Origin of the sequence: Novipirellula caenicola (assembly GCF_039545035.1) — a bacterium.
In the GTDB taxonomy this organism is placed as follows: Bacteria; Planctomycetota; Planctomycetia; order Pirellulales; family Pirellulaceae; genus Novipirellula; species Novipirellula caenicola.
Window position 1 is genome coordinate 1 of record NZ_BAABRO010000009.1, and the last position, 230,686, is coordinate 230,686.

The 230,686-nt window shown below is 55.8% G+C and carries 138 protein-coding genes (1 of these 138 cut by a window edge); 69 read left to right on the forward strand and 69 right to left on the reverse strand.

The window, feature by feature from the left end:
- Nucleotides 1-618 precede the first annotated feature (618 nt).
- From ABEA92_RS17370 to ABEA92_RS17395, 6 genes are all read right to left on the reverse strand, one after another.
- A complete protein-coding gene (locus ABEA92_RS17370) occupies nucleotides 619-930 on the reverse strand; it encodes a thioredoxin family protein (protein WP_345685113.1) in 312 nt (103 codons plus the stop codon).
- Nucleotides 931-942: 12 nt separating this feature from the next.
- Nucleotides 943-1,650, reverse strand: coding sequence for a 3-keto-disaccharide hydrolase (locus ABEA92_RS17375; protein WP_345685114.1), 708 nt, complete (start codon nucleotides 1,648-1,650; stop codon nucleotides 943-945).
- A 14-nt stretch (nucleotides 1,651-1,664) separates the two neighbouring features.
- On the reverse strand, nucleotides 1,665-3,014 hold the full coding sequence (locus ABEA92_RS17380) for a dihydroorotase (protein ID WP_345685115.1): 1,350 nt from the start codon (nucleotides 3,012-3,014) through the stop codon (nucleotides 1,665-1,667).
- 108 nt (nucleotides 3,015-3,122) lie between these two features.
- Nucleotides 3,123-3,866 carry a uracil-DNA glycosylase family protein gene (locus tag ABEA92_RS17385; RefSeq protein ID WP_345685116.1) on the reverse strand — a complete coding sequence of 248 codons (744 nt, stop codon included), beginning with the start codon at nucleotides 3,864-3,866 and terminating at the stop codon, nucleotides 3,123-3,125.
- The gene (locus ABEA92_RS17390) at nucleotides 3,866-4,729 is read right to left on the reverse strand and encodes a hypothetical protein (protein WP_345685117.1); all 864 of its coding nucleotides are present in this window, start codon (nucleotides 4,727-4,729) and stop codon (nucleotides 3,866-3,868) included. The genes ABEA92_RS17385 and ABEA92_RS17390 overlap by 1 nt, the downstream gene beginning before the upstream one ends.
- A 115-nt stretch (nucleotides 4,730-4,844) precedes the next feature.
- Nucleotides 4,845-5,645, reverse strand: a complete 801-nt coding sequence (locus ABEA92_RS17395; RefSeq protein WP_345685118.1) for a hypothetical protein — start codon at nucleotides 5,643-5,645, stop codon at nucleotides 4,845-4,847.
- 42 nt (nucleotides 5,646-5,687) lie between these two features.
- Between ABEA92_RS17395 and ABEA92_RS17400 the strand changes: the two genes are divergently transcribed.
- The gene (locus tag ABEA92_RS17400; protein ID WP_345685119.1) at nucleotides 5,688-6,533 is read left to right on the forward strand and encodes a hypothetical protein; all 846 of its coding nucleotides are present in this window, start codon (nucleotides 5,688-5,690) and stop codon (nucleotides 6,531-6,533) included.
- Between the two features lie 233 nt (nucleotides 6,534-6,766).
- Here the strand turns inward: ABEA92_RS17400 and ABEA92_RS17405 are convergent, their stop codons facing one another.
- Complete coding sequence (locus tag ABEA92_RS17405; protein WP_345685120.1) at nucleotides 6,767-9,562, reverse strand: hypothetical protein; 2,796 nt, start codon at nucleotides 9,560-9,562, stop codon at nucleotides 6,767-6,769.
- Between the two features lie 103 nt (nucleotides 9,563-9,665).
- Here ABEA92_RS17405 and argH point away from each other — a divergent pair, with 103 nt between their 5' ends.
- Nucleotides 9,666-11,051 carry an argininosuccinate lyase gene (gene argH, locus ABEA92_RS17410; protein ID WP_345685121.1) on the forward strand — a complete coding sequence of 462 codons (1,386 nt, stop codon included), beginning with the start codon at nucleotides 9,666-9,668 and terminating at the stop codon, nucleotides 11,049-11,051.
- A 257-nt stretch (nucleotides 11,052-11,308) separates the two neighbouring features.
- Here the strand turns inward: argH and ABEA92_RS17415 are convergent, their stop codons facing one another.
- The 5 genes from ABEA92_RS17415 to ABEA92_RS17435 all read right to left on the reverse strand — a co-directional run bounded on the left by ABEA92_RS17415 (nucleotide 11,309) and on the right by ABEA92_RS17435 (nucleotide 18,108).
- The gene (locus tag ABEA92_RS17415; protein WP_345685122.1) at nucleotides 11,309-11,893 is read right to left on the reverse strand and encodes an LURP-one-related family protein; all 585 of its coding nucleotides are present in this window, start codon (nucleotides 11,891-11,893) and stop codon (nucleotides 11,309-11,311) included.
- 121 nt (nucleotides 11,894-12,014) lie between these two features.
- Nucleotides 12,015-12,419, reverse strand: coding sequence for a DUF3467 domain-containing protein (locus ABEA92_RS17420; protein ID WP_345685123.1), 405 nt, complete (start codon nucleotides 12,417-12,419; stop codon nucleotides 12,015-12,017).
- Between the two features lie 295 nt (nucleotides 12,420-12,714).
- The gene (locus ABEA92_RS17425; protein ID WP_345685124.1) at nucleotides 12,715-14,901 is read right to left on the reverse strand and encodes a hemolysin D; all 2,187 of its coding nucleotides are present in this window, start codon (nucleotides 14,899-14,901) and stop codon (nucleotides 12,715-12,717) included.
- Between the two features lie 192 nt (nucleotides 14,902-15,093).
- Entirely contained in the window at nucleotides 15,094-15,987 is an 894-nt protein-coding gene (locus tag ABEA92_RS17430) for an efflux RND transporter periplasmic adaptor subunit (RefSeq protein ID WP_345685125.1), read from the reverse strand.
- Between the two features lie 69 nt (nucleotides 15,988-16,056).
- Entirely contained in the window at nucleotides 16,057-18,108 is a 2,052-nt protein-coding gene (locus ABEA92_RS17435; RefSeq protein ID WP_345685126.1) for a GAF domain-containing protein, read from the reverse strand.
- Nucleotides 18,109-18,458: 350 nt separating this feature from the next.
- Here ABEA92_RS17435 and ABEA92_RS17440 point away from each other — a divergent pair, with 350 nt between their 5' ends.
- The 7 genes from ABEA92_RS17440 to ABEA92_RS17470 all read left to right on the forward strand — a co-directional run bounded on the left by ABEA92_RS17440 (nucleotide 18,459) and on the right by ABEA92_RS17470 (nucleotide 26,373).
- Nucleotides 18,459-18,893 (forward strand): hypothetical protein, encoded by a 435-nt coding sequence (locus ABEA92_RS17440; protein ID WP_345685127.1) that lies wholly within the window; start codon nucleotides 18,459-18,461, stop codon nucleotides 18,891-18,893.
- A gap of 457 nt (nucleotides 18,894-19,350) precedes the next feature.
- A complete protein-coding gene (locus ABEA92_RS17445) occupies nucleotides 19,351-19,899 on the forward strand; it encodes a DinB family protein (RefSeq protein WP_425572455.1) in 549 nt (182 codons plus the stop codon).
- Nucleotides 19,900-20,025: 126 nt separating this feature from the next.
- Entirely contained in the window at nucleotides 20,026-20,547 is a 522-nt protein-coding gene (locus ABEA92_RS17450) for a SixA phosphatase family protein (RefSeq protein WP_345685128.1), read from the forward strand.
- Between the two features lie 3 nt (nucleotides 20,548-20,550).
- Nucleotides 20,551-21,729 (forward strand): metallophosphoesterase, encoded by a 1,179-nt coding sequence (locus tag ABEA92_RS17455; RefSeq protein WP_345685129.1) that lies wholly within the window; start codon nucleotides 20,551-20,553, stop codon nucleotides 21,727-21,729.
- 239 nt (nucleotides 21,730-21,968) lie between these two features.
- Nucleotides 21,969-23,027, forward strand: coding sequence for a hypothetical protein (locus ABEA92_RS17460; RefSeq protein WP_345685130.1), 1,059 nt, complete (start codon nucleotides 21,969-21,971; stop codon nucleotides 23,025-23,027).
- Nucleotides 23,028-23,572: 545 nt separating this feature from the next.
- Complete coding sequence (locus ABEA92_RS17465; RefSeq protein WP_345685131.1) at nucleotides 23,573-24,568, forward strand: glycosyltransferase family 2 protein; 996 nt, start codon at nucleotides 23,573-23,575, stop codon at nucleotides 24,566-24,568.
- An 11-nt stretch (nucleotides 24,569-24,579) separates the two neighbouring features.
- Nucleotides 24,580-26,373 (forward strand): ArnT family glycosyltransferase, encoded by a 1,794-nt coding sequence (locus ABEA92_RS17470; protein WP_345685132.1) that lies wholly within the window; start codon nucleotides 24,580-24,582, stop codon nucleotides 26,371-26,373.
- Between the two features lie 164 nt (nucleotides 26,374-26,537).
- On the opposite strand, the gene ABEA92_RS17475 is transcribed toward ABEA92_RS17470, so the two are convergent.
- From ABEA92_RS17475 to metK, 7 genes are all read right to left on the reverse strand, one after another.
- Nucleotides 26,538-26,756, reverse strand: coding sequence for a hypothetical protein (locus ABEA92_RS17475; RefSeq protein ID WP_345685133.1), 219 nt, complete (start codon nucleotides 26,754-26,756; stop codon nucleotides 26,538-26,540).
- Between the two features lie 304 nt (nucleotides 26,757-27,060).
- A complete protein-coding gene (locus ABEA92_RS17480; RefSeq protein ID WP_345685134.1) occupies nucleotides 27,061-28,293 on the reverse strand; it encodes a DUF1559 family PulG-like putative transporter in 1,233 nt (410 codons plus the stop codon).
- Nucleotides 28,294-29,069: 776 nt separating this feature from the next.
- A complete protein-coding gene (locus tag ABEA92_RS17485; protein ID WP_345685135.1) occupies nucleotides 29,070-30,836 on the reverse strand; it encodes a hypothetical protein in 1,767 nt (588 codons plus the stop codon).
- Between the two features lie 157 nt (nucleotides 30,837-30,993).
- Complete coding sequence (locus ABEA92_RS17490) at nucleotides 30,994-32,649, reverse strand: serine/threonine-protein kinase (protein WP_345685296.1); 1,656 nt, start codon at nucleotides 32,647-32,649, stop codon at nucleotides 30,994-30,996.
- Between the two features lie 71 nt (nucleotides 32,650-32,720).
- The gene (locus ABEA92_RS17495; protein ID WP_345685136.1) at nucleotides 32,721-33,371 is read right to left on the reverse strand and encodes a sigma-70 family RNA polymerase sigma factor; all 651 of its coding nucleotides are present in this window, start codon (nucleotides 33,369-33,371) and stop codon (nucleotides 32,721-32,723) included.
- 157 nt (nucleotides 33,372-33,528) lie between these two features.
- On the reverse strand, nucleotides 33,529-34,359 hold the full coding sequence (locus ABEA92_RS17500) for a metallophosphoesterase family protein (RefSeq protein WP_345685137.1): 831 nt from the start codon (nucleotides 34,357-34,359) through the stop codon (nucleotides 33,529-33,531).
- Nucleotides 34,360-34,457: 98 nt separating this feature from the next.
- Nucleotides 34,458-35,639 carry a methionine adenosyltransferase gene (gene metK, locus ABEA92_RS17505; protein ID WP_345685138.1) on the reverse strand — a complete coding sequence of 394 codons (1,182 nt, stop codon included), beginning with the start codon at nucleotides 35,637-35,639 and terminating at the stop codon, nucleotides 34,458-34,460.
- A gap of 192 nt (nucleotides 35,640-35,831) precedes the next feature.
- On the opposite strand from metK, the gene ABEA92_RS17510 reads away from it, so the two are divergent.
- Nucleotides 35,832-36,896: a vWA domain-containing protein gene (locus ABEA92_RS17510; protein WP_345685139.1), complete on the forward strand. Its 1,065-nt coding sequence runs from the start codon at nucleotides 35,832-35,834 to the stop codon at nucleotides 36,894-36,896.
- Nucleotides 36,893-37,789 (forward strand): hypothetical protein, encoded by an 897-nt coding sequence (locus ABEA92_RS17515; RefSeq protein WP_345685140.1) that lies wholly within the window; start codon nucleotides 36,893-36,895, stop codon nucleotides 37,787-37,789. Before ABEA92_RS17510 ends, ABEA92_RS17515 begins: the two co-directional genes overlap by 4 nt.
- An 86-nt stretch (nucleotides 37,790-37,875) precedes the next feature.
- Here ABEA92_RS17515 and ABEA92_RS17520 read toward each other — a convergent pair whose 3' ends face one another.
- Nucleotides 37,876-38,214, reverse strand: a complete 339-nt coding sequence (locus tag ABEA92_RS17520; protein WP_345685141.1) for a histidine triad nucleotide-binding protein — start codon at nucleotides 38,212-38,214, stop codon at nucleotides 37,876-37,878.
- A gap of 4 nt (nucleotides 38,215-38,218) precedes the next feature.
- Nucleotides 38,219-39,329 (reverse strand): peptide chain release factor 2 gene (gene prfB / locus ABEA92_RS17525; protein ID WP_345685297.1). Its coding sequence is split into 2 segments (ribosomal slippage): nucleotides 38,219-39,259 and nucleotides 39,261-39,329, totalling 1,110 coding nucleotides; the frame shifts between segments, so codons are not numbered across the junction.
- 117 nt (nucleotides 39,330-39,446) lie between these two features.
- Between prfB and mnmA the strand changes: the two genes are divergently transcribed.
- The 6 genes from mnmA (at nucleotide 39,447) to ABEA92_RS17555 (ending at nucleotide 48,129) form a co-directional block, all read left to right on the forward strand.
- A complete protein-coding gene (gene mnmA, locus ABEA92_RS17530; protein ID WP_345685142.1) occupies nucleotides 39,447-40,604 on the forward strand; it encodes a tRNA 2-thiouridine(34) synthase MnmA in 1,158 nt (385 codons plus the stop codon).
- Nucleotides 40,605-40,691: 87 nt separating this feature from the next.
- Nucleotides 40,692-41,573, forward strand: a complete 882-nt coding sequence (locus ABEA92_RS17535; protein WP_345685143.1) for a rhomboid family intramembrane serine protease — start codon at nucleotides 40,692-40,694, stop codon at nucleotides 41,571-41,573.
- Between the two features lie 166 nt (nucleotides 41,574-41,739).
- Nucleotides 41,740-42,321, forward strand: a complete 582-nt coding sequence (locus ABEA92_RS17540) for a redoxin family protein (RefSeq protein ID WP_345685144.1) — start codon at nucleotides 41,740-41,742, stop codon at nucleotides 42,319-42,321.
- A gap of 141 nt (nucleotides 42,322-42,462) precedes the next feature.
- Nucleotides 42,463-43,704, forward strand: coding sequence for a precorrin-6y C5,15-methyltransferase (decarboxylating) subunit CbiE (gene cbiE / locus ABEA92_RS17545; RefSeq protein ID WP_345685145.1), 1,242 nt, complete (start codon nucleotides 42,463-42,465; stop codon nucleotides 43,702-43,704).
- Nucleotides 43,705-43,942: 238 nt separating this feature from the next.
- Nucleotides 43,943-44,800 (forward strand): sugar phosphate nucleotidyltransferase, encoded by an 858-nt coding sequence (locus ABEA92_RS17550; RefSeq protein ID WP_345685146.1) that lies wholly within the window; start codon nucleotides 43,943-43,945, stop codon nucleotides 44,798-44,800.
- On the forward strand, nucleotides 44,797-48,129 hold the full coding sequence (locus ABEA92_RS17555) for a UTP--glucose-1-phosphate uridylyltransferase (RefSeq protein ID WP_345685147.1): 3,333 nt from the start codon (nucleotides 44,797-44,799) through the stop codon (nucleotides 48,127-48,129). Before ABEA92_RS17550 ends, ABEA92_RS17555 begins: the two co-directional genes overlap by 4 nt.
- Nucleotides 48,130-48,245: 116 nt before the next feature.
- On the opposite strand, the gene ABEA92_RS17560 is transcribed toward ABEA92_RS17555, so the two are convergent.
- Nucleotides 48,246-48,935: a DUF480 domain-containing protein gene (locus ABEA92_RS17560; RefSeq protein ID WP_345685148.1), complete on the reverse strand. Its 690-nt coding sequence runs from the start codon at nucleotides 48,933-48,935 to the stop codon at nucleotides 48,246-48,248.
- A 234-nt stretch (nucleotides 48,936-49,169) separates the two neighbouring features.
- Between ABEA92_RS17560 and ABEA92_RS17565 the strand changes: the two genes are divergently transcribed.
- From ABEA92_RS17565 to ABEA92_RS17580, 4 genes are all read left to right on the forward strand, one after another.
- Nucleotides 49,170-50,801 carry a sulfatase family protein gene (locus ABEA92_RS17565; protein WP_345685149.1) on the forward strand — a complete coding sequence of 544 codons (1,632 nt, stop codon included), beginning with the start codon at nucleotides 49,170-49,172 and terminating at the stop codon, nucleotides 50,799-50,801.
- 405 nt (nucleotides 50,802-51,206) lie between these two features.
- Nucleotides 51,207-52,256 carry an ROK family protein gene (locus ABEA92_RS17570; RefSeq protein ID WP_345685150.1) on the forward strand — a complete coding sequence of 350 codons (1,050 nt, stop codon included), beginning with the start codon at nucleotides 51,207-51,209 and terminating at the stop codon, nucleotides 52,254-52,256.
- An 81-nt stretch (nucleotides 52,257-52,337) separates the two neighbouring features.
- Nucleotides 52,338-54,137 carry a translation elongation factor 4 gene (lepA, locus tag ABEA92_RS17575; RefSeq protein WP_345685151.1) on the forward strand — a complete coding sequence of 600 codons (1,800 nt, stop codon included), beginning with the start codon at nucleotides 52,338-52,340 and terminating at the stop codon, nucleotides 54,135-54,137.
- A gap of 344 nt (nucleotides 54,138-54,481) precedes the next feature.
- Nucleotides 54,482-55,876, forward strand: coding sequence for an ammonium transporter (locus ABEA92_RS17580; protein WP_425572458.1), 1,395 nt, complete (start codon nucleotides 54,482-54,484; stop codon nucleotides 55,874-55,876).
- Here ABEA92_RS17580 and ABEA92_RS17585 read toward each other — a convergent pair.
- Nucleotides 55,873-57,141, reverse strand: a complete 1,269-nt coding sequence (locus tag ABEA92_RS17585) for an MFS transporter (RefSeq protein WP_345685153.1) — start codon at nucleotides 57,139-57,141, stop codon at nucleotides 55,873-55,875. The genes ABEA92_RS17580 and ABEA92_RS17585 overlap by 4 nt on opposite strands.
- A 114-nt stretch (nucleotides 57,142-57,255) precedes the next feature.
- On the opposite strand from ABEA92_RS17585, the gene nth reads away from it, so the two are divergent.
- Nucleotides 57,256-57,909, forward strand: a complete 654-nt coding sequence (gene nth / locus ABEA92_RS17590) for an endonuclease III (protein ID WP_345685154.1) — start codon at nucleotides 57,256-57,258, stop codon at nucleotides 57,907-57,909.
- 666 nt (nucleotides 57,910-58,575) lie between these two features.
- On the opposite strand, the gene ABEA92_RS17595 is transcribed toward nth, so the two are convergent.
- Nucleotides 58,576-59,817: a BaiN/RdsA family NAD(P)/FAD-dependent oxidoreductase gene (locus ABEA92_RS17595; protein WP_345685155.1), complete on the reverse strand. Its 1,242-nt coding sequence runs from the start codon at nucleotides 59,815-59,817 to the stop codon at nucleotides 58,576-58,578.
- 139 nt (nucleotides 59,818-59,956) lie between these two features.
- On the opposite strand from ABEA92_RS17595, the gene ABEA92_RS17600 reads away from it, so the two are divergent.
- Nucleotides 59,957-61,117, forward strand: coding sequence for an aminotransferase class I/II-fold pyridoxal phosphate-dependent enzyme (locus ABEA92_RS17600; RefSeq protein WP_345685156.1), 1,161 nt, complete (start codon nucleotides 59,957-59,959; stop codon nucleotides 61,115-61,117).
- 229 nt (nucleotides 61,118-61,346) lie between these two features.
- A complete protein-coding gene (locus tag ABEA92_RS17605; protein ID WP_345685157.1) occupies nucleotides 61,347-61,643 on the forward strand; it encodes a hypothetical protein in 297 nt (98 codons plus the stop codon).
- Nucleotides 61,644-61,702: 59 nt separating this feature from the next.
- Here ABEA92_RS17605 and ABEA92_RS17610 read toward each other — a convergent pair whose 3' ends face one another.
- Nucleotides 61,703-64,144, reverse strand: coding sequence for an ATP-binding protein (locus ABEA92_RS17610; protein ID WP_345685158.1), 2,442 nt, complete (start codon nucleotides 64,142-64,144; stop codon nucleotides 61,703-61,705).
- A gap of 29 nt (nucleotides 64,145-64,173) precedes the next feature.
- Here ABEA92_RS17610 and ABEA92_RS17615 point away from each other — a divergent pair, with 29 nt between their 5' ends.
- From ABEA92_RS17615 to ABEA92_RS17635, 5 genes are all read left to right on the forward strand, one after another.
- The gene (locus ABEA92_RS17615) at nucleotides 64,174-64,341 is read left to right on the forward strand and encodes a hypothetical protein (RefSeq protein WP_345685159.1); all 168 of its coding nucleotides are present in this window, start codon (nucleotides 64,174-64,176) and stop codon (nucleotides 64,339-64,341) included.
- 58 nt (nucleotides 64,342-64,399) lie between these two features.
- Nucleotides 64,400-65,239, forward strand: a complete 840-nt coding sequence (locus tag ABEA92_RS17620) for a purine-nucleoside phosphorylase (RefSeq protein WP_345685160.1) — start codon at nucleotides 64,400-64,402, stop codon at nucleotides 65,237-65,239.
- A gap of 87 nt (nucleotides 65,240-65,326) precedes the next feature.
- Nucleotides 65,327-66,256, forward strand: a complete 930-nt coding sequence (locus tag ABEA92_RS17625) for a purine-nucleoside phosphorylase (RefSeq protein ID WP_345685161.1) — start codon at nucleotides 65,327-65,329, stop codon at nucleotides 66,254-66,256.
- 182 nt (nucleotides 66,257-66,438) lie between these two features.
- Nucleotides 66,439-67,194: a tributyrin esterase gene (locus ABEA92_RS17630; protein WP_345685162.1), complete on the forward strand. Its 756-nt coding sequence runs from the start codon at nucleotides 66,439-66,441 to the stop codon at nucleotides 67,192-67,194.
- 179 nt (nucleotides 67,195-67,373) lie between these two features.
- Complete coding sequence (locus ABEA92_RS17635; protein WP_345685163.1) at nucleotides 67,374-68,492, forward strand: beta/alpha barrel domain-containing protein; 1,119 nt, start codon at nucleotides 67,374-67,376, stop codon at nucleotides 68,490-68,492.
- Here ABEA92_RS17635 and ABEA92_RS17640 read toward each other — a convergent pair.
- Nucleotides 68,489-70,483 (reverse strand): NAD(+) synthase, encoded by a 1,995-nt coding sequence (locus ABEA92_RS17640; RefSeq protein WP_345685164.1) that lies wholly within the window; start codon nucleotides 70,481-70,483, stop codon nucleotides 68,489-68,491. The two genes, ABEA92_RS17635 and ABEA92_RS17640, sit on opposite strands and share 4 nt — an antisense overlap.
- 165 nt (nucleotides 70,484-70,648) lie before the next feature.
- Here ABEA92_RS17640 and ABEA92_RS17645 point away from each other — a divergent pair, with 165 nt between their 5' ends.
- The 5 genes from ABEA92_RS17645 to ABEA92_RS17660 all read left to right on the forward strand — a co-directional run bounded on the left by ABEA92_RS17645 (nucleotide 70,649) and on the right by ABEA92_RS17660 (nucleotide 75,688).
- Complete coding sequence (locus ABEA92_RS17645) at nucleotides 70,649-71,335, forward strand: DUF2461 domain-containing protein (protein ID WP_345685165.1); 687 nt, start codon at nucleotides 70,649-70,651, stop codon at nucleotides 71,333-71,335.
- A gap of 21 nt (nucleotides 71,336-71,356) precedes the next feature.
- A complete protein-coding gene (locus ABEA92_RS17650; protein ID WP_345685166.1) occupies nucleotides 71,357-73,297 on the forward strand; it encodes a sulfatase-like hydrolase/transferase in 1,941 nt (646 codons plus the stop codon).
- 213 nt (nucleotides 73,298-73,510) lie between these two features.
- The gene (locus ABEA92_RS17655; protein WP_345685167.1) at nucleotides 73,511-74,866 is read left to right on the forward strand and encodes a hypothetical protein; all 1,356 of its coding nucleotides are present in this window, start codon (nucleotides 73,511-73,513) and stop codon (nucleotides 74,864-74,866) included.
- 161 nt (nucleotides 74,867-75,027) lie between these two features.
- The gene (locus tag ABEA92_RS31395; protein WP_372717856.1) at nucleotides 75,028-75,126 is read left to right on the forward strand and encodes a 50S ribosomal protein bL37; all 99 of its coding nucleotides are present in this window, start codon (nucleotides 75,028-75,030) and stop codon (nucleotides 75,124-75,126) included.
- A 34-nt stretch (nucleotides 75,127-75,160) separates the two neighbouring features.
- Nucleotides 75,161-75,688 (forward strand): 3-hydroxyacyl-ACP dehydratase FabZ family protein, encoded by a 528-nt coding sequence (locus ABEA92_RS17660; RefSeq protein ID WP_008706669.1) that lies wholly within the window; start codon nucleotides 75,161-75,163, stop codon nucleotides 75,686-75,688.
- A 113-nt stretch (nucleotides 75,689-75,801) separates the two neighbouring features.
- Here ABEA92_RS17660 and ABEA92_RS17665 read toward each other — a convergent pair whose 3' ends face one another.
- The 9 genes from ABEA92_RS17665 to ABEA92_RS17705 form a co-directional block, all read right to left on the reverse strand.
- Nucleotides 75,802-76,917 carry a carboxylate-amine ligase gene (locus ABEA92_RS17665; RefSeq protein WP_345685168.1) on the reverse strand — a complete coding sequence of 372 codons (1,116 nt, stop codon included), beginning with the start codon at nucleotides 76,915-76,917 and terminating at the stop codon, nucleotides 75,802-75,804.
- 90 nt (nucleotides 76,918-77,007) lie between these two features.
- Complete coding sequence (locus tag ABEA92_RS17670) at nucleotides 77,008-78,246, reverse strand: M20 metallopeptidase family protein (RefSeq protein WP_345685169.1); 1,239 nt, start codon at nucleotides 78,244-78,246, stop codon at nucleotides 77,008-77,010.
- 80 nt (nucleotides 78,247-78,326) lie between these two features.
- Nucleotides 78,327-79,211 (reverse strand): D-hexose-6-phosphate mutarotase, encoded by an 885-nt coding sequence (locus ABEA92_RS17675; RefSeq protein WP_345685170.1) that lies wholly within the window; start codon nucleotides 79,209-79,211, stop codon nucleotides 78,327-78,329.
- Between the two features lie 387 nt (nucleotides 79,212-79,598).
- Nucleotides 79,599-82,160 (reverse strand): FAD-dependent oxidoreductase, encoded by a 2,562-nt coding sequence (locus tag ABEA92_RS17680; RefSeq protein ID WP_345685171.1) that lies wholly within the window; start codon nucleotides 82,158-82,160, stop codon nucleotides 79,599-79,601.
- 187 nt (nucleotides 82,161-82,347) lie between these two features.
- Complete coding sequence (trpC, locus tag ABEA92_RS17685; protein WP_345685172.1) at nucleotides 82,348-83,127, reverse strand: indole-3-glycerol phosphate synthase TrpC; 780 nt, start codon at nucleotides 83,125-83,127, stop codon at nucleotides 82,348-82,350.
- A complete protein-coding gene (gene purH, locus ABEA92_RS17690) occupies nucleotides 83,127-84,644 on the reverse strand; it encodes a bifunctional phosphoribosylaminoimidazolecarboxamide formyltransferase/IMP cyclohydrolase (RefSeq protein WP_345685298.1) in 1,518 nt (505 codons plus the stop codon). The genes trpC and purH overlap by 1 nt, the downstream gene beginning before the upstream one ends.
- Before the next feature lie 166 nt (nucleotides 84,645-84,810).
- Nucleotides 84,811-85,617: a thioesterase II family protein gene (locus ABEA92_RS17695; protein WP_345685173.1), complete on the reverse strand. Its 807-nt coding sequence runs from the start codon at nucleotides 85,615-85,617 to the stop codon at nucleotides 84,811-84,813.
- Nucleotides 85,618-85,824: 207 nt separating this feature from the next.
- Complete coding sequence (hisF, locus tag ABEA92_RS17700) at nucleotides 85,825-86,604, reverse strand: imidazole glycerol phosphate synthase subunit HisF (RefSeq protein WP_345685174.1); 780 nt, start codon at nucleotides 86,602-86,604, stop codon at nucleotides 85,825-85,827.
- Nucleotides 86,605-86,662: 58 nt separating this feature from the next.
- On the reverse strand, nucleotides 86,663-87,586 hold the full coding sequence (locus tag ABEA92_RS17705; protein ID WP_345685175.1) for a fructosamine kinase family protein: 924 nt from the start codon (nucleotides 87,584-87,586) through the stop codon (nucleotides 86,663-86,665).
- 365 nt (nucleotides 87,587-87,951) lie between these two features.
- Between ABEA92_RS17705 and ABEA92_RS17710 the strand changes: the two genes are divergently transcribed.
- Nucleotides 87,952-89,934: a redoxin domain-containing protein gene (locus ABEA92_RS17710; protein WP_345685176.1), complete on the forward strand. Its 1,983-nt coding sequence runs from the start codon at nucleotides 87,952-87,954 to the stop codon at nucleotides 89,932-89,934.
- Between the two features lie 337 nt (nucleotides 89,935-90,271).
- Here ABEA92_RS17710 and ABEA92_RS17715 read toward each other — a convergent pair whose 3' ends face one another.
- Nucleotides 90,272-90,622 (reverse strand): heavy-metal-associated domain-containing protein, encoded by a 351-nt coding sequence (locus tag ABEA92_RS17715; protein WP_345685177.1) that lies wholly within the window; start codon nucleotides 90,620-90,622, stop codon nucleotides 90,272-90,274.
- A gap of 574 nt (nucleotides 90,623-91,196) precedes the next feature.
- Here ABEA92_RS17715 and ABEA92_RS17720 point away from each other — a divergent pair.
- The 5 genes from ABEA92_RS17720 to ABEA92_RS17740 all read left to right on the forward strand — a co-directional run bounded on the left by ABEA92_RS17720 (nucleotide 91,197) and on the right by ABEA92_RS17740 (nucleotide 95,972).
- On the forward strand, nucleotides 91,197-92,138 hold the full coding sequence (locus ABEA92_RS17720) for a DUF1559 family PulG-like putative transporter (RefSeq protein WP_345685178.1): 942 nt from the start codon (nucleotides 91,197-91,199) through the stop codon (nucleotides 92,136-92,138).
- A gap of 9 nt (nucleotides 92,139-92,147) precedes the next feature.
- Entirely contained in the window at nucleotides 92,148-92,642 is a 495-nt protein-coding gene (locus tag ABEA92_RS17725) for a hypothetical protein (RefSeq protein ID WP_345685179.1), read from the forward strand.
- On the forward strand, nucleotides 92,639-93,907 hold the full coding sequence (locus tag ABEA92_RS17730) for a PepSY-associated TM helix domain-containing protein (protein ID WP_345685180.1): 1,269 nt from the start codon (nucleotides 92,639-92,641) through the stop codon (nucleotides 93,905-93,907). Before ABEA92_RS17725 ends, ABEA92_RS17730 begins: the two co-directional genes overlap by 4 nt.
- Before the next feature lie 575 nt (nucleotides 93,908-94,482).
- A complete protein-coding gene (locus ABEA92_RS17735) occupies nucleotides 94,483-95,718 on the forward strand; it encodes a DUF1559 family PulG-like putative transporter (RefSeq protein WP_345685299.1) in 1,236 nt (411 codons plus the stop codon).
- Nucleotides 95,719-95,783: 65 nt separating this feature from the next.
- On the forward strand, nucleotides 95,784-95,972 hold the full coding sequence (locus ABEA92_RS17740) for a hypothetical protein (RefSeq protein ID WP_345685181.1): 189 nt from the start codon (nucleotides 95,784-95,786) through the stop codon (nucleotides 95,970-95,972).
- 123 nt (nucleotides 95,973-96,095) lie between these two features.
- Here the strand turns inward: ABEA92_RS17740 and thrS are convergent, their stop codons facing one another.
- Nucleotides 96,096-98,309: a threonine--tRNA ligase gene (gene thrS, locus ABEA92_RS17745; RefSeq protein WP_345685182.1), complete on the reverse strand. Its 2,214-nt coding sequence runs from the start codon at nucleotides 98,307-98,309 to the stop codon at nucleotides 96,096-96,098.
- A 190-nt stretch (nucleotides 98,310-98,499) separates the two neighbouring features.
- Here thrS and ABEA92_RS17750 point away from each other — a divergent pair, with 190 nt between their 5' ends.
- Nucleotides 98,500-98,925, forward strand: coding sequence for a hypothetical protein (locus tag ABEA92_RS17750; protein ID WP_345685183.1), 426 nt, complete (start codon nucleotides 98,500-98,502; stop codon nucleotides 98,923-98,925).
- Here the strand turns inward: ABEA92_RS17750 and ABEA92_RS17755 are convergent.
- Both ABEA92_RS17755 and ABEA92_RS17760 read right to left on the reverse strand, forming a co-directional pair.
- Complete coding sequence (locus ABEA92_RS17755) at nucleotides 98,891-102,802, reverse strand: hypothetical protein (RefSeq protein ID WP_345685184.1); 3,912 nt, start codon at nucleotides 102,800-102,802, stop codon at nucleotides 98,891-98,893. The two genes, ABEA92_RS17750 and ABEA92_RS17755, sit on opposite strands and share 35 nt — an antisense overlap.
- Nucleotides 102,803-103,215: 413 nt before the next feature.
- Nucleotides 103,216-104,100, reverse strand: coding sequence for a 3'-5' exonuclease (locus tag ABEA92_RS17760; protein WP_345685185.1), 885 nt, complete (start codon nucleotides 104,098-104,100; stop codon nucleotides 103,216-103,218).
- A gap of 229 nt (nucleotides 104,101-104,329) precedes the next feature.
- On the opposite strand from ABEA92_RS17760, the gene pepT reads away from it, so the two are divergent.
- Complete coding sequence (gene pepT / locus ABEA92_RS17765; RefSeq protein WP_345685186.1) at nucleotides 104,330-105,589, forward strand: peptidase T; 1,260 nt, start codon at nucleotides 104,330-104,332, stop codon at nucleotides 105,587-105,589.
- 230 nt (nucleotides 105,590-105,819) lie between these two features.
- On the opposite strand, the gene ABEA92_RS17770 is transcribed toward pepT, so the two are convergent.
- Nucleotides 105,820-107,154, reverse strand: a complete 1,335-nt coding sequence (locus ABEA92_RS17770) for an Lpg1974 family pore-forming outer membrane protein (protein WP_345685187.1) — start codon at nucleotides 107,152-107,154, stop codon at nucleotides 105,820-105,822.
- Between the two features lie 323 nt (nucleotides 107,155-107,477).
- Here ABEA92_RS17770 and ABEA92_RS17775 point away from each other — a divergent pair, with 323 nt between their 5' ends.
- From ABEA92_RS17775 to ABEA92_RS17800, 6 genes are all read left to right on the forward strand, one after another.
- Nucleotides 107,478-128,636 carry a hypothetical protein gene (locus ABEA92_RS17775; protein WP_345685188.1) on the forward strand — a complete coding sequence of 7,053 codons (21,159 nt, stop codon included), beginning with the start codon at nucleotides 107,478-107,480 and terminating at the stop codon, nucleotides 128,634-128,636.
- A 557-nt stretch (nucleotides 128,637-129,193) separates the two neighbouring features.
- On the forward strand, nucleotides 129,194-131,977 hold the full coding sequence (locus ABEA92_RS17780; RefSeq protein ID WP_345685189.1) for a DUF1553 domain-containing protein: 2,784 nt from the start codon (nucleotides 129,194-129,196) through the stop codon (nucleotides 131,975-131,977).
- A gap of 18 nt (nucleotides 131,978-131,995) precedes the next feature.
- Nucleotides 131,996-133,462, forward strand: a complete 1,467-nt coding sequence (locus tag ABEA92_RS17785; RefSeq protein ID WP_345685190.1) for a DUF1501 domain-containing protein — start codon at nucleotides 131,996-131,998, stop codon at nucleotides 133,460-133,462.
- A gap of 1,264 nt (nucleotides 133,463-134,726) precedes the next feature.
- The gene (locus ABEA92_RS17790) at nucleotides 134,727-135,092 is read left to right on the forward strand and encodes a helix-turn-helix domain-containing protein (protein WP_345685191.1); all 366 of its coding nucleotides are present in this window, start codon (nucleotides 134,727-134,729) and stop codon (nucleotides 135,090-135,092) included.
- A 622-nt stretch (nucleotides 135,093-135,714) separates the two neighbouring features.
- On the forward strand, nucleotides 135,715-136,884 hold the full coding sequence (locus tag ABEA92_RS17795; RefSeq protein WP_425572456.1) for a DUF2891 domain-containing protein: 1,170 nt from the start codon (nucleotides 135,715-135,717) through the stop codon (nucleotides 136,882-136,884).
- Nucleotides 136,877-138,115, forward strand: coding sequence for an Nramp family divalent metal transporter (locus ABEA92_RS17800; RefSeq protein ID WP_345685193.1), 1,239 nt, complete (start codon nucleotides 136,877-136,879; stop codon nucleotides 138,113-138,115). Before ABEA92_RS17795 ends, ABEA92_RS17800 begins: the two co-directional genes overlap by 8 nt.
- A gap of 426 nt (nucleotides 138,116-138,541) precedes the next feature.
- On the opposite strand, the gene ABEA92_RS17805 is transcribed toward ABEA92_RS17800, so the two are convergent.
- Nucleotides 138,542-139,861 (reverse strand): hypothetical protein, encoded by a 1,320-nt coding sequence (locus ABEA92_RS17805; protein ID WP_345685194.1) that lies wholly within the window; start codon nucleotides 139,859-139,861, stop codon nucleotides 138,542-138,544.
- A 431-nt stretch (nucleotides 139,862-140,292) separates the two neighbouring features.
- On the opposite strand from ABEA92_RS17805, the gene ABEA92_RS17810 reads away from it, so the two are divergent.
- Nucleotides 140,293-140,592: a hypothetical protein gene (locus tag ABEA92_RS17810; protein WP_345685195.1), complete on the forward strand. Its 300-nt coding sequence runs from the start codon at nucleotides 140,293-140,295 to the stop codon at nucleotides 140,590-140,592.
- Between the two features lie 644 nt (nucleotides 140,593-141,236).
- A complete protein-coding gene (locus ABEA92_RS17815) occupies nucleotides 141,237-146,450 on the forward strand; it encodes a neutral/alkaline non-lysosomal ceramidase N-terminal domain-containing protein (protein ID WP_345685196.1) in 5,214 nt (1,737 codons plus the stop codon).
- Between the two features lie 479 nt (nucleotides 146,451-146,929).
- Here the strand turns inward: ABEA92_RS17815 and ABEA92_RS17820 are convergent, their stop codons facing one another.
- The 7 genes from ABEA92_RS17820 to ABEA92_RS17850 form a co-directional block, all read right to left on the reverse strand.
- Nucleotides 146,930-148,861: a tetratricopeptide repeat protein gene (locus ABEA92_RS17820; protein ID WP_345685197.1), complete on the reverse strand. Its 1,932-nt coding sequence runs from the start codon at nucleotides 148,859-148,861 to the stop codon at nucleotides 146,930-146,932.
- Between the two features lie 366 nt (nucleotides 148,862-149,227).
- A complete protein-coding gene (locus ABEA92_RS17825) occupies nucleotides 149,228-149,779 on the reverse strand; it encodes a DUF1579 domain-containing protein (RefSeq protein WP_345685198.1) in 552 nt (183 codons plus the stop codon).
- Between the two features lie 1,176 nt (nucleotides 149,780-150,955).
- Entirely contained in the window at nucleotides 150,956-157,285 is a 6,330-nt protein-coding gene (locus ABEA92_RS17830; protein ID WP_345685199.1) for a TIR domain-containing protein, read from the reverse strand.
- Between the two features lie 24 nt (nucleotides 157,286-157,309).
- The gene (locus ABEA92_RS17835) at nucleotides 157,310-158,194 is read right to left on the reverse strand and encodes a DUF4231 domain-containing protein (RefSeq protein WP_345685200.1); all 885 of its coding nucleotides are present in this window, start codon (nucleotides 158,192-158,194) and stop codon (nucleotides 157,310-157,312) included.
- A 1-nt stretch (nucleotide 158,195) separates the two neighbouring features.
- Nucleotides 158,196-158,696, reverse strand: a complete 501-nt coding sequence (locus tag ABEA92_RS17840; protein WP_345685201.1) for a TIR domain-containing protein — start codon at nucleotides 158,694-158,696, stop codon at nucleotides 158,196-158,198.
- Nucleotides 158,697-159,485: 789 nt separating this feature from the next.
- Entirely contained in the window at nucleotides 159,486-159,836 is a 351-nt protein-coding gene (locus ABEA92_RS17845) for a hypothetical protein (RefSeq protein ID WP_345685202.1), read from the reverse strand.
- Nucleotides 159,836-160,132: a hypothetical protein gene (locus ABEA92_RS17850; protein WP_345685203.1), complete on the reverse strand. Its 297-nt coding sequence runs from the start codon at nucleotides 160,130-160,132 to the stop codon at nucleotides 159,836-159,838. Before ABEA92_RS17850 ends, ABEA92_RS17845 begins: the two co-directional genes overlap by 1 nt.
- Nucleotides 160,133-160,534: 402 nt before the next feature.
- Here ABEA92_RS17850 and ABEA92_RS17855 point away from each other — a divergent pair, with 402 nt between their 5' ends.
- Complete coding sequence (locus ABEA92_RS17855) at nucleotides 160,535-161,125, forward strand: hypothetical protein (protein WP_345685204.1); 591 nt, start codon at nucleotides 160,535-160,537, stop codon at nucleotides 161,123-161,125.
- A gap of 202 nt (nucleotides 161,126-161,327) precedes the next feature.
- On the opposite strand, the gene ABEA92_RS17860 is transcribed toward ABEA92_RS17855, so the two are convergent.
- Nucleotides 161,328-162,179 carry a helix-turn-helix domain-containing protein gene (locus ABEA92_RS17860; protein ID WP_345685205.1) on the reverse strand — a complete coding sequence of 284 codons (852 nt, stop codon included), beginning with the start codon at nucleotides 162,177-162,179 and terminating at the stop codon, nucleotides 161,328-161,330.
- A gap of 150 nt (nucleotides 162,180-162,329) precedes the next feature.
- Here ABEA92_RS17860 and ABEA92_RS17865 point away from each other — a divergent pair, with 150 nt between their 5' ends.
- Nucleotides 162,330-163,736, forward strand: a complete 1,407-nt coding sequence (locus ABEA92_RS17865; RefSeq protein ID WP_345685206.1) for a pectate lyase family protein — start codon at nucleotides 162,330-162,332, stop codon at nucleotides 163,734-163,736.
- Nucleotides 163,726-165,171, forward strand: a complete 1,446-nt coding sequence (locus tag ABEA92_RS17870) for a DUF1593 domain-containing protein (RefSeq protein WP_345685207.1) — start codon at nucleotides 163,726-163,728, stop codon at nucleotides 165,169-165,171. Before ABEA92_RS17865 ends, ABEA92_RS17870 begins: the two co-directional genes overlap by 11 nt.
- A gap of 1,631 nt (nucleotides 165,172-166,802) precedes the next feature.
- Here ABEA92_RS17870 and ABEA92_RS17875 read toward each other — a convergent pair.
- Entirely contained in the window at nucleotides 166,803-167,102 is a 300-nt protein-coding gene (locus ABEA92_RS17875; RefSeq protein WP_345685208.1) for a hypothetical protein, read from the reverse strand.
- A gap of 282 nt (nucleotides 167,103-167,384) precedes the next feature.
- Here ABEA92_RS17875 and ABEA92_RS17880 point away from each other — a divergent pair, with 282 nt between their 5' ends.
- On the forward strand, nucleotides 167,385-168,353 hold the full coding sequence (locus ABEA92_RS17880; RefSeq protein ID WP_345685209.1) for an NAD(P)H-dependent flavin oxidoreductase: 969 nt from the start codon (nucleotides 167,385-167,387) through the stop codon (nucleotides 168,351-168,353).
- Between the two features lie 768 nt (nucleotides 168,354-169,121).
- On the opposite strand, the gene ABEA92_RS17885 is transcribed toward ABEA92_RS17880, so the two are convergent.
- From ABEA92_RS17885 to ABEA92_RS17920, 8 genes are all read right to left on the reverse strand, one after another.
- Nucleotides 169,122-169,511, reverse strand: a complete 390-nt coding sequence (locus ABEA92_RS17885) for a hypothetical protein (RefSeq protein ID WP_345685210.1) — start codon at nucleotides 169,509-169,511, stop codon at nucleotides 169,122-169,124.
- A gap of 880 nt (nucleotides 169,512-170,391) precedes the next feature.
- Nucleotides 170,392-171,375 (reverse strand): hypothetical protein, encoded by a 984-nt coding sequence (locus ABEA92_RS17890; RefSeq protein ID WP_345685211.1) that lies wholly within the window; start codon nucleotides 171,373-171,375, stop codon nucleotides 170,392-170,394.
- A 376-nt stretch (nucleotides 171,376-171,751) separates the two neighbouring features.
- Complete coding sequence (locus ABEA92_RS17895) at nucleotides 171,752-172,924, reverse strand: vWA domain-containing protein (RefSeq protein ID WP_345325871.1); 1,173 nt, start codon at nucleotides 172,922-172,924, stop codon at nucleotides 171,752-171,754.
- Nucleotides 172,925-174,360: 1,436 nt separating this feature from the next.
- The gene (locus ABEA92_RS17900) at nucleotides 174,361-175,632 is read right to left on the reverse strand and encodes a polysaccharide pyruvyl transferase family protein (RefSeq protein ID WP_345685212.1); all 1,272 of its coding nucleotides are present in this window, start codon (nucleotides 175,630-175,632) and stop codon (nucleotides 174,361-174,363) included.
- A 1,964-nt stretch (nucleotides 175,633-177,596) separates the two neighbouring features.
- A complete protein-coding gene (locus tag ABEA92_RS17905) occupies nucleotides 177,597-178,607 on the reverse strand; it encodes a hypothetical protein (protein WP_345685213.1) in 1,011 nt (336 codons plus the stop codon).
- Nucleotides 178,608-178,833: 226 nt separating this feature from the next.
- Nucleotides 178,834-179,730: a sugar phosphate isomerase/epimerase family protein gene (locus ABEA92_RS17910; protein ID WP_345685214.1), complete on the reverse strand. Its 897-nt coding sequence runs from the start codon at nucleotides 179,728-179,730 to the stop codon at nucleotides 178,834-178,836.
- Nucleotides 179,731-179,888: 158 nt separating this feature from the next.
- Nucleotides 179,889-180,914 carry a zinc-binding dehydrogenase gene (locus ABEA92_RS17915; protein WP_345685215.1) on the reverse strand — a complete coding sequence of 342 codons (1,026 nt, stop codon included), beginning with the start codon at nucleotides 180,912-180,914 and terminating at the stop codon, nucleotides 179,889-179,891.
- A gap of 116 nt (nucleotides 180,915-181,030) precedes the next feature.
- Nucleotides 181,031-181,738, reverse strand: coding sequence for an orotidine 5'-phosphate decarboxylase / HUMPS family protein (locus ABEA92_RS17920; RefSeq protein ID WP_345685216.1), 708 nt, complete (start codon nucleotides 181,736-181,738; stop codon nucleotides 181,031-181,033).
- 460 nt (nucleotides 181,739-182,198) lie between these two features.
- On the opposite strand from ABEA92_RS17920, the gene ABEA92_RS17925 reads away from it, so the two are divergent.
- Entirely contained in the window at nucleotides 182,199-182,963 is a 765-nt protein-coding gene (locus tag ABEA92_RS17925; RefSeq protein WP_345685217.1) for a cupredoxin domain-containing protein, read from the forward strand.
- A gap of 44 nt (nucleotides 182,964-183,007) precedes the next feature.
- Here ABEA92_RS17925 and ABEA92_RS17930 read toward each other — a convergent pair whose 3' ends face one another.
- A complete protein-coding gene (locus ABEA92_RS17930) occupies nucleotides 183,008-188,413 on the reverse strand; it encodes a serine/threonine-protein kinase (protein ID WP_345685218.1) in 5,406 nt (1,801 codons plus the stop codon).
- Nucleotides 188,414-188,606: 193 nt separating this feature from the next.
- Between ABEA92_RS17930 and ABEA92_RS17935 the strand changes: the two genes are divergently transcribed.
- Both ABEA92_RS17935 and ABEA92_RS17940 read left to right on the forward strand, forming a co-directional pair.
- Nucleotides 188,607-189,086 carry a cupin domain-containing protein gene (locus tag ABEA92_RS17935; RefSeq protein ID WP_345685219.1) on the forward strand — a complete coding sequence of 160 codons (480 nt, stop codon included), beginning with the start codon at nucleotides 188,607-188,609 and terminating at the stop codon, nucleotides 189,084-189,086.
- Nucleotides 189,087-189,138: 52 nt separating this feature from the next.
- Nucleotides 189,139-190,545 carry a pyridoxal phosphate-dependent decarboxylase family protein gene (locus tag ABEA92_RS17940; RefSeq protein WP_345685220.1) on the forward strand — a complete coding sequence of 469 codons (1,407 nt, stop codon included), beginning with the start codon at nucleotides 189,139-189,141 and terminating at the stop codon, nucleotides 190,543-190,545.
- Here ABEA92_RS17940 and ABEA92_RS17945 read toward each other — a convergent pair.
- Together ABEA92_RS17945 and ABEA92_RS17950 are read right to left on the reverse strand one after the other, a co-directional pair.
- On the reverse strand, nucleotides 190,542-190,709 hold the full coding sequence (locus ABEA92_RS17945) for a hypothetical protein (protein WP_345685221.1): 168 nt from the start codon (nucleotides 190,707-190,709) through the stop codon (nucleotides 190,542-190,544). The genes ABEA92_RS17940 and ABEA92_RS17945 overlap by 4 nt on opposite strands.
- A gap of 513 nt (nucleotides 190,710-191,222) precedes the next feature.
- Nucleotides 191,223-192,980 carry a SulP family inorganic anion transporter gene (locus tag ABEA92_RS17950; protein WP_345685222.1) on the reverse strand — a complete coding sequence of 586 codons (1,758 nt, stop codon included), beginning with the start codon at nucleotides 192,978-192,980 and terminating at the stop codon, nucleotides 191,223-191,225.
- Nucleotides 192,981-194,320: 1,340 nt separating this feature from the next.
- Here ABEA92_RS17950 and ABEA92_RS17955 point away from each other — a divergent pair.
- From ABEA92_RS17955 to ABEA92_RS17965, 3 genes are read left to right on the forward strand one after another with little or no spacing between them, the layout of a single operon-like run.
- Nucleotides 194,321-197,776 carry a hypothetical protein gene (locus tag ABEA92_RS17955; protein ID WP_345685223.1) on the forward strand — a complete coding sequence of 1,152 codons (3,456 nt, stop codon included), beginning with the start codon at nucleotides 194,321-194,323 and terminating at the stop codon, nucleotides 197,774-197,776.
- Nucleotides 197,773-198,240, forward strand: coding sequence for a response regulator (locus ABEA92_RS17960; protein WP_345685224.1), 468 nt, complete (start codon nucleotides 197,773-197,775; stop codon nucleotides 198,238-198,240). The genes ABEA92_RS17955 and ABEA92_RS17960 overlap by 4 nt, the downstream gene beginning before the upstream one ends.
- Complete coding sequence (locus ABEA92_RS17965) at nucleotides 198,233-199,480, forward strand: phosphorylase family protein (RefSeq protein WP_345685225.1); 1,248 nt, start codon at nucleotides 198,233-198,235, stop codon at nucleotides 199,478-199,480. The genes ABEA92_RS17960 and ABEA92_RS17965 overlap by 8 nt, the downstream gene beginning before the upstream one ends.
- A gap of 1,330 nt (nucleotides 199,481-200,810) precedes the next feature.
- Here ABEA92_RS17965 and ABEA92_RS17970 read toward each other — a convergent pair.
- From ABEA92_RS17970 to ABEA92_RS17980, 3 genes are all read right to left on the reverse strand, one after another.
- Complete coding sequence (locus tag ABEA92_RS17970) at nucleotides 200,811-206,072, reverse strand: PKD domain-containing protein (protein WP_345685226.1); 5,262 nt, start codon at nucleotides 206,070-206,072, stop codon at nucleotides 200,811-200,813.
- Between the two features lie 233 nt (nucleotides 206,073-206,305).
- Nucleotides 206,306-206,785 carry a hypothetical protein gene (locus ABEA92_RS17975; RefSeq protein ID WP_345685227.1) on the reverse strand — a complete coding sequence of 160 codons (480 nt, stop codon included), beginning with the start codon at nucleotides 206,783-206,785 and terminating at the stop codon, nucleotides 206,306-206,308.
- A gap of 24 nt (nucleotides 206,786-206,809) precedes the next feature.
- Nucleotides 206,810-207,097, reverse strand: coding sequence for a hypothetical protein (locus ABEA92_RS17980; protein ID WP_345685228.1), 288 nt, complete (start codon nucleotides 207,095-207,097; stop codon nucleotides 206,810-206,812).
- Nucleotides 207,098-207,837: 740 nt separating this feature from the next.
- Here ABEA92_RS17980 and ABEA92_RS17985 point away from each other — a divergent pair.
- Together ABEA92_RS17985 and ABEA92_RS17990 are read left to right on the forward strand one after the other, a co-directional pair.
- Complete coding sequence (locus ABEA92_RS17985; protein WP_345685229.1) at nucleotides 207,838-209,880, forward strand: DUF1592 domain-containing protein; 2,043 nt, start codon at nucleotides 207,838-207,840, stop codon at nucleotides 209,878-209,880.
- A complete protein-coding gene (locus tag ABEA92_RS17990; RefSeq protein ID WP_345685230.1) occupies nucleotides 209,877-211,271 on the forward strand; it encodes a DUF1552 domain-containing protein in 1,395 nt (464 codons plus the stop codon). The genes ABEA92_RS17985 and ABEA92_RS17990 overlap by 4 nt, the downstream gene beginning before the upstream one ends.
- A gap of 180 nt (nucleotides 211,272-211,451) precedes the next feature.
- Here the strand turns inward: ABEA92_RS17990 and ABEA92_RS17995 are convergent, their stop codons facing one another.
- The 4 genes from ABEA92_RS17995 to ABEA92_RS18010 all read right to left on the reverse strand — a co-directional run bounded on the left by ABEA92_RS17995 (nucleotide 211,452) and on the right by ABEA92_RS18010 (nucleotide 216,531).
- On the reverse strand, nucleotides 211,452-211,841 hold the full coding sequence (locus tag ABEA92_RS17995) for a DoxX family protein (protein ID WP_345685231.1): 390 nt from the start codon (nucleotides 211,839-211,841) through the stop codon (nucleotides 211,452-211,454).
- A gap of 254 nt (nucleotides 211,842-212,095) precedes the next feature.
- On the reverse strand, nucleotides 212,096-213,202 hold the full coding sequence (locus ABEA92_RS18000) for a potassium channel family protein (protein ID WP_345685232.1): 1,107 nt from the start codon (nucleotides 213,200-213,202) through the stop codon (nucleotides 212,096-212,098).
- 57 nt (nucleotides 213,203-213,259) lie between these two features.
- Nucleotides 213,260-214,765, reverse strand: coding sequence for a pyruvate kinase (gene pyk / locus ABEA92_RS18005; RefSeq protein ID WP_345685233.1), 1,506 nt, complete (start codon nucleotides 214,763-214,765; stop codon nucleotides 213,260-213,262).
- Nucleotides 214,766-215,142: 377 nt separating this feature from the next.
- The gene (locus tag ABEA92_RS18010) at nucleotides 215,143-216,531 is read right to left on the reverse strand and encodes a TonB-dependent receptor (protein ID WP_345685234.1); all 1,389 of its coding nucleotides are present in this window, start codon (nucleotides 216,529-216,531) and stop codon (nucleotides 215,143-215,145) included.
- A 715-nt stretch (nucleotides 216,532-217,246) separates the two neighbouring features.
- On the opposite strand from ABEA92_RS18010, the gene ABEA92_RS18015 reads away from it, so the two are divergent.
- The gene (locus tag ABEA92_RS18015) at nucleotides 217,247-219,361 is read left to right on the forward strand and encodes a glutamine synthetase III family protein (RefSeq protein WP_345685300.1); all 2,115 of its coding nucleotides are present in this window, start codon (nucleotides 217,247-217,249) and stop codon (nucleotides 219,359-219,361) included.
- Nucleotides 219,362-219,582: 221 nt separating this feature from the next.
- Here the strand turns inward: ABEA92_RS18015 and ABEA92_RS18020 are convergent, their stop codons facing one another.
- Nucleotides 219,583-220,074 carry a cell division protein FtsH gene (locus ABEA92_RS18020; RefSeq protein WP_345685235.1) on the reverse strand — a complete coding sequence of 164 codons (492 nt, stop codon included), beginning with the start codon at nucleotides 220,072-220,074 and terminating at the stop codon, nucleotides 219,583-219,585.
- Nucleotides 220,075-220,191: 117 nt separating this feature from the next.
- On the opposite strand from ABEA92_RS18020, the gene ABEA92_RS18025 reads away from it, so the two are divergent.
- The 6 genes from ABEA92_RS18025 to ABEA92_RS18050 form a co-directional block, all read left to right on the forward strand.
- A complete protein-coding gene (locus ABEA92_RS18025) occupies nucleotides 220,192-221,250 on the forward strand; it encodes a galactitol-1-phosphate 5-dehydrogenase (RefSeq protein ID WP_345685236.1) in 1,059 nt (352 codons plus the stop codon).
- A 71-nt stretch (nucleotides 221,251-221,321) separates the two neighbouring features.
- Nucleotides 221,322-222,290: a serine/threonine-protein kinase gene (locus ABEA92_RS18030; protein ID WP_345685237.1), complete on the forward strand. Its 969-nt coding sequence runs from the start codon at nucleotides 221,322-221,324 to the stop codon at nucleotides 222,288-222,290.
- Between the two features lie 346 nt (nucleotides 222,291-222,636).
- Nucleotides 222,637-224,544 carry an asparagine synthase (glutamine-hydrolyzing) gene (asnB, locus tag ABEA92_RS18035; RefSeq protein ID WP_345685238.1) on the forward strand — a complete coding sequence of 636 codons (1,908 nt, stop codon included), beginning with the start codon at nucleotides 222,637-222,639 and terminating at the stop codon, nucleotides 224,542-224,544.
- A gap of 230 nt (nucleotides 224,545-224,774) precedes the next feature.
- Nucleotides 224,775-226,289 carry a circularly permuted type 2 ATP-grasp protein gene (locus ABEA92_RS18040; protein WP_345685239.1) on the forward strand — a complete coding sequence of 505 codons (1,515 nt, stop codon included), beginning with the start codon at nucleotides 224,775-224,777 and terminating at the stop codon, nucleotides 226,287-226,289.
- 130 nt (nucleotides 226,290-226,419) lie between these two features.
- The gene (locus tag ABEA92_RS18045; RefSeq protein ID WP_345685240.1) at nucleotides 226,420-227,370 is read left to right on the forward strand and encodes an alpha-E domain-containing protein; all 951 of its coding nucleotides are present in this window, start codon (nucleotides 226,420-226,422) and stop codon (nucleotides 227,368-227,370) included.
- Nucleotides 227,367-230,686, forward strand: partial view of a transglutaminase family protein gene (locus ABEA92_RS18050; protein ID WP_345685241.1) — the 5' portion only. It continues 16 nt past the right edge of the window; the window shows 3,320 of its 3,336 coding nt (coding positions 1-3,320); its start codon is at nucleotides 227,367-227,369; its stop codon lies beyond the right edge, outside the window. The genes ABEA92_RS18045 and ABEA92_RS18050 overlap by 4 nt, the downstream gene beginning before the upstream one ends.

Genomic DNA, 230,686 nt, shown 5'->3' on the forward strand with positions numbered 1-230,686 from the left:
TTAGCAAGATAGTCGCACGGCTTTCCAAGCCGTCAGCGTATCTCGGTTTGATCGTCGCGACGGGAATAGTCACGTGCGATTTTTGATCCCGTGAACTCGCTCGTAGCGAAAGTCGCGAAGACTTTCGAGGTGTGGGATAGGCTTCCAACCTGTCATCGGCCGGGGGATGTTGCTCGAAGGGGCATTAGCAAGATAGTCGCACGGCTTTCCAAGCCGTCAGCGTGCCTCGGTTTGATTGTCGCGGTCGTCGATCTGAATCAGACTTTGCCAAGCGATCCGCCCTCTGATCGCAACAAATGAAGAGTAGACTTGAGGTCGTCTCTCGTGGGGAACGTGCGATTTTTAAATCGCGCGATTCGCAGTATTAGGCCGGAGGCCGACACACCTGATGCCATCTACTTTAGTAGCGGTGCGGCGCGTGCCGCCCGGTTGCAGCGAGTAAAACGTTCAATATTTACCGGGCGATTCGCGCCACTCCGCTATGAAAACCACTCGGTCCGGGCCAAGTCGACGGCATTGGGTTAACGCCCTTCGGGCTACGTTGTTGTGAATCTAGAAAGACGGTCGCCCACTTTTAATCACGACGCCGATCGCATAATCGATCAAACCAATGATCGATCAAACCAAGCCGAGTGCCATCATCAGCGTCAGATTGTCTTGCAGGCCGACCAACCGCTTGGTCGCTCGGCCGCGTGTGAACACGATCAGCGTGGGTAGTGAGGTGACTTGGTAATCGTTCGCTAAATCACTCTCAGCGTCGGTGTCGACTTTGACCACTTTGTAGCGGCCCTTGGCCTGCGAATCCAGCTTGTTCAGCTGCCCCGCCATTTTTCGGCACGGAGCACAGTGATCGGAATAGAAATCGACGAGCACCGGGACGTTGGCATCAAGCACCTCGCGGTCGAACGTCGATCCAGACACTTTCTTCACCACCGTGAAACCTTACTTCTGCAGTGAGATGTTTTTGAAGCGGACGGTCATCGGCGGTCCGACATGCAACTGCAACGCGATCACACCATCGGTCGACGCTTTTTCAGATTGCTCGTCAGTCACTTCGGCGGTCAGCGTGTCGTTGATGAAGTGTTGCAGACGGTTGCCCCTGGCGACGACACGGAATTCATTCCATTGGCCCGGGTGAATCGCGTTACCAAGCTCTTTGGCATCCGCAAAGGATTCGTTTTTCTTCTTGCCGTCGGCCGTGATGGTGACTTGTTGACCACGTTGAGCCAAGATGCCGCGGCCTCGTTCTTCGTACAAGATGCCCGCGAATCGGTTGGTGAAATCGATGTCGGCTTGGTAGCCGCCAACGATAAATTTGTCTTCATTGACGATTCGGCTGCGGTACTGGATTCCCGAGTTACCCGCTTCGATCTTGAACCACACCGTCAGTTCAAAGTCTTCCGGGACATCTCCCTCGTAAATCAAGAACGTATTGGCGTCGATCGGGTTGGCTTCGGTGGTGCGGCCGACGATTTGGCCATCTTCGATACTCCAAAGGTCCTCGCGGCCTTTCCAATTGTCGAGGCTTTTGCCATCGAACAAGACGATCTTGGTGTCGGCGGTCGCGGTCGCTTCGCTGTCGTCCTCGGCAAACGAGAACGCGGGGGCGAGCAGAAGGGTGGTCAGTAAACAGGTTGCAAATCGTTTCATGTTGTTATCTCTTGTTAGGTACCGATGCCATCGACGGTGTTCCAAAAGCCACCTCGGCTGTGGTCGAACCGCAATTTGGTACCGCGGAATGATTCGTCGAACCCGCGTATTGTATTCCAAACACAGTGCCCGTGAACATAAGTCGCAACAGGCCATCCTTGCAGTGTATCCCCGTCCCAGGGGCTCCAGCGGGATTTTGTATGCTGCTGGGCGTCGCGAATCGTGCGTTTTTCATTCATGTCGACCAGCACCAAATCGGCGTCATACCCCGCTTCGATTCGGCCTTTGCCCACCATGCCCCACACTCGAGCGGGGGCGTCGCTCATCCACGACGCAATTTGATTCAACGTGCAGCGGTCTACGTTGGCTTGATCGAGCATCAGTGCCAAGCTGTTTTCGACTGCCGGCAAACCCGATGGACTTTGCGGATACGGCTGCGATTTTTCTTCGAGGGTGTGGGGGGCGTGATCCGTCGCGATCACTTGGATGGTGCCATCAAGCAGTCCCTGCCAAAGACCTTTGTTATCCGCTCTGGTTTTGATCGAGGGGTTCATTTGGATGCGGCTGCCGAGTCTCGCGTAGTCGTCGACGTTAAAGAAGACGTGGTGCAGACAGATCTCGGCCGTGATGTAGGGTGCGGCATCGGCAAGCAGCGGCAACTCCGCAGCGGTTGAAACATGCAGCACATGAAAGCGATGCTTGTATCGACGAGCCAACTCCGTCGCCCGTTTGGTTGCAATCACGGCGGCGTTTTCGTCGCGAATGCGTGAGTGGTCGGTGATGTCCGTCGTGCCGGCCAATCGTTCGGCGTTCGCACGCACCGTGGCTTCGTCTTCACAATGGGCGCAGATTGGCAAATCGGTTTCCGCAAAGATTCGTTCCAGCGCCGCTTGCTCGTCCACCAACAAATTGCCAGTACTGCTGCCAATAAAGATCTTGATTCCCGGAACGTCGGTTGCTTGTTGCAGCTCGGCCACGTTGTCGGGGGTGGCTCCGATGTAGAACCCGTAGTTGACTCGCGATTTTTTAGCCGCGATCGCTTCTTTGTCACGAACCCCGGCCAACGTGATCGCAGGTGGTTTGGTATTGGGCATTTCGAGGAACGAAGTCACCCCACCTGCGGCACAGGCACGCGATGCGGTTTCAAGGTCCTCTTTGTGCGTCAGGCCCGGATCACGAAAATGAACTTGGTCGTCGATCACGCCGGGCAGCAGATAGCGTCCGCTGCAATCGACCACCTCGTCCGCTTGAACATGCGAGCCGGCGTCGACGTCCAAGATCTTGCCGTCTTCGACCAACACCGATCCAGTGCGGACCGAGTCGGGGAGTACTACGTTGGCATTTTGAAAAAGAGTGCGGGACATGGGCTTTGCAGACCGAATCGAGGAACGACGAGTGAGCTACTGTAGGATAGCAGCCGGAGTGAGGAGTGAGGAGTGAGGAGTGAGGAGTGAGGGACGCGGCGGATGGCACTACTTCCAGATGCCGGCTTCTTTGAGTTGCTTGGTGGCGGTGCCGGCCCAATCGCGGTTGGCCGCTGGCGATGCGGGGCTGGGGTGAAGGATCCGCGAAAGTTTTGCGTCGCTGTTGATGGCTTCAAGCGATCGTTTCAAACACCCTTCGGCATAAGCACCGACGCCGACGACGTGGGTGGGGTCGAGCAGTTGCAGTAGTCTTTGCAGATGCGTGTCACAGACCTCATTGAGCGGCTCTCGCTCTGCAGCGGGCAGCTTGTCGGGCGTGCGATTGCGTGCTGAGGCTTCCATGAACACCAGCGGACAATAATTCAGTACGAAGTGGTCTTTAAAAAACGCATCTGCCGTCTTAAACCGCTCGCGAAACAATCCCCACAGTCGACGCCCACTGACCTCGCTCTTGCTGCAATCAAACCCTTCGACGGGCCGTTTGGGATGCTCGTTGTCGGGGTGATCGACGGGGACATTGATCCCCATCCAATTTTTGACCGAGTCGATTTCGCCAAACGGGACTCCGGTTTGCGCCATCCCCCATGGCCCGGGATTCATCCCCAAGAAGACGACATTCACGCCCTTGTTGTTGACATGCTGAAGATAGGCTTGGTGGCCGTTCCATGCGTAGCGTAGCGGATTGTAGACATGCGTGACGGGTTCTGAAAACGACAACGAATCAACGTCGTCGCGGAGTTGTTTCGCCGCCGCGATCACGGAATCACGGATACTCGTTTTCTTTTTAGCCATCAGAGCGTTGCAGGTCCTTCGGAGGTGGATTCAAGTTCGGTGTCAGCTGACGTCGAATGAGTGGTCGCCGAATCATTGGTTGTCGGGTTGGGCACTGCGGATGGATCCGGATCGGCCGGTTCAAACAGCTCGCGTGACTGAGACAGGATCATGATCTTTTGCCAGATCTTGCGACTCATACTGGTGCTGAGTTGTTCGATCTCGGTGACGGCGGCGACGGAATGGGCGTCGTCGAATCGCTCGACGTACAACGCCGCGATCTTGCCGACCAGCGATAGCATTTCACTGCAATAGTCCAAGTATCGACTCAACAAAAACGGCGTCATGTTGTATTTTGGCGAGTGGTCGGTCGCTTGCCAGTTTCGCAAAATGCGTTCGGGATCTTTGGTCAATTGGTGCATGTCGATGATATGGGCAATCGACCGCAATTCGTGAACCGCCGCCAACGCTCGTTTGCGTTTGATCCGCGTTTCCAAACTGATCAAAAAGTACAAGGCGATGCCGACAAACACGGCGCCGTTGATCCCGGCGTCAAAGGTTTGAATGAAGTCCATCGGGCTGACTTCGTCCGGTTCCAAGCGAACCACCAAGGCACCATAGAAGATCAAAACGGCCAACAAGCTGAACGCCAACAAGTAGCCGACCGCGCGAATCCACAAGATCGGACGACCAATCCAGGCCGATCGCGATGCGGCTTGCAGCGAGACTTGGTGAAGTTGCCCGCACAGTTTGCCGAGTCCGCAGTTGGGAAATCGCTCGTCGATCCGCACTTTCAGCATTGCGACGGTTTCCACGATGCGGTCATCACGCAGTCGCAGCAGATCGTGAGGTTTTTTTTCCACGTAGTCGGTTTGGTCGTTCATTCGCATGCGTCTCGCGGAAAAGCCAAAATCCTAGCAAAGCCAGGAAGGATGTTTTACTTCGAATGACACGGTGGGAAGTGATCGGGTAAACCCAGGCAGGCAGCTTGGACTACATTTACACTGCCATATACTCTTCGATGGCATCAATAACGATCTCTTCGGGCGCAGCTTTACCCACCCATTTTTCGATACACTGGCAAATCATACCGACTCGGCGTTGGTCGATGTGGATGATCGTGTTTTCCAAGTCCGCGACAACTTCGGCGATCACGTCGCTATTGCTGAGGTCGACGACGAGAGACGATGAGGGCATGGTCGAGAGATCTTCGATTTCCATCGCGACCGCATCGGCATCAATCTGGCCGATCAAGATCACATCGGCTGTGGGAATCGACGCGGCGTCGGAATCGACCAATGATTGGTTCAGGGTGTCGCGAAACGGTTCGGGAAACAGCGAGTCGAGATCGCGGCCGACTTCGCCGATGACGTAGGCTGCGGCGGCGGAATCGTCTGGTTTGGCCGCAAGATGGGCGTGGATCTGCGCCGAAATCCAGTGTCCTTCGGCATCAAATCCAAGCAAACCGGATCGTTCCGAAGCGGAACCTTGTGGACCCGAGCGAAAAATCGGGTCACGATAGAAGCAGTCCAGGACGACGGGGCTCGGTTGATCGGGCAGATGGCCGGCGGCCCACTGTGCCGCTTCGCGGACCAAATTTTTGCCCAACAGAATGCCGCGGACGCCGAGCACTTCGAGTCCGTGTAGGGCGACGGGCAGGTTTTCGGGGGTGACGTCAAAGGACATCACTCGCCAATCGAGTTTCATCGCTTCAAAAGCGCGTTCAATTGCGAGTTGCGACGGATTTCCGGCAATCGGGTGCCCAAGCACCGCGATGATCGGTTCAGTGGTACCATCCATGTTTCAAGTTCGCTCTCTCAAACCAAACCCTGGGAATGCCAAGTGGAAGCCGGAAAACAGCAAACCTACTTGATTCCGCTGTTCAATCGAAGGGCGCTGCTGATTCTGGGTGGCTGGGCACTGGCAATGATTGTCGCATCATGGCGGACCGCAGACCCAGCCGATGGTTTTACCGAAAACCATGAAATGAACTTTGCCCTTCGCTGTTTCGTCATCGGCGGCTGGCTCGGTAGCATCGCCGCAAGCTGCTGGATCACCTCGGCGGTAAAACAACCGGCGGTGCGGTATGGATTGCAAGTTGCGCTGGTGCTGATCGGCGTGACCCTGTTCTGGTTTACGTTCAGCGATGACCCTTGGCTATCAACCTTGGTGGATATGGTGGGAATCGTGTTAAGTCAAAATGTCGTGTTCGCGTGGATTGCTGTCCCACGGTGGAACGATCCACGTGAGTCAAGTCAGCGGAGACCACATCAATTTTCGATCGGCGACCTGATCGCGATGACGACTGCATTTGCGCTGCTGTTGACGTCAGCACGCGATCTATTGCCCCCGATCCGGGCCGAACTTTATTGGCCGGTGCTGATCGGGATCTGGTTGACCATCCCCGTCGCCACCGCGCTGCTGAGCCAAGCGATCCTGCTTGCCACGCCCCGGGGCGGGTTGGCACGAGTCATCCTGGTAGGGATCGTGGTTGCATTAGGCAGTTTCGCGATGGCTGTTTTTGCAACGGAGCTCGAGTTTCCGATCGAGTGGAATGATCTGTTTTTTCTGTACGTGCTGTATTACATGATGGTGTTTATTGGTTTTCTGGCCACGTTTGCGATGACCAGTTTCGCCGGTCGTATTTCTGCAAAGCAAGTCGCGGTCACGGAATCAGCTGGGCTTTAGGCATCCCTCGGTGCATTTCGAGAGCGTCCGGCTTAGAAAGCTTGTGATTCACGACGCCCGCATCGTAATGACCCTCCTGATCCGACGCGTGAGTTCAGGAGTGGCACTATTGTCGTGTCTCCCGGCAAATCCTAATCCGACGCGTCAGCGAGGGACCGTGCCATGATCGAGATTCCCTCGCTGACGCGTCGAGTTGTGATGTTGCTAAGCCGGGCTCTCTTACGGCCTGCCGCCTACTTTCTCGCCGCGTCGACGATCGCATCGACTACCAAACGGTCGTCATACTGCGTCAACGTGAATTGTCCGCCGCGGAACCACTGCATGATCGGGTGCGAATAGTCCAAGGGCGAGTTCGCAGGCGGCCGCGTTCCATGCCAAACCGTGCTCTGCCATTGATCCAAGTGGGGCAAAAATTGGTACTCGCCGCCGAGCGTGCACTGTAGATCGGTCGCAAAGATTTGCTGTGTCGCTGCGAGTGCTTCGGCCGGCGGTACCCGCAATTGCCGTGACAGCATGCCGAGAAAGTCGGCGCCCGCCAAACTGCTGGTCGCCGACCGTTGGTACAGTTGGTTTGTGACCCACGACTCGAGTTGGCTGCCTCGCAAGTTTCCGATTCGCCCTCGAAGTTGGGCTGCGTCTTCGACTTCGATCGAAGCCAAGAAGGGCAGACTCGCGGTCAGCAAATCGGGATAAAACGACAAGACGCTGAAGCCGCCTCCGGTGTAGCGATAGATACCGCCAATCAGTCTTGTCATTCCAGGGCCGACCGGGGTGCCACGGCCGAGCCCAAGTGGCAAGCGATCAATCACTCCCGGTAATGGCCACGCGCCGATGTAACCAGGTAACTGTTTCAGTGCTCGATAGGTTTGAATCAAACCGTCAAAATCGTCCGGGCTAGGCGGCACCGAGTCTTTGATCGCAGCAAATAGATGCGTGGGTGGTCCCAGTTGTTCCGATGCCACGTGGGCTTGCACTGCGACAATGTCATCCGGCGCAAACTGCATCGCGACCCGTGTCGGCGGCCCCAATTGCTGAGCGTATTTACCGTATTGTGCGGGCGACCATGGCGCGATCTCGGCATGGATGGCGAGCCGTTCGACGGTGGCATTTTGGTCGCTTCCGGCGAACACCGTTTCCCGCTGCACCCCGACCATGATCGGGTCCATGTGCGGAAACCGTGACGTGTAACTCGCGGCGATTTGCGAGTACCACAATGCTTCTTCGGCGGTGACGTTTTGTAGTTCGATGTCGGCAATCGGCAAAAAGGTTCCTCGGGCGCCGCGGCGAGTGTCGATCACGCTATCCCCGATTTCCACAATCCCGCTGGCGTCCGAACGCTCGCTAAAGTTGTTGGGCAGATAGCCGCGGCTGATCAATTGGTCAATCGACGTGGTCGCAGCCCCTTCGGCTGCCGCCGCGAGTTTCGCTAACTGGACCAATGTCACATCCGCTTTCGCGTCAATGCGGCGTCGCAGTTCGATCAAGTATTCAGGCGATACCAAGCCTTGCAACATCTGAGGCGAGAAGTAAGCAAACAGCGAATCTTCACGCTCGATTGGCATCAGTTGCCTTGCGAGTCGAAATTCCGAGGTGGTTGCAAGCGATTGCCCGCTCGCGCCAACTTCGAGAAAACGTCTCGCCATCGTTTCGCTGTTGGTGACCAAGATGAAATCGCCATCTTCGACCATAAACGATCGCACTCGGTTGTCGGCACTCTGCAGCAGCGAGACGGTTTTGCCTGCGATGGTGGTGTCGCCAAGTTCAATGGCGTCGTCCGAACTCGCCCGCGTCGCACGATCGTTTTGCAGCGACGTGCGGAATAGAAATGCGTTTTTGACTTTGAACAGCACTCCTAGAGTGGCGCCGTCATTCAAATACAGGTCGCGACCGATGATCGCTTGATCCTCGATCACGGTCGGTCCCAGCATTCGCGACAATTGGTTCATCTGCAGATTCAATTGGCTTTCGATGGCCTTGGTTCCCGGGCTGCGGAAACCTCGTAGCGTCACCATCCGCGAAACATCGCCGCCGTACTCTTCGGAAAGATCACGAAACCACAAATAGTTTTCGAACGACCCATAGCGAATATAGAAACACTCGGGCGGCACTCGTGTCGCCAGCGGTTCGATCGCCACATTGTCGTTTGCCGTATTGGGGATCGGAATCGGCTCGGTCCACCGCGGTGCGGCGGGAACTGGAACCATTCGGCTCATGTCTGGTGCTAGCGGTTGTCCCAAAGCGGCTTGGCGAAACATTACCTCGGTCGCTTGTTCGGCACCCGCCATCAATTTCAATGTCGACACCAACGTGTCTCCGGCTTCGGATTCGGTGGTGAACCAAGCTGGCATGGGAAGATGCAAACGGCCGGACAACATCGACACTAAATAGGTCTCGACCCATGGTGGATAATCGCCAGCGTCGACTCGCGATTTGGCTGCCGCGGTGTAGTCGCTCCACCACTGGTTCAACAGTTGAGCATGCGATGCCGGATTGGATTCCGGATTCAATTGGTATTCTCCGATCACGCCGGATGGATCGCTCAGGGCGACCACCATCGGTTCGCTGCCTTGGAACAGGAACGAGATCCGTCTTGCAATCGTCTCTTCGGTGGGTTGGTCCTTGCTGGTGATCTCGCGGATCAAGTTTCCAACGCGGCGAAGCAGTCGGCCTTGGCCCGCTTCGGGAACCGGCCGCTCCGATGGCGGGACCAACTCTTGCCGAATCTCTTGTCCTACGGGATAGAACACCCGTCGCTGTGCATCGGTCACGCGAAGCGGCGGTAGCGACCCGATCGGGACCCCGGCAGCTAACGGAATTTCGATCGTGGCTACGCCAAACGGCTCACCTGCCTGCGCCGAAGCGAGGACTTGTTGGGCCGTCGCGGCAGAGGGAATCGCCAGAACCAGCAGGGCGGCGAGGCATGCCAAAGGGGGGGCGTTCAGGGGGAAAGCACGTCGACTTGGGCACCGAGGCCGGCGGCGTGTGACCATCGTCGAATCGGCCAGAATCGAGAGAGAGCAATATTTCATGGGTAATTTTTCTTTATCTGCTTGGGGTCGTCACCCAGGTTTCTTGGGTGATAATGGCAGCGAAGTTCCATTATTAAGACCGACTCAGCAACAGGATAGGGCGATGGCAGATAGTCCATCACGAAGTGGCGTTTTTCAGGCGAGTACCGACAAGCGATTGGAGGCGTTTGCCGAGAGCATTAGCTTTGATCGACGCATGTATCAACAGGATATTCGCGGCTCGATCGCGCATGCCGACATGCTCGCCGACGTCGGGTTATTGACCCGAGAAGAGTTTTCGACGATTCGTGACACTTTGAAGGAAATCGAGGCGGAACTGGATGCCGACCAGTTTCCGATTCGCTTCGAGCTCGAAGATATCCACATGCATATCGAGCAGGCGTTGATCGACCGAATCGGCGATGTGGGGCGAAAACTGCATACCGCTCGTAGCCGCAACGATCAAGTGAGTACCGATGTACGGATGTGGGTCCGCGAGGCGCTGGACACCGTGGACGCCCGGCTGCTGGAGCTGCAACGAGCGTTCCTGAGCCGCTGCGAACGCGATTTTGATGTCGTTCTGCCAGCGTACACCCATCTGCAGCGAGCTCAGCCAGTCATCGCCCCCCACTACTGGATGGCGTATATCGAAAAACTGCAGCGTGATCGCGGCCGTGTCGCCGATTGTCGTCGGCGAGTCAACGAGTGCTCGCTTGGCGTCGCGGCGGTCGCAGGAACCACGCTGCCGATCGATCGAAATCACACCGCCAAAGCACTCGAATTTGATCGGCCAACGGCCAACAGTTTGGACACCAGCAGCGATCGAGACTTCATGCTCGAAAGTGCATTTGTGCTGTCCGTAATCGCTTCGCACTTAAGCGGTTGGGCCGAAGAGTGGATTTTGTGGAGCACGGTCGAATTTGATTTCATCAAGATGCCTCATGCGTTCTGTACCGGCAGCAGCATCATGCCGCAAAAGGTCAATCCCGATACGCTGGAGCTGACTCGCGGCAAATCGGCTCGCGTGATGGGTAATCTGCAAACGCTAATGTTGTTGGTCAAAAATTTGCCGTTGGCGTACAACCGTGACTTGCAAGAAGACAAACCGCCGCTATTTGATTCCTTCGACACCGTGATTGCCTCGCTCGAGCTAGCGATCCCCATTGTCGAAGGTTCCGAGTTGCAGCGAGATTCGATCGCCAGCCGATTGGAACGCGGTTACCTGGACGCAACCACGTTGATGGAGTGGATGATCCGCAAGGGGATGCCACAGCGACGAGCGCATCATTTGGTCGGCGCGATTGTAGGCGAAGCGATGAATCGCGACGTGCCGCTCAGCGAGTTGCCGCTGGACGTGATGCAGTCGCACGCATCCGAGATCGACGAATCGGTGTACGAGATCTTGGGTAGCCGCAACGCGGTCGAAGCGTTTGTGAGTTACGGTTCGTCGGCACCCGAGCAAGTGCGAAGTCAAATCGAACGTTGGACCAAGCAATTGGCCGCCTCGTAGGCGTCGCGAAGTTTCGCCGGTTGCAGTAACGAGTCACCTCGCCCGAGCGCAGCTTGGGAGAGGTCGGACGGGCCCCTTTAGGCCTCGTCCGGGTGAGGGCCGACCACGCAACGAAAGCGACGCAAGCAGTTGCCCATGCGATGACCTGTGCGAGTAAGCTGCAGGCAGACCCTCACCCGAGCATCGCTGAAGGCTCTGCTCGACCTCTCCCAAACTGCGTTTGGGAGAGGTGGCAGTACGGATTTTCAACAAACCGCTTACCCGCGGCCGCGTTCCAGTAGCACCAGCATGATCATGCCCAGTAGCGATCGCAGTTCATCGTCTTCGGGCATTTCGCCAAGCTTCTCGAGCACAAATTTGCCCTCGAACACCGCCGGTCGTTTGGTCAACCGCAGTAGCGGAGTGCCATCGGGCCGTGTGACGATATAGCTCGGGTTCAACAGATAGGCCGCGACCAGTCCGATGATTGGAATCTCGCCCAGCAGACTTTCGAGCACTTTTTTCATCGGGCTCTCTTCGTTGATCGTCATGTCGACCACCCCGTTTTGCATGATCTCATAATGCGCCGACCATAACGATTTCATGCCTTTGCGGCGGACCGCGCCCCAATCGTTGCCCTGCGCATCGGTGAAGTGATAGTTGGCGGAAAAGTCGATCATGCGATCTGACGCGATGGTGAAAATCAGATTCGATTGGCTGGAATCGCTATAGATGTTCACCTTCTCTTTTAGTTTGAACATCTTCTGTTTGATGAACATCAACACGTTCCCGCTTGCGTCGGTAGCCGTGATGCGCTGGCCAAAGGTCATTAGCTTGAACGTCAATTCGATGGGGTACTGCATGATGGTCTCGGTTGAAATCGATTCGCAAACAGCCAAATGGGCACAAAAAAAGCCACGTCATATTGGAACATGACGTGGCTTAGTCTAGCTGATTTCACTGCACGTGTTGCAGCGTGATCAATTAGCTCTTTTGTGCAGGTTGGTTCTGCTGGCTCAAACCGGGACGAACTCGCTTGTTGATGTCGGTTTCCAAAACGCCGAATACCGACTCGTGACGAGCGACCGACATCTGCAGTGCTGCCAACAAACGCTTCGCGGTGAAGAAGTTCACGATGATGCGTTGCTTGACTTGGATGGGGTCCTTCGGAACGCCGATCGGTTGTGGGTTCAAACCGAAGTCGATGATCAATTCTTCAGGCGATCCGGTCACGCGGCAAAAGTTTGCGTAGCATGCCAACGCGTTGTCATCGGTCACTTGGACCTGGACAGGTTGTTGTTGCTGAGTTTGTGCTTTCTCCGCTGGGGCTGCAGCACTGGTGGCTGCTTCTGGTGCGTCGGCTGCGGGGCTCTTGGTCTCGTCTGCCATCAGTAAATTCACTCCGAAAGGTAAAGAAGAAATATCATGCTGTTCTCGCATCACAAACAAGCGAAAACGGGGTGGGCGTAAAGATCGTCTCGGGTTTGCCGCCCGAATCGCACTAGGTCCCAGTCAGCTCTCTTTCTGTTATGCCTGCGTCACCATGATTAAAAACATCCTGACAATTCGCATGCTAACAATATGGGGGGCTGCTGCAACGTGAGACGACCTTGTTCGATTAAATATTTGTCATTGTCTGTTTTGTCGTGTTAAACCACGCGAAATACACAGCTTGGCGAGTTGTTTACAACTCGAAGTTAAAGGTCTTCGCAATCACTCGCCACAACCGGGAACCCAGCGACATCGGGTCGACGTGCACCTTGGCGCTGCCGCGGTAACCCGGCCGCAACGTCAAGTCTTTGGGATCCAGTGGTACGCGTGCTTGGTAGGAAACACTTCGCGGTTTGATCATTCCCGTGGTGGGGTCAATTTCAGTTTGCAAGTCGCCTCCGGTCTGGCTAGCCATCGAGGACGAGGTTGCTTTGAGTGGGTCGTTTGATTTTTCCGAGATTGTGCCGCTAAACGTTTTCATGCGGTTTGCGTCAAGCTTCATGTCGACCGATTGGCCAACGCGGACCAATTGGTCGTCGCCCTGGTCGATCACCAAGACGGCTTCGAACGCTTCTTGACTGCCTATCTCGCAAATCAGGTCATCTGCCGTCAACATCGCGCCTCGATTTCGTTCATCCAGCGGCGATCCGGTCCAACCGGGCAGCCGTCCGTCCTCGGAATCTTTCGAGTCGCGTTCGGGTGGCGGCAAGACAAAACCGTCTCGATTTGCACGAATCACCAACCGCTCTAATTCTTCTTCGGTTTTTGCACGCACCGAGGCCAGCGAATGGAGCAATTCGACTTGAGTTTCAATCGATGCTTTGAGCGATTGGTCATAACTGCTGCGAAGCGACAGATTGCGAAGTTTGATGGTTTCGACTTCCTCTTCGCCTCGGTAATCCGCTAAACGAATTTGCAGATCCGGGTTTTCCAAGATCGCGATCTTGTCGCCTACACGCACTTGGGTTCCTGGCTCGACCGTCCATACGATGCGTCCCGGAGTTCCGGCATACACCGCTCCGGCTTGGCTAGGTCGAATCTCTAGAGCGCAATCCACATGATGGGGAAGCTCAATTTTAACAACGGCAGCGATGACCAGCCCGGCGATCGCCAACGTCGCCAACAAACGGCCACGTTTCACTTTTGATAATCTCCCAGGCGTACGACAAAATTTCCAGGTTTGGATCACCGGTTGCGCGACCAGGCCAAAGAACCCGACCACCGCGACCATCCGGCCAATCACTTGCAGCCCATAAGGTTCGAGCACTTTGATCACGAACCAACAAATCGAAAACACGACGACCCAGCGATAAATCACACTGGCGACGGTAAACATTCCGAACATGAATTTGCCCCGAGTGGGCATGAACGGATCGTCTTGTAATTCCAAACCGAGACACGTTTCTTGGAACCAACGCTTCAGCACTTCGGTGCTCTTTTGGCGAAGGTTCGGTATCTCTAAAAAGTCCATCAGGATGTAGTAACCGTCGAAACGCAGCAGCGGGTTACCATTAACCAGCACCGTGCTGACGACGTTCAAAAACATCATGTTCAAACACAGATCATTGATCGTGGTCCCTTGTTCACTGAACCACCACACGAACGCCGCGATCGACGCCAAGATCATTTCGACATAGATCCCGCCGGCACCAATCCACACGCGTTTCCACTTGTTCGGAAGCATCCACGAGTCAGAGACGTTGCAGTACAAACAGGGCGTGAACACCAACAGCATGAAGCCGATCTCGTGGCATTCCCCCCCGAATTTTTTACAGCTCAAGCCGTGGCCAAATTCGTGCAGCACCTTCACAATCGCCATCGTGATGGCGAGGATCAACCAGCGATCCGCAGCAAAAAACTGCTGGAACGTCGGTAATTTTGCATACACCGTCTCGTATTGACTGGCCAGCAGCAGTCCTGCGGCCCCACACAAACCGATGAAAAAGATCAACGCTGGGACGGTAAAGATCCAACCGAACCATGGCAGGATTGCATTGAGGATTTTTTCAGGGTCAAAGCCTCGGAATCGCAGCGCAAAGACATTGGACATCTTGCCCATGACTTCTTTGTTCTTCTTTTTCCGCCCCCGCTCACGTAACGCTTTTCCTTGCCCCGGAGAATTGCTGATCACCAATCCGCTGCGGTGCAACATTCCGATGAACTGCTGCAAATCGCCAAAGGTGATCTTTTGCGGAGCGAAACGCTGCTCGAATCCATCCTTGATCTGCTGCAGGCTGACGTGTCCGTCAAGCATATTCAGGATGTAATACTCTTCGTCGTGAAAACGAAAGTACTGCAGACCGACGGGTTCCTTGACGACCCAATAGCCCGTGCCTTGATAGCGATGTCGACTCGCCGTCAAGTCAGGTCGTTTGCGCACCGTCAGCGGCCTGGAGGAGCTGCTTACGAGTGATTCAGCAAGTGTGGCCATGGAGTGGAAACGTAAAGAGTGTAAAGTGGGATAGGCTTCCAGCCTGTCATGTCTGAAACGTGGATGTCTGCACCGACGATTCCCCAAGCGTAGGCTGGATGCCCATTCCGCGCCTGCGAATCCGATTCAATTTCGATTGGATTACTTCAGTACGGTCATCTCGGCTCGCATTCCTGGCTTGACCAACCACTGCTGGCCCGATTGTTTGTTTTCGATGTTGACCGAGATTCGATAGAGTTTGTCCAAGCCGATCTCGCTGCCGACAAAGTCGACCTTCGCATCGAATGTGACGACGTTTTCATCGCTTGCATCGCGATACACTTTCACTTGAACAGGCATCCCTTTGACCACTTGCTCGGAATAACGACGTGTGTCGATGTAGCCTTCGACTTTCAATTTGTCCAATTGAACCAACGTCGCAACCGGACTGCCTGGTTGCACCCATTCGCCCAGCTGGGCAATGCGAGCTTCGACGTAACCATCAAAGGGAGCGGTGATGCGGCGTTTTTCGATCTCGTATTCGGCCATCTGACGTTCGCTCTCTTTGGCTTTGAATTGGACCTTGGCGATCTGCATCTGCATTTCTGCCAAGTCAATTTTCAGTTCCGCCCGAGTGGCTTCGAAACGTTTCTTTTCCAGTTCCCAAAACGGGATCGCGCCTTCGCGTCGGAGTTCTTTGAAGGCCTCTAATTCAGCAAACGCAAGGTCCTTGGCGTTTTTCGAGTCCTTCAAATTGACGTCGTTGGTCGCGTTGAGCAGGGCTTCCTTTTCTTCGGCCTTCTTCAGCTCCAATGCGTGTTTCGCTTGGGTGTCGTCGATCACGACCATCAATTCGCCGGCGGCAACGGTCCAGCCTTCATCGAACTTCAACTCCATCACCTTGCCGTCGACTTCGGCAGGCACGTTCACGTTGTTGATGAATTTAACCGTGCAATTTTCGGCCTGAATTTCGTTCGCCGGAGTGTTGGGGAAGGTTTGAGCCAACGCAGGAGTCGCAAACGCCATCGCGAGTGCGGCAATCATTGTTTTGTTCACAGATTCAAACTCGATTTCTTTGGGGCATCATGATGGGACAGCGTCGGTACGTCGTCACACGGCTCGAGACTAGAAGAAGAATTTACAGCACCACTCGTAGATCTCGTGAAAGAACACAAATCCACTCGACCGGCGGCCGCAGTAGACTTTGGCAATCACTTTCGCACCGGGGCGTGGATGCAGTTCCTGCAGCGAAGCCTGCTCGGGGTAGGCTGACATTTTGATCACCGCGCCGTGCTCTTCGTTCGGTTCGGCGCGAGCCGAGATGTCGGCGACCCGAAGGGATGCGTCCAGCTTCTTGTCAGGGTCGGTCGCCAAAATGTAGGTCACATCTAACTCATTGGACTGAGTTTGTTTGATGTATTCATCCAAGTGACCTTCGCGTTTTTCAGGAAGCTCTAACTTCAAGAACAACGGTTGGCGAAGGTCCGCCACCTCTAACAACACTTGTCCAGTCGAAATCGGTCGGCTTCGCAGCATCTTTTCGACGTCCCACGAAGTCACGATGCCGTCGATCGGCGAACGGATGATCAGTTGCTCGGCACGATCAAGCAGCAGCTGCTTCTTCTCGATCAACACGCGTCGTTTCGTGTCCAGTTCGCTGACCTCGCCTTCGAGAGCACGTCGTTCGGCAGGTTCCAGCGATTTTCGCTGAGAGAGCTGCCCTTGGTTGCGAGCTTTTTCCGCCAGCGCGGTTTGGATCTGGCCTTCGATGTCGGTCAGTTGGATTTCAAGATCGCGGTTGCGAAGCCGTACGAGTTCTTGACCCACCGTGACCGGAGTATTGTGGTCGACGAGAACTTCGATCACCTCGCCATCGATCGGCGCAAAAATCTCGCGTCGTGCTTCCGGTGTTAACGTGCCTTCGGCTTCAAGCGTGAAGTCTTTAGGAATGAAAACGAGGGCCAAGATAGCGGCGGCGATCAACGCGACAACGCCAAGCGTTTTAGGGAGCGTTCTCGCTCGCAGCACCCAAGTCGCACGCCCCAAGGCTCGCCAAACCGGCATCAAGAACAAATTGCTATGCGACATCGAATTGGCGATCGCACGTGTTCCGTGCTCGTACACCAAGTCGCAACGCGCGTGAAAGATTTCTGTCGGAATGTTGCTCTCGATCTGCTCGATGATCAACGCCCCGATGACTTCGCCACGGTGCGCGTTGTCACGATCGATCTCGCCCGCAGCTCCGGTGTCAGCTTCGGCACCAAGTTTTCGTTGTGGTTCGCGAAGCGGCAGCACCGCGATGCTGCGGCCATAGGATTGATCGACATAATCTTCGAGTGCCTCTTCGATTTGAGGCGGCAAATCTTCGGTCGATCCGTCATGCCATAGCGGTTCGCCGGCCGCGACCACACGCGTCGCCAATTGGTTTAGCGAAGCGACAATGTTGGATCGGTTCTCGATCGTGTCTTGGCCGCTGATCGCTTTGACTGTGCACTTGCGACCTTTCTTGATTGCCACGCTGACTCGGTCGCACCCGATCAAACGCCGTCCTTCGTTGGCGACGATGTGAGCGGTTTCCATCAAGTCGAGCGATTCGTGCGACGCTCGGGCGAACGCGTCAGCTTGTTGCCACAGCGTTTGGCGATCACCCAGTTTCTGTAGCTTCTGCCCTCGCAACCAATCGGCCGCAAGTTCACACATCTGTTGGACAAACCGCAGGTAACCACGCTGAGTATCAGGGGCGGTGTCGGGACGTTGAAAAATTTCGATCAAACCGTCCTGCTGTTCATCGTGCTTGAGCGCACCGAGAACGAGCAGGTAGCGAGTCGGATTGCCTTCGGCTTCGCCATCGGTGGTTCCCGAATACGGCGGCACGATCAACGATTGGCCGGTATTGGCAACACGCTGGATCAAACGGGTGTGACGGGTCGCGTCTTCAGAGTCGCCTGATAGCACGCTGGGTTCAGCGTTAATTTGATACTGCAACTTCAGTTGGCGATCTTCGTCCAACAGCCAAATGGCACCGCCGGCAGCAGCCAACGCGGTGATGATGCGGGAAAGCAGTTCAGGATAAAACTCGCCGGCCGTCGCTCCGGATTTCGAGAGCGCAGCAATCTCGTTGACCAGCGAACGGATCTGAGCTTTGGTTTCCTCAACGGTTTGTTGATTGACCGACATGGCGTATTTCGGTGCTCACGAGGGAGTGAATTGGGTTAAGCGTCTGTCGACAGTAATGAATCCAGCGGTTCACCGCCATGTTGACCTGAGCGGTTACGCAAGAAACACAGCTCGCGGCACCGACCTTGCCGATTGATGCGGATAAGCTGCATTTGCCCATTCTGCGCCGTTGCTTTATTCCCACACGGTGTGGCGAAAATAGGACGTCTCGGTAGACCAGTGAAGGAATTTCGTCGACGCGTCTAGACAGCTTATACAATTTGTATAAACTCGTCTAGACTGTGCGGGGGGATTACTTTAAGTTTCTCGGCAGTGATGGTTTGTTCACGCTTCTTTGGCGTTTCGATTTCATGCTCAATCCCGATCCCACCGAATTATCGCCGCCGCGACAGCAGTCTGACGATCCACGGACGCTATCAAGCGAGGTGGCGGGGGCTGCGATCGAGGATTTGCAGCGTGAGATAAATCGGCTACAGCGATCGATTCGGCAGACGATTCAGTCTCAATTGAGCCGGTTTGCCGATCAAAACTTTGGATCGCTGCAGCAGAACCAGCAGATGGTCCAGGCGATTCATTCACTGCTGGACAGTCATGGATTGCGGGTCCAGTGCAGTGAATGCGGGCATCCGGCGATCTTGCGAGTTTCGGCTCGGCCTGGGATCGAGCACGGAGCGTTTGTGTTTGACCATACGATCGATCGTCGCCGCACTTTTCACGGCGGCCGAGCGGTGATGCCGCAAATTCGTCTCGTTTCAAAACCTGCACGCAAAAAAGCGGCTAGCTAAACTGCGTTCGTACTTCACTCGCTAACACCACGAGCCCCACCCAGAGCCGGCTCCCGCCGCCTCTGACCTCCCCAGAGGGGAGGTGAATAAGATTTTACCCTCCCTCCGGGAGGGTCGGCCGCACGAAGCGGCCGGGGAGGGTGGTGAACTCTTGCTTGCATCCTCCACCGCCAACACTGCGAGCCCCACCCAGAGCCGGCTACCGCCGCCTCTGACCTCCCCAGAGGGGAGGGGATTAAGATTTTACCCTCCCTCCGGGAGGGTCGGCCGCACGAAGCGGCCGGGGAGGGTTGGTGAACTCTTGCTTGCATCCTCCACCGCCAACACCGTGAGCCCCTCCCGGAGCCGGCTCCCGCCGACGCTGCCCCCTCCCCAGTGGAGAGGTGAATAAGGGGGGCTGACGTCGGCGTCGTGGCGGGCTCGTCTTCATTTCCGAAATTTTGGTATGATCCCCGACATGAGTACGGAAGACAAAAACACTGCGGAACTTTCTCTGGCCCAAGCTACCGAGATGTTGCGGGGCGCGATCGGGCAAATCCAATTCGCGCGTCAATACACGTTGGAGTTGCTGGCAAAGACGCCACAAGAGCTGTGGTTCAAGATTCCCGAGGGGATGCCGACCAACGTCGCTTGGCAGGTCGGGCACTTGGCGGTCAGCCAATATGGATTGTTGATGTTCCGCATTCGCGGGCGAGGCCCTGATGATTTGGAATTGATCCCCGGGAAATTTCGCAAGGCGTACGGCCGCAGCAGCGTGCCAAGTGACGACCCATCGTCGCAACCGACCGCGGATGAATTGTTGGCTCGTTTGGCGCAGGTGCACGAGCAATCGATGCAAGTGCTCGATGGGGTGACGCCTGAAGTCTTACTTGAACCTGTCGATATGCCCTACGCCGCATATCCCAACAAGCTTGGTGGTGTTCTGTTCTGTCCCATCCACGAAGGAATCCACGCAGGTCAGCTTGGCGTTTTGCGGCGAATGCATGGACTTGAACCGGTGCGGTAATGATTGACGCGTTGTTTAAGCGATCGTCGTTGATCGCGTCGCTGATCAAACGGTCTTTCGTAAGCCTTTATCGCAGGCGTTTGATTTGCATCTAAATCCATTTAATGAAGAAGTATAAAGATCAACATGGATGATCCATCCGCCGCAGCTTTAGGGAAACGCCGCCGACTGATTTTGATGCGGCATGCAAAGAGTGACTGGGCGGACGAAGGGCTTTCGGATCACGACCGTCCGCTCAATAAACGCGGCAGGCGTGATGCGCCGCAGATGGCTGAATGGCTTCGTGAGATCGATTGTTTGCCTGACGTCGTGCTCTGTTCATCGGCGGCGCGAACGCGAGAAACGCTCGAGCGGATGCAGGATTCGTTTCGCTCGGACGTGATTGTTAGCTACTCGGAGTCGCTGTATTTGGCATCGCCCGAGACAATCGCCAACGTGGTTGCCTCGGATAGCTGTGACGCGTCCACGGTGATGGTGTTAGCGCACAACCCAGGGATGGCGTATCTGGTGTCGCAATTGGCTGGGCAGATGGTCGACATGCCGACTGCCGCGATTGCCATCTTTGAAGTCTTGGTAACTGATTGGAGCCAGTTCCGGCTGAGCAGTTCGGTCAAGCTTGAACATTTCATGCGACCGAAGGCTTTGTAGGATATGCTTACGCCCAATCGATGGTGGTTCATTCTGCTGGCTGTCCTGGTTGGCCATTTCGGCATCCATCTGGCAATTTATAACCGCATCAACGGCTTTGGGATTCCACGTCGCACGATCAAGCGAATAGTCAAAGTCTTTTTTGTTTCGGCAATCACGCTGCCTTTCGTCGTAGGTTACCTCTACTTCGACACGTTTCAGAAACTGCTCGTCGAACCGGAGGCGAGTGTTTACTTTCCGCCTGTCGTGATGGCGTACGGCGTGGTTTGTTTGGCGAGTTGGTTGGTGTTAGGCGTGCCCTGGTTGCTTTGGCGTCCTATCTTTGGAGTCGAGTGCGTTGGTGCTGAACGCACGATCGAAGTGGTGGATGTGCAGCGTGCTGTGAACCGACCATTGGCGTTGACGACAAAATGCAAGTTCGAGTCCAAGCTGCCTCTAAATCAGATTTTTGATTTGGCGATTGAGCGGATCATGTTGCCGGTGGCGGGGTTGCCCGCCAAGCTGGATGGCTACCGGATCGCACATTTGAGCGACATTCACTTGACGGGCGATGTTCATCCAGACTATGCCAAATACGTGGTCACGCGGGCGACCGATTGGCGACCGGACATGATGGTGATCACAGGCGACATCATCGACCGCCAGTCGTGTGTTGATTGGCTTCCCGAGATTTTTGCCGCGGCCGATGCAGCGGACGGTTGTTATTACGTCTTAGGAAATCACGACACGCGTATCGAGGACTCGCGGCAAACGCGTCGAGCCATGGATTTGGCTGGCTGGACTGATCTCGGCTCTGATTCCGTGCTTTGCCATTTGCGAGGCCAATCGGCGCGGATCATTGGCAACGAGTATCCGTGGTTCGATCGGCCGGAGTTGCAGCCCAATGATGGCAGCGAGTTTCGGATTTTGGTGAGTCATAGTCCCGATCAAATCGGGTGGGCACGTCGGCACGGCATTCAGTTGATGATGGCTGGACACACGCATGGCGGTCAGGGGCGGTTGCCGCTGATTGGTCCCATCCTCAGCCCCAGTTTTCACGGCAGCCGATTTGCGTCAGGTGACTTTTACAAGCCGCCGACAACGATGCATGTCTCACGTGGACTCGGCGGAGTCCATTTGATGCGAATCCACTGTCGTCCCGAGTTGTCGCTCATCACCCTGCGTCCCCAGCAGCCAAAGTAATCACCCGCCCCGCGATCCAAAAGCCATTTACCTCCGAACAAGCAGGCACCATCCAACAGGGACAGAGCCAATTTTGCAGGGGGCATCAAACCTCGCTCAACAGGGACAGAGCATGTTGGGCCCTGACTCTTTTTAAGGGACAGAGCCCGATCGTTGGGGGTTGACTTTTGATCAGGTCAGGCGAACGATTCATCATTGGCCCTTGGCTCGGTTCCTCCTGACTGACACGGAGGTGTGTGATGGTTCGCCTTGCACGCTCGGAAGTCTTCGATCCCGACGAAATTGCCATCGCTCATACCTGTAGTCGGACCGTCCGGCGATGCTTCCTGATGGGCGATGATCCCTTTACCGGGAAAAATTTCGATCATCGCAAAACGTGGATCGAACAGCACTTGATGCACTTCGCCCAAAATTTCAGTGTAGATCTCCTTGGGTATAGTTTGCTATCAAATCATATGCATTTGATTCTGCGTACGCGGCCAGACGTCGTTGCCACCTGGAGCGACAACGAGGTGGCACGCCGGTGGATGATGATTTGTCCGCATCGACGAGATGACGATGGGCTTCCGCTTCCGCCTACCGAGCCCGAGATCCGCTCGATCGCAGGATGTCCCGTTAAGTGTGCCGAAATTCGCAGACGGCTCAGCAGTGTCAGCTGGTGGATGCGACTACTCTGCCAACGTGTCGCGCTGCGAGCGAACCGCGAAGACGAAGAATCGGGCCATTTCTTTCAAGGCCGATTCCATGCCACGCGGATTGTTGACGAGGCCTCGCTGTTGGCGTGTGCGGCCTATGTTGACTTGAATCCGATTCGTGCTGCGATGGCCGAAACGCTTGAGCAGAGCGATCACACCTCGGTACAGCGTCGAATTCAGTCCATCACCGCTAATCGCAGCAATTGCATTCCGGCGGCAAAACGACGAGACAGTTTCTTGACTCCGGTCACGATCGACGAGCGGTCTGGTGAAATTGGCCCATGCGTGAGCAAGTCGGGAAAACGCTGCAGCGACAAAGGCTTTCTGCCGATGTCGCTCGAAGATTACTTGGAAATGCTCGACTGGACGGCACGCCAGATCGCCCCCGGTAAAAGCGGCCGGACGCCCGCGGACACACCGTCGGTGCTCAAGCGATTGGGTTTGGACGGCACGACATGGTGTGAACTGGTCAGCGACTTTGGCCGGTTGTTTTGCACGGTCGCGGGACGCCCCGAGTGTGTCGATCCGCTGCGAAGCCTCCGCACCCACCGCCGCTATCATTTGCGGCGACGAGCGAGAGAGCTGCTCGCTCGCGTGGATTAGCTTGAGAGCGTCCCTTCTTTTGACTGCGGAGCTTGGCGACGAGTCGCCGATAAGAGAGCTGCGCAGCCGCCGCCGAAACACATGCGAATTTCGGCTGAAACCCTTGCGTATTTTCGCAGTTTCCGCCTTGTCGAGGTCGAAACCGAGCCACGTTTCCACTGTTAGCCCGCTTACGTGAATTGGTTCCGCCCCCAAAACAAGCTCTGTCCCTGTGTGAGAGGGGGACGCCTCGTCCGACAATATGCTCCGTCCCTCGATTCGATGTGCTCCGTCCCTCGATTGAGGTGCGTGTCGAAGTCTCCTTGCTGGGCGGTTGTGGATCTTATCCCCTAGCTCCGCCAATTGATTTGAGGGGGCCGGTAATCTTGATCTTCGGTACGCCCTCCTTCTTCAGAGTGCGGCCACGGCATCGCGTTGCAATTGACATCGGCTGACCCTCTCGCCTAAAAGCGATGTCAGGCTGGAGATACCGGCGTTTTTCGTCGTCGAGGCCGCCACCGATCTAATCGCTCGCTCGGTGTTCTTGCTTTTCCTTGAGGAAAAATATGGCTGGACGACAACTGGATGTGGTCATCCCGGTTTTCAACGAAATCGAAATTATTGAGACGCTGCATACGCGAGTCGATGCGGCTTGCAAGAAATCCGGGCTGCGTTACCGGATCAATTATGTCGACGACGGCAGTAGCGATGGTACTGCGGAATGGATCGTCGAAAACGCGATCAATATGTCCGCCTCGCCCGACGAAGCGGTTCAGCTGATCTCGCTTTCGCGAAACTTTGGTCAACCCGCTGCAATCGTCGCAGGACTCGATTCAACCGACGCCGATTGCGTCGTGTTGATGGATGGCGATCTGCAAGATCCGCCTGAATTGATCATGCAAATGGTCGATCGATGGCGTGAAGGGGCCGAAGTCGTCATCCCACAGCGAACTGCCCGTAAAGAAACTTTCGTTCGTGGCCTCGGGTTTGCCGCCTTCCATCGACTATTTCGTTTTCTGTCCGAATCCAAGGTGCCATCCAATACAGGCACGTTTTGCTTGATGAGCCGCAATGCGGTCGAAGCGGTCTGCCGTCTTCCCGAGACGCATCGCTTCTTTCCCGCTCTTCGTGCGTGGGTCGGTTTTAAGGTGTCGATCATCTTGTTTGAACGCCAAGAACGAGCGGGCGGTGAACCCAAACAAAATTTCGTCCGTCTGTTTCGCTACGCCATGGACGCAATCTTTGGTAACTCGCTCAAGCCGCTGCGATTCTTAACGGTCTCTGGGGCCATTTTGTGCTTTCTCTCGATCGCCGCCGCCACGTGGTTTGCGGCGAAGCGAATCAGCGGCCTCGAAACGGCGTCACTTGGCTTCACCACAATCGCCTGTGCCATTTTGGGCTTAGGCGGATTTCAACTGATTGCGGCGGGGATTCTCGGCGAATACATCGGCCGGATCTATGACGAGGTGCGGCGGCGACCTTCCTATATCGTGTCCAGTGCAACCACGTCGGAGAATGCCCGAGAGCGAGCGTTCCGAGTGATCTCACGAAAAGCGGGCTAGAGGATGATGCAGTGAGTACGGATATCAAGACAAACCAGGCGAAGGACGCGACGTCGTTCGCCGAGTCGCTTGGAGATGCGCTGAGGCGACCGCTCACGGGGTTCGTGGTTTTGATGCTCAGCTGTGCAGTGCTGGCGTTGTATTGCAGTCGGCTGAATGAGGAACTGTATCAGCACAAGAACCCGTTCTATGATTCGTTGAGTTACAATCAGCTCTTGTTCGAATCAATGCAAACGTCCCGCCAGCAAGGGCTAGTGGCGGGTTGGAATCACGTTCATTCCACCAATACCACTGTGTTCCTGCCGTTTGCAATCGCCGCTACGATTGGACCCTGGGTTGAACCGAGCCGGATAGTGCCGATCTGGATCCAAGCTGCGTATTTATTCGGTTTCTTGACATCGGTGTTGTATTATCTAGTCAATATTCGTGACTTGAAATCAACGACGGCGCTACTGGGATGCTTCGCCTTTTTCACCACCAGTTGCATCTTTATGGAGGTCGGCGGGCTATCGGATTTCCGGGCCGATTTGATGTTGTGCCTCAGTTTTGGTGCTTCGGCGCTGTGGTTCCTCTCCGCGATGCAACGACCGACGGTCGGCAGATTTGTCGCTTGCGGCATCGCCGTGGCAATCGGTTGTTTGTCACGTTCAACATCACCGATATACCTGGTCATCAGCCTCGCTCCTTTGGCCGTGTTGTTCTTGCTGCCCAACGCAGACCGCAGCAAGCGGATACGGGGTTTGATTTTGACCAGCCTGATCGCCAGTGGGTTGTCGGGATGGTTTTACATTCTGAATTTTGATTATCTGCACTACTATTACTTCGTTTGGAATACCGATGCCAATGCAAAGCTTCCGCTAAGTGAGGCCGTCAAACATGGCGAATTCGCCGGACGCGCAATTGGCGCTCAAGCCCTGGTGTTGATGATTGCTTGGACAATCTGTCTTGTTCTTTTTACTCGTCATCGCGGAATTTTTAGAGCGATGCTCGATGTGGCGCGAGATCGATCGTTGCCCGACTGGACTCTGCTTTGGATTGGACTCAGCCCGATCGTGTTCTTGGTAGCCCGACGCGCAGGATTGAATCCGTACGTTTCGATGCCTGCCGTCATCGGATTGGTATTGTTCGCAATTCTCCCTCTACTGAAAGCGTTTGAAAGAAGCGGAAGTATTCGATTGTTGGCCGCTTCGTGGGGACTGCTTGCCGTCGCGATCGGTTTTGCAGCTCAACGAGGATGGGAGCGACATCAACCCGCAGGATTCAATTCAATGGTTGGCCAGCAGCAAGTGATGGACGAAATTCTGGACGATAGCATCGCGAACAAAATGGCTGACGTCCGTTTCGGAGTCAGTCATTTGACCGAACTGAATTCGCGAAGCTTGTTTGCTACGGTGATGTTCGATCGCGAAGGGGTGACCAGCCAAAATAGAAAATTGGTCTATCAAAATATGGGTTTGCAGATTGACGAATCGTTGTCCATTGCCGCGGCGGCGAATTGGGACGAGGTGTCAGGAGAAACCGAATCAGAAAAGTTACAAACGCTTCTAGAACATTGCGAAAACACATGTGACTATGTCGTGGTTCCCGATGAAAAGACGGCCGCCCACATCCAGCAGCACTGTGCATTCAATATTATCAATCGCTACGCAGCCAAATTACGTAACGGAATCGTCAACGGAAACTGGGAACGAGTTTCCGGACCGATCCAGACCAGCGAAAACGAGTCGGTGGAAATCTATCGCTCGCGGCGAATCGCTTCGCAACCACGCGTTGCTCGCCATTCAACGGTGCAAGCACTGAACTAATTCAAGACGTTTTGCCTATTCAACACGCCTTACCTAGCGAGCCCACCGTGTGCCGCCCGCTTTGCCGTTTGCGTCGCAGGACGAACAAAGCAGACGGCCGATACCGAATGGGGTGTCGCTGGGCCGAGCGTGCCGTGACGCTCCGCTGGAGTGACGCTTCGAAACTAAAGCTCGTCGCCGATGTCTACGCCTTCTTCAGCGATCGCGTCTTCTTTTTCTGCCTCTAACCTCGCTTGCTCGACGATGTCGGGATTATCCGCAAGGAATTGATCGAGTTCATTCAAACTGGTCGCTTCTGGCTCGGGCTCGCTGCAACCTAGCAATACAAAAGCACTGCTCAGCAAAATACCGAAGCATAGAAGGTGAGACGAAATCTTAGTCATGAAATTGTTTCCTAGAAAATAAGTCAGTGTGTTTAGCGGAAAATCGCCGATTCGGAGTGTGCGTTCAAAATTCGCCAATCCTGCTGTTGATAACAGCCAAAATCGGAAACCGATAGCGTGTGCTAACGATTTCACGCTCCGGATAAATCAAACAATCGAGCGGCAATCAAATCGTTGCACCATCGAGTGCCGCTGTCACGCATGTGTGCTCGCATCGCGATGAGACGGCATGGCTGGCTTGAAATGATCGCGCTCAAGCCAGCCGTCGTTCGCACTACGTACGGCGACGTAGATCCATCCGTCATTAAAATTCTTTGTCGATCGTTTCCTTGGCCGCCTTCGTGCCAAGTTTGCCCCACAGGCCAAATGGGCTGGGGCTACCGGGAGGAAGACAATTGCCATTGATGCACACGGTCTTGCCATTGAGGTTGCCGGTTTCAATCGAGTCCGTAATGAACTTCACAGCACCGTCGCCCATCAACACATGGACTCCGCCTTGATGGCGACTCGAGGGAGGATAGACTCCTGCGGCGATGTGGTCCCAACCGGAGCAGATTTCGGCATTGGGGGGCAGAATCGTATTCATGCCGGACATGCCTGGGACGCCCAACGCCCATTTGTAACCACGACGATTTTCGGAATTGGTGAGCAGCGGTGCTCCGGCGTCCCAAAAAAGCGGACGCTCTGCATCAAGGTATTGGCGACATTTGAGGAACTCGCCTGCTTTATAAACGTTGGCACCATTGCGCCGGCTTGCGGGGCCAATTGAGGTTCCGGGCCTTCCGAATTGCGTGCGGCGATCTCGATCCCCGATATCCGTTAGGATCTCACCGGCACAAATTGTGTTCGAAAGACCATCGAGTACATCACGAAATCGCACGTTCTTGATCCCGGGAAAGATCATCCCGCGGTTAGACGCGCGTAGCCGCTGAGCGTTCGTCGAACTTGAAGGCTTGCCGGTCGCCGCATCGAGCACGCCGTAGGCCGAGGTATGAAGCACGGCGTCCCCTAGGCAATAGCCGTAGTTCGTTCGCCCTTGCGCCGGGAGCCCGACGCCTGGATCACTAGGGCACCGCAAGGTTGGGATGTTCGTCAACCAAGGATCATAGGTTCCGACATCGCTGTGATTGGTAAGCCCCATCAACGGTGATGGCCCCATTGCCTGGAACGTTCCTACCGAGTTGGTTAGTGGATTGGAAATCCGTTCCCAGAGTGCTTGTTGTTCGATGAATGGTGTCAGTCCAACCAGCCAATTCAAATTGGAAATGTTGTGTGCGGTTGGTGGTGTGTATTGTTGCACCCGAGACGTCCCAGACATCGTCGTTCCGGTCATCGTTGCCGGCAATCGTTTGTAGGCTGAGTGATAATTGTGCACTCCCAACCCAATCTGTTTGACGTTGTTACTGCAACTCATTCGCCGAGCTGCTTCACGTGCGGCTTGCACGGCAGGCAACAACAGGCCTACGAGTACGCCGATGATGGCGATGACAACGAGTAGCTCTACCAAAGTAAAGGCAGATCGCTTTGTGAGTTTCATCGAAGAATCCATGAATTCGCGTAAGAAAAGATGAATAGCGAAATGAGGTGTGTGGCAAGCGCGTGCGGACCGATTGGATCTCGGTGGTTCGACGCATTGGTCGAGAGGATGATGCGGCCGAGAGTTCTCGCCCCCCCCCGCATTGCCACAACCGATTCCGTAAAGTCGCTCACGTGCAACTCACGCCCCCTGGAAAGTCACCCCTGCAGTAAGCGGTCACTACAGGCGGACATCCAGAACGCTCGCAGGACAATGGGGCAACCACACATTTCCTTAACGAACAAAATGGGGGCTTTTGTTGTTTTTTAGAATTGTTCCTTTGACGCAGCGGCATTCTCTGCACCGCTGGATCGACTGCAATGTGACTTCGGCCGCTCTTGTCTAATCCATGTGCAATCCGCGTGTAGCACGAAGCTTCTCTTTCCGGAAGTGCGTGGTTGTCTTGAAAGTGCTCCAAAATTTACGGCACTACGGCGGATTTCAGCGATCAAAATCGATGGTTTAGCACGCGGGCAGTTTCGCTTATCCGAGAAATGTTTTACGGAAACGAAGACATCACTATCTGAATCGCATCTCACTCAGACTGGTTGCGAATCATGGTGGCAATTTTTTTCAGAATCTTGACGGATCGTGGTAGGCCGCCTGAAAGAAAGCGACTGTGGGTTGTGCGTAGGCACCGGCGATCACGCGTGACGGGCACGAAAGCGACAAGAACCGGCCGCTCACGCGTCACGGCTCACGAAAGCGATAGCACCCGGCCGCTTACGCGTCACGGCTCACGATGGCAACGGCCGGCGAGTGAATGTTTGAAATTTACTGGGTGACCACCTTCCCCGCGGTTGTCGATCCGTCCGCGATTCGATGTCAGGTGCATCGATGTCGTTGATGGTTCCGGTCATCGAGGGCCAGCGGTCAAAGTCGCGGTCCGTCGGGCGATCGTCGACCTGTTGGATCACCCAACGGTTTTTGTCCGCGAGGGTGTCGTAGCGAATGTGTGAGCCGTCTGGAATTTGGAACGAAGAACGCAACAAGGTTTCGTTCGAATTTGCACGCTGGATCGATTGAAGCATCCGTTCAGGTTCGCTTGACCGAGCGATGTAGACAACACCGAAGTCGTTGCGGGAGTGCACGGCCACACACAGATTTGGTTCGAATTGGAAGATCTTCCAGACCGCCGATTCGACTGTAGGTTTCCAATTCGATGGGATCTGAACCGGACCGGCTGCCACGGCAACATTTCGCCAAACCCCGGTGTTGTTCCACTCGCGAAAGTCTTGGCCGGGGCCGGCGAGATGGAGTACTTCGGACAACTCGTTCGCTCGGTCGTCGAGCAACAGGGTTATCGGCCGCGCCACAATGAGAGAATGTTCACCTCGGTTGACGCCGCCTCCGCTGAGCAAGTATCCCGGACCGCCCGAATAGACTTCAGGAGAGCTTTCGGGACCGTGCCCGATTCGGATGAAATAGTCGGCGGGCTTCTCCACGATCCAGCGGGCAGTTTGATCGGGCAATCGGTACGGTGACCAGCACGCCCAAATGGCGATGTGACGGTTTCCTCGGAGTCCCAACTTGTCGGGTGCGTCCGGCAGCAGGCTGATCCAAGGTTTGATCAAGCCAACGTGTCGATCACCCATCAGCGAAGTATCAGCGGCGTGCGCGTACTGGCGGCGAAAGGGAGGGAAGCGTCGGAATCGCAGACTTCCAACAGCGTAGTTCCAATTGAGCTGATCGAGCAGGCCTCGCGCAGCCGCCTGAACAGCCGAGGAACCGAAGGCCTCTAAGTTCAGCAATGCTGTCAGCGTGTAACCTTCATAGGGAATCGAGTTAAACTCGTACGGACCTGCCGACCGAATCTCTTCAATCAACTCAAGCAGCCATGGCTCCAAACCGTTGCCGAGATTGTCGTGTTTGGCAAGTTGGCTGCCGTGCAACATCATCCAGCGGTTCTTCAGATAGCGAGACCCCTCGGTCATCAGCAAATGGTTCTCTGTTTCCGGAACCAAGCCTGCCGTCCTTGGTACGGTCAGCAATGGCTGGCCGCCATCGAGAGGCAACAGAGTGTGTAGCAGGTGCTCTCTCGTTTGCGGGTAGAGCACATTCGGTTCGTCGCCAAACAGGAACAAGATGGGGATCAGTCCCGCCATGGTGAAGTCATAGTCGCCGTTGGGATTTCCCGGCCAAGTCGAGCCTACGGTTCCCCAGGCAGTTTGGGCGATCAAGTAGTCGTTGGCCGCGTCCACATCGTCTCGTCGTATCAATCGAGCGAGCAAGGCTCGTGGTGCCTCTATTTTGCCTTCGGTTTTCCAGTCGCCGAGGGGACGTTTGGCCCACTCGTCAATGATCTGGTTCGTCAGATCGGATTCCTCTCGCCACGGAATGCTTCGCTGCGTGGGGATTTCAATGTTGCCCGGCGGCAAAGAAACATGAACGTGGCGTGACGCGCTGATGTAGGGGATCACGCGAGGCAGAGCCCATACACTCGCTGCGGTGATCGCGGCCATCACGATCGCCAGCGTTGCCCATCGTTTGGATTTGAATTTCATCGTTCACCGCGCCGCTGGCGTCGTCATCTGCCGTCAATCTGCTCAATGTCGGATCGATTCTAATGAGGCTTCACTGGCCTGCCCACGTGGCGTCGCTTCACGCGGCACCATCGGATGAACCCCGCCCAACTTCAAAACGCTTACGCCCGGATTGAATTTAAACCCGTGTGAAGTTTGGGGCTTGCCGACGTCGGCGGCGGGCGTATTGGTAGCCGGGAACAAAAAAACAGCCGCCGGCAACGATCCCAAAAATTACATGGGCCCATGGAGGATGCATCGCCATCAAGACCGACGAAAATAACAATGCCGCAGTCTGGAAATAAAACGCGCCAGTTAACATGCTCGCTTTGATTAGAAAAACCATCGCGGTAACAATGCCTAGCATCGGCGAAAGGGTGAGCACCGGCAATTCAAGCCACCATTCCAGCGGAAACATCAGCGAGATTGCCATCATGCTAGCGCCCCACACGTGAGCGACCTGCCGCTCGACGAAGGTGACCGGTCCCATCCGCTGTCGCATTCGCCAAAACACCGCTGCCCACGCTCCCAGCCCGACGGTCCAGACGGCGACATAAGCCATTCGATTGCGGATGCCGTGATAATCCAATTGCCAAGTCAACAGACAGGCAACCAGCAGCACCAACGAATGCCACATCCACAACAGTCCCCAATTCTCCAGGACAGCGGCGTGATGAGTCTCGCGGAATACCCTCGCGACCACTTGGCTAAATCGGCCACTCCGGGCAGCGACTGGTTCGTCAGCAAGGTAGGCTTCCAGATCCTTGGCCAACGCGGCGGCCGACTCGTATCGCAAATCGATCGGCTTTTGCAGACAGCGAACGACAATCATTTCCAAGTCGCGATCCAGACTCGGACGCAGCGCTCGCGGCGGACTGGGGTCTTGTTCGATCACCAACATCACCAATTGCATCGGTGACTCGGCCACAAACGGCGACCGTCCCGTCAACGCAAAATAGAGGACGCAGCCAAGGCTATATACATCGCTCGATGGTCCGACCATGTCGCGGCGATTCCCCGCTTGTTCAGGCGACATGTAGGCGGGTGTGCCGACCAACATCCCGCTGCGAGTCAAATCGACTTGCGATTCCGCTTGTTTGGCCAATCCAAAATCGGTGATCATCGGCACCCCATCGCGAGGCAACAGGATATTGCTTGGCTTGATGTCTCGATGTAGTACACCGGCGTCATGAGCAAACTGGATCGCGCGAGCGACGGTGGCCACCAACTGAGCGGCTTCTCGTTGGGGCATCGGGCCATCAGCAACCCGCTCGGCCAGCGTGATGCCGTCGATGTACTTCATGCTAAAGAACGGGCGACCATCGACGTCACCGACTTCGTACACTGGCACGATACTGGGGTGGTCCAATTTCGCTGTCGCGGACGCTTCGGCCAAAAAACGCTGCATGTCGGTGTCGCTGGCCAAGCGTCCTCGCAAGATCATCTTGACCGCGACTTCGCGATCGAGACTGATTTGTCGAGCGCGGAACACCACGCCCATCCCGCCTCGGCCGATCTCTTCGATCAATTCATAGTCACCGATCTCGGTTGGCAACTGCAGGCTTCGCCAACGTCCCGACGACCCGTCTGCGTTTAAGTTGGGGCCGTTTGCGGTCCCGTGATTCGCGGCCGGACGCTGCTCATGGGCCACGCCTGCGGTGTCGGTGACAAGGACCGCGCCCCACAGTCGCCGCAGTTCATCGGCGTATTGAGGATGCTGGTGACAAACTGCGGCAAAGTCGACAACTTCTCCGCGGCAAACGCCGTCCGCAAGATCAGCCAAGATCGCTGCGATCTTTTCATCGTCGGCACTGAACTGCTCCGAATCAGATTTCGGTTCGTCAAAAGGTCCAGCCGGTTGGTCGCTCACGGTGCGTACTCGTCACCCGGTTCGCTCTCGAGCAGTTCGCGCAGTCGCCGTACGGCACGCAGGTACCGCATGCTCGCCGCAGGCGGATTGACCCCCAGTACTTCGGCAATCTCTAGATTGGAAAGGTGCTCGTAATGCCGCATCAAGATCATCTCGCGGTCTTGTTCGCTAAGCTGTTCGATCGCCGCTTCGACCTTGGCTGCGATCTCGGCTTGCGTGGCTGCGGCCGCCGGTGTCGGACCAGGGTCCCAAAGCTGAGCAGCCAGTTCGACGGACGATTGATCTTGGCCGCCGGGCATCACCATCGCTTGCTCGCGATCCATGTTGCGTTTGGCGCTAACGCGGTGCCGCCGGTACGTGTCGATGATGCGGTCCCAGGCGATTTGACGAATCCACAAGTGGAATGCCATCGCCGGGTCGTCGAGGTATTTGTCCAGCCGTCCGCTGGCTTCGACCAAGACATCTTGGACCACGTCGCTAACGTCCACTCGCCGCTGGACTTTGCGGTCCAGTCGCATTTCCACAAGCCGCCGTACCGAGACGCGGTGCCGCTCAAGCAAACGGTTCACCGCATCGGCGTCACCCTGTTTCGCCGCGATCAGCAGCGTTTCGGTTTTGTCGTCGCTAGGCCAGATCGATTTTGCCATGGAAGTTCAGTTCGCTCACGTTCGAGATCGTTCTCTACCATCATAGTAGGAAGTAAACACCAAGAGGCGTGCGAATCTCGTTGAATGCTTTGAGGTCATTGTCGTTGATCGCTCCGCGATCATTCGTGCTGATCACGGAGCGATCAACGACCATGGATCAGCGACGATGGTTTTGAATGCAAAGTTGGTTTGCGGCGACCTCGATGACCGCTTCGACGGCGGGCGAACCGTAGATTGCCGCCCCGGTGTGCACGATCAGGTTTTCATGCAGTGTGGCGATGCCGTCGTGATGGGTATGTCCACAAATCACAGTGGTTTTGCAATCCGATCGCTGCTGGCAAAACTCTCTCAATGTCTGGCCGATTTCCCCGCACACGAAAAAGGGAGCCCAGTTGTCGTCGGTCGTTTTGCCTTCGTACCAACATGATTCTCGGAACGGTGGAATGTGGGTCGCGACCAACACATCCGTCGCATCGTGGGGAACCGCAGCGAGTTTGACTTGCAGCCGTGCGGCCGATTCGGCACCAAGTTGTTGCAGCTTTGCTTTCCAGAGGCCTGGCGATGTGTTGCGAAAATCATCGATCTGTTGGAAGTCGTTTAGTTGGATAAACGAATCTTCGTAGTTGCCAATCGTCGCGTCACCCCAGCCATCCTCACCCACTAACACAACCCCGTCGGCCAATGGAATCGGGCCAAGGTCCGTCAGGTAGTTCAGTGCATCGGATTCGCGTGACGCCGCGATCACGTGTTGCCGGGTTTGCGCAATCGAACTTTGATAAAAGTCGTGATTGCCCAGCACAAAGTAGACGGGGACCGCGAATGTGTCGGCGATGTGGCGAAGCTGCAAGACGACGTCATCCCCTTCGGAGATATCGCCGGTAATAAGAAGTGCATCGGGTTGCGTCGATGCGATGCGAGCGGACCATTGGTCCCAATCGCGGGGCGAAACGTGATTGAGATGCGGATCGGTTATCCACGCGATTCGCATCTCATCTCACTTTCGTGTTCTTCATGACATGACGACGGGCTGAAGCAGCCCGTCACGTTGTCCAGACTCAGTTCGTCAAAGCACGCGAGGCCTGAGGATTAGGCGGTTGCTGCGATACCGGCAGCTTCAGCCAACGCTTCGGCCTTGTCAGTTTTTTCCCAAGTGAACGCATCGCCTTCGCGTCCAAAGTGGCCGCCGGCACTGGTTTGACGGAAGACCGGTCGACGCAGTTGCAAGTGGTTGATGATTCCCGAGGGAGTCAATGGGAAGTGTTCTCGCACCAAGGCACACAACTTCGCGTCTTCGATCTTGCCGGTGCCTTCGGTGTCAACGTGAACGCTAACCGGCTCGGTCACACCGATGGCGTAGGCGAGTTGAACTTCGCAGCGATCCGCAAGGCCTGATGCGACGATGTTCTTAGCAACGTAGCGGGCCATGTACGCGGCACTGCGGTCGACTTTGGTCGAGTCCTTGCCACTGAACGCACCGCCACCGTGACGCCCCCAACCACCGTAGGTGTCGACGATGATCTTGCGTCCGGTCAAACCACAGTCACCGTGAGGTCCGCCGACCACGAATTTGCCGGTGGGGTTGATGTGGTACTTGATGTCGCCTTTGTCCAGCTCGGCTGGGATCGATGGCTTGATCACGTTTTCGACGATGAACTTTTTGATTTCATCGTTCGTGACGTCGGGGTTGTGCTGAGCACTAACGACAACGGTGTCGACGCGGACCGGGGTTTGTCCTTCGTATTCGACCGTGACTTGAGCCTTGTTGTCGGGACGCAACCAGTCGACTTCTTTGTTGAATCGAGCTTCGGTGATGCGATTGATGATGCGGTGCGACAATGCGATCGGCATTGGCATCAATTCGGGAGTGTCTTTGCAGGCGTAGCCGAACATCAACCCTTGGTCGCCGGCGCCAACGTCCTTGCCGCTCTTGTCGTCCGAGTTGACACCTTGGGCAATGTCGGGGCTTTGCGTATCGAGCGATACCATGACGGCACAGGTGTTGCCACAAATGCCCATTTCGTCATCGGTGTAACCAACTTCGTTGATGACTTCGCGGACAACGTCCGAATATTGCACTTTGGCTTGAGTGGAGATTTCACCTGCGACGATCGCAATCCCGGTGGTGACCATGGTTTCACAGGCCACGCGGCTGTTTGGGTCTTGCGCCAACAACGCGTCGAGAATTCCATCGGAAATACGATCAGCCAGCTTGTCGGGGTGACCCATGCTGACCGATTCACTTGTAAATAGGTATCGAGCGTCGCTCACGTGTTCTCTCTCCACTAGGTTGATCTTTCCCACCAATCTGGCGAGTCACCAAAGTGTTGGTTTAGGGTTAGAATGAATTGCCACTAAAGTAATTGTCCAAAGCCAGTCTGAAAAGCGCTATTCAGCAACCGCGGGGGGGATCGCTGAGAAAAACAGCTACCTTTTGCGTGTGAAATCCTCTAACAAACCTCTATGAACCGACCCAGCACGCCCGGAACGAACGCATCCCGCACCCCGGTTTCGCATCCGTCGAGCGATCCATTGGAGATGGATTTGCCCGAGCGGCCGCTTCCGGCGCTGTTGTTGTCGCTGTCGTTTCACGTCGTTCTGTTGACTGGTTTGGGGATTTTTTGGGCGCGGACGCCATCGGGAACCGGTTCCGAGGTGGACCGGCCTGTGGGGATCGCAATGGTCCACCGGATGCCCGACCGTGACCGTTACGTCGATGCCACCGACCTTAGCCAGGCGACTGCCAGCGAAAGTGTTGCTGCAAAATCGGGAGATGTCGCGGCGGCAGCGGCGCCACCGGCCGACCTGAGTCCTCCCATCGACCTGCCCGGCATCCTCAGCGAAATCAGCGAGACCCCGTCTCCGGTAGCCGGCAGCGGGGTCGCCGGAGAGACGACGCTCGATGGTGACGCGTTTGATTCCAAGCGTCCGCCGGGCAGCGAAGGGGACTCGAGTGACACGACAACGATGGTTTTTGGTGTTTCGGGCAGCGGATCCAGATTTGTCTATGTTTTTGACCGATCCGACAGCATGAATGGCAACGGTGGGATGCCGCTGCGGGCAGCCAAACGCGAATTGATCAAAAGTTTGAACAGTTTGACGGACCGCCAGCGATTTCAGATCATTTTCTATAACGACCAACCCGAGCCCTTCAAAACGGTTGGCATGCCGGTGCAATTGATGATTGGTGAGGAGGCGACGTTGGCTCGCGCGGCACGCTATGTCGACTCGATCACCGCGTTTGGCAGCACCGAACACGACAGCGCCTTGAAACTGGCGCTGCGAATGGATCCTGATGTGATCTTTTTCTTGACCGATGCCCGCATCCCGCGATTGTCGTCGTCCGAGCTTGCCGAAATCCGTCGTCGCGCCCAGCGAAGTGGGACGACGATTCACGCGATCGAATTTGGCGCCGAACCGGTGTCGCCCCCCGACAGCTTTCTGCGGGAGCTGGCGGCCCAAAATTTGGGACAGTATCAATACGTCGACGTTCGTTCGTTGGGCAGCAGGATGGAACCGTCAAATTGAATCGAATTTTCTTTCTAACAATCACAGCGTTTTGGTTCAGCTTGCAAACCGAGGCACGGGCTGACAAGGTTTGGCTTGAACCGACGCGGCCGACGGCAGCCCAGAGTGATTGGTATCCGCAAGCGATCCAGACGCGTGTGGGCGAAATCACGTCGCTCGATGCCAAGCAGTTGGCGATGCGTATCGAAGGCGACGAGCAAGATTCGCTGTTCGCGGCTTACCGTGTGATCTGGATCGAGCCGAGCGAGGTCGGAGAAAAACAGGCGGCTGCGATCAAATTGTTCAATGAAAAGCAGTACGACACGTCGCTTCGTGCACTGCTTGATTCGCTTAGTGAACGGCCGCCGGTGTGGCGTCAGCAATGGTTGTCGATGGTCGCGGCGCAGGCGGCTTGGCGAAGTTCACGCGGAGCAATCGCATTGGAGTTGGTGGCCCAGTTGGATCGTCGTCCGTTGCCGCCGATTGCACTAGCGTGGCTGCCGATTGCATGGCGAACCCCGCGAGAAATTACCAGCAGCGGGACGACCGACGCGGCTCTGAAACGACTCGACGATCCTTCGGCGGCAGTTCGATTGGTGGCCGCCAGTTGGTTGTTGTCGACCGACCATCGCGAGACGGCCACGGGAGCGTTAAACGCACTTCGCGCCGACAATGCACGACCGGTGATCGCTCGATTGGCCGAAACAGTGTTGTGGCGAACGACGTCACCGCCCCAGGTGGCCGAGGCGGCGGAGCGATGGCAAGAAAGGCTTGAAGCGTTACCGATCGTGCTGCAAGTCGGCCCGACGGTGGCGATGGTCGAGTTAATGGGAAACGCGAATCAAGACGAAGCCGCTGAGCGATGGAAGCTGTCGCTCGAATTGACTCCGCCGCACCCACACCCTGATCTGTAGCGGAAGTCGTCAAGACTTTCGATCCACGGCGAGTGCTCTTCCGAAACTCTTGACGAGTTCCGCTACGAAATGCTTCATAACGTTACCTAACCGGGCGGCCATGTCATCTTGCGGCCGCCGAGCAGGTGAAAGTGCAAGTGTGGAACTTCTTGGCCACCATCGTTGCCGCAATTGACCACCAAGCGATAGCCATTGGTTAACCCTTCGGACGCGGCAATTTTCGCTGCCACCATCACACAACGGCCAACGGTTTGCTCATCCTCGTCGTTCAGATCATCCAGCGACATGATCTCGCGTTTGGGGATGATCAGAATGTGCGTTGGCGCTTTCGGGGAAATATCGCGGAACGCCAAACAGGTGTCGTCTTCGAAAACGATGTCGGCGGGAATTTCGCGATCAATGATCTTGGTAAAAATCGATGGCATGGGATTAAACCTTCTCTTGCTTGCCGGCTTTCAAACGAAGGAACGCGTCGAGAAACCCTTGCAGTTCGCTGCCGTTCATCACGGAGTTAAAGCTGCCTACGTAATGTCCCGTTCGCGCATCTTTGACGCGTTGATCGGGGTGCAGAAAGTAGTTGCGAATCTGGCTGCCAAAACCGGTGCGTGCCTGTGTCGCATACTTGCTGGCATCTTCGGCATCGCGACGATCCTCTTCGATCCGAGCCATCTTCGCTCGCAGCATCTTCCAAGCGGTTGCCTTGTTCTGATGTTGGCTGCGTTCGTTCTGGCACTGCACGACGGTGTTGGTCGGAATATGCGTCAACCGAATCGCACTGTCGGTCTTATTGACGTGTTGGCCTCCCGCACCACCGGCGCGATAGGTGTCGACTCGCACGTCTTTTTCCTCGATGTCAATGTCGATCGAATCATCGATTTCCGGCGTCACGCTGACGGCAGCGAAACTGGTTTGACGTTTGCCTTCGCTGTTGAACGGGCTGATTCGCACCAAGCGGTGGACCCCTTCTTCGCCTTTGAGGTAACCGTACGCCATCGGGCCACGCACTGCGATCGAGGCGTGGTTGATCCCGGCTTCTTCGTTTTCTTGGCGGTCGAGCAGTTGGATCGAGTAATCTTGGCTGACGGCCCAAGCGGAATACATCCGCAGCAGCATGTCGGCCCAGTCGTTGGCGTCGGTGCCGCCGTCGCGGGCATTGATCGTGATGATCGCCCCGGCCGAATCGTTGGGGCCGTTCAGCAGTGCTTTGAGCTCCAAATCGTCCAAAATCTTCTCAAGCCGCTCAATTTCCGCCGCCACCTCTTCGGCGATCGATTCGTCCTCTTCGGCCATCTCGAATAGTGCATCAAGATCCTCGACCGCGGTAGACAATTTCCCCATAGGACCGACAATAGCTTTCAGTCCCTTCAACTGTGCAACCACCGCTTGGGCCGCCTCGTTGTCGTCCCAGAAGTCGGGTTGGCCCATACGAGCTTCGATTGACTCTACTTCTTCACGCTTGGCAGCGTAGTCAAAGAGAGTCTCCGAGTTGGACCAGACGCTCGCGGATCTTCTTGCTGCGTTGAACGAATTCGGCATCCACGGGTGGGGTGAGCTCCAAGAAAGCGGGTGTAGAAAGGATCCGATCAGGTAGTGGTTGGATCGGGTTTTGAAGGTGATACAAACAAATCAATCATATCGAGTTAAGGGAAAAAGATACATGGCACGGGTGGTTCTAGCGATGAGTGGCGGCGTCGATTCCAGCGTTGCTGCGCACTTGTTGCTCGAGGCGGGCCACGAGTGTATTGGCGTTTTTATGCGACACGGCGAAGAATCGAGTCGTGTGTGCAGTACCCCATCGGCGACCGAATCGGGGGGCGGTGACCAACCGGGCGGGACGCTACCAGTGCTCGGCGGACTTCACCAAGGTCGTGCCGATCACAAACAAGGCTGCTGTACCGCATCGGATGCCGCCGACGCTCGCCGGGTCGCCTCGAAAATGGGGATTCCTTTCTACGCACTGGATCTGCAAGAAGATTTTCGCCGCATCGTGGACTACTTCGTCGACGATTACCTCAACGGCCGCACCCCAAATCCGTGTGTGAAGTGCAACAATTGGATCAAATTTGGCCGTTTATTCGACTACGCCGACGGGGTTGATGCCGATTTTGTGGCGACGGGACATTACGCCCGGATGATCAAAAACGGCGACCAATCCGAACTGCATCGGGGACTCGATTCCAACAAAGATCAATCGTACGCGCTGTTTGGGATCGGGGCCGAGCGGCTCAACCGGATGTTGTTGCCCGTCGGTGGCTTTGAAAAGCCACGAATTCGTGAAATGGCAATGGAATTAGGGTTGGGCGTCGCCGGCAAACGCGACAGCCAAGAGATTTGCTTTGTCACGCAAGGTCATCACAGCGATTTTGTCAAAGCGAGACGCCCTGAAATGGTGGGGGCGACCGCAGGTGAAATTGTGACCACGGATGGCAAAGTCGTGGGGACGCACCCCGGTTATGAAGCGTTCACGATCGGCCAACGAAAAGGACTTGGCGTTGCCATGGGGACGCCTCATTTCGTCGTGCGAATCGAAACCGAGACCAATCGAGTGGTGATTGGGCGGCAAGAAGCTCTCGCTCGCGATGGTTTGACAGCAAATGAGGCGAATTGGCTGGTCGATTCTGCGACGCTGCCTGATCGGGTGGGCGTGCAGATTCGCTACAACGGATCACCGCTGCCGGCTCGGGTGGTCGTCGATCCTCAAACCTCCGAGCGGTTTACGGTCGAATTTGAAGAGCCTCAGCTAGCAATTGCGCCCGGTCAAGCCGCAGTCGTCTTTGACGGCACTCGAGTGCTTGGCGGGGGCTGGATTCAGTAATCGGAACGATATCGACGAGTCGGCACCCAGATTGCTAGGATGCGGCTTGCTTGTTTTGCCCAATCGTTAAAGTTTTAGGAATGGTTCATGGGTCTATATGACCGCGACTACGGACGCTCGGATGAACGCACCCCGTGGGACCGAGTCCAGAATCCGCGAAGCGTGACGATCATTTTGATCGTCATCAATGTCGCTGTGTTCTTTGTCGACATGATTTTCCAACAGGGTGGCGTCAGTCAGCTGGTTCCATGGCTGGCGGCTCAAGCCAGCACGGTGAAGCAGCCGTGGATGTGGTGGCAATTTCTGACTTACGGCTTTGCGCACGATCCGAACAATATCAATCATATTTTGTTCAATATGATCGGGTTGTTTTTCTTTGGCCGCATCGTCGAACGGCGGATTGGTCAACAAGAGTTCCTTAAGTTTTACCTAGCGGCGATCTTGTTGGGCGGCATCATTGCCTCGCTCTCGTTTTGGTTCCGAGGCGGTGGGCTGGTGATCGGGGCCAGTGGCGCGGTGGTGGCAACGACGATTCTGTTTGCCTTCTACTATCCGCATCAAGAAGTGTTGTTGATGTTCGTGATCCCGGTAAAAGCTTGGATCTTGGCCGTCGCGTTTGTGGCGATGGATTTTGCCGGCGCCTTGGGGTTGATGGGGAATTCCCATACCGCATTTGAAGTCCATCTGACCGGGGCCGCGTTTGCCGCGGCCTATTTCTACCAACGCTGGAATTTCCGCTGGCTCGATTTAGAGGTGCTTTCCGATTTACCGCACTATTTCCGCCAGCGATCACGTCGCATGAAGCTGAAGATTCACGATCCTGATCGCAAACTAAACCAAGAAGCGGCCGAAGCGGACCGAATTTTGGCAAAAATTCACGCCAGTGGCGAAGCGAGCTTAACGCGATCCGAACGCAAAACGTTAGAACGATACAGTCGACGACAACGTGAAAAACGTGATCAGAGCTAGGCAGCGAGCGGACGCTTTTGGGGTCTATCGCTCGGCGAATGAAGCAAAAAAACAAGCTCCAATTGCAATACAATCAACAGTCACCGGCGTCGTGGATCTTGTCAAAGATCCCGGCCCGAGGATCTTTAGCAAGATCCACTACTTCTTTGTCCGAACCAGGATACAAATGATGATTCCACGAGTTTGCGATGTTGCAGCGTGCTTGATGTTTTTCGCGGCGATTGCTGCAAACGTCCATGCTGATGACGACGGGCGTTCGCAACCGCTTGCCGAGGGAGCCAAGGCGATCAATTTTGAATTGCCGGTCGTGGGCAGCAAAGACTTCATCGAATTGCAGCAAGAATACAAAAAGGGACCGGTCGTCGTCATCGTGCTGCGAGGCTATCCCGGATACCAATGTCCGCTGTGCAGCAAGCAGGTCAACAGTTTGGCAAACCGAGCCAAGGCACTCGCTCAAGAGGCATCGCGAGTGATTCTGGTCTATCCAGGCGAAGCGACCTTGCTGCAGCGTCATGCCGAAGAATTCATGGGATCACGTACTTTGCCCGCACCGCTGGTGATGGTCCGCGACGATGCGATGGAGATGGTCACCCAGTGGGGCCTCCGCTGGGATTCGCCTCGCGAAACCGCGTACCCTGCGACCTACGTGATCGATGCAAATGGTCGTGTCGCTTGGGCCAAAGTCAGTAACTCGCACGCCGGGCGAACCACGGTCGAAGAAATCATGAAAGAGCTGCGAAAACTATAGGTGTGAGATAGGCTTCCAGCCTGTCATCGGCCCCCTATTCAAAGTCGTTGATCGCTCCGCGATCATAACGTTCAAAGTCCTAGATCGCTCCGCGATCATAACGCAAGTTCACACTACCACTACAAAATTACGGACACTAGATTGACTGCTCGCATTCATATTGTTGGGATTGGCGACGATGGGCTTGATGGGTTGACCGGTCAAGCAAGAAACTTGATCGACCAAGCGACCGTGTTAGTGGGCCCGACCCAGCTACTCGAAAAAGTTCCGGCATCCGATGCCAAACGCATTGTTGTCGGCAGCAACCTCGAACAGTTGCAGCAATCGATTCGTGATCTCGGCGATCAGCCTGCAGTGGTGTTGGCGGGTGGCGATCCATTGTTTTACGGCATCGCCCGTTACCTGACCGAAACGTTCGGCAAAGATCGTTTTGATGTCGTGCCACACGTCAGCAGCATGCAGTTGGCATTTGCGCGGGTGAAAGAAAGTTGGGACGACGCCTACCTGACCAACCTCGCGACTCAATCACTTGATCGAGTGGTGGACAACATTCGTACCGCCGAACGCGTGGGGATATTTACGACCGAGGATATCTCGCCTTCCGTGGTTGCCGAAGCACTGCTGGATCGCCGCATCGATTACTTTACCGCCTACGTTTGCGAGGACCTTGGCACGCCCGATGAAACCGTGACACAAGGGGATTTGACTTCGATTCGCGGTCAATCCTTTGGCGTCATGAACGTCATGGTTCTGGTGCGAAAATCGGGAGCCGCCGATCGACCCAGCGGCAGTGCGAACCGACGCTTGTTCGGTAACCCCGACGATTTGTTTCTGCAGTCACGGCCCAAGCGAGGTTTGTTGACGCCTGCCGAGGTCCGCTGTATCGCGTTGTCGGAACTGGATCTGACGCCGCAGAGCACGGTGTGGGATGTCGGCGCGGGGTGTGGGTCGTTGGCGATCGAAGCTGCCTCGATTGCGACGCAAGGCAAAGTGTATGCGATCGAGATGGACGCCGAGGATTACGGGTTGATGATCGAGAACGCAAAGATGTTCGATGTTCCCTCGTTGATCCCGGTCCATGGCCAAGCCCCTGAGGCTTGGAAAGACCTGCCCGATCCCGACGCCATTTTCGTGGGCGGCACGGGACGTGTGGTGCCCGATTTGGTTTCGGCCGCGGTGCCACGATTGGCTCAAGGCGGCCGCATCGTCGTCAACGTCTCCAGCCCCGATAACCTGGTTTCGGTCCAGAATGTATTGTCCACCGCCGGTTTGGTTCACGACGTGCGGATGATCAATATTTCGCGAGGCCAGTACCAGATGGAGCGAGTTCGTTTCGAGTCGCTCAATCCAACCTTCTTGGTTTTGGGCCGGAAATCTAAATAATTCTGGCTTGGCTTTGCCGGCTCGTTCTGCGAACTATGCTAGGGACCGATCGAGGGACGTCGCAGGCGTTCCCTCGTAGTGGATTTTGCTAAAAATCCCGCACGCAGGATCTTTTGCAAGATTCGCGACGCCGATTAGCAGGATCTTTAGCAAGATCCACTACGTCCCTGGTTTGTTTTGCATTCAACGATCGGTCCCGTGGATGCCCTTTTCCTCTCTCGTACCCTCGCCATTTGCCATGCAGGTTCACAAGGCTGTTATCACCGCAGCGGCTCCGAAACAGAACACATTGCCGCTGCAACAATTAGTCGACCGCAATGGCGAGACCAAGACGGCGCTGCAATTGATCGTCGAAGAAACGCTCACCGCCGGCATCGAAGACATCTGTGTCGTCATCCAACCTGGGGACCAAGAGGCGTACGAACAAGCCGCTGGGACTCATTTGGCCAGCATCCAGTTTGTCGAACAGCCGGAACCATGTGGCTATGCCGACGCGATCTTTCAAGCCAAATCCTTTGTCGGCGACGAGCCGTTTTTGCATCTCGTGGGTGACCACTTGTACCTCAGCGCATCGGACATCCCGTGTGCAAAGCAGTTGATCAAGATTGCCAAAGAGTTTGAGTGCTCGGTGTCCGCCGTCCAGTCGACTCGCGAAAACAAGCTACCCTACTTTGGCATCGTCAGCGGGCCGCATGTGCCTCGCCGCGATGATTTGTACGAGATCGAAACGGTGGTCGAAAAGCCGACACCAACTTATGCCGAACAAGAACTGGTCACGCCGGGGCTGAGGGCGGGCCATTACCTCGGCTTCTTCGGCATGCACGTGTTGACCGCTGAGGTGATGACGTCGATTGAGCAATTGCTTGCCGATCATGCTTCCGAAAAGCCTTCGCTTTCGGATGCCTTGGCGATGTTGACGTCACGGCAACGCTACCTCGCGTATCGACTGCAAGGTTCACGTTACAACTTGGGTGTTACCTATGGATTGTTGATTGCTCAATTGGCGATCGGATTGTCAGGGCGTGACCGTGATCGGATCTTGACCGAGATGGTCGAATTGCTCGCCACGCGTGCGGAAGGGATGGCGGCTCAATGATTCGTACCGCCACCAACCCGTTGATCGAGATCATCGTTTCGGACGACGATCGGGTGCGTGATCAATCACTCGAATCGGTTTGTCGCGATCAATCGCTAGGTCAATTACTAGAGCACGTCGAAACGCTGGATGCATTTCGTCGCGACGAAGAAAATCTGTATCGCCGCGTGCGGGCGTTATTCTTTTTGTCGGCGATCTACCGGTATCACCTGCCGTCGCGTTTGTCGGTCGAGCAATCGGGGCGGATTCCGTACGAGGGATACGAGCACCTTCTGGCTCGCCGGTTTATGGAAGCAATTGATTGTTTCTTGGCGTTTCAGCAGCAATTCGGCCCGAGTGACGCGCTGGCCAGTGCGTTGTCGCAAGCCTATCACCAGCTCGGGTTTCAAACGCTTGCCGATCAAGTACGCCGTAGCGTTCGCACGGTGCGAGGTAACCAGTGGATGTTTCGCGTCGGCCATCCCGCCGATCACCCATTGCGAATCCGCAGCGAGCTCGTCGAGCTGGATCCCGCGACGGGGACCTCGCCGCTGATGAAAGAAACCACGGCGGTGCGAATGGATTTTTCGCATAGTGCATGGAGCGACATCTTCTTTCTTGGGATGGACTTTCCCGAGGGAGCTCGCGTGCTGAACGTCTCGGTCGACCTCGGAGTGCGTGGGCGAGATTCGCAAACCAAGCCGCCGATCGAGACGTATCTGCGAATCATCGACGAACCGGTGATTCGGTTGACCAGTGTCGATCTCGGCGCGACGACCACGCTGACTTCGATTGCTGAGACCTTCGATTTTGCACGCGACTATTTGGGGCTGCTCAAAGCGGCGTTGATCGCTGCCGGCATCGTCCCGCCAGGGTTAGAGGGTTGCCGTGAATCGATGGAAGACCTGCTGAAGGTCATGCTCGGTCCAGGACGTGGCTTGGAATTGGTCAGCAAGATCAACGATATCCCCAAAGGATCTCGCTTGGCGGTTTCCACCAACCTGCTCGGTTCGTTGATCTCGCTATTGATGCGAGCGACCGGGCAAGTGCACTCGTTGACCGGTCCGCTTAGCGAAGCCGATCGCCGGCTGGTCGCCGCCCGCGCGATTCTGGGCGAATGGCTTGGCGGCAGCGGGGGTGGATGGCAAGATTCCGGCGGCGTTTGGCCCGGCATCAAGCTGATTTGCGGAACCGCTGCGCAAGAGAATGACCCCGAGTTTGGCATCAGCCGCGGACGGTTAATGCCGGTTCACCACGTGTTGGGCAGCGACGAAATATCCGAGGCAACCCGCGACAAGATCCAAAATTCCTTGGTGCTGGTGCACGGCGGGATGGCTCAAAATGTGGGCCCGATTTTGGAAATGGTGACCGAACACTACCTGCTGCGTAGTGAAAAGGAATGGCAGGGCCGAAACGAAGCGATCAAGATTCTTGATGAAGTGGTCGAGTCACTAAAAACAGGTAATATCAAGCAAGTCGGCGATGTCACCACCCGCAATTTCGAAGGGCCCCTGCAGACGATCATTCCGTGGGCAACTAACCGCTTTACCGATTCATTGATCGAGCAGTGCCGCGAGCGATACGGTGACCAGTTCTGGGGATTTTGGATGCTCGGCGGGATGGCGGGCGGCGGCATGGGATTCATTTTTGATCCTAAGATCAAACCCGAAGCCCAGGCATGGCTCGGCGATGCAATGGTCAAAACGAAACGCGACTTGGAAACGTCGCTTCCGTTTGCGATGGATCCGGTGGTCTACGATTTCAAGATCAATGACAACGGCACCAGTTCCGAGTTGCTGTGCGGCAACGACGCGATGCTGCCCGACCGGTATTATGCACTCGTGTTGCCAGCGCTGTTGCGAACACCGCTACGCGATTTGTCGCTGCGAACGCGATCGGAACTCGAGCGGATCAGCAAACGCTGTCACGATGTCGAAACCGGCAGCGCGACTGCGGGAATGTTGTTAGAGAGTATCCTGCCCTCGGCTGCGGTCGAACACTCTAGCGAATCGTCGCTGGGGTCGCTGTTGAATCAAATTGGTTTTGACCGGTTCCAACACGAGCAAATTCGCGCCGATCTGATCAGCGGACGAATCGGGTTGTCACAAAACCGGTTGCCTGCCAACACGATGATCCAAGATGTCAAACCCGAGCATGTCATTGACCTGCGTGAAGGGATTGCTCAGAAGTATGTCGATCTTGGATCGGCAGCAATCAAGTCCGGGAAGGTGGCGGTGGTGACGCTGGCCGCGGGCGTCGGAAGCCGCTGGACCGAGGGGGCTGGGGTCTGCAAGGCGCTTCATCCGTTTTGTCGTTTTGCCGGCCGCCATCGCAGTTTCATGGAGGTGCATCTGGCAAAAAATCGTGCCATCGCCGAACAACTGGATGCCTCGATTCCGCATGTCTTCACTACCAGCCATTTGACCGACCAACCGATTCGCGAATACCTCGATCGCAATGATGCCTTTGGTTTCGGCGACAATTTGATGGTGTCTACCGGGCGAAGTGTTGGGCTGCGGATGATCCCGATGGTGCGTGATTTGCGTTTTTTGTGGGAGGAAACGGCCCAGCAAATCTTGGACGAGCAACAGCAAAAGGTTCGCGAAAGTTTGCGAACGGCGCTGATCGGATGGGCAAAATCGGCAGGCGAGGCCAGTGATTACACCGACAATGTTCCCAGCCAGTGTATTCATCCGGTGGGCCATTGGTTCGAAATCCCCAACATGCTCCGCAGCGGTGTACTGCAGCAGATGTTGCAGCGACAGCCCGAACTGGATTACCTGCTGCTACACAACATCGACACCCTTGGGGCGAACGTCGATCCAGCGTTCTTGGGGCGGCACATCGCTGCGGAAACCACGCTTAGCTTTGAAGTCATCAGCCGCCGATTGGAAGATCGCGGCGGCGGATTGGCGCTTGTCAACGGGCGGCCGCGATTGGTCGAAGGCCTCGCGATGCCCAACGAACAAATCGAGTTCGATTTGACCTTCTACAATTCGATGACGACTTGGATTTCGATCGATGGATTGCTGAAGTCGTTTGGATTGACGCGAGCGGATTTAAGCAACCCTCAGCGTGTGGACCAAGCGATCCGCAGCATGGCGCAGCGGATGCCAACGTACGTCACGCTCAAGGATGTCAAGAAACGCTGGGGCAATGCCCAAGAGGACGTGTTCCCCGTCGCACAGTTTGAAAAACTGTGGGGCGACATGACTGCGATCGCCGATATCAGCAGCTGTTTCTTTATCGCCCCGCTACGTCGCGGCCAACAGCTCAAGGCTCAAGCTCAGCTCGATCCGTGGAAACGCGACGGCAGCGCCGATTACATCGACTCGCTATGCAGGTGGTAAGTCCCGTAGCATAGGCATCCAGCACATGTGGGATGGGCACATGTGGGATAGGCTTCCAGCGTGTCATCCGGTCCCATTGAAACAGTTCAGGCTTTCCCCATGTGCCGCCAATCTCTCTACGACTCGAGTTCTTCGATGCGTTTTTCGAGTTGATCGATTCGCTCGTTGACCGATTCGAGTCTCGCGATCAATGCATCGATCGCCGTGTTGCTGGCCTTGGCCGGTGACGGGGAAGACGACGTGTCCGATGCGGCGGCTTGTTTCTCCAGCCGGGCTTCGAGGTATTGACGTTCCTCGGGCGGATACAGTTTGTGTGCAAACGTTTGCCCACGGCCGGGCGGCGAGAGCGGTTCGACAAGGTCCTTGGCGATCAGCGAGTCGACGACCTCTTGCGTTGCCTTCAAGTCTTCGAGTGCATACATCCGCGAAGCTCGCGTGCGGATTTCGCCCAAGGTTTGGGGCCCGCGAAGCAGCAGTTCGGTCATCACGGCCGCACCGGGGCTATCGACATCGAACCACTCATACGCTGCGTGACGGTACTTGGTCGCTCGTCCGCTGCCTTGGACTTCCCTCGCCGCACCGACGCGTTTTAGCTCTTCAATCGCGGTAAGAACATCGTCCTCGTCCAACTGCAATTGAGGCGAACGGTTGGATTTTTGGTTGCTGCCGCTGATCAGTCCCGACATCGTTAGCGGGTAGCTATCGGGGGTCGTTTTGGCCTTTTCCACCAACACCCCCAACACACGGCGGGCGTTGCGCGAAAGGGCTACTGGTTTGGGCTTCTCTTCACTCGTTTCGTCGGACATGGGTAAAACCGCCTGCTCATGTGAGATGATACGTAAGGGGGATGCCCTGCTATCTTGGCGTTCACGAGGGCGGTTAAGCAACTCCCCCTCTTTCGACAAGTTTGGCAAAGTTTAGCTATCATGTAGGACACTCCTCCGCGGACGTCGGCCTCGAGTTTCAATTTGCTCTACTGAGCTTAGCGCTCGTTTTTCGCGATGTTGCTCCCTACCTCACTTCCACAGGCTTCGTTGACCATGAAACGACTGCTTTCTTGTTTATCACTCGCTCTGTTCTGCGTGATCTCGTCACTTGGCGTTCCGTTGCTCAGCGGTGCTGCCGATCGTCCCAATATCGTGATGGCGTTTGCCGACGATTGGGGGTGTCACGCCAGTGCGTATGGTCGCTTGAAACCAGGGGGACTAGATGATCTTGTCTCGACACCTCATTTTGATTCGGTTGCCGAGCAAGGTGTGTTGTTCACTCGCGCGTTTGTCAGCGCCCCGTCGTGTACGCCGTGCCGCAGTTCGTTGTTATCGGGGCAACATTTTTGGCGATGTGGATCGGCGTCGATCCTGCAGGGAGCCGAGTGGGATTTCGATATTCCCACGTACCCGCTGCTGTTGGAAGCGGCCGGTTACCGGATCGGTCACACGTACAAAGTCTGGAGCCCTGGAACGCCGATCGATGCACCGCATGGCGGGACGGCACGCGGGTTCAATCGCTCGGGACGCAAGTTCAATGGGTTTTCGCAGAATGCGATGAAGGGGGACGATCCAGAGGCTCGAAAAGCCGAGTTGTTGGACGAAGTTCGTGGCAATTTGCTCTCGTTTCTCGATCCAAACGGGGACCAAAAAGTCGATGGTGAAGCACCGTTTTGTTACTTCTTTGGACCCACGAATTGTCATCGTAAATGGGTTGCCGGCAGTGGCAAAACGTTATGGGGAATCAACCCCGATGATTTCGCAGGCAAGATTCCGCCGTACTTGCCCGATGTCCCCGTCGTTCGTGAAGACTTTGCCGATTACTTTGGTGAGATACAAGCGTTTGACGCGGGGTTGGGAGTGATCATCGATGAACTAAAGCGGCTGGGCGTTTACGACAACACGATCCTGGTGGTCAGCGGCGATCATGGTTTTCCCGGCGTCACGCGAGGCAAATGCAACTTGTATGATTTCGGCACTCACGTCCCGTTGGCGATTCGTTGGCCTGCGGGCATGAAAAAGCAAGGCCGCGTGGTGGATGATTTTGTTTCGCTGCCGGATCTTGCTCCCACCTTCTTAGAAGCGGCCGGGGTTGCGATTCCTGACACGATGACTGCGAAATCGTTGATTCCGGTGTTGGCAAGTGAAAAATCGGGTTCGGTCGATGCAAGCCGCGACGCCGTGTTCACCGGTCGTGAACGGCACGTTGCTTCCGCTCAGCCTGATTACACGCCGTATCCCCAACGGGCGATTCGCACCGATCGACATTTGTTGATCATCAACTTTGCACCGGAGCGATGGCCGATGGGCAGCGGGCCGGGGTTTGGCGAACCGGCCACAAAGATGCCAAAGCTTGCCAATTGGCGTGAGGACACGGGCGTCGGTTTTCGAGACATGGATGGCAGCCCCACCAAGGCTTGGATTGTGATGCATCGCGATTCGAATCCCGAGTTGTTCGATTTTGCCTTCGCCCGACGTCCACGCGTCGAGTTGTACGATGTCCAAAAGGATCCGCACTGGATGAACAACTTGGCGGAGGATCCCGAATCGCAACCGATACGCCAGCAGCTCGAGTCGCGGTTGATGTCCGAGCTCAAACGGACCGCCGATCCACGGGTGTCGGACAACGTGATTTTCGAGTCCGCGGAATTCACCAAGCCGTACGTGAGGACGAAAAAGAAATAGCCGATGAACCGCCGCGTTGCTATCAAATGCCGCCATTTTTTCCCGGCAAACCCTAACCCGACGCGTCAGCGAGGGACCGAGAAAATATCGAGAATCCCTCGCTTACGCTTCGGGTTGTGATAAAGCCGCAGCTTCAAAAAGCGTCAGCGAGGGACCGCCTCAAGATAAAGATTCCCCGGCTCACGTTTCGGGTTATCAATGAATTGGTTCTTTTATTGGGCCAGACGTCTTTGCCTGTGCCGGTCGATCACGCTATCAACCGGCCCTTATGCGGCGGGTTAGGACGTGGTGATGGTCCGCACGGGGGATCACGGTTTGCGGGAGAGAGTTGTCCGTTGTGGCAATTTGTCCCCCTTCTTATACTGCCCTGCGAACTGCGAATTCCAACTAACACACGATCGTGCCATGTCTGATACCCCGAACATTACCGATATATCCGACGCCACGGCGCCCTTTTTCTGGGGCATCGATATTGGGGGCACCTCGATCAAGATCGGGTTGGTCGACGACGAAGGACGCACCTTGGCTTTCGAGCGGTTGCCGACCCGGGAATCCGAAGGCCCCACGGCGGCAATGCAGCGGATTGCGGCGGTGATTCAAGACATCGAAGGGCAACTTGGTATCTCGGATAAAGTGCGGCGAGTTGGATTGGGGGCACCGGGGCCGATGGACCTGGCGGCCGGCTACCTTGTCGCGCCGCCTCAGCTACCGAGTTGGTGGGACTTTCCGATTCGCGACACGATCGCAAAGATGCTCGAGCGGCCGGTTTCGTTTCTAAACGACGCCAATGCGGCGGCCTACGGCGAATTCTGGCTCGGTAGCGGGCGGAATGACCAATCGATGCTGCTGTTGACGCTCGGCACCGGCGTCGGTGGCGGGATCATCATCGAAGGTGAATTGGTCAACGGCACGAACAGTTTCGGTAGCGAATGTGGCCATATTGTCGTCGATCCCTCGCCCACGGCCCAGTTATGTGTGTGGGGCGGTGGACGAGGCCAACTCGAGGCCTATGCGTCGGCCAGCGCGGTGGTCCAGCGGACTCGGCAACGATTGACCGAGGGAGCCAAGAGTTCGCTAAGCGGTCTGCTTGGTGGCGGCGACAGCGAATTGACTGCGAAACGCGTTTATGAAGCCGCCAAAGAAGGGGACCCGTTGGCGTTGGAAATTATCGATGACACCGCCCGTTGGCTTGGGATTGGATTAACGACGTTGATTCACACCCTTGATCCCGGCTCTGTGGTGCTCGGTGGCGCCATGAACTTTGGCGGAGCGAATTGCTGTATCGGCAAGCGGTTTTTGTCCAAAATCTCAGAGGAATTTCGTGTTCGCACCTTCGAGAATGTGTTCGAGGGAACGACAATTACGTTCGCAACGCTGGGGGGCGACGCCGGATACTTGGGAGTCGCCGGTTACGCCCGACGTCAATACAACAAAGATCACGGCGTCAAAAAGTAAGGCTTCCTTCACGTCGATTTCGCGAGTCTGTCTCGTTTCACCCGCTTCTTACCTCGGCCTTCAAACGGCCAAAGAACCAATATGTCAGCCCACATTCGTAACTTTTGCATTATCGCCCACATCGACCACGGCAAGAGCACCTTGGCGGATCGCTTGTTGGAGCATACCGGCACCGTCACGCTGCGTGAAATGAAATCGCAGTTGCTTGATGATCTGGCGCTCGAGCGTCAACGCGGGATCACGATCAAGGCACGAGCGGTGACCATGCGATTCAAGCGTGGCGGCAAGGATTACGAACTGAACCTGATCGACACGCCCGGTCACGTCGACTTTCACTACGAAGTCTCGCGGTCGTTGGCGTGTTGCGAAGGCGCGCTGTTGTTGGTCGATGCGTTTCAAGGGGTCGAGGCGCAAACGGTGGCCAATGCCTACGCAGCGATGGAGCACGAATTGAAGATCATCCCGGTGATCAACAAGATCGACTTGACGCATGCGCGGCCCGACGAAGTGGCCGAAGAAATGATGAATTCCTTGGGAACCGATCCCGATGAGTGTGTCCGAGTCAGTGCAAAAACTGGGGTCGGCGTCGATGAATTGTTGGACGCGATCATCGAGCGAATTCCCGCGCCGACCGGCGATCCTGAAGCTCCGCTTCAAGCGATGGTCTTCGATTCCAACTATGACGATTTCCGTGGTGCGATCACGTATATCCGCGTGATGAACGGCACGGTTCGCAAAGGCCAAAAGATTCGCTTCTTGCGAGCGGGTTCGGTGCATGATGTGATCGAGTTGGGGCGTTTTGCACCCGCACGCGAATCGTGCGACGAACTAAAGGCCGGCCAAGTAGGCTACTTGATCTGCAACATCAAAAGTCTTGGTGACGTGCATATCGGCGACACGGTGGGACCGGCGGGCAAAGACCTCGTGCAGCCTCTGCCCGGCTATTCACGCCCCAAACGAATGGTTTATTGCGGGTTGTTCCCGAGCGATGGCCAAGATTTCACCGAGCTGCGTGATGCACTCGAGCGGTTGTCGATCAATGATCCCAGCTTTGAATTTGAACCCGAAACCAGCGAAGCCCTTGGGTTCGGGTTCCGCTGTGGCTTCCTCGGTTTGTTGCACATGGAAATTGTGCAGCAGCGATTGGAAAACGAATCGGACGTGGACTTGGTGCAAACCGCACCGAACGTCACGTACGAAGTCGTCAACAAACGGGGCGAGACATTGACGATCCACAAACCGCAAGACGTTCCGGATCCAGGGGACATCGAAGAATTCCGCCAACCGATCGTTCGCTGTAGCGTGATCGTGCCCAACGATTTCATCGGCGCAGTGATGAAGCTTTGCCAAGAGCGTCGGGGAATCCAGAAGTCGCAAGAGTACCTCGGTGCCCAACGCGCGATGTTGACGTACGACATCCCGCTGGCCGAAGTCGTTTACGATTTGCACGACAAGATCAAAAGCTGCACCAAAGGCTACGGCACGCTCGATTACGAGATGGTTGGATACGAACCCGCTGATCTTTGCCGGATGGACATCATGGTCAACGGCAACCGTGTCGACGCGCTCAGCGTGGTGTGTCACCGTGCGGATGCCGATCGTCGCGGTCGAGCGGTGGCGAAAAAATTAAAAGCCGAGATCGAACGCCACATGTTCGAAGTCGCGGTGCAAGCGGCAATTGGAAGCCGCGTGATCGCTCGCGAGACCGTTCCTGCAATGCGAAAAAACGTGACTGCGAAATGTTACGGCGGTGACATTACGAGAAAGCGTAAATTGCTGCAGAAGCAAAAAGAGGGCAAGAAGCGAATGAAGGCGATTGGCAACGTTGAAATCAGCCAAAAAGCCTTTATGGCCGTATTGAGCGACTCCGAAGGAGGTTAAATCTCCGGGGGGCATTTCCCTACGCTTCTAGCGGACGCTCACTCGCATTATCCTTATTGTTCAATTTTAGGTGCCGGCGGAGGCACCGCGTTCCAATTAACAACGGTTCATCACGTTAGGGCAGGTGTCCCATTCTCGCGGATGGGAACAAAGGCGGCCTGGACTCAACGCGATCAAGATTCCCCGAGCGCGGGCGTTGTTACGGTGGTAAGCACTTCTAGAGGATCAATACGGTGAAGCAGACATTACTTATCGGGGGTTTTTTGGCGTTGCTGTCTTTCGCCGCCCAGCCTAGTTCGATCGCTGTGGCGCAAGACGACGTAGCGGTGGTGGTTGCGGAAGATGTGGCGGCGGATAGTCCCGGAACCCTTTCCATCGACGAACCACTTGCCTCGGATTCCGAGGTCGCTGAGGCTACCCCGGCTGAACTGGAGGAAAAAATTGCTGCAGCCGCGTTGGCCGGCCACAACGCGTGGATGTTGACCAGTTGTGCGTTGGTGCTGTTCATGACCGCGCCTGGTTTGGCGATGTTCTACGGAGGTTTGGTTCGCCGCAAAAATGTGCTCAGCGTTTTGATGCAGTGCATCTTTCTGATGGGCATGATGACGGTGCTGTGGGCTGTGGTCGGATACTCGTTGTCCTTTGGCGGTTCCGGTGCTTGGGTTGGCAACTTTGACTATCTGTTTATGAACGGGGTGCAGCGCTACTGGAGCGATGCTGCCGGTGGTCCGGTCACACCGATGTACACCGAGGATATTCAGATCCCAATGCTCACCCACATGCTGTTTCAAGGCATGTTCTTTATCATCACTCCGGCACTGATCTGTGGAGCGTTCGCCGAGCGAATGAAGTTCAGCGCGATGGCCGTTTTCTCGTTGCTATGGGGTTTGCTGATTTATTGCCCGTTGTGCCACTGGGTCTGGGACGGCGGCATCTTGGCGTACGGTTCGGAGCACGCATTGGCAGGCGGCGCACTCGATTTCGCCGGCGGCACGGTGGTGCACATCAGTAGCGGAATTTCGGCATTGGTTGCCGCCATTTTGATCGGGCCTCGTATGGGGTATCTGCGAGAACCGATCCAACCTCACAATCTTGCCTTCACCGCGTTGGGCGCTGCGATGCTGTGGGTAGGCTGGTTCGGTTTCAACGCAGGCAGCGAATTGTTGTCTGATGATTTGACCAGCAGTGCATTTGCCGTCACTCACTTTTCCGCCGCCGCCGGTGCATTGGCGTGGGTGCTGACCGAATGGTGCATCCTGAAGAAACCGACCGTGCTGGGCGCAAGCAGCGGCGCGGTCGCTGGTTTGGTTTGCATCACTCCGGCTGCTGGGTTTGTGCAACCCATGCCGGCGTTGTTGATGGGCGCCCTGGCAGGTGTCGTTTGCTACTTTGCTTGTAGTAAGCTGAAACACGCGTTGCGATACGATGATGCACTTGACGCGTTTGGCGTCCACGGTGTCGGCGGTACGCTCGGGGCTGTGTTGACAGGCATTTTTGCCACACGAGCGTGTTGGAATATCGCGGGTGAAAGCAAGCTAGGATTGATCGAAAGCGGTGATCCGAGTTTGTTGATCGGCCAAGTGGTCGCCATCGTCGTCACGTATGCATTCGCGGGAGTCGGCAGTTTGATTCTGCTGAAATTGATCGACGCCGTCATTGGGTTACGTGTCCACGCCGAGAGCGAGCAACGTGGTTTGGACATTACCGACCATGGCGAAGAAGGTTACACGTTCGCTTAGGTATCACCGACGCGGAATAACAAACTCACTGCAGCCGTGATCGTCAAGATCGCGGCTGCGGTCGTTTGTGCGGTCGTGATCGACGTTGCTTCGGCGAGTTGACCCCACACGATCGATCCGGTGGTCATCGAAAACGCCATCGCCGTCAAATAGCATCCCATGCCGCGGGCTCGCATGCGAGCAGGAAGTGTCATCTGAGCGGTGGAGTTTAACGTCGTCAATGTCATCATCCACGTCGCACCCATCAGCAAGGTGGCGACGCATACGATCGCCGTTCCGGTGGTGTTGGCGAGCGTGGCTAATCCGATTGCAAAACCGACCATCGCGATGGCAATCGTTTGGTCAGCGCCACGATGCCGTTGGAAATGAGGCAGTGTCCATGCGGCAAACACCGCTCCGACACCGACGCAGCCCACCAGGAAACCAAACCCGCTGGCACCCCAGCCGAGATGTTGTTTTGCCACCAATGGCAACAGCGACCACAGCGCACTGCCGGGCAACACGAACAACACCACCCCGAGGATTGTGTGCCGCATTGCCACGGTTTTGGCAACGTAGCGAAGCCCTTGATACAGCGACAAGCGAAACGACAATCCACGCGACGATTCACGGCGTGTTCGTTTCCATGACAATAAAACGGTCAACACTCCGGCGAACGACAAGGCGTTGATCGCGAACGCGGTCCACACGCCGGCCATTGCAATCAAGATGCCGCCCAAGGCCGGACCGACTGCACGCGCGAGATTGAAGCTGATGCTGCCCAGCGCCACCGCGCGAGCGAGCTGGGTTTTGGGAACCAGCTCGGGGATCGATGCCTGCCAGATCGGGACGTGCACGACCATGCCCAAGCCAATGACAAATGTGAACACCAACAGCAGTTTGGCGGTGATCATGTCGCTAAAGGTCAGCGACGCCAGCGTCGCAGTGCAGGCACAAAGGACAAATTGTGTGCCGATCAGCATTCGTCTGCGATCGATGCGGTCGCCCAACACACCGACGGGAATGGCTAAAAAAATAATCGGAGCCGCCATCACGGTTCGTACGGCGGCCACCATTTCCGGCGAGGGGTCCAAGCTGGCCATCAGCCACCCCGCTCCCACTTCGTGAATCCAAGTGCCAAGATTCGAAGCGAGCGATGCAAACCAAAACGCGCGGTACAGTGGGATTTGCAGCGGGGCCCAAGCCGACGACGATGTCAGGGTACGGGCGGCGAATGCACCGGCCAACGTCTTAACCTTGTTCCGACCGCGGTCATCTCGATCCATCAAGCAATTCCTCGACGCGGGGGGCCAGAGATGGTAGAAGTTCCCTCGAAAGACAACAAAACGTAAATGACAAGCGAGTCCCAACGGGGTTCGCCATCGCAGGATAACGAATTAGTGAAGAAACAGGAACGAGCCGACCGTGTGCGGCAAAAACTCAGTCAGCTGTACCCGAATCCCCCCATCCCGCTGGACCACACCGATGAGTTCACGCTGTTAATTGCGGTCTTGTTGAGTGCGCAGTGCACCGACAAGAAGGTCAACGAAGTGACGCCCGAATTGTTCGCTGCCGCGGGCACGCCTCAGGCCATGGTAGAGTTGGGGCAAGAAGAAATCTTGCGTTTGATTCGTCCGATTGGTTTGTCGACCAACAAATCCAAAGCCATCTACAAGTTGTCGCAACTGTTGCTCGAACGCCATCAAGGCAAGGTGCCGCGAACCTTTGCCGAGCTCGAAGCACTACCCGGCGTTGGACACAAAACGGCATCGGTCGTGATGGCTCAAGCATTCGGGGTTCCGGCGTTCCCCGTGGACACTCACATCCATCGACTCGCACAGCGATGGGGGCTGTCCAGCGGCAAGAGTGTGGTTGATACCGAGCGGGACTTGAAAAAGTTGTTTCCAGAATCGTCGTGGAACGATCTGCATCTGCAAATCATCTACTACGGTCGCGAGCACTGCACCGCGCGAGGCTGCGACGGCACCAAATGCGGGCTGTGTGTCGAGCTATATCCCAATCGCAAAAAAGCCGTCATCTGGAACAAACCCTAGTAGCGGAAGTCGTCAAGACTTTCGACCGGTCAGCCCTCCCGTCGTGCCGAAAACTTCTCCGGAGCCTGTGGATCTGAACGAAATGCAAATTGCATTGGTGAGCCGCGGGCCGTAAGGCACCGGGTAGCGCGCGGGACCCGGCCGCTGACGCGTCGCGGCTCAGTAAATCAACAACCCGTCAAGACTTTCGGCAAACCGGCCCCCCTTCGTCGTAGCGGAAGTCGTCAAGACTTTCGACCGGTCAGCCCTCCCGTCGTGCCGAAAACTTCTCCGGAGCCTGTGGATCTGAACGAAATGCAAATTGCATTGGTGAGCCGCGGGCGGTAAGGCACCGGGTATCGCGCGGGACCCGGCCGCTGACGCGTCGCGGCTCAGTAAATCAACAACCCGTCAAGACTTTCGGCAAACCGGCCCTCCCTTCGTCGTAGCGGAAGTCGTCAAGACTTTCGTCCGGTCAGCCCTCCCGTCGTAGCGAAAACTTCTCCAGAGCCTGTGGATCTGAACGAAATGCAAATTGCATCGGTGAGCCGTGGTCCGTAAGGCACCGGGTAGCGCGCGGGACCCGGCCGCTGACGCGTCGCGGCTCAGTAAATCAACAACCCGTTAAGACTTTCGACAAACCGGCCCCCCTTTGTCGTAGCGGAAGTCGTCAAGACTTTCGACCATTTACTCCACCGTCGCTGCCGCGATTCCCGCGGCTCGGCCCGTGCTGAATGCGGCTTGGAAATTGTATCCTCCGATCCAGCCATCGACGTCCAGCACTTCGCCTGCGATGTAGAGTCCCTTGACGACTCGGCTTTCCATCGTTCGCGGATTGACCTCTTTCAAGTTGACTCCGCCTGCGGTTACTTCGGCTTTACTGAACCCGCGAGTCCCGGTGATCGGCAACGCCAATTGTTTGATACCGGTCACCGTCGCTCGGCGACCCGCCTTGGTCAATTCAGCAATCGTCGGGTCACCACACATCTCATGGGCCAATGAAGTTGCCAGTCGGCTCGGCACCCATTGGCTCAATACATTGGAAAGCCGACGTCGTCCTGCACCGCCTGCGGTATTACACAAAGTCGCTTCGATCGCTTCTGCCGGTACGTCGGGCGCCATATCCAGTTGCACGCGAACGCGATCGAGTTTTTCAGTCAGCGTGACAATCCGGCTGACGTCCATCGCCGCGGGGCCTGAAAAGCCGAAGTGCGTGAACAACCATGACGATCGCCGACTCATCGACTGTTTCGATTTCTTCGCTTCGGAGGTTTGGTTTTCCGCTGTCACGACGCAGTCCTCCAGCGTGATTCCCGACAGCGCCTTGGTCCACTCGAAACCGCCAGTCAGCGGCACCAACGCAGGGCGGGTGTCGACGATCGAATGCCCGAGTTGTTCGAGCCAGCCATAACCATCGCCGGTGGTTCCACAGCCAGGCCAACTTCGGCCTCCGGCGGTCACGATCACGCGATCCGCGGTGTAGGTCTCGTCGTCCGTTTCGACCTGCCAATGCTCGTCGCTTCGAATCAGTCGTTGGACCGATTGTTGGCGAATGATTTGCACACCGGACTCGACCGCTTGCCGCTGCAACGCATCACGTACTTCGATCGCACGGTCGCTTTGCGGAAAGACTTTGCCGGTGCTTTCGACCTTGGTTGCGACCCCCAAATCGGCAAACATACGCACAACTTCCGACGGCGGAAACGCGCCGATGGTCGGCTGCAAGAAACGCGAGGCGTGTCCAAAGCCAGGCAAAATTCCGCGTGCGTCGGTGTCGTGAGTGACATTGCAGCGAGTCCCTCCGGACATCAGGATTTTAACGCCTGTCTTGGTGTTCTTTTCCAGCAAGATGACGTTGGCACCGCGTTTTGCCGCTTCTGCGGCCGCGACCATTCCAGCGGCACCGGCACCAATGACGACGATTTGCATGAGGGATTCGTGTGAGCGAAAAAAGGGAGCAAGAAGGAGGCAGGACGCCGTGCGCGACGTATGGCTTGTCCGCCAATCGGGCTTATCATAACCTGGGCGAAACATTCCTACGACGCCCACTTCCCGCATCGCGATCGTTATGCCCTCGTTTGATTATCTCGCTAACCGACTTGCCCAGTGGAGCTCGCAGCATCGCTTGCGAACGCTGGTGCCTCGGCAACCTCAAGGCGTCGAGTTTGTCGATGCGGCTGGTCGGCGGCTGGTCAATTTCGGCAGCAATGATTATCTCGGTTTGGCGACATCCGGGTTGCCGATTGCGTCGCTTCCCCGCGAGAGTGGCAGCACCGCCAGTGCGTTGGTGTGTGGGTGGACCCCACTGCATCACCAGCTTGCCGAGACGATCGCGGAGCTCGAGTCAACCGAATCGGCGGTGTTGTTCCCCAGCGGTTATGCCGCCTGCAGTGGTACGGTGGCCACGCTCGCCGAAGCAGGCGATTTGATCCTCAGCGACGCGCTGAATCATGCCTCGCTAATTGATGGTTGCCGGTTGTCGCGAGCCGAATGCGTTGTGTATCCGCATCGTGATCACGAATTTGTCGCCAGCGTGTTGAAACAGCGGCGGCACGAATTCACGCGAGTTTGGATCGTGACCGATGGCGTGTTTAGCATGGATGGTGATGTCGCTCCGTTGGTTGAATTGTGTGACGTTGCCGATCCCTTCGACGCATCGCTCATTGTCGATGAAGCGCATGGCACGGGGGTATTGGGGGAAATGGGCAGTGGTCTGTGTGAAGCCTTGGGCGTCAAGGATCGCGTGGCGATCCGGATTGGCACGCTCAGCAAAGCGATCGGATGCCAAGGCGGTTTTGTGGTGGCGCCCAAGGTGGTGACAGACTATTTGGTCAACCGATGTCGTTCGCTAATCTTCAGCACGGCGCTAGCTCCGTCGACCGTCGCCGCCTCGATCACCGCATTTGAATCACTAAACAGCGAACCCGAGCGTCGCCATCGAGTGCAGTCACTTGCACAACATGTGCGCGAGCAATTATCGATATCGACATCGTGTGCGATCGAGAACTCGGTTCCGATCGTGCCCCTGATTATCGGCGAGGATGCCGACGCGATGGCGGCAGCTGAGACGCTGGCCGAAGCAGGCTTTTTCGTCCCTGCGATTCGTCCGCCGACGGTCCCACCCGGCACCGCACGCCTAAGGTTATCCCTGTCGGCATCGCACAGCGACGCCATGGTCGAATCCCTGCTCCGTGCCATCAAAAAGAGCGGCATCCTCACCGTGGGATAGGCTTCCAGCCTGTCATAAGTCCTATCTCCCACCGTCTTAGCTGTTTTCACCATTTTAGCCCGGAGGGCGTTACAGTGAATGCCGGTGGTATCAGCCACCGGATGGTAGCGGCATCGATCCGTAGAGCAGCCCGGAGGGCGACACAGGGCCGCGAAGCTATGCCGTGGCCTGACAACCACGGCAATGTATATGTCGCCCGCTGGGCTACATTCCCATTACAATGCTGCTCATGAAAACACAACGACAAATCGTAATGGGTATCTCGCTTGACGCTGCGGGGCAGGCGACGATTGATCCTTCGCTGAATGATGTCTTGTTCGACCTTGCTCTGAGCCTCGAGTCGCCCACCGATTTACCGGTCGATATCGAACATGTCGTGGCCGCGATCGTGATCGCGGCGCAACACAGCCAACTCAGTGCAGACCACGTCCTCACCGCAGACGATGCTGAACTGATCGAGATTTTGACGCCGCATGTGAAGTCGGTATTTGAGCTCTACGGCGGGCGGCTTGGTCGCGATGAGTGAGAACCCGGCAGTGGTAAATGTGTTTACGCCATGATCGCGGAGCGATCAGCGACAATGGATCATTCGAACAGCTTGGTGGCGATGCCGGCCGAGTCGACGGACCAGGGGGTCCAGAGGACGATTGGGTCGGTGACTTTCAGGTCGCTTTTTCGCGGCGCGACGACGGTGGTGTCAAGCTGCAAGTTCTTGACGTCAAACTTTTCGCTCAGCACCGCGATCTCTTCTTGTAGCTCTTCGTCCAACTCGGTCATCTCCAGTGCCAATTCGCGAGCGGTTTCTTGGGCGCGAGTAACGTCGGCCCGCTGTTGAGCCGCTCGACCCACGCCTCGCGCGGCCGTCGACATTTTCGAAACGTTCGTCCGACTTGCGACCTTGTTACCAAGGAACGCGCCCAAGATAGAGGCGCCGAAGGACAGCACCGTCGACAATTTTGCTTGCGAGTACTGTTCTTCTTCCACCGCGATTCGGTCGTTGGCTGCTTTCAAACGTTTATCCAACGCTTTCATCTTTGTCGCAAACTTGTCACGCAGTTTTTCAGTTTCTAAGTCCCGCTCTTCGCGCGCTGCTTGTTGAAAAAACGCTCTCGCTTGTCCTTCATCGAGTCCTCCGGGAGCGTAGTTGCCGATCAACGGACTCTTGTAAAGCGTCATCGCATAATGCCGGTACAGGAAATCCTTGAACTGTTTTTCGTAGCTTTTGAATTTCTTGGCGTTTCGCAATTCATTCGGCAGGTCGCTGAATACGTACTCCTCGTCCGCTTGGTCCGAAAGCTCGGCGTCCTCGGGAATCGGCTCGCTCGCCTGCCACAATTCGTCGGGAACTCCGCTACCACATCGCACGATCAGTTTTACATCTTGCCACGAGTCGAGATCGGCCGATGCACGGACGTGATGCAGCGTGCCTTCGGCGTAAACGGCGGGTCGGTAAACAAGCCGGCTGCCGTCGAGTGCGGACTCGGTGGCGACAAGGAATTTCTCCTTCACGCCACTCGGGACAACCGGTCGAGTCGGCGTCGAGGAAGTGTCGTCAAGTGTTTCGGTGTTGGCTTCTTTGCGTTGGTCTTGCAGTTTCTTTTTGCGGTCGGCCATCAGGCGACCGATTTGGTCGCGGGCCAGTGGTCCGGCCAAAAACGACAGCGCCCAGCGAGTTTGGAAGGTGCTCGGGGCGTCATCGTGAACATTGTTCATCAGGAAGACGCGATTGCCGAGCGCCGCGAGTTTCTGTTCCATCGCGGCACGATCAAACGGTTGGCCTGATTGGGCTGCGGATCCCTCAAGTCCTTCGAGCACACGTGCTTTATCGCGTTCGGTTTGCAATCGCCCTAGAAACCATGTGCCGATGTTCGAGAGTCCTTTGTAGTCCAGGTCGACTGGGTTTTGCGTCGCCAGCGTGATGCCTAGACCGAAGGCGCGTGCTTGTTTCAGCAGTGTTAACATCGGAGGTTTCGATGGCGGATTGGAAACCGGCGGAAAGTAGCCTGCGACTTCGTCCATGTAAAACATCGCTCGCAGCGAACTGGTGCCGCTCTGGGTTCGCATCCACGCCAGCAGTTCGTTCAGCAGGATGGTGACGAAAAACATTCGCTCGCTGTCGGTCAGATGGGCGATCGAAAGGATCGTGAGTCGCGGTTTGCCCTCGTCGGTGTAAAGCAATTTGGATATCGATAGTGGTTCTCCTTCGAGCCATGTCGAAAACGCGGGCGATGCAAGCAAGTTGTTCAATTGCATCGCCAACTTGGCCCGATCCGATGAGGACATGAACGAGTCCAAATCGAGCACGCCGACTCGCTGGATCGGGGGTGATTGGATCAATCCGATCAGGTCGCCGATGTTGACGTTTTTGCCATCGCGCCAACAGACATCCAAGATCGACGAGATCAAGATGTGTTCACGCGATAGCAGCGGATCGGCGTTGATTCCCATCAGTGTCAATAGTCCCGATGCCGCACCGGTGATTCGTTCACGCATTGCATCCGAGTCGTTAAGCAGTTCCGGCGGCGGTGCATCAAAGCTTTTCAGCACCGTCATTGGGATTCCCGCATTGCTGCCCGGGGTATAGATCGCAATGTCAACGCTGTCGCGGAATTTTGCGATCCGCTCGCCGTCTTGTCCCCAGCTGGCCAACCCCTTTCGCCACGTCGTTGCTTTGTCGGCTGCCAATTCGTCGAGCGTCATGGCTTTGCGGGTCGCTTCGCCGGAATCCAACCACGGTTTGAAATCTTCCGGCTGCAGTTTGGGAAAGGTCAGCAACAGGTTGCCCAAGTCGCCTTTGGGGTCCACGCAGATTGCGGGGATGCCATCGATCGCGGCCTCTTCCAACAGCGAAAGACACAGGCCGGTTTTGCCGCTGCCGGTCATCCCCACACACATCGCATGCGTGCACAGATCCTTGGCGTCGTACATCAGCAAATCATCGCTGAGTTTGTCATGGGCAAGATCGTAATGGCGACCGAGATAAAACGAGGCCAGTTTCTCGAAAACATCGGGAGAGGGAGATGACATGGCTAACGTGATGTCCAACGAGTGAGAAAATGAGCGAACGAGAAACCAGCAAACAACAAGCGAACTCGATGGATCACGATCACTATCGATTTGGCAAGGGATTGTTGGTGCACGTGGCGGATCCGTTGTCCGCCCACGCATTGGTAAATCTTAACCGAAAAAGGGATGGTCGCGGACGACGCTCGGGCGCGCTATGATACCGACCTTCGACTGGCACGCCCTTTCCTCTTCTGCCTCCTTTTTGACGACACTGCCATGCTTGATTTGTTCGACAAGATTGAAGACGCTTGTAAAAAAATTCGAAGTGAGTTTTCTAAAACGCCGAAGGTCGGTATCATCTTGGGCACCGGGCTGGGCGGACTTGCCGAACAGATCGAAGTCGAAGCCTCATTCGAATACGGGGACATTCCCCATTTCCCGACTTCGACGGCAACAAGCCATCGAGGACGCTTGGTATGCGGGCAATTAGCCGGCGTACCAGTCGTGGCCATGGAGGGCCGTTTTCATCAATACGAAGGCTACCCTCTAAAGCAAATCACGCTTCCGGTCCGCGTCTTCAAAGCACTCGGTGCCGAGATGCTTGTCGTCAGTAACGCGTGTGGCGGTTTGAATCCTTATTTTTCAAACGGCGACATCATGGTCATCGAAGACCAAATCAATTTGATGGGCGACAACCCTCTTATTGGTGTCAACGATGATCGATTGGGGCCTCGCTTTCCCGATATGTGCGAACCGTACGATCAACAATGGATCGATCGCACAATGGAATTGGCTCGCCGCGAATCGATTCCCATTCATAAAGGCGTCTTTGTTGCGGTCACCGGACCTAATCTCGAAACGCGTGCCGAGTATCGTTTTCTGAGAATGATTGGTGCCGATGTCGTCGGGATGAGCACGGTTCCCGAAACCATCGTCGCGGTACACTGCGGGCTGAAAGTGGTTGGGCTGAGTGTGATTACCGACATGTGTTTGCCCGACGCGCTCAAACCTGCCGACGTAAGCGAAATCATTGCGACGGCAAATGCCGCGGCACCGAAATTGGAAACGTTGGTTCGCGGGATCGTCAGCGAAGCTGGCCAAGTCCGCATCGCGTAGTGCAGTTATTTACTTTGCGTCACCCGCGGTCAAAACGGACAAGTCACGGAATGGTTGACGTCCAGCATGACTTTTAAGAGCAACAGGATGCGGCAAAATCGTTTCATGGATGATCTCTCCAACGAGAACCGCTATCTCGATCACGTCGATCAGGCAGCTCAGTTTCTGCGTCGCCAATCCGATCGCGTCCCTGCCGTCGCAATCATTCTAGGCAGCGGGCTCGGCGGATTGGCCGAAAAAATCCAATATCCGGTGGCAGTCCCTTTTCCGGACATTCCTGGGTTTGCCGCGTCGACGGCGTCAGGGCACCGTGGTCAACTCATTTTGGGGGAATTGGAACAGACGCTCGTGGTGGCCATGGCCGGCCGCTTTCATCGTTACGAAGGTTGGAGCCGAGCAGAGGTCTCGTTTCCCGTGCATGTGATGGCCCGACTCGGCGCGACACAGTTGGTGGTCAGCAACGCCGCAGGCGGAGTGAACCCAAAGCTGAAAGTCGGCGATATCGTGGTGATTCGCGATCATTTGGACTTTATGCGAGGCGGGTTTGGGGTTGCGAATTTGCCTTCATTTCATTTGGATGTTCCTGCGGACGTTTCCGAAGTTTCGCCGCTGCGTCATGGTGATGTTTATGATCGCGAGTTGTCCGCGATCGCGATGCAGGCGTCACGCGAGAGTAACTTCGCCGCATACGAGGGGACTTATTTGGCGACGCTTGGACCCAATTACGAAACACGAGCCGAATACCGAATGATGCGGCGAATCGGGGCCGATGTGGCTGGGATGAGCACGGTTCCTGAGGTTTTAGCCGCTGCGAACTTGGGAATGCGAACGTTAGGATTGTCGATGGTCAGCAACGTGGCGAACCCCGATTCGGCGGTTGCTGCGAGTCATGATGAAGTTCTCGCTGCAGGCCGCGCCGCAGAAGGTAAAATGGAAGCGATCGTCCGCGCGGTGTTGCGAAATACCTGCTCGCACTCGACAGGATTGCCCGCCTCCAATGCAGGCCAGTCCAAGTAAATGCATTGCTCATGCGGAACTTTGCTTGTATTCCGTTCGTAGTTGTAGCGGAAGTCGTCAAGACTTTCGTTGTATAAGCCAAACGATCCGAAACTCTTGACGAGTTCCGCTACCCGAAAATCGAGATGTAAGCAGCCCACTAGCCGCGTTTCCCCACCACCAAAAAACAGAGTCATTGTTTTATGTCTGCCGATGAAGCTGGATCATCGCTGAGCGGTGCACTGCCACCGCCGACGCATCAATTTTCGATGCAATCGATGAGCGACGCCGAATTGATCGCGGCGATTCACGCGGTGCCGACGTTCGCGGACCCCAATGTGCTTGCTCAGATCAAAATCGATGGAGCCAACGGTCAGCATGCGGCATTGATGCGATTGAATCATCCGGTGCGTCTTCAGATCGAAGGTTCGCTTGGAGATTATGCGTACGCATACAATGCCGAAGCGGATATCCGCCAAACCGGAAACGTCGGTCACGGAGTGGGCGAGGGCATGCGAAGCGGTGCGGTACGGATCCGTGGCAACGCGGGTGTCGGTGCGGGCGCAGCAATGTCGGGCGGCACGTTGGCGATCTATGGCCAATCAGGTGATCGCTGTGGCGCGGGGATGCGGTCGGGCGGCATCTTTGTTCGCGGCGATGTCGGTCACGAGGTTGGCGTGGGGGCGATTGGTGGCATGATCGTGATTGGTGGTGACGCCGGTCGAAATTTGGGGGACGCGATGAACAACGTCTCGGTGTTTATTCGTGGCAAGGCGGAAAGTTTGGCAGATGGCGTGACCGAGGCGCCGCTGCGTAAACGTGAACTGTTGCGACTCGGATTGTTACTGATCAATGCATCGATTCGCGGTGATGCAAAGGAGTTTCGTCGAGTGGTTCCCGAAGCGATGCTTCGCGCCGAAGAAGCCCGACGAGGCGAGGTTGCACCCAATTGGCGTTAGAGCCTTTATTTGGAAACCGGTAGCGGAAGTCGTCAAGACTTTCGATCAAGCTTTATCACGGTCGAAATTCACGCACAAATTCCGCTACGATTTAGTCGTTATGGATCGCTTGATTTACAAATCGGTTTTTCGTAGGCCTGCACAACCCATTTAGATTTGCCAGAACGGAACGCATCCTGATGCAATTGAATCATCGACTCGCACCGCTGCATTTGTTGCCGCCACCGGTTTTTACTCCTTGGACCGGGGCGTTGGTCAATTCGCATCGCGGTTCGATTTCGCGAAAACAGGGCCAGGACATTCCGTTGCCGTTGCCGCTGTTTTGGTACGATCCGCCGTGGTACCAAATCACGATGGAACAAGCTGACAACTTGGCGGTGGCGGTCGGTGAACTTGATATCCTGGTGACCGCGATGCACCGTGATCTATCGGCCCCGCAAACCGAATCGATCTTCCATGCCGGCCGTCAAATCGAACCCGACGATTCCGGCAAATCACCAACCCATCGTCGTTACCGCAGGATCGTCCCCTATCGGTCGGAGCGTTACGGGTTAACGGTCACCGATTTTGATGATGCCGATGTGGTGGATTTGCGTTTGATGATGGCGCGTGATGTGTCGGGACGCTTTGCCTATTCGCCGGCTCAAATCCAACGCTGGGAAGCCGCTCCGGCGACTTCTCCGGTTGCAGGTGGCGGGTGGGTGCCGGCTGCAACGTTTCCGCCCGATGTGGCATCAATGGAGCACTTGAAATCCAAGATCGACCAAATTCGCCGGTTGTCCGAATCGGCTGCGGTCTTTGTTTCGATGGGGCCGTTCCGGATGGGAGACGAATTGCCAAAGCTTCTCGCGGCCGAGCCGGATGGATTGATCCTACGGCTAGACGAAATCCAGCTCGAAGGACTTGAATTGGCGGCCATCACCCGACGAGCACGCCAGATGATGAACGCCGAGAAATGTTCGGACATGCCGCTGTGGGTTGTCCCCGGCACCATCACGCCGGATGACGCCGTCAAGCTTGTTGCCCTGGGCGCATCGGCGGTTGCGATTGATGATTGGTGCAACAATCTGATCATGCAGACACGCGATTCACAACCGGCAACCACAGCGGCGGCGACGTCCGGGGCCGCCCACCAATACGATCCACGCTGGGGTGATTTCGTCAAGGATCATTTGGGCGAGTTGACGGATCGCTTCTTGGGGTTGTTTGAATCGCTGCAAAGCGTCAGCGAAAATGAGCGACTCGGCAGCTTTAGCGGCACGTGGGCCAACGTGCTTGGCGTTCAGGGGTTGCGCTAGAACGCGTCGCTGTCGGCGTCACTGGGCATCCGCCAATCGCCGCGAGGCGACAAGCTAACCGATCCCACTTTGGGACCATCGGGAACGCAATTGCGTTTGAATTGGTTCTTGAAGAACCGGTCGAAAAACGTCTCGAGCGTGGCGTCAATGTCGGTGTGGGAGTGCGGTTGATCAAATTTCGCATGTTGGGCCAAGAAGCGAATGCGTTCGCGATCGCAGCCATAGCGAACGAAATGGTACAGAAAGAAGTCGTGCAGTTCGTAGGCACCAATCGATGCTTCGGTTTCCTGGCGAATCGTGCCATCGGCCGCTGGCGGCATCAGCTCAGGCGAAATCGGAGTGTCGGCGATTCGGTGCAACAGCTCAGATACCTCGCCCTCGAAGTAATGGTCGGCGGCATAGCGAACCAGGAATCGGACCAGCGTTTTGGGGATCGATGTATTGACGTTGTACATCGACATATGATCGGCGTTGTAGGTGGACCATCCGAGCGCCTGTTCGCTCATGTCGCCGGTGCCAAGCACAAACCCACGGTTCATCAACAACATCGTGCGAACGCGAGCTTGCACGTTTTCAAACTTCAAATCGGCGGTGCTGGGTGGCACATCAAGAAATGACTTTTGCAGCGATTCGGGGGTTGTATCGTGATCGATCTTGATTCCCAGCGGATTGTGATCGAGGGCGCGGAACGTATCGAGACACAATTGGCGGATGTCGATCGTTTCCCCTGTGATTTCGGTCAGCTCGATCAAGCGGTCGGCACTGGTTTTCGTATGCTGGGTCGTCCCATAGCCCGGCATCGTGATCCCACAGATATTGCGGCGAGGCAGCTCCATCGCGTCACACGCTCGCAGTGCCACCAGCAGTGCCAGCGTGCTGTCGAGACCGCCCGAGATGCCGATCGCGAGCGTGGTTGTTTTGGAAAGTCGAGACAATCGCTTGCATAATGCCGCCGATTGGATCGCAAAGATCTCTTCGCAGCGTGCTTCGAGTTCGCTAAACGCTTTGGGCACAAACGGATGGGCGTCGACGTTGCGAATCAGCGCAGGGGTGCGAGGCAGGGCAGCGTTTTCATCTTGTTCGATTTCGATCCAGCGATAGGCGGTGGTCAACGATTGTTTGCCATCATCGAACGAACCGGTCACGCGTCGATCGTGGGTCAGTTTGGCTAGGTCGACATCGACGGTGACGACGGTTTCGCTTTCATGCGTGGCAGCCGCTTGATCGGTAATCGTACGCGATTCGTCCAGGATCGATCCGTTTTCCGCGATCAAACAGTGGCCACCAAACACCAGATCCGAACTGGATTCACCAGGGCCGGCCGAAGTGTAGGCATAGGCAGCGATGCAGCGGCCCGATTGGCTGCGGATCAAATCACGTCGCCACTGGACCTTGCCGATCGTCTCGTTGCTGGCCGAAAGATTCACCAGCACGTTGGCGCCGGCCAATGCAGCATGGCTGGACGGAGGGATCGGAGTCCAAAGGTCTTCGCAGATGTCGATTCCAATCTTGGCATCGCCTTGTTGGAACAGCAAATCGGTTCCATAAGGAATCAAGCCGCCAAGCAGTTCGATCCATTGAGGGTCATTCGAGGAAGCAGCGCGAAAGTGTCGTCCTTCATAAAACTCACGATAGGTCGGCAAAAACGTTTTCGGAACAATGCCTTCGATTTGTCCGTTGCAAATCACTGCAGCCGCGTTCATCAGCGAATCGTCGATGGCAACCGGCAGCCCCACGATGACAGTTTGATTGGGACGTTGGCGTGTCGACGCGACCAAGGTTTCCAAAGCGTCGAGCGTCGCCGTTTGCAGGGAATCGGTCGCGAATAGGTCGCCGCAGGTGTATCCGGTCAGCCCCAATTCGGGAAACACAATCAAATCCGAATCACACGGATTCATCAACCGCATCATCGCGGCAGCGTTCGCGGCAGGATTAGCGACGGAGACGACTGGCGACGCGACCGTGATCCGAAAGAAACCGTGAGCAGACAAATCAAAAGGCCTTTAAGTATGGAAGATCGGCTCGATGGAGAGTCACATGATTTTACTCGCCAATCGCCACCGAAATAATGGGGAGTGTGCGGGTGAGGTTGAATTCCATTAAAGTCAGTCACTGAATCTGATCAACGACCTTTCCCCCCCACTGATAATCGCTGTATGCCCGAGTCCGTGATTCCCGAGGAATTGTTTGATTTCCTGCGTGAACTTCAATCCAACAACCATCGCGATTGGTTCAACGATAACAAGCGACGTTATCAAACCGAGGTGCGGGACCCCGCGGTGGAATTGGTGCGTCAGCTCGAAAAACCGCTGGCTCGGGCGGCACCGATGCTATCGGCGATTCCGAAACCACATGGCGGATCGGTGATGCGGATCTATCGTGATACTCGGTTCAGCAAAGACAAAACGCCCTACAAAACCAACGTCGGCATCTCGCTGCGGCATCAAGCCAACACGAATATCCATGCACCTGGCGCCTACATTCATTTTGCTCCGGAAGAGTGTTTCATCGGCATGGGCAGCTGGCGGCCGGAGCGAGACGTGTTGTCGGCCATTCGCCAAGCGATCGATGCGAACCCCAAAGCGTGGGTGAAGGTGCGTGATCAAAAAGCGTTTCGCCAGCACTTTGAATTCACCGGCGAGAAGCTGAAGACAACGCCTCGCGAGTACGACAAAACGCATCCGATGATCGACGATTTGCGAAGGATCGATTTCATCGCGGTCGCACCGCTGAGCGAAGCAGAAGTGACCAGTCCTGAGATCATCAAGATCTTGATCGATCGCGTGCGTGCGGCGCGGCCATTGATGCGATTTCTGTGCGATGCAATTGATGTGCCCTACTAATCCTTGCCGTCGGGGACAAGCATGAGTGAACTCGGCGATCGCGAACGGCTATTGAGGTACCGATTGGCGGTGCTTGCGATCTTGATCCCTTTGGGGACGCTAGCGATCGGCGTTCTGTATCCGTCGCTTAGTTCGTCGCCGCCACGATCAATGCTTGCTTGGATTTCGATTCACAGCTGGATATTGCTGCAATCATTGATCTTGATTTCTCCTGGTTTGTTGGTCGCGTGGCTGCTGCGTCGTCGATTGCCGCGAGTCGGGTTTGGGGTTGGGTTTGGATGGATGATCCTCGTTCCGGCGGGCGTGCTGTGTGACGCGATTGCGTTCGGCTGGATTTCGGACCGCTTTTTGTCAGCGAAAATTCTGCGAGTCGCAACCGACTTGCGAGACAGTTTGCTTGCTCACGCCCAGTGGAAATCGATCGCTTCGCCGATGCTGTGGTTCCTAGGATTTGCCGTGACCGTGATCGCAGTGTTTTGGATCTCCAGTGCGATCTCGCGATTATGTGTGCGACATCAGACGGTCGCGAAGTGGAGTGGCGGGATCGTCGGGGTTTGTGTTTGTCTGTTCTCGTTGCCAGCCATCTTGGATTGGCAAACTACGGCGTCTCGTATGCGAGCCACCTCGACGCGGCACCCCTGGGTTGTTTTCCGGATCATCGATTCCAGCGATGCGGCCGCCTCTAGCAGCAAATCGCGGTTCGCGCCGGTCGCGTTCATGATTCCTCAGGATGGCATTCAGCGTCGCAGCGTCCAGCAGCGCGTGGCGGGGCTAAATTGGGATGCACTCGCCACCCACGACGAACCGTTTCCTGATGTCGTGGTGGTGGTGCTCGAGTCCTTTCGTCACGAGATGGTCGATGCCGAAACGATGCCCAATTTGACTCGGCTAGCGAGCGACGGGATTCATTGCCGCAATCACTTTTCAGCAGCGAACGCATCGAACATGGGGATGTTCAGCTTGGTCAATGGATTGGAGGCGATTTGGTTTGACGAACCGATCCGCTACAGCCCGCTGATGAATCGTTTGTTTCATCAGGCAAGCTACGAATTGGGGCTGTTTGCCAGCCATGATGATTGGCGACTATTTGCGATGGACGGTTTTTTAAACGAACAGCAATTTGATGTTTTTCAGTGTGAGCCGAAGGGCTGGAGCGAAGTGGATCGGCGGACCGTTTCGCGAGCGACCGCATTTTTAAATCGCTCGGACTTGGCGGACGCTTCATCGCCGCCGCCGCGATTAGCCGTTGTCTATCTCTACACCACCCATGCTGATTATCGTTGTGATCCGGCGGACGAATGGTTTCATCCGGCCGCGGATGATTCGTTTCCGATTCCCTATCGTCCCGAGTTGCGCAATGCGGTTTGGAACCGCTACAAAAATTGTGCACGCACCGTCGACCGATTGATCCGTCCGCTGTTGGACCGCAACCGAGTGGTGATCGTGACCGGCGATCATGGTGAAGCTTTTTTGGAAGATGGCACGTGTGGTCATGGAACAAAACTGAGTCGCTATCAAACGATGACACCGGCGATCATTTTCGCTCCCGGCATCACGCCCAAGCAAATCGATCAGCCGACGATACACGCCGATTTGCTACCAACACTGATTGAGCTGGCGGGGCTGCCGATCAGCGATCCAAGCGTGTTTGATGGCAGTCCAATTGCGAGCAAAAGCAAGTTGAACAATTCGCGTTGGAAGGAGCGAGTTTTTATGGTCCGCGATTACTTAAGCGACGAAGCTTTGTTAGTGGGACCTCCGACCGCGTCGATGCAGTCCGAGTCGATTCTAGGAATCGGATGCCGCGTATCGCTTGACGAAAATTGGGTTCGCATCACCAACGCGATCAGCGAATCGGGTGACAGGGTGACCGATATCTCGGATTTCGAGGACGCATCGAATAAAAAAATAAATTCGCAAATCCTGCAGGAATGGCTAAAGAAACGGTTTGATCGAGGCTGAAAATCGGTGACGGCGTCACCATTCTGACTTATTCGTCTTTCTCTGAAACCTTTGCTTCGCCTAGACTGCCCGCGTCGACTCGTTGGTTTGCAAACGCTCGGTGGCAAAGATTGTCATCAATGATTGCAAACGAAAGTATGCTCGCAAGCGAAAACGACGAGACGATCGATCACAGAGTCGAAATTAGTACGGATGCTAGGGGAGTGCTGCGGCATGGAAGCCGGATTTTTATTGCGACGTTTCGTCATCGTGGCGGTTGGTTTTGCAGCAACCTTTGGGATTGCTAGCTCATCCAACGCAGCGAACTTTCGGACTCAAAACTTTTTGATCCATGCTCCCGACGCTCATTTGGCTCAGGCCGTGGGCGAAGCCGCCGAGCGTTATCGCAACGACTTGGCAACCTATTGGCTTGGGGCTCCGTTGCCCCCATGGCCGGTGCCATGTCCGGTTCGCGTCGTGTCGGGGCCAAGATTAGCAGCCCAAGGCGTGACGACGTACAACCGTTCGCCGGTTCGTGATTTCCAAATGGAAGTCGTCGGAACTCCAGAGCGAATTCTCGACAGCGTCTTGCCTCACGAAGTCACCCACACGATTTTGGCCACTCACTTTGGTCGTCCACTGCCGCGTTGGGCAGACGAAGGAATTTGCACCACGGTCGAACACGACTCGGAGCGTCAAAAGCACGAAGCCAAACTGCGAGAGTTCTTGGGAACCCGTCGCGGGATCGCGATGAACAAGTTGTTTCTGTTGACCGAATATCCAAGCGATGTGTTGCCGATGTACGCCCAAGGCTACTCGGTTTGCCGCTTTTTGATCGAACAGGACAGCCCGCAGACGTTTATCAAATTCTTGCAAGATTACATGCAGCATCCGTCGTGGACGGCTAACGTACGCAAGCACTACGGCTACGAATCGCTGGCCGAGCTGCAGGATTATTGGCTCGCCTGGGTGGCTGCTGGCAGCGGTCCGGTCGAAAAGTTTGCCAAACGCAACTTGAACGACCGCGGATACAACAATTCGGGCTCCAACATCGATGTCGCAGCTAACGGCAACGGGAATGGCAACCATGTCGCCATCAATTCACCATCCAATTCGCGAGCCCCGTCCAACTCATCGGCACCGGCAAACTCGCTCGCAGGCGGTTCACCCGCAGGCCGATTTGCCAACGCGAGCGGCGTCCAGCTCGCTCAGCTTGAAACTCCTTCGGCATCCTCATCGGCATCGCCTGCAACCGCGTTGGCCAGCACCCAGCCGAGTGGTTGGTACCAACGTCGCAAACTAGAGGGCGAGGACCAAGTCCGTCCGCTGCAAGGCAGCCAACCTGCGGCGACCAAAGTGGCCGGTACGATGGCCTCGGATCGTCTATTGCCTCCGTCGGTTCGCGGTAGCGGCCCCTATTCGGCGGCTCAACCGCAACCAGAACAATCGTTCTCGCGGGGCGGAATCGCGCTGCGTCCGACGAATCCCGCCGCGGGTTCGAGCTATTCCGGCGGCTCCAGCTATTCGGGCAGCTCCAGCTATCCTGGGGGCTCGGACATTCGCCAGCCGCCGCAATCGCTTCTCCGCTGACCAAATCGCGGGGTAAAGGATTCCCTTCAAAAACCGTTCGATACGAAGGTTTTTGGGGATGACTACCAAAACAACGCCAAACATGCTATTTTCTCACGCTCAATAGAACTCTGTGAGAGAATTCTCCGTCAATATTACGCTTTCCTCGACTGTATCGATTCATGGCTAAACCACATCACAAGCTGAAAAAAGCTAACCACGGCCAACGTCCGGCCAACGCAAAAGCTCGCAAAGCAAAGCGTCGTAAAGTTAAAACCTAATCTACCGCTGCCCGCACAACTAACGGAGCAGTTCGTGGCTAAAAGCGATCTAATCGTCGATTTGGCGCTGCTGGACCTCGATAATCCCATTGCGGATATCGAGGACATTCGCAAGCTAAATCCGCAACGTTTCGAGATGGAACATCTAACCGGGATCCTCTACGAGGACACCGAACGCTTGGTGTGCGCCGGTTATAAAGACATTACCGAAGACGAGTTCTGGGTGCGCGGCCATATGCCTGGCATGCCGATCATGCCCGGAGTGATCCAGCTGGAAGCGGTCGCACAGCTGTCGAGCTACTTTACCCAGCGACACGATTTGCTCGGAGCCGCGATGGTCGGCTTTGGCGGGCTCGACGAAGCGCGTTTTCGTGGCGTTGTCACCCCCGGTGACAAGCTGATTCTGTTGATCGAGCTGCAAAAGGCACGTCGGGGACGGATGATCGTCGCCAAATTCCAAGGCGTTGTCGACGGCAACCTGGTGGTCGACGGTATCCTGCGAGGCATCCCGATCCCGATCGATTCGGTCAAAAAGCACCTCGCGTCACGCCAATCGCAGTAGTCGGTTTGCGGGCCTATCGTGCCTGCAGCAGGCTTTGGCGTCATCAAAAGAGCGGCGCTTGCAACCTCAGGCGGATGCCAGTTCAGACACGTGCCGCTTACACACGTGCCAGTTCACACTCGCGACTGCTCGGTCAATTGGCGGACCATTTCTGCCGCATCATTGGTCTGCTGGAAAATAGAGCGTTGGCATTCCGACCAACCGTTTCTCGCGGCGATCTCTTTGACAAACCCCAGTTCGCTTTCGCAGCCCAGATCGATCGCCACGTCACGTAGTTGATCGACCAGGCGGCAAGCGATCGTGACGACTGGTTCGACGCGATAGTCGCGTGTGTTGACCAGGCTGGCGGAGCTTCCGAACCGCGCAGCTCGCCATTTGTTTTGACGCACCATCATCGGGTGGCAATCAAATTGGTAGGTTCCCTCGTCAATTTCGTCACTCAGGTGTTTGACCAGACATTGGATCAACGCCGCCAATCCGCACACCGAGTCGATGTCGCCTGGCATGTCGCAGACGCGGACTTCGACCGTGCCGAAATTGTGATGTGGTCGTACGTCCCACCAAATCTCGCGGATCGTGTTGATGAATCCGGTTTCGACCATGTGGTTCACCAACCAAACATACTCGCTCCAGTTCCGCATCAGCGTCGGCAATCCGGCGGTCGGTAAACCTTCCATCAATTTGGATCGGTGCGAGTGCAGTCCGGTGTCACGCGTTTGCCAGTAGGGGCTGCTGGTCGAAAGCGCCAACAACATCGGCAGGTATTGCATGATCCGGTCGCAGATCATCACCGCCTTGTCGCCGCTGTCGACGCCGACATGAACATGCAAACCAAAGGTGATCATACGTCTTGCAAGCTCTTGCAACAATTCCAACAAGTTCATGTACCGCTCGGTCGGCGTGACCTCTTGGTTTTCCCAGCGGCTAAACGGATGCGTGGATCCCCACCACAATCGCATGTCCAACGAATCGGCGGCGGTTTGCACGTGCCGGATTTTGCCGACCAAGTCCTCGCGGATCTCGCCCACATTGTTGCAAACCCCGCTGATGACTTCGACGCAGCACTGCATCAATTCGGGTTTGACGGTCTTATGAAGTTCTTCGGGAATCTGCTTGAGCAGCGTTTCGCAGCCGTTCACCAGTTCCATCGTTTTGCCGTCACAGAGTCCCATTTCGATTTCGACGCCGATTGTCGGGGTCGGATTCGAGTTAAAGATCAACTTGGCCATGGGCGTCGTCTCCGCAAAAAATCGTTACAAGTAACGTGGGGTGTGCGATTGCGGTGCCATCGTCTGTGCGACATCACGCAACCAATGTCGCTATACGTTTGCATTGGGAACCGGACTGCGATTCGGATCGAAGTAAGCAATCACGGAGGCGGCGAAAAGTTTGGCACCGACCATGATCGCTCGCTCGTCGATGTCAAATGCAGGGGTATGTAGCGGAGCGTGGCCAACTTGATCGCCTGCGACACCAAGCCGAAACATCGCTCCGGGAATTTGTTTTAGGTAATACGAAAAATCCTCGCTGCCCATACTCGGTTCATCGATCCATTCGATGGCACCGGCACTGAACGCCGCGGTCGCGGTGTCGGCTAAGAGGTCCACGAGCGAGTCGTCGTTGACCACAGCGGGTGCGGAAAATCCAAGCTCCATTTTGACTTTGCAATTGTTTTCGATCTCGGTTGCTTGGCAGACGTCTTCGAGTGTTTCCAGTGCAATGCGTCGCGAGTGGGCGTCCAGCGATCGCAGCGAGCCGGACAGCGAAGCCGAATCGGGAATCACATTGGTGCTATGCCCGGCGTGCAGTTGCCCCACCGAAAACACGACGGTTTGGTGAGCGTTGACGGTGCGTCCGAGTCGTCGAAATGCCGATTGCACCCAGTGCGTGATCGCATCGATCGGATCGTTCGTCAGATGCGGGCGGGCTCCGTGACCGCCGTTGCCATGGATGGTGACATGCACTGCATCACAGGCCGCCGTCAACGTGCCGTGACGAAGCCCGATGCAGCCCACCGAACGTGTCGGATCGACATGCAAGGCTAAGATCGCATCAATGTCTCGTAGTGCATGATGGTGGATCATGTAACGTGCCCCCGTCGCCAGTTCTTCGGATGGCTGCAAAACGGCGCGCACCGCGATCGGCCAAGGCAGACGGTTCGCTTGATGCATCGCACTTAGGATGTGCATCGCGGCAACGACCACGGTCGCGTGGACATCATGGCCGCACGCATGCATCACCCCGTCACACGTGCTGCGGTAATCGACCGCTTTGGCATCATTGATCGGTAAGGCGTCAATGTCACCGCGAATCGCCATCCAACGATCCGGTTCGTGTTTAAAAGTCACCAAGTCGGCCGTCAAACCACGCTGGTCGACCGGAATGTGAGTCGGCAATCCAAGTTTCGTCAATGCGCACGTCAAGTATTCGGTCGTTTGATACTCGGCATCCGATAGCTCGGGGTGTTGATGCAAATAGCGACGCATCGAAATCCACTCGGGGTGCAGCGGTTCTGCGACCTTGGTTAGTTGCGGTAGCCAGGTTTGTGAGTCAGTCATAGCAGTGGGGTGAGCAATTGTGATGCCAGTTCGCGTCGTTTCGTGACCGAGGCAGTCAAGAAACCGTTCCGACGCGTTTTCTAAGGAAACAGCGAAACCACGGCGGTCATGACATGCGAATCGCCTGGATTCAATGTTGGCTGCAATGGAGCCGTATTGGCGGTTTCGATACAGGCCATCGATTGCCATTCGTGGTCGCCAAAATCAGGCATCGCAGCACTTTTGTTGATCCACGGATTCCACACGACGGTGCACAGCGAATTGGTTTTTGAGATTTGGATCGACCGTGCCAACGCCAAATCACGCAGGGTGCAGGTTTCGGTGGTGTTGAGGTAGACGCGGTCACATTCGCCATTGAACCGTATTGATTCGTCGGTGGCCGGTTTCTGTTTCATGCCATCGACCTTGTCGATGTAAGCGGCCGACTCGAGACCCTCGATGACCACTTGATGGATATCTTCGATGGCAAGGTACGTGTGCAGTGCTTCCTCGAATGACACCGCTTCGCTTGATTGATCCGACAGGGTCACGCTTAGCGACATGCCAAGCGACCGCCCGAACGTGGCTGTGTACGTCAGTTCGAAGTTGCCAATCGTGATGCCGAGCGTCAGTGCGACATCGCCGTCGTCATTGATTTCGGTGGCAAGCAGATTCCAGGTCCGGATTCGCGCATAACCGTGCCCCGGAGCGGTGGGGTCCGCTGCGTTTGCACCAAACCAAGGAAAACAAATTGGGACGCCGCCCCGGATCGCCTTGCCTTCAGCGAATTCCGATTTTTGGCTCATCCACAGCACGGGTAATTGATTGTGGGGTTGAAAGTGAGTGATGTGGGACCCATGTAAATAGATCTCGCCGTCGCAACGATCGGTGTGGACGATCGCTTTGACGAGCCCGCCATTTCCCTCGGCAAACCGAAGTCCGGGGACCAAGAATTGAGGCGCTAATTGATCAACGCTGGGCTGCATGGTGAATGCCAAACAAACGAGTTAGAAACGCCGGACTGAACGTAGCGAAACTTGTCAACGGCTGGTTGATTAATCGTACGACGGACTTCCTCGTCCGTCGAATACACCATTGACGGACTTGGAAGTCCATCATACGACCCTTGCCGCACGAAACTTCACTAAATCAACAAGCCGTTAACGGCTTGTTGATTTAATCCAAATGTCAATCGGAATGGTGAGCCGTGGCCGTAAGGCACCGGGACTTGCTTGGGACCCGGCCGCTGACGCGAGAGCGGCTCATTAAACCAACAACCCGTCGAGAGTCCCGGCTCGAAGGAAGACTTTCCAAAGCATACCTTCGGCAAGTCCTTCCGCTTTTCAGTGTACCCGCTGAATCGTCACGCCGCGTCACTTCGTTGTCGATTCCGCCGATTGGATCGGCTCGGCAATCAACCAATTGATCGTCGTATTGCTTCCACCGTGGGGCGTGCCGAGCGTCAACGTGATGCGGCCATCGTCGACTTCAATATCGGTCGTCGTCTCGTGGAAGTAGCCCGCGGCGGTGGCAACGTCCTCGGCGACCTTGATGTTCTCGATTTGCAAAAATTGTCCGGTCTGTTCGTGTTCCGCGTCTCCCAGACAAACATGCACCCGCCATTTCCCGTTGTCCACCTCGCACTCCCACACATCCTGTTTACGTGTGAAAACAAATCCGTCGCGGAGTGGTCCAAGCTTGGTGGCTCGCCATCGTGTGTGGTCACGCAAATCGTTCCGCCATCCGTAACCTGTCTTGGTCGAAAATCGATGGCCGATGTCATTGCGAAACGGATGCATCGCGGCGGATTCTGCAGCGGTAAAGTTGATGGCGATCGTCTTAGCGGGATAGCGAGCGTGCGACGAAGGAATGCCATCGGTTTCCGGAAGTCGCTGCCACGAAACCGTTCCAGCGGTAAAGGGCAATGGATCTTCGGCATCCGCGATGCCATCGTCATCCGCATCTTGAGCCCGGATGCGAATGGGATCGGGAATGGGTTGTGATTGCAAGTGGTTCCACAGCGAGATTGCAAGATCGCGGCGAGTGGCAGTCCCTTTGAAGTCGAACGATGCAGCGGAATAACCCGCATCGACCACTGCGTCGTTGACCAGTTGGGTCCACGCCTTGGTCGCCATTTGGTCTGGCTGAAACGCGGTATCGGTGGGGCCAAGGCCGAGCAGTCGACGCAGTGCAAGTTGCTGGATCGCGACAAATCCAGTGTCGTAGGGATCGGTGTCTGAAAACGGCCAAATCGCCAGTGGCGCGCCTGTGCCGGGATTCAACAGGCCATCCCAGATTTGGGCAAGTTGATCGGGGGCAAGGTACATCGAGGCCGGATCAATGTGGTTTCGCAGACTGATTGCGGCTACCGCGCCACTGGCTTGGCCGGCATGCATCGATTGATCATGCAACCGGCATGATGAGCCCACGATGCTGGTGTAGCCCAGGTTCTTTTGGGCCCCCAATAGTCCATTGATCTTCTCAGGGACAAGTGCGCGCAGTGGAAAGACCGCACGTCCTGTTCCGCCGAGACCAAAGCGGCGTTTACCTCGGAACGTGGCTTCCCATGGGCCTGCGTTCCCCTCGTCGCTGACCCATCTTCGCTGAGTCGGGTGGAAATCCTTTTCGAATTGCCACGAGAATACCGCATCGGGGAACATGGTCGTCGCATAGTTTGCATAGCCGCCAAAACCATCCACCTCCTGTTCTCGAATGATGTGTCGAGCAACCAGTCGCAGGCTCTCGCGAACATACGGTTTTGGCGGCAAACGATCGGGTGTACCGAATTCGTCACTTAACGCCATGCGGCGGAATTTGGGAAAGCTCTGTTGCAGATGGTAGTAGTAACGAAGCGTATGACGTTTTGCATCCTCAAAGACAATCTCTCGCTGTGCCGGTGTCATGGCAACGATCGTTTTTGTTGAAGCGCCGGCTTCGCTTTGTTCCAACGCGGTCACCACTTCGGCCGGCAGCGAGTCGAGCGGATAGTCAATCTGTGGTGAATTGATCAGCAACACATCCGCGTGATCAATCTCCGCGAAACCTTTACCGTCCACCAATCTCCGCGTCGTGTAGGCGAAATGTTCGTCGATCCATCCCCAGGTCCCCGTAAAGTAACGAGGGTCGTACGTTGACGGCTGCGGGAACAGCGACGGCTGATCCTGTTCGACCAAGATCATGCAATAGGTGATCGGAGCCAGATCGGTGGCCGGTTGATTCGTTTGCGGAGCTCTGGGTTCGCCGAATTCCGATTTTGCATCGATGCCGGTATCCCAGCGTGCACCGGACGCCTGGATCACGTCGCCCCAATCGCTGGCGTCGATCGTCATCCGAGCGTGAACGGTTAATGAGTTTGTTTGTGGTGCGGTGTCGGTGCTCACAAATTCGGCGCCGCGAACCGTGTCATGGTCCTTCAAAACGCGAGCAAGCCGATAGTGCGAGAATCGCTGGATTTGGCCTGACTGCTCATACGGAGCAAGCAGATCGCGAAACACCGACTCCGACACCACCGGTCGCGCCGTCGTGATAACACGCGTATTTCCAGGACGGCGGATGCCGCCATAGAGCTGGGCGTTTTTGGTTTCGATCGCGTCGATCACTTCTCGGAATAAGCCCGAGCGAGGAATGGGCACGGTGCCGTTGTACTTGTGGGCCCGGTTCTCATCGATCGCACCAAGTCCCTCGGCACTGAATTGGCCCCCGAGCCATTCGATATCGTTGACCAGAACAATCTTTTGCACGCCCATCCGAGCCGCTTGGACCGCCGCGGCACAACCCGACTCGGTGCCGCCAACGATTAGCAAGTCTGCATTGACCACGTTCGGCTCGACCACATCCGGCTCGACCGCATCGGTGGGATCCATCCCAAGCATCGCCGCGATCAAAAACAGGAAAACCGTTCGCGATACCGAGCTTGTCCGCGGCAGACCCCTCATGCTGAATTCACTTGCGTTTTGCGTGATGATTTTGACGAACAACCAGGTGTCGCCGATGCAAACGCATGAATCCACGCAGGCCGCAGGCAACTGCGTCCAGTATAGTGGTCGCCGGAGGTGACGTGGGGCCGAAGATCGTGGATCGCTGCGTCCACGGCCGAATGAGCACCAAGCGTGTGGCCGATGCTTATTTGCCGATCAATCGACGCGTGGCGGCTTCGATATCGTCCTGACGCATCAGCGATTCGCCCACCAGCACGGCTTTAACGCCTGCTTTGCCAAGATGCAGCACGTCGTCATGCGTGCGAATGCCGCTTTCGCCGACGACCAACCGATCACGCGGAATCGACTCGCACATTCGCACGGTGTGTTCCAGATCGGTGTGAAAGGTCTTTAGGTCGCGGTTGTTGATCCCGACTAACGAGGTGCCCGTCGCCAACACGGCGTCCAGGTATTGCGGTTCAAATAGCTCGATAAGCGTTTGCAAACCGAGCTCTGCTGCTTGTTGGTGCAGCTCGCACAGTTGGCTGGCCGAAAGACACTCGGCGATCAACAGCACGCAATCGGCGCCTGCGTCACGCGCCTGAAGCAGTTGATAGCGATCGACAATAAAATCCTTTCGCAAGATCGGCAGCTCAATCGCCGCGCGAACGTCTCGCAGGTAGTCGAGCGATCCTTGAAAGAACGGTGCGTCGGTCAAAACGCTGATGCATGCGGCACCCGCCTTTTCATAGCACGACGCGATCGTAACCGGATCAAAATCTTGGCGGATCAATCCCGCCGAAGGACTCGCACGTTTGACTTCGGCGATCAGCTGAACCGCATCTCCTGAGGCCAATGCGGCGTGAAAATCACGGCACGGAGGCAGATCCGCAATTGCCGCTTCGAGTTCGGCTTCGGACCGCTTGGCTTTGTCGGCGAGAATCGTTTTACGAGTCTCGACCAAAATTTTATCGAGGACATTCATCAGTGTTTGAAATGTCGACGTCCGGTGAGAACCAGCGGTAGCCCGTGCTTGTTACAAGCATCGATGACCTCGGAATCGCGTCGCGATCCACCGGGTTGAATGACCGCAACGACGCCCGCTTCGGCAGCCGATTCGATCGAATCGGGGAAGGGGAAGAACGCGTCGGACGCCAGCACTGATCCGCTGGCACGGTCGCCCGCTTTGTCGATCGCGATTTCAACGCTGTCGACGCGGCTCATTTGGCCCGCACCCACGCCGATCAATGCAGTGTCTTTGGCCAACACGATGGCGTTGCTCTTGACGTGGCGAACCATTTCCCAGGCAAACGAGACATCGTCCCAAAGTTCGTCGGCGACTTGGGTCTCCGTGACGGTCTTCCACTGCAGCGGGACGCTGGTCAAGCGATCGGCGTCTTGGATCAACATGCCGCCGCTGATGAAACGTCGCTGGAATGCAGCGGGGCCATCGTCGAGTCGACCGACTTGCATCAGTCGCACGTTTTCTTTCCAGCGAGGCTTTGTGGTGAGCAGGCCGACCGCACCGGCTTCGAAATCGGGGGCAACGATGGCTTCGATGAACAAGCCGGGCTCGCACAACATCTCGGCGGTTTCCATGTCGACGGTGCGGTTGAATCCCAACACGCTACCAAACGCACTCAAGGGGTCGCCGGCGAGGGCTTTGCGGCATGCCCGCGCGATCTTGGCGTCGGTTGCGGCGCCACATGGATTGTTGTGCTTGATCACCGAGGCAGCGGGTTGAGCAAAGCCACGAACGATTTCGAGAGCAGCGTCCAAGTCCAACAGGTTGTTGTAGGACAACTCTTTGCCGTTCAGCTGGCGAGCCGAAACGAGGTTGACCGAGCGAACCGATGGATCAACGTACAACGCAGCTCGTTGGTGAGGGTTTTCGCCGTATCGCAGTTGGGCTTTTCGCTTGAGCGAGAAGTGCAGCGACGAAGGGAACTCGCCCGTCAACGATTCACCTTGCATGTAATCGGCAATCGCGCGGTCGTAGGACGCCGTGTGCTCGAACGCTTCGCCGGCGAGTTTACGCCGCTGAGCCAACGTCGATCCGCCTGATTCGATGGATTCAAGCAGGTCGCCGTATTGTTCTGAACTGGTACAGATCGCGACGTAGTGATGATTCTTGGCGGCGGCACGCACTAGGCTAGGGCCACCGATGTCGATCTGTTCGACGCATTCTTCGCGGGTGGCACCAGGGCGAGCGGCGGTTGCAGCGAACGGATACAGATTCACGACGACCAGGTCAAATGGGACCATGTCGTGCTCGTCCATGCTGTCGACGTGGTCGTCGCGGTCGCGGATGCCAAGGATGCCGCCGAAAATCTTGGGGTGCAGCGTTTTCACGCGGCCGTCCATCATTTCAGGGAATCCTGTGTAGTCGGCGACGTCTTCGACGCTGACGCCCGATTCCTCGAGATGCTTGCGTGTGCCACCAGTGCTGTAGATGGTGACGCCCGCGTTTTGGAGGCCAATGGCAAAATCGGCTAAGCCCATTTTGTCACTGACACTGATCAGGGCATTACGAACGGGAACGAGGTCTGGCACGGGTATTCAGCACGGGTTAGAGGGAGTGGCAACGGGATCGCAAAACCGGCGACGCAAACGTGGACGATTCGCCAATAGAAGACTGTCGCATCGGCCCGCGTGGCGGTCAACCCGGTCACAGGTCCCAGGTGGCAATCTCAAGCACTTCGGCCATCCGCTGCAACGGGGCAAAATGGTCACCCTGGATCGCTCGTAACCGGAATGCCGCCGACGTCATCCGGCTCCATCCCTGCATATCGGCCAAGTCGATCGCACGGTCATCGGTCCCGCAAATCGCGGTGATTGGGACCGCTAGCGTTTCGTCGCCTGGCGAGTGCACGTAGCTCTCAAAAATCGCCAAATCGTGTCTCAAGGCACGCACAAAAAAGCTCAGCGCGTCGGCATCGGCACGAATATTGTCAGGAATCCCGCCAAATAGCTCGTCGACGTCCTCGATCAATTCCGCATCGTCCAGCGTGTGAAGCGACTTGTGATAGCGAAGCCGCTCAGGGGATCGCGTCGAACAGATCACCAATCGATGAGGCGAAATTCCCAGACGCGTCAGCTGTTTGGTGACGCGGTACGCCACTGCCCCTCCGTAGCTGTGTCCGATGATCACCATTGGCGGCTGCTGATCAGCCGATTCGGTCTCGTAGGCGGCCGCGATTTGCGTCGCGAATTTTTGGGCGAGTTGTTCCAAATCGCCATCAAACGTCACGTCCAAGTCCTCTTCACGCTCGGGCAACCGCGGTGTCAGCAACCGCATCGGACGCGGCGGTGGGGCCGAACGGACGCGAAACGCTAGCGTGTTGGTCGTGCCGCCAGCGTGATTGAACCAGTAGACCGTCGGGCAACGGGCGTTGCCTGAGTTGGCATTGGCGTCCTCGGGTTGCGAAAGCACGCGGAAGCGAGCGGTAAATGGATTGGAGGAGGAGATTGTCATGTCAGAATTCCGGCGAAAGTTCGCGGCCAAATTTGCTCGTCATCCGATTTCATCCATGACTCAGTAGAGTCGATCCCGGTCAGTAGGAATCGTTCCCGGCTGGATTGGGACTCGTTGCCTCGTCCACTACCGGGGAAGGGACTCGTTGCCTCGTCCACTACGGGAGAGTGGGGCTGGTCGAACTCGTCCATTGCGGGAAGCGGTGTTTTAGGCGGTGGCCTGTAAACGCACCGGGATCCCGGCGTCTCGCATCGCTTGCTTGGTTTCCTCGATCGTGAATTGGCCAAAGTGGAAAATGCTGGCGGCCAGCACCGCGTCGGCTTTGCCTAGTTTAATTGCATCAATCAAGTGTTGGGGGCCTCCCGCGCCGCCGCTGGCGACGACCGGGATCGAGACCGCTTCGCTGACCGCGGCGGTGATTGGGATGTCGTAGCCGTCACAGGTGCCATCGGCATCCATGCTGGTCAGCACAATCTCGCCTGCTCCGAGGTTTTCGATCTCTTTGGCCCACGCGACGGCCTCCAATCCAGTCGGGGTGCGTCCGCCGTTGATGTGAACCTCCCAAAACTCGTTGCCGTCACGCTGGACACGTTTGGGGTCGATATTGACGACGATGCACTGGCTGCCAAAGCGGTCGGCGGCGCGGCGAACAAATTCGGGGTCTTTGCAGGCGGCTGAATTGATCGAAACCTTATCGCACCCCGCCGACAGCAACGCACGAACGTCCTCGATCGTGCGAACGCCTCCGCCCACGGTCAGCGGCATGAAAATCTGTTCGGCGGTGCGGCGGACGACATCCAAGATGATGTCGCGATCCTCGTGGCTGGCAGTGATGTCCAAAAACACCAGCTCGTCGGCCCCTTCGGCCTCGTAGCGGCGTGCGACTTCGACTGGATCGCCGGCGTCACGAAGATTGACGAAGTTGGTGCCTTTGACGACGCGTCCGTTGTGGACGTCCAAACAGGGGATCACTCGCGCGGCGAGCATGACGGTTTCTCAGGGGTTCGATGGGAATGGGGTGTTTTGCGGTGCCCTGACAAACGCATCACTTCGAACGCAAGATTTCGCTTGCGACTTGGTGGCATTGGCCAAGGTAACCGCTTCCGAACAAGTTCAAATGGTTCAGCAGATGATAAAGAACATAGACGTTTATGCGATGTTGCCAACCATCGGGCAGCGGCCAAGTCGCCTGGTAGGCGTCGTAAAACTCTGCCGGGCAGGATCCAAACAGCTTCAGCATCCCAAATTCCGCCTCACGACACCCATAGTAGACCGCTGGGTCGATGATCACCGGGACACCACCCACGGCGTCGTCCGTGGTTCCGCAAAGATAGTTGCCGCTCCATAAATCGCCATGCAGCAGCGAGGTTTCGTCGGCTCGCCCGGACAATAATTCAGCCATCGCGGCGACAATCGCCTCGCCATCGCGACGCAGCTTCGCGTCGGCTCGGTGTTGGTCGATGGCCCAGCGGAGCTGGAAACCGATGCGGTTTTCGGCAACAAATTCGCCCCAGCCTGCAGTCGCCGTGTTCGGCTGGATCGCTGAACCGAGAAAATTGTCGCTTCTCCAGCCAATCTGGCTGCCGGCGGTCACTCGGTGCAGCTTCGCTAATTGTCGACCAAAGTCGGCGAAAAAATTTTGCGATTGCGGCCTCGTTTCCACCCACTCGGTGACCAGCCACGCTCGCCCGGCCGCCGTGCCCACCGCGAGTGGTTTGGGGATCAAAATCGATTCGGCCGCGGCAAGCGCGGTCAAACCGTCGCATTCGGATTGGAAATTGTCGACAAACCCAGCCTCGTTTGCCTTGGCGAACACCGTACGATTGCCGAGCCGATCGCAGTGAAGCGTGATTTGCATGGCGTTACTAATGCAGCCGCCACCCACGCCGCGTACATCGGATATCTTGGTGCTCGGGTCAATCAGCTGGCCAAGAGCCGCCGAAACATCAGAGTCGCTCGGTGGTTTCATTGTGTAGGGATGAGCCAGAAAGTAGGGATGCAAGATTTAAGTAGGACGGTTTTCCGTTCGCGGCGTGTGCCAACACTGTGAAACATTTTTCCTATCGAGTTTGTGGTAATTTGTCGTAGCGGAAGTCGTCAACGACTTGTTGTTTTAATCGTACGATGGACTTCCTAGTCCGTCGAATACACCATGGACGGACTAGGAAGTCCATCTTACGACCCTTGCCGCAGGAAACTTCACTAAATCAACAAGCCGTCAAGACTTTCGATTGATTGATGTATGCCCCTCGAAACTCTTGACGAGTTCCGCTACAGGAAACTGACTGAGTCTCTTCCAACCAACGATCCTTATCCAACCCTCGAAGGTGCTTTGTGAATTGCGTTCGCTTCCGAATTGCGTCCATTCTGGTCGTCCTACTGTCTGTGGCGGTACCCACGACGACAACTTTCGCTAGCGACCCTGCGGCCGCCGGCGGCACCTCGCTCGATCGGATCGACCTGATTGATTTCCGGGGTCGAACCTGGAAGCTCGACGATTTCCAGTCCGATTCGATACTGGTGGTCGCGATGCTGGGCACCGAGTGTCCGTTGGCCAAATTGTACGCGATCCGGCTGGGGGAAATTCAACAGCAGTACCTATCGCAGTCGGTTCGTGTGATCGGCGTGATGAGCAATCGCCAAGACTCGCTCGAAGAGATCGCGTCGTTCGCGAAACGCCAATCGATCGAGTTCCCGCTGCTCAAGGACGCTGGCAATCGGTTTGCCGATCAAGTCGCTGCCGAGCGAACGCCGGAGGTATTTGTCTACGACGCCGATCGCGAACTTCGTTATCGCGGCCGAATCGATGACCAGTATGGGATCGGGTACATCCGCGACGAACCGCGTCGTCACGATCTACGGATCGCACTGGATGAATTGACGTCGGGGCGTGAGGTTTCACTGCCGCAAACCGATACGGTCGGATGCATCATCGGCCGGACCAAAAAAGTGGTCGAGCACAGTGACGTAACCTACGGCGGCCAAGTCGCCGAGATTCTACGCAAGCGGTGTGTCGAGTGTCACCGTGATGGCGAGATCGCACCCTTCTCGTTGACCGATTACGACGAGGTCGCGGGTTGGTCCGACATGATGGCCGAGGTGGTTCGCGAAGGCCGGATGCCACCGTGGCACGCCAGCGGTGATCACTTGCCGTTCGCCAACGACCGCATGATGAGCGACGAAGAAAAAGAAATCTTGTATGCCTGGGTTGATGCAGGGTCGCCCAAAGGTGACGCCAGCGATTTGCCGCCGCTGCCCGAAAAAATTCCCGGATGGCAACTGCCGCGTGAACCCGATTTGGTCGTGCCCGTCAATACCGAGAGCGTGACGATTCCCGCGACCGGCGAGGTGCGTTATCAGTACTATCGCGTTGATCCCAAGTTGGACGAAGACATGTGGATCGAAGCAGCCGAGTTGAAACCGGGCAATCGCGAAGTGGTTCATCACATCTTGGCCTTCGCCGCACCCAAGGGAACTCGCGGCGGCTTGGACGCGGCACGTGGTTTTTTGGTCGGCTATGTTCCCGGCGCCCGATTGGAATTGGCGCCCAAGGGGCATGCCAAGCGGATTCCCGCGGGCAGCGAACTGATTTTTCAAGTGCACTACACTCCGGTCGGAACCGAGCAGCAGGACCAAAGTTCGCTGGGGATCTGTTTTGCCGATCCTGAATCGGTTACTCACGAGATCGTGACGACCAGTGCAGTACAGCCGCGTCTAAAAATCCCGCCAGGCGAAGCGAATTACGAGACCTCGGGAACCAGTCCACGTTTTCCCGCCGAATCGACGCTGTTGAGCATGAGTCCGCACATGCATGTGCGGGGCAAATCGTTTCGCTATGAGCTGGAAACGGCGGCGGGCAAACGATCGACGCTGCTGGACATTCCGCACTACGATTTCAATTGGCAGACCACCTACGTGTTACAGGATCCGCTGGCGGTCCCCGAGGGAAGCCGGATCGTTTGTACCGCGACGTATGACAACAGCGAAGACAATTTGAACAATCCCGATCCGACGGCGACGGTTCGCTGGGGCGATCAAACGTGGGACGAAATGATGATCGGCTACTATCACTATGCCGTGCCGCTCAGTGAGCAAGCACGCAACGGAGTGAAGAAACCCGCGATGACGCTACGAGAACGCGCCCAAGCATTGATTCGCAATGCGGCTCGTCTGCAGAAATTCGAGCAACTCGACAGCGACGGCGATGGCAAGCTCGCCCGCAGCGATACTCCTAAAAAACTGTACGGAGTGTTCGATGATTTGGATGCCAACGGCGACGGCGTCTTAACAAGACAAGAGGTCGAATCGGCGCCGTAAGCGAGGAACCTTTGTTGGCAAGATGCGAACGGCTTGAAGGTCCCTCGCTGACGCTTTTTGATGTTGCGCGTTTGTATTTAGGGGCAAAGCCCCGGACGTTTACCTAGCCCAGCCCAACGGGCTGGGACCAAGAAAACCAATGAATTGTAGGGCCAACGGTCCGGCCGTTTACTCGGATCTACTGACGACGGCTGGTAAATGGCCGGGCCTTTGGTCCTTAGGTGTCTTGGCATCGCAAACTTGTAAGACAGCGGGTCACTCGGATCGGCAAACGGGGCGAAGAATTCACTCCGCCCCCGTTGCCGATTGAAAAGGCGAGCCGGACGACGTCAAGCGTCTAGCTCTTGGGCTTCGACGTAAACGTTCCGTTTGGTGTCACCATCTTGGTCGGGGTTTTGCCGATACTTTCCATCAGTTCCCAAACGCCCTTCGGACTCAGCCGCACGCCTTGATCGGGGACCACGGTGACGGATTTCTTTTCGATGCTGCACTGTACCTTGGCAACGCCTTTGACACCTTCAAAGCGTTTGCTGATCTTCTTCACGCAGCCGCCGCACATTTCGCCCACCGTCATCACGATTTGCGACTTCGCTGGATCCGCTGCTTGGACAGGCGAGGGAGCAAAAACAGAGACAGCTAACAACATCAAACCAGCCACAAGACCGGTACTTCGAACCCAATTTGACATGCCAGAACTCCTTGTTGGAAAGGCATCACAGAATATCGTCGCCTAACCGCACTCGACCATCGCGTGCAGACTAGAAGCAACCTTCGCAAATACAGTTTTGGCACCCGCAATCAGGACCCCACGGATTTTGAGTTTTCTGATTGCAGAAGCCCAAGGTCATCTGAGCAGCAAGAACAAGCTGCTGACGCACACGCATTTCCTACCGCCACTTTTGCTTCGCATGAAGGCATTTGCGGCCGACCAATCAAAAAGTTGACCATTCGAAGTAGGGCAAGGCTTGGGCTTTGCCTACCCTCAACGTTACTGAAAACAGTAGTCGGTCACAACCGGAACCGCGGGATGAGAATGCTTGCAATCGTTCGATCAAGATCGTGGCTACGAAAACATCGGCAATGCGGCTTGACGGTGTTCTAGGCGGCTACTAGCTTGTTGAGAACGATTCGCAAGAACTGAATTGTCCGCGAAGCCAGCGACGAGTTTATCTCTCTAGCCAGCCACGTTTGACTCGCCCCCCGACACGTTTTCGCGGGGTTTGAAGCATCACGCCTCCCTTTCTCTTGGCTGGAGATTTTTTATGTACCCACGCTCATTTAGCGGCTGTCGGTCGGGCCGCGCTTACAAATCGGCGTTTACGCTCGTCGAACTGCTCGTCGTCATTGCAATCATTGGCGTGTTGGTCGGTTTGCTATTGCCCGCCGTGCAAGCGGCCCGCGAGGCAGCCCGGCGGATGCAGTGCAGTAACAACATGAAACAAGTTGCCTTGGCACTGCACAACTACGAATCGACTCACCGCAGCCTTCCTCCGGCATGGGTCGATTGGGACGCATTGTATGCCGATCCGCTGCATGTCGCACACGCGAATGTTGCCGTACTTCCCTTTCTCGAAGGCGGCAACGCCGAGAGCCAATACAACTACAACGTCCGTTGGGATCATGCCGAGAACGCTGACATGGCCACCAACATGCCGGGGACGTATCAGTGTCCGTCCAATCCCGAAGCGGGAGCGACCGAACCCGATAGCGGATTTCAGACCTGCGACTACGCTCACATTCGTAGCGATACAGGATGGATCACCGATCCGGCACCGAATCGTTCGATGTTCGAGCAGAACGAAATTCGCAAGTTTCGTGATGTCACCGATGGCCTTAGCCACACGATTCTGCAATACGAATCGGCAGGTCGTGCCGCGTTGTATGTCCAAGGCCGAACTGCCGTCTCGCCCTCGTGGTGGTCTCAAGAATACAGGGCATGGGCAGGGCACTTTAACTCGGGATGGCTCTATCCCTACCAAGTGGAATTGGACCCCAATACTGGCAATCCGAATGTGACTTGGTTCGTGGGCACGGACATCATCAACGTCAGCAATCTTTACGGTGCTCCCTATGCGTTTCATACCGGAGGGATGCAAATCAGTTTGGCAGACGGCTCGGTTCGATTCTTGACCGAAAACATCGACATGGACGTGCTCAGCGCATTGACGTCGATTGATGGTCATGAAGTCGTTGGCGAGTTTTAGGGGAACCTCATGAGATTTCTAATCAATATTGGTTTGATCTTGGTTGCATGCGTTTGCGTTGGATGCCGCGAAGGGTGGCAAGCCGCGACGTACCCGGCACAGGGAATGGTGACCGTCAATGGAACGGCTGCTAACGGGGCCGTCGTCACGCTTTATCCGGTCGGCGGCAAGGTGGATGTTCGCAACTCGCGGCCGTGGGCAATCGCGGACCAAGAGGGGCGTTTTGAATTGCAGACGTACGAAGCTGGCGATGGGGCGCCGATCGGTGAGTACAACGTGACTGTGACATGGCCGCTAGACGTCACCAAGATGGACTTGGCGATGACCGACCAATTGGATGGCCAGTTCGCTCGTCCGGAACAGTCACTGTGGAAGGTGGAGATCGAAGAAGGTGAGAACTCGCTTCCGACGATCGCAATCGACGGGGTGAAGCTTCAAACCAAAGTTCAAAACGCCAAGTCGCGTCGGATTCCGCGTGGTCCCGAGATGGAGCCGGGGCAATGAACACGTTCGATACGGCAAAGCTCGCCGATCGCAACCGTGCGGTTCGTTTTCGCTTGCGCAAACTTTGGCTGCTCGCTCATCGTTGGCTCGGGCTGACGATTGGCCTGGTGTTTGTGTTGATCGGGTTGACGGGAAGTTTATTGGTGTTCGATCACGCGATCGACGAGCGGCTGAACTCGGATTTATTGCTGACCAACCGCAGCGGGCAGCCGCGTACGGTGGCCGAGATTATCGTCGCGGCGGAAGCCTTCTATGACGACGGTGCTAAGCAGGCGCTCTCTGTCAGTCGGCCTCGCGTCGATGATGGCGTTTGGACGGTTTGGTTTGCCGGTGGGACGGATCAAGCACCCAAGTACATCGCAGTTCACGTTGATCCCTATTCCGCTTCGGTCACCGGACAACGGGTTTGGGGTGAGGATTTGATGTCATGGATCTACCGATTGCACTTTCAATTGGTCGCGGGCCGGATCGGCTCGATCATCGTCGGCATCATCGGCGTTTTGGTTTTGCTTTCGATCGGATCGGGAATCTTGCTCTGGTGGCCGCTGTGGAAACATAGTTGGCGTGCCGCATTTGCGATCCGTCGTGGACGGCGTTTCAACTATGACGTTCACAAGACGTTTGGGATCGTCAGTGCCGGCTTTCTCGCTGTGATCACCTTCACCGGCGTCTACATGGAATTCCCCGCCGTGTTCAGGTCGGTTGCGGGTGTTTTCAGCGAGGTGAGTAAAGAGCCCCGCGATCTGACCTCCGATCCACAAGAGTCTCGCAAACCGTTGACACCCGACGAAGCGATCGCGATCGCGAGATCCACATTTCCGAATGCCAAATTCGATCACCTGCATCCACCAGCGAACGAGAATGGAACCTATGAAGTCGCATTTCGTCAGCCTGATGAGGTTCAAACAAGCTACGGGCGTTCCCAAGTCTTCCTGGATCAATACAGCGGTCGTGTCTTGAGCGTCCGAAGCCCGGCAGACTTCTCAGCCGCCGACGCGTTCTTTGCCTGGCAATTCCCGCTTCACAACGGAGAGGCGTTTGGTTTGATGGGACGCTGGGCGGTTCTGTTTTTCGGGCTGACTCCGGCGCTGCTGTACATCAGTGGCGCCATCGTATGGTGGCGGAAACGTCGGCCACAACACTCCAAAAATCGACGATCGGCTGGCCAACCGACTGAGATCGACTCAGTCGCCGATGTGGTGACAGACACAGAGCGTTCGCGGCTACCCGCTGCGAAGGAGTTGGTGTCAGGGACCACGCGTTAGTTCCAGATCCAGATGTTTCGTTGGCCTGTTGCTGAACACGGGCTGGCAATTTCAATCGCCGCCGCTACCGCCGATAGGTCGACTTCTAAAGGGGGACCGAGAGGTCGGTAGAGAGTTCCGGTGCATTCGATCCCCCCTCGAACCGTGCTGATCGTTCGGGACCGTGGATCTGCAAGCGATCGCGATTGCACAGTCGCTGCATGTCCCCTTAAACGCTTCGAAGGTGGGCCCCGAAGACCCAGGGTTATTTGGCTGAATTACGGGTGAAAAAGCAACTAAGTGCACCCCGAGTTTTCTCAAAATAGGGGGAAAAAGCTGGATTTGTGCGCAGTTTAACGGCATGGCAATCAATTCGGCCAATCGCTCATATCCCCCACCCCCTATGGTTAAAGTACTGCTATCGCAGGGCATCACTGCGGAACGAGTCGTTCTGCATCCATCGACATCCGACGATTAATCACCTTGTCTCCTCATTTACGTCGGTGCGGCACCGTCCGCTGGTACTGCTTGCAGTGCTAAGTCGAGTCTGATGCCAATTCTTTCAATTGTACTTTTCTTCGAGGGTAAAGAGCATGATGAGAACATCAAGCCGAGCCAAAGGGTTCACGTTAGTGGAACTGCTAGTTGTAATCGCGATCATTGGGGTGCTTGTGGGGCTGCTATTGCCAGCTGTCCAGGCAGCTCGCGAAGCGGCTCGACGGATGAGCTGTAGCAACAACTTCAAGCAGATTGGTCTCGCGATCCACAACTATCATGCGGCCTACAAACAGCTGCCGGTTCACGGCGGCGGTACGCAAGGCACGCATGCCGGTCGCCACGAAAGCGGGCGGCGAGGCAATAATCGTCTCGAGCGATCGGCCTTGGTCGCATTGACGCCGTTCTTTGAACAACAAGCGTTATGGGAGCAAATCAGCAACCCATTTCAGACAACCGACAGCAGCGGAAACGTTCGCACCTACAACGCGATGGGGCCTTGGCCCGGCATGCCTCTTTCGGCTCACTTGAACTGGGGCAACTACGATCCTTGGTTGACAAACATTCCGACGCTTCGTTGCCCGAGCGACCCCGGTATTGGGCTTCCCGCGACCGGTCGTACGAACTACGCGATGTGTACCGGTGACTCTTGTGACACCGGGTTTGGTGGAGCACTCAATCGGATGACGGGGGCGACTCAAAAAGGTGGAACACCTCCGATGTACCAACGAGTCCGGGCTTCGCAGCGAGGGGCGTTCATGGTCCAGCTCGATTCGAAGTTCCGCGACGTGCTTGATGGATTGTCTAACACCATTTTTGCAGGCGAGATCCTGACGGATTTGGGCGACCGTGATAAGCGAACTCATCTGGCCGATAACCAAGTCTCGAACATTTTGAACATGGGCGGAAACTTGGCTTGTCGTCAAAGTCTCGACCCAGAACGTCCACAATTCTGGTCCCAAACGCCCTCGCCGAACCGTTTGACCGGCAGCGGAGAAGAGCGTCGTGGAATGAAGTGGGCATCCTTGTTGCCGATCTATACTCAAATGTTGACGATCCTGCCGCCCAACGCCGAGCTCTGCGGCAATAACTTCTACTACTCGATCGCGGTCGCGCCACCGAGTAGCCGTCACCAAGGCGGCGTGCATGTTTTGATGGGAGATGGTGCGGTGAAGTTCGTCACCGATTCGATCGAGGCTGGTGATTCGGGCCGTGGTCAAGTCGGCGTTCATGCTCAGCACACCGACCCCGATTCGGTTCCAGGTAGCGAAAGTCCTTATGGGCTTTGGGGAGCTTTGGGAACTCGGGCTTCGAAGGAAACCATCGAGGATTTCTAGTCAACCAAGTTCGAGATCCATCTCATTTCACCACTCTCATTCCATTGATATTTTGGAAAAACTGTATGAAGAAAATACGATTATCACTGCTATCGTTGACCGCTTGCTGTGCGATGGTTGGTTGCGGGGAAGACACTGCGACCGTGCCCACCGATCGAGATGAAATGCAGGCTTACATCGACGCGCATCCCGAGTTGAATATCTCGGACGAAGAGCTCAACGCCGAGCCTCCGTCGGAAGACGAAGAAGAGTAAGCTTCGCAGTTAAAAAAAGAAAAACCCCACGCAAATGCGTGGGGTTTTTTTAGGTCGTCACCGCGGAAGCGGCGACTTCGTGCGGCGTGATGAACCGGCGAGCCGCGAACTTAGTACGCGAACCTAGTATTCGTGGCCGGTGGCACCCGAGTCAACGGCGGCCGCACTGCTGAGGCTGCTCTTGACCGCTTGCCGTACTTTGCGAGTCGCGATCTCGTCTTTGAGCCGCGCGATTGCTTCGGCAATCGGCATCGATCCGAGATCGCCATCGATTCGGTCTCGCAGCGCCACCTGGCCTGCTTCGGCCTCTTTCGGACCGACCACCGCCATGTAGTTGACCAAGTCCAGCTGCGCGTTGCGGATCTTCGCTTGCACTTTGCCGTCGTTGTTGTCGATCGTCACCTTCAATCCAGCTTCGTCGAACTGTTTGGCGACTGCCACGGCATAGTCAAGCGACTTGTCGCTCAGCGGCAACACACGAACTTGCTCGGGCGATAGCCACATGGGGAACGCACCGGCAAAGTGTTCGATCAACATCCCGGTGAAACGCTCGAGCGATCCAAACGGAGCCCGGTGAATCATCACCGGCCGATGGGTCGAGTTGTCGCTACCGGTGTACTCGAGCTTGAACCGTTCGGGCAGGTTGTAATCGAGCTGAACGGTACCGAGCTGCCAAGACCGACCGATGCAATCGCGAACCATAAAGTCGGCCTTGGGACCGTAGAATGCCGCCTCGCCCGGTTCTTCGTTGAAATCCAACCCCGAGCTCTCCAGCACGCCGCGGAGAGCGCCTTCGGCATGATCCCAGTTCTCTTCGCTGCCAACATACTTGTCGCTGTCGGGGTCTCGCAAACTTAGCTGCACACGATAATCGTCCAGTCCCACTGCATTGAGTACGAACTTGGTCAATTCGATGGTCGCTCGGAATTCTTGTTCGACTTGATCGCCGGTACAGAAGATATGAGCGTCGTCTTGAGTCAATCCGCGAACGCGGAGCATCCCATTCAATTCACCGGTTTGTTCGTGTCGATACACGGTGCCGAATTCGAACAATCGCAGAGGCAATTGACGATACGACCGCGGCATCGCCTTGAACATGTGACAGTGATGCGGACAGTTCATCGGTTTGATCAGATACCGTTCATGGACGGTTTGCCAACGATGCAGGACCTTTTGTTTGTCTTCGCTGGATGCCGATGCTTTGTAGTCGGGGAATTCCGCGCCCAACACCTTGGCGGCTTCCATCAACTTTTCTTCGCTGTCGCGATCGAGTGTTCCATCCGCTAGCCGCTGAGTCCAGGCATCCACCAATCCGCCGGCTTCGCTGCCGAACAAGGGCGAGAATTGGCTATCGCGGTAATACGGAAAGTGACCGCTGGTTTCGTAAAGCTCCACACGCCCGATGTGCGGGCTGTAGACCGGATCGTAACCGCGGGTAAGTAGTTCCTTGCGAAGGAATTCTTCGAGGGTCACACGGACACGAGCCCCTTTGGGAAGCCACAGACAGAGCCCTTGGCCGACTTCGGGGTTGATCGCAAACAATCCGTGTTGTTTACCGAGCACGCGGTGGTCGCGGCGTTTGGCTTCTTCGAGCTGTTCGAGGTAGGCGGCCAGTTCTTTCTTGTCAAAGAACGCAGTGCCGTATAGTCGCTGCAGTTGCCGCCCTGACGCATCGCCTTTCCAATACGCGCCGGCGACGCTCATCAATTTGATCGCCTTGATCTTGCCGGCGTCCGGAATGTGCGGTCCGCGGCAGAGGTCTACGAATTCACCTTGGCGATAGAAGCTGACAGTGGATTGATCCGACAATCCAGTGTCGATGTGCTCGACCTTTAGATCCTGGTCCAAGTCGTCGCAAAGTTTGCGTGCTTCGTCGCGATCGAGGATAAACCGTTCAAACGGCTCTTTGTCCTTGATGATCTTTTTGATTTCCGCTTCGATCTTGGGGAAATCGTCTTCGCTGATCTTTTCGGGGATGTCGAAATCGTAATAGAAGCCGCCCGAGGTGGTGGGGCCGAACGCGAGCGAAACGCCCTTGTACAGCCGCATCACGGCGCGGGCCATCACGTGGGCCGCCGAGTGACGCAGAACGTCAAGGGCTTCGGCATCACGGCTGGTCAACAAACGCAACGGGATCGGTTGATCATCGTCGTTCAATTCGCCCAAGGGGCGGTTGGCGTCGACCACACGGCCGTGGACCTCGGCGGCAATCACGCCGCGGGCCAAGCCTTCGCTGATCCCTTTGGCGATATCCATCGCGGTGGTGTTGGCGGGATGCTCGTGAAGGGTGCCATCGGGAAGCTGGATTTGTACGTTCGCGCTGGATGCGTTAGACATGAGTGTTCAGACTCGTTTTCGTTAATGGAAACCGTCCATACGTTACGGAGGCATGGATCGATGCCAAAAGGATGATGATATCGCTACCGAACCGTCAATCCCGAATCGGGACGGACCGGCCGTCGGTCCCCTATTTTCTCGACTGAAACCATGATTCTTCGCCAGCGAATTGGCGCCGAGGCAAGCAAAATTGAATGCAATTCAACCCCGTTTCGTCATCCTGCGGCACACCCCCGGTTCCCAAGCGACGCGTGGCCCCGAATCGCCGGCCCCCGTTCCACCGCACTTTGATTGGATGTTCGAAGTCGACGGAGTCCTAAAAACCTGGGCTACCGAGCCGCTTGAGTCGTTTGCAGAGGGGATTTCTACGAAAGTAGAGAAGTTAGCCGATCACCGGGTTCACTATCTGGATTTCCAAGGCGATATCGGAGGCGACCGCGGTGAGGTGCGTCAGGTGATCTCAGGGCACTACCGCAAGATCGAAATTGACACCGAGTTGTTTGTCGCCGAGATCACGTGGCGGGACGCTCGCGGACAAACCCAATCCCGCCATGTGGAAATCGCGGCGGGCTATTTGTTGCTCAAAAACGGATCGGCTTCGGCAGCCAACCCTTGATTCGCTCGGCCACGCCGGTCGGTGCAGCAACCTCTTCGGCATCCTCTTTGATCACCGGGGTCGGACGCACTCGGGTGTCATTGAGCAGGAATTGAGCCCAGCGGTTCTTCAATAAACGAGCCGATGGCGCCAAATTGCCACGCTGTAGTCCTTGCACCGCTAGAAACGCTTGGCTTTGCAACTCGGCACGCTCTTTGTTCATCGGAAAAAAGTCATGCAGATGAACGTCGTCAATCCACAATTTGCCGGGTGACAGACTGTCGATCGTGATTCGCAGTGAATCCATCGTCATCGGATCGATCTTGTCGGCTTCGACCAACACCTTGCGTGGTTGCCATGTGCCGTTGCGAGGCACGTCGACCTCTTCGGAATGGCGGAACGAGGCACCAGATTGCGTTCCCTCGACCGAGACACGGACGCGGTGCGGGGTTGTCACCTCGCTAGCGGCACTTCGGCATGCCAACGAGACCGCCAAACGGCCGGTTTTAGGTGGCGTGATCGTTTCGCTGACCAACCAAGTCTTGGTCGCCATCGCGTTGGCGGTGGTCAAACAGAGCGATCGTTGACCTTCGATCGCTTCGTTCTCATCAATTTGCACCGCGCCTTCGGGGTATTGAGCATGCATCCATCCGGTGATCCCGATGCCGCCCACGACTTCAAATCCAGGGTTGGAAAGCACCGCGTAAGGTTCGCTGTCAGCCAGCATCCCCAAGCGTTCGACAACAATCGTGACATCCGATTTGATCTTGTCGATCGTTTGATTATCGCCATGAACCCGCGAGACCCAAGTCGACAGAGCATCGGAGGATTGTGGCTGTTCTGAGCGGATCACTTTCCACTGTCCCGCGTTCAGCGGCACCGTACACATCAACATGTCGGCGCTATGCCGAGTGACGTCGGTGGATTGACCCACCTCTTTCCAGCGGATGGCTTTTTTCGAAATGACGTCGACTTCGCAAGGCCACGGAGCATGATTGGTGAGACTGAGAACGAGATGTTGGTTCTCCATGCCCCACCGCACTTGGACTGTCTGTGATGCCTGGTCGGGCGACCCAAATTCCTTCATCGGTCGACTCGGCGCTGCATTGTAAGCAAGCAGGATAGGCCGCAGATTCTGGGGGAAACTTCCGCCGACGCTCAAGTGATCGATCATCACTACGCGAGGGTCGATGCGGTCGATCAGCAGGCTCAAGTGAGGTGCGAGCGAGCGGTCAATGATCGTGGCTGGCAAGGATCTTGGCGGCACGGTCGTCGGTGACGGGGTTGCTGGTGACAGGGGTGATGGTGACGAGGACGGTACAGTTTCGTTCGACGCTCCGGCGCTTGCCGCAGAGGCAAAGCGGTGTGGGGTCATGTCCAGTCCGACGCGACCGGTGATCGGTTGCAGCAGCGAAACATAATGGCTGGCGTTTTGTTGGTCCTCGATCTGCTGAGCCAGTGTCGTCCATCCTTCGTGCTTGTGCGATGTCATCGGGACCAAGTTCGAATGGGCTGCCGGCCAAGTCATGTCGACAAGCGATAGCCCCGAGTCGGACGCCAAATGCGTTTGCGAAAGTTCGGTCAACAAACAGAGCTTGCTGCCCAGTAGATGCGAAACCGAGGTGTAAAAATTGCGATTCGATTGGATCGCCCATTTCTGTAGCGAAGCCTGTTTGTCTTGGCGGATCCAATGTTGGACGTCACTGATGGTCGCATCCGGTTTGCCAACCGCGATCGCAAATTGTCGCAGGACCGCGTCGCTCGGCGGGACCGTGCAGTCAAACGCCGCGGTATGATGCGATGCGCTGCAGGGAATCGTGATGCCCGCGAAACAGGAATGACGATTGGTGTGCTGCAGCAATTCTTGGATCCACGCGTACAACGCTTGCTGAACCACAGGATCAATCAACGTGTAGTGCGACAACGGCGCGGGGCTGTGTTGCGGTTGGGCATGCAGCTGCACATGTCGCATCGTCATCGTGGGATCGATCCCCACCACCACTTGGAAATCGCTGCGGTCCATCAGACTTAGGATCAAATCGAGCCACTGCGTTTGGCGTTTGTGATCCGCGGCCATCGCCGAGGCTGGGGTTGGCAAAAATTCGGCGGTGGGAAACAGCGTTTTGCCACCTTCGTTTGCCGAGATGCAAATCGAATTGACGCCTAGCACCGACGCGTATGCTTGCAGCCGCTCGGTGGCCACGAACAATTGATGCAGCGAAATGGCGGCGGCACTAAAATCGGATTTCGCCAGCCGCTGTGCTTCATCGCCCGCCAACCGGCTGGGCCAATCAAAATCTTCGATGTTCAGCATCGACATGCGTGATCGTGCCACTGGGGTCGACAGCTGCGAAGTGGCTTGAGGTGTTGGCGAACGCACCGCAAAGTCTTGCGGGCCCACCTTGATTTCGATCGACTCGATCGCAGCGTCTTGATCGAGATCCAAATTGGTGAGTCGGAGTTGGTCGTTTCCATGAGGGTAGTACAGAAACGATTGGCTGCGCCATTGGTTTTGATCTTCACGATAACGGTCCGACGCTCGTTTTTCATCAAGCAAAACGTATTGCGTCGCGGTGTGTTCTGTCGCAGCGTCGTTTGTCGCGGCATCGCTTGTTAATTCGAGTCGCACGTGAATGGCACGGTTGGCGGGATAGCGAACAGTGACGTAGTGCGGGTGGCCCGGACGCAGTTTGGCTAGACTCGATTCAAAGGTCTTGCCGCCCGGAACAATGGTGATTTTTTGGCCTGCATCAATCGCATTGCTGCGAGGGTGATCCTGCTTGATCAGGCTGGTCGGGATCAGCGGGTTGTTGCGAGTGTTAAAGAACGTTGGCACCGTCCACTGAGACCCTTCGCTCGGTTTGATTTTCGAAACCGTTGGCCACGCTTCGAAGTTGACTTGGCCATCAAGCGAGGTCGCTGCGGGTAATACGGTGAAAACGTGGTTCACGCGTGCAAGCGGTGGACTGTGTCGACGCCATCGTGACCACAATGGGTTTTGGCCTTGCTCTAATTCAAAGCGAACCTCATACACGCCTGCTTCGTCCGGCGCGACATGTTGGAACAAAATGGGTTCGCTGTTGCCGTCGGAATCAAGCGAAATCGGTGACGTCTTGGTCGCCACGACGTGATGGTCCGCAACCCGAATCATCGTGCTGTGTAGCCGTAGTTCACCTTCGTTTGGAACTTGAGCCGCGTGGCTGCGAACGTAAAGCGGCAATTCGACATTGGGTTCACAGATTAAACCCGATGGCGAAACTCCCTTTGCTGCATCGATCCAAACGCGAAGGGAATCGTTCTTGGTTCGCTGCAGCGTCCATCCGGGGCCGTCCGCACCGGTGCTGGAGGAATGAGGATCCGATAACAGCTGCGTGATTGGAATCCGTGTGACCGAGGGCGAGGCGGCTGGGGCGGTGGACGACGATGCCGCAGAACCGCCCGCGTCGGATGCCAATGGCGCGTCGGCGGTGGAGGCATGGATCGTGACAACAACTTCGGCGGTCTTGGCCGCTTGGACGCGAAACGCCGCCGCACCCGAATTCATCGCCACCGCGGAATGAAAGTGCCAGCTAGCGGCTTTTTCCGATCGATGCAGGAAACCGCATGTTGTCGGGTCGCTGCAGAGGTTGCGAAGCTCGGTGATTTTGGCTGCGGTGTTGGATTGATTCGCCTCGGTGTCGATGACTTCGACGTCAATGTTCCAGCGATGGAGCGTCTCGGCGGTCCAGTCGAGTTGCAGGTTTAGATCAAGTCGATCGTTATCGATCGCGGGGGACCCAAGTGATGCGGCAGAGACCGTCGACGCCATGGAATCGGCATCGGGATCACCGGGCTCGCCATCCTGAAATTCGGTTGGCTGACTGCTAGCATCTTGACTGCCAACATCTTGGGCGATCACAGTCGATACGCCGCCGGTAGCAACGAGGACGCCGATCCATATCAGCGTGGTAAGAAACGCGCAGCGATGGAGGCTCGCCCTAAAAATAAGGGAGAAACGTGGAGTTTGCCGGCAAAGACTTCCCTGTCTAGCCATCAACATGCCCCTAGCAGGCTACCTAGTTTGAAATTGGAGAAGGTCCAAGAAACGAAAAGTCCGATGGAGGACCCTAGCTGGAAACCGCCTTGCAGGTAAAGGTGAGTTCTAAAAAGGATTTTTGCTAGCACCTTTGCCGGCAACGCAGGCAATGTGACCGGTTGGAGCACGCGTTTTGGCGTTTGCGGCGTGAAAGAACGTCCGATTTTGACCGGGCGGCTCGCGCCGCTCCGCTATGAAAGACACTCGGTTGGGGCGACAGTCGCTAGCACGGCTCGCTAGCTGTCGCTGGTTTCGGCCGCTTCACTGGTTTCGGGCGTTTCGCTCTCGGCGGCCGCCTTTGCCTTTTCGACCGTTTTGTCTTGCGGTTTTTCCCAATCACGCCACGCATTCAGGTACGCGGTGTAGGCTTCGGAAGTATCGGCGCGTTGCTGGATCCATTCTTTGGCCTTCTGCACCAACTGCATTTCGTTGTCGATCGTGGTTTTTCCCATCAACACCATCGATCGCAAGAAAATGAAGTAAGTATCGAGCACGTCGCAGCGGCAATAATCGCTGATCTCGGTCAGCTTGCCCTCGTCATATTGCTGCTGGACTTGGTCGCCACGCAAATCCATCTTGCCCGGCTTTTTGACCAATTGGGCGACAAGGTTCAGACCGCCGTTGCAGCGTGCGGCGCCATAATTGGTCAATAACTCTTGCAAATCCAAGTGAGCTTCGGTGGTAAATCGGTTTCGCGGCGATCGATAGCCGTCGTTCTTGAACCACTTGGCAGCCGAGATGCCGTAACGAAAGGCCGCCAATTCCATGATCGGCAGATCAAACGAGCGGCCGTTGAAGGTCACCCATTGAGGTTGCCCGTACATCTCCCAGCCTCGCCAAAAATGTTCGGTGATCACGTGAGGGCGAAAGTGGGGTTCGTCGAGCGAAACGATGTCAATCAGGCTAAAGTCGCGGGCCACCTTGGCAATCACGACCGAAATCGGAATCTGGTAGGTGTACGGGATAAACGTGGTGCCGTTTTGTTCGACCAGTTCGTCTTGATACGTCGCGATCGCTTCCTCGGGTGAAAGTCCTTGACCTCCGTAGCGGACGTCGGCAATCAACTCTCCGTCGGCGATACTCTCCACGTCGAAAATGAAATGGGCAACTTTTTCGGTCATCAGATTCTTCGCTGGATGGAATAGGTTCGCGAAAGTTCGCGATTCAGGAGGTTGAGAAAGGGTGAACGCTCGGTCGGCGTCGTCGCCCCCACGATGAGGATAAAGGCGTTGCGGCGTGGTTTCGATCGATTCTGAGCGCGGCTCGACTTAAATTGCCGGCCATTCTCTCTTAATATGACGTCACCTGCTGTAAAGATATCAAAACTTGGCCAAATTCCCACAACAAACCATGAACCAAAACCCCTCTGTCACGATCAATGCATCACGGTTGCTCGAACGATTTTTGCGTTACGTGCGAATCGATACCGCTGCGGACCCCACCAGCGATGAGTATCCCAGTACGCAAAAACAGCGAACACTCGCTCGGCTATTAGAGCAAGAATTGGCTGCGATGAGCATTGCGGACGCCCACATGGACGACAACGCCTTGGTTTGGGGCACGGTTCCGGCAACCAACGGCGGCGGAACTCCGGCGGTCGCCCTGGTGGCGCACATGGACACGTCGCCCGAGGCCCCCAGTGCAAACGTGACCCCCCAAGTCATCGAAGGCTACGCCGGAGGCGATATTTCGCTGTCATCGGGAATCGAAATCTCATTCGCTGATACTCCCGAATTGGCTTCGATGATCGGCAAGACCCTGATCACCACCGACGGAACGACGCTGCTCGGCGGCGACGACAAGGCTGGGATCGCGATCATCATGGAACTTGCCCAAACGTTGATCGAGAACCCGCATTTGCAACACGGGGACGTTCGTTTGTTGTTCACTTGTGACGAAGAAATTGGTCACGGCACCGACAAAATCGATCTCGAGAAACTCAATGCGACCGTTGCGTATACCGTCGATGGCGGTGGCGCCGGCGATATCGATGTCGAAACGTTTTCCGCCGACGGAGCAACCGTTCGATTCACGGGCAACAATATCCACCCCGCAATCGCCAAAGACGTGATGCTTAACGCGGTACGGGCGGCCGCCGACTTTGTTGCCGAACTGCCTCGTGACACGATGACCCCGGAAACCACGTGCGAGCGACAAGGGTTTATCCATCCCAACGCGATCCATGGCGGAGTAGGCGAAGCGACGGTGGAATTGATTTTGCGTTCGTTTGATTCCGAGGACTTGGATGGCTACGCCGACATCGTTCGTCAAGCAGCGGAAACGGCGGCCAAGAAAACACCAGGGGTCAAAGCCGATGTCAAAATCTATCGGCAATATCGCAACCTTCGCGAAGGTCTCGAGAAACTGCCTCAGGCGGTTGATTTTGCCGAGCAGGCGTTCAAAAACCTCGGTCGCCCCTGTAGCCGCGAAATCGTGCGAGGCGGGACCGATGGCAGCCAATTGACCGAGAAAGGATTGCCGACACCAAATTTGTCGAGCGGCCAGCACAACATCCACAGCGTGCGTGAATTTGCGTGTTTGGACGAAATGGTCGAAGCAACCGAGCACCTCGTTGAACTGCTCGCTCTTTGGAGCACACAGCGATCGTAACGAAGTGACGCCGGCGGTGTGTGTTGAATGGATGAGCCGCTTGCATGTAAGCGGCTTATCCGACGCATTGCCTGTTGCCGAGCGGGCCAGTGCCCATCGCCATCTACTTTGGTGCTAATCGAGTGGCTTTTATCGCGGAGCGGTGCTCGCGCATCGCCGCTTCAAAAACCGTGCGGTCAGAACGAAAGTCTTGGCGACTTTCGCTACGGAGGGAAGCGTCGGGGCGTGGCTTAATACGCCAATTCGATGCCGCTGCTGACGCCGATGAAGCTGAGGTTGTCATCCAGTGGGCTGTCGCCGGACATGCCGCCATCAGGACCGGTGAACACGCCAGTCGGATTCGCGCCGCCGACGTCCATGAAATGTTGGGCTTCCAGTGCCACTTGCATCGAGAACCAAGTTGCCGGAGTGTAACGCAATCCAAGTTGGATTTCGGCGTTTCCAGCGAACGAGTGGACCGCATCTTCGGACGATCGTAGATCGATGGCGTTCATCGCTTGCGTGTACTCGTTGACATCGTCCACCGCTGTGAAGTCCTTTTGTCCAAACAACAGCGATCCTCGCGCGTTGCCAAACAGCGACAATGTGTTGAGCGGCAGGGCATGAGTGAATCGCATTGCCACCGTGGGACCGAAACCACGAAATTCACTGCGGGCGTCAAGGTTGCCTGCATCGGTCATTGCGTGATAACGCTGCGCGATCTTGGCGTAGCGGATCCCGGCGTAGACATCCAGCGGTTTGACAATTTGTCGCTGCAGTTCCCAATCGATCACATCGGCGCGAACGCTGCTTGTGAACACGCCTTCTTCGATGAATTGCAGTCCCGTGGATGCATCGCCGTCTTCAAACAAATAGCCGACCGTTCCCAGTGTGAATGAACTGGCCGGGATCAGCCCGTTGGCATCACTGGCTTCAAAGGATTCTCCGTGACGGAATTGCCAATAGCGAACTCGCCATCCCAACGTTTCGTCATTGGCTTCGCGACCAAGTTGAATTCGAGGGCTGTGTTCCATCCCCCAAGGGAACATGACGTGCGAAAACACGTCGTCTTCGCGTTCGGTGATCAATCCGGTTGAGTTGCTTTGGACCGGTTGCACGACCACGCTTTCGTAAGTGACAAACCACTTCGCCGGCTGAGGTTTGTGAGCGTGACGCAGCGGCGTTTGCAATTCCGAGCGAAGCGTGGCGATCTCGAAATTTTGTTCGCTCATCTGGGCCTGCAATTCAGCGACTTGGATGCTCAAGTCCGCCGCACCGCCGCTATAGTCGATCGCAGTCGTTTGCACGACCTGCTCCGCCGTTTCACTCGCTTCGGAATCGATCTCACCTTCTTGCAAATAATTAGCAAAATTCAATCCGTCGGTCTCCTCCGCGATCGCTGGCGGAGCAGTCATGAATGCTAGCAATTGAAGACACAGCCCAACGAGACCAATGAAGGCAGGTCGAACTCGAGAGACGATCGATTGGGGGGCGGTGGGATGCGGCATCATGGTGAATTTCTGGCGAGTGGCGAAGTTTTCAGCGGGTGGCGTCAGCGTGATGACATGGCTTGATGTTGGTTTCATGAATTTTTTTCGCCTTCGGTGGGCAACCGCATGGACGCAAGGAAGGCGACAGAAAACGTTGTTTTTCACGAAAGCCGCTGCGGTTGTCCCCTCCAACTAGCAAATGGGGACGCTCGCCGAAAGAGCGTTATTGGAAAATGAAAGATTGAGTTTCAGCGTGAAACTCGTCTAGAGCCGTGTTGCGGTTTCGACTACTAATAGCTCTATAGAACGTCAGGAAATTGCGAAGATTGTCTCAAGGACGCTTTGATTCTGACCGACTTGCGTTGGCCACGAAGGCTGACATTGACAATTTTCCCCGAATGGATTTGGGATCTTCAGCGATGAAACTCGACTCACTCCTTGCTCAGCTGCGCCGTCGCTCCCGTCTTGCCGCCACTCGTAAGTCGTTACGCAAAAAGAACTCTCGCAACCGTCTCGCGACACGACGTTCGTCGTTTGAATCGCTCGAACGACGGCGACTGTTAGCATCCGATGTTTCACTCAGCGGTAACCAATTGGTGGTGACCGACAATGACAATGCCAACGATGCGTTTACGGTCGAGATTTCAGGTGGCAACTATGTGATCTCTAATAACAGTCCGATCACCGCTAGTGGAATATCAGATTCCGATAGTGATCCCAATAAAGTCACGATCGCGGTCGGGTCAATCACCGGGGTGAACGTCAACGCCGCCGGCGGCAACGACGTGATCACGCTGAAAAACTTCGCCGGCAAATCGGCAACGCTCAGCGGAGGTTCCGGCAGCGATACGTTCAAGTTCGATGATGCCTGGGGCACCGCGACGATCGTCGACGCTGGTGGCGGCACCGTCGACTTCTCGGACGTTAGCGTCCCCTTAGGGGTGACTCAGTCCAGTGGAAACGTCGTCGTGCAAGCGAGTGATTCGAGCGAAGTCAGCTATGCAGCGGCCAGCAATTTTTCGGGGCTTCCACTCGTCTTGGATCAAACCGCCGCCCAAACCGCACTCACTGATGGGCTCGATGAACTAGCAGACTTGGGTGGCGAGCTTGAGTCGTTTGACAAGCTGGTCGAGAAAATCGAGCTGGTAGGTCAATCGATCGGTGATTACCTACCGATCGGCGAGATTCTCGACCAATCTCTGACGCAGCCTATCGCGGCCTATTTTTCTAGCCTAGGTTCGGATGATCCCGACTTGGTTGGGCTGCTAACTGCCTTGGACTCGCTCAGCGGCAGCAGCTACTCCGGTCCCGGCGATTTGACGTTTACAGTCGGCGCAACCGGAGTGATGAGCGGAGATGTGATGACGCTGGACCTCAGCGTCGTCGCGACGGTGACGCACTCGGCTGTTTCGCTTGATCTTGGCGAGACCATCCTGGGGCTCGATGGGGCACTCGAGGAATTGATGACGACCTCTGGCGTGACCGCCAATCTGACCACTGGGTTTCAGTGGGATTTCAGCGTTGGCGTGGATGCCACCGCCACGCCGTTCTTCTTTGCCGATTTTGACAACGATATCAGCGTCACTGCTGACATGAATGTCACCAATGCCTCGTTTGACCTCAACGCGGGGTTGCTTGGCTTGGGCGTCGGGCCGCACGGGCCGGCGAGTGCGTCCAGCACAATCGTTTTGGATGTCGACACCACATTGAATACCCAAGCGTTGATGGGGATGGACGGCACCAACGGCGGCGCGTCCGACGGAGTGCTGCGGATCAACGAACTGCAAAACACAAATCGAGTGAACGTCTTCGCCTTGGACACCGCTGCGACCGCACAGCTGGACATCGACCTCTACGCTACGGCAACCGACGTGACGGGGGTCACCGATGGCACCCCCGCAACGATTCATTTCAGCGACGATTTGTTCACTGCCACCACACCAACGTTCAGCGAAAACTTGACTTCGCTAGGAATCCAGGACTTTTACAACCTCAACGCCAAATCGGTGCTGCAAGTGATGCAGCAGTTCGGCAGCTACTTGGACGTGTTGGGTTCGAAGACGTTTGAGAATGAGCGACTGTTGTTAGGGACCACCGCCATCCTCGGTGATTTGGTTGACGTCGACGGTTTGTATGAGGACGAGTTTCTCAAGCGAATCGAATTGCCACCGCACACCGCCGCCACGCCGCTAACCGACATCGTCGGGGTGCCCGAGTCGGGCGAAACATTGAGTTCATTGTTGGGGACCAGCGGTGATAGTGCTCCCGAATTCACGGTTACTTTGCGTGATGGGACTGCGTTTGATGTCGATCTCGATGGCACCGCGACATTGGCCGATGTCGCAAGCCGTATCCAAACCGCATCGCCAGGGACTGCGAAATTTGAGGTCGTCACCGAATCCGATGGTGCATTGTTTTTGGTCGATAAAACCAGTGGTGCGTCGGACAGCGACAAGTTTCATGTGACCGCCAAACAGAACGGATCGAGCGAGGATTACGCAGCGGCCGCCAAGTTGGGTTTGACCGCGGTTGCGGTGAAGAAGGACGTCGTCGGCGATGAAACTGACGAATCGGTGATTCAATTAGCACCCAACCCCGGGGCAAACTTTGCAACGCTTCAGCAGATGCTCTCGCTGCCCACCGGAGGCGGTTCCGCCTACACGACCGTAGGTCCAATGAGCTATGACGCGACGACGACGACGTTCCGTTTCACGCTTGACATCGCCAAGACCTTTGCGGATTCAACCGACACGCTGAACCTACCCGATTTTGGATCGCTGAGTGGTTTGAGCACGACCAGCAGTATCGATCTTTTGAATCCCACCGCGGCACTGCATCTGCCGTTTGAACTCGCGTTGACGAACGTCGGCTTCGACACGCCGCTGTCGTCATCGACGCCGATTTCGCAGTTGAACTTGGGTGCCGGCGTCGCACTGCTCGAAGGTGTCGACGACATTCGCGTTCATCTTGCCGATGGGACCACGTTCGCTGTTGATTTTGATCCCACGCTCGCCTCGGTCACACTGGCGAGCCTCAACGCAGGCGCGGGCGTGCCGACTTCGGGTGACGCCAGCGCCGACTTGCAGTTCACCTTGAACGATGGCACCACCTTTGACGTCGATTTGGATGCTGCGGTGGCTTCGACAAACGCGGCACCGGTGACGCTGGGTGAATTGGTCGAAGCCATCGGAGCCGCCGCCGATGTCGCCGACGCGATCACCGGGACCGTCGCAGCAGGCGCCGCTGCGAATCAGTTGATCGATTCCTCGGCACCCTTCGGAGCGGTCGATAGCTTGGTGGGGCGTCAAGTGGTTGTCGGCGAGCAAACCGCGACGATCACCGCCAACACCGCCGACACATTGACGCTGAGCAGCGACTGGAACACGCCACCTACCGCTGGCGACAACTACGAAGTGTCAAGCCGGTTGACGGGATTCGCCAGCCTTGATGCGGCGCGTGGCACACTCAGTTTGATCGATGCAACGACGCCGGTCGGCGCGCCCGCTTTGGCAGTGACCGGTACGTCCGCCGCCTCACTCGGCATTGACGGTGCACCAGAACAACGCAACTTCGGCGGCAGCACGTTTACCGCGATTGAACATTCATTGGTGACACTGGGTGACTTGATTGGCAAGATCGAAGCGGCAGCGACGGCGGCCGGTTTGACGCTGCCAAGTTCATCGTCGTTCTCAGCGGGTTGGGATTTTGATGTACAGATTGCCGATGCGGGGATCGTGTTGGTGGATCGGACGTCAACCGCAGCCTCGATTACCGGCACTGCGGAAAGCGGCGCCGCAGTCGACGAACTTTTGGACACCGCTGCGTTTACATCGTTTGCCGCAGACGCCTTGGTGGGACACGTCGTGACGATCACCGGTGGCACCGGCGCAGGGCAAAGTGCAACGATCATTGCCAACACGGCCGATACGTTGACGTTGGATTCCGATTGGGACACCGCGATCGATGCGACTTCGACATACACGATCGCTAACGAGCTGATTGTCGCATCGCTGAACAATTCCGGAGCCCGCGTCAGCCTTGGTTTAGCCTCCGAGGCAAAGGATCAAGCCTCCGTTTCCGATTCACGGCTGTTTGACGGCAATGGTGGCGTGGTGGTTCGCACCAACGGCACGACTGCCGCTGATTTGACCATCACTCTCAGCGGAGGAGGCACGTCGTTTGGTGTCGATCTCGATGGCAGTGTGATGCCCGTGACGATCAATGATTTGGCGGACCGAATTGCGGACGCCGCCACGAGTGCCGGCGTGACGACGGCTGCTTTCGAAGTCTTTACCGATTCAGGAACTGGGACGATCTCGCTGATTGATCGCGGACGGGCCGGCGCAGTGTCGACGTTTACGGTCGCCAATGCCGGAGGCAGTTTTGCCGCGACCGATCTTGGGTTGGCCAGCGGTTCGGAGGTGAACGTTGATTTCAGCACCCCGGCCGGCAACGAATTGGATCCCGAGTTTGTGATCGAGCTGAAGTCACCGGCGAAGCTGCTCGGAGGCGATCCGTTGCACGGTGACACCGCGGCAGCCCACTTGAAAGTCCAGTCCGATTCGACACCGACGCTGCAATTCGATCTGGATGTATCCGCATCGGGGGCCAGTGGTAGCGGGCATTACGGCGCGTTGGCGGTCGATTTTTCGGATTTGACGATCGCGAGTGCGACATCCAAGGTCGCAGCATCGTTGACGTTGGAACCATCGACGGTGGGGCAATTGTGGGGCGGTTTGGGCAACCCGTTCCCTTGGTTAGTCAACGACCAGGTGAACTTTACCAACTCGCTCGATCTGAACATGAAGCTGCAGCCGGTGCCCGCGATCACGGGAGTCAGCAGTGGGCTGAAAACCGATTTCGAGGTCGATATCAGCAACCTGTACAACGTGCGTGACAATCTTGAAATCGTCACGCCGGTCATTCCCGCAGTGGATGATGTTCAAAGTCTGCTTGTCGCCGTCGAGCACCTCACGCTCGCCGATATGTTTGACTATCTCGATTCGGTGGGCGATTACCTTGTCGAACTTCAGACGCAATCGAAGCTGGCGGATCGGTTGCCAGGCTTCTCGAAAAGTCTCGGAGAGTTGTTTGGTTTTGGCAAAGCGTTCCAGGATCGGGTGCAAGAACTAAAAGCGTTGCCTGAGGAACTGCAGCCCAAATCGCTACAGTCGCTCAATGCTCAATTGTCCGCGCCTTTGGAAGGTGCCTCGTTGGTTGCGGGGTTAAGTTTCGATGCAGCGAACAAACATTTGATGCTCGATTTGCAGCTTGATCTCGACGCGATCAGCACGACGCTTCCGGTTTCCTTGGATTTGACCAAGTTGGGGATCGATTTAACGGCTCAGGGACTGCAGAAGGTCGCTGCGATCGTCGATACGCTCAGCGCTGCCCCGATGCAAGTTGATGCGGACGGGGTGGTTGAAGTCAGCCTTGGGATTGATTTGTCCGATCCAAATGCTCCATCGCCGTTTCTAGCCGGAGCCGCTGGATCCGGTTCGGGCACCGAAGCTTCGTTTGACATTCAAGGTGTGAATGATGATGCGTTGACCTTCACCACGCTGCTGGGCAGTCTGCCCGCCCAAGTCATTAGTGGTTATGTAATTCTGGACGCTGACGGAGCCGGGGCCTCCACCGCGCCGGCCACCTACACGGTCGACCTGCAAACCAACACCACGTTGACATCGCCAAGCGAAGCACGCGATGCTGCTTCGGCTGCGTCGACGGCGATCCAGGTGGCAGGTGAACTGGATGCCCAATTTGAACTAGCCTTTCCTGAGCAAGTGATCCCCAGCGATGCGCCCACGACGGTGCCGTTCATTACCGCCAGCGTCAGCAATATCAACGCTCCCGCCGGCGGCAGCAGTTCGCTGACGACGAACCTTGTCGGCGGCGCCGGCAACTGGCCCACATTCGAGGATCTGACCAAGAATTTCTCGCTCTCCGACACGATGGACGGATTTAAGCTTGGGTTTTATGACCTATTCACCAAGCTTGACGCGGCGCTAGACACCTCGTTGTTAGGGAATGAATTGCCGTTGGTCGGCAACCAATTGGCCGAGGCCGCTGATTTTCTGTTGCAGATGCGTGATTCGGTTGTCGACAACTTGAATTTATATGGCAAGTCGATTTCGATCGACTCGGTGCGTCAAGGCATTTTTGACGCATTTGGTCCCGGGGGCTTCGATTGGTTACAGAATGACCCTGCGTCCGGCGACAGTGTCGTCAACATCGACGATGTCAAAATGGTCACCGATTCAGTGACGGTAGAGGGACGCGAACTCGTCGTCGGAGTCGAGTTTCAAATGGACTTGGTCGCTCCGACGGAAACGCTCGAGTCCCCGGTCGATCTTGATCTGTTGTTGCCGGGGCTGGGGTTAGAAATTGACGCACTCGCCGATGTCATGCTCGGATTTCACTTGCCGTTGTCGGTCGGTGTCAGCATTGCGGATGGCGTCTACATCGACGTCCAGCGTGCCAATGATCTAGAGATTGTCCTGGACGTCGCATTGCCGCAAGCGGCCGTGTCGATGACGGGCGACCCTCAATTGACGTTCACCAATCCCGTGACCGGAGCTCCCAAGATCAGCCGTGATTCCGGCAATTGGATCCTCGATGGATTCCGCATCGGCCAAATCATCGAGGTTCGTCATTCGGACGCCAACAACGGCCAATATGTGATCGCCTCGATCGATCCGTTCGGTTTGGAATTAACGCTCGAGTCGACCGATGCCAATCTTGCTCCGACCTCCAGTTCGCTTGACCGCGTGGTCGCCGAAGGTCCGAAAAGTGGGATCAGCATCGAGGTGTATCAGGTTTCGCTGACCGGACGCCCCAGTTTGACGTTCACCGACGTGACCGAAAACTTCACGCCGAAGTTACTCGAGTTTGCGAATCTGCCACCTCAGACGTTTACGATCGATCTGCGTGACGAGATCACTCGCAGCAGCGGTAGTTGGGTCGACGATGGTTTTCGTCTCGGTGATTCGATCACAATCACCGGCACGAGTAATAACAACGGTGTCTACACCATCCTGGCAATTGATCCTTCGGGACGAACGATCACAGTCGACACCGTACTGCAAAACGAAACCTCGTCGACCGGTATTGTGCGAAAGGATGAACTGCATGGCATGACCGCCACGATGGGCGTATTGCCGTTTCGGGTTTGGGATCAAACGCCACAACAATCCGAGATGTCTGGCACGTTTGTAATCGATTTCTTGGATCCTTCGGTCATTGGCACCCCGCGGTTGTCGCTGAACGATCTGATTGCTGCGGCCCCGTTTCCCAACATTCCACAAACTGGATTCAGTGCGGCCCCGCTGCCAACGTTGTTGAGTATCAGCGAGAAGGTGGGAGCGGAGTTCACGGTAAACCCGATTTCATTGGATCTCGAGACCGATCTGCCTACCGGCGCCGCGTTTCCGCCGTATCGCATGCAATTGGATATCACGAATTGGGATTGGGATGTGACGTCGTCGTTGCTCAGCGAAACGAGCACACCGTCAATCGCATTCAATGATGTTCAGTTCGAGGTGGTCGGTTTTGTTCGCGATTTTCTAGGTCCTGCGATCACTCGGATGAGCGTCGCACTGGAAGCGGTCGATCCACTTTTGGTCTTTTTGCAGAGCGAGGCGATGCCGATTGTGTCGCTGTTGTTTGGCAAAACCTCCTACGCGAGTGCTCCCGGCACGTTTGGCGGCGAGACTCAGATCGGGGACTTCACCGGTGCCGCCACAGCGCTTCGTGCGTTGGCCGACGGAGGCAAACCGTTCGAACGCGACGCGATCGGCGAATTCTTTTCGGATCTGTTTGAAAACCGAGAATTCGACGACATCACCTTGCTGCCGATCATGATGTTGACTGGCGAAGAGTGGATCGATATCGGCAGCTTCGTTGTCGATGGATCGGTGGCGCGAGGCCAATCGGGCGATTTGTTTGACCCCAGCGTCAACGCCGAACGAAGCTTTGGATCGCTCAAAGACAAGCCGCTGCGGATGACCGGCGCGATCGACGTGAACTTCTCAGCGACCACGATCACATTGACAAGTGCCGAGAGTGCCACATGGATCGACGCCGGCTTTGCCGTCGGGCAAACGATCCGTATCACCGGAGACAACAATCCAGGGACGTATACGATCGCTTCGGTCAGCGATACCGTGCTGACGATCAGCGGCGGAACGTTTGCGACCACAGGGTCGTTTGTCGGATTCCGTGGCAGTGATATCGCCGTGCAGAACGCGGATGGTTCGCGATCCGGTTCGATCCTAGGTCAAATCGCAGCGATCGCTCGCGACACGTCGAGCTCGGCTCACGAGGCGGCGCAAAGTTTGGTGGCCACCCAATTATTGCCTGGACGAAAGAAAGTCGAGGGGATCGGTGGGTTCACGAACAAAATCATCAACAACGATCACTTTCAACAAGGATCCGGATTGACGTATGACGCGATCGCGTTGCCGATTTTTGAAGAGTCGTTTGGGTTATTGCTCGGTGAAACCGGGTTTGATGGACGCTCCGAAGCGGACAGCCATCTGATGACCTATAGCACTCCCGAGTTGTCGTTGATCTTGTATCACCTGCAACCATTGACGTGGGAAAGCACGATCGGAACGCTCGTCAACAAAGCGGTCGCCAAGGTCGTTGGTAAACCACTGGATTCCTACAAGTATGCGGTGCCGTTTATCTCGGTTTCTTTCGAAGCCCGCGCCGATTACACAATGGCCTTTGACACCACCGGGTTGAAACGGCTTGGCATTACCGGCAACGCGGACGATATCGTCGATGGATTCTACTTTGACGATTTCGAAGGCGTCGAACCGAATCCTAGCGCGATCGGAAATTTGAACGTCGGAGCAGGCAGCCAATCGGGTGCCGCCAGCGGACTCGGGGCCAGCGGCGCCAGCACGTGGATGGATGAACCGCAAGTGCGAATTCTCGGAGGCGTCGGACTTGGTGTTTTTGTCGATCCGTTTTTGGTGATCGCTGGCGGAGCGCTGAAGGACTTTATCCAAGCCCGTGTGGGTTTTGAGTTGTCGCTGCATCTCGGCCAGGATCAAAACTTTCACGACCCCAACGGCGATGGACGTGTCCGCGCGAATGAATTTGATATTCTGACCAGCTTTACGCAAAACTATTCTGCGGGGACTTATTCCGGCGACGGAGACGATGCGTTTGATGATGGGCTGCGGATCGAAGTCCGCGCAGATGTCTTCGCCAGTGTGAAGGTCGGGATTTTTCTGACCCATTCTGCCAGCGATTTTCCGCTGCTGCCGATCGGTTTCAAGTTGATCGATATCCGCGTGAACCTGATCACCATTGGGTTTACGATCCCTGTGAATCCTGCTGACTACTCGGCGATCGTGCTAGGGAACCGAGGCGGCGACGGCGTGCTGACGCTCGTATTTCATGACGGTCAAGACACCGCACTGTACATCGGTGCCTCCAGTGCGCCCGATGATTCCGGGCGACAAAACATCGTGGTCTCAGGACGTCATTTCCACCAAGAATTCAAAGACGTGGTTCGCATCACAGGCGTTGGCGGAACGGGAAATGACAGTGTATTTGTCATGCCCAATGTGTTTTTAAGCGTCGATCTGAATGGCGGCGACGGCAATGACATCCTGGTCGGCGGTTCGGGCAACGACAAATTGGTTGGCGGTAGCGGCGACGATATTCTCGATGGCGCCGGCGGCAATGACACGCTGTGGGGTGACGACGAAGCAGGGGTGCTAACCGGAGCAGATATCCTGTTCGGAGGCGACGGAGCGGATACGCTTCGCGGTGGCGCGGGACCGGATATCATTCGCGGTTGGCGAGACGATGACGATATCGATGGCGGCGACGGCGACGATTTAATCGATGGCGGAACCGGCAATGACACGGTCCAAGGTGGCACGGGCGTCGACATTATCCTGGGTGGTATCGGTCGCGACACGCTTCGCGGCGGTGCCCAACGTGACCGCATCGAAGGCGGACGCGATGCCGACACACTGTACGGCGAAGATGGCGACGATTTGCTGTTTGGCGGTTTCGGTAACGACACCATCGATGGTGGCGCGGGCGCCGACGCGCTGTACGGCGAACAACACAATGACTTGCTACAAGGGGGATCCGAAAACGATACGCTCGATGGCGGTTTGGCCAGCGACCGGATCCAAGGAGGCGATGGCGACGATTTGATCAAATCACGCGATGGCAACGATATCCTCGATGGCCAATCCGGTGATGATACCTATCAAGTGCTGTTCGTTGCTGGAAAAGCCAACTCGCTGATCAAAATCGTCGAGAGCGGGCCAGCCGAAGACACCGATATCTTTGTCGCTATCGGGACTCTGTTTGATGACCACTTCCTGCTGCGAGCCAGCGTCAGTGGATCCAACGCGTTTGTCGCGATGTTGAGCGATCCCGATCACGCTCCGACCGATCCAGCCTATGATCCCGCCGTCCAGCGGATCAACTACCTTGGCGTCGAGCGTATTGTTGTCAACGGAGGCCTTGGCAACGATTACTTTGCCGCCGACGATACCGCCGCCGAAATCACGCTCAATGGCGAAGGGGGCGAAGACACCTTCCAAATCGGCCAATTATTCCGCAGTCAACGAAACGAAGAAGACGCCAACGTTTCGGTCGACGATGTGTTTGCCACCATCGAAACCACTCGCGGTTTTCTGTCCAACGGCATCAGTTCGCCGATGACCGTCAATGGCGGACTTGGCAACGATCGCTTTGTCGTGTTCCACAACAAGGCCGTGTTGTCGCTAAACGGTGACGAAGGGGACGACGATTTCGAAGTCCGTGCGTTCGCACTGGTTGGTTCACGCGAACCCGAACGTGCTCGTACCGACATCACCGGCGGTGCCGGAGCGGACCTTGTGCAATACGCTGTCAATGCACCGGTTCATATCAACGGAGGCGACGGATTTGACACGCTGACCGTGATCGGGACCGAATTCGGCGACGATTTTGTCATCACCAATGCCGGGGTTTACGGTGCCGGATTGACGATCGATTTCACCAACATTGAATCGCTACGTGTGGATGGTGCCGAGGGCAATGATCGTTTCTTTGTGCAAAGCACCTCGGTCACGTTCTTGACCGAACTTTTTGGTGGGCTCGGCGAAGACACGTTCAATATGTCGGGCGACACACCGCCGGTTGTTAGCAATGACTTGCTTGGCCACAGTGGGATCATTGCCAACGATGTCACCTTTTCGAACGATTTGCGTTACCAAGATTTGAAGTTGTTTGGCGTTTCCACGAACGTTGCTGACAACGATGAACCGTTTGTCTCGATTCGCACTAGTGGTGGATCGAGCATCATCAGCGAGACGGCATCGACGGATGATGCATCGCTGCTGGATTATTACGAAGTCGTGCTCACGCGAGCCCCGCTGCTCGGTTTTGATGTGCTCGTCAAAGCACTCGCCCCGCTGCCGAGTCCCGATCGACGCGAACTCGGTGCACTGGCGTTCCGTTTGACCAGTCCGGCGAGCGGAGCAGAGGAGAAGGCCGATGGTTCGGCTGTGACCCTGCGATTCACCGCCGATAATTGGATGATCCCTCAACGAGTGGAGATCCGCGCCGACGGGGTCACTCAACAGGACACGGGGCTGCTGTTCACACGGCCTGAATTGTCCGAAAGTGCATCGTTCACTTACAACGATGCCGCTTTGGAAGGCAAACAATCCGCAGTCGTCAATCACTTAGTCGTTTCCAGTGCGGCATCCGTCGAAGGCCAACCGGTGGCCGTGGTTGATCAGCCGACGATCACGATTGCCACCAACGAACCGTTCTACAAATTCCTGGGCGAAACCATTCGAGTCACTCTGGCCGACGGCGTGACCGTGCAAGAACGCCGGATCGACGACGCTCGATTGGTCGACGGGAACATGCAATTGACCGTGGATCGATCATGGTTGGCGGGCAGCCAGTTGCCCGATGTGGCCAGCACGTATTCCATCGACTTGGACGGCACCACGTTGTCGGGCAATCCGTTGTCAGCAGCCAATGCCACCTTCTCGATCATCGATCCGTTGGATCCGACGAACCCGTTCTTGGACAGCATTGACGATCTGCTCGGTCGCCAAGTCACGATCGTCGACGGTTTGGGCACGGGGCAGAGCCGGTTCATTACCGGGGCCGAAGGCAATGTCACCTTGACCGGTTCGCAAACCGCAATCTACTCGCCCAATGTCGCTACGTTCGCCTTGGATTTGACACCGGGAGACCAGCGAGTGGATGTCACCTCGGGGGGCATCCTCAAAATCACCGTGCAAGGCGACTTTGATCAAACCAGCGAATACTTGACCGTCAATGTCGATGGTAGTGAAATCCAGTCGTTCTTCAGTGGCAGCGATGGACGCTGGTTTACACCAATGACGGCGTCGATTGCACTGACGCAAACCCAATTGCAAGCGATGCTCGACGATGGGCACATTGATTTGTCATTCACGCCGTCGACAAACGTAAACGATTTTGATGGTTACTACGGCACCTCGCGGGTCTCGTTTGATTTGCAGTTTACCGCTGACGCCAGCACCGCGACGTTCCACAAAGGAATTCTCGGCGATCTGAATCTGACACTCGACCGAGGCTGGAAGCAAGGCGATTCGCCCGATGTCGACAGTAAATTCCAAATCCGTATCGATGACGCGTTGATCGGCAAAGTCACCGGGATTGACGAAAGTCCGGTGGGGCTGCCCGTCGATCCAAGCTTCCCCGCGGAATTGGATACGCGAACGACGTTTACCGCCAGTGCTGCGGACTTTACCGATGCAAGTTTCGGTCCCGAAGGGCTACGCGGCGCTACGATCGAAATCGTCGGCGGACCCGGTGCCGGCCAGCAGCGTTTGGTGCTGGGGGCATTGAATAGCACGACACTGATTCTGAACGGAGATTGGCGAACCGATCCCGTCGCCGGAGAAAGTTTGTATCGGATCGCTCGTTACGACGGGTTGGCGGTCGCCAGCGTCGGTGTGGAAATTCACGACAACGACGAAGCCAGCCTGATCGTCGATGAAACCAAGGGGATCAACTCGAGTGTCACCGGTTCCGTGGTTAAGGACTTTGACACGATTACCTCGGTGATCGAAGGAGGTGACGGTGATCACTTGGGCGAACGCGACGTGGTGCTTGTCAAACTTTCACGTCAACCGACCGCGGCGGTGAACGTCACGCTGCAATACGATGGCACCCAATTGACGCTGCAGAAACTGGACGGCAGCCCCATTGCTGGAAACGTGTTGACGTTCGATTCCGCGAACTGGAACACCGCTCAACAAGTCGTCGTGGTCGGCTCGCATGATCTTCTGCGAGAAGGTTTTCATACCAATCTGATCCAATTTGTAACGACTTCGGCCGACGTCGATGCGGTGCTCAATAGGACCGATGATTTTAAGATTGCCGATGGGGAGTCGGTTGAGTTTGTCGGGCTAAGCAAACAGCCACTGTCGATCACTTCGGTGACCTACAATGGTCAAACTCTGAGCCAATACGATCCGCTAGTACCCTCGGGCACGGCAAGCAAGCCCGTGTGGCAATCGATCAGCAACAAGATCGTGTTCCGCGCCGGGGGCGATATCACGACCGTGTTGGGCAGCGATCTGCACGTCAGCTACACGTACAACAATCCTGGGTACCAGGACGTGTTCACGCAACCGGTGCTGGTCCGCACCAGTGATGCGGACGCACCAACGGTGCTAGTGCGCGAAACCGATGGGTCAACCGATGTGGTCGAAGGAGCCGCTTCGTTCTTGACGATTGAATTCAGCGGGGCTTCGTTTGCCGACAATAGCCTTGTCGATCGAACCGTCACCGTATCCGGTGGCAGCGGTGCAGGACAAACCGCCACGATCATTCGCAATACCGCCACCACGTTGACGCTGGACCGCACCTGGAGCGTGTCGCTGGACAACACCAGCACGCTGACGATCTCGAACGATGTGGTCGCGGGTTTCTCAGTTCCTGGCACGGCAACCGGCACGATCGCCGTCGCTTACCAACGCGAAGCCCACCAGGTTTACCTGGTCGCAGGAACGAGCTATACGTTTGACCTCGAGGGTTCGGCGACAGGCAAAGGATCCAATCCCGATCCGTATCTGTGGCTGTTTGACAGCTCCAACCGCCGTGTCGCTCACAACGATGACGGTGGCGTTGGATTGAATTCGCGTCTGGTGTTCACCCCCAGCACCTCCGGAATGTACGTATTGTCAGCAGGCGGTTACTCCAATCGCACAGGCAGCTACACGCTGAGCACCCAGTTCACGCACGACATTCCTGGCGACGCCACGACACCGGCACGCTTGTATGTTCCCGATTCCTCCGTCACTTGGATCGATTCGGGGGGCGATCAAGATTGGTATGCCGTCTCGATGTCGGTTGGCAACAGCTATTCCTTCGATATGCAAGGTTCCGCGACCGGTCATGGAACGCTCGCGAACCCGCTGCTGCGATTGATCGATAGCAACGGCAACGAAATCATCACCAACGATGATGTCGATGGCGCGACCAATCGCAACGCTCGGATCACCTACGTGCCTACCATTTCCGGCACTTATTATGTGTCGGCCCAGGCCGCTGGCGGTTCGACCGGGACGTATCAATTAAGTACCACCACGACGCCCGCGGTCTTGTTGGTGACGTCCAGCACGATCGAATCGTTCGAAACGGACAGTTATGAATTGGTGCTGACTGCCGCTCCCGACGACGGCACCGGTTCGGGACGCGTCGAAGTCACCGTGACTCCGGAAATCACGAAGACCACTCGCACCGGCGGTGTTCGGACCGATGCGAAACAGGTCACGATCTACAACTTGGACGGTCTGCCGACCGACCGAGTGCGTGTCGATCCGAGCAATCCCGACAATTTGATCATCAGCTTTGATGAATCGAACTGGGACACTCCGGTTCGCATCGGTGTGCGAGCGATCGACGATGCCAAGGTTGACGGTGGCGATACCAAGGTGTTCGCCGACGGACCTAACACGCTCAGCGAGATCCTTGGCCCAGTCGTCGTCGATGGCGCCGGTGGCGAAGGTTCGTTGGTCGGCATCGGACCTCCAGAAAAATTCCCTTACGAAACCAATGTCAAACAGAAAACCGGCGACGTCGAGTCAGTCGATGGCTTGGATGTGAACCTGCCTGTGCTGACGACGGAGCAATTGACGCAGTTGGGTCTGGCATCGGATCTCAGTAACGTCAGTGACCTGGTCGGTAAAACGATCGAAGTGGTCGCGACGTATCCGACCACCGACTGGTTGAGCGTGTTCCCATCGGCGACCACGGGCAGCCCGAATGATCCGGTCGTGGGCCAGTTCCGCTTGATCACCGCAGCGACCGTAAGCGGCGGCAAAGTCACGCTGAGTTTGAACGAGCGTTTTGGCGTCGGCGGCAACACCGTAGGCACGATCACTCCCGGAGCGACGTCGGATGTCGAGGTAACGCTGTCACGTGAACAGCAATTGAAGCTGGGGATCGGTAGTGCCGATGACCTGCTTGGTCGCTACTTGGAAGTCACCGATGCGGCTGGCGTGAAAACCGGCGAAGGTGAAATATTGAGTGCCGTCGACAATGGCAACGACGTGATCACGATCACGGTTGCAGCCGACTTTACCGCAATCGCTGCCGACATCGATGGATTCTTTATCCGCTCGGACGATTTGATCAAGAGCTACGCCATCACTTCGGAAAGTTTGAACTTCTTCGTTACCGAGTCCAACTCGGTCGACTACATGTTCATCCACGACGAGGACAGCCCAGCGGACAGCACCGGTTATCTGACCGATTCCCGTTTGTGGGGACTGAACATGGGGCCGGATATCACCATCGGTGGCCGGATGCGTGCTGGCGGAATCAGCTACGGAAACTTGGAAGTGCTGCAGGTCGATTTGGGCAGCGGCAACAACGACTTCCACGTACTTGGCACTCACACTCGTCGTGATGATCCGAACACGGCCGCCGACGAGACCTATCAAACATGGACGTTCCTCAATTCCGGCGACGATGTCTATTGGCCTGTGACCAATCGCAAGGGCGATTTGGTCAACGTCCAGCTGAACGAGCTGGATGATGCTGTAATCACCGGCGGAACCGTGACCAGCGGTGCGAACGCATCGGCAACCGAGTTCACAAAGCTGGTCGATGCAACGTCACCGTTTGGCAACAACGACAGCATGATCGGGTTTAAAGTGACGATGACCAATGCCGCCGGCAGCGTGCAGCAACGAACGATCCTTGGCAACACGGCCGACACGCTGTGGTTGGATGGAGTGTGGAGCGAAATTCCAGTCTCTGGCGATGCCTACACGATCACGAACCAGACCGATGGTGCCTTCGCAGTCAACGCCCAAGACGGTGACGATACGATTGACGCCAGCGGATCGACTCTCGGTATCGTTGCGTTTGGTGGACTCGGCGATGACCGAATCATTGGCGGCGACGGCGAAGATATCCTGTTCGGTGACCAAGGACGTGTCGATTTCTTTGGCGACGATGATGGCAACGGAAATCACCCGATCGTCACGCGTTTGGGAACGACGCCTCAGCCGATTAGCGGCACGGTGACTGGCGATTTCGGTAACGACGCGAACCTGGTCGATGCGAACGCGGCATTCCCGATCGCCGATGGCTTTGATATTGGGTTGGTCGGTCTATACGTCGATATCAACAACGGTACCGGGTTCCTGCAAACGCCGCGATTGATCACCGGTGGCGATGCAACCTCGCTCAGTATCACGCCCGACTTTACCGAAACGCTCGACGCCACCAGCGCCTATCGCATCTCGACATATCCCGAGAACCAAACCGATGGCGTGGTTCGGCAAGCCAATTTGATCCTGACGGTTAACGATGCCGCCGGTGGTAACGATGTGATCCGTGGCGGGCTCGGCGACGACCAAATCTTTGGCGGTGCCGGCGACGATGATTTGTCGGGCCAACAAGGCAACGATATCCTGCTTGGCGATACCGGCGTGATCGATCGGGCCGCCGTGGCTCCGGTCACAGGAACGGCCGTTGCAAGTTTGGTGCAATCGGTTCGCACCAAATCGCCATCGATCGGCGGCAGCGACATGATTTCGGGTGACGAGGACAACGATATCATCTTCGCTGGATTTGGGACCGATTACGTCAATTTTGATCGCGCCGCGACGCCGCTAACCGGCGAATCCGGAAACGATTTGATCGTGGGCGACAACGGCAATGCCGACTTTGATGTGTCCGCCGGTGTCTCGATCCTGGTGCAACTCGAGACCAATGAACCGACGCACGGCAGCGACGATTTCATCACGGCGGGCGAAGGCGAAAAGATTATCTTTGGCGGTGCCGGCAATGATACCCTGCTGGCTGGCGGCGACACGCTGCCCGATATCGTGATCGGCGATGAAGGAATCGCCGTCTTTGATCCGACCAGCGGCATTCGTACGCATGTCGCCACCACCACGACCAACATCGGTGGCGATGACACCATCACCGCTGGCAACGCCTTTAATATCTTGCTTGGCGGTAGCGGTTCGGATCATATCACCGGAGGCGATTTGCAAGACGTGATCCTTGGGGATAACGGGCGAGTCGAATTCACCGCGTTTGATTCCGATCCGACGACGCTGGATCAAATCATTACCATTGATCCAACGCTCGGTGATGTCGATACGATTCAGGGCGGTTCCGGCGATGACATCATCATCGGCGGTACCGCAGGCGATGAAATCCATGGTGGGGATGGCTATGACATCCTGTTTGGTGATCATGCCGAAATCGATTACCGACGCCCCGTCGATCGCAATGTCGTCAGCCGCTTTATCACCGCAGCCGATGGTGGCGGAGACGACCAAATCGACGGCGATGGTGGCGATGACTTTATCTTTGGCGGCCAAGCCAATGACACCATCAACGGTGGCACAGGCCAAGACGATATCGTCGGCGGACATAACGTGCCATTCGGTGCCGATGGCGATGATACGATCGACGGCGGTGACGAAGCCGACGTGATTTTGGGTGACAACGGGATCATCACGCGGACGCTGTTGAGTGTCGGGCTGGGCACCTGGGAAACCTACCTCGCTCCGTTTGACTCGATTGTGATTCGCGAAGTCCAACCGTTTGATGATCGCGATTTTGTCCAAGGCAACGATACACTGCGAGGCAGTGGCGGGATGGACATCCTTCGCGGCCAACGCGGTGACGACGAAATTCATGGTGGTGACGATGATGACGAGATCATCGGCGGCCTCGGCAGCGACACGATCTTTGGTGAGGGTGGACAAGACTTTATTCTTGCCGATGCAGGCCAGATCCTTCGTGATTTCAACGACGATGGCACTCCGCAATTGAACAGCGACGGCACGTGGCACCGCGATTTGTTAACCGAAGAAATCGGCCGCATCACCGATATCATTCCGATCGACCCGACGGGGCTGGCGAATCCGCCATCCGACTTGGCTGCACGTTTGCTCGCCGCCGACCGCGTCGTGCTGTCCGGCGTCAATCTGTCGAACGGGTGGAAAAACACCGACGACCTGACTGGCCAATGGCAAACCGTGGCAATTCTGATCGACTTGGTCGATGCCGACGATGACATCGTCGACGGCGGCGACGGCAACGACATCGTGTTGGGCCAACGAGGCGACGATACGCTGCGTGGTGGCAACGACAACGACACGCTGATCGGCGATCACGGCATCAACACTGCCCCGATGGAAACCGATCTACCGCAAATGGTCGACTCGATCCGCTTGATCGGCGTGGATGCGACGGCAAACCAGTTGTCCGGAATCACGGTGGAATTGCCAGGATTCGGGCAAGTGATTGTGCCCGAGATGGTAGCCGAGCCAGGCGACTTGGTGGCCGAGCGTCCTCGTTGGGATCGTTTGACCAGTGTTAACAAAAAACTCGCTGAGATCGCGGGGCAAGATGATTTGAAGACCAGCGACGATTTGTTGCTCTCACCGGCGATCTCGATGACGCCTCACTTCATCGGTCACGCTGGTGAACTCGATGGCAATGACTCGCTGTTTGGTGACGACGGTGCCGATTTGCTGTTCGGTGACAAGATGATCGTCAGCAGCGACCTGCAAACGGGGCTCACGCCGATCAACGAAGCGATCGATCGAGCAACCGGCGCGGTCGCGGGGGTGATGTACGCTTTCGAAGGACTTGCGCTGGACCAAAGCGTCGTGAACTTCGAGATTGATCATTTGGTCAATGACCAACAGCGAATCGAAGTCGGCAACGACCATCTCGAAGGTGGCGACGGCGACGACACGCTGGTTGGCGACAATGCCACCTACGCAATGCCGATCACCCGGACGCTTTCGGGCAGCGAATCGGTTGTCGTTAAATCGGCCGCACTGCAGCAGCATTTGGCAGATCTCGAAACGATCGCCGACGACGCATCGCAATGGGTCAGCGTCGCTCACCTTGACGTGATCGATCGGTTGCTTGCCGACGCCGCGGCCGCACGTCCTTCGTTGCCTGCGGTCAGCGGATTTGGAATCGACTTTGTCGAGCACCACCAAATCATCGTCGGTAACGACGTGATTCGTGGCGATGAAGGTGACGATACGATCGTCGGCGGCGATGCAAAAATCGTGGCCCCGTTGATCACCGGAACGACCGCTGATTTCCCGGACACGAAGATCGTCGAAGGATTGACGGCAGATGAAATCGAAGCGGTTGAAACGCAATTGTGGACCGAAGCTCGCGAGCAGGAACGTGAACTTGCCGAGCGACGTGGTTTGCGGCTCGTGAAAATGGACGCTGAACTCGCTGGTCGTACTCCCTTGGACCGGATCGCGTACGTTCCGTCGCTCGATCGCGAGCTCGACAATGACGATATCCAAGGCGACGAGGGAGCGGACTTGGTGATCGGCGACTATGGCGTCATCGCCGCTCCGTTGGTGTTGGATGCACCGACGACCGCGACCGAGTTGCGAGACCTCGATGCTCATGTCGAGGTGGTATTGGAACAATATTCCAACGCGGATCGCAACGAAGTGCCACGCAGTTTTGATACGCACTTAGGCCGAGCACGCCACGCCACCTCAACCACCGACGCGATGGCTCCCGAGTCGCGTCACAACGCAATCGATGGTCGCTGGGAAATCGGCGGAGACGACATGGATGGCAATGTCGGGGATGACACGCTGTTGGGTGATAACGCATCGGTTGTCGCGCCGTTTGTTGTCAACAATCCCGGTCAATCCGTGACCCTACGTCGCGCCGGCTACGTCGTCGCGTACGTTGATGATGCGATGGAATCATTTGTCGACAATCCCGTGCTTCGGCGCGTCAACATTTCGGTCAGTGCCGATTCCATCAACGGTGGCGATGGCAACGACGTGCTGATGGGAAGTGCCGGAGATGACAATCTCAATGGCGAAGCGGGCGATGACGTCGTCCTCGGTGGCAACGGCAACGACAGTCTTCGTGGTGGTACCGGCGACAACGAAGTTCGTCGCGATGGGGGTGACTATCCACGACTCGATTTGCATGATGCAATTGGCGTTTTCGTTTCGACGACGCTGACACCGACGACGACTCAGTTGTTGTTGGATGCGGCCAACGGAGCCGACAATTTGGCGGGCTGGGCCGTGGGTGGATCGGGTAGCGGAGCCGATGGCGGCGACGGTGAACCCGATGCCCCCGCACCCCCGGTGGCTCGTACTGCATCGTTGACCGGAACAACCGTTGCCGTCACCGGACAACCGATGGTGCTTTCCGGAGCGATTACCGATTTGCCTACGGGAGCAACACCGCGGTTGTTATGGGAAGTGAAAAACGCGGCCGGGGAAACCGTGGCGATTGGCAAGGGAGCAAGTTTTGAATTTTTGCCCGCACTGGCCGGTACGTACACGGCGACTCTGACCGCGACCGATAGTGAGAACGGGTTGGGCACGGCTTCGGTTTCGCTGGACGTGCAAGACATTCGCATCGTCCCCGATCCAGATCATCCCGGGCAATCCATTTTGATCTTGGGCGGTAGCCAGTTTAATGATGACATCAAGCTGCAAGACGTTCGCCGCGAACCCAACTCGGTCGAAGTCCGGCACAGTCGTGGTGATGCGTGGACAAGAACCACCTACACCAACATCAGCCGCATCGATGTGTACGGCGGCGAAGGCAGTGATGACCTCTCGGCGGATCGTCAACTGACGATTCCAGTGCGGCTGTTTGGCGGTGCCGGAGATGACAAGATCCGAGGCGGTGCGGCAGACGACTTCCTTGACGGTGGTGCCGGCGATGACCGGCTGTACGGTTTCGACGGCGACGATGTGCTCATTGGTGGCTGGGGAGCCGATCGGCTCGACGGCGGCGATGGCGATGACTTGATGATCACCGAGTTCATGAGAACCGATGCCGGCAAGACCGAACCCGACGTGATCCTTGATCGCTGGTCCGGAACCAGTTTGTCAGTGGCCGATCGAATGGCGACGTTGATCAGCGATCTCTCGGCGGCGATCTCGAGCGACGGAGCGACCGACAATTCCGACGGTGATCAAGGCCAGGACGCGTTCTTCACCGAGTTGACCGACGACCGCCGCGAACGTCGCGGCGACAACGACCTCGTCACGCTGTTCTAATGTCGTTGATCGCTCCGTGCTTCACCCTCCCAGCTTGCGTCGGGAGGGTCGGAAATCGAGCCTTCAGCGAGATTTCCGGGGAGGGCTGGTGACACTGAACTTGCACGTCGACATCTCTTACCCCGCGAGCCGCAATCGCCCCCGGGCCGGAGGCCGACACACAGCCTGCTATTGGCGTGAGCCCACGGTTCTAGGCTCCGGCCTGCTGCGTTGCTACTCGACTCGTTTGCATGTCGTAGCTACGCTTGCCAGAGCGTGGATGCTGACGAAACCGTGGCTAACGCCAAACCGAGGACGCTGTGAAGCATTTCGTAGCGGAACTCGTCAAGAGTTTCGGGGGACACTCGCCGTGGATCGAAAGTCTTGACGACTTCCGCTACGTTGAAAAGACACAACCCTTATAAGAAAAAATTCTTCATCGCGTTGGCCAAAATGGCTAACTCAAATCAGCAGCACGCTGCCGCATTTGAGGGTAAGATAGAAGCCTCGCCCTGTTCGAATCCCGCCCTCCCCGACGATGCACCCTGTGTCGCTTGCCAATGGTGCTGAGAAATTCCATGAAAAGAGCTCTCGCCCTCGTCGTGCTCGCCATCATTCTGCCAAGCCTTGCTGCAGCCGAAGTTGTCGATTTCGTTCGCGATGTTCGACCCATTTTCGAAAAACATTGCTATTCCTGTCACGGCGAATCGAAGCAAAAGAGCGGGCTGCGACTGGATATCAAATCCGAAGCCTTCAAAGGGGGCGATGGCTACGGCGAGCTGGTCGTTCCAGGCGATGTGGACGACAGCCCGCTGATTGAACTGGTCAGCAGCGATGACGAAGATTCACGGATGCCGCCCGGTGACCATCCGCTCTCGCCCGCCGAGATCGCGACGTTGACCCGCTGGGTCGAACAAAACGCGGTCTGGCCCGACGGCGTTGACCTTGCTGTGCTCGAGGATCGACTCGACCACTGGTCGTTCAAGCCGCTGGCGAAAGCGATTGTTCCTGACGTTAAAAACAAAGCGTGGCCTCGCAGCGATGTCGACCGCTTCGTGCTCGCTCGCCTAGAAAGCGAAGGCCTCATCCCGGCGCCGCCCGCCGATCCGCGAATCTGGCTGCGACGAGTGACCTTGGATTTGACCGGGCTGCCACCGACGCCCGAGGATGTGGATGCGTTTCTGCAAGCGGTGGGCGACGATGACACTGCCTACGAAGCCGTGGTGGACCGCTTGCTGCAATCGCCTCGTTACGGCGAACGCTGGGCTCAGCATTGGTTGGACGTGGTGCGATATGCCGATACGCACGGTTTCGAAGTCAACACGGAACGGCCAAACGCATGGCCCTATCGTGACTACGTCATTGATGCTTTTAACAATGACACTCCCTATGACCAATTTATTCGTGAACAAATCGTTGGCGATGCATTGGATCAGAATGCGGCGACCGGATTTCTGATTACCGCATCGGTGTTGTTGCCGGGCCAGATTGGAAAGGACGAACCGTCAAAGCGTTTGGCACGACAGGATTCGATTGATGAGATCGTCGTCAACATCACCCAGACGTTTCTTGGTTTGAGCGTCGGCTGTGCACGCTGTCACGACCACAAATTTGATCCGATCTCGCTACACGACTATTACGCGATGCAGGCGTTTGTTGCCGGAGTCGAGTATGCCGATCGTGAACTTGATCCCGCCGAAGCCAAGTCGCGACGCAGCGAGTCGGCAAAGCTGAAACAGCAACTGACCGATCTGGATCACCAACTTGCTCGCTTCACACCACTGGCTGGTTCCGCAGCCGAGCGTCCTGCGATCAACGCACGACTGAATACCGACCGTTTCGCCCCGGTGCGAACCAAGCGTGTGCGTTTCACGATCCACGCGACCAACAAGTTAGAGCCGTGTATCGACGAGCTGGAGATCTTTGACACCGCGGGCAACAATCTCGCATTGGACAATCGCGGTGCGACCGTCACATCTTCGGGCAATAAAACTCAAAAGAACCGTCACGAGCTGCGGTTTCTCAACGACGGACGCTACGGCAATTCGCGAAGCTGGATGTCCAACCAGACGGGAAAAGGCTGGGTCGAAATCGAGTTGGCTGAAGCGGCGGAAATCGAACGCGTCGCCTGGGGCCGCGATCGCGAAGGCAAATTCGCTGACCGGTTAGCGACCGAGTACACGATCGAAGTGGCGGACGAAAATGGAGCGTGGACAACGGTCGCCGACGCGTCGGATCGAGCTCCGTTTGATGCGGGCAAATCCAAACCGGCTGCGTTTTCGACCGAAGGACTCGCCGCCGACGAAGCTGCTCAGGCGACCAAGCTGCATCACCGCAGGACGGAGCTCGAGAAGCGGATTGCCAGCTTAGCCGAGATTCCATTGGCGTTTGCCGGGAAATTCCGCACCCCCGATGCCATTCATCTGCTTCGCCGTGGTGACCCCGAGCAGCCCGAGGACTTGGTACCACCCGCGGTGCTGGCGTCATTCGGATCGGTCTCGCTGCCCGTCGACTCGCCCGAGCAGCAGCGGCGAGCCGTGCTGGCGGACTGGATCACCGATCCGGCCAACCCGCTGACCGCTCGCGTGATGGTGAACCGGATTTGGCAGGGCCATTTTGGGATGGGGATCGTCGAAACCGCCAGCGACTTTGGCCGGATGGGAACGAAACCGACCCACCCCGAACTGTTGGACTGGATGGCACGCCAATTCATCGACTCTGGCTGGTCGGTCAAGCAAATGCACCGCACAATCGTCTTGTCGGCTACCTATCGGCAATCGACCCAGTTCGATGAGGATGCGTTTGCAACCGATGCCGACGGACGGTTGCTGTGGCGTTTCCCTACGCGTCGCTTGGATGCCGAAACGATCCGCGATTCGATGCTGATGACCGGCGGCCGGCTGGATTTCAAGATGGGCGGACGCGGATTCAATCTGTTTAACCAGCGTGGTGGTTTGTCCGGGTTCACTCCGGTCGAATCGTTCAGCGGCGACGGGCTCAGACGAATGATTTACGCTCACAAAGTCCGCCGCGAACGCGATGCGGTGTTCGGGGCGTTTGATTGTCCCGATGGAGGACAAAGTACGGCTCGGCGAATCGAATCGACCACGCCGATCCAAGCCCTAAATCTATTCAACAGTCGGTTTACACTCGAACAATCCGAAGCTTTTGCGATGCGAGTAAAATCGGAATCGAACGCAGACGATCTCGAGCCGCAGATTCGCCGCGTGTACCAGATTGCACTAAACCGAGAACCCGCGGCGGAAGAGGTTTCTGATGCGATCCCCGTCGTCCGCGATTACGGATTGCAATCACTTTGCCGCGCGCTGTTTAACAGTAACGAATTTTTGTTCTTGCCTTGATTCGAAGAAACTTCGCTGATGAACGATCACGATCCAATGCTATCCCGCAGCGAATTCTCGTCACTGAATCGACGTGGGTTTCTGAGCAGCACTGCCTCGGCACTCGGCTCGGTCGCGCTGCTCGATTTACTCGGTGGCGGCACCGCCCAAGCTGCGTCGCCCGCGATCGATCCCGCTCGACCGTTTGTTCCCCGTGCTTCGCATTACCCGGCCAAGGCCAAGAATGTGTTGGTAATTTTTTGTGCTGGAGCGGTTAGCCAGCTCGAGACGTGGGACTACAAACCCGAGCTGATTAAACAGGACGGCAAGCCGTTAGCCGGTGGTCCGGCGGTGACGTTTCAAGGACCGGCCGGAGACCTGGCTCGACCTCAATACAAGTTCCGGCAACGCGGTCAAACCGGAAAATGGGTCAGCGACATGATTCCGCATTTGGCCGAATTGACTGACGACATCGCGTTTATTCATTCGTTAACGAGCAAGAGTAACACGCACGGACCGGCCGAGAATTTCCTGTCGACCGGCAACATTTTGGACGGTTTCCCAAGTCTCGGGTCGTGGGCGACATACGCGTTGGGCAGCGAAAATGCGAACCTGCCCGCTTACGTGGCAATCCCCGACCCTCGCGGCGTTCCTCAAAATGGATCAAACAATTGGGGGCCTGGTTTCCTGCCGGCTGCATTCCAAGGCACACCGCTGAGTTCAAAGAATCCAATTCGGCATCTGACCTCCGACGGCGTCGGCGCGGATGCCGATCAAGCGACCCGTTCGCTGTTGCAGCGGATGAACGAACGACATCAGGATCAGCATCCTGGCAACGGAAAATTGGCGGCACGAATCGCCAGCTACGAATTGGCGGCGCGGATGCAATTGAGTGTTCCTGAGATCAGCGACCTGAGTACCGAGCCGGCGCATGTGCTTCGCAGCTATGGCGCCGACGATGAATCAAATCTAACGCGAGCCGCATTCGCACGCAACTGTATCCTCGCGCGGCGGATGATCGAACGTGGCGTTCGCTTTGTCCAAGTGTTCAACGGCGCCTACGCCAGCGGTGGCGAGTTGAACTGGGACGGACACAGCAAGTTGAAAGAACAATACGACAAACATGCCGCCATCTTGGATCAACCGACTGCGGCGTTGATCAAGGACATGAAGTCACGGGGGTTACTTGAAGACACGTTGGTGGTGTGGTGCACCGAGTTTGGTCGCATGCCGTTCTTCCAAAAAGGAGCGAAGGGCCGCGACCACAACCCCGACGGCTTTACGTGTTGGTTAACCGGAGCGGGAGTGAAGCCCGGCGTCAGCCACGGCGTGACCGATGAACTGGGCCAGAAAGCGGTACAAGACATTCGCCCGCTATACGATTTCAACGCCACAATCCTGCACCTATTGGGCCTCGATCACGAGCGATTGACGTTCGAGCACAACGGAGTCCAGCGCCGGCTAACGAACGTCGAAGGCGATGTGATCCACGAAGTCCTAGCGTGAGCAGCGATTCTGCCACCTCTCCGCGAACTTCGAAGACTGCTATTTAGAATCCGGCGTTGCGCACGCGTACTGTCACCTCTCCCGAACGCCGTTTGGGAGAGGTCGAGCAGAGCCTTCAGCGATGCTCGGGTGAGGGCCGACCGAGCAAGTAAGGCCGGAGTCTCATTGCAAACTCTTTATCAACTTCGAAGACTGCTGATGCAGTAGCAAGCGAGTAGGCCGGAGGCCGATACATGACCTGCCGTTGGCGTGAGCCAACGGTATAGGGGCGACCTGGCGCCGTCAGGCGGAGGCCGACACATGACCGAGAGTGTGTCGCCCGCTGGGCTATATTTTCTCACCTCCGCTAGCCGGTGACTCACGCCACAGGCAGAGGGTGTATCGGCCTCCGGCTTGTAATCAATGCGGCTAAATCAGCAGTCTCCTTTGCTGGGGTGAGGGGGCTGACCGAGCAAGTCGATGGCGACGAAAACGATTCTTGCACCGGAGTTGCTCGGTCGATAGCGCGGACGCCCCCTCACCCGAGCAACACCTTAAGAGCGTGCTCGACCTCTCCCCCTGACTTCGTCGGTGGAGAGGTAACCGTAGTACTGGCCCGAAGAAAACTCTCACCCTGTCCCGTCCTCCATCCCAATCGCAGCCCAGCCATAGTGCATTTTCTACCGTAGCGGAAGTCGTCAACGGCTTGTTGTTTTATTCGTACGATGGACTTCCTAGTCCGTCGAATGCGCCATTGACGGACTAGAAAGTCCATCATGCACCCTTGCCGCAGGAAACATCACTAAATCAACAAGCCGTCAAGGCTTTCGATCCACATCAAGCTTCCCCAGAAACTCATCATGAAACGGTCGGATCACCAGCGAATGCCCCCAAGGCCGGAGGTTGAGACAGCGGCAGCGGTTGTGTCGCCCTCCAGGCTGCAGCAGTAACTAGCGGAACCGCTGATTCCTGGATTCTCTGTCTTATCGAGCAAAATTTGCTAGCGACAGTGTTATGGATTTCCCGATAACGCTATTTATTCGTTGAAAACTATGCCGGCATACCGTATAGTTAAGAAGGCGCAGGAAGTGGCCTAAGGAGTTGTATCGCCCGATTTATGGAGCGGTGGCTATGCGCTCACTGGCATTATCGATGGTACAAGAACGGGATTTGCGGCATCCACCATCATTGAACCCTGAGGACTTGCTTAACTTTGTCTATTTGGACGAGTTTGCAGCTGACTGGAAAGCTCTGCATGATCGTTCATCATAGGAGGGGAATATCGATGACCAAAAAAAAACAAGAGTCCGTTGGCGGTGAAATGGTTGATCGACTACGCCGTTTTACCGAGAAGCTTGACGCTATCGACAACGTTTCGGATCTACCAGAAGTATTGACCGTGCGTAGGGTAAAGTTGAACCTTCGTCCGCAAGACTTTTCGGGCGAAGAGGTGAAGCAAATTCGCAATCAACTACGAGTGAGCCAAGCGGTTTTTGCTGAATTTCTTGGTGTCTCGGTACGGTCGCTTCAGGACTGGGAGCAGGGGCAATCGGTTGTGAGTGGACCGACGTGTCGTTTACTCGAAGAGATTTCACGAGACTTCCCTTCGTGGTCAAAGCGTCTCAGGGAGCTCGCAGAAGTGACTGCGTAGCGGGTGGCTGAAGTCTACGAAGGTCGAACAGCTCAACGTCCGAACCTTTTTTGTTTGCCTGTAAGTAAGGCCCGTTTCTATCAGCCGGAGTCTCATTGCAAACACTCCATCAACTTCGAAGACTGCTGGTGTAGTAGCAATCGAGTAGACCGGAGGCCGATACACTGACGTGCATTTCGAATCCGAAGCGGAAGTCGCAACAGTGAGCCGTGGGCCGTAAGGCACCGGGTACCGCGTGGGACCCGGCCGCTGACGCGCGAGCGGCTCACTAAATCAACAAGTCGTCAAGGCTTGCGATCCACATCAAGCTTCCCCAGAAACTCATCATGAAACGGCGGCATCACCAGCGAGTGCCCAAGGCCGGAGGCCGACACATGTCCTGCCGTTGGCGTGAGCCAACGGTCTAGGGGCGACCTGGCGCCATCAGGCCGGAGGCCGACACACTGACCGAGGGTGTGTCGCCCGCTGGGCTATGTTTTCTCACCTCCGCTCGCCGGTGACTCACGCCACCGGCAGAGGGTGTATCGGCCTCCGGCCTGCAACGTCGGCCGCGCGTGGCTTAGAATGTCGGGGGCGATGTTCATGTCAGACGACTTCACTTCTTCACCCCAGCAGTTTTTCCATGCCGCACTTCCGTCCGATTTCGGTCTGTCTGTTGTCACTTTTCGCTTTCACAGCGCAAACGAGTTCCTTGATGGGGCAGACCAGCGATGGAGGAACCGACGACGCGGCGAACCGCTTTGGGACGATCGACGCGGCGGTGGCAGACGAGTGGGCTGCGTTGGTGCTGGGGGCGATCGATACCGAGTTTCCTAACAAGCTGTCGCTGGTCTACGTCGATGCGGACCAGATCAAGACGCCCCAGGAAAACTTTCCAGCCTTCTACGGTTGCTTCGATTGGCACAGCAGCGTGCATGGGCATTGGCTGCTGGCGCGATTGCTACGCACCCATCCCACGATGCAGACCGCCCCGAAAATCCGCACCGCGCTGGCGACGCACTTGACGCAAGAAAACATCCAGCGTGAAACCGAGTTCTTTCGCCGCGATGAACATAAGACCTTCGAGCGCATGTACGGATGGGCTTGGTATTTGCGACTGGTGCTCGAACTCGACCGCTGGGACGACGCCGATGCACAAATTTGGCGTGAGAACTTGAGGCCGCTGGAAACGTTGTTCGTCGAGCGGATCACGGCCTATTTGCCGCTATTGACGTTTCCGATCCGCACCGGTCAGCATACCGATACCGGATTTGCTCTGGGGCAAATTCTCGACTACGCCCGCGCGATGCAGCTCGAACCGCTGGAACAACTGGTGATCGATCGCGCCGGTGCGTTCTACCGCAGCGACGTCGATTATCCGGTGCAGTACGAACCGTCGGGGCACGATTTCTTTTCGTCGGGATGGAACGAAGCCGATTTGATGCGCCGCGTGATGCCAACCGCGACATTCGTCCGCTGGCTCGAAAAATTTGTACCCGACGTCGCCGTGCAACTCCACGATGGGACGATCGCGCCGGTACACGTCAGCGATCTCACGGATGGCAAGTTGGTTCATTTGGCGGGGCTGAACCTAAACCGCGCCTGGTGTCTGCGGGCCGTCGCCAACGCGTTACCCGAAGATCATCGGTTGCGTCAGCCAATGCTGGAGAGTGCCGAGAAACATCTGGCTGCGGGATTGGCTTACGTGAACAGCGGGCACTACGAGGGTGACCACTGGTTAGCCACGTTTGGTCTGTATGCGCTCACTCAAGCAAGCGAAAGCACTCAAGCAAGCGAAAACGGTCATGAGTGACGCGGAGCAACCGACGCGGCCGCGATTTCGGCTAGCCAGCGGCCCTGGGCTGCTGGTTACCGCCGCGTTCATTGGCCCTGGGACTGTGGTCACGGCCAGTCGAGCGGGCACCGAGTTTGGTTGCACGTTACTGTGGACGGTGTTGTTTGCGGTGATCGGCACGATTTTGTTGCAATCGATGGCAGCACGATTGGGGATCCTCACCGGCAGCGGGCTCAGCGAAGCGATCCGCGCGGTGCTGAAAAATTCGCCTTGGCTACGTCCTATGCTGGGGTTGGTGATCATCGCGATCGGGTTTGGCAACGCCGCCTATCAGACGGGAAATCTGACGGGCGCCGTGGTTGGCGTCTCTTCGCTGTTGGGTGGATCCACGCAAGCCTGGACTGCGGTGCTGGGGATCGTCACCACGTTGATCATCGCAGTGGGCCGCGAGCGATTGCTGCAAGGCGTGCTCGTTTGCTTGGTCGTGCTGTTGAGCATCGCTTTTCTGTATACCGCGGCGGCCGGAATGCCGTCGCTCGGGCGAGTGACCGCAGGATTATTCGTGCCCCGGGTTACGTCACAGAATCTGACGTTGGTGTTGGCGATGATCGGCACCACGATTGTTCCCTACAACCTATTTTTGCACGCCAGTCGCTCGGCGTCGACTTGGCACGGCGTTCCGGAAAACGATGCGATTCGTCACTCGCGATGGGATACCGCCGTTTCAATTTCACTCGGCGGGTTGGTCACGGCCGCGATCCTATTGACGGCCAGTGGAGCGTTTTTCGATCAAGGAATCCGCTGGGACACTCCCGATCAGATTGCCGCGGGATTGCGACCGACGCTGGGCGTTTTCAGCGGGCATGCCTTTGCGATCGGACTGTTCTGTGCGGGTTTGACCAGCGCGGTGACTGCGCCCTTGGCCACCGCCTATGCGGTCTGCGGTTGTTTGGGGTGGCCGGCTGATCCCAGCAGCAAAGCATTTCGAGCAATCGCGATCTCGGTAATCGCCGCGGGCGTGACAGCTGCCATGATGATGCACGGCAGCCCTGTATTGACGATTGTCGTCGCGCAAGTCACCAATGGGATGTTGTTGCCAATCGTCGCCGCGCTGATGTTGGTCGTCATCCAAAAACGCACCGCGGGCTCGCCACTAGCGATGTCGCCCGCGGGCGTCTATGCCGCCTGGGCAGTGGTTGCAATGGTCAGCCTGCTCGGATTGTGGCGAGTGCTGGCTGCCGTTAATTGAGAAATTTTTTAGCGTAGCGAAAGCCGTCAAGACTTTCGATCCCCAGCAAGAGTCCCCGAGCCTCTCAACGAGACGGCTAAATCAATATCGAACCCACCCCAGGCCGGAGGCCGACACTCAGCCTGCCGTTGGCGTAAGCCAACGGTTCCTGGCTTGGCCATTCACCCCAGGCCGGAGGACGACACAGTCGCAGCAGCGGTATCACCCTCTGGCCTGCAGTGAACGCCAACGACTTCAATTTGGTTGATTCCTTCGACGCAGGCGTTTGTCCAATATCCGCGAGTTTTTATTCGCCAGTCGGGGCCATCGCAGGTTCGTCAATGACTCCATCCGCCACACGCCAAGGGGCGGAAAACCGAACACAAGGCCAGACCCCACGCGAAGCGTTCCCCAGACCCCACGCGAAGCGTTCCCGCGAAAATTGCTCTAGTTCGTTACCCCGGCACCGGGCGTCCTGGAATGTGCGTTCTGCGGGAAATCGAAGGTCAACACAAGGGGTTCGGATCCCGTGTTCTCAATTTCAACGCCACCGCTGGCAAGGGCAGCCTGAGTGATGAACCCGATTTCGGGATAGATCTCGCCGAGAATCATATCTTGGTGATATTGCACTTTGAGTTTTCCAACGCGGCCGCTTCCACCGTTGGTGTGGAACAGCGCGGGGCTCTCCGGGCAAAAATGAGTCTTACCGCCAGGCTGCACCGTAAGCCGCAGGATCGAGCACTTCTGATCGCCGAGGAAATCACCGTAAACAATCCACTTTGCATCGACACCGTCACCTGCAAATTCTTCGGCCGTGATTGCCGGACGCCGATTTTTCTGGACGAAATCGGGATCCTGATTGGCTGCGAAGTCAAACTTCTCTACCAAGTATTCCCAGTCTTCGTGACGATCCTTCGGATAGTCCTCTTCCCGGCATGCATAAAACGCATCCGCTGCTCCGATCCGTCCGTCAAGCGTGAGATCCTCGGCCAAGAAGTGCTCATCCATCGTCACATGCAGCTCGTGCGTGCAAAGGTCCGTCGGCGAGTGCAGCACACCGTTTGGCATCACGAAACCATTGTCAAGTTGCATCATCACGTGCGGTGATAAATGCCGAACCCCGTTGTATTCGTCCTGTCCGAAACGCTTCATACACGCAAGAAAATCATCCTTGGTCACAAACGGATACAGTCCCATCGCCGTGGTGTGGTAATGCGATGGACAAACTCCAGGATTGTCGAAAGAATTGATGTCGTACACTTCCCACTTTGACCAGTGAAGGTGATGCGGGATTGGATTCAGATTGTCAAACTTCTTTGAAACAATCGGCCAAGTCGGCGTTCCATAAAGTGATTTCGCAAACGCGGTCACCTTCTCACCCATGACAGCTTCAGGATTGGCGGCGATCAGATCCTGCAACGAGATGAACTGCCCGTTCGGAGTCAGGACGTGCGATTCACCTTCACGGAACGGTGCTTTATTCGTGCGAGTATCGATGACACCCGTCACGATGGGCACGGTGCAGCACATCCAGAGTTCATCGAGTCCCGTCCCGTTCATGTAGTCCGGATAGTACGATTTGGCATCAAGGCGAAGGCGTTTACCCGGCGTACAAAATGTCCGGCCGGCGTACCGGTGCAATAGCTGCAACACCCCGTCATTCTCATTAAGGCAGTCATCGAGAATCGAATCCGCTCCTCCGGCGGTTCCGTCGATCACATCTTGTTGGGGGTACTCGTGCAGTTTGTCCGCGAGAATTGACACCATGGGTAATGAACCTCAATGAATCGGAAGAAGCGTGTCGGTTCCAAAAATTGCTTTTTGGAGAGTGGGTGGGGAACTTCATTTGCTAAAACGCAACGAGACTGACGAAGAATCGAATGGTCCGCGCTGATAGCAGAGGGGTGCAGTGTACGAAATGTGGGCCGAACGAATCAGGGGGGGCCGTGCAACGCTGACTCTGTTTTGGGCGTTGGATGAAGTCAATGGCAGCTTCGAAGGGATTGTCTCGCGCCCTAGGGAGAGGCTATCGCCAGGGTCAGGCGTTGTGTTCGGTGTTCAGTCGTTGACGGACCCGGGGACAGAGCACTCGGACCCGGGGACCGGCCCCGGGGACAGAGCACTTGCTCGCTCATATCGAGCGGGACGCAATTACGATACAGTTCAGTGTCTCATTACCATCAGTGGCCGAGGAAAAAATGGCAAAAGTCGATCAAGCAGCCCCGCAGAACGATGACTCCACATCGCTATCAGACCACACGGAAACGATTAAGTCGCAGGTCTTGGAGAAAGTCGGCAGGCCCCCGCGTTTGCATCGTGTGGAGGTGTGTCGGCACCACAACGACAACTATCGGGTGAACATTTGGGAAAAACTAGAGCAGCCGGGTGACTTCGCTGTATCGATGCGGGTCCACATTTGGTCGTCCTATTATTTAAAGGTATCGGATTCAGGTGAGATCCTTGCCAGCAACCCGCCGCTGGCCAAACTCGGTATCTAGGCTTGAATTCGAAGCGTTGCGTGAACGATATCCGATCACGCAACTTGCATCCGCCGCGACGACTCGTTTCCGGCAGCGTAGTTCGTCCCTTCGCCGCGGCAGCCTCACGAAGCAACGTTCGCGTCAATGCGTCAATGCGTCCATCGCGGCTCCGCTAACCAGAGAATGCCTGCATCGCCCTGGCTGATTCACAGGCCGACCTGCACAACCCCGGGCCGACTCACCCGATGACGTCAGTAAAACGCGAATGGGGCATAGCCGACTCCGGTGCATGACTGGCGTCGAGGCATAGTACAACCAAAGCGACTTCCCGCCATCCCGCTTGATGGCACCAGTGCCCGACTGTGGAAAAACACCAGGTCGACGAAACCAAGGCATCCCGCGTCGGCCACCGGAGCATCGCGGGACCAGTCGCTGCTGTGGAAATTGAGTCCAGGAACCTTTCCCCCCGTTTTGTATTGTGTTGGCTGCTTCCTGGTGGGCTTTACGATCCTCGGGAGACGCGTCCGCTTTGAATATCAATGCAGCAGTGGCGATCTTCTGCTTCGGTTCCCACGCGAGCTCCGTGGTTACTACAATCGCAGATTCTTGACGAGTCGCGAATCAAAAGATGCCCTCCTCCACTCCTACCTTGGCTAGCCCACATGCTCTCGAATCGCTTCACCTTTGGTAGTGCTGGTAACAAACGAGCCATCCGCTCCCTCCCGTTCTCGAGTCCCGTTACCGGCTGCCTGATCTCACTGGTTCTTGCCCAGTCTCTGCTAACTTGGTGCGGATCGGGGGCTGCCGAACCGCCCGCGCCTGTGGCTGCGGTCTATAGTGTTGGCATTGCCAAACAAAACATTTCCCCAGCTTACCCCGTTCGACTGAATGGGTTTGCGTTTCGAAAGACTGAATCGGAAGGTACTTCGCAACCCTTGTGGGCTCGAGCATTAGCGATCGGCACCGATGAACAAAAACCAATCGTGCTGGTCACTCTTGACAGTCTGGGCATCCGCTCGACTTTGGTTGACGAAGTTCATCGGCGGCTTGCGGAGCACACCAAACTCGCGCGTGAGCACCTGATCGTCACCTTCACCCATACCCATAGTGCACCGAAAGTGAACGGTGCCTCGGACAACATTTTTGCCGAGCCGATTCCTCCCGAACACCAGCTGCACCTTGATCAGTACACCGAAGAACTGATTGTCGACCTGGTTGCTGTGATCCAGGCCGCCCTAGCCGATCGCCAACCAGCATCGCTTAGCTGGACGGTCGGTGAGGTTAAATTCGCCTTGAATCGACGAACCAGTGGAGGTCCCGTCGATCATGCGTTACCGTGCTTGATCGTGCGTTCTGCAGACGATGCGAAGTCGGTTCGTGGCATCTACACCACCTACGCCTGCCACTGCGTGACGTTATCGCAAAATCTGCTAAGCGGAGATTGGGCAGGCTATGCTGTCGAAGCAATCGAGCGTCATTTCCCCGCTGCCATTGGGATGGTGTCGATTGGCTGCGGCGCCGATCAGAATCCAAATAGTGGTGTCACGGGCGACAAGGTCGATATCGCGCAACAACAAGGGATGCAGATCGGCGATGAAGTCGCCAGGCTTGTCAAAGGAGGCACAATCAAGCCGCTTGCGGAGCCGTTATCGGTTTCCAGCGGCAGTGTCCAGCTACCCTTTCACAGCATCCCCACGCGTCAGGAATACGAAGTGATGCAGGCCGCTGGCGGTCCCGCCGGTTATAACGCCACAACCCAATTGGCTCGTTTGGACCGCGGAGAGGAGATTCCGAAATCGCTCCCCTATCCGCTCCAAGTTTGCCATTTTGGCGACCAACTTTGCATGGTTTTTATGGCTGGCGAAGTTTGTGTCGACTATTCGCTGCGGCTCAAATCGGAGCTGGATCCAGCACGTTTGTGGATGCACGGTTACAGCCACGATTTTGGCGCATATATCCCATCCGAGCGATTGTGGGCCGAAGGCGGTTACGGGGCCGGCGCGGAAGCTCCGTACTTTGCACTCCCCAACAAACTGGCGCAAGGACTGGAACAAACGATTATCGATGAAGTCCATCGCTTGGTGCCGATAAGTTATCAAACCGCCAAGAACCCTCCGGTTGTCAATGGTGAGTCGAGCCAGCTTGAGGTAAGCCGCACCGACGGCATCCCCCCTAAATCACCTCAGCAGGCGTTGCAGGAATTTCAGACACACGCTGACCTGCAAGTTCAGTTGGTCGCCAGTGAACCGCAGATCACCGACCCAGTCGCGATCGATTTCGGACCTGACGGCAGTGTCTGGGTTGTGCAGATGTCCGACTATGGTCACGGGATTGAAGAGGAGTTTGTTCCCAGCGGAGAGGTGCGGGTGCTAAAGGATCTTGACGGTGATGGATTCTACGAATCGTCGACCGTGTTTATGGACGGGCTACGCTACCCCACTGATGTCAAAGTCTGGAAAGACGGCGCGCTGATCTGCGATGCCCCCAATATTATTTTTGCGCGCGACCAAGACGCCGACGGACGCGCAGAAACATCCGCTGTGCTCTTTAGTGGGTTTGAAACACATAACGGCCAAGCACGCGTCAACAGCCTGCGGTGGGGACTCGATATTTGGTTGTACGGCTCTGGCGGATTGTTTGGTGGATCAATCTCAAATCAGCAAGGAGCCGTCGTGGATGTTTCCGGCAGAGACTTCCGAATTCAACCTGATCTGGGACTGATCGAACCGGTTACAGGCCGTAGCCAACAAGGCAGAGTCCGTGATGATTTCGGCAACTGGTTTGGTTGCGACAATAGCAGTCTGATTCGTCACTATCCGGTTGTGGATCATTACCTACAACGCAATCCGTTTGTACCGCCACCGCTGAGCTCGCTGAACGTCCCGGCTGGCGAGAACGCTGGCAAGCTATTTCCGCCCAACGATCTGGTGCTGTTCCGTTTATCCGGCGCCCCAGGTCGCGCCACGGCTGCGTGTGGGATCGAAATTTATCGCGACAGCTATCTCGGCCCGGACTACAACAACAATTCGTTCACTTGCGAGCCCGTGAATCAGCTGGTCTATCGGCAGGTCTTGGAGCGCCAGGGAGCCACATTTCGAGGACAGCGTGCCGCTGATGAACTGGACTCAGAATTCCTGACCTCAACGGACCGTTGGTTTCGACCCGTGCAAGCTAGAACGGGGCCTGACGGTGGACTCTGGGTAGTGGACATGTACCGCTACGTGATCGAACACCCCAAGTGGATTCCGGATGAAACCTTGGCCGAAATCGATGTCTTTGCTGGCCAGGGCAAAGGGCGGATTTATCGCGTCGTGCCGACCGCCAAAGATCCGCAGAGCCAACCCGCGCTAAGCGAATTAAACGACCAGGAATTAGCCAAAGCGATCGACACGGATAACGGGATCATCCGTGATTTAGTGCACCAAATGTTGCTGTGGCGTGATGCCAAGGACACCCGCGACGAGCTTCTGCGGATCGCTCAGACAAGCCAAAATCCTGCGGTGCGAATCCAAGCCCTGGCCGCTCTCGATGGGCTCAAGCAACTCTCAAGCGAAGCGATCCTACTCGCGTTAGCGGATTCGCACCCCGACGTTCGGCGACACGGCGTACGGATGAGCGAGAGCTCTCTAACCGACCCGAAGGTTTCGGCGGCTGTTTTGAAACTTGCCAACGACCCAGCTTTCGAAGTTCGTATGCAGGTTGCCTACTCAATTGCATTGATTGAGTCCGATGACGTGACCAAACCGTTGACTCAACTGGCGACCGAATCAACCGATCCCTATTTGCAGTCAGCGGTACTGAGTTCGTTAACTCCCAGCAACGTCGGTCCCATTGCGGAACAAATTTTAGCAACCGAAAAGTCACGTGAACTGGTCGGCTCTGAGGTGGTTGCGACCACCGCTGGAATGGGCAGTGCAACGGCAATTGAATCCGCCCTCAACCGCATTCTGGAATCCAGTGATGAATGGCAATGGTGGCAGTTAGAAAGCTTGGCTCAAATTCTCGACGGTCTCGACCGCCGTGCTCTCAGCGGTGAACTGGGGATTGGCAAAGCGCCGGATCGCAATCAACAGCCCGCGCAAGTTCAGATCAAAATCACACCCCGACAGACGCAGGCTGCTCGATCGATCCTCCTTGCCGCAAGAAAACGAATTCTTGATCCAAGCGTCACGGATAGTCAGGCGGCAATGGCTTTGAAACTACTGGGACGCCGATTCGGTCCGGTTTCCCAGTCGCTGTTGAGCCCCGCCCCCATCCAAGCTGGATCTGAACCGCCGATCGAGATCACCTCCGAGATTGCCAAACTGATTAGTCTACAGTTTTCCAATCATCGTCAAATTGCCGCCGTCCAAGCGATCGGTCGGCGTGGGGACTCAGCCGGCGGCCAAGCGTTACTATCCTGCGTTGAATCAGCGACTCCGCAAGTCCGTACAGTGTTGGTCCAGACCCTGCTGGAACACCCCGACTGGGATGCGTCGATCTTGACTGGATTGCAATCCAGCTTACTTTACTCGAGCGACTTTTCTGCGGACGATCGGCAACGATTCATCGAACGCCAACCAACGAAAACTCGCCCCTTGGCCATGAAGTGGTTGGGTGATGGAGCCGGCAGCGATCGCAAGCAACTCGTCGCCGATTGGATGGACGTCTCTGCGTTGCCAGCGGATGCTCAACAAGGCAAAGCTCTGTTTGCAAAGCACTGTAGCGTTTGCCACAAGTTCGACGGTGTGGGATATGAGGTGGGTCCCGATTTGACCGCACTGACAAATCGATCCGACGCATTTTTACTGCAGGCGATATTGGATCCGAACCGAGACGTGGATGCGCGGTACCAACGGTACACTGCTCTAATGGACGACGGTCGCGTCGTGTCTGGTCAAATTATGAACGAGACAGCATCCAGCGTTACCCTGATGGAGCAGGAAGCGAAGCAACACGTGGTACTCAGGAATCAATTGGAGGAGCTACGCGCGAGCGGAAAGTCGGCGATGCCCGAAGGCCTCGAAGAAATTATTAGCAAACAAGAGATGTCGCACATCTTGGCCTACGTTCAGGGTGCCGATTCGGAAGCCTATCAAATCGCCCGATCGCTACTCGACGACACCCTGGCCGCAGCAGAGCGGGAAGAGCTGATCGCGAAATGGCCGCAGTATTCGGCGGAGATGATCACCGCTCTCACGTCGGACATGCCTGACGATGTGAACGAACAGTACCGCCGGATTCCATGGATTTGGCGAGTTGCGATCGCGGCCGGAAAGCGGAATCAATCGAAGGAACTGCTCCAAGTGCTCGACGTCAGTCTCCCTCAACTGCAACAACCACTCACGGACTGGCAGGCCGTCGTTGTTGGTGGTGGATTGATCAACGGGATCAGCCAAACCGGTGACTGGCCCCTCGACCGTGTGCAGCGTCTGATCTCTGGAGATGGTCCACTGGTTGCACGCTGGAATCAAATGATATCGCAAGCCTCTGAAATGTCGGACGATGCTCAAGTGCGTCCAGGGACTCGCTATGATGCACTCCGCCTGATCGCGCTCGCTCCGTGGGCGACGCATGGCGAACAATTGGCGGGCTATTTGACAAACGCTAACGCGGAACTGCAAATGGGGGCGGTCAGTGGTCTGTCCGACATGCCGGCGGCTGAAGCGGGACAGGCAATCCTTGCTGCTCTGCCCAACCTGAATTCGCATAATCGGGAGCTGGCTCTCGACGCACTACTGCGAACGGTTCCCCGCGCCCAGCGATTGCTCACCGCGATCGGAGAGAACGACGTCAACCCGAACTGGCTTGGAGAATCCCGTGTCAAACAACTGCATCAACACGTCAATCCGGCAGTACGACGACAGGCGGCGGAGGTCTTAGCAGAAGCAAAATAGCTCTTCGTCCAAATGGCACACCGAATCAAATGGGTCAAACCTCTTTGTTTTGATCGACGGTTGGTAACGGTCGCACTCTTGGTCGCCCGCGAGGTCGCATTGTTGATTTGAGGTCCAATCGTCGTGCGATGGATTCGCTCCAGCCTTCATCCCATGTGGTGCTCCGCGCTGGGCGCAGTTGCGGATTGCATTGCATTCACTAGCAGTAAGACGTGCGTGCCACGTCAGAGCTTCGATCCTGCGCTGCACCGAGGTGTGATCGCTTTACGACAGAGCAGAATGCGACTCCGGCACATTGTCAGGTTCCAAGTTTTTGGATAAAGGACAAAGAAAAGGTCCAGGCAAAGAAAAGGTCCGCGGACTCGTTTTTATGTTTTGAAAAGTTGCATTGGCTCTCGATTCGTGTTTTGGGCGGCGGCATTGTGCACCAGTGACCGACACCGGACGTCGTTTGACGATAGCGATCCACGGATAGCCAGTTACGTTCGGGGGCTTGACTTCGATTGGGTGGCAATCAGCTGGGACGCGATGCGTTTGCCTGCTTGGGCTTGGGGGTGCTCGGGGGCGAGCAAGAGAGCCGTGGCGAAGCTTGCGGCGGCGGCTTGTGGATCCATGCGGTTGAGCTGCAGGTAGCCGAGACGCACGTGGGTTTCGACATCGTTGGGGAAGGCATCGAGGACGCGATTGTAAAGTTTAAGGGCGGTATCGGTGTCGCCGACTCCGGCACATGATTCGGCGAGCGCAAACGTTACGTCCATATTCTTTGGATCATGCTCGTGACATCGCTGGAGCTCGGTTCGCGCGGATTCAAAGTCAGCCAAGCCGATGCACGCCAGTGAAAGTTGGTAGCGTGCCGACCAATGACGTGGGTTGGTTTCCGGCCAACCGATCACAGCGATCGAGAAAAGTCCCTGAGCCGTTTCGTATTGGCCAAGTTCCAAGAGCAACTGCCCAAACCGCTGTGCACCCCGCAGGTCACCAGGAAATTCGTTGACCGCACGTTGGTAAACTCGTACCGATTCATCGATCCGGCCGGTCCATCGTAAGCAATCGGCCAAGATGAATTGACTTTCGGCGTCACCGTTGAGTTTGGCGATCGCATCGCGAGCACGGGCTTCGGCGACTTCGAATTTGCCCGACCAGTGCATGACCTTGGCGAGGTTTCGCAGCGCGACTCCTTGTTTACGCGGATCGATGCGACTTTGGATCAACGCGTCCACGTCGGCGAGCGTTTCGCTGGGAATATCCTTGGTGCCGAGCGCGGCGGGCGATAACCATTCGGACCGGCGCATCGCATCGGCGATCCACAGCGACAGGCGGCGGTGAACGTCGATGGTCGGATGAACGTGGTCCAGGAAGTATTCGTCGCCCAGTAGATCGTGCCCTTGTTCGGCGAGGCAGACCTCGCGCAGTTGCCGGTCGAAATCGACCACACAAACGTCGTCGGCTTTTGGCAAGTTGCGAACGATATCCATAAAGTCGTCGGGGGCGCGAAGCGGGCAGATATCAAGATTCAGCGCCGTCTGAAACGCTTCCTTGGCACGCGCGAAATCCAGTTTAGCGAAAGCAGATTGGCCGTCTTGGAAATCCGTCGCCTCCGGTTCGATCTTGAAGGGGCTGCAATCCTTTTCGTTGGACGCCGGCACGACAAACAGGATCTTCGCGCCCGATGCACGAGCGATGTCGATCATTCGATTGAGGTTGAACTGGAAATGGAGTCGAACACCGCGGCGCCACTCATCGTCGCGAACATAGTCCGATGGGCCAATGGTGTGATTGAGTCGTTCGTCGACTTCGGCGGGCAGCACACTGACGTTGGGATTCGGTTTCGTGTCGCGTTGACGCCGAAGGATCGAGTCGATGCAGCCATACGTGCGAGTCTTGGCGAGCCACCCGCTGAGCCAAAGCTGTATTGCGGATTGATCAAAGAAGTCGGCGTAGGTGCGACGTTCGAGGAACTCGTTCTGGCCGGTGTAGACGATGAAGACATCGGGTTCGTAGGCGGTCAATTCCTGCATCACGGTGGCAACACGATAGCTCGCGTAGCTAACACCGCCGGCGTTGACGACTTCCCAGTTGGTGGTTGCGTCGATGTGCGGCAACCATTCTCGAAGCCAGCCGCAGAAGGACGTGGTGTCGTCGTAGGGGCGTCCGAACGTCGTGGATCCACCCACGCAAAAGATGCGTTTGGTGTTGGCTGGTTTGGCGGCGCCGAATTGTTGGTCGTTGAACCAAACCAATTTGTTCTCCGCCGTTCGAAGCCATGATTTCCCGGCTTCATCGGTGAATGGTTCGAACAAGGGGACTTGGTTTGAAAAGCCGACAAACGGGTCCGCGTGATCGGTCGATCGTCCGACGCCCAGCAGCGTCAACGCGAATTCGATCAGCAGTAAGCACAGGCCCGTTGTCACGATGCCGAAGCAAGCTTTTTTCTTACGGCTGAGTTGGCGACGTGTCATACTGGCGGATGTGATGCTGCGAAAGGATTTAGAGATGAGCCGCAACAATTGGCTGATGAAAGTGCCGGTCGATAGCGAAGAAACAGGCCGTCGCGCAAGTGGTCAGGAGAAGCGTCAATGTGCTAAATCGAAATCGAATAGGGAAGCCGTTGTTCTCACGCACCGTTGGACCTTCAATAGTTATTGTATGTTGCCCAGAACGTTGTCGGTTTGACCGATTGTACTTGTTTGCCGTGCGGCGACGGGTATTTTGAAGAAACTCCAGCACATCGGCCGTACTGCCCTCGGGGACTTCGGCTTCGCCGATGATCAGCTCATCTACTTCTCTTTTCTTGTATACGCCAATTGCATGAATTTAGTTTCTTCGCCGCCTTGGAGAGTGATGTACATGGTCATCACACGTCTTCCACCCTTGTAGACCGTGGTCAACCTGTGTTTGGCCGGGTTGCCGTCCATGCCAGGTGCAATTCCGACAAGCGTCATTGTCTTTTTGTCTTTGTCGTAGTCACCTTTCATGTGCATTATTCCAGGACTCAAAGAATCCACCCAGGTTCCAACGTATTTCTTTGCCTCGGCGTCGTAGCCAGTGCATCCATGGCCTTTGAATTCTAACCCCATCATTTTGCCTTCAAAGTTGCTGATCAGCCAAAAGTCGCCTAGCATCCTGTTGGATTCAATGCCTTTGGTGACTTCAGGAGTTCCACTTGCGTAATTGGTGATTTCAACATCCCACTCCCCGGCATCGTCTCTAAGAACATCGTATTCGGGGCCTGCAGTTGGAACTTGAGCAACCGCGTTAGATTGCAAGAGTCCGCATTGAACAATCATGCAACCGAACGCGAAGGTAAACAATTTGAGTGAGTCTGTCATTTTGACTTCCTGGAAAGTGCTGAAACTGAATTGTATCGCTGACTGTCGGCGAGAATTGGATATTCTAGCGGACAAGTGTTGCATACCATACCTATCTCAGGAAACACAGTTCCGAGCACGTAGTCCCTGCAGATCCCGCAAGTAACGCAGTCACGAAACCGACCAGGTGACCCCAAGCGGGCCAATGGAGCGGGTCTCTTTGATGAGCTAAACAACGACTGCACCAGAGCGAAGCAACCTTGAAACGATCCGTCAATCGTATGAAAGGAGGGAAGGTACGGAAAGAAGGATAGGTACGCGGACTCTATTTTTTGTCTCTGCAATAGAAGTTGCAGCCTTGCATTGCTGGTGCGGTATCCGCAACTGAGAAAAAGCGTCTCACCGTCGTTGACGCCGTCCGTATAGCGAGTCGTCACGCAATACTTTCGAATCACGCCGAGAGCCCCCAAACCGCTCAACGAGAGACCTGAATCAATATTGAACCCAGGCCGGAGGCCGGCACCGCCTTCCCGTAGTGGAGGTTGCTAAACCTCCCTCCAGTACCTGCCTCGTCCGCCACTGCCACATCGCGATAGACGTTGCCAAACCTCCCTTCGTCGTTCGACACCCCGCTTCCGTAGTGGAGGTTGCTAAACCTCCCTCCAGCGCACAAGATTTGCAGCAAGAACAAATGATCGCCAAATCGGGTTTCCCCAATGCATGGCACACCAATCGCCAGCGGCGTTTTCTCAACATCATTTCCGTCGTCAGTCTAGCATTGTCGGACCTCATCCGGTTGCAAAGATGCAGACGTTTGAATCAGACCGATCTGCATCCGTCGCACCGCCACAAAAATCACCGAGTTAGGGCCAAGGCAGATGGCTTTGAACGACCTTGGACGCTCCATTGCAACTGCATATGGCGTGGATCCTTGTTCGTCTAAATGCAATATCCGTCGAGAAACGTATCACCGGTGTGGTGACTCTCGCGGTGTAAAATGTGCTGCCTTGAGCGTCCGGTGTCGGCCGCCTGAGCATGCCAGGGATTCGTAACAGCCCGAACACAACTCTTTCGGAGTGATCCTCCAATTCCTTTAGACCGAGATATTAGGCCGCAATAACTATTGGGGGTCAAATATGTGGGGGAGTTGAATTGAACTTACCTGCGTACTCTACGTGTGAATCGAATGAGTGTCGTTCACTGACTCCAACGTAGCATCTGATGTAGAGGTCGAATTAGAGACCATGCCCAGTCCGGAGCGGTAAAGCGGATGTAGTCGGTGTAATTCGCTTCCAATTCCAACTGGGCTTCAATTTGAGGATCGCTTCGTCGCTTCAATAAATGCTCGACTGCAGAAAAGGCTTGGGTGCCTACAGAAACGCGAATGATTGCATGGACGATAAATTGCTTCTGCTCATCCTTAGTCACGTCGTCCAGTAAATTGAGAAGTAAGTATGGTAATTGCTCGACGTAGTTGGTATCTGCATAGTTTGACAATTGGAACAACAGTGTCAACAGTGAATCCATACTGTCATTGTCCAGCGATCGTGCAAATAGTTGCCGTGACTGCTGATTGGAAAAGTACTTCAAGAATTGATCTGGCGCAAGCGTCTTTCGCCAACATTCGTGCCTAAGTTGAGCAAACCAATAGGCATGAAAGTTTGGTTCCAGTGTATGGAACTGTTCGAGAAGGTCATCAACGAATGAGACGTCAGCAAGGGACTGCTGGCTGTCGCGAATGCCCTTGATTTCAGTCAATTGCTTCTCGTCGAATTGATCTTCCCATACAGCGATACAATGTTGCAATTTGTCTTCCAATGATTGAAACATCAACGCGTTTTCCGTTTCGTGGCTGGCCAGTCCACGGACTCCACGAATGTGTGCCCACTTTACAATTTCCTCGACGGTCGAGTCGCAAAGATCATCCAGTAGCCGCTTTACGTCATCGCTTCGTTCTGTAAGCAACGAGAAAAGAAACGGACCACCTTGAACGGGCTGCAGCGTGTTGAGATGGAAAAATGATCCATCCGTATCCAAACCGTTGAACTGGGCAACAAGGTGCGTATCTTGCATGAGATTGTGGATGTTTCGTTTCAGTAATCGCTCCGTCATTATCTTGGGGTTAGAGCTTGCCTCGATATCTTCGGCAACAACCTCGGCCAAGCGATCTGCCAACCACCACGCAAGCGATGTGGTGTTGTTATGACTAAGCTGCGGACCATAGAACATCAGCCAACGGGCGAAGTGCGTTGCGAAGTGTTGTAAGGCAATCCAATGCCTCTGACTTGGGTGCTCAATCTCACTCGCCAGACTCAGTTCAATGAACCTTCCAACAGCGTCCGCGACTTGACTTTTCTGCGAATCCGTTGCGTGATCTAAAATGCCGGCCAGAGCTCGGCAACATTGAAACGCTGTCAGATAATTTACGCCGGACGCCAGGGGAAGCAGTACGTCGATTATTCTTTGCCATTCCGGTTTTGACGGCTTTCGCATTCGTAACAAGTCAGCGAGCGAGCGAGGTGATTCAAGCGGCAAGTGCTTGAAATGATTGATGTAGAATTGGATTGATTGCTCGACATTCGGAAGTGCAGCGAACTGTTCAATCTGTTTGTCTATCCAATCAGGATCGGTTGCGGCGAAAAAAGCCTGTCGAGGAACCGAGTGTGCTGGGTATATATCGGGGCAAGTACACGCAGACCAGAAAGGCGAAATCCAATCGTTCTCTTTCGTTCGTAGGCTTTGGCGAAACCCAGCTAAATTAAGTTGCCAATCGCGACGCATGGCGATCTCGATTTTTAGCATCGCCGGATACCACGTTTTCGCCGTCTTGGCCAGCGATTTGCGTTTGCACTGCTTGATAACGGTCGTCGTTCTTTTTGCGATTACCCCATTTGCTTCGAGCTCAGGTTCAAGGAAATACTGAATAGCGGCTGCCCGAGTGTCGGCGTCTTGGAATGTCAGTAGGTCAAGCAGCGGGAAAACATGTGGATTCTTTTCACGATCACAATGAAAGAACAATGCACCCTGCGGTGATTCCGGCATCCGCAGGTCACTATTCGGATTCCCAAGTGCCTCCGAAGCGGCGTCGGACAGGCTAACGCGGTCAAGTTTCGCCCGTATCGCTCCAGTTGATTCGAGTTGTGCGACGCTGTGGGCATCCAAGGTGTAACCATCTTCAGTGACTTTATCGGACAATGCGTGGCGAACCGTTAGTCGCCGCATCGCCGCCAACGTATTTCGCCAAGTCTTTGCGTCGTCTGACTCAGCTTCGCAATCGAGCGAACGATAGCCTTCGACGACATCGGATACTGTCTGGTGAAAATCGAGATTCGAAAAATTGAACTGTTCACGGACTACTGAAATCAAGAAACGCGAACGTTTGTCTCTCGGTTCCCTGGAAAGGCGACAGAGTATGTGCGTTAGAAAAAGTCGGCCCACATTGTTAGCCATTGAAACCTGTTGTTCAGCAGGTGCTGTCAGCGGAACGTTTGGAGCGAGGTGGGCGATAAGCCAGTTGACGATCTCGGAGACTTCCTCTTCCGCAAAGTCCTCATCTTGCATCACTGAAACCGCCAAGTCTGCCGTGACTCGCATCCACTTCGTGTATAGTTCAAAAGCGATCGAGCGAGGCGGTACGGTTTCGCTATTCCCACCGTGTAGGCTACGGTCATGCATGCACCCTTGAACGTACCGAGCAATCTCTTCGAGCGGCTTCCCGACAACGCTGCTTGACCTTCGGTAGTTCTTGATAGCAAACAGTAGGACATCCGAATCAAGAATATGAAATCGGTATCGCCATCTCATTAGTTTGCGAAAATGCGACAATGCTTCATCTTGTTCAATCTTTCCATCCCGACGCAGTCGTTCAATTACATCGAACGACGCGAACGCCGAATCTGTCGCACCTTCAGCACTGTTGGACGCCGCCGACAGGAGTGTTCGGTCGTCAACCATCAACGGCAGTTTTCGGTCGGATGCCAGTTTCATTGCAGAGAGTGATAAATTAAAAGCACCATGGATGGCGCGATCGCCTTCACCGTCGTCCATTAGCTCAACTTCGGCAAACTCGATTTCGTCCAAATCTCGAATTGCTTGCCAGAATCGCCGATTTTCTCGCAGTTGTGAAGCTTGATGCTCAAATGCAAATTCGTCCGCTTTTAAACTATCCACTGCCGTCGCGGACAGGCAAATATCTGTTGCATCTACCAAATCGTCTAACACACCCGCGCTATCGAGGCTTCGAACGGCTTCAGCCGTGAAGTACAATCGTCTTGTTGACCGAGCTGTTTCAAAACCGTCATTCGAAGAACGCGGCAAGTCGAATGTTTTGAGGAGTTGGTCTCGTCGTTTGGTAGTTAGCGTCCCCGCATCGACCAACCACTGGACTACATCGCCTGGTAAGAATGCTTCGTTATCGTCAGGATCAATGTCAACAATTGTGGCATCGTCCGGAAGTTGGCCCGTATGGGATCTCAGTATTCCACGATGGATTTTGTCGACCAGTGATTTGGTTTGATCGGATCGGCTCTTTTGATGAGGCTGTAGCCTCGACGCATCCCGAGCTTCATAGTCGCGGTAGATCGAAGGAATCAGCACTTTGCCGAAGAAGGCCACAGCTTCCTCAAGCACCCCTAACCGGAACAAGGTAACCAGCGAGGTTAAGTCTCCAACAATTGTCTGGCCCTCACTCGGCGCGATAGGGCGGACAAACTGTGCTCCAATTATTTCGTCACGTTTACCAACAACGAATCCGTTGCTCGCGTAGGTTGTGTACCGAGCACGCCAAGAAACAGACTCACCAACGATCAAGTCTTGCGTGCGATAGGCCATCGCGGCGGTGACTGGCACGCGGTCGACATGGACGGGAATTGACCAAGGAAGCTTACCCTTCGCAATCTGCGTGTCCAAGTCGTCGCGAAACTCGCGTTGTCCTTTCAAAAATTCAATCAATTGTTCCGTAGAGCGAGCCTGGACGTAGCGTTCATCCTCCGGAATATCCGCCTCGATTCGCCTCAATTGCAGCAAGGCTTGATGCGCCTCGACTTCGTTCCCGGTGCGATAGGCAAGGTCAATATACTTTCGGAGGAAATTGCGGTTTTCCCAGAACCGTTCCTTCACCTCTTGCGAGTCGAGAACCGAAAATGCGTCGCCAGCCCGCTCGCAATGAACAAGTAACTGTGAACGCAGCAGTTGAAGCTCCAAACAGTCGGGATGCTGCAATGCAGTTCGCTTAGCGACCGCTATTGCTTCGTCTAGCTCTCCAAGCCCTCGCAACGCGAGCGCGTGATTGACGTGATATCGGTGCTCGGATGGAGCAATTTCCGCAAGATTTCGTAGCAGCGGGATGACCTTGCGTAATGATTCATCTTCGTTCTGCTCAAAGTATAGGTTTACAAGCAGCTCCATCGCTTGCACTCGTTCGGACGAAAACCGACAAAGCCTTTGCAACAACGGTTCAACGCGATCACGCTGCCCAGTCGCGACAACGGCATGGTAGGCTCGCCATAAAGCTTGGGGATGACCAGTGACTTCACACAATTCGTCCAGGTGCTCAAGAGCCTCCTCAGACTTGCCTTGACCTTCCATTGCCATCGCCAACAGACTTAAGCAATCGGGATCGCCGTCATGGACAATCTCGCGAACAATCTTTTCCGCCTTGACAAAGTCCTCTTGCTGTAGAGCATTCTTTGCTTCCAGCATTGCAAAACAACGATGCTTGGCTCCCACCAGAGATCGCATCAGCCGTGTTGATCTCAGTTTTAGTTCATCCGGTCCGAAGGCCGCGACCTGAAAGGCAATGTCGGCCATTCGTTCGGCTTGCTCAGTATTAACGTCAGAATTGGCCAGGTTTTCTACTTCACCGAGCCCAGCTTCCCAATCGCTACGACGAAAGACATCCATCTCGACACAGGAAACGAGTGTCGCAACATCGTTGGCGTTCTCGGCGCGAAGGTCAGCCAGCAGCGAAGGTTTTGCTTCTAAAACTCCCCATCGCATTGCGTTGAGCACGTCAAGATGCAAAGGATGGAAGGTGGTCAGCAAGTTGGCCCAGTCAGAAACAGAATCTTCGCCGAGTAAGTGCGCAATGCGAAACCGAAGCGAGGCCGATTCACGTTCAATACCTGTGCTGATTCGCCCGGCGGAGCGAATCTTTGAGAGAATTGGTTCAAGTATCTCTCTGGACTGCTGATGATCTTCGATTTGCACGGGAGACATTGCCGCCGGTGTCAGGCCTTGTCCCGGCTCGCCTTGACATCTGATAACATAGGCTTGAGCACACTGGAAAAGGCAACGGTAGTATCGCGTCAGTCCGAACCTCGGGCTCCTTAAGAACTGACATGCCTCAATGGCATCGTTGTCTCGCTTTGCTGCGATGTAAGCCATCGCAGCCTGTTCCGCCCATCGTTCGCTCAACACATGGTTGTCTGCGATCTCAACTGCAGCCGATACATCTTTTCGTTCCAGTAGCAAGGCAATGCGTGTGGCAATCGCGATCTCATGTTCGCATTGTGATAGTGCCTCGAAGCAGGACGACGACTCACCTATACGTCGTTCGATTAGAGCAGCGTTCGCCAGAGAGCGGGCCTGTAGGTAAGGATTCTCAATATTACGCAACAGCTCATTGGCATCCGCTAAGTGAACTCTCGCAACGACCAAGCCAAGATGCCTCAAATACTCGTTGTCTTGCACGACTTTCGACATCCAAAGCAATACGGATGCACGAATGGGCTTTGAGGCGTGAGTTCCTCCGGAAGTGATCCACCCAGCCGCTTGTTCATAACACTCACTGACTTCCTTTTCATTCATCTCAAGGGTCAAACGCATGAACCGATCTACGATCGACTGCCCTACCGAGTCGGCTAATTCAGACGCACGTGCATCCAGAGCGGTTGCGGTTGCCCCCGATTCTTTTTCCTTTGATTCAGTAGTCAATCTAGCAAGAACGTCCGAAAAGTTGTCATCGCAAATTGCGTTGAACCCGCGCGGCATCACGCTATCGTTGATGACGGCGATCATTGAGGCCAGTCGCTGCGTCATTTCTTCCATCGCCTGAAGCCAGCTCAATTCATCTTGACTGAATCCCTTGGGGTCCTTCTCTTCGAGTGTTGCCCTCTGCTGTTTGCATTGGTCCTTCCAAAACTCAACTATTGACTTGATGCCCGAATCACTCTCAAGGTAGGGCTTCGCATCGTCCAAGACGAGTGCAACCACCTTCGCCCGAAACTCGTCACGATCGAAGTTGCATCGTCGGTAAGCCTGGAACAACTCGTAGACCATGCAGTACTTCGATTTGAGCGACTTTTCGCTCAGGACGGCTATGATCCGTTTCGACCGCGCGATCTCGGACGCGAAGGCTTGAATCGAGCCACCAGGCTTAATGTTGTTTTTGTCTCGGCCAATTTGTATGCCTAGGCGATTGAGTGAAGTACAAAGCAGGTCGACAATCCTCTCCCGCTTGGTCCCATCTTCGGTTGTTTGGTCGCCCCATGCGTAAGAGACGTAGACCTTGTCAACGTACTGAATCATTGCGGTGACCTCATGGGAACCCTTCTATTGGTATGGCTGATCTTTTCTTGCTATCCATTGGGTATGTTCTCTAGAAAAGGCATTTTCCGCATCCTGAACAAACTCTGAAAGACTCTCTTCGCCGTCAATGCGGTTTGATTCTTCGTCAATCAATCCAATTTCTTCAGCTGCTAGGAAGTACGCAGACGCAAGTTCCCGATACCGCCGAAAACTAGTCCAGGCGATTACAAGGCTTGCGGCTGTCGCGAACACATCGACGGGGTAATAGGATTGATATATCGGGTATGCTACGCGTAGCATCACGCACAGAATAGCAGCGGCGTGGGTGCAAATTAATACGAGGATCCAGAACCTCGCTTTTAACTTGTTAAATCGTGCTTTTCTGGTATACCATTCGCGCTGGTTCTTGATTCTCTCCGTCCGATAAGCTGAAAGCCTTTCCGACACCGAGCTTTGACGAATCTGCTGCATTCGATTAGTCAATTGCTGGCCATGGTTTTCGTCTACGACGAAGTGTTCGGAGAGTCCGCGATGCTCTGTGTGGATTTTCTTAATACGTTTGAAATATTCGGATTTTGCCAACTCTACGTTTGGAACATTTGTGAATGGTTCAGCCCGCATCGCGTACCGCCAGGCCGTGGTTTTTACCGACTCTGCGACCGCACGTGCTTGATACCAGACTTTTTCCAGGTTGGCATATGCGAGATAAACCGAAATGACTAGGGATGCGATGAACAGTACACCTCCCGTAAGTGCCAGCACGTGCGTTGAAGCCCCAATCGTCGAAACTGCGGCACCCGCGAGGAGTAATATTGCTTGGCTGATCGTAAGTCCAGCCAATAATTTCTGCGTCTCATTGGAACATTGATCAGCCACTCGATAGAGACGCGGCAATTCGTCATGTTGCATCTCAGAGCCCTAGACTTTCGTAGACTGAGTTAGGGTAGTAGAGATTCACCTCGCCCTCTTTCTTCTTCGCGCGGTAATCGGCTGGAAAGTTATCTAACGCGTGACGAATGATTTTCAGCTTAAAGGGGACATGCACTGTGGTAGTGTCCTTTATGACTAGCGGGCACCTGTCTTGGTCTATCTTGCGGAAGTGGTTTAGGTTCACCGCGACCAAAGGGATTTCGAGCTTCAAGGCTACCTGCAGTTCCCAGCGAACAAATCGGTAAAGGTTCTTCGTGGATTCGCCGATCAGCACGATCGCGTGCTTCGTTTTACTGAAGCGTTCTCGAAGTCGACTCTTCACCGTTTCTTCACCCGCTCTGTTGGTCAAGGGATTCAGGTCGTGCGCATCATGAAAGTCAAAATCAACGTTCTTGTTGGTTTTCCAGCCCTTCATGTAACTGTAAGCCCACATATCTTTGTCAGCATCGAAGATCACGTAGGTCTTGTTCCTATAGCCCATCGGTTCATACCGTTTAGTGGTAAAATTCGAATATTGTAGCGTTGATCTAGAGTCTATGTGAGCAAGGATGCATCTGCGAATTACGTTCACCCCAGTTTTGGTCGGGCAATTGGCATTTGACTCGACGGAATCACCTGGGAAAGGAAGGGTATGCGGAAAAGAAACGCTGCGCTGACTCAATTTTGGGCATTTCTAGTTGAGCTTGACTTCACCGGTGTCGACATTGAAACAATTACTAGATCAGTGCAGGATACTGACGTAATTTTGGCCGATCGGCTCATGCGGTTGGTTGCATCGACCTAGACGGAGTGGGACTACACAAAAAACACCTGGTTGGAGCCGAGGTAAGTGGCATTGGGTGTCTGCTGTTAGTGCCTCATTGCTCCGCTCTCAAGTGCAACAGCATAAGTCAAGAATTTCTGCTCGAGCCAAAGCAACTCCGCCGAGAAACGTTTGAATGCGTACGGTTGTTCCGTGCCGGTGCAAGGATATGATAACTCGGGCCCCCAGAAAAAGGAAAGAGCGCGTTCGAACAATAAACCCTAATCTCTTTTCTTCGTTCGGTGGTTTGAGTCGGCTTCTGGGAGGGCATCGACATTCGGTTTTGGTGAATGTGATGTATTCTACGTCCCAAACGCGGCATGATCAGCGCGATGGGTTGCCGATACAGAAGAAAACGTCTCCGGTGCGAATGAAGAAGTTGCCTTGGGAGACCACGATCGATGCCATCGTTTTGCAGGCTAGTTTCTTCGTCAACTCCTTTCTTCGTTTGCGCCGATCCGGCATGAATCATATTCCCTTGTCAACTCCGTATTCTTCCCCATACGGCGTTGACAATATGTCCGTCATCCCTAGTTCGTCGCGGAGAAAGTAGACGACGGCAACCAGCAGACACAGGCAACCGAACGCGACCAGAACGCTTACCGATTTGGGCGGATTTTCGGGCAAAGTGACAGATTCACCTCGGCTCTTGAGATGCTCTGCATAAAGGTCACATAGTGCCAGCACGAACACGAGTCTCAGAAAGAGCATTGCCACAGCGACGGCAGTGAGTAAGGGGCCCCCGATCCAAAAGTAGAACGTATAGATATGGCTTTCGACCCGCTTGTGTTGTGGTACCAAATCGAAAAAACTGAACATCAGGATTGTGCCGACGTAGGTTCCGATTCCAACAATCCAGCAAAGGGCTGAATACCCTGCTCGGAGCTTAGCGACTTCCCGGAAGTTCTTTTCACGAAGAGGGCGGCGTTCTTGCCGGCCTGCAACAGATTGTTACCCGTCACAATGCTGGGAAGAATCCCAGAAACACCAAGCTTCCATGCGTAGTACAGACTTTCTTGCATCGCGAGTTGTGCGGGGGGCGTCCGGTTTTTCTTGGAAGGCAACCGCCGAAAGATCTGGCGAACGGTGATCCAGCCATCCAACCAGTGGAACATCCAGAGGGACCAACCTTGCGGCAGTACCAATCGCATGCACGAGGCGATGCTGGACTCCCGCCCTTGCCGATGCAAGAAATGGGCGAAGAAAAGGTACGCGGCGAAGAAATGGTACGCGGCGAAGAAAAGGTACGCGGGCTCTTTTTCGTGTTTTGAAAAGTGGCGTGGGTTCCCTATTCATGTTTTGAGTGGCAGCCTCTCCGGACGCCGTCACCGCACAAGTTACAGCCTCTTGGAAAACCCAAGTCCTGCCTAAGAAAATCCCGCGAGTTTTCCTTGTCGTTTTCCGCCGATTTCTGCTCAAGGACCATTAGAATCGGTTGTGTAAACATGCGTCCGAGCTGTAGCCTGGATGAATGTGACCGTAAGAATTGATTTCGCGGAACCTCTCCTGTAACTTGGGTGTCGATCGCACGCGGTATCCGCTGCGGGGCATTTTTAAAACCTGGCTCGATCCGTTGGCTTGCCATGATCAGCGACTTCCTCATTTACGTGCCAGTCTGGCTCGCGCTCGTCGGCTGGTTTGTTGGTAGCTTTGCTCGAGGCCGCGGCGTGCAAAGCTCCGGCGGGATGCGGGATACTGTCTACGGTTACGCTTGGCTACTGGGAAGCTTGATGATCGCGTTTCATATTTTGGCCAGCTACGGACTCGCTCACGACTGGAGTCACGCTGCGGCGATCGAGGCGACCGCCGACGAGTCCGAGCGAGTCACCGGGATCCGCGCCGGATGGGGTGTTTATGTCAATTTCGTCTTCGCCACTGTCTGGATGGGCTATTCGATTGCAATGACAACTCGCAAGCGGCGATGGCCAGCAGTCGACCAGGCTGTTTTCTGGTTCACCGCAGTGATCGTCTTCTCTGCGACGATCGTTTTTGAAACCGGGGCAGTCCGTTGGCTGTCAATTGCCGGTTTCACCGGTCTGATCATTTCGACGCTTTGGCCTCGCCAATCGCCCGCTGATCCAGACGCACCAGTGCATCGACCCAGGTAACATTCGCTTGCGACTGTAGAGCAATGCTTCGGGGTGGCCAGCACATCATCCGTCCGCGACGGTCGTGCGTTGCCGCGGATGACTGAGTTTTACTATCGACATGCTCGCCCCGAGTACTGAAAACCCATTGCGGCGTCCACCAGTTTTCATTACCTGCAGGCGCGGAACCTCTTCGAGCATCTCGCTCGGTGTAAAGTGCGGTTCATCGCGTGGGCGACGGTTGGCTTGTGTCGGCGGGTTGGTGGGCTTTGCGGTAGTCTCGCGGTGAGCACCGGCAAGCGGATTTGAATGCTTCGTTGAAGCGGCTGAGGCTTTGGAAACCGGATGCAAGTGCGATGTTGAGGATCGCATCGTGAGTGGTAACAAGGAGACGCTGCGCGTGTGAAATGCGATGCTGGACGACGAATGCGGTGATCGTTGTTCCAAATGTCCTCCGAAACAGATCCATGGCGTAGTTGGGGTGCAGGCCGATTGCATCTGCAATCGACTGGGACGTCAGAGGGAGTTGATAATTCTGGGCGATGTAACAGGCCAGTTTGTCAGCACGTGACAACACCATCGCTGAGGACGTCACGGCGGTCGTGGTCATGCCGCGTGCGAATCGCAGCAGTCTTGCTTGCACTTCCAATTGAGCGGCTCGCTCCAGCACCGGTTCATTGCTTTGCAGGTCCTGTTCCCATCGCCGAAACATCCGTTCATCCGATCCAACCTGAGCCATGTCCGTGAGTAGTTCTCCCTGCAAAATTCGTTGCACCAGCGTTGAGTTCAGTCCTGCACGTAAAAATTCACCAAGCGGCAGCGTCACGACAAAGTAAGGAGCATCCCCTTGGAACTCGACAATTTGATGGGGAATCGCAGCCCAAAACATTCCGAGTCGGCCCGTTTCGATCGTTGTCCGCTGGCCGCCCAGCAGGTAAGTCAGCGAACCGGCCATCATTAGGTTCAATTCGATCTCGTTGTGCCGGTCGGGTCGCGTCATGCGAGTCGGCGTCCACGATTCACAGGTGAAACCGTAGGGCGAGAACTCGGGGCGTTTGATATCGAATTGCTTCATCACCTTAGAATACCGTGAGTACTGCCGAAATATCAGGGAGAATTGCGGTGTGGCGATGGATATTCTTAATCCAAGTCAGGGGCGATGCCCCGCCAACGCCAAGGTGCGACTGGCCGAAGTCGCGAAGCGCATTACTACAAAGGAAATGACATGAAGCTGCTTACAAGCTTGATCGCACTGTTGACTCTCGGCGGACCGCTGGGGCTGCTGTTTTCCAAAGCGACGGGCGACGAAGTCAAACCCGCCAAGGTGGCTGCATTTCCGGGCGCGGAGGGTTACGGTTCGGTGACTCCTGGCGGCCGAGGCGGCCAGGTGATTGCGGTGACCAATCTTGACGCCCGTGGTGCGGGCAGCTTGCAGGCGGCGTGTGATGCCAAGGGGCCCAGGATCGTCGTCTTCAAGGTGGCGGGAACCATCGACGGCGACGTCAAAATCAAAAATGATTTCATCACGATTGCGGGCCAGTCGGCGTCTGGCGATGGCATCACGATCAAAGGCAATCTCGCCATCGATGCTAATGAGGTCGTGATCCGCTATCTGCGAGTAAGGACGGATCACGATGGGGACGCGTTAGGGGGAAGGTACCACAGAAATATTATCGTGGACCATGTGTCGGCTAGCTGGAGTAGTGATGAAGTGTTCTCGCTGTACCACAACGAAAACGTCACGATTCAGTGGTGCATGATCACCGAAGCTTGCGCCAAGGAAGACGGGTCGCATCGTTTTGGTGGTATCTGGGGCAACCAGTACGGCACTTATCATCACAACCTGTTTGCCCACAACGACAGCCGTAATCCTCGCTGGGCATCGGGTTGCGGCTACAACGATTACCGAAACAACGTGCTGTTCAACTGGGGGTATCAAAGTTGTTACGGTGGCGAGGCACGTCAAAAAGGCGATCGGCGAAAACCACCGATCGAGTTCTCTGCGATCAACATGGTCGCCAACTACTACAAACCGGGGCCCGCCACGCGAAACGACGTGAAGGACTGTATTGCAAGTCCTTCGTCCCGAGGCGATGACGACTACGGCAGTTGGCACGTGGCCGATAACTATGTCGATGGTTCTCCCGAAGTGACCCATGACAACGCGTTGGGCGTGGATGGCAAGACGTTCAAAACGCTGGCGGCGCCGTGGAAAGCAATGCCCATTCATCAGCAATCGCCGCAGGATGCTTATTTGGCGGTCCTTGAACACGCAGGCTGCTCATTGCCCAGACGTGATTCGATCGATGCCCGCATCAGCGAAGAGGTCCGCAAGGGCGTCGCGATGCACGGCAAAAACGGAATCATCACGACGCAGCAGGACGTAGGCGGCTGGCCGAGTCTGCAGTCGGCGGCGGCGCCACAGGATTCGGACGGGGATGGGATGCCCGACGAGTGGGAAAAGAAATACGGATTGGATGCGAACGAGGCCGATGACAACGCGTCCGACAACGATGGCGATGGGTACACCAACATCGAAGAATATCTCAACGGGACCGATCCGACTGAGTTCGTGGACTACACCAAACCGGAAAACAACATCAATTCGTTGGAGCAGTCGCATGGACAGTAATCCGCATCCCGTCTTGGGCGTAACGCTACTGCTGTTGCTCGTGGCCACGATGGTACTAGGGCAAGACGATTCGCTGATGGCTTCGGAGAAACCACGCGTGATTGTCACGAGCGATGGTGAGATCGACGACGAATGTTCGATGGTTCGCTTCCTGCTGTACGCGAACGAGTTCGATATCGAGGGAATCATCACGTCAAGTTCGCAGTATCATGCTCACGGGCACAACTGGGCCGGAGACGACTGGGCGCGGCCCTATTTGGCGGCGTATGCCAAAGTCTATCCGAACCTGGTGAAGCACGACCCGCGTTATCCCACGGCTGAGTTCCTTCAGTCCCGAACGTTGCTTGGAAACGTAAAGGCGGAAGGGGAGATGGACGAGGTCACGGCAGGTTCCCAGCGGATCGTTGAGGTCTTGTTGGATGCGGCGGACGAACGTCCCGTTTGGATCCAGGCTTGGGGCGGAACGAACACAATCGCGCGGGCGCTAAAGACGATCGAGCAGCAGCATCCCGATCGAATGGCGGAGGTTGCGAAGAAGATCCGCTTCTATTTCATCTGGGAGCAGGATGAGACTTACCAAAGGTACATTCGTCCGCACTGGGGAAAGTACGGCATCCAGACCATCATTTCCGATCAGTTCGTTGCGTTGTTTTACCACTGGAAGAAGTACGTTCCGGAAGAGCAGCAGAGCTATCTTGCCGCCGAATGGATGAAGGTCAATCTATTGGAAGGCCACGGTCCGTTGTGTTCGCTGTACAAGGCGCATACGAAGGAGGACAAAGGGTTGAGCGAAGGCGATTTCCGATCGGAAGGCGACTCGCCAGCATTTTTCTACAACATTCCCAACGGCCTTCGCAGCGACGAGTCCCCGGGCTGGGGCGGTTGGGGAGGTCGTTTTGTCAGAGTCCGCGAAAACACGTGGCTCGATCCCGTCTCAGAGCCTGGCTACGAGTATCCTGCAGGTCGCTGGTACACGGGATCGGCGTGGGGACGCCTGCGATTGAAGAAAGAAATTTCCGGTGACGAAGCCTTGGTTTCCTACCTCAAACCGCAATGGCGGTGGATCGACGCCCTGCAGAATGACTTTGCCGCACGAGCTGATTGGTGCGTGAAAGAGTTCAATGAAGCCAATCACCACCCCGTTGTTAAAATGAATGGCAAATTGAATCGCAATGTGAAGCCGCGCGAAGTGGTACAGCTCGATGCAACCGCGACGGATCCTGACGGCGACGAATTAACGGTTCGCTGGTGGCAGTATTGCGAAGCGGATTCGGCAGAGGCGACCGTCCGCATTAAAAACAGCGACTCGGCGCACAACGCCTCCTTCATTGTCCCCAACGAATCAGGGAAAGAGGTTCACATCATCGTTGAGGTCACGGACAGTGGAACACCGCCGCTCGTTCGTTATCAGCGGATCGTTTGTCAGATCGAGTAATCGGCGACGCGATACTGCCGCTTGCACCGCATTCAGGGGAGGCAGGAAAATGAAAAAGCCCTCGTGGCGATCAGACAATTTTTCTGTCGCACCAATTTTTCTGTCTTTGTCTAATCGAACGTCGGCTATCGGAAGAGGTGTGCGGCGTAAGAGGGACTGCCGTTGCGATCGACTTTAGTAGCGGAACGGCGCGAGCCGTCCGGTTAGAATCGTCGTTTTTACTCGCTGCGACCGGGCGGCTCGCGCCGCACCGCTAGATAGAACCAGCGGCAACCGGTGGTGTTTTGCCGGACGCACCCTTCCTAGTCTTCTTCGGTTTCTCGCGAGCGGGCAGGGGGATTGCGCGGTCGGGATTTACAGGAAAATAGATGACAGGAAAATGAAAAAGCCCTTGTCGCGATTAGAGAATCTTTCTGTCGCACCAATTTTTCTGTCTATACCTTATCGAGCGTCGGCTACCGGAAGAGATGTGTCACGCAAGAGAGACGCCCGTTGCGATCGACTTTAGTAGCGAAGCGGCGCGAGCCGTCCGGTTGGAGTCGTCGTTTTTTCTCGCTGCAACCGGGCGGCTTGCGCCGCACCGCTAAATAAAACTGGCAGCGTTTCGCCGAACACGCCCTTCTTGATCTTGATCGTCTGCGGTTGCTCGTGAGCGAGTGGGATTTGCTCGGTCGGGATTTACAGGAAAATGTGATGACAGGAAAATGAAAAAGCCCTCGTGGCGATCAGAGAATGTTTCTGTCGCACCAATCTTTCTGTCTTTGTCTAATCGAACGTTGACTACCCGAAGAGGTGTGCGGCGTAAGAGGGACTGCCGTTGCGATCGACTTTAGTGGCGGAACGGCGCGAGCCGTCCGGTTTGGATCCTCGGTTTTACTCGCTGCGACCGTGCGGCTCGCGCCGCACCGCTAAAAAGAACCAGCGGCAACCGGTGGCGTTTTGCCGGACGCACCCTTCCTAGTCTTCTTCGGTTTCTCGCGAGCGGGCGTGGGAATGCGCGGTCGGGATTTACAGGAAAATGAGATGACAGGAAAATAAAAAAGCTATCGTGGCGATCAGCGAATTTTTCTGTCGCACCAATTTTTCTGTCTTCATCTAATCGAACGTTGACTGCAGGAAGCAAAGTTGAGTGTCTGGAAGACTGCCGGGCAACTTGGTTTTCTACTGCGATTTGTCTTGGGCGGCGGGCTGTCGCGATCGGTTTTGGTAGCGAAGCGGCGTAACCGGGCGGCTTGCGCAACACCGCTAGATCGAACCAGACGCAAGCAGCAGCGTTTTGCCAGATGCACCTTTCCTAGTCTTAGTACTACTCTTAATCTTCTTCGGTTGCCCGCGAGCGGGCGTGGGAATGCGCGGTCGGGATTTACAGGAAAATAGATGACAGGAAAATGAAAAAGCTATCGTGGCGATCAGGGAATTTTTCTGTCACACCAATTTTTCTGTCTTTGTCTAATCGAACGTCGGCTGCAGGAAGATATGTGCAGCGTCATCCGGCCATCCTTCGCGGAATTTATCCTTCTCAATCTTGATCTTAATCGTCTTTCGTAGCTCGTGATCGAGCAGGAATATTGCTCAGACGGGATTGAGATTACGAGTAGGATTACGATGGCGGGTGTTGGAAGGATTCATCGCTAGAAGTTCATCGCGGCGATGCACAATTCGTCCGCCAGATAGCCGTCTTGAAGAAATTGTGCTTTTCGCGTTTGATCACGAGCCAGGTCGACCTCCGCTTCGGAACTGGACTGACGTTCCAATAAGTCGGTTGCGGTTTTCAGCTCTGTTTCCAGGAAATCGACGACAGCTTGCATTTTTGCAACGTATGCCGCACTCGGCTCGGTTTCCGGATCCTCTGCCAATGCCGATAGGCAGGAGACCGCAACAACGACCAAACCGGTCCATTTTAAGCGACGAATTGATCGTGAAAAACTCATGGAAGTCGGACCTAGGTGTTGGTTCATATCCAGCAGAAAATGTGCAAGGATTTGTCCTTTATCTTAGCGGCGTCAAACGCGTTCAGCATCTCCCCGCCCTTCAATACAGCCACCTTCGCTCGTGCGTGAGAAATCGGATGACGATCGCAAACAATTTGGCCACGCATGAACCGACCTTGTCACACCGCTTGAGCGATGTAAGCTCACAGCGGAGCGTCATCCATCATGCACGGCAATGTCGCTGTGCAATGCTTCGAGGTTTTCCAACCCTGGTTGTGAATCATGATACGCACCTCTCTGTGCGACCTATTGGGAATTGAACATCCAATCCTGAATGCGCCGATGAGTCGCACGGCGGCTGCGGAGCTCGCGGCCGCCGTGTCCAATGCCGGTGGATTGGGAATGATCGGCGGGACAACCCGCGGCGGTGCCGAGTGGTTGCGGCAGCAGATCCGCAGCACGCGAGCATTAACGGATCGGCCGTTTGGTGTCGGTTTTGTCTCATCGTTCTCAAACATTGATGAACTGGTGCAAGTCGCTTTGGATGAGCGAGTTGCGGTCATCAATCACTCGTTCTCCGATCCCACTGCCTACGTCAAGGCAGCACGAGACTGTGGCATTCGGTTATTCGCCCAGGTTCAAAGTCTGGAGCAGGCGAAGCGGGCTGCCGATGCGGGTGTCGACGCCATCATCGCCCAGGGAGGCGAAGCGGGTGGACACACGGGAACCCTGGGAACCATGGCATTTGTTCCCGCGGTGGTTGACGCCGTCGGTAGTCTACCGGTGCTTGCGGCGGGTGGAATCGCGGATGGACGAGGGCTAGCCGCCGCGTTGATGTTGGGAGCGGTGGGGGTTTCGATGGGGACTCGGTTTGTTGCTAGTCACCAGTGGGGTGGCGGTTCGTGGGAACAAACACCCCTGCTGGCCGCCGGCACGGACGACACGATTCGAACTGCCGTATACGATCAAATACGCGGCGCGGAGTTTCCAAACGGCATCGCCGATCGCGTCGTTCGAAATGCGTTCAACAGCAAATGGGAGGGTCGGGCCAACGAAATCGACGCCTTGCGAACGGAATTGCAACACGAACTCGAAGTTGCGGCGGGACAAGGGGATTCCAGTGTGATGGATATCAGCGGTGGCGAGGCGGTTGGTTTAGTTCGGTCACTTGAGTCCGCCAAGACGATCATCGATCGTACTGTCGACGAGGCTGCACGACTGTTACGAGACAATGCAGCAAGATTACATTGATCTGATCGCTTGAGGCAGTTGGCGCAGTTTTGGATTCAGGGATCATGATCTGATTCACATTTGGTTTCTCGTGAGGGAGCGGAGATTGCTCGGTCGGGATTTACAGGAAAATGAATTGACAGGAAAATGGAAAAAGCCCCCGTCGCGATCAGAGAATTTTTCTGTCGCACCAATCTTTCTGTCTATACCTTAACGAACGTCGGCTACCGAAAGAGATGTGCAGCGAAAGAGAGACGCCCGTTGCGATCGACTTTAGTAGCGAAGTGGCGCAAGCCGTCCGGTTTGAATCCTCGGTTTTACTCACTGCCACCGGGCGGCTTGCGCCGCACCGCTAGACAAAACCGGTAACGCTTTGCCGGACACACCTTTCTTAATCTTCGTCGGTTGGTCGCCAGCGGGCGAGAGGATTGCGCGGTCGGGATTTACAGGAAAATGAATTGACAGGAAAATAAAAAAGCTATTGTCGCGATCAGAGAAACTTTCTGTCGCACCAATTTTCCTGTCTATAGCTTAACGAACGTTGGCTACCGAAAGAGATGTGCAGCGAAAGAGAGACGCCCGTTGCGATCGACTTTAGTAGCGGAACGGCGCGAGCCGTCCGGTTTGGATCCTCGGTTTTTCTCGCTGCGACCGGGCGGCATGTGCCGCACCGGCATATCGAACCCGACGCAACCGGAATCAGGTTACCACCTCACCGGGGCTTCTGCACGTTGCGATGCGCGTCGCGGGTTAGAGCGAGAACACGAGGGTTGTTCCATCCGCCACCGGTCAGGTAAACAGGAACATCGCCAAGGCTATTGTCACACTGGTGAACAGCATGAAGACGATGACGACGGCAAAGATCGTGGCCCGCATGCGAGGAAACAGGTCTTCAGAAACCCGCTTGCCATCGACCAGCACGTTAACTCGTTGTGACGCGTCCAGTTCGACTTCGACTTGATGTACTTCTCGCTCACCAATTTGCATGCGACACGTTCCTCGCTGGACCGGCGTCGCGTTGCCTGCGGCGTCAACGACGTGTGTTTGCAGCCCTCGCAGGAGTGACGTCTCCACGATCACCGTGTGGATCTCCTGGTTGCCAACTTGAATCGCCCGCCGCCTCTTTGCCAACGAGTCGACATCGATCGGGGGCGATGCGTAGGGGTTGGTGTTTTGCATTGTCTGGATTGAACAAAAGGTGAGTGGTTGCAAGCCATCTTTGGGAGGCGGTTAGCGATCGCACGCAACCGAGTCGCTTGGACAGTGTGTGGGCGGCTTCGCCATCGCGAGGTCCATGTGAGTTCCTGCGATGGTTGATCACGCCCATCGCGGTAACCGACCGCCCTTTGCTGGATAAACCCGTTCATAATCCTAATCTGCTACGGCTGCTCGTGAGCGAGGCGGGGGATTTGCTCGGTCGGGATTTACAGGAAAATAGATGACAGGAAAATGAAAAAGCCATCGTGGCGATCAGTGAATCTTTCTGTCGCACCAATTTTTCTGTCTTTGGCCAATCGAACGTTGGCTGCAGGAGGAAACGGTGAGTGCGAGAGAGACAGTCGGGGCTCGCCGCGACCGGACGGTTTGAGTCGCACCGCAAGATAAAACCGGCAACGCTCCGCCGGATGCACCCTTCTTAATTTTCTTCGGTTTCTCGCGAGCGGGCGAGGGGATTGCGCGGTCGGGATTTACAGGAAAATGAATTGACAGGAAAATGAAAGAGCTATCGTGGCGATCAGAGAATTTTTCTGTCGCACCAATTTTTCTGTCTTTGGCCAATCGAACGTTGGCTGCGGGAGGAAACGGTGAGTGCGAGAGAGACCGCTGGGGCTCGCCGCGACCGGGCGGTTTGAGTCGCACCGCTAGATAAAACCGGCAACGCTCCGCCGGACGCACCCTTCTTAATCTCCTTCGGTTGCGCGTGAGCGAGAGGGAGCTTGCTCGGACGGGATTATGATTACGAGTAAGATTAGGATTAAGAAGTGAGTTGACGGGAGGACGCTATGGCAAGGGCCGCGATTTCGCAATTTCCATTGCTCGCCAGCTGCCGCTGGGCTGGTCAATCAGAGCTTTTCTCGCTGTCTTCACGGAGTTTCTCACTGAACATGAAATCCGTCAACGCGCGTCGGTCATCATCCACTTGCCCCTGATCGTAGCACTTTCGTTTGAAGAGTTTGCAGTATCCCAGTCGCCAATCGTGAACCGACGTTTCGGGGTACATGTCGGGATTGTCCTCGCCCGTTTTCCACTCGAGTGCAAATTCGTACTCATAATGCGTTTTTCCGGAAGCGTCTTCATCCATGACGCGATAGGAGACGGGAACGCGATGTGAGCCATTGCGTTCCCACTTTGTTTCACAGAGAGAGAAAACGCGACGCGACTCTTCACGTACAAGCGTATAGACTGATCGGGTCGGCAGGTAACCTTCGTCTTTCGCAAAACGGATGGTGAATTCACTCGCCAAACCATGGAATTGTCGTCGCCAGGTTGCAACCATGTCTCCAGAATCCTTGTCGTATTCTGCATCAATCAATTCACATACTTCAAACAGCATTCGCGATACATAATCTTCATCAACAGGATGACTGGCAAACGTCGAGTAGCGTACGAGAGACAGATAGAAGGGGGAGCGATACGGGACGGTTGGTTTTACCTCCTGTTTGTTTTCGCTGTTGCGAACATTCATATGCGAAGAGATTCCCCGCCGCATCTTCTTGTGCAGCCCCGTTGACAGCACCTGCTCCCAATAGGGAATCCGAGCATCGACGCTGTCATTGGAAGTGCTCGCCCAATACTTCCAATCGTTCTTTTTGTTCGCGGCAAAAATGAACGTTTGTTTTTCCGAAACGGGCCCGGGCCTATGCGGTCCGACACCCTGGATTTCACAATCGATCCAACAGGCATAGTCTTTGTTGACTTCTTCCGCCGCCAAGAGATAGTTTCGAGCGTATTCGAAAACTCGATCTTGTAGAGGGTGCGTTTCTTTATCCGCGTCCTTTTTCAGCGTGGCATCGTCGGCCAAGACGCTTGGAAAACCTAGCAAAAGAATGATCAATGGGCACGTGATTGATCCAGATATGGTTGTCCGCATCACGGAATCTCATCAATTTGGTGTAGTGTGATCGTTGAGAAAGGGGGAATGCAACTCGCCAACGGATGCAAGGTATCGCAACTGAAGAAGCAAATCAAGATTTTGGGAGACGTTTTTTCGTTACCTCTTCCTAGCTGCGGTGACTGCTGATTTAGTAGCAAGCGCACAGGCCGGAGGCCGACACGCTGGCAGCCGATGTGTCGCCCTCCGGGCTATGTTTTTCCGTCTCTCCTGACCGGTAGCTTACGCTACCGGCAGAGGGTGTATCGGCCTCCGGCCTGCAATCAATGCTACTAGATCAGCAGTCACCTGCGCTCGAGCGAGGTGACTAGCGACGAACAAACACGAACTCTCCGTCGTTTTCTTTCGCTAGACGCTGAAGCGCATCGGTTGTTTTTGTGTCGCCCATCGCGATGGCGTGGATGCGAGCCTTGCTGGTGCGGGTCGAGTTGAGTTCGCTGATGCGGTCCGCTGCTTTCGGAGCGAACTCGCCATCGGTCAAGACAAAGATCTCGTCAGGTTGCATCGAGAGTGCCTGCGCGACGGCAGGAAATGGATCGGTGCCGCCTGCGGGGCGATATTGCTGCACCCAATGGATCCCGCGTTGCTTGTTCTCGGGAGTGGCAATTTGCAGGCCTGCTGCGAATGTGTCGAGATTGCTTCCAAAGAAGACGATCCCAAATTCGACACCCGGATTGAGCGATTCTAAGGAGGCGGTCAATTCGTTGGTGAGTTTCTGCCATCGCGAAGGATATCCCAGTTCGCGAGGATCTCGCATGAATAATTTTTGATCTTTTGCATCGAGGCCTATCCTGCGGGCTTCTGCGAGTTTGTCTTCCGTCCGCGTCAGCCCCAATGCCCTCTGCATGCTGCCTGATGCGTCGGCGACAAACATGATCTTTCCGCCATTGATCGGAATGCCAAAGTATCCTGCCCCTCCTGGAGCTTCACCCGTTCCTGTGTCCGCTTCGGCTCCGCTGTCGCCTTGTGCTTCACCTTGCGAGCCGTGCTGCGAGTCCGCAACAGCGGCCTGAGAAGTAATTGGGATCAATCGCAATGTCGGTAGCTTCATGGGCCATGCCACAGCGGCTGGGAGTGACGAGGCGGATGACACATTTGGTAGTTCCACGTCGTTGATTTTGGGACTCAGATCCACATCCACTTTCGACTCACGGAGCTCCAGGACTTCCAGTGGTGTCTCCGGTAGAGGCTCGATACGCGTCAGCGGTACATGGGGAGATCGGTTGTCCAGTCGCGTCTTAAGTACAAGCGTTTCCACTTCAGCGGGTGCAGCGATTGTCAGCGCGAGTGCTAACAACAGAACGAGGTGAACAAGGGTCGAAGCTAAAAACGATTTGTAACGACGAGGACGCGGATTAGGCGAAACTAAAGCTTGCGTCTGCACCGGAACGGCAACAAAACACGGTCCATTTCGCGATGATTCGCTGGACGAGGCCAGGATGTCGTCGCTGCTTTGCGGAGGAGAGCCTGCGGCATTCATGGAGTTGACTCGAAGCATGTTGCGACAGCGAGGTTGATCATGGAATCCGATGGACGTGTTTTCGATCCGTCTCGATTGTAGCCCCTGAGATGAGTGAGGAGAAGCGAAATGGGGGCAAACGTTGTCGTCGATCCGACTGGCGTGCTCGTCATCGCTGAGTGCGGGTGCAACGGCATGAAAATCGCAGGTTGCGAGAGTGGCCGTGTGCAATGCGATGCGTCTGTACACTTTAGAGCACGATACAAACTCCTTTTACTCGTCTACGGTTGTTCGTGAGCGAGTCGAGGGATTGCTCGGTCGGGATTTACAGGAAAATAAGATGACAGGAAAATGAAAAAGCTATCGTCGCGATCAGAGAATTTTTCTGTCGCACCAATTTTTCTGTCTTTGGCCAATCGAACGTCGGCTGCGGGAAGAATATGTGAGCGGCAGAAGAACTGCTGGGCTCGTCGCGACCGGGCGGCTTGCGCCGCTCCGCTAAATAAACCGGCGTTATCCGACAGCGCTTTGCTGGATGCACCCTTCTTAATCTTCTTCGGTTGTTCGTGAGCGAGTCGAGGGATTGCGCGGTCGGGATTTACAGGAAAATAGATGACAGGAAAATGAAAAAGCTATCGTCGCGATCAGAGAATTTTTCTGTCGCACCAATCTTTCTGTCTTTGGCTAATCGAACGTCGGCTGCGGGAAGAATATGTGAGCGGCAGAAGGACTGCCGGGCTCGTCGCGATCCGGACGGTTTGATGCGTCCGTTTTACTCGCCGTGACCGGGCGGCTTGCGCCGCACCGCTAGGTAAACCGGCGTCATCCGGCAGCGATTTGGTGGACGCACCCTTCTTGATTTTCTACGGCTGCTCGTGAGCGAGGCGGGGGATTGCGCGGTCGAGATTTACAGGAAAATAGATGACAGGAAAATGAAAGAGCTATCGTGGCGATCAGAGAATTTTTCTGTCGCACCAATATTTCTGTCTTTGGCCAATCGAACGTTGGCTGCAGGAGGAAACGGTGAGTGCGAGAGAGACAGCCGGGCTCGTCGCGATCCGGGCGGTTTGAGTCGTCCGTTTTTACTCGCTGCGACCGGGCGGCTTGCGCCGCACCGCTAAATAAAACCAGCGTCATCCGGCAACGATTTGCTGGATGCACCCTTCTTAATCTTCTGCGGTTGTTCGTGATCGAGGAGGATTGCGCGGTCGGGATTTACAGGAAAATAGATGACAGGAAAATGAAAGAGCTATCGTGGCGATCAGAGAATTTTTCTGTCGCACCAAACTTTCTGTTTTTGGCTAATCGAATGTCGTCTGTGGGAAGAATAGATGAGTGGCAGGAAGAACGCTGGGGCTCGTCGTGACCGGGCGGCTTGCGCCGCACCGCTAGGTAAGGCCTGCGGAAACCGACCCTCCTTTGCTGGAGGGATCTTTAGCAAGATCCACCACGGGCGGTTAGATGAACTGGTTTGCTAGGACCTGCATCGTTTCGCGTTGCCGCTTCTGTACGAATTGACGGGCCGCCTCGGTCTTGGCTTTCGCCGCTGCAAAGTCGCTGGCCATTGCGACGACGGCGTCGGGGATCTTTGCGGATTGATCTTCGTCGTCAAGGTCGAACAGCCAATCCCCCAGTCCGATGTCTTGCCACATGAACCCTTTGCTCGTCTGCTCGGCGAACCGGCATACGATCGCGGGGATGCCGTTGCCGACTGCCATGATCGGTGAATGCATCTCGCTGCCAAACAGTCCTGCACTGCGTACATAAACGCTCAGTGCTTCGTCGGTCAGCCAAAAGTTCTCTCGCCATACGACTCGCGGTTTCACATCCGCAGGCAGCTTGTCGTACAAGTTTTCTTTGCCCACCTTCATCTGCGTCATGTCCTCGGGACACAGCAGGACTTTTAAATCGGTTTCGCGAACCACGCGGATAATCGACTCTAGGATCGGTGCGTGATCACGCTCCTTCATCGCTTCGTTATGCGCATGCCGCTTGGGATCGATGTCGCGTTTCTTGCTGGGGATCGTCCAGTACGGTGTGTATCGCAATCGCGACTGACAACACAGGAATTTGCCTTCTTCGAGGCCATTGGCTTTGAGGAACGCAGTGGCGGCGGCGTCGTCACGCAAATCACAAGCGAATGCACCGTCCGGCCCAAACTCCATCACCGGGCAATCGACGCCTTGTTCTTTTGCCAGTGCTAACGACACCGAATCACGAAAAAATACGAACTTCGCTTTACTGAGCAGTTCCTTGTCATCACCGGACAAGAATGAACCGTGAGTGATCCCGTAGACGCCAAACGGTTTGCCGGTGTGTTTGACGTAGGCCGCGACATCGCGAGCGGCGACCAGGGACGGGCCTGATCCGTGCAGCAAAAATTCGGACCATTTGATCGCGTCTTGCAGCTCGGCGCTAGACGCGGTGCCATCGCCGCGGATCGAGCCTTTGACGATCTTCAAATTTGGAAATCGCCCGTGTTCCATCGCGGCGACCTCATCGGTCAAATCGCCCGAAGCCCACAGGATGACCTCGGCGTCGGGCAGGTGTTTTTCGATTAACGCCAACACGCCAGGCGTATGAGCGATGTCGCCAATGTTGACCACCTGCCATGATGAACGTAGCAGAATGCGAGGGCGTTTCGATTGGGCAGCGAACGCAGGGCTCGCCAGCGATGTCGTCAGAGTCGCAGCCAAGCTGGACTGTAGGAAAGTTCGTCGTTTCATCATGGTAGCGTTTTGGTACTGGGTAGCGGAACTCGTCAAGAGTTTCAGCAGAGATTTCGTATTGGGTAGCGGAACTCGTCAAGAGTTTCGATGGGGTTAGGTTTTGCTGGAGCGTGTCAAGAGTCTGTTAATTTAATTGAAATGCAATTCGCAGTGGTGAGCCGTGGGCCGTAAGGCACCGGGCGGCGCGTGAGACCCGGCCGCTTACGCGTCACGGCTCAGTTGTTCAACGTTGTGTCAAAAGTCTCGATGTGGTTGGTGTGTCCGACGGACTAGGAAGTCCATCGTACGACTAAAACAACAAGCCGTTGACGGCTTCCGCTACTTGCGGTCGCGTTTTGGTACTAGGTAGCGGAACTCGTCAAGAGTTTCGATGCGGTGGGGATTAACGTGCTGTTTTAACGATCTGGCAATCCAGGTGAAGTGTGAATCGCAGTGGTGAGCCGTGGGCCGTGAGGCACCGGGTGGCGCGTGAGACCCGGCCGCTTACGCGTCACGGCTCAGTTGTTCAACGTTCTGGCAAGCGACTCGATGTGGTTGGCGCATTCGACGGACTAGGAAGTCCATCGTACGACTAAGACAACAAGCCGTTGACGACTTCCGTTACTTTCGGTCGCGTTTTGGTATCAGGTAGCGGAACTCGTCAAGAGTTTCGATGCGGTGGGGATTAACGTGCTGTTTTAACGATCTGGCAATCCAGGTGAAGTGTGGATCGCAGTGGTGAGCCGTGGGGCGTGAGACGCCGGGTGGCGCGTGAGACCCGGCCGCTTACGCGTCACGGCTCAGTTGATCAACGTTGTGTCAAGCGTCTCGGGGCGTTTAGTGTACCCGACGAAAGTCTTGACGACTTCCGCTACTTTCGGTCGCGTTTTGGTATCAGGTAGCGGAACTCGTCAAGAGTTTCGAAGCAGTCAGGATTAACGTGCTGCTCTAGCGATTTGGAAATCCAGGTGAAGTGTGAATCCTAGTGGTGAGACCCGGCCGCTTACGCGTCACGGCTCAGTTGTTCAACGTTCTGTCAAGCGACTCGATGTGGTTGGTGTATCCGACGGACTAGGAAGTCCATCGTACGACTAAGACAACAAGCCGTTGACGACTTCCGCTACTTTCGGTCGCGTTTTCGTATCAGGTAGCGGAACTCGTCAAGAGTTTCGATGGGGTCAGTGTTCATGTGCTTCGTCAACGATCTGGCAATCCAGGTGAAGTGTGAATCGCAGTGGTGAGGCGTGGGCCGTAAGGCACCGGGTAATTTGTGAGACCCGGCCGCTTACGCGTCACGGCTCAGTTGTTCAACGTTCTTTCAAGCGTCTCATTGTGGTTGGTGTATTCGACGGACTAGGAAGTCCATCGTACGACAAAGACAACAAGCCGTTGACGACTTCCGTTACTTTCGGTCGCGTTTTCGTATCAGGTAGCGGAACTCGTCAAGAGTTTCGATGCGGTTAGGATTAACGTGCTGCTTTAACGATTTGGCAATCTAGGTGAAGTATGAATCGCAGTGGTGAGCCGTGGGCCGTAAGGCACCGGGTGGCGCGTGAGACCCGGCCGCTTACGCGTCACGGCTCAGTTGTTTCACATTGTGTCAAGCGTCTCGGGGCGTTTAGTGTACCCGACGAAAGTCTTGACGACTTCCGCTACTTTCGGTCGCGTTTTCGTATCAGGTAGCGGAACTCGTCAAGAGTTTCGATGCGGTTAGGATTAACGTGCTGCTTTAACGATCTGGCAATCCAGGTGAAGGGTGAATCACAGTGGTGAGCCGTGGGCCGTAAGGCACCGGGTGGCGCGTGAGACCCGGCCGCTTACGCGTCACGCCTCAGTTGCTCAATGTTGTGTCAAGCGTCTCGATGTGGTTGGCGCATTCGACGGACTAGGAAGTCCATCGTACGACTAAAACAACAAGCCGTTGACGACTTCCGCTACGCTTGACTTGCATTGGTTCAGTACGGCAACTCTTTTGGGAAGATTCGTTAGCGAGGGGTGGTGGAGGATTCTTTTGAATTTAATGCGTTGATGTTGGCGGCTTGATGCAGCTTCATCATCTCGGCGTCGCTGATCGCTCGATCGAAGACGGCGAGGCCTCCGAAGCGACCGATCGTTGCTTCGCGTGTGAACGACCCGACGGCGTAACGAGCGCCGACGGTGAAGTCCGATCCGCCTCCGGGTTTGGTTTTGGCATGCTTTTCCGCGTCGTAACCAAAAATGCCTCGGCCGTGATAATACGGGTTCATCCCGCGGTCTTTGCCATCAGGTCCTTCACTGGTGAAGTAGCGATCATTGCGTCGGTCTTTCGCCGCGTCGAGTTCTCGTTTGTCGAGCACGCCGTTGATGTACGCGCGAATGTAGTCGCCGTCATAGGTGAACCCCAATGTGCACCAGCGATCGGTGGGCACGGTTTGCCGGGTCGCTGCGTAATCGGCACACCACGGAAACGCACTGCCGTCGGCACGCCGCGTCACTCCGCCTTCGCTAGAGATGTGAGGTACCAATTGGTTTGGGCCGCCGTAAGTTGGCATGTTCATTAACATCGCGTATTGCCGCGTTCCCGAATCGTCGTTCGCTCCTTTCCCTTCGCTCCACATCCCTGCGATCGTCCGGCTCTGACGCAAGTTGTGGATGTTGACGACCGCAAACATGCTGACTTGGGCCTCAGGACCATGAATGTTCAAATCACCCGTCTCGGCATACGGGATTTTGAAGTACTGTTTGCCATTCAAGTTCGCGGCGTAGCCTGAAAAAGGACCGCCTTCGACTCGGTTGATCGGTCCGTCGACTTCGGCTAACGGATAGCTCTGCTCGCTGCCGATCGATTTCCGCGACTGGCCCGCGGGTTCGCCAAAGGTCCAAAATGCAACCAGTCCAGGCATCTGGGTGACGATGGTCGCGTCACCGCTGGGGCGTGTGTCTTTCGATTCAGAGGTATCCGCGTAGGACGCAGTGCAAATGAGAATGGCGAACGCAAATGAGAGAGCGAGTTTCATTGGTGGGTATCGTTGGGGAAGGAAGGTCGTGGGGCTTGCCAAAGATTACTGAGTGTATCAACACGGGAGGAAACGTGGCGTGGATTCTGGGGGGCGAAGGGGGCGATACTGAAGGGACTAGTACTGAAATGGGCCAATACCGAAGGGATCAATACTGTAAGGGGCCAATGCCGAAAGGGACTAATACCGAAGGGCCAATACTGGAAGGGACGTGTAGCCACGTCCACTACGGCCAGTGTTGGGCGATCTTTTGTTTCAGGAATTCGACGCTGCGGGCGAGTTGATCCATGCCGTCGACGCCGTCTTCGATACTGATCCAGCCGCCGAAGCCGACTCGTTTCAGTTCACTGAAGATCGCGTCGTAGTCGTTCAGCCCTTTGCCGATCTCGCCGTGGCTGAGTCGTTTTGCGTACCCGACCGCGCCGCCTTCTTCGCGTCGCAGGTCCTCCAGCGTTCCTTCGATCAGATAGCGGTCGCTGGCGTGCATCGTCACGACACGGTGCGAAACTCGTCGCAGCAGTTCGATCGGATCTTCGCCTGCAAGGTACGTGTTACTCGGATCATAGTTAACACCAAAATGCGGGTGGTCGATGCGATCGACGATTTGACAAAAAATATCCATTTTCTGAGCAAACTCGGGATATTCCCAAAAGTCGTCCTTGTAGTGGTTTTCGATGATCAGCGTGATCCCGCGATCGGCAGCAAATGGCAAACACGCCTGGATCGAATCGACCGCGTACGTGACACCTTCGTCGATCGTCAGCTCGGGCCGCCGTTGACCGCTGAGGACTCGGCAATACGAACCGCCAAACGCATGAGTCATCTCGATCCAGCGTTTTTGTTTGGCGATTTCTTGCTCTCGAAACGCGGCGTCAGGATGGGTAAAGTCGGGTGAGCAGCACATCATTGGGATGACTTTGCCGTGGTCTTCGACTTGCTTGCGAAACCGCGACCAATTCGATTCGTCCGCCATCTCGAGAAACCCCGCATACCACTCCAGCCCCTGGATATCGAGTTTCGAAGCGAGTTCAATCCACTCGCTGACACTCATCGTGCCATCTTTGCAGAGTGCCTGCATGAACGCTTTGGGAAAGGCCGCAAGTTTGGGTGTGTGTGTTGGCATTGCTCGATTGGATGATGATGATGTGTTGTTGATTTGTAGTGGATCTTGCTAAAGATCCTGGCGGCATTGGCGGCTGGGGGAACGTTGTGGCGATGCTCTGTGGGGAGGGGCGGTGCCCTGCGCGGAGGGACGTGTAGCCACGTCCACTACCGAAGGCCCTACACCGGCTTCAGCACCGATTTGACGACTTCGCCGCGATGCATCTTTTCAAACGCTTCGTGCCACTGGGTGATTGGCCATACGCCGCCGATGATCGGTTTGACGTCCAATTGGCCGCTGCTCAGCAGAGCGATCACCCGTTCCCAGATTGGCCAATTGTGACTGAAACTGCCTTGCAGTCGCACGTTTTTTTGGACCAGTGGATCGAGGTTGAACCCCAGTGGTTGCGGGCCCCAGCCGACTTTCGAGATCCAGCCGGCCGGACGGACCAAGTCCATTGCGATCTGCAGCGTGATGCTGGCGCCGGCAGCATCGATCACTCCGTTGCACCCGAGTCCATCACGCTCGGTTGCCCACGGTTTCGCATCGCCAATGATCGCATCGCAGCCATATTGCTCGGCGATTTCGAGTCGGTGGCGATCGGATTCGAGTCCCACGATTGCGACTTCGGCACCACACAGTCGCGCCATCGCGGCGCACAGGATTCCGATCGTGCCAGGACCGAGCACGACAATGCGGTCCCCCGGTTCGATCGAAGCGTTCTTGACGACGGCGTTGTAGGCGACGCAGCAGGGTTCGGTCAGACAGGCATGTTCAAACGGCAAGGCATCGGGAATGGCATGCAGGATCCGCGAGGGAACGCGGACGAATTTGGTCATTGCCCCGTTCACACCGTAACCAAACCCTTTACGAGTCGGGTCGAGGTTATACAGTCCCCGGCGTGACATCGGATTTTGTTGATCGATGATCGCAGCGGTTTCGCTGACCACACGATCACCTTCGCTCCAGCCATCGACATTCGCACCGAGTTCAACAATGTTGCCGCCGAATTCGTGACCGAGCACGACTGGGTAATTGACGGGCCACGAGTGGTCCGCAGTCCACTGGTGTAGATCGCTGCCACAGACGCCAACGTTAGCGACCTGTAGCAGCACATCGTCGGGCCCAATCGCCGGCCGATCGAGTTCGCGAATTTCGACGCATCCTTTTTCAGGAGCAAAGTTCACCACCGCAGCAGATTTCATGATTCCAACTTTTCACTCAAGTAACGTAGTCCAGGCTGCCAGCCTGTCATCCTCTCCCCACCCTTCCTCTTCCGCTTTCTTCTCTCTCCCGTCTCCCGTCTCCGTCTCCTCACTCCTCACTCCTCACTCCTCACTTTCTTCCCCTTCCCATGCACTGCATCGCAGATCAAACGCAGTGAGGATTCCAAATCTCCATCGGCGGTTTTAAACGAATCGGCATCGATCGTCAGCGGGGCACCCAGCACGACCAGCGGCGCGCCGAACGCAGGGCACTGGATCGCTTGTTCTAAACTCAATCCGCCAACCGCTTGCACCGGCACTTCGACGGCCTGGCAAACTTCGCGGAGTTGATCCAGGGGACTTGGCATCCGCTGGCCTCGCGCCGCGAAGCCTCGCCGCTCGTCATAGCCGATGTGATGGATGACAAAATCACAGCCGAGATCTTCGAGCCATTTCGCGCCGGCGACCATGTCGTCGCAGACCATATTGTCGCCCATCACTTGGACGCCAAAATCTTTTCCCGCTTTGACGACACAGCGAACGGTTTCCTCATGCGCCCGCGCCATCACGACAACATGAGTCGCGCCGGCGCCGGCCATCATTTCGGCTTCCAAATAACCGCCATCCATTGTCTTTAGATCCGCAACGATCGGCACGTCAGGAAACTCGCTACGAAGCGCTCGCACGCCGTGCAGTCCCTCGGCCAAGATCAGCGGCGTGCCAGCTTCGAGCCAATCGACACCAGCACGAATCGCCAAGTGCGCGGTCTCGATCGCCTCGGCGATGTTGGTTAGGTCGAGTGAAATTTGAACGATCGGTTTCATGGGCGGGGGAGTGGGGAGTGGGGAGTGGGGAGTGGGGAGTGGGGAGTGGGGAGTGAGGAGACACGGAGACACGGAGAGGGGGAGACACGGAGAGGGGGAGACACGGAGAGGGGGAGACACGGAGAGGGGGAGAGGGAGGGGGCTTTTAGTTTAGGGGCTGGTGGGAGGGCTGTGTTGCGTGAGCGTTGGGGAATTCGGCACGTGAGGCGTAGCGAAAGTCGCCAAGACTTTCGGCCCGTCATTTTCGACAGCTGGCCAGCTCGCTCATGAACGAGTCGCAATCGCCGTGTGAATCAAACTTGGCGAATAATGCAAATCATCAAGGACTGAAGCTAACGCTGATGATGTTGGCGGTGGAACGTATCATCGTTCTGCGAGTTGCCTTGAGTGCATTGTCTATAATGCATTGAGTAGGCTCGGCCAGACGTTCATGATTTGATGCTGAGAGAGGAGCTGCAGCGTGCGTCGAATATTGATTTCCTTTGCATTGATGGTGGCATGCGGGGGGAGTTTGAGTGGCGGTGATTTGACGCTTCGCTTTCGGTACGAAGGCGAGCTGCCGGTGCCGGAGGCGATCCAAGTCGACAAGGACGCTGCGTTCTGTGGCCAGCATCGGTTGGTCGACGAAAGCCTGTTGGTCCATCCTCAAGATCGTGGGATCAAGAACGTCGTCGTTTACCTTGACACGGGACGTGGCGGGAGCGAGGTTGCAAAGGTCCCGTCGCTCAAAAGAACACATACGCTAACCAGCAAGCATTGCCGATTCGATCCGCACATCGTGGTGATGCAGGCTGGCGACACGCTCAATTTGACGAATTCTGATTCGGTGGGGCATAACGCTAACGTCAGCGTATTTCGCAATTCTCCCTCTGGGCAGCTGGTTCCGATGCACGGAGTGCGCCGCATGAAACTTGAGCTGCCTGAACCAGCTCCGCTTCCCGTTCAGTGCAATATTCATCCTTGGATGAAAGCCTATGTGGTGGTGTTACAGCATCGCTATGTCGGCGTCAGTGACGAACATGGACGATTGGTCATTCGAGATCTGCCAGAGCAAGAGCTCACCTTTCGAGTGTTCGCCGAAGCGGCAACGAAACCACTGGGCTCGGTGAAGGTGAACGGCCAGCAACAGGATTGGCCACGCAACCGGTTCCGCTACAACATTCGTGCAGGCGAGAACGACATGGGCACCGTAACGCTTACCGCCGATCACTTCCGCCGTCGCTGATTGGACGACGCCTGTTTCCACCCTTGTGGTCTCACCGATCCGACTTACGTTCTCTGGATTCGCTGCATCGCGGATTTGATCAAGTGCACCATCGCCATCACGACGATCCAGCCTGTTAACAGTGCGGCTGTCAAATAAGCTCCGTAGAACCAAATGAACCACCAACCGCTCGACGTGTAATGTTCGCCCGGCTCGATCGCATGAGGACTGGCGTGCTGCGTGACAAAGATCGCGAGCGATGCCATTACCACCGAAATGGCAAGCGAGACCGTGAGCCACGTGGCCAGCGGCCACCATTTTTTGGTTAACAAGCAGCGAAACAAATGGATGCTCGCCACCACCGCCGGTAACGTAACCAGCCCAAGAGCGACCTTGGTCACGAGGTCCGCCTTGTTGATGACGGGCGAGTCAATCAGCAACGCAATCAGCGGCATCGCGGCGACCAGTGGCGAAAGTAATAGCCAACGCAAACTCCATTGCCGCAACCGAAGCGTTCGCAGCAGGTAGATGCCGGGCAAGTAGATCAACATCACGCAGTAAAACACCGCCCAAGCAATCTGATTCAGCAAGGTGTCCAGTTCGGTGGGTTGAGGACTCCAGGGCAGTGGTTGGCTTTCGCGAGGAGATGTCTTTGCAGCGTTTAGGTTTGCACTTACCCGAGTCTGCATTGCAGCGAGTTCGCCAAATCGCGGCATCATCGTGGCCTCACGCACACTGACATTCAGTTGATTTTGAAGGGCAAACCAAGCAGGGTGGTCACGGCTGGAATCACTCAGCATCGCCAGTTGGCCTGGATCGGTTAATAACGGATGGACCCCCGGTTTAGCTGGCGGAACCGACAACCGCCAGACGAATTCACCCGTTTTGGCATCCAGGGCGTACAGCACTGCGGGGGCGAACAGGTGATGGGCTAGGATCAGATTGGGATGCGATTGGCAGGCGGGCAAGATGCCTTCGATCTGGTCGTCCGCGGTGGCGATCAAGTCGCGTTTCCACAGCGGCGAGTCGGGTGTTTCGGGGCGGATCGCGATGAGACGGTTTTGATGGATCAAGACGAGTTCGTCGTTGTCGTCACCATTTGTATCACAGGCCACGACGCGGCTGTGTCCGCTGAGGACGCCTGGCGGCGCGTCGACGCGGAAATCCGAGACCGTTTTTCCGTGATGATCGACGACAATGACACGGGGCGTGCCATCGAACCAGTGTAGGCAGATGCGTTGCGGTCCCGCGGCGGTTCGCAGAGGCATGATTCGCGGACGATATCGATGCTCGTTGTCGCCGACGTGACCTTGTCCCCATCCCGCAGAGACGTCGAACTCACGTGCCCAAATTTCACGACCCTCCGCAGCGGAAAACGCTCGCACGATGGCGATCGAACGTTGCCCGTCGGTCGGCATATCAAAATGCAACGTGATCAATTCGGGGGTCTTGTCTTGCTGGAGATCGATCACCACAGCGGGTGGCATTTCGCTAAACGCATACGGAGGATTGCGTGCCGGAGGGACAGCGGTCTGCCAAAGTCGGGTTCCCGTTTTTCCATCGAGCGTTCGCAGTTCATGACGCTGCGGTCCGATCGCGGATGCCGCCGCCGTCATCGCCGCATCGCCGGGGACGACGATGTCCAGGGCCCCATCGGCATTCAGATCATCAATACAAAGCGGGACTGTTCCCTGGTCAAACTCGCTTGGTGAAATCGATTCGCCGGGGGACAACCCGTAACGCTTCGTCAGCGGTTCGTGCCAGACCCGTCGTCCACTACGTCCCGAGAAAACAAACAAACCCAATTGTTTTTGGTGAATGTTAAACTCGCGGTCCTCGGGGAAGCCCCAGTCGCTTGCAGCAACCCAGATCACCTCGGCGGTCCCATCGCCATCGAGGTCGCGGACATCCATTGCGTGAACTCCGGCGACATAGCGTGTTTGAAAATCGGCCGCCCAGAGGCGACGGCCCGTGCGTCCGGAGATCGCGAAAAGCGGCACGCTGGGGTCTGGCTTGGCTAAATTGTTGACGTACAGCAATAAGTCGATGGTGCCATCTCGGTCAAAGTCCCCGGGAGCTGGCTGCAAAGTTTGCTCGGTGTCGTCGGTGGGCTGATGCAATCGATAGTCATCCGCCAGGAATCCCGAACCGAGGAATCCGTCTTGCCGTGGTAACGCAGCGACCACCCGCAGATGGTGCAAGTCTTTTTCGGGTAGTTTCGTTTTCCACAACGCACGTCCATCACGCCCCGAGGCGGCGTGCACGGTTCCATCGGGTTCGACTCGAGTCAGGTCACGGACACCGTCTTGATTCAAATCGACGGTGGCGGACCAGCGTTCGCCCATCCGATTCCACAATTCACGTGGTTGTCCTCGAAAACCGATCAGTGTCCCGCCGGCATCAAGGGCGTTCGGTTGCCGAGGAATGAACGCGAACAAGTCCTCGATCCCATTCGGCTGCGCCGCAGCGGCTTGGAATGCCACCAAATTTGAACCCACTCGCGTTACATCTCCGGTGCCAGCCGAGAACGCGACGGCGAGTGATGGTTTTTCGTGGCCCAGCATCGGATGGATTGGGACCAGGAACTGAGGCCAACCGTCGCTGCCCGCGTTCCACCACAGCGGCGGCCCTAGTCGATAGCTGGCACTTTCCGTTGGTCCCGTCAAAGGATGCCGTCCTACCCACAGAGGCGTGCCATCGAGACCGGAAAACACATCGACATACAGATCGAAACTTCGTGACCATAGCGTGGCGGTGAACACATCGGAAATCCCATCGCAGTTGATGTCGGGACCAGCCAGGAAATGGTCCACTTGTTGGTCCATCGTCTTGATTCTTCGTTTCCATCGTCGCTGGCCAGTGGTCGCATCGCGGACTTCGATTTCGCCCCACGCACGGACGCTGTTCGTATTGGTTTTGGACGTGCCGTTTGGAAAGATCAATTCGTATCGTCCGTCGTTATCAAGGTCGACAATCTGCGGCCACGCCGGTGGATCGATCGCCGTTTGAATCCAATCAGCGACCGGCAGTTCGGCTTGCGAATCGAACGTCCACAACATCCGAGCCTCGGTCAGTGACCACACGGCGATCCGCACTCGCGAATGGGGGCGGTTGGCCGCCGGCGTGCCGATGGCGGGCAAACTCTGCGTCAGAATCACTTCATCGGCGCCGTCCCCATCGACGTCGATCACGATGGGGGTGCGACTCGGTTGCACTCCGCAATCGATCGGTTGGCCGATTGGGCTTCCGGTGGCGGTGTCGTAGGCAATCAGACGCGATCCGACCATCGTGGTCAGCCGCTTTGGCGACACTGCGGTGGACGTGTCCCAGGACGCCAACACCGCCGGACTGGGGACGTGGTGGAAATACCCGGTGCGCTCGATCCGAGGCAATTGGCGACGTACGCCGCTGAGGGAAAAGTCGCTCTGGATGCCACCGACCGAAGACGCCGCGGCGGCAGACCCGTAGAACCAGCGAACGCTTTCGGGCACATCCAGCGTTGCGGGCGTGACAAAATCGGACTCGCTAAAGTTGAGTCGCCAGATTGTTTTTCCCGATTGTCCGCATACCGTTTGCAGCCAACGCCGCACTTTCGCGGATGGATCGGCTTGCTCGGCCATCATCACGGCGAAATCGGGGATACCATCTTTGTTTGCATCGTCGACCACCGTTGGCGGGTACAAAACGCTGCTGCGGACTCCTTGCTGATAACGCTGCGAATCGTTGCTGATTTCTTGTTCCAAATCATGCCCCGCTGCAGCGGTCCACAGCAACTCGCCATCGGAACCGGAAATCGCGAACACGATCGCTTGGTGACGTGCGGCCACGACAAAGTCCTCGACGTCGTCGCCGTTAAGATCCACCGCGGGACTAACGATGTAAGGTCTTAGGTCGAAGCTGCCTCCGCCGGTGTAAGGACTGCTGGTCATCAATCGCTTCCATGGCCAAACCCAACCGATCGTGGGCTTCAGCAGAGGCTGGCTTGTGTGATCCAGTGCGGTGGTCCACCGCAGTTGATTTCGTTGTGGGTCGAAACATCGTAGCCCCGATTCGTCCATCATCACGATCAATGGATGTCCGTCCGCCGCCACAATCTTGTAAGTGCTTTGAATGTCCTGCGGGGGCATCAATAAGGATTCGTCGAGGTTGACCTCAAATTTGGGCGATTGACCTCGAGCCAGATTCACGTCGTAGGTTTCACTCAGCCGGCTTTCACCGGAAATCTGGACTTGGTACTGACCTGCGGTGATCTCGATCGGTTCTTGAGTCGGCACGGTTTGGCGTGTGACAAGGGCGCCCGTGTTGTCGCGAATGACCGCCGCCAACGGAGGTGTGTTGGTGGTAAACGACACGGGAACGAGTTGGCTTTGACGATAACTTTGCATCAACAACAACACGACGATCAATAGTGCCGCGGTCGCTGCGACCGAACGAGCGGTCAATGTCAGTGCATGACGATGTTTCCGAGCCCATTGTGCACTTCGTTCGATCCAGTTCGCTCGACGCGTCTTGATTGGACGACCGTCGAGAACCGCTCGGCAATCGTCCGCCAGCGATTGGGCCGAGCCGTACCGCTGCTCGGGCTGTTTTGCCAGGCACTTTAGCAAGATCGTTTCCATGTCACGTGACAACGCCGGTGACAAGGTGCGAGGTGGAACCGGATCTTGGTTCAAAATTTGATCGATCACCCCCTGAGGCGTCTCGGCCAAATAGACAGGCCGCCCCGTCATCAATTCGTACAGCGTGGCTCCGAGGCTGTAGAGATCGGTGCGGTGGTCCAGTCGGTGACGCGATGCCGAAGCCTGTTCGGGACTCATGTAACGCGGCGTTCCGATGACCGCGCCGGTCATGCTAAGTGTCACGGTATCCAGCCGCATGGCCAAACCAAAATCGGTCAGCCAGATTCGGCCCTCGTCGTCCAGTAGCAGGTTGGATGGTTTGATGTCGCGATGGATGACGCCGCGTTGATGCGCATGAGCGAGTGCGTCGGCCACTTGGACGCCCCAGTTCATCGCCGTCATGGGATCGATCGGTTCGGCCGTCTCGCCGAGCACATCGGCCAGACTGCGTCCTTGGATAAACTCCATCGCAAAAAAGTGGACGCCTTTCTCGAAACCAACATAGAAAATCGGGACGATGTTGGTGTGGTGCAAATGCGCCACCGTCTCGGCCTCGCGGCGAAAGCGATCGATTGCCTCGGGATCGCTGAGCGAAGCAAACCGCAGCACTTTCAAGGCGACACGGCGATGCAACGAAACCTGCTCGGCCTCGAACACCACGCCCATGCCACCGCGTCCGATCTCTCGCAGCAACCGGAAATCGCCGAGTTGTTGGTCTCGCGTGTGCAGGTTCGATTCCGCGACTGGGGCCAGCGGTGATCCCGGTAATTGCAATCCGTCTAACGTCGATGCCAACGCCCCCGACGTTGGGGCGGATTCATTGGTGGCATCGTTTGACTTTTCGCTCGGCATCACAATTCACTCCATGCAACGCCACGTCGGTTTCTTTACGCCGTCATTTTACTGCTGGGTAAACTGCGACGAAATGGATTACTTCCCAAAATCCTCGCCTGGATTGTCAATTGCAACTCGGCGAAGTTAAGATTCACGTGTCTGAGCAAGAGGCTCCGGTTTTCTCTTCAGTGACCTTGATTGCGAAATGACCATGAATTACTCGGCAACGTTACGCAAAGCCAATGAAGGCCGCACGATCGCGGTCGTTGGTGACGTGTACCGCTTTCTGGCAACTGGCGACGAGACGGGCGGCAAGTATGCGATGTGGGAAGCGATCGTTCCTCCGGGCGGCGGCCCTCCACCGCATATCCACAGCCGCGAAGAAGAGTCGTTCTACATTCTCGAGGGCGAAATCACGTTCCACGTGGGCGACGAAAGGATTGTTGCCACGCCAGGCACATTCGCCAACATGCCGGTGGGCAGTCGGCACAGCTTTAAGAACGAAACCGACAAGACCGCTCGCATGATTCTTTCGGTGGCGCCTGCGGGTTTAGAGCAGATGTTCTTCGAGGTTGGCGTGCGACTTGACGAGGGTTCCGCAGAAGCGTTGCCACCTACAGAGCAAGAGATCGAGAAGTTGATGGCGGTTGCGCCAAACTACGGAATCGAAATCAAACTGCCTAAATCGTAGCAATGAGTTCGCACTCGGCACCCATCTGTCTAACCCAAAACAACGAAATCTTATGTACGAAACGCTGCACGCTGATCACCAGCGTCTTGAGCAAATTTTGACGAGGGTGCTCGAAGACAGCGTCCGTTTTCTCAGTGCGACGAGTTCCAGGCCCGCAGGGGTCGTGCCGCCGGCGACTGACGCCGAAACGCTGCCTCAGGAGGGTATCGGCGCTACAGGAACTCTTGATCTTTTTCAATCAAAGTATGCCGATTGGATGAGTGGGTCTGCGGGCCCTCACTACTTTGGGTTGGTCACGGGCGGCGCGACGCCAGCCAGTATTGCGGGCGATTGGCTGACAACGATCTACGACCAAAATGCGACAGGTTCCAGCGATTCGATCGCGCCGCAGATTGAATTGGCCGCGATCGGGCTGCTGCGTCAATTGTTTGGTTTGTCGTCCGAGCACGCGGGAGTGTTTGTGTCGGGAGCGACGATGGCGAACTTTGTCGGTTTGGCCACGGCACGGCAATGGGTAGGGCATCGATACGGTGTCGACGTTGCTAAATCAGGAATGTCGGGACTGCCGCCCATCCGCGTGCTGTGCGGAACGCCTCACTCGAGCGTGTATAAAGCGATCGCGATGCTGGGGCTCGGACGCGACAGCTTGGAGCGGGTTGAAACGCTTGCGGGGCGTGAAGCGGTCGACGTGGTGGCGATGCGAACTCGATTGACGCAGCTAAACGAAAGCGGCGACCTGTGTGTGGTGGTTGCTAGTGCGGGGACCGTCAATAGCGTCGACTACGATGACCTTGACGCATTGGCGGATCTGTGCCACGAATTCGGAGTGTGGTTGCACGTGGATGCGGCCTTTGGTGGCTTTGCCGCGTGCGTCCCCGAAAAACGGTCGCTTGTTGCGGGGATGGATCGCGCGGACTCGATCACCATCGACGCGCACAAGTGGCTGAATGTGCCGTACGATTCCGCGATGATCTTTACGCGTCATCTGCAACAGCAGCGTGAGGTTTTTCAGAATTCCGCCGCGTATCTCGAAGCGGACGCGTCGCCAAGCAATTTTGTGAATCTGACGCCTGAAAACTCGCGTCGATTCCGCGCCTTACCCGCCTGGTTCACGTTGATGGCGTATGGTCGCGACGGGTACCGTGAAATCGTAACGCGAAATTGCCAGATCGCCGAGGAGATCGGCAAGCGGATCGATGCCTCCAGCGCGTTTCGCTTGCTGGCGCCGGTGCGAATGAATGGCATCGTGTTCACGCTCGCTGGCAATGATGTTGCGCACGGCCAAATTCAAGCGTATCTGCAGGCGGTACAGGCGGGCGGAGTGCTTTACATGACGCCGACAGAGTATTTTGACGCACCGGCGATCCGGATTTCGGTGACGAATTGGCGGACGACCGAACACGACATCGCGGACGTGTGGAATGGAATGCTCGCGGCGCTAGAATCCGCATCGTCTTAACAGGTGAGATTGCCGACTCCGTTTTCCACCGAGATGCCGCGATAGGTCATCTTGGGGCGTTTGCCGACAGCGGTGGCGTCGAGCGAGAATTGTCGCGTTGATATTCGCGTCGGACTTGCGTTATGAATGGCTTGATCAGCTTGAGCGTGCCGTTTCCCATTCACGGGTATCGGGTTCCTTCCAGGTTTTTCGGTCTACCCACAAGGAGCCTGGATACACGGAAAGCCTTCGCCAAATGCTGAAACAGAGTCGCGTCGGCCTCCGGAGTCACTGTTCAGTGGTTTCGCAGCCATTGCCGATCTTAGGCGAACTCGCGTGAGAGATTCAACCTGTTCGGCGATTCAACGAAACTCTTGACGGCTTGTTGATTTAAATGAAATGCAGATCGCATCAATGAGCCGTTGGCCGTGAGGCCTCGGGTAATGCGCCGGACCCGGCCGCTGACGCGTCGCGGCTCACTAAAATCAACAAGCCGTTGACGGGCTGTTGATTTAGTGAAGTTTCCTGCGGCGAGGGTGTTTGATGGACTTCCTAGTCCGTCAATGGTGTATTCGACGGACTAGGAAGTCCATCGTACGAATAAATCAACAAACCGTTGACGGCTTCCGCTGCCAGCAACAAAATCGACGTTCGTCAGGCGTCAATCGATTTTACGCCATCGGTTACACAGCCTCGGTCTACGGTTGTCGCGAAACGGGCGAGCGCGGCTTCGTTTGGCGGAAGGTGGCGGTGAGGTCTTCCCAGTCGATATGCAGCTTGCCGCCGGCCGCTTCGTGCTGTTTTTCCCAGTCGGTGAACAGTTCTAGCACGGCATGATCGACGAAGGTTACTTGATCCAAGTCGACGTGCAGATCGCTGCTTGGATCGACTTCGTCGAGGATCGCCGTGAGCTTCGGCAGGGCGAGGAAGGTCGCGGGCCCGGCGACGTGCAGTGTCGTTTTGCCGTTCGACTGATCGACGTCAACTTTCACGTGGCTGAACGCCCACAACAGCTTGGCCGCGGCGAGCGCGATGCCCACCACGACCCCGGTCAGCAGGTCGACTGCCACTACGAGCGACAACGTGATCAGGCAGATCAACCCTTCGGACTTACTTGTCTTCCATAGCTTCTTCTGCGCGGGGAAATTGATGAGCTTCCAACCGACGACGACCAGCACCGCGGCGAGGCTCGCCATCGGGATCAAGTTCAAGATGCCAGGGAACACCGCGACGAGGATCAGCAACCACGCGCCGTGCAGGATGGCCGACATGCGTGTCCGTGCGCCTGCGTCAACGTTTGCCGAACTGCGGACGATAACACCTGTAATCGGCAACACGCCCAACAGGCCGCAGATGGTGTTGCCTATGCCTTGGGCGGTGAGTTCCTTGTTGTACTTTGTCTTAACGTGCTGCTGCATCTTGTCGACGGCGGCGCAGCAAAGCATCGTTTCGGCGCTCGCGACCAGGGCGATCGTCACCGCTATCACCAGCAGTGCGGGATCGAGTAGCAGCAGCCACGACTCGCGCGTCGGCAAGTAAATGCCGTCGGTCAGGTCGCTCGGCACTTCAACCTGTTTGATGTGAACCGGGTCGCCGGGCTGCCTCAGCGACTCGCTCTCGGCGGGGGTCGCGACTTGCACTTCCAACCCGCCGGGCCGCGCCGGGGCGACGGTGCTTTCGACGGCCGCGGCGTTGGGCGAGGGGTCCCCTTCATGCGGATCGAGCTTGGTGATGCCGACCGAGTACGCGACGATCGACGCGGCGACGACCGCCACCACCGGCGGCGGCAGCACGCGAAGCGCTTTTATCGGAATGAATCTCCAAAAGACGAGTATCACAATGGTGCCTACGCCGATCATCGCAGCTAAGTGGTGCGGCTCGCCATCGATGGGCGTGAGCCCCGTCATGATCGACTTGGGAATGGTCACGAGATTCGCCAGCCCCTTGCCGAGCGGGTCGACCCACTCCTTGGCGGCCGTTTCGTCGTCGACCATCTGGTGGAACATCTTGGCGAAGATCAACACGCCGATGCCGCTGAGCATGCCTTGAATCACCGCGGGCGAAACCGCGCGGAACAGGCTGCCAAATTTTAGTAGTCCGGCCGCAAGTTGAATCAGCCCGGCAAGGAACACCGCCATGCCGAGCGCGTGCATGGCCTGGGTGATATCGAAACCGCCGGACTCGGTCTCGCCAAAATCTTCGATTACTTTCGCGACAAGCACAAACAAGCCCGCTGCCGGACCGCTGACTTGCAGCGGCGAGCCGGCGATCCAACCGACGATCAGGCCGCCGACGATGCCCGAGATGAGCCCCGTGGCGGGCGGCGCGCCCGAGGCAATCGCAATGCCGATGCACAACGGCAACGCGACTAAGAAGACAATGATCGACGCAGGTAAGTCGCTCTTGAAGGCTTCGCCGAGCGAAAGTTTCGGCTTGCCGTTGCTGTTGTTAGGCATAGCTGGTTGGCCTTAACGAATGAGGTGCACGCACCGCTCACGCGAAAAATCAACGATAGCGATTTGAGTCATGGGGGCCTTAATCCCACCTTATCCCCATGGTTTTACCAGAGATAGCGAGCGTTCGTTCACTCGATCGGTCCGATTTTGCGAAGAGAAGAGAGAAGTAGGGGAGCCAGGCCCAAAAAATTTTTTCACTGAGCGTTCTCAGAAACGCTTCGTAGTCCTCCGGTTTGTGGAAGATCTCTTGCCGATTGTTACCACGATTGATCGCGTGATCAATCTTTCCCGCTTCATCCGGCCGCTTTGTCCTGGGCATCAAAAGCTCCCGCCGAGTGTCTTGGTCAGTCTCGAGCCAACCTGCCCACTATCTGCTGCCAGCTTAATACCCCCTTCCCCTTTTTTCCCCTTTCCCCTTTTTCCCTCGTGGGACACACGTTTGGACATGTTGGGTTCCTTCCAGGTTTTTCGGTCTACCCACGAGGAGCCTGGATGCACGGGAAGCCTGCGCCAAATTCCGGAAAAGCGTGGCGTCGGTCTCCGGAGTCGCTGTTCAGTGGTTTCGAAACCATTACCGACGTAGGCGAACTCGCGCGAGAGTTGCGACCTGTTCGGCGATTCAACGAAACTCTTGACGGCTTGTTGATTTAAATGAAATGCAGATCGCATCAATGAGCCGTTGGCCGTGAGGCCTCGGGTAATGCGCCGGACCCGGCCGTTGACGCGTCGCGGCTCAATAAAATCAACAAGCCGTTGACGAGTACTGCTACGCCGGTAGCAAAATCGACGTCCCATCAATTTCATAATTCTGTCAACGGTAACAACAGCTTGATCTTGAGAAACACCGAAGCTACACTATGACCCTGGCAAGCAACACCAAGCCACTAAGCCACCAAGCAATTCATCAGGATTGATCGGAGCAGGTGGCCAACGTGATGTCCACGCACTCTGCGAGTCAGCGAATTGCCGCAGAGACGTCAGTCGATAAAGCCGGCGCATGCCAAAAAATGAGAAAGCGGTTCCGGTTCCGGCCACCGGACCCCGCGTAAGCTAGAGGCCGACGTTCATGACGTCCTAGCATTACCCCGGTATCCCTTGCTCCTCCAAGTGTCATGCTGCAATGGTTGAACGCAGAGTCGCCAACGGAAAACATGCTGGCAAGCGTTTCAAAGCGTGCTCCAATTACCCACATTGGCGAGAAATCATTGCCATTAACTAGCGTATGCAGTCGCTACCTAACCTGGGATCTCATGCTTGATCGTGAGCCGATAAGTTAGATGGAGGTCAGGCAGCGCAAACTACGGCTAAAAGTCGGTTCGTTTTTAAAAAAGGTAAACTGAATGGGGGCAAAGAAGCAACTTTCGGATGGCTCTGTCAAAGCGTACATCCGCAGGTACTACGCAGATAAAAATGGGTTCGACTTAGAAACATACGAAACTTTGCTCTCCGAACCATTCGACAAACTTTCTACAGTCCTCGACCGTCTTGGGTTCGCAGTGAAGCCTTTGCTTGCTACTCGCGGAGTTGGGTCATGGAAAAGCTGGCGAAGTGTTCGTTCTGATCCAGCGGTCGATAATTTCCACTTTCGACTTCGGTGGGAGCTTGCAAAGCTTCAATACAACTCTGTAAATCTTGCAACTCAGTTAGCTCAGCGAGACTTGGTTGAAGATTCACTGTTCAGAGATGATATCGATCTTGCGAAACAGCAACTCGAAGCGTTTGAGACGCGTTTTGGACATTCTCTTTGGTCGCTAGCAACTCGGTTTCGACTCTATGAACTGGAGCATGGAACTGATTACAACAGAACTGAGCTAATGCGTTTCGTAGAATCAAACGGAAGTGACAAGGCAAGTTTGTGGTCAAACTATCTCGCCCATTCATTTAGCACGCAATGTGAGTCATCACTCACGAATCGTGACTATCGAGACGCGATGAAATACTTGGAAGCCAACGACGATTCAATCGGGGACTATTCACTAAACTATCTGAGATACCGCTTGCTTTCAACCTTGCCGTCAGACGACCAGTCTCGAACTGATGTACTCCACTACGAGTCTCGCCACGCTGCGATCGATGTCTTTGATACAGTTGTGACACTACTGGCGACTGCAGACCTATGTGAACTACCGCCAGATATTGCTGTCGCGTTAGTTGAAACAAGCAAATCAATTGAATGCCCTTTGCTTTCGGCGATTGCGTTCCAAGTCTCTCCCGAGACGATTTCTCCGGCCGATTTCCCTGACGTTCGAAACGCCTACGAGGCAATTTTTCTTGGGGATTTCGAAAGAGCATTGGAGTTAGGTCGTGGGTCGATCTTGAACCATCCTCGGTATTTTGGATGCTACCAGGTTACGGCACTGAGTGCAGCGTGTGTGGGTGACGAATCAGCGATTGCGAGTATCGAATCGCCAACGCAAAGAAAAATACTCAAGGCACTATTCAACTGGTACTCAATCAACCAAGACCGAAAAGAGGCTCTGGAAACGCTCGGAAAACTCGCCCGCTTTTACTCCTGCACTTCCTTTGGATGGAGCCTAAGTCTGTTTATCGATTCCAACGATGGAAACTTTGATCCGCTTTGTTCAGACAGAATACCATTGCAAGCGAGTCCAACACCAATTCCACAACACGCTCTGCACGTTCGAAACCCGGAGCTTTCCCGCAGACACTTGGACAGTCCGGCATTCAAAAACAACTCGATTGTTCAGGTTACTTCTCTTCAATTGCTGTCATGCAATCATGATCACGAGAACTCCTTTGAGAAGCTCACCTTTCCGACTGTACATAGAAAACTTCACTTACAAGCGATCGTTGCCTGGCAAGGAAGCAAATACGCAGTAGCGTGTCGGCATCTTGCAAAATTGCGGCAAGACTTTCCAAGTTACTATTTTTCACGTCCGGAAACTCAGATATTGGAAGCGTTTTGCCTTTTTGAGACGGAGAGTTTTGAAGATGCGGCGAGGTTAACTGGAACGCTCTACGCGACCAACCCTGATGCAATGCCGCCAGCACAGCTGAGGAAATTCTCTGAACTTATTAAAGACGAAAACCGCGATTTTGATCCTCGGAATATTTGTTGGTCAATTTTGGCGGGCGCACTTCGAAGTAATGACCACTCGTTGATCAGCTTGGATCGCGTGCATGATTTCGTTTCTGACTACATTGAATCACAAGGCTGTACGTTGCCCACAGAGTTGCTTGGTTTGCGGATGGGTGATCTCGACCCCGTCAATTTTGCATTCTTCCGGGACTGTTGCAGACCCGAAATTATGGAATCATCTATCTGGATTGAGAGCCAACAAGAACTGTTTGAAGAAAGGCTGAGTCTGTGTGAACGCATCAAAGATGGAATGGGGGCCCCACTTGGTATCGAGGGTGAAATAGGATCGCTAATGCGAAAGCTCGCTGTTATCGACATCACGCAACGGATTGAAAGAAGCAAGATTTTTGTAGACGTAGAGAAGATATGCGAAAGAAGTCCAGACACGCTACGCGACACCATTCGCAGATTACTAACGATTGTCGCGATTCAAAGCAACGAAGTTAAGCAGGGTTTGAAGTTGCTGGGCATGCCAGACCGTGACGGCGGGAAAGTTGTGCTGGTTTCAGTCGACAGCGGAAAAGAATTGTTTCGGTCCATCTTTTCCAAGCTTAAGGACGAGTATCTATTTAGTCCCGAACTTGGACTGGACGCAAACCTAAGTCAGTCGATCCGACACGGTCCGATTATCAGCGGAATCAGAGCGATTTTTGACAAAGCCCGCCTCGTTACGCGAAAGACTTTGGATGGCAACTACGCCGAGAACGAGCACTGGCTCAATATGCTTTGCGAAGGCAGCATTGAACGCAATACAGTTGGTGCCGCGTTTACTCAGTTTGCCTTTGAGGTCGATGCATTCATACGTGCCATTCGAACCGATGAAATCCAGATTCGATCGGACGAGTCGCCAAATGGTGCCTTGTTCTACGAGTTTTCTGACAGCGAGCTGGCGTCAGTTTTTGAGAAAGTCGAGCCGTTTCATGACGTTGATGATGTCATCGGCGTGATACTGAACGCACTTTCCGTTCGAACTGAAGCGTGCCTGCAAGAAGTTCAGAAAAGAGTAATGAGCGAGTGGGGTGACAGGCTATCCCAAATGCTTCTGACTCTGAAGTCGCAGCTAGAAGAAACTGTTTCTGACCCGGCAAAACTACTCCCACTTCGAACGGCAATTACCGACTGCTCCACAGAAATCCCACGTGGCCTCGAAAAGGTTGCAGCGTGGTTTGCACAAGAAGACAAACTCGAAAACAAACCGTTCTCTGTCCGTGATTTAGTGCAATCGTTCGAGCTGATGGCAAGAAAGAGCGGACAGCAGTGTGACGCCAACGTTATCAACAGTAGTTCCAGTAACCAGCAGTTGGTGAATGGCGCTTATTTCCGTCCCATGTGGGATCTGTTCTTCAATCTTTTCGATAATGCTTTAAAGCACTCCGGGCTAGATGTTGTGCAAATACACGTCGAAACTGACTTGAAAAAGGAATCGACATTTGTTCGTGTCAGCAATCCGCTTTCTAGCAAGATCGACATAGACGAGTTGCGATCCAAGACGAAACAGCTGAACACGCTTTCGCTCGACCGCAAGAGCGATTTAAGCAAGTTGAGGCTTGAGGGTGGATCAGGCGTTGCGAAATTGCACAAGATTGTTCGACATGAAATCGGGGACAACCTGGGCGACTACACAGTCCATTTCGACGTCAACGAGGAAGGGCATTTCGTCGCGGCCGTGCAATTCAACATTGGAGTAGAAGCATGAGAATTTATATCGTTGATGATGAAGACGGGAAGATCCAAAACATTCATGAGTTCGTTCGGACGCACTTTTCGACATGCAAAATCGAAATGTTCCGTTCGTTTCAAAAGGGACTACGTGCTCTCCTGACCGATCCGCCGGATGCCCTTCTCCTAGACATGACTATGCCAACATATGAAGTTGGACCTCGTGAACCAGGCGGTAGAGAACGACGTTATGCAGGGCGGGAAATTATCCGCCAACTGAATCGAAAGAAAATGAAAATCCCGGTTATCGTTCTGACGCAATACGAGCAGTTTGAAGATGGAGGAAAGGATGTCGACCTTCAAACGATTAAATTGGAACTAGTCGAGAATTATCCGGACATTTTTGTTGACGCAATTTACTACAACGCATCGGACAGTCGCTGGATGAACGAACTTGAGAATTTACTTGCGCCGATCCTACAGGAGCACGATCATGAATAGATTGACGTGCTTAGTCGTAGACGATGACCCCGACAAAGCTTCGCAAATTCAAGAGGTTGTCTGCCGTGAATTTGGGGACGATTTCGTCGAAATCGTCTGCGTGGGATCGGCTTATGAAGCTGGCCAGCGCATGAGAAAGTCCATGTTTGACCTGCTGTTTATTGATCTGAATCTACCTATGCGCAAAGATGGAGAAGCAGTTGGCGACGGTGGGATCAAGTTACTAAAGCAAGTCATGCGAGCAACGGGAAAACTGATTCGTCCGTCATTCGTGGTAGGGATTACGGCCTTTGAAGATCTGGCGTCGCGTGACGTGAAAGATTTTCGTGAGCAGGGATGGGCGCTGATTCAGTATGAGGCCGATTCTGCTGCGTGGGAATCGACAATTGCCAATCATTGTCGACAGATTGCTGAGATTCAGAAGCGATATGCGTCAAGTGAAGTTGATCATGTTGATGTTTGTATTTGCACGGCACTTGCTGAGCCGGAGTTGCGAGCGTGTAAGGACATTTTTTCTGTCAAGTTGAAGTCAGTAGAGAAATGCGGACGCAACTTTGATTTGTATGAGCTTATTGTAGGTGAACGAAAGGTTAGCGTTTGCCTCGCGAGCGCAAGCGAGATGGGGATCGCTTCCATTGCCTCATTGACTACACAGTTGATCTGCAATTTTAGGCCGAGTGTATGCCTTCTTCTAGGTATCTGCGCAGGAATTAGGAGCGAGATTGGTGACTTGGTGATTGCGGAATCATCAGTTAACTATCAAACGGGTAAGTGGGAGCAGGCGGATGAATCTCTAGAGGCCGTCTTTAAGCAAGAGCCGCGGTATCACACGGCGTCACCCCGAATTCTCGAAGCATTAAGGTGTTTTAACAGTGAGCGTAAAGACAGAATTCTAGCAATTCCATCTGCTTTTCGGGGAGTCGATCCTCCCAAAGCGCCTGCGACGAATATTGGTCCGGTTGCTTGTGGCGCGGCGGTAATCGAAAGTGAGCAGATTGTCGGTGACCTTCAGTTTCAGAATCGAAAACTAGAAGGTCTCGAAATGGAGTCGTACGGGTTCTATGTCGCGTGCAGGAATGCATATCCTGGTTTGGAGTACGCAATGATTAAGGCTGTATGCGACACGGGGCGTCCACCTAAGCGAGACGAGTTTCAAAGCTACGCCTCATTCTTGAGTGCAGAATATGCGATTGCATTTCTGCGTGACCTCGTTGAAAGGGATTCTAACCTTCTTTTGTAACTCAGGCGCCAGTGAGCACGCTCCGGTGGCCGACACCGGAGGCTGCTGTGCGTTCTTCATCGATCGCGGCTGCGGTTTAAATCCGAACACCCGCGTGATTTGCGAAAACGAGACTCGCATTGAGTGATGAGAATGAAACTTTTATTGGAATTGCAGGCGTTGGTTGGTCGAGCGGTCCGAGTCGGTTTCACGTTTTCCCGATGTTTCTCCGGAGTTGGGGCGAGACTATTGAGTCACATCCATTGAAATCGCTCTTACCCAGGACGACCAAAGGGGACGGGTGCCCCACAACGCTCGGCTTTCGAGTGAGCGGCGAGAGAATGCCATCTAGGCTTGCAATCTTCTACAAGCATTGCACTGATACCCTTCAATGGATGTCGAAAAACGATTCGGAACTCTATATATTACAATCGACTCGCCCTCCGATGGTCGCGACTAATATCCCAGATTGATCGCGACAAAAATGCCACATTTCCCGTGGCGATCACTTGTTGCCTTGATTTGCTCGTGGATCCCACCGATCATGGGAAAGGTCACGCGAAACGCACAATACGCTGGCTCGATCCCGTGCTATGTCCCGAGCAATCTAACAAACGGCTCCTTCATGACTGTGTTTACCCCGACACGTCTCCGCGACACCACTGGATCGACCGATCGCACCGTAGCAGCCAATGGGTGCAAAAGGTGTCAGGACTCTTTTTTCTTCCTCCTCGCTAAGTAGCGAACCAGCGACCCTCGTCCACAAGTTGCTGTCTCCTATTCGAAAAGCCATTTTGGCATCGTTAAAGGTTGGAAAGTGATCCAGCGCTAGGCGATTCTTTGCGAAAAGAGTCCTGACACCTTTTCTGCACTCCGTGGGAGTGGAGTCTGGGAGCGGAAACAGAGGGCATTCACTTTCAGGTGACGACGCAAAAACAACGACTGTTCGGTGGCGGCTTCAACAGTGTGCGGAGGACATCCAGTACCACAGCAACACCTGGGGCGAACCGGATGAACGAAGCAACTATTTCAGTTTTCGAGTCGCAAAAAGCCTTCCTTGAAGCAATGCAACCGTAACGGTCGCGTGGGGCCATAAAATTGCAACGAACCGCGCGGTACAAACTGAAGCAAATCGCCTAAATTCCGGCGTTGGAAAGCGGTTGCTCGATCAGCAAAGTGACGAGTGTTGAAGCCAGATAGGATCAGACCGCTCGTTGACTGCTGCCCGCGCATACCACCTGCTTTTTGCACAGTATCATGCTCGGCTGCGTTTTTTGACCGCGCGCTGCCACTGCCGCAGACTTCGTCGTTGCCAGATTCTACGAATCCGCATCATCCTCGACAGCTTGACTTACTTCTTTCCCTTTCCTTTGTTCGTCCCGCCATTGCCGTTTCCGTTGGAATTCGCATCGGTGGCGGTGTCATTCGCGAAAAGCAGGAACCAGTCGTCGGCTGAACTGCCTGTCAGGCTGTCGGCTTCTCCGGCATCGTCAACGATTTCCAGACCCAGGCCCGCGAAGACATCGTCGGTGCCGTCCCGGTACTCGTCGAACTCAATGTCGGTGGCTTCCTTCAAGCGTTCCTGCATCACCAGAATGTCGTCCTCGTCAGCGATGCTGTCGGTCGTGGCGGTTGCAGAATTTTGCAAGACGCCCCCACTGATCAGATCACGTTCGGGATTGCCAATGATGCGATCTTCACCCAATCCGCCGATCAGGATGTCACGCCCGGAACCACCATTGATGTGATCGTCACCATCACGCCCCAGAATCACGTTCGACCCGTCGCCACCGTTGAGGTGATCATCACCGTCGCCACCGTCGATGATCGTGTCAAGCGTGATCCGACCGGAGACGGTGGCGTGATCGTCGCCATCACACAGCAGCATGAAGATTCGATCGACGTTGGCAAGCACGAAGTTCCGAGTCTCACCCAATGCGTCTTCGGGAATGAAGTCCGCATGGACTTTCAGGGTGCCGTTGCCGGTTTGATTGAGACTGACGTGATCGTCTTCGCTGGTACCGATGATTTGCAGGACGCCGTTTTGCAGGCCAACGCCGCTGACGACTGCCAACGTACTTGCCGGGGCCGCCGCTCCGGTATCGTCATCGCTAACCGTCACGATGATCGTAAAGATTCCACCCGTGGCATAATCATTATCGACTGCAAAGCTGACCTTTCCCGTTGAATCGACTGCGGTGATCGTCAGCACCGCGTCGTCGGTTGTTGAGTTGAACATGTCACCCACCGTCAATCCGCCGGTCGCTGTCAACTCGAACGTCGAATTGGTCGGTTCGTTAGCATCTCCCCAATCAATCTCCACCTCATGCACATCCGAGAGGCCAGGATCGGTGAACATTCCGGTCAGCGTGATCGGATCGTCCTCATGCGCGCTACCGCATTTCTCGGCACCGCTAGTAATTCCATTAATCGTCGGTGCGACATTGCTGACGGTGAAGGTACTGTCATCATCACCGTTTTCAGCATCATCGTCTTCGACCAACACGCTGATCGTGCTGTCATCGGCATCACTGCCGTTGGCTCCCGGCCAAGTCGATCCCGACGCGCCGTCGTCGAGGTATTGATGCTGGACGCTGAAGTCGACCTGGCCGGTGCTCAGGTTCACGCCGGTGATCGTCAGCGTCGCACCGTCGGTCGAACTGTAGCTGCCCAATAGGTTGTTGGTGTCGTCCAACTCAAACACCGAGTTGACGGCGTTGTTGGGATCGGCCCAGTTGACCGTCAGCCGATGTGAATCGGACAGCCCGATATCGGTGAACGAACCGGTCAAGGTCGCCGTGCCGTTTTCGTCGATATCCGCTACCGTACCAAGGGCCACCACGGGCGCCACGTTGTTGACCGTGAAGGTGGTGTCGGCTTCGCCGCTTTCGTCGTCGTCATCTTCGACCAACACGTTAATCGTGGTGCTGTCGGCATCGCTGCCGTTGGCTCCCGGCCAAGTCGATCCCGACGCGCCGTCGTCGAGGTATTGATGCTGGACGCTGAAGTCGACCTGGCCGGTGCTCAGGTTCACGCCGGTGATCGTCAGCGTCGCACCGTCGGTCGAACTGTAGCTGCCCAATAGGTTGTTGGTGTCGTCCAACTCAAACACCGAGTTGACGGCGTTGTTGGGATCGTCCCAGTCGACCGTTAGCCGATGTGAATCAGACAATCCGATGTCGGTGAATGAACCGGTCAAGGTCGCGGTCCCGTTCTCGTCGATATCGGCCACCGTCCCCAGAGCCACCACGGGAGCCACGTTGTTGACCGTGAAGGTGGTGTCGGCTTCGCCGCTTTCGTCGTCGTCATCTTCGACCAACACGTTGATCGTGGTGCTGTCGGCATCGCTGCCGTTAGCTCCGGACCAAGGCGATCCCGACGCGCCGTCGTCGAGGTATTGATGCTGGACGCTGAAGTCGACCTGGCCGGTGCTCAGGTTCACGCCGGTGATCGTCAGCGTCGCACCGTCGGTCGAACTGTAGCTGCCCAATAGGTTGTTGGTGTCGTCCAACTCAAACACCGAGTTGACGGCATTGTTGGGATCGGCCCAGTTGACCGTCAGCCGATGTGAATCGGACAGCCCGATATCGGTGAACGAACCGGTCAAGGTCGCCGTGCCGTTTTCGTCAATGTCGGCTACCGAACCGAGCGCCACCACCGGTGCCACGTTGTTGACAGTGAAGGTCGTCTCGATCTGGCCTCCGCCGAATTGGACGTTGTCTACGACTACCGTGAAGTTGTTTGGATTCGCTCGCATCGTGAACGATGTGATATTGGTCCAATTCTGTCCGATCGGTGGCGAATGCGTACCCGCCGTTGAGACGGAGAAGGTGTCGCCATTGGAATTCGTTAGCGTGAGGGGAAGTCCATTGGTACCAAATACATCAAGCGTATCGAAACTCGATAACGTGAAGGGTGTGCCACCCTGGCTTACTTCGATGAAATTCGGAGCCGTGTTGGCCGACCCATCATGGAAACAGAAATAGGGATTGGAGGAATTATTGCAGTCTGTGTGATTGACCGGATTCTGTGGCGAGAAAGTGAATCCGTCCTCGGAGTATGTGCCTGATCCGGAGTAAACCCCACTGCTGAAATCGATCAGAACAGAAGGACTCGAGCCGCCTGCAGTTCCTCCGTCGTCATCACTGACCGTTAGTGAGATCGTGCTTGTATCAGAGGGCGATCCATTTCCGCCCGGCCAAGGTGAAGCTGACACGCCGTCATCGAGATATTGATGCTGGACGCTGAAGTCGACTTGGCCAGTTGACAGGTTGACTCCGCTGATCGTCAGCACCGCGCCGTCACCGCTGGTCGATAAGTAGCTCGCCGCCAAACTATTAGTTGCGTCTAATGCGAAGGTCGAATCGGTGGCGTTATTTGGATCGTCCCAGTCGACGGTGACGTTGTGCTTATCGAGCAGTCCCGGATCGGTGAAGCTGCCCGTCAAAGCGGCATTTCCGTTTTCGTCGATGTCGGGCACTACGTCGAGGCTGGCCGTGGGCGGAACATTCACGACGTTCACCGTTGCCGAAGCGGTGACTGCAGATCCGGAGCCGCCGCCATCGACGTACATGAAGTTCTTGAAGCCGGCGGAAGGGCTGCTAATCACGCCGTTTTGATACAGCCGATCGGAGGAGTCGCCTGACTGCCAATTGGAGTGTCCCCAAGCCACGTTAGAGTCGCTACCTCCGTTTCCGTCAACAATGCCATTGCCTCCGCCCCAGATGCCGTCATCGTTGCTGAAATCTGGATCCGCACTGGTTCCGGCGAATCTGCTCGCCATGTCCCCAGCACTGTTTGAGAATCGCCACGTCCCGTTGTAGACCTGCGTCCCAAAGGCCGACGACGTCACGGTCCAGGTCACCGCCTCGCCTGTGGCAACCGCGTCGATGAATCGTTGTTCCAATGTCTTGGTGCTGGAGAACTGCCAGTCGATGGTGAACAACTCGGTTGAGCCATCGCTGGTCACAATCTGAGTCCAACTGTTGTGCACAACACCTGCGTTCACTGTCGACACGAATGCGCTGTCAGATTCGTCGATCACCGTTGGCCCGTATGGGAGTTGCTCCGCAACGATATCGTTTTGCGTAATCGCAAACAGCACGCCAGTCACGTCCTCGACGGTGACAAGCACGTTGCTTAGATCCGACGGTGTGCCGTTGCCCAATGTCGAGTCACCGTCGTCCAGGTACTGATGGTCTTCCACGCTGAAACCGATCGCTCCGGTCGAAGTGTTCACCGACGTGATTGTCAACTCCGCGCCGTCGGAGGACGTAAAGGTGTCGTTCACGGCCAGCGTATTGGTCGCTGGCAAATCAAAAAATGAATCGGTCGCGTTGTTCGGATCGTCCCAATCGACCGTGATCTTATGCGCGTCTTCCACGCCGGGGTCGGCGAACGAGCCGGTGACGACGGCAACTTCATTTTCATTAATGGTGGGAGTAACAGCGACCACGAGATTTTTCGGCGCCGCGTTGTTGACGGTGACAACCGTGGAACTTGTATCCACGCCGCCATCGCCGTCGGTCACGCGCACATTGACCGGATACGTCCCGTCATCCGCGAAAACGTGCGACGCCGAATTGCTCGTAATCGGGCCGACTTCGTAGACACCATTGTTGTCGAAATCAAATTCGTACAAGAGCGGATCGATCGGGTCAGTCGCGGAAACGGAAACCGAAACGCTCGAACCTTCGTTGACAGGACCAGTGTTGGTGACGGAGTTAATGGTCGGCGGGACGTTGGCAATGTTGACTACGGCCGTATCGATCGAACTGAACGCCCCGTCGTTATCTCTGACCCGTAGCGCCACCGTCCTGCTGGTGTTGCCGTCGATACTTGCTGCCGAGAACGACGGCGACGATGATGTAGAGTCAACGGTGAAGGTTCCCGTGTAGTTGAGATCCCACTGATACAGATTGATTGATCCGTCGGGGTCATTGGAACCAGCACTTGAAAGTACGACACTCCCACCCTCTGACACGCTGTACGGCCCGTTCGCGATGGCAATCGGTGGGGAATTTATGGTATCCAACCCCAAATAGCTGCTAACGCCTGAGTCTTGAATGTTTCTAACAGCAGCCTCCAGGGTGTAAGTTCCGGAAGATGGAACGGTGTAAGTCCAAGTCGTCCAAGGCGTCTGGCCACGGTCACCTACGGTCGCAACATTCGCGTTGAATAGGACTACGTTATTCTGCAAAATCCGGAGATAGCCATCGTCGTTATAGGGAAGATAGTCACCTGTATCAAAGAACGCTCGACCGCGGATCTGTTCGCCGGATGACGCGGAGAAGGTCTGCGATAATCTTGTGTAAATGCCTTCAGCACCGGACTCTAGCAACGCAAACCGACTTCCCTGTTGCGGAAAATAAGTAGTTCCAGTTCCACCGCCTTGTTCGGCGTGGCTCGATACCACGCTGGCGTTACCACCGGTCGCAACTGATGTTGCCCAACCAGAAAATCCAGATTCAAAACCCGGATTGGTCATCGCCAACAACCGCCGATCTTCCAGCGATTCCATGAACAGTCGTCGTCGATGTTTTCGCAGTTTTTGAGCTCTCCGCTTCGAGTTGGACTGTGGTCGATTTGCACGAACAAAATCGCTCAAACGCATGGGATTAATCCTGTTGAAGTGAAGGGACTCAAGTGGCCCACTCGTTGGAGAGTACTTCAGTCAACCGGCTCTAACGTCTCGTGCGAGATTGTCGCACTTACCGGCTGGGGATGCGGCGCTCACCAGAAAAGGGGGTCAGTCAGAAGGCTGTATTGATACCCCCCCCCGTGATTCGTTGTCAAACAAATATCGAGAAAATATTTTGCACACCGAAAAGAGTACAGGTGCACAAGTTAGTGGTCAGCCGAACCCAGTGCGTCGATGACATTCGCCCAACTACTGAGCGCACTTCGACGAAGTAGACGCATCGCTGGGCACCAGGGCGAATCGTTACGCGCACCTAGCCAACGCCAATCGGGTGTGCACTTGAGCAGCAGAAAGGTGGACACACCCAGCGCCCCGGCAAGATGCTTGATTGCTGTATCGACCGTGACCACGACATCAAGCTGCACAGTGATCACCTGATCATCGGCTGACTCCAGACAAGGCTTGAACTCTTGCAAAGGAATCGACCGGCGGCGATCACCACGGTTCAGCTGGCTTCCCTGCCAACAGAGCCCGACTCGCCAGCCTGGTTTCGGCGGCAGCCGGTCGCGCCATACCGACACCAACTCGGGTTCGGCTTTGAGGTAGGGCACCTTCGCCGGAATCGTCTCAAACGCCGTGCCGAAGATCCGAGGCAAACTCATCAACGGCGCGTAAACGTCAAACATTGTTTCGGAGCGATCTTCCGTGATCTACTGATCCACGCCTGCCACGCTGGAAAGCAACCGGCGCAACCCTGGGTTGACTCGAGCCAGAACCGTGTCGCCGCGGGCTTTTACCATCGAGGCATAGCGGATGAATTGAATCGTTTCCCCCAATCCCTGCTCATCCCATAATAAGATCGTCTTGCCCTGCAGCGACAATCCGTCCCAGGTGGGCTGTGAGTACCGTTCGCTCGGTCGCTTTAGCCCATTCGCCAGCCATCGCCATTCATATTGGCGAAAACCTCGCGGTAAGTCTCCATTCAGCAACCAAAGCAACGATCGATTCCAATGGGCATCGGCGTCGAGGAAAGCCAGATCCGTCTCTTCATCGTCTTCGACATAGCAGTAGTGCTGGACATCTCGAAAGAGGAGGACGCGTAAGAGTCGTCTTCGGCATCCATCCACTTTCGAAACTGAGAGACCAACCGGCGAATGGCACAGTTCGGACGTGGGTGACAATGTCCCGAAAGGCGAGCTAAGCTGCTGCAAAGCTGGCGAATTCTAAAGGCGTTCGTCGCACCTTACGTAGCCCACGCACGATCACGTCCAACTGACAGCGGTTGAACAAACCGCCCACAGTTGCGCGTGTCGCCAATTGCGTTCGGTGCTGCACACCGAGGCGAGTTTTGGCATTGAGCTTGCGCCACCCGGTGGCCGACACTGGAGCTCTTTCTTACACGCTTCAATTTCATCGACCGGAGGACCCAATCGGAAACGTGTCTCTCAACGCTCGGCTTTCGAGTAAGCGGCGAGAGAATGTTGTCCGGCTTGCAAACTTCTACAGGCGTTGCACTGAAACCCTTCAATGGATGTCGAAAAACGGTTCGGAACTCTATATATTATAATCGACTCGCCCTCCGATGAGCGTGACAAATATCCCACATTCCCCGTGGCGATCACTTGTTGCCTTGATTTGCTCGTGGATCCCACCGATCATGGGAAAGGTCACGCGGAACGCACGATACGCTGGCTCGATCCCGTGCTAGGTCACGTGCAATGTAACAAACGGCTCCTTCATGACTGCGCTTACCCCGACACGTCTCCACGACACCACTGGATCGACCGATCGCACCGTAGCAGCCAATGCAGCGGCGGCGGTTTCCTTCTATTGCCGTTGGACGGCTGGCGTGCAGGTGTTTCGCGTCATTCAGGTGGTTCCTACGATGGTCGCCGCGATGGGCTTTGCGTTCGTCTTGTCTTTCGTTTCGCCCTGTGTGGCGGAGACCGATGATGGTAGCGCGGATCCGGCCGTGCTCCGGGCCGACGCCGAGAAGACATTCAAAACAAAGGTCGGGCCTTTCGTCAACAAGTACTGCATCAGTTGCCATGGCCCCCGACCCGAGGCGGGCATCAATCTTCAGTCGGCGCTGAAGAGTCCCGGCGGCGCGTCCTCGTCGCTGCATTGGAAGAAGGCGGTCGCGAATGTCAAAGTGCACGACATGCCGCCCGACTATGCGGACGAGATCCCAACCGATGAAGAACGCCGCCAATTCATCACGTGGATCGGCAAGCTCAAGTACCTGGCCCCGCGCGACCCGGGCGCTTTCGTGATCCGTCGTCTGAGCAAGGTGGAGTTCGGCAACACGCTGCGCGACCTGTACGGCGTGAATCCTGCGATCGCCGACAGCCTTCCCGAGGAGGTCGTCGGGGAGGGGTATCTCAACTCGATCTCACCGCTGCAGTCGGAGTTGTTTCTCGACATCGCCAACAAGGTCGTCGAACAAGTCGTGGCGCCGGATGGCCAGCCGCCGACCGAAGTACAGAAACGCCTGTTCGGAGACGCGCCTCCCAAGGCCGCCGAATATCGCGTGGCGGCCCGTCAAGTCGCGCGCTCTCTGGCTCGCGATGCTTACCGTCGGCCTCCCAGCGAGGCAGAGTTGGATGTCTTGGTAAGCGTCTTCGACCTCGGCCGCGAGAACAAGCTTGGTTACACCGCGTCGTTGGGGCTGATGTGGAAGGCGGTTCTCGTTTCTCCGCAGTTCCTCTTCATCACGCCAGCCGAGGAAGTCGACTCGAAGGACGCGATCGTGCCGCTGGACGACTATCAATTGGCCGCTCGTCTTTCCTATCTATTGTGGTCGGCGCCGCCCGACGCCGAATTGTCGGCACTCGCGGACCAGGGCAAACTCCACGAGCCCGAAGTGCTGCGTGCCCAGGTGGAGCGGCTGCTGGAGCACGACCGATCGCGGGCGCTGTTCGACGGCTTCGGCGCCCAGTGGCTGGGCGTAAGTGGGCTCCAGAGCCAGTCGTTTGACCCGGACGTTTTCCCACAAATGACCGCCACTTTACGCACCGCGATGCTGGACGAAGCCCGGCTGTTTTTCCAGAGCATCGTGCGTGAGAACCAGAGCGTGTTGCGGTTTGTGGACAGCGACTACACCTTCGTCAATGAGCCGCTCGCCGAGTTGTACGGGCTTGAGCAATCCGTTCAAGGTTCCGCGATGCGGCGGGTCACGCTGGAGAACCCTAACCGGGGCGGCATCCTCGGCATGCCGGCCACCCTGGCGACCACGTCGATGCCAAACCGGACCAGCCCCGTTCGGCGCGGTGTTTGGGTCCTCGAGCAGGTGCTGGGAGAACGCGTCCCGCCGCCTCCGCCGGACGTCCCCGAACTCGAAGATCAGCCGCAAAAAAGCATGGAGGGTTTGACGCTGCGTCAGCGGACGCAGTTACACCAGTCCGAACCCGCTTGCGCCAATTGTCACAAGATTTTCGACCCGATCGGCTTCGGTTTGGAGAATTTCGACGCTATCGGCCGCTGGCGTGATAAGGATGACTCGGGCGTCGAGATCGACTCAGCCGGAAAGCTTCCCGGTGGAGAAAGCTTCTCCACGCCAGCGGAGCTGAAGGCGCTCCTGGCCAAGCGAAAGAACGATCTGGCTCGAAATCTGACCGAAAGGTTGATGGCCTACGCACTGGGGCGACAGCTGGAAGGTTATGATGAAGTCGTGATCGACCAGCTGATGATCAAAATTGCCCCGGACGATTACCGCATGCGGACGATAATCACTGAGGTTATCACCAGTTACTTGTTCACACACCGGAAAGTCGAAGGATGAATCGCACTGACAACCGTTCTCGTGTTGATCGTCGCACGTTGCTAAAAGGCGCCGGCGTTTCGCTCGCGTTACCGCTGATGGAATCCCTGGGCTGGAATTCACCGAGCTGGGCCGCCGGTGGCAGTGTCGCTAAGCCGCCGGTGCGACTCGGGTTCATGTATATGCCACACGGCGTGATCATGGACGAGTTCTGGCCGAAAAGTCCGGAGGCTTACCGTGATTCGCCGCCGCCGGCGATCGAATCACTGCGTCCGATCCTGGATCAGTGCTTGATGATGAAGGGGATTTCCGGCGTGCCTATCGAGCCGTTCGGTGGCGCGCCGCATGCGTTAGAGTTGTCGACCTGGCTCACCGCTACTCTTCCGGACGCGGACACACGCAGCCGTGTCAACATCGCGATCTCGGCCGACCAGATCATGGCCAACTACGTGGGGGCTCACACATTGCTGCCCTCGCTCGAGTTGGCAACCATGCCGCAGACATGGAAGGAGAACCAGGCCGGCCTGCACGAGGCCTACTACTCGCACTGCAGCTACCGCTCGCCCACGCAGCCCGTCCCCGCCGAGATCGATCCCCGCAACGTCTTGAACAGGCTGTTTGGCAAGAAGGGGCAGGCCAGTCGAGTCACGAAGGCAAACACTCTCGACCGGCAAATGCTCGACCGTGTGTTGGGCGGCGCGCGGGACCTACGCCGGACACTGGCCCCAACCGACCAGCAAAAACTGGATGAGTATCTCGACAGCGTGCGGGCGGTCGAGCGTCGCATTGTCGCGATCGAGCATCGCCAACAGGAGGCGGCCCTAGAGAAGGCGGGCGTCCGCTCGACCAAGCGTCACGCCAGCGATTCGCCGCCAATCGAGGTCAAGATTCCCGAGGGTGACAAACGCAGCGAATACATGCAGGTGATGTGCGACCTGACCGTCCTGGCCTTTCAGACGGACACCACACGCGTCAGTACGTACATCGGGTCCACGCCCAACGGCGTGTCTTATCCCGAATTGGGCTTTACGGACAAGCACCACTCGCAGACGCACCACGAGAATCGAAAAGAGATGGTCCGAAAGGTGGCAGCGATCACGAAGTTCAACATCGATCAGTTTGCCTACATGGTGAGAAAGATGGCCAGCCTGCGCGAGGGTGACGGCACGCTGCTGGACAACTGCATCATGATGTGGGGCTCGGGGCTGGAAGACGGCAACAAGCACCGACGCGAGAACTTGCCATTCATCGTTGCGGGCAAGGGTGGCGGTTCGATCAAGACCGGGCGTTTCCTGACCGACGTCAAGGGTAACCAGGGCGACCTGCTCAAGACGCTGCTCGCGTGCGCCGGCGTGCCGCTGGACCGGCCAATCGGCATCGCGACCAAGCAGATCACCGAAATGATGGCCTGATCTTGCTTTAGCATCGTCTAATCTTGCTTTAGCAGCCGCAATGCTTCCAGGGAAAGCCCTGGGCTGCTAAATCTAACTTCATCAGTAACGAAGGGCCACGATTTCAATCGGCACGTTCTGGCAGAAATGACTCAGCGAATTCGAACACAGATCCATCCGGTTGCGTCGCGTGACTCGGTTTCAGGCTTTGCCAATCGTAGCCCACCAAACCCAAGCAATTAAAGCACCTTGCAACGGCAAGCGTGCGACGAGCATCCAGAATGGAATCGACGGAAACAGTTCGGCGTTGGTCATCATAAAAAGGTTTGCTGGAAAGACTGCGACCAACAATGCGATCAAGCCCCATCCCGCTGCACGCCGCAGTCGTGGTACCGCCACGCCAATCCCGCCGAGCACTTCAAAGAATCCTGAGACGTACACCAATGCCAACGGCCATGGCAGATAGTATGGCATGATCTTCAAGTAGGTCATCGGCGAGACAAAGTGATTGATGCCTGCCGCTACGAAAAAGACGGAAATCAGGCCGATGGAAATCCGTTTGCTCAGCGATGTATTCTGGCGTTCGATCATGGGAGCTGTTCGTTTTACTTCGCAATGCTGCGATAGGAAAGTGAAATGGCGAGCTTCGAGCTGTCAAACACGCCGCATGCGATCGTTGTTTCGCTCTTCCAAATGTAAGGACAAATTAACCATATCGATGATGATGATGCACTCGAGTCAAAACCCCTAGCCTATTCTTGTTGGCTGGGCACCTCTGTGTTGCGGGGGGCGGTCCTGCCACGCATTCTTCCCGATGCGATTGGCTTTGGTTTGCTGGCTGCGACTCAGTTTTCCACCGAGACGCCACGGTAGGTCATTTTGGGTTGCTTGCGTAAGAAGCGGCGAGCGATCTCGGGGAGGTCGTCTTCGTGCCCCAGCACAATCACGATGTCGCCCGGTTTTAACAGCAGCGTGGGCGATGGGTTGAGTTGCATCGTCCCATCGGCATGGCGAACGCCGACGATCAGAAAGCTGTGATTGCCGCGGATTTCCAGCTCGCTGAGTGGATGATTGGAAAGCTCGGAATCGGAGATGACTTCGAGCTCGTTGAACTGCAGTCCAATTCGCCGAAGATCCTCTAGCATCGTGCCTTGATCTTGAATCTGCTCCAAAATGCTTTCGGCCGTCGGTTGGGTGATCAGCTGAGCGACCTTTTGGGCACCGATCGCGGTAGGCAAGACGACTTGGTTTGCGCCGCATCCAAGCAGTTTCTTTTCGGTGCGTGGGTTTTCACCGCGAGCGATAATGCGGACGGCCGGATTCATCTCGCGTGCGGTGATCGTGACAAACACATTGGTGGCATCAAGCGATAAGACCGCAGCGACGTTGGTGGCTCGCTTGATTCCGGCTTGATCCAAGATGTCTTCTTCGGACGCATCGCCATGCAGGACCAGGTAGCCGCGATCTTCGGCAGCACGCAGTCGGTCCAGATCGGTGTCGATCGCGACAAACGGTTTGCCTGCGGCGTGTAGTTCTCGTGCCAGGATCGTGCCTAAGCGTCCCATCCCACAAATGATGGTGTGGTTGCTGAGTCGCTCGATTCCCTTGGTCATTCGTCTTGCTCCCATTGCTCGGTTCAGTTCGCCATCGATCAACATCTGCATGAATCCGCCGACGGTGTAGATTACCGCACCATAGCCGGCGACGATCACCATGATCGTCAGTGCACGCAGCGGCGGCGATTCGATCGGATGGACTTCGCCGTAACCGACGCCGAAGATCGTGATCACGACCATGTAAAGTGCATCGTCCAGATGCCAGCCGGCCGCCATGTAACCGGCGACGGCCACCAGGCAGATTAATAGAAACAACACGCCGCCGGTTAAGATGCGGCGCAGCGGTGGCGAGGCCGACAAATGCGACACCGCAGGCGGAGCGGGCGGTTTTGTCACCCGGTCGATGCTTCGTTGTGGATCCACGTTGGCTCACGTCTCCTTTGCCGGAGCGAGCTATGTCGAGCCAGCCGGAGGTGTCGCTTCCACTTGACGCAATTGCAACGAATCGACCACTTTGCCGTGGGCCAACACGTTGGTGATCACGACCAACCAGCTGCCGGGAGTGACCCAATCACTTTGCCGCAAGCGTTCGGTCGCATTGGCAATCGTGACGTCCGGGTCGTCGGAAAATTCCATCAGGAAAGGCTCGACGCCCCACAGCAACAACATTTGATTGAACGTGTCTTCGGCGTCGGTAAAGGCATAAATGGGAACGCCACGCGGCCGAAGCGATGCGAGCACATAAGCCAAGAAACCGCTGCGGGTAAAGACAACGATGCCGGCTTGGCCAAGCTCTTGTGCCAATAGGGCGGCCGAGCGAAGCATCTTGGCTTTGGGTTCTCGTAGCGTGATCAGCGAATTGAGCGAACGGCTGACCGTCGGTTCGATGCTGCGGATGATGTTCTTCATCACCTCGACCGATTCAAACGGGTAGGCTCCGGTGGTCGTTTCGCCTGATAACATCACCGCGTCGGCTTGTTCACGAACCGCGTTGCTGACGTCCGATACTTCCGCTCGCGTTGGCATCGGAGATTGGATCATCGATTCGAGCAGGTGCGTTGCGATGATCACCGGTTTGCCTTCGCTTTGACAAGCAGCGATCAACTGCGATTGGACCAACGGCAGCTTGTGGTAATCGATCTCGATCCCCAAGTCGCCACGCGCGATCATCAATCCATCCGACTCGCGGATGATCTCTTCCATGTTTTGCACACCCGCCTGGTCTTCGATCTTGGCCACGATCCGGGCGTTGGATCCGATCTCTTTTAGGTAAGCTTGCAAGGTGCGAATGTCCGCAGCGGTGCGAACAAACGAGAGTGCAACGAAGTCGATCCCGGCTTCGGCACCGGCCTGCAGGTCATGTTTGTCTTTCTCGGTCACGGCTGGCAAGTTGACATGAACGCCCGGCAGATTGATGTGCCGCCGTGACGTGAGCATGCCCGGCGTCTCGACTTCACAAAGAATGCCGTCGTCATCCTTGTCCATGATTCGCATGCGGATCAGTCCGCTGTCGATCAAAATCGTCGCACCCACTTTGACGTCGCGAGCAAGGTCGGGATAGTTGACCGAGACGCAAGGGCAATCCAGGTCGTCTGGAGCGGGATTCGACGAGGCTTGCAGTCGGATTCGGTTTCCGACAACCAGTTCGATCGGCTGTTCCACCACGCCGGTACGGATCTCAGGGCCTTTGACGTCCATCATCACCGCAACGTGACGACCGACCTTGTCCGAGGTCTGGCGAATTCGTTTGGTGACTTCGATCGCCCACTCGCCGGTGCCGTGGGCCATGTTCAGACGAAAGACATCGACACCTTGGTTGATCAGACGCGTTAAGCCCTCTTCGGACTGCGTCGCAGGGCCAAGCGTCGCGACAATCTTCGTGTGACGATAGTGAGTGTGCCGGTACCGACGCACCGTGTCAGAAATCAACGTATCGGGCATTTCAGATAACATGGGCATTTGGATTCAATAAGGATGAGAGTCCAGAATCTATAAGGTGGCTGCGACAATTGCGAGCGCGACTTGACAATGCCGGAATGACACACGCTGGACGCCGTTATCGGCTGAATAAACGGGAAAGTGATGATCGCGAATGCGCAGCGAATCGAAAAAGTTCGCTTCGCCTGCGAGTTTTGGACGCCATCGCGGTACAGTTCATTCGCTGGGGATGCGCGAGGTGACGGCCCTGCGGAGGGGTGTTTCCTGCAGATGCGCAGTCTGGTTTGCCTCGTTGTTTCTCTCTCGACGCGGCGCCCATCGGCGAGTTTTGTCCGGCGTGTGTCATCGCGATTGTTTCGGCTTTGTCGTTGGCAGCCAACCAACCGCCGGTGCTTGTATCACGCGGGTTGGTAATCGAAGTAATTTTTGCTTTTGATCACCTCGGCCACCGGTTCGGGGACCATCGTTTCCCATTCCGGATCACCATTTTTGATCATCCGCAGCACCTCGCGTGAGAAGATCTTTAGGCATTCGGGGTCGTAGTTTTCGACTGCGTTGATCTCGCCGCGGTCAAGCAGGTAGTGGTACAACTTGCTGAGTTCGGGTTTGACTTCGAGATTGTCACACGTGACCAGTTCGCCGGTCGCCGGATCCAACAGCGGGTAGCAGTAAATCTTCAAATCGTTCTTGAACAAACGTCCGAACGATTCAAGGATCCCGCCTTCCAAACTGGTGTAGTACTGTTCGTCAAAGAGTTCCAACAAGCTGCCGGCGCCCATCGTGATCGCGATACTTTCTCGGGTGTACCGCGATAGATAGGCAGCGAGACGAAAGTAGCGAAAGTAATCTGAAATCAGGACCGGCATGCCACAGGCCGCCATGACATCGGCGCGAGCGAGAAAGTCTCGCAAATCAATTTCGCCTTCGGCTTTCAAGTTATTCATGGTGATCTCCATCACCTGAGCCACTTCTTTGCCGGCGACGCTCGGCAGTTGAGAGAACTTTTCGTGCGCCCCGCGAAGCATGTCGAGATTGACGTTGCACACCGGGCGAAAGCTGCCGCGTTCCACCAGGATGGGCTTGCGATAAAAGAATTCCGATGGCTGTAGCACTTCGCCGCTGCTGGCAAACATCGCAGCGCCGCTCAAACCAAGTTCGACAAGTTTTAGACTCATCAATCGGTTGTCGACATGGCGGAACGCGATCCCCGAGAATTCGATCATGTCGATTTCGATCCGCGAAGTCGAAAGTCCATCAAGCAGCGAATCGACAAGCAGTTCGGGTTCATGGTGCAGCGCGAAGGCACCGTGCACAAGGTTCACGCCGACGATCCCGAGTGCTTCTTGCTGTAGCGCCGCCTCTTCGTCAAGCATCCGCACGTGGATGATGATTTGGCTATCGTCGTCGCGTGGATGAGCTTGGAATTTAATTCCCATCCAACCGTGACACTCGTTCGTGCCCTGAAAATTCCTCGCCGAGACCGTGTCGGCAAAGGCAAAGAAGGCGGTCGTGTCGCCTCGAACGTCACGCAGGCGATCGAGATTCAAGCGGTGTTCGTAATCGAGCATCGCTTGCAGTCGTTCGCGGCAAACGTAACGTGACGCGCGGCCATAGATCGCGTCGCTTACCTTCATGTCGTAGGCGGACATGCTTTTGGCGATCGTGCCGGCGCCGCCGCCGACGCGAAAGAACCAGCGTACCACTTCTTGGCCCGCCCCGATCTCGGCAAACGTGCCGTAGCGGCGAGGATCCAGATTCACATCAAGCGCCTTTTGATGTGTGTCCATCGTGCTCGATGTTTGTTTTTTCGAATTGAAGCGGTGCATGAATCGGTCGAACTGTGATGACAAGGGAAGAGCGTTTGCGATCGTGGCAAATCCGCTCCCCGAGGCGAAAGCTTCGCCATGGGGGCTTGGGGCGTTGCACGAGAATTCCGCAGCTTTGCTAAGCACAAACCATGCCGCCGAGGATTAAATGGCTCTGACGCTCCAAATCGGGGTCAAAACAGTGTTTACGATGTGCCGTGGTGCCAGCACTTGTGCTCATGGATTGTGCACTGGCTGCTTTGAATTGGTGCACATGGGGGGATTGTGCGAGGCGATGAGGACAGCAACGCGCGCTCACGCGAGGGCAGGGTTGTCCATTTTTAGCATTCGAGCAAACCACGTAAAACGCCAGCGGCGGAGGCGGTCGCCCCCAGTTTCGCATCAGTGATCCGGCATGATCCGAGCGACGAAATTTGGCGGGGGCACAAGGTTTGCGATGAAGCGGGGGCCAACATGGACAATGGCGGTGCTGCCGCAGTGCAGCAGGTTGTCCAAGCCCTTTTACTTTTCGTATTAAACAAGCCGGAATTTTAAGATGAGCACAACGCTGACTGCAGAGACAAAAAGCAATCCCCGTGGACCAGCGAGTAATGGATCTGCAGCGACCCCGCCCGGTTTGAGTCCGCGGCTTTCGGCGATCGCCGCCGTCACCGGTTACAAAACCACCACACCGGCGATGGATTTCTCGGAAACCCCGATGCAGGATTTGTTCTGCGCCAACGTCTTTAGCAAAAAGGTGATGCAAGAGCGGCTGCCCAAGCCGGTTTACAAGTCGTTGATGAAAACGATCGAATCCGGTGAAAAGCTCGATCCGACCGTCGCTGACGCCGTCGCGTCGGCCATGAAGGATTGGGCGCTCAGCAAAGGAGCGACTCACTATGCTCACGTCTTTTACCCGTTGACCGGCGCGACCGCTGAGAAGCACGACAGTTTTCTCTCGCCCGATGGCGAAGGGGGCTCGATCGCGGAATTTAGTGGCAGTCAGTTGATCCAAGGCGAACCGGATGGTTCGAGTTTTCCGACCGGTGGGATTCGGCAAACCTTTGAAGCGCGTGGCTATACGATTTGGGACGTGACCAGTCCAGCGTACATCTTAGAGAACCCTAACGGGACGACGCTGTGCATTCCCACCGCGTTTGTTTCGTGGACTGGGGAGGCGCTTGACAAGAAAACGCCGGTGTTGCGTTCGATGCAAGCGCTGAACAAACAGGCTCAGCGGATCCTGAAGTTGTTTGGTCACGAGGACGGTGCCTTTGTCGCTTCGACAGCCGGACCCGAACAAGAGTATTTTTTGATCGATCGACACTTCTATTTTGCTCGCCCCGACTTGGTCAACGCCGGGCGAACGTTGTTCGGTGCCAAGCCGCCGAAGGGCCAAGAGTTTGATGATCACTACTTTGGTGCGATTCCTGAACGCGTGTTGGCATTCATGCTCGAGAGCGAACGGGAACTGTTCAAGCTAGGGATTCCAGTCAAGACGCGGCACAACGAAGTCGCTCCGGGGCAGTATGAGATTGCTCCGATGTTTGAATCGGCAAACCTCGCGACAGACCACCAACAACTGCTGATGACGACGCTGAAGCGGTTGGCTGAAAAACATGGGATGACCTGTTTGATGCATGAGAAACCGTTTGCAGGGGTGAACGGTTCGGGCAAGCATGTGAATTGGTCGTTGGGAAGTCGGTCCCAGGGCAATCTATTGGACCCAGGCGACACGCCTCACGAAAACGCCCAGTTTTTGGTGTTTTGTGCCGCGGTGATCCGTGCGGTTTACAAGTACCAAGGGTTGCTGCGAGCGGTAGTGGCGACCGCCAGCAACGATCATCGGCTGGGTGCCAACGAGGCTCCGCCGGCGATCATGTCGGTGTTCCTGGGGGACCAATTGACCGACGTGTTTGAGCAAATCAAGGCGGGCGGCGCGAATTCGTCGATCGCAAAAGGGACGTTGACGGTAGGGGTGGACGTGTTGCCGCCGCTTCCCAAAGACGCCGGGGATCGGAACCGCACCAGTCCGTTTGCGTTTACCGGGAATCGTTTCGAATTCCGAGCCGTGGGATCGAACCAATCGATCGCTGGTCCGTTGGTGGCGATGAACACCATCGTTGCCGAGTCGGTCGATTACTGCGCGACCCAATTGGAAGCGGCGACCGACGGGACGCCTGAATCGCTACACAGTGCGATCCAAGTGTTGTTGACGGAGATCATGAACGAGTGTTCTTCGGTCGTCTTCAACGGCGACGGCTACTCGGATGAGTGGCATACCGAGGCGGCCAAGTTGGGGCTGTTGAACATGAAATCGACGCCGGATGCGTTGCCGTACTTGCAAGCCCCCGAAGTCGCTGAGTTGTTCCAAAAGTACGGTGTGTTGTCAGGACGAGAATTGGAAAGTCGACTTGAGACCTATCTCGAGCAGTACTGCATGTCGATCAGCGTCGAAGCCAAGTTGACGTACAGCATGGCTAAAACGATGATCTTTCCCGCTGCGATTCGTTACCAAAATGAATTGGCTGCGACCTGCACCAATTTGAAGTTGTTGGGCTATGATTTTGACACCGACACGCTCGATGAGATGACGTCGCTGGTGAAGCAATTGCAGGACAACATCACGCTGCTGCAGAAGAAGATGGATGATGCGGTCGGCGGTGGTCTGATAGAACACGCCAAGCATTTCGGCGAGGTGGTGTTGCCAGCGATGAACGCGGTGCGTGAGGTAGCCGACGAGCTCGAGGGGATCGTCGCGGACGATATCTGGCCGCTGCCGAAGTACCAAGAGATGCTGTTCATCAAGTAGCAGAACGTCGCATCGATGTGTCACGTCGACACGTCGCGTCAAAACGTCGCGAAACTCGCCAGGAGTTTCGGGGATGGTGTGTGGGATTTTGTGGTAGCTACCTTCGCCAGAAGGTGGTGACTCGCATCTGCGTGGCAACTGTCCGCGCTCTGGCAAGCGTGGCGACAAAACGTCAGAACGGGCGATTCCAGGCCGTGACAGGCTGGAAGCCTATCCCACATTTAGCCTAGCCAGAATGCGACGGCGGTGGCGACGTCGTCGTGTTCGAGTGCTTCGTGGGCCAGCAATTCGTCGGCGACTGCGGCGATCGCCGCCCACCACTGGTCGTCTGCCATGCGGCGATACAGCCGAGCGATGATCTGTTCAAGGAAACGGATTTGTTCGGCGGGATGCGAGAACAGTCCGACCGATCGCTCGCATGCTTGTTGCCAATCGCCTTGCCATGGCCCGAAATGGGCCGGATGCAGTCGCTCGCCCCGATAGATCATTTCGGCCACGGGCCCAGCTAAAATGGTCATCAATTCGCGTTGGCGTTGCCAATCGCAGCCGGCATCGACTTTTCCCCAATTGACCAAACAATCGCCAAAACGGCGGGGTAAGTCGTCGTCGATCATGCTATCAAGCCGCACTTCGTCAATTTGGGCTCCGAGCAGGTAGCCGACGACCACATGGCCTGCTTCGTGATAGGCGGTCAGCGTTTCGTCATCGTTCAATTTTGGCTTCCTTGTGATAAACTGCGGCGGTCCGCCCCCATTATCTTTGTTTGGGACGTTCCTGCGTTGCCGGATCGATCCTGCGAAGGGCACCATCATTACGCGATTGAGACAACCATGAAAGCGTTATTGCTAACCGAATATAAAGAGATGCAAGTCACCGACGTTGATGCTCCGGAAGTGGGGGCCGACGATGTTTTGGTTCAGGTCGAAGCGTGCGGCATCTGTGGCAGCGATATTCATGGCTATGACGGCAGCACGGGGCGTCGTATTCCGCCGTTGGTGATGGGGCACGAGGCAGCTGGGATCGTGATCGCCACGGGAGAAAACATAACCGATTTGCCGGAGGGGACGCGAGTCACGTTCGATTCGATGGTGTCGTGTGGCAAGTGTCATTTCTGCCGTCAAGGCGATGGCAATCTTTGTGATCACCGCATGGTGCTGGGCGTTTCTTGTGGCGAATACCGTCGTCATGGTGCGTTCGCCGAACAGATCAGCGTGCCTCGCCGGATCGTTTACACATTGCCCGAGACGTTGCCGTTTGAGCATGCGGCGCTGGTCGAAGCGGTTTCGGTGGCGGTGCATGCCGCCAACGTCACCCAAATCACGTTGGGCGACACCGCCGTCGTGGTGGGTGCGGGGATGATCGGGTTGTTGACAATTCAAGCGGTTCGCGCGGCCGGTGCGACGCAGGTGATCGCGGTCGATTTGAACGACAAACGTTTGGCGGTCGCCAAAGAGCTTGGTGCCGACGTCGTTCTGCGGGGTGATCAAGTCGACGTGCCTGCAGAGGTTCGCAAATTGACCGAAGGCCGCGGAGCCGATGTGGCACTGGAAGTCGTCGGCGCGACGCCCACGATCAACACGGCGATTGAATCGGTCCGCAAAGGCGGCAGCGTGACTTTGGTCGGCAACGTGTCGCCCAAGATTGAATTGCCTCTGCAATCGGTCGTGACACGCGAAATCACGCTGCGAGGCACGTGCGGTTGTAATGGAGAGTATCCGCAGTGCATCGATCTGATGAACCGCGGCATCATCAAGGTCGAGCCACTGATTACCGCTAAAATTTCATTAGATGATGCGCCGCAGTGGTTCGAGCGACTGTACGCAGGGGACCCCGATCAAATGAAAGTCGTCGTTCAGCCCCAGAAAATCGTTCAGCCCCAGAAAAGTTGAGGTGGCTGCTAGGAAAGTAGCCGATAGGGTTGGTAGTGCCTGGACACTGCGATTTGGAATAGAATGAGACTATGATTAGCGAACCCACCATCATCTTGTCAGGCACCGATCCGGACCTTCCTCAGAACGTGCCGCTCGGGATTGCCCGTTACAACAACCTTCGTGAGATGGCGCGTGGCGGCAGCGCGGTATTGCGATCCGGGTTCGATTGCGTCACCGGACGTACCGTGGCGATCAAGTCATTGTTGCCCGAAACGCGGCATGATCGGCGCGAGCAACGACGCCTGCTTCGTGAGGCGCGGGTGACCGCGCAATTGCAGCATCCCAACACGGTGCCGGTTTATGACATCGGCAACGACGAAACCGAAGGGATGTACTTTGTCATGAAGCGGATTTCGGGAGAGAATTTTTTCGAGATCTTAAAGCGAATCGCTCGCGGTGATGAAGCCACCATTGCGGCGTTTCCCACGGCGACTCGCTTAGAGATTGTCGCCAGCGCGTGCCAGGCACTCGCCTATTCGCACGCCCGTGGGGTGATTCACCGCGACTTCAAGCCCGAAAACATTTGGGTGGGTAATTTCGGCGAAGTGATTTTGTTGGACTGGGGAGTCGCCAAAGTGTGGGGGCACGCCGATGACAATGAACCGATCAACCGCAGTGTGTTGAAGCCCCGCGAATCCGACGGCGAGCAGTTGAAAACGTTGACCGGTGGTGGCCAGCGACCGGGAACACCGCTGTACATGTCACCCGAGCAGGTGGACGGCAATCGAGGGATCGATGAACGCACCGATATCTTTAGCGCAGGCGTGGTGCTGTATGAAATGTTGGCGCTGCGTGAGCCGTTTCGCGGAGCGGATATCAACGAGACGTTTGACAACATCAAGCACAAAGAGGTGCCGCCGCCCAGCGAGCGATCGCCCGAACGTGATATCCCCAAAGGGGCCGACGACGTCGTGATGCGAGCGATTCAGAAACGACCGAGCCAACGCTTTCAATCGATGCGAGAATTCATTGATGCCGTGCGAGCGATCCATTGCTAAGCGTGTGGGATAGGCTTCCAGCCTGTCATTGAGAACACTGCTTTCTCAGCGTAGCGAAAGTCGCCAAGACTTTCGGCTTTTCGGTTCAGGAAACGAAACTCTTGACGGCTTGTTGATTTAATGAAGTTTCCTTCGGCAAGGGGTGTAGGATGGACTTTCTAGTCCGTCAATGACGTATTCGACGGGCTAGGAAGTCCATCGTACGACTAAATCAACAAGCCGTTGGCGAGTTTCGCTACCTTGTATGTCGCAGCCTTCCTTATCTATCGTGGGCATATAAACGTGTTCTTGATGACAGACGGGAACCCTATCTCACACTTTTCAAACAACTAGGAACGACAACTCGATGTGTGGGATTACTGGGGCAGTTTGGCTGGACGCGAAGATGGCGGTCGATGCGTCGCTGCTGAACAAGATGACCGACTCGATCGCGCATCGTGGTCCCGACGATTCACAGACGTGGATCGATACGGATCATCACGATGCCTATGGGAATCGAGTGGGCGTTGGGTTGGGGTTTCGCCGGCTGAGCATCATCGATCTCGAGGGGGCTCGCCAACCGATGGCCAACGAGGACGGCAGCGTCCGCATGGTGTTCAACGGCGAGATTTTCAATTTCAAAACGCTTCGCCGTCGGCTCGAAGGAACCGGGCACACCTTTGCCACGCACGGCGATGGCGAGCCGGTGCTGCATCTGTACGAGGATGTCGGAACCGATTGTTTTTCGCAGCTCAATGGCATGTTTGCGATCGCAATTTGGGATGCCAAGCGGAATCGACTGGTGCTGGCTCGCGACCGGATCGGGCAAAAACCGCTGTACTATGCACTGAAAAACAATCGGCTGGTTTTCGGCAGCGAACTGAAGTGCTTGGTGGCGGCCGGAGGCGTCTGCGACGAGATTGACCCCGCGGCGATCGACGAATTTTTGACCTACCAATACATCCCGCCGCCGGGCACGATTTGGAAGGGTGTGCGAAAGTTGCCGCCAGGTCATTTTGCGGTGTTTGAAAATGGCCAAGTTCGTGTCGAGCGATATTGGAACTATGACCCGTCGATCGAAATCCCGATTTCACACGCCGACGCCTGCGATCGATTGCGAGAATTGTTGACTGATTCGGTCCGTTTGCGGATGCAAAGCGATGTGCCGCTTGGAGCCTTTTTGTCCGGCGGTATCGATTCATCGTTGATCACCGCGATCGCTCAATCGCTTTCGGATCAGCCGATCAAAACGTTTAGCATCGGATTCCCGGTCGCGGATTTTGACGAAACCGCCTACGCCGCCCAAGTCGCCAAGCATCTCGGGACCGATCATCAACGGTTCGAAGTGACACCGCACGGCGTTGACGTGATCGACAAGTTGGTCTGGCACTACGACGAACCGTTTGGCGATTCGTCGGCGGTTCCAACATGGTATTTGTCCGAATTGACACGCAAACAGGTGACGGTGGCGTTGTCGGGCGACGGCGGTGACGAACTGTTTGCCGGTTACGAGCGATATCGTGCGTTATGGCTCAGCAGTAAACTGCAGAAGATGTTCCCGCTGCATCAAGTGCCGGGGATCGGTTTGGTCCAACGGTTGCCGGATTCCGAGAAACGTCGGTCGGTGGTGCGGCGGGCCAAGCGGTTTCTCGAGGCGCTTGGGCAACCGACGGCGCGGCGTTATTTGAATTGGCTGCAGATTTTTCCTGAATCGCTCCGCGCGTCGTTGTACAGCGACGATTTTGTTGAGCGTTTGCCGGGTGACGATCCGTTTGAGTTTCTCGATGCCGCCTGGGATCGATCCAAGGGACGCGATGTTGTTTCGCGGGCTTCGGCAAGCGACGTGCTGACCTACCTGCCATGCGATTTGTGTACCAAGGTCGACATCGCATCGATGGGCAATGCCTTGGAAGTGCGTCAGCCGTTATTGGATTACCGCGTGGTTGAATTTGCTGCGACGCTGCCGGTGCGATATAAATTTCGGGGTGGTCGAGGCAAGTTGATTTTGCAGGACACGTTTGGTTCGATGATTCCTTCGTCGATTTTCACGCGGAAAAAGATGGGGTTTGGGATTCCGATCGCGAACTGGTTTCGCGATGAACTAAAGCCGATGGTTCATGAAACGCTGTTGGCCGAGGATGCGAAGATTCAGCCGTTTTTGCGTCGGGATCGCGTTGCCGAACTGGTGCGATCTCACGAGCAAAACGAGCAGAATCACGGCTATCGGTTGTGGAATTTGTTGATCCTTGAAAAGTGGCTGCGGCGTTGGACCTAACCGCCGAGGTTCGGCGTATCCACCGTAGCCTGCCGTAAAGGGGGCTTCTACGGCATGATGCGACTGCGTTGCAATCGAAATCGGCAACGGTGACTATCATCTCGGAGTATTCGCTATAGAATCATGAGAACCAGAATGGCGGAACTGGTAAGATGCGGATTCAATGAGTGCGTCGATCATGGATCGGACTGACACTAGAGCTCCCTCTTCAGGAAACCGTTGCTTTTCAAATGGCCTCACAATCTCAAAGCCAGACTCAGTCGATCGCCTCACCCAAGTTGTCGGGATATCAAACCGACGGATTTTTTGACGAATTAGTCGACGAAAAAACGGTCGCCCGGCCGGACGCGGAACTGTTGATTGATCGGATCAACAAGTTGCCCGCCGAAGAATTGTTGCGTCGTCAAAAGGCGATCGAACGCGCCCTCTATCAGATGGGAATCACGTTTACCGTCTACAGCGATGCGGCAGGGACGGAAAAGATCATGCCCTTTGATATCGTGCCGCGGATCGTCTCGACGATGCTGTGGCATCATATTGAAGCGGGGCTGAAACAGCGCATCAAAGCGTTGAATCTATTTCTCGGCGATATCTATAACGAGCAGCAGATCGTCAAGGACGGTGTGATCCCGAGCGACTTGATCGAATCGGCATCGACGTTCTTGCCGCAATGTGTTGGATTGAAGCCGCCTCGCAATGTTTGGTGTCACGTCACCGGGACCGACCTTGTCCGTGACAACACCGGCGCGGTTTATGTGCTCGAAGACAATCTGCGGTGTCCCTCGGGCGTTTCCTACGTGTTGCAAAATCGGCACGTGATGAAAAAGAACTTTCCCCAAGTGTTCAGCGCTTCGCGAGTCCGTCCGGTACGTGACTATCCGGCTCGCCTGTATCAGATGTTGCGAGGCATGGCACGCGAGGACATCAATGATCCGACCGTGGCCGTGTTGACGCCCGGTGTGTTCAACAGCGCCTATTACGAACACTCGTACTTGGCCCAACAAATGGGGGTCGAGCTTGTCGAAGGCCGCGACTTGGTGGTGGAAAAAGACGTGGTTTATATGCGGACCACCGACGGGCTGCAGCGAGTCGATGTATTGTACCGACGTGTCGACGACATCTTTCTTGATCCCGAAGTGTTCCGCCCCGATTCGATGCTCGGTGTGAAGGGGTTGATGAGCGCTTATCGAGCTGGCAACGTGGCTTTGGCTAACGCGCCGGGGACGGGGATTGCCGACGATAAAGTCGTCTACGCCTTTGTCCCCGATATGATTCGCTACTACCTAAACGAAGAAGCCATTCTGGCCAATGTGCCAACCTATGTCTGCTCGCGAGCCGAGGACCGCAAGTACGTGCTTGCTCATTTGGATGAACTGGTGGTCAAAGCGGCCAACGAATCGGGAGGTTATGGGATTTTGATCGGGCCTCATGCGACTCAGAAAGAGCGAGCGGAGTTTGCTGAGAAAATTAGCGAAAACCCACGCAACTTCGTTGCCCAGCCGACATTGCAGTTGTCTCGAATGCCCACGCTTGCCGATGGCAAGATGGAGGGGCGGCATGTCGATTTGCGTCCCTACATCCTGTGCAATAGCGAAGATGACGTGTGGGTGATGCCCGGTGGATTGACCCGTGTGGCCTTGCGGAAAGGGTCGCTGGTGGTGAATTCATCTCAAGGCGGCGGCAGCAAAGACACCTGGGTTGTCGCCGATCCGGGGCAATCCGTTGCCATTGATGAACTCAGTTAGCAACCGTCCTGTTGTTTCTCGCCGTTTCGTCTCGCAATAACGAGCCGAGGCCTGTTTTTTGACGACTCACTCGATAAACCTGCTCCGTCGTCCTTCATTCAACTTCCATTTCTTCTAACACAATACTCCCATGCTTTCTCGTGTTGCTGAATCAATCTATTGGATGAGCCGTCAAGTTGAACGAGCGGAGAATCTTGCCCGGTTTTTAGAGATCACGCTGGGGATCGTGCTGGATCAACCCGAAAATTTGGTGGATCCATGGGAACCGCTTGTTCAGGTCACCGGCGACAATGAATGGTTCGCAAAGAAGTATGGCGAGGCCAACGCACAAAACGTGGTTCAGTTTCTCGCGTTTGATACCGAATACCACAGTTCGATGTTGACGTCGCTGCGGTGTGCTCGCGAAAACGCCAAAAGTGTTCGCGAGGGATTGTCGTCCGAAGCGTTTTTGCAGATCAACGAGTTCTATCACTTTGTGAACGATTCGGTCGCCGAAACGATTACCGATCCGACGGCCGAGTTCTTTGACATTGTGCGGCAGCATGCGTTGTTTTGGTCGGGCGTGCTCGACAGCACGATGGCTCACGACACCGGATGGCATTTCGCAAACCTCGGCCGGCTGATCGAACGGGCTGACAAAACGTCACGAATCTTGGACGTCAAGTACTTTAATCTGCTGCCTCGCGTCGATGACGTGGGCACCGCGGTGGATGATTTGCAGTGGTCGGCGTTGTTATTGGCGATCAGCGGATTTGAAACCTATCGCCGCGAACATCATTTGATGGACATCGAGAAAGTGGTCCACTTTTTCTTGTTCCATCGCACCTTTCCCCGATCGATTTTGTCGTGTGTCGCAGGGGCCGATGCCTCTTTGGACGCGATTGAAGAGGTGTCGAAGTCGGGGTCGGCGGGCGCGGCAAAGAAGCAGATGGCGGCATTGCGACATCGCATGTCCTCGACCAATGTCAAAGAGGTGTTGGCTGGGGGGATGCATCAGTTCATTGACAATTTGCAGCAAGAGCTAAACCAAATTGGTAGCTCGCTGAACCATGACTATTTCAATATATCGACGACTACATGACCATTCGTGTCGCGCTGCACCACCAAACGCGTTACCTGTATTCGCGTGCGATCCATTTGGGGCCTCAGTTGGTTCGGCTTCGCCCGGCGTATCATGGGCGGACCAAGATTGATGCGTACAACCTAAAAGTCGAGCCCAAGGATCACTTTGTCAATTGGCAGCAAGATCCGTTTGCCAATCCGATTGCCCGCTTTGTCTTTCAAAAGCCGACCAAAGAGCTTTGTGTCACGGTCGATTTGACCGCGGACATGACGGTGATCAATCCGTTCGACTTCTTTGTCGAATCGTATGCGGAAAATTGGCCATTTGATTACGATGCCGACGTCAAACATCAACTCGCACCCTACCTGACAAAACCAGTCGGGACGAAGAAATTTGACGAGTGGATCGCATCGCTGCCCAAGGCGACGACGTCCATCAACGATTTTTTAGTCGAAATCAATCGTTTGACCCAGCAGCGAATCAAATACTTGCTGCGAATGGAACCCGGCGTTCAAACGCCCGAGCAAACGCTGGATTTGGGCAGCGGTTCGTGCCGTGATTCGGCTTGGTTGTTGGTCGAAACGTTTCGCCAACTAGGGTTGGCTGCGAGATTTGTTTCAGGCTACTTGATCCAATTGGTTGCCGACGAAAAACCGCTCGAAGGCCCGGAGGGGCCGGTCGCCGATTTTTGTGATCTGCATGCATGGACCGAAGTCTTTCTGCCCGGTGCGGGCTGGGTCGGGCTTGATCCCACCAGCGGTCTGTTTGCGGGCGAAGGCCACATTCCGCTTGCCTGTACACCGTCCTACACCGGTGCCGCGCCGATCACGGGCGGTCACGAAGCGTGTGATGTCGAGTTTGAACATCGGATGACCGTGACGCGGATCTACGAAGATCCTCGCGTCACCAAGCCTTACTCGGAAAAACAGTGGTCCGAGATTCTGCGAAGCGGTCAACAGATCGACGAGCGTCTGCGAAAACACGATGTGCGGTTGACGATGGGAGGCGAGCCGACGTTCGTTTCCATCGACAATATGGAAGATCCTCAGTGGAATACCGACGCGGTCGGTGAAGAGAAGCGGGTGCTCAGCAACGTGTTGTTGTTGCGGCTTCGCGATCAGTTTGCACCGGGCGGTTTGTTGCATTATGGCCAGGGCAAGTGGTACCCCGGCGAATCGCTGCCGCGTTGGGCATTGACGTGCATGTGGCGTCGCGATGGGCAACCGGTCTGGAATGATCCGCAATACATTGCCGACGAAGGCAAGGATTATGGATTGACCGCCGACGACGCCAATCGATTCGTACAAAGTTTGGCGTCCGAGTTAGGGATCAACGCCAAGATGTCGTTCCCGGTTTACGAAGACGTCTTTCACTATCTGTGGCGAGAAAATCGTTTGCCGGTGGATGTCGATCCGACCGACCCGAAATTGGACGATCCCAACGAACGCGCGATGATGATGCGTACGTTTACTCAGGGGCTCAGCAAGCCGGTGGGATGTGTTTTGCCGCTGCGTCGGGCGTGGTGGCAAGCCAAGCCGGGATGGATCAGTGGTCGATGGCCGGTTCGCGCCGAAAAAATGTATTTGATTCCAGGTGATTCGCCGATCGGGCTGCGTTTGCCGCTTGAATCGCTGCCCAGTGGCACAAGTTCCAGTGCCGTGTTTCATACGACGCCTGCGGATCCGTTCGCGGCCCATCCTCCGCTGCCGCCGTTAGGGAAAGGCAACGAATCGGTCATTCTTGGCGGTGAAGAATTGGCGACGCTTCCGGTCAATGAGCAGACGCTCGACGAAGAGGATCCCGATGATTTACCGACCAGCGACGATGTGATTAGCACGGCGCTCTGTGTCGAGTGTCGCTTTGGGCGACTGCACGTCTTTATGCCTCCGACGCAGCGACTCGAAGATTACCTCGACCTGGTCTCGGCCATCGAGCAGACTTGCGTGAAGCTGGATGTTCCTGTGATCCTAGAAGGTTATCTGCCACCGCCGGATGACCGAATTGAGTATTTCAAGGTCACGCCGGATCCGGGGGTGATCGAGATCAACACCCAGCCGACTGAATCTTGGGACTCGTTGGTGCATCTCACCGAGACGCTCTACGAGGAAGCGAAACAGAGTCGACTTGGCGCCGAAAAATTTGACCTCGATGGTCGGCACACCGGCACCGGGGGTGGAAGCCACATCGTGCTTGGCGGATCGACACCGTCGGACAGTCCTTTCATTCGGCGACCGGATTTGTTAGCCAGCATGATCCGGTTTTGGAACAACCATCCTGCACTTTCGTATTTGTTTAGCAGTCGTTTTATCGGGCCGACCAGCCAAGCGCCGCGGATGGACGAAGCCCGTGTCGATGCGGTCTATGAAATGGAGATCGCACTGAGTCAACTCGATACGCTTGGCCCGAATCAACCACCATGGTTGGTCGATCGTTTGTTTCGTGATTTGTTGGTTGATTTGACCGGCAATACCCATCGCACCGAAATTTGCATCGACAAACTTTATTCGCCGGATTCATCGACCGGCCGTCTCGGGCTTGTCGAGCTACGTGGTTTCGAGATGCCGCCAAATCCGCGGATGAATCTCGCTCAACAGTTGCTGATTCGGTCGGCGATCGCAGTGTTCTGGGAGAAACCGTATCAAGAGCCGATGTCGCGTTGGCAAACCACGCTGTACGATCGCTTCATGTTGCCTCATTTCGTTTGGCAAGACCTTGGTGATTTGATCGATGATCTGAATCGTCGAGGGGCGACATTGCGTGCGGAATGGTTCGCACCGCAACACGAATTCCGCTTTCCAAAAATTGGCGAAGTCACTCACCAAGATGTCCAAATGAGACTGCGAAGTGGGATCGAGCCCTGGTATGTGATGGGCGAAGAACCGGGATCGGGTGGGACGGCTCGGTATGTCGATTCGTCACTCGAGCGGCTCGAGATTCTTGTCGACGGCATGGACTCGACTCGCTATGCAGTTCTGTGTAACCAAGTGCGAGTGCCAATGCATCCGACTGGGGTTCAGAATCAATATGTTGCCGGCGTCAAGTATCGCGCATGGCAGCCGCCTCGGTGTTTGCATCCGACGATAGGTATCCATACCCCGCTGCAGTTCGACATCGTTGATCTTCGCAATCGGCAATCGATTGGCGGGTGCCGTTATCACGCGGTGCATCCGGCAGGACGCAGCCACGAAAAGTTTCCGATCAATGCGAGCGAAGCGGAATCACGACGGGCCGCTCAGTTTGAACGATCAACCCTCAGTGGCAAAAAGTTTGATATTGCCGATCTCCCTCCGTTGGCAAATCGATGCGAATATCCCATCACGCTCGATTTGCGAAG

Coding starts and splice junctions, on each gene's coding strand:
- ABEA92_RS17450 (WP_345685128.1), top strand. CDS start 20,026: ATGGATGATCCATCCGCCGCAGCTTTAGGGAAACGCCGCCGACTGATT.
- ABEA92_RS17520 (WP_345685141.1), bottom strand. CDS start 38,214: ATGCCATCGATTTTTACCAAGATCATTGATCGCGAAATTCCCGCCGAC.
- ABEA92_RS17375 (WP_345685114.1), bottom strand. CDS start 1,650: ATGAAACGATTTGCAACCTGTTTACTGACCACCCTTCTGCTCGCCCCC.
- ABEA92_RS17780 (WP_345685189.1), top strand. CDS start 129,194: ATGAAAAGAGCTCTCGCCCTCGTCGTGCTCGCCATCATTCTGCCAAGC.
- ABEA92_RS17500 (WP_345685137.1), bottom strand. CDS start 34,359: ATGCGAATCGCGTGGATAACCGATCCGCATCTCAATCACGTTTCGCCC.
- ABEA92_RS17565 (WP_345685149.1), top strand. CDS start 49,170: ATGAAACGACTGCTTTCTTGTTTATCACTCGCTCTGTTCTGCGTGATC.
- ABEA92_RS18010 (WP_345685234.1), bottom strand. CDS start 216,531: ATGGACACACATCAAAAGGCGCTTGATGTGAATCTGGATCCTCGCCGC.
- hisF (WP_345685174.1), bottom strand. CDS start 86,604: ATGCTCGCCGCGCGAGTGATCCCCTGTTTGGACGTCCACAACGGACGC.
- ABEA92_RS17475 (WP_345685133.1), bottom strand. CDS start 26,756: ATGACTAAGATTTCGTCTCACCTTCTATGCTTCGGTATTTTGCTGAGC.
- ABEA92_RS17815 (WP_345685196.1), top strand. CDS start 141,237: ATGCTCTCGAATCGCTTCACCTTTGGTAGTGCTGGTAACAAACGAGCC.
- ABEA92_RS17795 (WP_425572456.1), top strand. CDS start 135,715: ATGCCGCACTTCCGTCCGATTTCGGTCTGTCTGTTGTCACTTTTCGCT.
- ABEA92_RS18045 (WP_345685240.1), top strand. CDS start 226,420: ATGCTTTCTCGTGTTGCTGAATCAATCTATTGGATGAGCCGTCAAGTT.
- ABEA92_RS17440 (WP_345685127.1), top strand. CDS start 18,459: ATGCTCAATCCCGATCCCACCGAATTATCGCCGCCGCGACAGCAGTCT.
- ABEA92_RS17740 (WP_345685181.1), top strand. CDS start 95,784: ATGAAGAAAATACGATTATCACTGCTATCGTTGACCGCTTGCTGTGCG.
- ABEA92_RS17720 (WP_345685178.1), top strand. CDS start 91,197: ATGTACCCACGCTCATTTAGCGGCTGTCGGTCGGGCCGCGCTTACAAA.
- ABEA92_RS17895 (WP_345325871.1), bottom strand. CDS start 172,924: ATGAATGCCGCAGGCTCTCCTCCGCAAAGCAGCGACGACATCCTGGCC.
- ABEA92_RS17445 (WP_425572455.1), top strand. CDS start 19,351: ATGAGTACGGAAGACAAAAACACTGCGGAACTTTCTCTGGCCCAAGCT.
- ABEA92_RS17540 (WP_345685144.1), top strand. CDS start 41,740: ATGATGATTCCACGAGTTTGCGATGTTGCAGCGTGCTTGATGTTTTTC.
- mnmA (WP_345685142.1), top strand. CDS start 39,447: ATGGCACGGGTGGTTCTAGCGATGAGTGGCGGCGTCGATTCCAGCGTT.
- ABEA92_RS17840 (WP_345685201.1), bottom strand. CDS start 158,696: ATGGGCTATAGGAACAAGACCTACGTGATCTTCGATGCTGACAAAGAT.
- ABEA92_RS17995 (WP_345685231.1), bottom strand. CDS start 211,841: ATGATCGAACGCCAGAATACATCGCTGAGCAAACGGATTTCCATCGGC.
- ABEA92_RS17390 (WP_345685117.1), bottom strand. CDS start 4,729: ATGAACGACCAAACCGACTACGTGGAAAAAAAACCTCACGATCTGCTG.
- ABEA92_RS17830 (WP_345685199.1), bottom strand. CDS start 157,285: ATGATTCAGTACGTTGACAAGGTCTACGTCTCTTACGCATGGGGCGAC.
- ABEA92_RS17435 (WP_345685126.1), bottom strand. CDS start 18,108: ATGTCGGTCAATCAACAAACCGTTGAGGAAACCAAAGCTCAGATCCGT.
- ABEA92_RS17570 (WP_345685150.1), top strand. CDS start 51,207: ATGTCTGATACCCCGAACATTACCGATATATCCGACGCCACGGCGCCC.
- ABEA92_RS17785 (WP_345685190.1), top strand. CDS start 131,996: ATGAACGATCACGATCCAATGCTATCCCGCAGCGAATTCTCGTCACTG.
- ABEA92_RS17900 (WP_345685212.1), bottom strand. CDS start 175,632: ATGATGAAACGACGAACTTTCCTACAGTCCAGCTTGGCTGCGACTCTG.
- ABEA92_RS17860 (WP_345685205.1), bottom strand. CDS start 162,179: ATGAAGCAATTCGATATCAAACGCCCCGAGTTCTCGCCCTACGGTTTC.
- ABEA92_RS18040 (WP_345685239.1), top strand. CDS start 224,775: ATGGCCTCACAATCTCAAAGCCAGACTCAGTCGATCGCCTCACCCAAG.
- ABEA92_RS17960 (WP_345685224.1), top strand. CDS start 197,773: ATGAGAATTTATATCGTTGATGATGAAGACGGGAAGATCCAAAACATT.
- ABEA92_RS17620 (WP_345685160.1), top strand. CDS start 64,400: ATGCTTGATTTGTTCGACAAGATTGAAGACGCTTGTAAAAAAATTCGA.
- ABEA92_RS17975 (WP_345685227.1), bottom strand. CDS start 206,785: ATGTTTGACGTTTACGCGCCGTTGATGAGTTTGCCTCGGATCTTCGGC.
- ABEA92_RS17510 (WP_345685139.1), top strand. CDS start 35,832: ATGAACCGACCCAGCACGCCCGGAACGAACGCATCCCGCACCCCGGTT.
- ABEA92_RS17950 (WP_345685222.1), bottom strand. CDS start 192,980: ATGCCTAACAACAGCAACGGCAAGCCGAAACTTTCGCTCGGCGAAGCC.
- ABEA92_RS18015 (WP_345685300.1), top strand. CDS start 217,247: ATGGATTTCTCGGAAACCCCGATGCAGGATTTGTTCTGCGCCAACGTC.
- ABEA92_RS17990 (WP_345685230.1), top strand. CDS start 209,877: ATGAATCGCACTGACAACCGTTCTCGTGTTGATCGTCGCACGTTGCTA.
- ABEA92_RS17680 (WP_345685171.1), bottom strand. CDS start 82,160: ATGAGGGGTCTGCCGCGGACAAGCTCGGTATCGCGAACGGTTTTCCTG.
- ABEA92_RS17955 (WP_345685223.1), top strand. CDS start 194,321: ATGGGGGCAAAGAAGCAACTTTCGGATGGCTCTGTCAAAGCGTACATC.
- ABEA92_RS18030 (WP_345685237.1), top strand. CDS start 221,322: ATGATTAGCGAACCCACCATCATCTTGTCAGGCACCGATCCGGACCTT.
- ABEA92_RS17495 (WP_345685136.1), bottom strand. CDS start 33,371: ATGGCAAAATCGATCTGGCCTAGCGACGACAAAACCGAAACGCTGCTG.
- ABEA92_RS17595 (WP_345685155.1), bottom strand. CDS start 59,817: ATGCAAATCGTCGTCATTGGTGCCGGTGCCGCTGGAATGGTCGCGGCC.
- ABEA92_RS17985 (WP_345685229.1), top strand. CDS start 207,838: ATGACTGCGCTTACCCCGACACGTCTCCACGACACCACTGGATCGACC.
- ABEA92_RS17910 (WP_345685214.1), bottom strand. CDS start 179,730: ATGCCAACACACACACCCAAACTTGCGGCCTTTCCCAAAGCGTTCATG.
- purH (WP_345685298.1), bottom strand. CDS start 84,644: ATGGGCTTAGCCGATTTTGCCATTGGCCTCCAAAACGCGGGCGTCACC.
- ABEA92_RS17655 (WP_345685167.1), top strand. CDS start 73,511: ATGGAAGCCGGATTTTTATTGCGACGTTTCGTCATCGTGGCGGTTGGT.
- ABEA92_RS17560 (WP_345685148.1), bottom strand. CDS start 48,935: ATGTCCGACGAAACGAGTGAAGAGAAGCCCAAACCAGTAGCCCTTTCG.
- trpC (WP_345685172.1), bottom strand. CDS start 83,127: ATGAATGTCCTCGATAAAATTTTGGTCGAGACTCGTAAAACGATTCTC.
- pepT (WP_345685186.1), top strand. CDS start 104,330: ATGAACCAAAACCCCTCTGTCACGATCAATGCATCACGGTTGCTCGAA.
- ABEA92_RS17800 (WP_345685193.1), top strand. CDS start 136,877: ATGAGTGACGCGGAGCAACCGACGCGGCCGCGATTTCGGCTAGCCAGC.
- ABEA92_RS17850 (WP_345685203.1), bottom strand. CDS start 160,132: ATGTTCCACTGGTTGGATGGCTGGATCACCGTTCGCCAGATCTTTCGG.
- ABEA92_RS17915 (WP_345685215.1), bottom strand. CDS start 180,914: ATGAAATCTGCTGCGGTGGTGAACTTTGCTCCTGAAAAAGGATGCGTC.
- ABEA92_RS17970 (WP_345685226.1), bottom strand. CDS start 206,072: ATGCGTTTGAGCGATTTTGTTCGTGCAAATCGACCACAGTCCAACTCG.
- ABEA92_RS17625 (WP_345685161.1), top strand. CDS start 65,327: ATGCGGCAAAATCGTTTCATGGATGATCTCTCCAACGAGAACCGCTAT.
- ABEA92_RS17405 (WP_345685120.1), bottom strand. CDS start 9,562: ATGAAATATTGCTCTCTCTCGATTCTGGCCGATTCGACGATGGTCACA.
- ABEA92_RS17415 (WP_345685122.1), bottom strand. CDS start 11,893: ATGCAGTACCCCATCGAATTGACGTTCAAGCTAATGACCTTTGGCCAG.
- ABEA92_RS17380 (WP_345685115.1), bottom strand. CDS start 3,014: ATGTCCCGCACTCTTTTTCAAAATGCCAACGTAGTACTCCCCGACTCG.
- ABEA92_RS17385 (WP_345685116.1), bottom strand. CDS start 3,866: ATGGCTAAAAAGAAAACGAGTATCCGTGATTCCGTGATCGCGGCGGCG.
- ABEA92_RS17940 (WP_345685220.1), top strand. CDS start 189,139: ATGTACGAAACGCTGCACGCTGATCACCAGCGTCTTGAGCAAATTTTG.
- pyk (WP_345685233.1), bottom strand. CDS start 214,765: ATGCCCATGTTATCTGAAATGCCCGATACGTTGATTTCTGACACGGTG.
- ABEA92_RS17760 (WP_345685185.1), bottom strand. CDS start 104,100: ATGACCGAAAAAGTTGCCCATTTCATTTTCGACGTGGAGAGTATCGCC.
- ABEA92_RS17775 (WP_345685188.1), top strand. CDS start 107,478: ATGAAACTCGACTCACTCCTTGCTCAGCTGCGCCGTCGCTCCCGTCTT.
- ABEA92_RS18025 (WP_345685236.1), top strand. CDS start 220,192: ATGAAAGCGTTATTGCTAACCGAATATAAAGAGATGCAAGTCACCGAC.
- ABEA92_RS17790 (WP_345685191.1), top strand. CDS start 134,727: ATGACCAAAAAAAAACAAGAGTCCGTTGGCGGTGAAATGGTTGATCGA.
- ABEA92_RS17605 (WP_345685157.1), top strand. CDS start 61,347: ATGAAAACACAACGACAAATCGTAATGGGTATCTCGCTTGACGCTGCG.
- ABEA92_RS17885 (WP_345685210.1), bottom strand. CDS start 169,511: ATGCAAAACACCAACCCCTACGCATCGCCCCCGATCGATGTCGACTCG.
- ABEA92_RS17835 (WP_345685200.1), bottom strand. CDS start 158,194: ATGCAACATGACGAATTGCCGCGTCTCTATCGAGTGGCTGATCAATGT.
- ABEA92_RS17695 (WP_345685173.1), bottom strand. CDS start 85,617: ATGACAATCTCCTCCTCCAATCCATTTACCGCTCGCTTCCGCGTGCTT.
- ABEA92_RS31395 (WP_372717856.1), top strand. CDS start 75,028: ATGGCTAAACCACATCACAAGCTGAAAAAAGCTAACCACGGCCAACGT.
- ABEA92_RS17650 (WP_345685166.1), top strand. CDS start 71,357: ATGAGTGAACTCGGCGATCGCGAACGGCTATTGAGGTACCGATTGGCG.
- ABEA92_RS17725 (WP_345685179.1), top strand. CDS start 92,148: ATGAGATTTCTAATCAATATTGGTTTGATCTTGGTTGCATGCGTTTGC.
- ABEA92_RS17480 (WP_345685134.1), bottom strand. CDS start 28,293: ATGAAACTCACAAAGCGATCTGCCTTTACTTTGGTAGAGCTACTCGTT.
- ABEA92_RS17550 (WP_345685146.1), top strand. CDS start 43,943: ATGCAGGTTCACAAGGCTGTTATCACCGCAGCGGCTCCGAAACAGAAC.
- argH (WP_345685121.1), top strand. CDS start 9,666: ATGGCAGATAGTCCATCACGAAGTGGCGTTTTTCAGGCGAGTACCGAC.
- ABEA92_RS17455 (WP_345685129.1), top strand. CDS start 20,551: ATGCTTACGCCCAATCGATGGTGGTTCATTCTGCTGGCTGTCCTGGTT.
- ABEA92_RS17865 (WP_345685206.1), top strand. CDS start 162,330: ATGAAGCTGCTTACAAGCTTGATCGCACTGTTGACTCTCGGCGGACCG.
- lepA (WP_345685151.1), top strand. CDS start 52,338: ATGTCAGCCCACATTCGTAACTTTTGCATTATCGCCCACATCGACCAC.
- asnB (WP_345685238.1), top strand. CDS start 222,637: ATGTGTGGGATTACTGGGGCAGTTTGGCTGGACGCGAAGATGGCGGTC.
- ABEA92_RS17460 (WP_345685130.1), top strand. CDS start 21,969: ATGGTTCGCCTTGCACGCTCGGAAGTCTTCGATCCCGACGAAATTGCC.
- ABEA92_RS17555 (WP_345685147.1), top strand. CDS start 44,797: ATGATTCGTACCGCCACCAACCCGTTGATCGAGATCATCGTTTCGGAC.
- ABEA92_RS17670 (WP_345685169.1), bottom strand. CDS start 78,246: ATGACTGACTCACAAACCTGGCTACCGCAACTAACCAAGGTCGCAGAA.
- ABEA92_RS17715 (WP_345685177.1), bottom strand. CDS start 90,622: ATGTCAAATTGGGTTCGAAGTACCGGTCTTGTGGCTGGTTTGATGTTG.
- ABEA92_RS17395 (WP_345685118.1), bottom strand. CDS start 5,645: ATGGATGGTACCACTGAACCGATCATCGCGGTGCTTGGGCACCCGATT.
- thrS (WP_345685182.1), bottom strand. CDS start 98,309: ATGTCTAACGCATCCAGCGCGAACGTACAAATCCAGCTTCCCGATGGC.
- ABEA92_RS17805 (WP_345685194.1), bottom strand. CDS start 139,861: ATGGTGTCAATTCTCGCGGACAAACTGCACGAGTACCCCCAACAAGAT.
- ABEA92_RS17730 (WP_345685180.1), top strand. CDS start 92,639: ATGAACACGTTCGATACGGCAAAGCTCGCCGATCGCAACCGTGCGGTT.
- ABEA92_RS17420 (WP_345685123.1), bottom strand. CDS start 12,419: ATGGCAGACGAGACCAAGAGCCCCGCAGCCGACGCACCAGAAGCAGCC.
- ABEA92_RS17770 (WP_345685187.1), bottom strand. CDS start 107,154: ATGAAACCAACATCAAGCCATGTCATCACGCTGACGCCACCCGCTGAA.
- ABEA92_RS17920 (WP_345685216.1), bottom strand. CDS start 181,738: ATGAAACCGATCGTTCAAATTTCACTCGACCTAACCAACATCGCCGAG.
- ABEA92_RS17810 (WP_345685195.1), top strand. CDS start 140,293: ATGGCAAAAGTCGATCAAGCAGCCCCGCAGAACGATGACTCCACATCG.
- ABEA92_RS17645 (WP_345685165.1), top strand. CDS start 70,649: ATGCCCGAGTCCGTGATTCCCGAGGAATTGTTTGATTTCCTGCGTGAA.
- ABEA92_RS17870 (WP_345685207.1), top strand. CDS start 163,726: ATGGACAGTAATCCGCATCCCGTCTTGGGCGTAACGCTACTGCTGTTG.
- ABEA92_RS17880 (WP_345685209.1), top strand. CDS start 167,385: ATGATACGCACCTCTCTGTGCGACCTATTGGGAATTGAACATCCAATC.
- ABEA92_RS17630 (WP_345685162.1), top strand. CDS start 66,439: ATGTCTGCCGATGAAGCTGGATCATCGCTGAGCGGTGCACTGCCACCG.
- ABEA92_RS17675 (WP_345685170.1), bottom strand. CDS start 79,211: ATGCAGCCCAGCGTTGATCAATTAGCGCCTCAATTCTTGGTCCCCGGA.
- ABEA92_RS17465 (WP_345685131.1), top strand. CDS start 23,573: ATGGCTGGACGACAACTGGATGTGGTCATCCCGGTTTTCAACGAAATC.
- ABEA92_RS17635 (WP_345685163.1), top strand. CDS start 67,374: ATGCAATTGAATCATCGACTCGCACCGCTGCATTTGTTGCCGCCACCG.
- ABEA92_RS17930 (WP_345685218.1), bottom strand. CDS start 188,413: ATGCCGAGCGAAAAGTCAAACGATGCCACCAATGAATCCGCCCCAACG.
- ABEA92_RS17845 (WP_345685202.1), bottom strand. CDS start 159,836: ATGTTCAGTTTTTTCGATTTGGTACCACAACACAAGCGGGTCGAAAGC.
- ABEA92_RS17485 (WP_345685135.1), bottom strand. CDS start 30,836: ATGAAATTCAAATCCAAACGATGGGCAACGCTGGCGATCGTGATGGCC.
- ABEA92_RS17535 (WP_345685143.1), top strand. CDS start 40,692: ATGGGTCTATATGACCGCGACTACGGACGCTCGGATGAACGCACCCCG.
- ABEA92_RS17615 (WP_345685159.1), top strand. CDS start 64,174: ATGAGCGAACGAGAAACCAGCAAACAACAAGCGAACTCGATGGATCAC.
- ABEA92_RS17875 (WP_345685208.1), bottom strand. CDS start 167,102: ATGAGTTTTTCACGATCAATTCGTCGCTTAAAATGGACCGGTTTGGTC.
- ABEA92_RS17825 (WP_345685198.1), bottom strand. CDS start 149,779: ATGACAGACTCACTCAAATTGTTTACCTTCGCGTTCGGTTGCATGATT.
- ABEA92_RS17905 (WP_345685213.1), bottom strand. CDS start 178,607: ATGAAACTCGCTCTCTCATTTGCGTTCGCCATTCTCATTTGCACTGCG.
- ABEA92_RS17935 (WP_345685219.1), top strand. CDS start 188,607: ATGAATTACTCGGCAACGTTACGCAAAGCCAATGAAGGCCGCACGATC.
- ABEA92_RS17665 (WP_345685168.1), bottom strand. CDS start 76,917: ATGGCCAAGTTGATCTTTAACTCGAATCCGACCCCGACAATCGGCGTC.
- ABEA92_RS17610 (WP_345685158.1), bottom strand. CDS start 64,144: ATGTCATCTCCCTCTCCCGATGTTTTCGAGAAACTGGCCTCGTTTTAT.
- ABEA92_RS17735 (WP_345685299.1), top strand. CDS start 94,483: ATGAGAACATCAAGCCGAGCCAAAGGGTTCACGTTAGTGGAACTGCTA.
- ABEA92_RS17965 (WP_345685225.1), top strand. CDS start 198,233: ATGAATAGATTGACGTGCTTAGTCGTAGACGATGACCCCGACAAAGCT.
- ABEA92_RS17600 (WP_345685156.1), top strand. CDS start 59,957: ATGCCCTCGTTTGATTATCTCGCTAACCGACTTGCCCAGTGGAGCTCG.
- ABEA92_RS17705 (WP_345685175.1), bottom strand. CDS start 87,586: ATGAAACCACCGAGCGACTCTGATGTTTCGGCGGCTCTTGGCCAGCTG.
- ABEA92_RS17585 (WP_345685153.1), bottom strand. CDS start 57,141: ATGGATCGAGATGACCGCGGTCGGAACAAGGTTAAGACGTTGGCCGGT.